The 230,686-nt window shown below is 43.2% G+C and carries 187 protein-coding genes and 2 tRNA genes (2 of these 189 cut by a window edge); 76 read left to right on the top strand and 113 right to left on the bottom strand.

The features are described 5' to 3' along the window. Positions 1-944: the 5' portion of an adenine deaminase gene (gene ade, locus DTQ70_RS00475; protein WP_122928982.1), read on the bottom strand. Its footprint begins 703 nt before the window's first position; only the first 944 of its 1,647 coding nucleotides appear in the window; it begins with the start codon at positions 942-944; its stop codon lies beyond the left edge, outside the window. A 161-nt stretch (positions 945-1,105) separates the two neighbouring features. On the opposite strand from ade, the gene DTQ70_RS00480 reads away from it, so the two are divergent. The 11 genes from DTQ70_RS00480 (at position 1,106) to DTQ70_RS00530 (ending at position 12,779) form a co-directional block, all read left to right on the top strand. Further along, the gene (locus tag DTQ70_RS00480; RefSeq protein ID WP_028521891.1) at positions 1,106-1,417 is read left to right on the top strand and encodes a hypothetical protein; all 312 of its coding nucleotides are present in this window, start codon (positions 1,106-1,108) and stop codon (positions 1,415-1,417) included. A gap of 138 nt (positions 1,418-1,555) precedes the next feature. After that, positions 1,556-2,212, top strand: coding sequence for an NAD(P)-dependent oxidoreductase (locus DTQ70_RS00485; RefSeq protein ID WP_122928983.1), 657 nt, complete (start codon positions 1,556-1,558; stop codon positions 2,210-2,212). A gap of 55 nt (positions 2,213-2,267) precedes the next feature. Continuing rightward, positions 2,268-4,502, top strand: coding sequence for a DUF5916 domain-containing protein (locus DTQ70_RS00490; RefSeq protein ID WP_122928984.1), 2,235 nt, complete (start codon positions 2,268-2,270; stop codon positions 4,500-4,502). A 105-nt stretch (positions 4,503-4,607) separates the two neighbouring features. Further along, a complete protein-coding gene (gene lepA / locus DTQ70_RS00495) occupies positions 4,608-6,395 on the top strand; it encodes a translation elongation factor 4 (RefSeq protein WP_122928985.1) in 1,788 nt (595 codons plus the stop codon). Positions 6,396-6,416: 21 nt separating this feature from the next. Further along, positions 6,417-7,007, top strand: coding sequence for a Uma2 family endonuclease (locus tag DTQ70_RS00500; RefSeq protein ID WP_122928986.1), 591 nt, complete (start codon positions 6,417-6,419; stop codon positions 7,005-7,007). A 93-nt stretch (positions 7,008-7,100) separates the two neighbouring features. Next, positions 7,101-8,738 carry a pyruvate dehydrogenase complex dihydrolipoamide acetyltransferase gene (locus DTQ70_RS00505; protein ID WP_122928987.1) on the top strand — a complete coding sequence of 546 codons (1,638 nt, stop codon included), beginning with the start codon at positions 7,101-7,103 and terminating at the stop codon, positions 8,736-8,738. Positions 8,739-8,762: 24 nt separating this feature from the next. Further along, entirely contained in the window at positions 8,763-9,305 is a 543-nt protein-coding gene (gene hslV, locus DTQ70_RS00510; RefSeq protein ID WP_122928988.1) for an ATP-dependent protease subunit HslV, read from the top strand. 217 nt (positions 9,306-9,522) lie between these two features. Further along, positions 9,523-10,674 (top strand): sensor histidine kinase, encoded by a 1,152-nt coding sequence (locus DTQ70_RS00515; RefSeq protein ID WP_122928989.1) that lies wholly within the window; start codon positions 9,523-9,525, stop codon positions 10,672-10,674. A gap of 2 nt (positions 10,675-10,676) precedes the next feature. Continuing rightward, positions 10,677-11,474, top strand: a complete 798-nt coding sequence (locus DTQ70_RS00520) for a LytTR family DNA-binding domain-containing protein (protein WP_229600045.1) — start codon at positions 10,677-10,679, stop codon at positions 11,472-11,474. Positions 11,475-11,506: 32 nt separating this feature from the next. Then, positions 11,507-12,067, top strand: coding sequence for an aminoacyl-tRNA hydrolase (gene pth, locus DTQ70_RS00525; RefSeq protein ID WP_122928990.1), 561 nt, complete (start codon positions 11,507-11,509; stop codon positions 12,065-12,067). Positions 12,068-12,308: 241 nt separating this feature from the next. After that, positions 12,309-12,779 (top strand): hypothetical protein, encoded by a 471-nt coding sequence (locus tag DTQ70_RS00530; RefSeq protein ID WP_122928991.1) that lies wholly within the window; start codon positions 12,309-12,311, stop codon positions 12,777-12,779. Between the two features lie 114 nt (positions 12,780-12,893). Here DTQ70_RS00530 and DTQ70_RS00535 read toward each other — a convergent pair whose 3' ends face one another. From DTQ70_RS00535 to DTQ70_RS00570, 8 genes are all read right to left on the bottom strand, one after another. Then, positions 12,894-14,366 carry a DUF1501 domain-containing protein gene (locus DTQ70_RS00535; protein ID WP_122928992.1) on the bottom strand — a complete coding sequence of 491 codons (1,473 nt, stop codon included), beginning with the start codon at positions 14,364-14,366 and terminating at the stop codon, positions 12,894-12,896. 3 nt (positions 14,367-14,369) lie between these two features. Further along, positions 14,370-17,120, bottom strand: a complete 2,751-nt coding sequence (locus tag DTQ70_RS00540) for a DUF1553 domain-containing protein (RefSeq protein WP_122928993.1) — start codon at positions 17,118-17,120, stop codon at positions 14,370-14,372. A 60-nt stretch (positions 17,121-17,180) separates the two neighbouring features. Then, positions 17,181-18,584 carry a Gfo/Idh/MocA family protein gene (locus tag DTQ70_RS00545; protein WP_122928994.1) on the bottom strand — a complete coding sequence of 468 codons (1,404 nt, stop codon included), beginning with the start codon at positions 18,582-18,584 and terminating at the stop codon, positions 17,181-17,183. A gap of 151 nt (positions 18,585-18,735) precedes the next feature. After that, positions 18,736-20,052, bottom strand: coding sequence for a gluconate:H+ symporter (locus DTQ70_RS00550; RefSeq protein WP_122928995.1), 1,317 nt, complete (start codon positions 20,050-20,052; stop codon positions 18,736-18,738). A 79-nt stretch (positions 20,053-20,131) separates the two neighbouring features. Then, positions 20,132-20,902 (bottom strand): ABC transporter substrate-binding protein, encoded by a 771-nt coding sequence (locus tag DTQ70_RS00555; RefSeq protein WP_122928996.1) that lies wholly within the window; start codon positions 20,900-20,902, stop codon positions 20,132-20,134. A 15-nt stretch (positions 20,903-20,917) separates the two neighbouring features. Then, a complete protein-coding gene (locus DTQ70_RS00560; RefSeq protein WP_164489788.1) occupies positions 20,918-22,282 on the bottom strand; it encodes a capsule assembly Wzi family protein in 1,365 nt (454 codons plus the stop codon). Between the two features lie 201 nt (positions 22,283-22,483). Next, positions 22,484-23,932: a capsule assembly Wzi family protein gene (locus DTQ70_RS00565; RefSeq protein WP_122928998.1), complete on the bottom strand. Its 1,449-nt coding sequence runs from the start codon at positions 23,930-23,932 to the stop codon at positions 22,484-22,486. Between the two features lie 22 nt (positions 23,933-23,954). Beyond that, positions 23,955-24,968: a sugar transferase gene (locus DTQ70_RS00570; RefSeq protein ID WP_206019619.1), complete on the bottom strand. Its 1,014-nt coding sequence runs from the start codon at positions 24,966-24,968 to the stop codon at positions 23,955-23,957. A gap of 225 nt (positions 24,969-25,193) precedes the next feature. On the opposite strand from DTQ70_RS00570, the gene DTQ70_RS00575 reads away from it, so the two are divergent. Next, positions 25,194-25,766 carry a dTDP-4-dehydrorhamnose 3,5-epimerase family protein gene (locus tag DTQ70_RS00575; RefSeq protein WP_122928999.1) on the top strand — a complete coding sequence of 191 codons (573 nt, stop codon included), beginning with the start codon at positions 25,194-25,196 and terminating at the stop codon, positions 25,764-25,766. On the opposite strand, the gene DTQ70_RS00580 is transcribed toward DTQ70_RS00575, so the two are convergent. From DTQ70_RS00580 to DTQ70_RS00655, 16 genes are all read right to left on the bottom strand, one after another. Further along, the gene (locus tag DTQ70_RS00580) at positions 25,708-26,568 is read right to left on the bottom strand and encodes a glycosyltransferase family 2 protein (RefSeq protein WP_122929000.1); all 861 of its coding nucleotides are present in this window, start codon (positions 26,566-26,568) and stop codon (positions 25,708-25,710) included. The genes DTQ70_RS00575 and DTQ70_RS00580 overlap by 59 nt on opposite strands. Positions 26,569-26,582: 14 nt before the next feature. Continuing rightward, the gene (locus tag DTQ70_RS00585) at positions 26,583-27,482 is read right to left on the bottom strand and encodes a Gfo/Idh/MocA family protein (protein WP_122929001.1); all 900 of its coding nucleotides are present in this window, start codon (positions 27,480-27,482) and stop codon (positions 26,583-26,585) included. After that, positions 27,483-28,853 carry an exopolysaccharide biosynthesis polyprenyl glycosylphosphotransferase gene (locus DTQ70_RS00590; RefSeq protein ID WP_122929002.1) on the bottom strand — a complete coding sequence of 457 codons (1,371 nt, stop codon included), beginning with the start codon at positions 28,851-28,853 and terminating at the stop codon, positions 27,483-27,485. A 128-nt stretch (positions 28,854-28,981) separates the two neighbouring features. Continuing rightward, positions 28,982-29,953 carry an NAD-dependent epimerase/dehydratase family protein gene (locus DTQ70_RS00595; RefSeq protein ID WP_122929003.1) on the bottom strand — a complete coding sequence of 324 codons (972 nt, stop codon included), beginning with the start codon at positions 29,951-29,953 and terminating at the stop codon, positions 28,982-28,984. Further along, positions 29,950-30,690, bottom strand: a complete 741-nt coding sequence (locus DTQ70_RS00600) for a WecB/TagA/CpsF family glycosyltransferase (RefSeq protein WP_122929004.1) — start codon at positions 30,688-30,690, stop codon at positions 29,950-29,952. Before DTQ70_RS00600 ends, DTQ70_RS00595 begins: the two co-directional genes overlap by 4 nt. Positions 30,691-30,694: 4 nt before the next feature. Beyond that, positions 30,695-31,438, bottom strand: coding sequence for an FkbM family methyltransferase (locus DTQ70_RS00605; RefSeq protein WP_122929005.1), 744 nt, complete (start codon positions 31,436-31,438; stop codon positions 30,695-30,697). Then, positions 31,422-32,264 (bottom strand): glycosyltransferase family 2 protein, encoded by an 843-nt coding sequence (locus DTQ70_RS00610; protein WP_122929006.1) that lies wholly within the window; start codon positions 32,262-32,264, stop codon positions 31,422-31,424. The genes DTQ70_RS00605 and DTQ70_RS00610 overlap by 17 nt, the downstream gene beginning before the upstream one ends. A gap of 15 nt (positions 32,265-32,279) precedes the next feature. Then, on the bottom strand, positions 32,280-33,407 hold the full coding sequence (locus DTQ70_RS00615; protein ID WP_122929007.1) for a glycosyltransferase: 1,128 nt from the start codon (positions 33,405-33,407) through the stop codon (positions 32,280-32,282). Positions 33,408-33,412: 5 nt separating this feature from the next. Further along, positions 33,413-34,420, bottom strand: a complete 1,008-nt coding sequence (locus DTQ70_RS00620; RefSeq protein ID WP_122929008.1) for a glycosyltransferase family 1 protein — start codon at positions 34,418-34,420, stop codon at positions 33,413-33,415. Beyond that, a complete protein-coding gene (locus DTQ70_RS00625; protein WP_164489789.1) occupies positions 34,417-35,997 on the bottom strand; it encodes a hypothetical protein in 1,581 nt (526 codons plus the stop codon). The genes DTQ70_RS00620 and DTQ70_RS00625 overlap by 4 nt, the downstream gene beginning before the upstream one ends. 24 nt (positions 35,998-36,021) lie before the next feature. Next, positions 36,022-36,558: a methyltransferase domain-containing protein gene (locus DTQ70_RS00630; RefSeq protein WP_122929010.1), complete on the bottom strand. Its 537-nt coding sequence runs from the start codon at positions 36,556-36,558 to the stop codon at positions 36,022-36,024. Between the two features lie 30 nt (positions 36,559-36,588). Beyond that, positions 36,589-37,899 carry a lipopolysaccharide biosynthesis protein gene (locus DTQ70_RS00635; protein WP_122929011.1) on the bottom strand — a complete coding sequence of 437 codons (1,311 nt, stop codon included), beginning with the start codon at positions 37,897-37,899 and terminating at the stop codon, positions 36,589-36,591. A 6-nt stretch (positions 37,900-37,905) separates the two neighbouring features. Further along, a complete protein-coding gene (locus DTQ70_RS00640) occupies positions 37,906-38,631 on the bottom strand; it encodes a class I SAM-dependent methyltransferase (protein WP_122929012.1) in 726 nt (241 codons plus the stop codon). Between the two features lie 41 nt (positions 38,632-38,672). Beyond that, on the bottom strand, positions 38,673-39,842 hold the full coding sequence (locus DTQ70_RS00645) for a glycosyltransferase family 4 protein (RefSeq protein ID WP_122929013.1): 1,170 nt from the start codon (positions 39,840-39,842) through the stop codon (positions 38,673-38,675). 5 nt (positions 39,843-39,847) lie between these two features. Continuing rightward, on the bottom strand, positions 39,848-40,897 hold the full coding sequence (locus DTQ70_RS00650) for a glycosyltransferase (RefSeq protein WP_122929014.1): 1,050 nt from the start codon (positions 40,895-40,897) through the stop codon (positions 39,848-39,850). Further along, positions 40,894-42,384, bottom strand: coding sequence for a capsule assembly Wzi family protein (locus tag DTQ70_RS00655; RefSeq protein WP_122929015.1), 1,491 nt, complete (start codon positions 42,382-42,384; stop codon positions 40,894-40,896). The genes DTQ70_RS00650 and DTQ70_RS00655 overlap by 4 nt, the downstream gene beginning before the upstream one ends. A 151-nt stretch (positions 42,385-42,535) precedes the next feature. Between DTQ70_RS00655 and DTQ70_RS00660 the strand changes: the two genes are divergently transcribed. After that, positions 42,536-43,405: an FkbM family methyltransferase gene (locus DTQ70_RS00660; protein ID WP_122929016.1), complete on the top strand. Its 870-nt coding sequence runs from the start codon at positions 42,536-42,538 to the stop codon at positions 43,403-43,405. A gap of 15 nt (positions 43,406-43,420) precedes the next feature. On the opposite strand, the gene DTQ70_RS00665 is transcribed toward DTQ70_RS00660, so the two are convergent. Then, positions 43,421-44,692 (bottom strand): glycosyltransferase family 4 protein, encoded by a 1,272-nt coding sequence (locus DTQ70_RS00665; RefSeq protein ID WP_122929017.1) that lies wholly within the window; start codon positions 44,690-44,692, stop codon positions 43,421-43,423. 160 nt (positions 44,693-44,852) lie between these two features. On the opposite strand from DTQ70_RS00665, the gene DTQ70_RS00670 reads away from it, so the two are divergent. The 4 genes from DTQ70_RS00670 to DTQ70_RS00685 all read left to right on the top strand — a co-directional run bounded on the left by DTQ70_RS00670 (position 44,853) and on the right by DTQ70_RS00685 (position 55,052). After that, positions 44,853-46,100 carry a thioredoxin family protein gene (locus DTQ70_RS00670; protein ID WP_122929018.1) on the top strand — a complete coding sequence of 416 codons (1,248 nt, stop codon included), beginning with the start codon at positions 44,853-44,855 and terminating at the stop codon, positions 46,098-46,100. Between the two features lie 360 nt (positions 46,101-46,460). Next, positions 46,461-51,551 (top strand): T9SS type A sorting domain-containing protein, encoded by a 5,091-nt coding sequence (locus DTQ70_RS00675; RefSeq protein WP_122929019.1) that lies wholly within the window; start codon positions 46,461-46,463, stop codon positions 51,549-51,551. 140 nt (positions 51,552-51,691) lie between these two features. Continuing rightward, complete coding sequence (locus DTQ70_RS00680) at positions 51,692-53,995, top strand: SLBB domain-containing protein (protein WP_122929020.1); 2,304 nt, start codon at positions 51,692-51,694, stop codon at positions 53,993-53,995. A 10-nt stretch (positions 53,996-54,005) separates the two neighbouring features. Next, entirely contained in the window at positions 54,006-55,052 is a 1,047-nt protein-coding gene (locus DTQ70_RS00685) for a Wzz/FepE/Etk N-terminal domain-containing protein (protein WP_122929021.1), read from the top strand. Between the two features lie 34 nt (positions 55,053-55,086). Here the strand turns inward: DTQ70_RS00685 and DTQ70_RS00690 are convergent, their stop codons facing one another. From DTQ70_RS00690 to DTQ70_RS00750, 13 genes are all read right to left on the bottom strand, one after another. Then, entirely contained in the window at positions 55,087-56,100 is a 1,014-nt protein-coding gene (locus tag DTQ70_RS00690; RefSeq protein ID WP_122929022.1) for a hypothetical protein, read from the bottom strand. An 11-nt stretch (positions 56,101-56,111) separates the two neighbouring features. Beyond that, positions 56,112-58,838 carry a hypothetical protein gene (locus DTQ70_RS00695; protein WP_164489790.1) on the bottom strand — a complete coding sequence of 909 codons (2,727 nt, stop codon included), beginning with the start codon at positions 58,836-58,838 and terminating at the stop codon, positions 56,112-56,114. Positions 58,839-59,027: 189 nt separating this feature from the next. After that, on the bottom strand, positions 59,028-59,774 hold the full coding sequence (locus DTQ70_RS00700; protein WP_122929024.1) for a glycosyltransferase family 2 protein: 747 nt from the start codon (positions 59,772-59,774) through the stop codon (positions 59,028-59,030). Positions 59,775-59,915: 141 nt separating this feature from the next. Further along, positions 59,916-61,037: an acyltransferase gene (locus tag DTQ70_RS00705; RefSeq protein WP_122929025.1), complete on the bottom strand. Its 1,122-nt coding sequence runs from the start codon at positions 61,035-61,037 to the stop codon at positions 59,916-59,918. After that, a complete protein-coding gene (locus tag DTQ70_RS00710) occupies positions 61,031-62,650 on the bottom strand; it encodes a hypothetical protein (RefSeq protein ID WP_122929026.1) in 1,620 nt (539 codons plus the stop codon). Before DTQ70_RS00710 ends, DTQ70_RS00705 begins: the two co-directional genes overlap by 7 nt. Positions 62,651-62,659: 9 nt before the next feature. Then, positions 62,660-63,583, bottom strand: coding sequence for a transketolase family protein (locus DTQ70_RS00715; RefSeq protein ID WP_122929027.1), 924 nt, complete (start codon positions 63,581-63,583; stop codon positions 62,660-62,662). A gap of 120 nt (positions 63,584-63,703) precedes the next feature. Further along, positions 63,704-65,383, bottom strand: a complete 1,680-nt coding sequence (locus tag DTQ70_RS00720) for a hypothetical protein (RefSeq protein ID WP_122929028.1) — start codon at positions 65,381-65,383, stop codon at positions 63,704-63,706. Between the two features lies 1 nt (position 65,384). Then, on the bottom strand, positions 65,385-67,388 hold the full coding sequence (locus DTQ70_RS00725; protein WP_122929029.1) for an NAD-dependent epimerase/dehydratase family protein: 2,004 nt from the start codon (positions 67,386-67,388) through the stop codon (positions 65,385-65,387). Continuing rightward, positions 67,372-67,728, bottom strand: coding sequence for a DUF86 domain-containing protein (locus tag DTQ70_RS00730; RefSeq protein ID WP_122929030.1), 357 nt, complete (start codon positions 67,726-67,728; stop codon positions 67,372-67,374). The genes DTQ70_RS00725 and DTQ70_RS00730 overlap by 17 nt, the downstream gene beginning before the upstream one ends. Then, positions 67,718-68,014, bottom strand: coding sequence for a nucleotidyltransferase family protein (locus tag DTQ70_RS00735; RefSeq protein ID WP_122929031.1), 297 nt, complete (start codon positions 68,012-68,014; stop codon positions 67,718-67,720). Before DTQ70_RS00735 ends, DTQ70_RS00730 begins: the two co-directional genes overlap by 11 nt. A 14-nt stretch (positions 68,015-68,028) precedes the next feature. Next, positions 68,029-68,400, bottom strand: a complete 372-nt coding sequence (locus DTQ70_RS00740) for a hypothetical protein (RefSeq protein WP_122929032.1) — start codon at positions 68,398-68,400, stop codon at positions 68,029-68,031. Beyond that, on the bottom strand, positions 68,397-69,215 hold the full coding sequence (locus tag DTQ70_RS00745; RefSeq protein WP_122929033.1) for a transketolase: 819 nt from the start codon (positions 69,213-69,215) through the stop codon (positions 68,397-68,399). Before DTQ70_RS00745 ends, DTQ70_RS00740 begins: the two co-directional genes overlap by 4 nt. Beyond that, positions 69,215-70,993 (bottom strand): glycosyltransferase family 39 protein, encoded by a 1,779-nt coding sequence (locus DTQ70_RS00750; RefSeq protein WP_122929034.1) that lies wholly within the window; start codon positions 70,991-70,993, stop codon positions 69,215-69,217. The genes DTQ70_RS00745 and DTQ70_RS00750 overlap by 1 nt, the downstream gene beginning before the upstream one ends. Positions 70,994-71,099: 106 nt before the next feature. On the opposite strand from DTQ70_RS00750, the gene DTQ70_RS00755 reads away from it, so the two are divergent. From DTQ70_RS00755 to DTQ70_RS00770, 4 genes are all read left to right on the top strand, one after another. Continuing rightward, positions 71,100-72,515, top strand: a complete 1,416-nt coding sequence (locus DTQ70_RS00755; protein WP_122929035.1) for a DUF4173 domain-containing protein — start codon at positions 71,100-71,102, stop codon at positions 72,513-72,515. A 96-nt stretch (positions 72,516-72,611) separates the two neighbouring features. Then, positions 72,612-74,351, top strand: coding sequence for a GMC family oxidoreductase (locus tag DTQ70_RS00760; RefSeq protein ID WP_122929036.1), 1,740 nt, complete (start codon positions 72,612-72,614; stop codon positions 74,349-74,351). Continuing rightward, positions 74,348-74,977 (top strand): gluconate 2-dehydrogenase subunit 3 family protein, encoded by a 630-nt coding sequence (locus tag DTQ70_RS00765; protein ID WP_122929037.1) that lies wholly within the window; start codon positions 74,348-74,350, stop codon positions 74,975-74,977. Before DTQ70_RS00760 ends, DTQ70_RS00765 begins: the two co-directional genes overlap by 4 nt. Positions 74,978-75,065: 88 nt before the next feature. Next, complete coding sequence (locus tag DTQ70_RS00770) at positions 75,066-76,541, top strand: gliding motility-associated C-terminal domain-containing protein (RefSeq protein ID WP_122929038.1); 1,476 nt, start codon at positions 75,066-75,068, stop codon at positions 76,539-76,541. Here DTQ70_RS00770 and lpxK read toward each other — a convergent pair. Further along, positions 76,507-77,565 carry a tetraacyldisaccharide 4'-kinase gene (lpxK, locus tag DTQ70_RS00775; protein WP_122929039.1) on the bottom strand — a complete coding sequence of 353 codons (1,059 nt, stop codon included), beginning with the start codon at positions 77,563-77,565 and terminating at the stop codon, positions 76,507-76,509. The genes DTQ70_RS00770 and lpxK overlap by 35 nt on opposite strands. A gap of 78 nt (positions 77,566-77,643) precedes the next feature. On the opposite strand from lpxK, the gene DTQ70_RS00780 reads away from it, so the two are divergent. From DTQ70_RS00780 to DTQ70_RS00810, 7 genes are all read left to right on the top strand, one after another. Beyond that, positions 77,644-78,753 (top strand): o-succinylbenzoate synthase, encoded by a 1,110-nt coding sequence (locus DTQ70_RS00780; protein ID WP_122929040.1) that lies wholly within the window; start codon positions 77,644-77,646, stop codon positions 78,751-78,753. A gap of 93 nt (positions 78,754-78,846) precedes the next feature. Continuing rightward, the gene (locus tag DTQ70_RS00785) at positions 78,847-79,539 is read left to right on the top strand and encodes a sulfite oxidase-like oxidoreductase (RefSeq protein ID WP_122929041.1); all 693 of its coding nucleotides are present in this window, start codon (positions 78,847-78,849) and stop codon (positions 79,537-79,539) included. Positions 79,540-79,654: 115 nt separating this feature from the next. Next, positions 79,655-81,103, top strand: coding sequence for a M17 family metallopeptidase (locus DTQ70_RS00790; RefSeq protein ID WP_122929042.1), 1,449 nt, complete (start codon positions 79,655-79,657; stop codon positions 81,101-81,103). A 71-nt stretch (positions 81,104-81,174) separates the two neighbouring features. Next, a complete protein-coding gene (locus tag DTQ70_RS00795; RefSeq protein WP_164489791.1) occupies positions 81,175-82,995 on the top strand; it encodes a DUF6089 family protein in 1,821 nt (606 codons plus the stop codon). 141 nt (positions 82,996-83,136) lie between these two features. Next, on the top strand, positions 83,137-83,829 hold the full coding sequence (locus DTQ70_RS00800) for a DUF6089 family protein (protein WP_164489792.1): 693 nt from the start codon (positions 83,137-83,139) through the stop codon (positions 83,827-83,829). A gap of 175 nt (positions 83,830-84,004) precedes the next feature. Then, positions 84,005-84,077: transfer RNA gene (locus DTQ70_RS00805), tRNA-Gly, on the top strand. Positions 84,078-84,214: 137 nt separating this feature from the next. After that, positions 84,215-84,634, top strand: a complete 420-nt coding sequence (locus DTQ70_RS00810; RefSeq protein WP_122929045.1) for an HNH endonuclease signature motif containing protein — start codon at positions 84,215-84,217, stop codon at positions 84,632-84,634. A 426-nt stretch (positions 84,635-85,060) separates the two neighbouring features. Here DTQ70_RS00810 and DTQ70_RS00815 read toward each other — a convergent pair whose 3' ends face one another. Then, on the bottom strand, positions 85,061-86,638 hold the full coding sequence (locus tag DTQ70_RS00815) for an OmpP1/FadL family transporter (protein ID WP_122929046.1): 1,578 nt from the start codon (positions 86,636-86,638) through the stop codon (positions 85,061-85,063). Positions 86,639-86,788: 150 nt separating this feature from the next. Further along, complete coding sequence (locus DTQ70_RS00820; protein ID WP_122929047.1) at positions 86,789-88,063, bottom strand: hypothetical protein; 1,275 nt, start codon at positions 88,061-88,063, stop codon at positions 86,789-86,791. Between the two features lie 392 nt (positions 88,064-88,455). Between DTQ70_RS00820 and proS the strand changes: the two genes are divergently transcribed. Together proS and DTQ70_RS00830 are read left to right on the top strand one after the other, a co-directional pair. After that, positions 88,456-89,931 carry a proline--tRNA ligase gene (gene proS, locus DTQ70_RS00825; protein ID WP_122929048.1) on the top strand — a complete coding sequence of 492 codons (1,476 nt, stop codon included), beginning with the start codon at positions 88,456-88,458 and terminating at the stop codon, positions 89,929-89,931. Positions 89,932-89,958: 27 nt separating this feature from the next. Further along, positions 89,959-90,390 (top strand): peptidylprolyl isomerase, encoded by a 432-nt coding sequence (locus DTQ70_RS00830; protein ID WP_122929049.1) that lies wholly within the window; start codon positions 89,959-89,961, stop codon positions 90,388-90,390. 74 nt (positions 90,391-90,464) lie between these two features. Here DTQ70_RS00830 and DTQ70_RS00835 read toward each other — a convergent pair whose 3' ends face one another. Both DTQ70_RS00835 and DTQ70_RS00840 read right to left on the bottom strand, forming a co-directional pair. Continuing rightward, the gene (locus tag DTQ70_RS00835; protein ID WP_122929050.1) at positions 90,465-90,938 is read right to left on the bottom strand and encodes an NADH-quinone oxidoreductase subunit A; all 474 of its coding nucleotides are present in this window, start codon (positions 90,936-90,938) and stop codon (positions 90,465-90,467) included. A 95-nt stretch (positions 90,939-91,033) separates the two neighbouring features. Continuing rightward, entirely contained in the window at positions 91,034-93,223 is a 2,190-nt protein-coding gene (locus DTQ70_RS00840) for a glutamine synthetase III (RefSeq protein WP_122929051.1), read from the bottom strand. Between the two features lie 165 nt (positions 93,224-93,388). Between DTQ70_RS00840 and mtaB the strand changes: the two genes are divergently transcribed. Then, positions 93,389-94,717 carry a tRNA (N(6)-L-threonylcarbamoyladenosine(37)-C(2))-methylthiotransferase MtaB gene (gene mtaB / locus DTQ70_RS00845; protein ID WP_122929052.1) on the top strand — a complete coding sequence of 443 codons (1,329 nt, stop codon included), beginning with the start codon at positions 93,389-93,391 and terminating at the stop codon, positions 94,715-94,717. Positions 94,718-94,916: 199 nt separating this feature from the next. Here the strand turns inward: mtaB and DTQ70_RS00850 are convergent, their stop codons facing one another. Then, complete coding sequence (locus DTQ70_RS00850; RefSeq protein WP_122929053.1) at positions 94,917-95,276, bottom strand: CoA-binding protein; 360 nt, start codon at positions 95,274-95,276, stop codon at positions 94,917-94,919. A gap of 123 nt (positions 95,277-95,399) precedes the next feature. On the opposite strand from DTQ70_RS00850, the gene DTQ70_RS00855 reads away from it, so the two are divergent. Beyond that, positions 95,400-95,972: an HNH endonuclease gene (locus DTQ70_RS00855; protein WP_122929054.1), complete on the top strand. Its 573-nt coding sequence runs from the start codon at positions 95,400-95,402 to the stop codon at positions 95,970-95,972. 14 nt (positions 95,973-95,986) lie between these two features. Here DTQ70_RS00855 and moaA read toward each other — a convergent pair whose 3' ends face one another. Beyond that, positions 95,987-96,979: a GTP 3',8-cyclase MoaA gene (moaA, locus tag DTQ70_RS00860; protein ID WP_122929055.1), complete on the bottom strand. Its 993-nt coding sequence runs from the start codon at positions 96,977-96,979 to the stop codon at positions 95,987-95,989. A 187-nt stretch (positions 96,980-97,166) separates the two neighbouring features. Between moaA and DTQ70_RS00865 the strand changes: the two genes are divergently transcribed. From DTQ70_RS00865 to DTQ70_RS00880, 4 genes are all read left to right on the top strand, one after another. Continuing rightward, positions 97,167-97,352 (top strand): cold-shock protein, encoded by a 186-nt coding sequence (locus DTQ70_RS00865; RefSeq protein ID WP_122929056.1) that lies wholly within the window; start codon positions 97,167-97,169, stop codon positions 97,350-97,352. A 214-nt stretch (positions 97,353-97,566) separates the two neighbouring features. Then, a complete protein-coding gene (gene aspS, locus DTQ70_RS00870) occupies positions 97,567-99,321 on the top strand; it encodes an aspartate--tRNA ligase (protein WP_122929057.1) in 1,755 nt (584 codons plus the stop codon). A gap of 523 nt (positions 99,322-99,844) precedes the next feature. Next, positions 99,845-101,023 (top strand): hypothetical protein, encoded by a 1,179-nt coding sequence (locus DTQ70_RS00875; RefSeq protein ID WP_122929058.1) that lies wholly within the window; start codon positions 99,845-99,847, stop codon positions 101,021-101,023. A gap of 27 nt (positions 101,024-101,050) precedes the next feature. Beyond that, entirely contained in the window at positions 101,051-102,469 is a 1,419-nt protein-coding gene (locus tag DTQ70_RS00880) for a hypothetical protein (RefSeq protein ID WP_122929059.1), read from the top strand. Positions 102,470-102,554: 85 nt separating this feature from the next. Here the strand turns inward: DTQ70_RS00880 and DTQ70_RS00885 are convergent, their stop codons facing one another. The 10 genes from DTQ70_RS00885 to DTQ70_RS00935 form a co-directional block, all read right to left on the bottom strand. Continuing rightward, positions 102,555-103,673, bottom strand: a complete 1,119-nt coding sequence (locus DTQ70_RS00885; RefSeq protein WP_122929060.1) for a DUF2911 domain-containing protein — start codon at positions 103,671-103,673, stop codon at positions 102,555-102,557. 93 nt (positions 103,674-103,766) lie between these two features. After that, on the bottom strand, positions 103,767-104,696 hold the full coding sequence (locus DTQ70_RS00890; RefSeq protein WP_122929061.1) for a carboxypeptidase-like regulatory domain-containing protein: 930 nt from the start codon (positions 104,694-104,696) through the stop codon (positions 103,767-103,769). A gap of 489 nt (positions 104,697-105,185) precedes the next feature. Continuing rightward, positions 105,186-105,401, bottom strand: a complete 216-nt coding sequence (locus tag DTQ70_RS00900; protein ID WP_164489793.1) for a LuxR C-terminal-related transcriptional regulator — start codon at positions 105,399-105,401, stop codon at positions 105,186-105,188. Positions 105,402-105,667: 266 nt separating this feature from the next. Further along, positions 105,668-106,504: a DUF4249 family protein gene (locus DTQ70_RS00905; protein ID WP_122929064.1), complete on the bottom strand. Its 837-nt coding sequence runs from the start codon at positions 106,502-106,504 to the stop codon at positions 105,668-105,670. A 4-nt stretch (positions 106,505-106,508) separates the two neighbouring features. After that, the gene (locus tag DTQ70_RS00910; protein ID WP_122929065.1) at positions 106,509-108,845 is read right to left on the bottom strand and encodes a TonB-dependent receptor; all 2,337 of its coding nucleotides are present in this window, start codon (positions 108,843-108,845) and stop codon (positions 106,509-106,511) included. A gap of 17 nt (positions 108,846-108,862) precedes the next feature. Beyond that, positions 108,863-109,327, bottom strand: coding sequence for a hypothetical protein (locus DTQ70_RS00915; protein ID WP_164489794.1), 465 nt, complete (start codon positions 109,325-109,327; stop codon positions 108,863-108,865). 635 nt (positions 109,328-109,962) lie between these two features. Further along, positions 109,963-110,301: a LuxR C-terminal-related transcriptional regulator gene (locus DTQ70_RS00920; protein ID WP_122929067.1), complete on the bottom strand. Its 339-nt coding sequence runs from the start codon at positions 110,299-110,301 to the stop codon at positions 109,963-109,965. Positions 110,302-110,528: 227 nt separating this feature from the next. After that, positions 110,529-111,038, bottom strand: coding sequence for a metallophosphoesterase (locus DTQ70_RS00925; RefSeq protein ID WP_122929068.1), 510 nt, complete (start codon positions 111,036-111,038; stop codon positions 110,529-110,531). Positions 111,039-111,116: 78 nt separating this feature from the next. Continuing rightward, positions 111,117-112,301 (bottom strand): NRAMP family divalent metal transporter, encoded by a 1,185-nt coding sequence (locus tag DTQ70_RS00930; protein ID WP_122929069.1) that lies wholly within the window; start codon positions 112,299-112,301, stop codon positions 111,117-111,119. 141 nt (positions 112,302-112,442) lie between these two features. Continuing rightward, positions 112,443-114,125, bottom strand: a complete 1,683-nt coding sequence (locus DTQ70_RS00935) for a fatty acid--CoA ligase (protein ID WP_122929070.1) — start codon at positions 114,123-114,125, stop codon at positions 112,443-112,445. Between the two features lie 294 nt (positions 114,126-114,419). Between DTQ70_RS00935 and DTQ70_RS00940 the strand changes: the two genes are divergently transcribed. Beyond that, positions 114,420-114,956, top strand: coding sequence for a hypothetical protein (locus DTQ70_RS00940; protein ID WP_122929071.1), 537 nt, complete (start codon positions 114,420-114,422; stop codon positions 114,954-114,956). Between the two features lie 91 nt (positions 114,957-115,047). Here DTQ70_RS00940 and xerD read toward each other — a convergent pair whose 3' ends face one another. The 3 genes from xerD to DTQ70_RS00955 form a co-directional block, all read right to left on the bottom strand. After that, the gene (xerD, locus tag DTQ70_RS00945) at positions 115,048-115,941 is read right to left on the bottom strand and encodes a site-specific tyrosine recombinase XerD (protein ID WP_122929072.1); all 894 of its coding nucleotides are present in this window, start codon (positions 115,939-115,941) and stop codon (positions 115,048-115,050) included. Between the two features lie 233 nt (positions 115,942-116,174). Then, the gene (gene eat / locus DTQ70_RS00950; RefSeq protein WP_122929073.1) at positions 116,175-117,497 is read right to left on the bottom strand and encodes an ethanolamine permease; all 1,323 of its coding nucleotides are present in this window, start codon (positions 117,495-117,497) and stop codon (positions 116,175-116,177) included. 48 nt (positions 117,498-117,545) lie between these two features. Continuing rightward, complete coding sequence (locus tag DTQ70_RS00955) at positions 117,546-118,505, bottom strand: VWA domain-containing protein (protein WP_122929074.1); 960 nt, start codon at positions 118,503-118,505, stop codon at positions 117,546-117,548. 86 nt (positions 118,506-118,591) lie between these two features. Between DTQ70_RS00955 and DTQ70_RS00960 the strand changes: the two genes are divergently transcribed. Both DTQ70_RS00960 and DTQ70_RS00965 read left to right on the top strand, forming a co-directional pair. Further along, positions 118,592-119,551, top strand: coding sequence for an L-threonylcarbamoyladenylate synthase (locus DTQ70_RS00960; RefSeq protein WP_122929075.1), 960 nt, complete (start codon positions 118,592-118,594; stop codon positions 119,549-119,551). A 114-nt stretch (positions 119,552-119,665) separates the two neighbouring features. Next, the gene (locus DTQ70_RS00965; protein ID WP_122929076.1) at positions 119,666-120,460 is read left to right on the top strand and encodes a sterol desaturase family protein; all 795 of its coding nucleotides are present in this window, start codon (positions 119,666-119,668) and stop codon (positions 120,458-120,460) included. A gap of 63 nt (positions 120,461-120,523) precedes the next feature. Here the strand turns inward: DTQ70_RS00965 and DTQ70_RS00970 are convergent, their stop codons facing one another. Further along, positions 120,524-121,399 (bottom strand): Ppx/GppA phosphatase family protein, encoded by an 876-nt coding sequence (locus tag DTQ70_RS00970; protein WP_122929077.1) that lies wholly within the window; start codon positions 121,397-121,399, stop codon positions 120,524-120,526. 127 nt (positions 121,400-121,526) lie between these two features. On the opposite strand from DTQ70_RS00970, the gene DTQ70_RS00975 reads away from it, so the two are divergent. The 5 genes from DTQ70_RS00975 (at position 121,527) to DTQ70_RS00990 (ending at position 126,224) form a co-directional block, all read left to right on the top strand. Beyond that, on the top strand, positions 121,527-123,389 hold the full coding sequence (locus tag DTQ70_RS00975; RefSeq protein ID WP_122929078.1) for a carbamoyltransferase: 1,863 nt from the start codon (positions 121,527-121,529) through the stop codon (positions 123,387-123,389). A 3-nt stretch (positions 123,390-123,392) separates the two neighbouring features. Then, complete coding sequence (locus tag DTQ70_RS00980) at positions 123,393-124,526, top strand: GDSL-type esterase/lipase family protein (protein WP_122929079.1); 1,134 nt, start codon at positions 123,393-123,395, stop codon at positions 124,524-124,526. Next, positions 124,510-125,577, top strand: a complete 1,068-nt coding sequence (locus tag DTQ70_RS00985; RefSeq protein ID WP_122929080.1) for a hypothetical protein — start codon at positions 124,510-124,512, stop codon at positions 125,575-125,577. The genes DTQ70_RS00980 and DTQ70_RS00985 overlap by 17 nt, the downstream gene beginning before the upstream one ends. Positions 125,578-125,630: 53 nt before the next feature. Then, the gene (locus DTQ70_RS30545) at positions 125,631-125,780 is read left to right on the top strand and encodes a DUF5989 family protein (protein WP_164489795.1); all 150 of its coding nucleotides are present in this window, start codon (positions 125,631-125,633) and stop codon (positions 125,778-125,780) included. Positions 125,781-125,855: 75 nt separating this feature from the next. Further along, positions 125,856-126,224 (top strand): SxtJ family membrane protein, encoded by a 369-nt coding sequence (locus tag DTQ70_RS00990; protein ID WP_122929081.1) that lies wholly within the window; start codon positions 125,856-125,858, stop codon positions 126,222-126,224. A gap of 16 nt (positions 126,225-126,240) precedes the next feature. Here the strand turns inward: DTQ70_RS00990 and DTQ70_RS00995 are convergent, their stop codons facing one another. The 3 genes from DTQ70_RS00995 to DTQ70_RS01005 form a co-directional block, all read right to left on the bottom strand. Next, entirely contained in the window at positions 126,241-127,371 is a 1,131-nt protein-coding gene (locus DTQ70_RS00995) for a histidinol-phosphate transaminase (RefSeq protein WP_122929082.1), read from the bottom strand. Between the two features lie 188 nt (positions 127,372-127,559). After that, on the bottom strand, positions 127,560-128,645 hold the full coding sequence (locus DTQ70_RS01000; protein ID WP_229600046.1) for a GRAS family protein: 1,086 nt from the start codon (positions 128,643-128,645) through the stop codon (positions 127,560-127,562). Positions 128,646-128,771: 126 nt separating this feature from the next. Next, complete coding sequence (locus tag DTQ70_RS01005; RefSeq protein ID WP_122929083.1) at positions 128,772-129,521, bottom strand: TIGR00730 family Rossman fold protein; 750 nt, start codon at positions 129,519-129,521, stop codon at positions 128,772-128,774. A gap of 59 nt (positions 129,522-129,580) precedes the next feature. Between DTQ70_RS01005 and DTQ70_RS01010 the strand changes: the two genes are divergently transcribed. The 6 genes from DTQ70_RS01010 to DTQ70_RS01035 all read left to right on the top strand — a co-directional run bounded on the left by DTQ70_RS01010 (position 129,581) and on the right by DTQ70_RS01035 (position 133,390). Further along, on the top strand, positions 129,581-130,219 hold the full coding sequence (locus DTQ70_RS01010) for an MBL fold metallo-hydrolase (RefSeq protein WP_122929084.1): 639 nt from the start codon (positions 129,581-129,583) through the stop codon (positions 130,217-130,219). 4 nt (positions 130,220-130,223) lie between these two features. Beyond that, complete coding sequence (pssA, locus tag DTQ70_RS01015; protein WP_122929085.1) at positions 130,224-130,931, top strand: CDP-diacylglycerol--serine O-phosphatidyltransferase; 708 nt, start codon at positions 130,224-130,226, stop codon at positions 130,929-130,931. A 43-nt stretch (positions 130,932-130,974) separates the two neighbouring features. Then, on the top strand, positions 130,975-131,226 hold the full coding sequence (gene purS / locus DTQ70_RS01020; protein ID WP_028521798.1) for a phosphoribosylformylglycinamidine synthase subunit PurS: 252 nt from the start codon (positions 130,975-130,977) through the stop codon (positions 131,224-131,226). A gap of 66 nt (positions 131,227-131,292) precedes the next feature. Beyond that, the gene (locus DTQ70_RS01025) at positions 131,293-132,294 is read left to right on the top strand and encodes a 3-oxoacyl-ACP synthase III family protein (RefSeq protein ID WP_122929086.1); all 1,002 of its coding nucleotides are present in this window, start codon (positions 131,293-131,295) and stop codon (positions 132,292-132,294) included. A 38-nt stretch (positions 132,295-132,332) separates the two neighbouring features. Beyond that, complete coding sequence (locus DTQ70_RS01030) at positions 132,333-132,788, top strand: DinB family protein (protein ID WP_122934221.1); 456 nt, start codon at positions 132,333-132,335, stop codon at positions 132,786-132,788. 11 nt (positions 132,789-132,799) lie between these two features. Continuing rightward, positions 132,800-133,390: a Pycsar system effector family protein gene (locus tag DTQ70_RS01035; RefSeq protein ID WP_122929087.1), complete on the top strand. Its 591-nt coding sequence runs from the start codon at positions 132,800-132,802 to the stop codon at positions 133,388-133,390. Here the strand turns inward: DTQ70_RS01035 and DTQ70_RS01040 are convergent. The 8 genes from DTQ70_RS01040 to DTQ70_RS01075 form a co-directional block, all read right to left on the bottom strand. After that, positions 133,383-134,468: a hypothetical protein gene (locus tag DTQ70_RS01040; RefSeq protein WP_122929088.1), complete on the bottom strand. Its 1,086-nt coding sequence runs from the start codon at positions 134,466-134,468 to the stop codon at positions 133,383-133,385. The genes DTQ70_RS01035 and DTQ70_RS01040 overlap by 8 nt on opposite strands. 18 nt (positions 134,469-134,486) lie before the next feature. Then, positions 134,487-135,509, bottom strand: coding sequence for a S9 family peptidase (locus DTQ70_RS01045; protein ID WP_122929089.1), 1,023 nt, complete (start codon positions 135,507-135,509; stop codon positions 134,487-134,489). A gap of 23 nt (positions 135,510-135,532) precedes the next feature. Continuing rightward, on the bottom strand, positions 135,533-136,858 hold the full coding sequence (locus tag DTQ70_RS01050) for a M20/M25/M40 family metallo-hydrolase (protein ID WP_122934222.1): 1,326 nt from the start codon (positions 136,856-136,858) through the stop codon (positions 135,533-135,535). Between the two features lie 65 nt (positions 136,859-136,923). After that, entirely contained in the window at positions 136,924-137,652 is a 729-nt protein-coding gene (locus DTQ70_RS01055; protein ID WP_122929090.1) for a hypothetical protein, read from the bottom strand. 23 nt (positions 137,653-137,675) lie between these two features. Next, positions 137,676-139,880 carry an ATP-binding protein gene (locus tag DTQ70_RS31015; protein WP_229600047.1) on the bottom strand — a complete coding sequence of 735 codons (2,205 nt, stop codon included), beginning with the start codon at positions 139,878-139,880 and terminating at the stop codon, positions 137,676-137,678. 35 nt (positions 139,881-139,915) lie between these two features. Further along, a complete protein-coding gene (locus tag DTQ70_RS31020; protein WP_229600048.1) occupies positions 139,916-142,108 on the bottom strand; it encodes an ATP-binding protein in 2,193 nt (730 codons plus the stop codon). A gap of 11 nt (positions 142,109-142,119) precedes the next feature. Continuing rightward, positions 142,120-144,243 (bottom strand): ATP-binding protein, encoded by a 2,124-nt coding sequence (locus DTQ70_RS31025; protein WP_229600049.1) that lies wholly within the window; start codon positions 144,241-144,243, stop codon positions 142,120-142,122. Next, positions 144,243-145,610: an ATP-binding protein gene (locus tag DTQ70_RS01075; RefSeq protein ID WP_122929091.1), complete on the bottom strand. Its 1,368-nt coding sequence runs from the start codon at positions 145,608-145,610 to the stop codon at positions 144,243-144,245. The genes DTQ70_RS31025 and DTQ70_RS01075 overlap by 1 nt, the downstream gene beginning before the upstream one ends. Before the next feature lie 105 nt (positions 145,611-145,715). On the opposite strand from DTQ70_RS01075, the gene DTQ70_RS01080 reads away from it, so the two are divergent. After that, on the top strand, positions 145,716-148,829 hold the full coding sequence (locus DTQ70_RS01080; protein WP_122929092.1) for a cyclic nucleotide-binding domain-containing protein: 3,114 nt from the start codon (positions 145,716-145,718) through the stop codon (positions 148,827-148,829). Positions 148,830-148,968: 139 nt separating this feature from the next. On the opposite strand, the gene DTQ70_RS01085 is transcribed toward DTQ70_RS01080, so the two are convergent. From DTQ70_RS01085 to DTQ70_RS01095, 3 genes are read right to left on the bottom strand one after another with little or no spacing between them, the layout of a single operon-like run. Next, complete coding sequence (locus DTQ70_RS01085; protein WP_122929093.1) at positions 148,969-150,096, bottom strand: DNA alkylation repair protein; 1,128 nt, start codon at positions 150,094-150,096, stop codon at positions 148,969-148,971. 52 nt (positions 150,097-150,148) lie between these two features. Next, positions 150,149-150,874: a response regulator transcription factor gene (locus tag DTQ70_RS01090; protein ID WP_122929094.1), complete on the bottom strand. Its 726-nt coding sequence runs from the start codon at positions 150,872-150,874 to the stop codon at positions 150,149-150,151. A gap of 50 nt (positions 150,875-150,924) precedes the next feature. After that, positions 150,925-152,229, bottom strand: coding sequence for a sensor histidine kinase KdpD (locus DTQ70_RS01095; RefSeq protein WP_122929095.1), 1,305 nt, complete (start codon positions 152,227-152,229; stop codon positions 150,925-150,927). 159 nt (positions 152,230-152,388) lie between these two features. On the opposite strand from DTQ70_RS01095, the gene DTQ70_RS30550 reads away from it, so the two are divergent. After that, positions 152,389-152,616, top strand: coding sequence for a hypothetical protein (locus DTQ70_RS30550; RefSeq protein WP_164489796.1), 228 nt, complete (start codon positions 152,389-152,391; stop codon positions 152,614-152,616). Between the two features lie 91 nt (positions 152,617-152,707). Here DTQ70_RS30550 and DTQ70_RS01100 read toward each other — a convergent pair whose 3' ends face one another. The 5 genes from DTQ70_RS01100 to DTQ70_RS01120 form a co-directional block, all read right to left on the bottom strand. Next, the gene (locus DTQ70_RS01100) at positions 152,708-153,328 is read right to left on the bottom strand and encodes an NADPH-dependent F420 reductase (protein ID WP_122929096.1); all 621 of its coding nucleotides are present in this window, start codon (positions 153,326-153,328) and stop codon (positions 152,708-152,710) included. Between the two features lie 12 nt (positions 153,329-153,340). Beyond that, entirely contained in the window at positions 153,341-153,994 is a 654-nt protein-coding gene (locus DTQ70_RS01105; protein ID WP_122929097.1) for a potassium channel family protein, read from the bottom strand. Then, positions 153,994-154,932, bottom strand: coding sequence for a bestrophin family protein (locus tag DTQ70_RS01110; RefSeq protein ID WP_122929098.1), 939 nt, complete (start codon positions 154,930-154,932; stop codon positions 153,994-153,996). The genes DTQ70_RS01105 and DTQ70_RS01110 overlap by 1 nt, the downstream gene beginning before the upstream one ends. A gap of 5 nt (positions 154,933-154,937) precedes the next feature. Continuing rightward, on the bottom strand, positions 154,938-155,603 hold the full coding sequence (locus DTQ70_RS01115) for a hypothetical protein (RefSeq protein ID WP_164489797.1): 666 nt from the start codon (positions 155,601-155,603) through the stop codon (positions 154,938-154,940). An 89-nt stretch (positions 155,604-155,692) separates the two neighbouring features. After that, positions 155,693-156,451, bottom strand: a complete 759-nt coding sequence (locus tag DTQ70_RS01120; RefSeq protein ID WP_122929100.1) for a type 1 glutamine amidotransferase domain-containing protein — start codon at positions 156,449-156,451, stop codon at positions 155,693-155,695. A gap of 309 nt (positions 156,452-156,760) precedes the next feature. Here DTQ70_RS01120 and DTQ70_RS01125 point away from each other — a divergent pair, with 309 nt between their 5' ends. Then, entirely contained in the window at positions 156,761-157,111 is a 351-nt protein-coding gene (locus DTQ70_RS01125; RefSeq protein WP_122929101.1) for a helix-turn-helix domain-containing protein, read from the top strand. A gap of 2 nt (positions 157,112-157,113) precedes the next feature. Here DTQ70_RS01125 and DTQ70_RS01130 read toward each other — a convergent pair whose 3' ends face one another. Genes DTQ70_RS01130 through DTQ70_RS01150 form a run of 5 tightly spaced genes read right to left on the bottom strand, consistent with a single transcriptional unit; the run spans position 157,114 to position 161,180 of the window. Further along, positions 157,114-157,893 (bottom strand): alpha/beta hydrolase family protein, encoded by a 780-nt coding sequence (locus DTQ70_RS01130; RefSeq protein WP_122934226.1) that lies wholly within the window; start codon positions 157,891-157,893, stop codon positions 157,114-157,116. Positions 157,894-157,903: 10 nt separating this feature from the next. Further along, positions 157,904-159,010: an alcohol dehydrogenase catalytic domain-containing protein gene (locus tag DTQ70_RS01135; protein ID WP_122929102.1), complete on the bottom strand. Its 1,107-nt coding sequence runs from the start codon at positions 159,008-159,010 to the stop codon at positions 157,904-157,906. A gap of 39 nt (positions 159,011-159,049) precedes the next feature. Continuing rightward, entirely contained in the window at positions 159,050-159,376 is a 327-nt protein-coding gene (locus tag DTQ70_RS01140; RefSeq protein WP_122929103.1) for a HopJ type III effector protein, read from the bottom strand. Positions 159,377-159,404: 28 nt separating this feature from the next. Further along, the gene (locus DTQ70_RS01145; RefSeq protein WP_122929104.1) at positions 159,405-160,151 is read right to left on the bottom strand and encodes a hypothetical protein; all 747 of its coding nucleotides are present in this window, start codon (positions 160,149-160,151) and stop codon (positions 159,405-159,407) included. An 18-nt stretch (positions 160,152-160,169) separates the two neighbouring features. Continuing rightward, a complete protein-coding gene (locus tag DTQ70_RS01150; RefSeq protein WP_122929105.1) occupies positions 160,170-161,180 on the bottom strand; it encodes a bestrophin family protein in 1,011 nt (336 codons plus the stop codon). 261 nt (positions 161,181-161,441) lie between these two features. On the opposite strand from DTQ70_RS01150, the gene DTQ70_RS01155 reads away from it, so the two are divergent. Further along, positions 161,442-162,560, top strand: coding sequence for a DNA polymerase III subunit delta (locus DTQ70_RS01155; protein ID WP_122934227.1), 1,119 nt, complete (start codon positions 161,442-161,444; stop codon positions 162,558-162,560). Here DTQ70_RS01155 and DTQ70_RS01160 read toward each other — a convergent pair. Genes DTQ70_RS01160 through DTQ70_RS01175 form a run of 4 tightly spaced genes read right to left on the bottom strand, consistent with a single transcriptional unit; the run spans position 162,528 to position 168,939 of the window. Next, positions 162,528-163,169, bottom strand: a complete 642-nt coding sequence (locus tag DTQ70_RS01160) for a hypothetical protein (RefSeq protein WP_164489798.1) — start codon at positions 163,167-163,169, stop codon at positions 162,528-162,530. The genes DTQ70_RS01155 and DTQ70_RS01160 overlap by 33 nt on opposite strands. Further along, positions 163,169-164,266 carry an efflux RND transporter periplasmic adaptor subunit gene (locus tag DTQ70_RS01165; RefSeq protein ID WP_122929107.1) on the bottom strand — a complete coding sequence of 366 codons (1,098 nt, stop codon included), beginning with the start codon at positions 164,264-164,266 and terminating at the stop codon, positions 163,169-163,171. Before DTQ70_RS01165 ends, DTQ70_RS01160 begins: the two co-directional genes overlap by 1 nt. 5 nt (positions 164,267-164,271) lie before the next feature. After that, positions 164,272-167,463: an efflux RND transporter permease subunit gene (locus DTQ70_RS01170; RefSeq protein WP_122929108.1), complete on the bottom strand. Its 3,192-nt coding sequence runs from the start codon at positions 167,461-167,463 to the stop codon at positions 164,272-164,274. An 18-nt stretch (positions 167,464-167,481) separates the two neighbouring features. After that, positions 167,482-168,939 carry a TolC family protein gene (locus DTQ70_RS01175; protein ID WP_122929109.1) on the bottom strand — a complete coding sequence of 486 codons (1,458 nt, stop codon included), beginning with the start codon at positions 168,937-168,939 and terminating at the stop codon, positions 167,482-167,484. Between the two features lie 109 nt (positions 168,940-169,048). Between DTQ70_RS01175 and DTQ70_RS01180 the strand changes: the two genes are divergently transcribed. Next, entirely contained in the window at positions 169,049-169,726 is a 678-nt protein-coding gene (locus tag DTQ70_RS01180) for a response regulator transcription factor (protein WP_122929110.1), read from the top strand. Further along, positions 169,723-171,093, top strand: coding sequence for a HAMP domain-containing sensor histidine kinase (locus DTQ70_RS01185; RefSeq protein ID WP_122929111.1), 1,371 nt, complete (start codon positions 169,723-169,725; stop codon positions 171,091-171,093). The genes DTQ70_RS01180 and DTQ70_RS01185 overlap by 4 nt, the downstream gene beginning before the upstream one ends. Positions 171,094-171,151: 58 nt before the next feature. Here the strand turns inward: DTQ70_RS01185 and DTQ70_RS01190 are convergent, their stop codons facing one another. The 5 genes from DTQ70_RS01190 to DTQ70_RS01210 all read right to left on the bottom strand — a co-directional run bounded on the left by DTQ70_RS01190 (position 171,152) and on the right by DTQ70_RS01210 (position 181,307). Then, positions 171,152-174,574, bottom strand: coding sequence for a VCBS repeat-containing protein (locus tag DTQ70_RS01190; protein WP_122929112.1), 3,423 nt, complete (start codon positions 174,572-174,574; stop codon positions 171,152-171,154). Between the two features lie 24 nt (positions 174,575-174,598). Beyond that, on the bottom strand, positions 174,599-175,300 hold the full coding sequence (locus DTQ70_RS01195; RefSeq protein WP_122929113.1) for a hypothetical protein: 702 nt from the start codon (positions 175,298-175,300) through the stop codon (positions 174,599-174,601). A gap of 22 nt (positions 175,301-175,322) precedes the next feature. Then, positions 175,323-176,087, bottom strand: coding sequence for a glycosyltransferase family 2 protein (locus DTQ70_RS01200; protein ID WP_122929114.1), 765 nt, complete (start codon positions 176,085-176,087; stop codon positions 175,323-175,325). A gap of 89 nt (positions 176,088-176,176) precedes the next feature. Then, entirely contained in the window at positions 176,177-178,036 is a 1,860-nt protein-coding gene (locus DTQ70_RS01205; protein WP_122929115.1) for a RagB/SusD family nutrient uptake outer membrane protein, read from the bottom strand. 19 nt (positions 178,037-178,055) lie between these two features. Then, positions 178,056-181,307: a TonB-dependent receptor gene (locus DTQ70_RS01210; RefSeq protein WP_229600050.1), complete on the bottom strand. Its 3,252-nt coding sequence runs from the start codon at positions 181,305-181,307 to the stop codon at positions 178,056-178,058. A 522-nt stretch (positions 181,308-181,829) separates the two neighbouring features. Between DTQ70_RS01210 and DTQ70_RS01215 the strand changes: the two genes are divergently transcribed. From DTQ70_RS01215 to DTQ70_RS01225, 3 genes are all read left to right on the top strand, one after another. Then, on the top strand, positions 181,830-182,300 hold the full coding sequence (locus DTQ70_RS01215) for a RimK/LysX family protein (RefSeq protein ID WP_122929116.1): 471 nt from the start codon (positions 181,830-181,832) through the stop codon (positions 182,298-182,300). Between the two features lie 117 nt (positions 182,301-182,417). Then, entirely contained in the window at positions 182,418-183,320 is a 903-nt protein-coding gene (gene rimK / locus DTQ70_RS01220) for a 30S ribosomal protein S6--L-glutamate ligase (protein ID WP_122929117.1), read from the top strand. Positions 183,321-183,370: 50 nt separating this feature from the next. Next, entirely contained in the window at positions 183,371-184,078 is a 708-nt protein-coding gene (locus DTQ70_RS01225) for an NrtR DNA-binding winged helix domain-containing protein (RefSeq protein ID WP_122929118.1), read from the top strand. Between the two features lie 135 nt (positions 184,079-184,213). Here DTQ70_RS01225 and DTQ70_RS01230 read toward each other — a convergent pair whose 3' ends face one another. From DTQ70_RS01230 to DTQ70_RS01240, 3 genes are all read right to left on the bottom strand, one after another. Then, entirely contained in the window at positions 184,214-185,503 is a 1,290-nt protein-coding gene (locus tag DTQ70_RS01230; RefSeq protein ID WP_122929119.1) for an adenylosuccinate synthase, read from the bottom strand. 108 nt (positions 185,504-185,611) lie between these two features. Continuing rightward, positions 185,612-186,115, bottom strand: coding sequence for a Fur family transcriptional regulator (locus tag DTQ70_RS01235; RefSeq protein ID WP_037302452.1), 504 nt, complete (start codon positions 186,113-186,115; stop codon positions 185,612-185,614). 107 nt (positions 186,116-186,222) lie between these two features. Next, a complete protein-coding gene (locus DTQ70_RS01240; protein WP_122929120.1) occupies positions 186,223-188,481 on the bottom strand; it encodes a bifunctional (p)ppGpp synthetase/guanosine-3',5'-bis(diphosphate) 3'-pyrophosphohydrolase in 2,259 nt (752 codons plus the stop codon). Positions 188,482-188,733: 252 nt separating this feature from the next. Between DTQ70_RS01240 and DTQ70_RS01245 the strand changes: the two genes are divergently transcribed. From DTQ70_RS01245 to DTQ70_RS01255, 3 genes are all read left to right on the top strand, one after another. Then, positions 188,734-188,815: transfer RNA gene (locus DTQ70_RS01245), tRNA-Leu, on the top strand. Between the two features lie 138 nt (positions 188,816-188,953). Continuing rightward, positions 188,954-190,300 (top strand): trigger factor, encoded by a 1,347-nt coding sequence (gene tig, locus DTQ70_RS01250; RefSeq protein ID WP_122929121.1) that lies wholly within the window; start codon positions 188,954-188,956, stop codon positions 190,298-190,300. Between the two features lie 71 nt (positions 190,301-190,371). Beyond that, positions 190,372-190,941 (top strand): Crp/Fnr family transcriptional regulator, encoded by a 570-nt coding sequence (locus tag DTQ70_RS01255; RefSeq protein ID WP_122929122.1) that lies wholly within the window; start codon positions 190,372-190,374, stop codon positions 190,939-190,941. A gap of 20 nt (positions 190,942-190,961) precedes the next feature. Here the strand turns inward: DTQ70_RS01255 and DTQ70_RS01260 are convergent, their stop codons facing one another. The 3 genes from DTQ70_RS01260 to DTQ70_RS01270 form a co-directional block, all read right to left on the bottom strand. Then, positions 190,962-191,543, bottom strand: coding sequence for an O-methyltransferase (locus tag DTQ70_RS01260; RefSeq protein WP_122929123.1), 582 nt, complete (start codon positions 191,541-191,543; stop codon positions 190,962-190,964). A gap of 7 nt (positions 191,544-191,550) precedes the next feature. Further along, positions 191,551-192,288, bottom strand: a complete 738-nt coding sequence (locus DTQ70_RS01265) for a response regulator (protein ID WP_122929124.1) — start codon at positions 192,286-192,288, stop codon at positions 191,551-191,553. Positions 192,289-192,367: 79 nt separating this feature from the next. Then, positions 192,368-194,089, bottom strand: coding sequence for a histidine kinase dimerization/phosphoacceptor domain -containing protein (locus DTQ70_RS01270; RefSeq protein WP_122929125.1), 1,722 nt, complete (start codon positions 194,087-194,089; stop codon positions 192,368-192,370). Between the two features lie 103 nt (positions 194,090-194,192). Between DTQ70_RS01270 and DTQ70_RS01275 the strand changes: the two genes are divergently transcribed. Continuing rightward, a complete protein-coding gene (locus DTQ70_RS01275) occupies positions 194,193-195,734 on the top strand; it encodes an ATP-binding protein (RefSeq protein WP_122929126.1) in 1,542 nt (513 codons plus the stop codon). A gap of 50 nt (positions 195,735-195,784) precedes the next feature. Then, positions 195,785-197,329: an ATP-binding protein gene (locus tag DTQ70_RS01280; protein ID WP_122929127.1), complete on the top strand. Its 1,545-nt coding sequence runs from the start codon at positions 195,785-195,787 to the stop codon at positions 197,327-197,329. Positions 197,330-197,379: 50 nt separating this feature from the next. Here DTQ70_RS01280 and DTQ70_RS01285 read toward each other — a convergent pair whose 3' ends face one another. After that, on the bottom strand, positions 197,380-198,159 hold the full coding sequence (locus DTQ70_RS01285; RefSeq protein ID WP_122929128.1) for a hypothetical protein: 780 nt from the start codon (positions 198,157-198,159) through the stop codon (positions 197,380-197,382). A 146-nt stretch (positions 198,160-198,305) separates the two neighbouring features. Between DTQ70_RS01285 and DTQ70_RS01290 the strand changes: the two genes are divergently transcribed. After that, positions 198,306-199,148 carry a universal stress protein gene (locus DTQ70_RS01290; protein WP_164489800.1) on the top strand — a complete coding sequence of 281 codons (843 nt, stop codon included), beginning with the start codon at positions 198,306-198,308 and terminating at the stop codon, positions 199,146-199,148. A 92-nt stretch (positions 199,149-199,240) separates the two neighbouring features. Here DTQ70_RS01290 and DTQ70_RS01295 read toward each other — a convergent pair whose 3' ends face one another. The 5 genes from DTQ70_RS01295 to DTQ70_RS01315 are packed head-to-tail and all read right to left on the bottom strand — an operon-like array spanning position 199,241 to position 204,679. Then, positions 199,241-200,266, bottom strand: a complete 1,026-nt coding sequence (locus DTQ70_RS01295; protein WP_122929130.1) for a hypothetical protein — start codon at positions 200,264-200,266, stop codon at positions 199,241-199,243. Further along, the gene (locus DTQ70_RS01300) at positions 200,263-201,330 is read right to left on the bottom strand and encodes a hypothetical protein (protein WP_122929131.1); all 1,068 of its coding nucleotides are present in this window, start codon (positions 201,328-201,330) and stop codon (positions 200,263-200,265) included. The genes DTQ70_RS01295 and DTQ70_RS01300 overlap by 4 nt, the downstream gene beginning before the upstream one ends. After that, positions 201,327-202,400, bottom strand: coding sequence for a hypothetical protein (locus DTQ70_RS01305; RefSeq protein ID WP_122929132.1), 1,074 nt, complete (start codon positions 202,398-202,400; stop codon positions 201,327-201,329). Before DTQ70_RS01305 ends, DTQ70_RS01300 begins: the two co-directional genes overlap by 4 nt. Before the next feature lie 4 nt (positions 202,401-202,404). Continuing rightward, positions 202,405-204,264 carry a M56 family metallopeptidase gene (locus DTQ70_RS01310; protein ID WP_122929133.1) on the bottom strand — a complete coding sequence of 620 codons (1,860 nt, stop codon included), beginning with the start codon at positions 204,262-204,264 and terminating at the stop codon, positions 202,405-202,407. Positions 204,265-204,310: 46 nt separating this feature from the next. Continuing rightward, a complete protein-coding gene (locus DTQ70_RS01315; RefSeq protein ID WP_028527249.1) occupies positions 204,311-204,679 on the bottom strand; it encodes a BlaI/MecI/CopY family transcriptional regulator in 369 nt (122 codons plus the stop codon). A 139-nt stretch (positions 204,680-204,818) separates the two neighbouring features. Here DTQ70_RS01315 and DTQ70_RS01320 point away from each other — a divergent pair, with 139 nt between their 5' ends. Further along, positions 204,819-205,658: a dienelactone hydrolase family protein gene (locus DTQ70_RS01320; RefSeq protein WP_122929134.1), complete on the top strand. Its 840-nt coding sequence runs from the start codon at positions 204,819-204,821 to the stop codon at positions 205,656-205,658. A gap of 209 nt (positions 205,659-205,867) precedes the next feature. Here DTQ70_RS01320 and DTQ70_RS01325 read toward each other — a convergent pair whose 3' ends face one another. From DTQ70_RS01325 to DTQ70_RS01335, 3 genes are read right to left on the bottom strand one after another with little or no spacing between them, the layout of a single operon-like run. After that, positions 205,868-208,981: an efflux RND transporter permease subunit gene (locus tag DTQ70_RS01325; RefSeq protein ID WP_122929135.1), complete on the bottom strand. Its 3,114-nt coding sequence runs from the start codon at positions 208,979-208,981 to the stop codon at positions 205,868-205,870. Between the two features lie 3 nt (positions 208,982-208,984). Continuing rightward, positions 208,985-210,067: an efflux RND transporter periplasmic adaptor subunit gene (locus tag DTQ70_RS01330; RefSeq protein WP_122929136.1), complete on the bottom strand. Its 1,083-nt coding sequence runs from the start codon at positions 210,065-210,067 to the stop codon at positions 208,985-208,987. A gap of 19 nt (positions 210,068-210,086) precedes the next feature. Continuing rightward, the gene (locus DTQ70_RS01335; RefSeq protein WP_122929137.1) at positions 210,087-211,367 is read right to left on the bottom strand and encodes a TolC family protein; all 1,281 of its coding nucleotides are present in this window, start codon (positions 211,365-211,367) and stop codon (positions 210,087-210,089) included. A 314-nt stretch (positions 211,368-211,681) separates the two neighbouring features. Between DTQ70_RS01335 and sufC the strand changes: the two genes are divergently transcribed. From sufC to DTQ70_RS01350, 3 genes are all read left to right on the top strand, one after another. Continuing rightward, the gene (sufC, locus tag DTQ70_RS01340) at positions 211,682-212,440 is read left to right on the top strand and encodes a Fe-S cluster assembly ATPase SufC (RefSeq protein ID WP_028527244.1); all 759 of its coding nucleotides are present in this window, start codon (positions 211,682-211,684) and stop codon (positions 212,438-212,440) included. A gap of 73 nt (positions 212,441-212,513) precedes the next feature. Continuing rightward, positions 212,514-213,833, top strand: a complete 1,320-nt coding sequence (sufD, locus tag DTQ70_RS01345; RefSeq protein ID WP_122929138.1) for a Fe-S cluster assembly protein SufD — start codon at positions 212,514-212,516, stop codon at positions 213,831-213,833. Between the two features lie 150 nt (positions 213,834-213,983). Continuing rightward, positions 213,984-214,922: a D-2-hydroxyacid dehydrogenase gene (locus tag DTQ70_RS01350; protein ID WP_122934229.1), complete on the top strand. Its 939-nt coding sequence runs from the start codon at positions 213,984-213,986 to the stop codon at positions 214,920-214,922. 9 nt (positions 214,923-214,931) lie between these two features. On the opposite strand, the gene DTQ70_RS01355 is transcribed toward DTQ70_RS01350, so the two are convergent. From DTQ70_RS01355 to DTQ70_RS01365, 3 genes are read right to left on the bottom strand one after another with little or no spacing between them, the layout of a single operon-like run. Continuing rightward, positions 214,932-215,279: a DUF86 domain-containing protein gene (locus DTQ70_RS01355; RefSeq protein WP_122929139.1), complete on the bottom strand. Its 348-nt coding sequence runs from the start codon at positions 215,277-215,279 to the stop codon at positions 214,932-214,934. Continuing rightward, positions 215,276-215,557, bottom strand: coding sequence for a nucleotidyltransferase family protein (locus DTQ70_RS01360; protein ID WP_122929140.1), 282 nt, complete (start codon positions 215,555-215,557; stop codon positions 215,276-215,278). Before DTQ70_RS01360 ends, DTQ70_RS01355 begins: the two co-directional genes overlap by 4 nt. A gap of 27 nt (positions 215,558-215,584) precedes the next feature. Further along, positions 215,585-218,635, bottom strand: a complete 3,051-nt coding sequence (locus tag DTQ70_RS01365; protein WP_122929141.1) for a glycoside hydrolase family 3 N-terminal domain-containing protein — start codon at positions 218,633-218,635, stop codon at positions 215,585-215,587. Between the two features lie 182 nt (positions 218,636-218,817). Here DTQ70_RS01365 and DTQ70_RS01370 point away from each other — a divergent pair, with 182 nt between their 5' ends. The 4 genes from DTQ70_RS01370 (at position 218,818) to DTQ70_RS01385 (ending at position 224,067) form a co-directional block, all read left to right on the top strand. Next, complete coding sequence (locus tag DTQ70_RS01370) at positions 218,818-220,620, top strand: TrkH family potassium uptake protein (protein WP_122929142.1); 1,803 nt, start codon at positions 218,818-218,820, stop codon at positions 220,618-220,620. 6 nt (positions 220,621-220,626) lie between these two features. Continuing rightward, on the top strand, positions 220,627-221,310 hold the full coding sequence (locus DTQ70_RS01375) for a TrkA family potassium uptake protein (RefSeq protein WP_122929143.1): 684 nt from the start codon (positions 220,627-220,629) through the stop codon (positions 221,308-221,310). Positions 221,311-221,428: 118 nt separating this feature from the next. After that, the gene (pckA, locus tag DTQ70_RS01380; protein ID WP_122929144.1) at positions 221,429-223,039 is read left to right on the top strand and encodes a phosphoenolpyruvate carboxykinase (ATP); all 1,611 of its coding nucleotides are present in this window, start codon (positions 221,429-221,431) and stop codon (positions 223,037-223,039) included. A gap of 113 nt (positions 223,040-223,152) precedes the next feature. Continuing rightward, complete coding sequence (locus tag DTQ70_RS01385; RefSeq protein ID WP_122929145.1) at positions 223,153-224,067, top strand: serine protease; 915 nt, start codon at positions 223,153-223,155, stop codon at positions 224,065-224,067. A gap of 284 nt (positions 224,068-224,351) precedes the next feature. On the opposite strand, the gene DTQ70_RS01390 is transcribed toward DTQ70_RS01385, so the two are convergent. Then, positions 224,352-225,155, bottom strand: a complete 804-nt coding sequence (locus tag DTQ70_RS01390; protein WP_122929146.1) for an SDR family oxidoreductase — start codon at positions 225,153-225,155, stop codon at positions 224,352-224,354. Between the two features lie 15 nt (positions 225,156-225,170). Then, the gene (locus DTQ70_RS01395) at positions 225,171-226,199 is read right to left on the bottom strand and encodes a helix-turn-helix transcriptional regulator (RefSeq protein ID WP_122929147.1); all 1,029 of its coding nucleotides are present in this window, start codon (positions 226,197-226,199) and stop codon (positions 225,171-225,173) included. Positions 226,200-226,334: 135 nt separating this feature from the next. Between DTQ70_RS01395 and DTQ70_RS01400 the strand changes: the two genes are divergently transcribed. The 3 genes from DTQ70_RS01400 to DTQ70_RS01410 all read left to right on the top strand — a co-directional run. Next, positions 226,335-227,759 (top strand): aldehyde dehydrogenase family protein, encoded by a 1,425-nt coding sequence (locus tag DTQ70_RS01400; RefSeq protein WP_122929148.1) that lies wholly within the window; start codon positions 226,335-226,337, stop codon positions 227,757-227,759. Positions 227,760-227,912: 153 nt separating this feature from the next. Continuing rightward, entirely contained in the window at positions 227,913-229,631 is a 1,719-nt protein-coding gene (locus tag DTQ70_RS01405; RefSeq protein WP_164489801.1) for a histidine kinase, read from the top strand. Between the two features lie 3 nt (positions 229,632-229,634). Next, positions 229,635-230,686, top strand: partial view of a sensor histidine kinase gene (locus DTQ70_RS01410; protein ID WP_122929150.1) — the 5' portion only. The gene runs 358 nt beyond the window's last position; 1,052 of the gene's 1,410 nt are visible here — the first part of the coding sequence; the start codon lies at positions 229,635-229,637; its stop codon lies off the right edge, out of view.

A 230,686-nucleotide genomic window follows, 5' to 3' on the forward strand; every position in this document is an offset into this window, starting at 1 on the left:
TCGAGAATGGTAAAGTCATTGAGGTTGTCCACAATGATAAAGTCAGCCGAATCGCCTTCTCGAAGCAGCCCCACGGGCAGACGATAGTGCAAAACAGGATTGACACAAGCCGCCCGCAAAACATCGAAAAGCTTGTAGCCCTTGGCCAAAGCACGTTTCACCAGTTGATTGATGTGGCCATCGACCAAGTTGTCAGGGTGCTTGTCGTCCGAACAAAACATCAGTCGGGAAGAATACTGCGCCATCAGTGGAATAAGCGCTTCAAAATTTTTGGCGGCACTTCCTTCCCGAATCAAGACGTATTCGAGTCCAAGCTGGATTTTTTCAAATGCTTCGTCGTATGTAAAACATTCGTGGTCGGTGGTAATGCCCGTTTCAATGTACTTTTTTGCGGCCTCACCCCGAAGCCCAGGTGCGTGGCCGTCGATGGGTTTATTGAAGGCATTGGCCCACTGAATCTTCATCATTACTTCTGGGTCTTCGTTGAGAACCCCAGGGAAGTTCATCATTTCGGCCAAATATCCAATTTCCTTTAATGCCAACAATTGTCGAACTTCTTTGACGGAAATAGTCGCCCCAGCGGTTTCGAAAGTGGTCGCAGGTACGCACGAGGGCGCTCCAAAGCAAAATTTAAAGGGCACTCTTCGGCTATCCTCAATCATGTATTCGACGCCTTTTACGCCCAGCACATTCCCAATTTCATGAGGGTCAGAAACTGTCCCGACTGTGCCATGTACTACTGCCAAACGGGCAAATTGAACTGGCGTAAGCATTGAGCTTTCGATGTGGACGTGGGCATCAATAAAACCAGGTAGTACGTAGGGAGCACCTATTCGTTCTCCTCCAAGAATAGAAATGTTGACGATACGGGTGTCTTCAACGTCGATTTCGGCATAAGAAATAATGTGATCAAACACATTGAGGAGGTTGGCAGTAAATCGCATGGGGCTTGTAAAGGTTAATGGTTTGGTCAAAGGGAGAAACGACGATTTTGTGATTTGTGCCAGAAACTCCTAACTTTTCGCCAAAGAGTGCTAAAATTAGATTTTTCATTAAAAGAAATCAAATTTTTGACAATTTCATGCTAAAACGACCGCGTTTACCCATGATTTCAGTGCATGTTCCCTTCCTTTGGGTAGGTGGGCTGACGTTTTTTCCGTGGGTCTTTTTTAAGAAACAAAATCCTCCTGCGTGGCTTATTAACCACGAACGGATTCACCTTCGACAACAGGCTGAAATGGGCCTGCTTCTGTTTTACGTTTGGTATCTTTTGGAATACCTAGTTCGCCTTATCGTTTACCGCCACCGCTATCGTGCCTATCGAAACATTTGTTTTGAACGCGAGGCGTATGCCAATGATCAAAATTTGAGTTACCTCACTACTCGAAAACCGTGGGCATTTTGGAAGTATTTGTAAAAAAGTTACTTTTGCTTCATTAAAATCTCTTTGTAAAAATACGCGAAACTTGGATGGCTTCTAAGAACTACCATCCTGCTCAGTCGATGAAATAACGAGTAATGGTTCTCTTATTTTTCAATTTTTACAAAGACTTTTATGAATTCTTCCCCAATTATTGCCGTGGTAGGCGGCACAGGTAAATCAGGCGCTTATTTAGTACAAGAATTGCTTCGACAAGGTTTTCGTTTAAAATTATTGATTCGCAATGCTTTTTCGCGAGACTTGCCTTTGTTTTATAACCAGCCTACGGTAGAAATTATTAATGGTAATGTCCAAGATTATGAAGTCGTGCGTCAGTTGATTCAAGGCTGCGACGCGGTGATAAGTACGTTGGGTTTGGGTATCCCTAATAGTGAACCTACAATCTTTAGCCAATCCACACAAAATATACTTAGAGCGATGAACGAGTGTAGCATCGAACGGTATATTGTGACCACAGGATTAAACGTGGATACGCCTTTTGACCAAAAAAGCGCTAAAACGCAGTTCTCAACTGAATGGATGAAAACCAATTTTCCGCTTTCTACGGCCGATAAACAACGAGAATATGAACTTTTAAGGGACAGTAAAGTGCAATGGACATTGGTTCGGCTTCCACTTATTGAGCTGATAGATAGTCGGAAGGACGTTCTAATAAGTACAGAAGACATGCTGGGTGAAAAAATTAGTGCAACCGATTTGGCGTGCTTTCTAATAACTCAACTCAGTGACCGTACATATTGGAAAAAAGCTCCGTTTATTGGCTCAGTATGAGTAATTTTGTGGCTCGTTAAGTGCTTTCTGTTAACCTAAACCGTTTTGCGTATCGATGAGACTTTTACTGCTATTGTGCTTGCCTCTTTTTGCTTTTGCCCAAACTGCGCCGCCCTATCAAGTCAAGTTTACGACGGAGAAAATAAAAATTGACGGTGTGCTTGATGAACAAACGTGGGCGGCTATTCCTACAATTGGGACGTTTTGGCAGTATTTCCCGTCGGATACGCTCAAGGCAGTTTACAAAACCGAAGTAAAATTGACCTTTGATGACAAAAATATCTACGTCAGTGCTAAATGCCATGCGCAACATAAAAACTACGTGGTTTTGTCGTATCGGCGGGATTATCGGGCAGGCAGCAACGACAACGTGAGTTTTATCTTCGATACGTTCAACGATCGCACCAATGCCTTTCTGTTTGGCACCAATCCTTTGGGCGTCATGCGGGAGGCATTGTTGTACAATGGAGCTACCGACAATACATTCTTCAGTGAGTTTTGGGACAATAAATGGACGGCCGAGTCGAAAATTTACGACAACTATTGGACTACCGAAGTTGCTATTCCCTTTACAACTTTGCGTTTTAAAGAAGGGACAACGCAGTGGTTGTTTAAAAGCTATCGTTTTGATACCCAAATTAATGAGCAAAGTACGGTAGTTCAAATACCCCAAAATCAATTGATTATGAATTTGGGGTATTCCATTCCCATTGTTTTTGAAAAACCACTGCGTAAAACGGGGGCGAACATTTCGTTGATTCCGTACATCGCGGCGGGTAATTCGCAGGATTTTGTGAATCGCAATAACCCCAACAACGGCACGCGTTTTAACGTGGGCGGTGACGCTAAAATCGCCGTGACGTCGGGACTAAATCTGGACTTAACGGTGAATCCTGATTTCTCGAATGTCGAAGCCGACCGCCAGATTATTAACCTCACTCGTTTTGACATAAACCTTCCCGAGCAGCGCCAGTTTTTTCTCGAAAATTCCGACTTGTTTTCGGGCTTTGGCAGCTACGTTATCAATCCTTTTTTGCCTCCTCAAGGCAATTTGGGCGGAGCAGGAAACCAAATTTTAAGTCCCTTTTTCTCTCGTCAAATTGGGATTGCCAAAGATTCGACCACGGGTTTGGGCGTACCGAATCGCATTGTGTATGGAGCGCGCTTGAGTGGTAAGTTGGATGATAACTGGCGCATAGGTTTGTTGAATGCCCAAACAGCCGACGACGAGTTTAAAGGGATTTCGGGCGCTAATTTTGCCGTGGCGTCGGTGCAGAGGAAGGTGTTTAGTCGCTCTAACATTGCCGCTATTTTTGTCAATAAACAAACCTTACACCCCGAAATGGGGCGGAATTTGTCAAGTTTCAACCGCGTGGGAGGATTAGAGTACAATTTCACGTCACGAGACAGCCGTTGGCAAGGCAAAGCGTATTATCACCAATCATTCAGCGAAAACAAACAAAAAGATGCGTTTGCCAACGGCTTTTCGTTGATGTACAGCGTCCTGAAATACACCTTTCGTTGGGCGCACGACTGGGTAGGAAAGGGCTACGACGCCGAAGTGGGCTTTGTGCCACGCAAGGACTTTTTGCGTATCAATCCAACGCTCGGATTTTCGTTTTACCCCCGTACTCGCTTGGTCAATCGGTACAGTGTAGGAGTAGCGCTGGAGCAATATTCGATGCCTAACGTGGGTGTCACCGACCGTACAGCAGGGCCATTTTTGTCGATGTCGTTTCAAAGTTCCGCACGAATGCTCTTATCGTTGAACCAAAACTATACCTATCTATTCTCCGATTTTGATGCTTTGCGCAGTAATGGAAAATTGCCGTCGTTGCGAAAAGGAGGAAGTTATACGTACTACAATGCGTCGTTGAATTACTTCTCTGACCAGCGTAAAAAATGGTGGTTGTTTGCCCAGCCGCTCATTGGGCAGTATTATGACGGAACAATTGTGAGTTTAGCGGGTTCTATTAATTACCGTTATCAACCTTACATCGCATTGGCAATGAATTTTACGTACAACCGTATCAATCTTCCGATTGGTGACAACAACGTGTTTTTGTTAGGACCTCGGTTAGACTGGACGTTTTCAAAAAAAGTGTTTTTGACGACTTTTTTGCAATACAACAGTCAGTTTGAGAATATGAACGTCAACACCCGTTTTCAATGGCGTTTTGCGCCCGTATCGGATTTCTTTTTGGTGTATATTGACAATTACAATACGGTCAACGGCCAATCAAGAAACCGCTCTATTCAAGCAAAATTGACCTATTGGTTCAATTTGTAGTAGGATGCTAATGGCAAATCTAATCCAACCCGCTGTTATTCGGCGAATCTAACGTAATTTTGCAAACCAATTGTCTATTGGTGAGCTAGTATAACGACTTTTTGAATGAAGAATATTCGTAATTTTTGCATTATTGCCCACATTGACCACGGCAAAAGTACCTTAGCCGACCGCTTGTTGGAGTTTACCAAAACGGTTACTGACCGTCAGATGCAGGCCCAGCTGTTAGATGATATGGATTTGGAACGCGAACGGGGTATCACCATCAAGAGCCACGCCATCCAAATGGACTACATGTATAAAGGGGAAAAATATACCTTAAACCTCATTGATACACCAGGCCACGTTGACTTTAGCTACGAAGTATCGCGCTCGATTGCGGCCTGCGAAGGTGCGTTGCTTTTGGTGGATGCTTCGCAAGGCGTAGAAGCGCAGACGATTTCTAACCTTTACTTGGCCATGAACCAAGGGTTGGTGATTATTCCTGTGTTGAACAAAATTGACCTTCCTGGCGCAATGCCTGAAGAGGTAAAAGATGAGATGGAAGACCTCCTCGCCTGCGACCGCAATGACATTATTCCAGCCTCAGGAAAAGCGGGCATTGGGATTGAAGATATTCTAAATGCCATTGTAGAGCGAGTGCCTGCACCGTCAGGAAATCCAGATGCGGAACTCCAAGCCTTGATTTTTGACTCGGTTTTTAACTCATACCGTGGAATTGAGGTAATTTTCCGTGTTCAAAACGGAAGCATTCGTAAAGGCGACAAAGTAAAATTTGTGGCTACGGGTAAAGAGTACAACGCTGACGAAATTGGTACCCTGCGCCTCGAAAAAGAACCCAAAGACGTCATTGAATGTGGCGACGTAGGGTACCTGATTTCGGGGATTAAAGTAGCCAAAGAGGTAAAAGTGGGGGATACCATTACGCATACCGAAAAACCTTCTAAAGAACCTATTAAAGGCTTTGAAGAAGTAAAACCAATGGTATTTGCGGGATTATACCCCGTCGAAACCAGTGAGTTTGAAGAAATGCGCGAAGCGATGGAAAAACTCCAGCTCAACGACGCTGCCTTAGTATGGGAGCCCGAAACTTCGGCCGCCCTAGGCTTTGGTTTCCGTTGTGGGTTCTTGGGAATGCTCCACATGGAGATTGTTCAAGAGCGTTTGGAGCGTGAGTTTGACATGACGGTTATTACCACCGTTCCTTCTGTGAAATTTAAGGTAGTGACGACCAAAGGAGCGGAATTAGAAGTAAGTGCTCCTTCTGAAATGCCCGAACCAACGTATATTTCCTGGATTGAAGAGCCGTTTATTAAAGCCCAAATCATCACGAAGTCAGAATACATTGGCCCTATTTTGAAGTTGTGTATGGATAAACGAGGGCTGCTAAAAAATCAAAATTACCTGACTGCCGAGCGCGTTGAATTGATTTTTGAGATGCCGTTGGCCGAAGTAGTTTTTGATTTCTTTGATAAATTGAAAACCATTTCTCGCGGTTATGCCTCCCTTGATTATGAGTTGCTCGATTACCGCGAATCAGACATGATTAAGCTGGACGTGATGCTCAACGGCGACGGAGTGGATGCACTTTCGGCCATTGTTCACCGTACGAAGGCTTACGAATGGGGTAAAAAACTGTGCGAAAAACTACGGGAACTGATACCGCGTCAAATGTTTGAAATCGCTATCCAAGCGGCAATTGGTCAGAAAATCATTGCCCGCGAAACGGTAAAAGCGATGCGAAAAGACGTATTGGCAAAATGTTACGGAGGGGATATTTCGCGTAAACGTAAATTGTTGGAAAAACAGAAAAAAGGAAAGAAACGAATGCGCCAAGTAGGCAGCGTAGAAATTCCTCAAGAAGCATTTATGGCGGTGTTGAAGATTAATTAATGATTTTAAACACACTTATTTATGGGATTGCCAGAACATTGCCACCACTACTACACAATCGCAGAATACCTCGAACTGGAACGCCAAACAGGCATCAAATACCAGTACGATGGGGGAGAAGTGTTTGCAATGGCAGGAGGAACAACCGAGCACAGCCTTATTGGAAACAATGTCGGAGGTGAGTTACGCCGTGCTTTAAAAAAACGCCCTTGTAGTGCATACAACAGCGATCTCAAGATCGCCATTAGCGAAGAAAAGTACCGCTATGCTGACGCGTCAGTGATTTGTGGGCCTGTGGAGTTTTACGACGAAAATCCTGAGGCCGCTAAAAATCCCGTCCTGATTGTAGAAGTGCTTTCGGAGAGTTCAGAATCCTATGACCGAGGTGAAAAGTTTAAAACCTATCGCCAAATTGCTAGTTTTCAGGAGTATGTGTTGATTGAACAACGATTCCCTTTGGTAGAAGTCTTTTATAAAGTAGATGATAAAAGGTGGGAATACAGAGTCTATGAACAACTCGACCAAACCGTCGTATTTTCATCCATCCAAGCCGAAATTCCAATGGAAGAAATATACAGCGGAATAACCTTTGAATCTGCAAAGTCAAACTAATTCCCGAAGAAGATGACGACTTTTGCGTGATTCTACTAATTTTGACCCTTGAAATTTAACGAAACAAAGATTCCCTATTCATACCCACTCACTATGGCAGAAGTAATCCGAATGCCCAAAATGTCTGATACAATGACCGAAGGGGTCATTGCAGCTTGGCACAAAAAAGTAGGAGATGTAATCAAATCAGGTGATATTATCGCCGAAGTAGAAACTGACAAAGCGACCATGGACATGGAGTCGTACCAAGAAGGTACACTTCTTTACATTGGCGTAGAAAAAGGGTCGGCGGTGCCCGTTGATGGTATTCTTGCCATTATCGGAGCTCCAGGCGAAGACTATCAAGCATTGTTGGGTGGAGGAGCTGCTCCTGCCCCCGCTGAAGCACCAGCCGCGCCTGCTCCACAGGAAGTAGCTGCGCCAGCACCTGCTGCTGCTCCTGCGGCGCCAGCTGCACCAGCCGCTCCAGTAAACGCAACGGTGGTACGGATGCCTAAAATGTCGGATACGATGACCGAAGGTGTGCTCGTTGCATGGTTGAAAAAAGTAGGAGATGTAGTGAAGTCGGGTGACATTATTGCTGAAGTCGAAACCGACAAAGCAACGATGGAACTCGAAAACTATGAAGACGGAACGCTTCTTTATCTAGGAGTAAAAGAAGGTGAAGCCGTACCTGTCGATGGAATTATTGCTATTGTTGGTGAGGCAGGAGCTGATTATCAATCTCTTTTAAGCCCCCAAGCAGCTAGTGCACCTGCGCCAGCCGCACCAGCGGCAGTGGCTTCTGCTCCAGCGGCGACCGCTGCTCCAGCAGCTGCAACAAGCGGAGATGGACGTATCAAAGCTTCTCCGTTGGCAAAAGCACTTGCCAAAGATAAAGGTGTTGATTTAAGCCAAGTTGTTGGAACTGGCGAAGGCGGTCGTATTGTGAAAAAGGACATTGATGGCGCTTCTGCGGTTAGCAGCCAGCAGCCAGCAGTTAGCACTCAGGCGCCTGCTCCGAAAGCACAATCAGCTGCACCAGCAGCTCCAGCAGCCCCTGCGGTTGGAGACTTTGAAGATACTCCTGTATCGCAAATGCGTAAGACGATTGCCCGTCGTTTGAGCGAGAGCCTATTTACTGCTCCGCATTTCTACCTTACCATGGAAATTACCATGGACAAAGCGATGGAATTGCGCGGTAAAATCAACGAAGTTAGCCCAGTGAAAGTGTCGTTCAACGACATGGTTATCAAGGCGGCAGCGTTGGCACTTAAACAACATCCTGCCATTAACTCGGCATGGTTGGGCGATAAAATCCGCAAGTACAACTACGTTAACGTTGGGGTAGCAGTAGCGGTTGATGAAGGTTTGTTGGTACCTGTGGTTCGTGATGCTGACAAGAAAACCCTTTCTGTCATTGCAAGCGAAGTGAAAGACATGGCAGGAAAAGCAAAAGATAAAAAACTACAACCTAAAGACTGGGAAGGCAATACATTCTCGATTTCAAACTTAGGTATGTTTGGTATCGACGAATTTACGGCCATCATCAACCCGCCAGATTCGTGTATCATGGCCGTAGGAGGTATTAAGAAAGTAGCTGCTTTCAAAGAAGATGGTAGCATTTATCCTACCAACATCATGAAAGTAACGCTTTCGTGTGACCACCGTGTGGTGGACGGTGCTACAGGTTCTGCTTTCTTACAAACATTTAAGAAATTGTTGGAAAACCCACTCGGAATGTTGGTTTAGCATTTTGACACTATTTTAAAAAATATGCAACCAATTCATGCCACTACGGTAGTGGGAATTATTCATAACGGCGAAGTCGTGGTAGGTGCCGATGGGCAAGCTACGATGGGCAATACTGTAGCAAAAAGTAATGTTCGTAAAGTCAGAAGCCTAGCTGGAGGAAAAGTCATTGCGGGTTTTGCAGGTTCTACGGCCGATGCTTTTACGCTGATGGAGCGTTTTGAAGAAAAGCTCAACGCGTACGGCGGAAATTTAAAACGCGCCGCCATCGAATTGGCGAAAGACTGGCGTACTGATCGTTTTTTACGCCGCTTGGAAGCGATGATGATTGTCGCAGGGAAAGGTGAGTTACTTGTCATTTCAGGCACTGGCGATGTTTTAGAGCCTGACAATCAAGTAGCAGCGATTGGGTCTGGGTCTATGTTTGCGCAATCGGCGGCATTGGCACTCAAAAAACACGCACAGCACCTTTCGGCCGAAGAAATGGTACGTGAAAGTTTACACATCGCTGCCGACATTTGTATTTATACCAACCATAATTTAGTCGTGGAAAAAGTCAACGACTAAGCCAATGGAGTCATAGTAGCTTTTGTATTTACACAAAGCGCCCCGTCATTGAGTTGACGGGGCGCTTGTCGTTTTCATGGCTTGTAAGTGAAAAGAAAATGGCTGTATGGCTGTTGGGTGATTCAAAAGTAGGGCGTTGTGGCGTGCAATACTAAAAAAAGTGATAAACGCCCCTTTTCGCGGTTTGAAATACAAACTTTATGTGATTTAGTTTCACATGGACAAACTCCGCGTTGGTCAGTCTAAAGACCAAATTCGTCCAAAAAACCAACACCATAAGCATTACGTAACCGATATTTGCTTTAAAAAAGAATTTTACAGCAAAATGAGCCAATGGCGTAAATACAAATACCACATTTACTTTTGGACGTTTTGGGGGGCTTTGTTGCTGCTTCAAGATTCAATCAGTAATTACTTTCAGGGGCGATTTGAGCAAACCTTTACTTGGCAATATTTCTACTGGTTTGTATTGCACATGGTGTTGGTCATGGGAGTTACCTATGGCTATGCGTATTTGCTTAAAATAGTCCCTTATTCTGGAAGTAAAACCAAATGGCTGTTGAGTTCGTTGGCGTTACAACTATCGGTAACGGCTGTTTTTGCATTCTTCCGTACTTACGTGAACGAATTGCTTTTTGGAAGCCTTCAGGCTGAGTACACGAAAAGCTTTCTAGACTATTTTCCTTGGTTGCTGCGTACGTCGATGGTTTTCATGATTGTGGGGTTTGGGTATCGAATTTTAATGGATTATTTTGAAGAACAACAAAGGCGCCAGACGTTAGAAAAAATGGCGTTGGTAGCGGAATTAAGTTCGCTCAAGAATCAAATCAACCCTCACTTTTTGTACAATACCCTTAGCTACCTCCACGCCCAAGCAGAACCGCTTTCAGAGTCGCTAGGAGAGGCCATCTTGCTATTATCGGATATGATGCGATACAGCCTGCACGATACCGATGAAACGGGCTTGGTGTCACTGGAAAAAGAAGTAAACCATATCAAGAATTTTATTACGATTCATCAACTTCGTTTTGGGAATAAACTTGCCGTCGAGTTTACGGTAGAAGGTAATTTAACAAGTAAACGCATATTGCCTTTGGTGCTGATTTCGTTTGTTGAAAATGCCTTTAAACACGGAAAAACCACCAAAGCTGAAGAACCTGTCCAGATTCAATTGCAAATAACTCCTGATTCTTCGTTGGTGTTTTCAGTAAAAAACCGAAAATCGGAAGGCCCTAAGGAACATTCAAGCGGGATTGGGCTGAATAATGTTCGACGTAGGCTGGAATTGGTGTATCCCAATTCGCATCAATTAACTATCAACGATACTAAGCACTATTTTGAGGTTAACTTGGTCATAAATCACGTTTGACAATGAGTGAGAATCTGTACATTTGTGGTTCGGACCAATCCCCAATTACGATGTCAATTCGTTGCCTTGCCGTCGATGATGAGCAACATGCCTTGGATATAATTTCGCGATACGTCGAAAAGATTCCCAATTTAGAACTGGTCGCCGCTACTACCGATGCCATCGAAGCGTTTCAACTCGTTCAAAAAGAGACGATTGATTTGGTGTTTTTGGATGTTCACATGCCCGAAATTACGGGCATTCAGTTTCTAAAACTTCTCGGTGGACGAACCAAAGTGATTCTCTGTACGGCTTATCCTGAATATGCGCTCGAAGGCTATGATTTAGACATTGTTGATTATTTGCTAAAGCCAATGCGTTTTGAACGCTTTTTGAAAGCAATTCAGAAAGCACAAACGTTACTTGAAGCCGAAGAGCTTCCCAAAACAGTGGCAAAGTCAGAAGTATCATCGGTAGCGCTTCTCGACGATTACATATTTGTAAAGACCGAAACCAAAGGAAAATTGCTGAAAGTGGTTCTTTCCGAAATAAGATACGTAGAAGGGTTAGGAAATTACGTGTCTATTTTCACCGATGACAAACGAATCGTTACGCTTCTTACCATCAAAGAACTCGAAGAACGTTTGCCCAAACCCTATTTTCTGCGGGTACACAAGTCGTACATTGTTGCTTTGGGCAAAATACAGGGCATTGATGGTAATCAAATTATGGTTGCCGAAGGGCATATTCCATTGGGAGATACCTACCGCGAAGCCTTTTTTAATGGGCTTCAACAAAAAATAGTCGCTTCTAAAAAGTAGTTACTACCTTCGTTTTATTTTCAGTCTAAATTATGAAATACTTGATTGTTGGCCTTGGAAATATAGGCCCAGAATATGCCTTGACGCGGCATAATATTGGTTTTATGGTGCTCGACCGCCTAGCAGCCCAGCACGATTTTAAGTTTACCATGCAAAAATTAGCCTATACGGCTGAGTTTAAATACAAAGGGCGTCAAATTTACTTCATTAAGCCCACTACCTACATGAACCTCAGTGGCAAGGCGCTGCGCTACTACATGGATGCCTTTAAGGTGCCTTTGGAAAACGTAATGGTGATTACGGACGAAATTCAATTGCCGCAGGGAAAAATAAGAATCAAACCCAAAGGTTCGAATGGAGGGCATAATGGCTTGCGCAACATTGAAGAATTGTTGGGCACGCAAGAATACGTCCGAATGCGCTTCGGAGTAGGAAGTGATTTCCCGCGCGGACAGCAGGTTAGGTATGTTTTGAGTAATTTTCCAGAAGATAGTTTTGAAGAACTACTTATTGATTTGGACCGTGCTGGCGACGCAGTACTCAGTTTTTGTACTTTAGGAATACAAAATACGATGAATAATTTCAATCAATGATTGTATTTTTTAAAGAATTTTATTTTTTTGTTAAAAAAAATTTTATCGACATTTTATTTTTTTAACCAAAATAAAATTCTGACAAAAATCATAAATCTTCCTTATACTGTTCCTAAAACCCTTGTTTATAGAAGTTTAGTCGAAAGATTATTTTAATTTGCGGAAAATGGAAATTTGCAAATTAAAAATTTATCCCGACCTTTGTATCGTTCAATGAGCAAGAGCAAAATTGAACTTTATTATGAAAGTAACGGTTAACTCAATTATATTTGCAATTGCACTCGGATTTGTACTTTTAGCGACCGAGTCGAAAGCAAAAGAAAGTAGCAAAACAAACGCCAGCCCGAAGGTTACTTCACTGGTGAAAGCGCAACAAAAGGCATTCGAACAGTACATCAATGAACAGTACACGCCTTTCGTTGAGCAAGAAGATTGGAAAGTTTTTGTAGAAATTGTGACTTATTACAACAACTCGCCGTCTAAATTTTTGAATGTGGATGCTGAAAAGCAAAAGCAGTTTAGAAACGCAGTTAGTCTAATGATTCATTCGCTGAGTACAAGCAATGAGGCAAATGCAAAAGACTGGTTGCAAAGTTTAAAAAAGACATCACATAACATCAATTTTCTCTGGAAGCTAGACTGGAACAGTCTTATGGAAAGCGAAGAGCTTGAAAATCAAGGGGAACCAATTAGCTCACTCAATGGTTTTTAAAGAAAAAGAGAAAAATTGATAGATAATAATATTAGTTTTTTCATGTAGAAAAGGTTAAGGGTTTAGGAATAGTCAGTATAAAGCCCCGCTCACGATAGCGGGGCTTTATCTTTTTTAGGCAATCACGTTTTTGATTACTTTTCCTGCTGTATCGGTCAGTCGGAAATTTCTTCCTTGAAACTCGTAAGTGAGCTGTTCGTGGTCAAAACCAAGTTGGTGCAAAATCGTCGCTTGTAAATCATGAATGTGCGTTCGGTCTTTGATCCCAAAATACCCTAGCTCATCGCTTTCTCCCATACTAAATCCTCGCTTGACACCTCCTCCTGCCATCCAGCACGTAAACGCATCCGTATGGTGGTCGCGGCCTTTGAAAGGCATTTTTTTGCCGTTGCGGTTTTCTTGCATCGGCGTTCGGCCAAATTCCGTTCCCCATACCACCAACGTTTCGTCCAACATACCGCGTTGTTTCAAATCCAACAGTAAAGCCGTTATGGATTGGTCGATTTGATTGATTTTATCGCGTAAACCAAATTCCAACGATGTTCCTTTCCCGTCACCGTGGGTATCCCATCCCCAGTCGTATAACTGCACAAAACGAACGCCTTTTTCCACCAATTTACGCGCCAAAAGGCAGTTGTTAGCAAACGATGATTGCCCAGGCTGCGTACCGTAGAGTTGATGAATGTAGGTAGGTTCTTTGCTAATATCCATGACCTCAGGCACCGATACCTGCATTTTGAAAGCCATTTCGTACTGAGCAATGCGGGCCAGCGTTTCGGGGTCTTTAAATTCCTCGTATTGTTGCTGATTGACTGCCGTGAGCGCATCAATGGCTTTTTTGCGTAAATCTCTATCCAAACCGTTGGGGTCGCTCAAAAACAAAACGGGGTCGCCTTCTGAACGGCATTGAACTCCTTGGTAAACCGAAGGTAAAAAACCATTTCCCCAGACCGATTTGCCTGCATCGGGAGCTTTTCCGCCCGACGTAAGCACCACAAAACCTGGTAAATTGGCGTTTTCGGAACCTAAGCCGTACGTCACCCACGAGCCCATCGAAGGGCGGCCCAAGCGCGCACTGCCCGTGTGCATAAATAGCTGGGCAGGAGCGTGGTTAAACTGGTCGGTGTACATGGCTTTCAAAAACGAAATTTCATCGGCCATTTGGGGTAAATAGGTAAAATAATCGGACATCCAAGCACCCGATTGGCCGTGTTGCTTAAACACTCCTACCGACCCAAGCATGTCGGGTACGCCACGGATGAACGCAAATTTTTTACCTTCCAAAAACGAAGGAGGGCAAGGTTTTCCGTCCAATTTGGCCAATTCGGGCTTATAGTCCCACAGCTCAAGTTGCGACGGAGAGCCGCACATGTGCAAGAAAATTACCGATTTAGCCTTAGCCGCAAAATGTGGAATTTTCACATCCAACGGATTCGTAACAAGCTGTTTTTTAGTACTTCCGTTGCCGCAGCTTCCAAACATGGTTCCTAAGGCCATCATGCCTAGCCCCGACGTACATTGCTTGAGAAAATGCCGCCGAGTTTCCAACAGAGCGGATTCGAGTTGAAGTTCGTTGTGAAGTCTCATAGGTTATTCCTTCGTTATAAACTCGTCCATATTCAACATAGTATTGGCCACAAATGCCAGAGCGGCAACTTCAGCCGTGCTGTTACACATCCAGTCTTCGCGTTTTTTGGGATTTTTTTGAAAACGGATTAACGCTTCTTGGTAGAGCTTTTCAAATACTTCTTGCTTCGGTTTTGGAAGTACATGACCCGTCATCCATTCGTATCCTTTTTGAAGCTGAGAAGCCACAGTTTTTCCACCTTCGTGTTGCATTCGACGTGCAAAGTGTTGGGCAATATCGACAAAAGCCGAATCGTTGAGCGTGACCAATGCTTGCAATGGAGTGTTGGTGCGAATCCGCCGAGCCAAACACACATCGCGCGTGGAGCCGTCAAACGTAAGCATACTTGGATACGGACTTGAACGCCGAATATAGGTATAAATGGCGCGCCGATAGGCATCTTCTCCCACGCTTTGGTTCCATTTTGAACCGCTGTACACGACTTGCCAAACTCCTTGTGGTTGGTAAGGCATAACGGGGCGGCCATACATTTTGTTGCTCAATAAATTGCTGACGACCAATGCTTGGTCGCGAACCTGCTCGCCCGTCAATCGAACGCGAGGGCCACGTGCTAAATAACGATTGGCAGGGTCTTTCTCCAAAAGTTCATCCGTAACGTGCGAATCTTGACGGTAGGTGGCTGACAAAACAATCTCCTTCAAAAGCGGCTTGATTTGCCATTTCATATCGTCCATAAAACGGTACGAAAGGTAGTCGAGCAACGCCTGATGCGTAGGGGCAAAGCCTTGCGAACCCATGTCTTCGAGGGTTTCGACAAGCCCTGTTCCGAAGAGCTGTTCCCACACCCGATTAACCAGCGTTCGGGCCGTGAGCGGGTTTTCTTTGGCCGTAATCCATTGGGCTAATCCAAGCCTATTTCGTGGGGCGTTTTTAGGAAATGGGTGTAATGAATGAGGAACATCAGGCTCGACAGCCGCAGTGGGAGAAAACATACTTCCCCGCTCAAAAATTCGGGTGGTACGTTTCAAATCGACTGGATTTTCGAGCATGATAGGGACGTTTTCGGTGCGGGTGAGCAACAGTTCGTTGAAATGCTTGAACTGCGTTTCGTAGCCTTCTTTTCCTTTTCCAGGAAAGTCATCTTCCAAAAACATGACCCAATTGACCAAACAAACATCCTGACTTTCAGAGGATAGCTTGGGGTTTCGGAAAATAAAATGCAGGTCTTTCCTTGTGCTAAATTTGGGAAGATTCACCCATTTTAGCAGCGTAAGGCCGTTCCAAAAATTACGCCCTTGTGCTGTATCAAGCTTAACAACGGCCAATTTAGGGCCGTTGAGGCTATCGGTTCTAATTTCGATACTTCCACCCACTTGCGCCGTGACGTACGAAATCAACATCCGACTTTTGTTGATGGTTGGGGCGTTTTTCAAACGGCAGGTTCCTCCATTTTGCATTCCCATGTACGAACTTGGCTCGGAAGTTCCTTTTTGAAAACTATCAAAATTGTGCGCGTAAATACGAGGTTCAACGGTTCGTAAAAAATGAACAATTTCTTTCGACTTTGTTTCGGAAACGGAAGTTTTCACCCATTGAGCGACTTCATCCAGCTTCTTTTGATCAGCTTCGTTGAAAAACCGTAAGTGAGCCGATTCATCCATGACATCCTCGTCGCGGGTATTGTTGAAGAAGGCCATGTACTTATAAAACTCTTCGTGCTTAAAAGGGTCATACGGATGGCTATGGCATTGGACACAGGCAAAGGTCGTGCTGTTGAAAGCCACCCAATTGGTACTTACGCGGTCGAGTACGGCAGCGACTCTAAACTCTTCGTCGTCGGTTCCTCCTTCGTCGTTATTGGTTGTGTTTCGGTGAAAACCAGTCGCAATGAGTTGATTTTCAGTGGGATTTTGAAGCAAGTCACCTGCCAATTGTTCGGTGATAAACTGGTCATAAGGCATGTTTTGATTAAATGCCTTAATGACCCAATCGCGGTAACGCCAAGCATTGCGAATATCGTCCTTTTCGTAACCTTTTGAATCGGCATAGCGCGCCAAATCGAGCCACATTGAAGCCCATTTTTCCCCAAAAGCGGGTGATTTTAACAAAGAGTCAACCACCGTTTCGTAGGCATTGGGGGCGGGGTTATTGAGAAAAGCTTTGTACTGTTGTTCGGTAGGTGTAAGTCCTGTTAAATCGAGCGTTACCCGACGTAAGAGCGTGGCCTTATCGGCTTCTTGGCTGTGCGATAATTGCTGTTCTTTTAATTTTTCGGTCACAAAGTGGTCAATTTCATTGTTCGCCCACGATTTTTGCCAAAACTTCCACCATGAAGTACTTGGAACGGCAGGTTTTTCAACGGCTTGGTACGCCCAATGTTTTCCCCATTTTGCTCCTTGGTCAATCCATTTGGTCAGGGTCTCAATTTCGTCTTCGCTGAGAGGCTCGCCCTTTTTGGGCATAAATTTTTCAGGATCAGGGTGCGTCAAACGAATGATAAATTCGGAGTGAGCAGCATCCCCTGGAATGATGGCAGGCTTGCCTGATTTGGTTTTTCCCAAGGCTTCTTCCTCAAACAAAAGGCTAAACCCGCCCGCTTTTTTTACTCCACCGTGGCAAGCCATGCACTTTTTGTTCAAAATCGGCTTGACTTGCGTATTAAAATCAACTTCACTTTCAGACATAGAATGATAGCCGTATGCCAAAACGCAAACAGCTACTGCACCAACGAGTAGTTTGTTCAGAAAGGTCATGGGAATGGTGGTAATGTAGTCCTTCCAAGTTTCAAAAACTTGGAAGGAGTAGGAGAGATATTAAACGTTGGTCAAAATACCGAGTTTACGGTCTTCTTTCCAGCGTCCACGGGTGAAGTCGGGGAATTTAACAGGGGCATTGCCACCTTGAATCGAAAGGGCAGAAAGCGGAGTTACCGCCGACCAAGAAGCGGCATCATAGACATCCATATCGAGGGCCGTACCACGGTTGAAGCAGTCAATCAAGCGGTAAATCAGTACGAAGTCCATGCCGCCGTGACCACCGTTACGCTCAATTTCTTCCTTCATTTTTGCCCAAATAGGGTGCTTGTATTGTTCGCGTAAGGCTTTGTATTCTTCGTCTTTAATAAAACCGTGCCCTTGTCCTTTTTTGGCAAAACGGCTCGGATAGCCCGTATGGAATGCCTTGGTTCCCGCCAGCATGTTGATACGGCTGTAAGGACGAGCCGTAACGACATCGTGCTGAACCAAAATCGTACGACCTAAGTGCGTCTTAATAAGTGTATTGTTCATATCGCCGTGCTTGAAACCTTTCCGACCGTGGAACTCATTGGAAGAGTCGGTCATCGTGCTCGAATCCTCGCTAAGGCTTGCCTCCAAACTACTCATAGATACTAAGTGATTGAAGCGGTCACCACGGTCGATGTTCATGTATTGCGACACAGGCCCCAGTCCGTGCATCGGGTAAAGGTTTCCGTCGCGGGTCAAATTGTGACGAATCCGCCACATGTTGTAGTATTCCGTTTTTGAGAAAAGCAACTCTCGCAAATCGTGGATGTAGCCACATTCGGCGTAAGTAATGGTACCAAAAACACCCTGTTCGGCCATGTTTAATACCCAAAGCTCTTCGTCGCCGTAGCAAACGTTTTCGAGCATCATGCAATTGCGTTGGGTTTGCTCGGCAGTATTTACCAGTTTCCAACAATCTTCCAATGTATAAGCAGCAGGAACTTCAGTGGCAGCGTGTTTTCCTTGTTGCATGGCATAAACGCACATGGGCACGTGGTCTTCCCAAGGAGTGGCAATGATAACAAGGTCGATATCGTCGCGGCGGCACATTTCTTTCCACGCGTCCACTTTGGAGTGATAGTAGGCTACATCGTTTACGCCTTTAGATTCAAGCCATTGTTTGGTTCGGTTGGTGTAGCGTTCCTGAATGTCGCAAACGGCCACAATTTTGGCTTTGGCACCACAGGCATGAACCAGTTTTACGTGTCCCGAACCACGGTTACCAACACCAATAAAAGCCACCCGAACTTGGGGGATAGGAGCTGATTTTAAGCCAATTACCGACTTGCCAGCGGCTTTGGGAATGACAGTAGTCTGAGCAATGGTTTCTTCTATTGAATTTGAGCGAGCATTAGACGCAAAAGGTAATCCTAAGGCAGAACCAATGGCTGCCGTAGCTTTTAGAAATGAGCGGCGTTCCAAGAAATTTTTCATGGAGTGGGAGGGATTGAAGGTTAGAAATATTGATGAAGCAAATTAATAAATAAATTTAAAAAATAAGCAATGACTACCGAAGTAATCATTGCTTATAAATAGAATTTTATGTTCAAATAGTTGATTTTTAACCAGATGAGGTTTAGTAAAACTAAACAAATTGGTTCAAAATAAGTACACCAATCAACCCCACTACCGAAACGATGGTTTCCATAATCGTCCAAGTTTGTAAAGTTTCTTTGATGGACAGGTTGAAATATTCTTTGAACAACCAAAAACCACCATCGTTTAGGTGAGAACAAATTAAGCTACCCGAACCGATGGCCAACACCATTAATTCGGGCTTAACTCCTTGGCTTTGAACCAAAGGTGCGATAATTCCAACCGCAGTGAGGCCCGCTACCGTAGCCGAACCCACACAGATGCGAATCACGCCCGCAATCGCCCAACCTAACAAAAGAGGCGAAATTTGAACACCTGCTAGCAGTTCACCTATGTACTTGCTCACTCCGCCATCGGTAAGGATTTGTTTAAATCCACCTGCTCCTGCTACAATTAAGAGAATGATTGAGACGCTTTTGAAGGCTTCTTCCAGCGATTTCATCACGTGTTTGGTACTTCTGCCCCGACGGATTCCCAAGAAATAAATGGCCACAAGTACTGAAATGAGCATTGAAATAGATGGATCGCCCAAAAAAGCAAACGCCGTGTGTAGTACCGAATTTTCCTCAAATTGTCCTTTGAGCCAAGGCATCAATGTCAGTAAAAGCAAAGGCAAAAGCGCTACGACAAGGCTGATGCTCAGGCTAGGCATCTCCTCTTCGGTGAATTGGCGGGTGTTAAAAAGTGAAGCGTCGGGCTTAGGGTTGTATTTTTTTAAGGTTTTTCCAAAAATAGGCCCCGCAATAATGATGGCTGGAATTGCGACTAAAATCCCGTAAAAGAGCGTCTGCCCCACATCTGCTTTAAATTGAGTAGCAATGGCCGTAGGTGAGGGGTGAGGGGGCAAGTAACCGTGCGCTACCGAAAGGGCTGATAACATCGGAATAGCGACATACAACATGGGAAGTCGGGTGGAGGCAGTAATGGTAAAAATAAGGGGAATGACAATGACAAAACCTGCATTGTAAAACAAAGGCAAACCAATGATAAAACCAGCCAACGCAAGCCCCCAAGGCAGGTATTTCAGACCAAAAATATTCATGAGGGTGGTGGTAATCCGTTGGGCTGCCCCACTATCCGCGACGAGTTTGCCAAGCATTGAACCAAAACCAATGATAATTACCAATGACCCGAGCGTTCCGCCGATGCCTTTTTCGAGCGACTGACTGATTTGACTTACGCTCATTCCACAGGCTAATCCTAGGCCAATACTGACAATCACGAAGGAGATGAACGTATCAAGATGGAAATAGGCAACTAACAAAACAAGGGCTACAATCCCCAACAGGACATACAAAAGCAGCATAGTAAGGAGGGTTTTAGGTATAAAATCGTATGAAACTGAGTACAATGTTAAAAATTTGCAAAGATAGTTTTGTACAAAATCAGGAAACGAAGAATTTTGACAAACTATCTCTCAATTCATTGAAATAAGCAACGGATTTTAATAACCTACTCCCGTACCAACTGAACAATTCACCATCAACGAGCTTAATGTGGGCAGCGGGACAAATTTCTTGAAATTCTAGTAAGTGTTTTTCTCGAAATGAATAAGGCTCTGAAGAAAGAAAAATAAGCTCAGGAGCGGCTTGTTGTAAGTCAGATTCGGAGATTTCAGGATAACGTGCCAGGTCTCCAAATACGTTTAGAAAACCAGCTTTACCTAGCATCTCGTGGATAAACGTGCCGTTCGCGGCAACCATGTAGGGCTTTTTCCAAATAAAATATGCTACGCGTGGGCGATGTGACGGCGATTGGAGCGAGTCAAATTGGGTAGATAATTGTTGACAAATTGTGAAAGCTTCAGGCGCTTTGTGGGTAAGCTCCCCAACCTGCTGAATCATACTAAGCGAGTCTTCCAACGTGACGATGTCAGAAATCCAAACGGGAAAGTCTCGTTGTAAGGTTTCGATGCCTTCTTTGTAATTCTCTTCTTTGTTCCCAATAATCAAATCAGGGTTCAGCACCTTGATTTTTTCAAAGTCAAAGTTTTTGGTTCCGCCGATTTTTGCGATGTTTTTTACTTTTTCGGCGGGATGGCAACAAAATTTTGTGACACCAACTACTTTATCCTCCAAACTCAGGTCAAAAAGAAGCTCAGTTTGCGACGGAACAAGTGACACAATTCGCTGCGGAGCTATTGGCGAAGAACGCATAAACGATGAAGTATCCTAGTTGGAAGTACGAAATTTACCTGTACCAAAGGTTTGTCTAAAACCTATTTTAAAACCTGTATTTTTGGTATAGAGGTCACCACGGTCAATGGCCGCCGATGCAACCCACTCTAAGCCCGAGAGCGCAGGAATTTGGCCTTTGAGCTGAAACAAAGCCGAAAGCTGCTTAGGAACGGTAGGATAGGGGTAAATATAAGTACCGTAATTGGCACTGTAAGAGATTTTGGATAAAAACTGAATCGAGGGGCCGATATTGCCTTCAAAACCAAGATGATATACCAAAACACGGTTGTTGTTAGCCATGTCATTGGTATTTTGTTCTTCAGGGCGGTTGGTATCTTCCTGATTGGTAATGAACGGAGTCCCAATAATTCGTCGTCGATACGACCACCCGTCGTAGTATTGTTGGTGGTTGAAGTACTCGTCTTTGCCGCGCTTTTTACCATTCGTCATCACAAACGTATCACCACCCTGACTACGGGTATTTAAGAACTCAAATACCACTTTTTTAAAGGAAATTCTACCTTTTTCTTGGCTAGGGTAAAGATTGGTGAGTACTATACCATTCAAACCATCTGCAATACTTGTGAGATAAAACAAAGAGCCATCTTCGTAGATATTTTGACGATATACCAAAATATTTACCTTTTTCAAATCTAGTTCAAAGCCGACATCAACTGTGCCCAAATGGTTGCCCACGCGGTTAGTAGAGTCGAAAGCATTGCCTTTTCTAACCCCAATGTTGGGACCAATGGCAATTACTGCTAATAAATAATCGGTAAAACTGCTGGGTAGCGTTTTGTTTGTGACTGTTCCGATATCATCAAAAGTCTTTCCTCCCCATTGCACTTGGTGGTTAAATCCCCCATACAATTTGACGGAAGAACTTTGCCTTCCGATACGAACGTAAAGAGATTTTTGGTGTAAATAATAACCGTAAGCAAATTTGTTGGTTCCAAACCAGCTGTGAGCATAATTTCCTTTAAAAGCTAACCAAGGATTTATTTTTCCTACTGGTTGATAATCTGGTATTTCAATTTGGATTTTGGGCATCGGAAAGGCATTCCCTGACCATATATAAGAGCCTGTTCCAAGTGTACTGTCTGCGATTCCAAATAGCTCTTTTTTACGACCAGCATAAAAAAGTAAATTTTTATATTTTACACCCGCATACAGTTGGGGTAAAAATACGGTGGTGCTTCTACTATCTAGCAGATTTCCTACCACTTGAGTACCGCCTATGAGTTTCCATTTATTATTTTTTGCAGATAAGTTACTTTCAAAGTCGATTGCCCCACTTAGTGCAATAGCTGTTTTTTCTGGCACGACATCGTATTGATTCGCTCGTAACCAAAAGGGCATTTGGGTGGCCGTATTGTAGTAAAAAGCACTGAAATCAGTTCTAAAAGAATGTTTTGCAGTACTATCTTGTGCGTCAGCCAAACCTGCACAACCCAAAATTAAAAAGCAACAAGACAGTAATACGAAAAGCTTTTTCAAGGGAAAAGAAGTAATTTCTGGACGAATAGAATACTTGTGAGAACAATGTAAAAAACAAAGTTATCAAAAAAATCCTCTTTTACGAAGCCCTAATTGGATTCCCATGGAAGGTTCGTAGAGTGTACCAGCGTCGATTGCAATAGATGTTGTCCAATCGATTCCTTGTAGCCAAGGTAGTTCCTTTTGGATTTGGAGAAGGCTAGAGAATTGTTGTCTAGCGGAAGAAAATGGATAATCATACGTACCCAGGTTGTTGCTGAAAGAGGCTTTTACTAGCCACTTCCATTCATCAATCCAGCCGCTTGCTCCTAGGTGGAGCATTTGAATTCTGTTGTTGAGGGTTTGTGCATTTTTGATGGGAGGGAAAGAACTAATAATATCACTCTGTTTGGGTATAAAAGGCGTACCAATCATTTCACCTTTATAAGACCATCCTTCAGAATACACATAATGATTAAAATAATTGTCTCGTCCAAAAATTTGTTGTTGAAAATCAAAAACATTTCCCCCTTGACTGGTGGTGTTCATCCATTCAAAATTTACTTTTTCGAGGGTAAATGTTTGCGCATAATTGGGCGTATTTCGATTGTTAAATGTGATACCTTGAAGTCCATCTTTGATATTTAAGAAGCTATATAAGGAGCCATCGTCGAATATATTTTGACGAAAAAAAGTCAAAGATTTGTTGTTAGCTAACTTCCAAACTAGCCCTAAATCAAGCGTCCCAAGGTGATTACCCACGCGGCTGTCTTGCCACGGTTTTCCCACTACGACGGCCCACCAAGCTTCTTTTGGAGGAAGTCCATTGGGCCAAATTTGATCTTCTCCTCCCCACTGGGCAAGGTGATTGAATCCTCCTATTAAATTGATTTTCCAGTTTGGGCGACCCATTTTGATGAACAGGGTCTTTTGGTGAAAATAGGCTTTTACCGCATTGGTTCGAGGGCCATAGGCAACTGCAAGGGTATCTAACCATCCGTGGGCAAAAGAGCCTTTGATGGAGAATAGCCCTCTAAAAAAAGGTAATTCGACGTAGTTGGGAACTGATAATTGAATTTTGGGGAAAGGTTGGGCATTGCCTGACCAACTATAAGAACCAGAAGAAAGAAGTGTATCGCCCAATAAGCCCATCGTTTCGAGCCGACGACCATAAAATAATTCAATAGGCCCGTATTTGATACCAGCAAAACTCTCAACAAGTTTAAATTTGTTTGAGTTTTGTTGGGCAATAAAAGCACCGTCGAGGCCATATAAAAGCCGTATTTCGCGCCAGCTGTACTTTACAGAATCCCCTTTTGTATTACCAAGCGCAGCTCTTGCTATAAAAGAAGAAGCGTTTTTGGGAATAACGTTGTATTGATTGGCATAGTACCAAAATGGAATCGCTGGAGAATTTGTGCCATAGGCATTCACCGATAAATTATACTCGGACGTAGGCAAAAACTGTGCATAAGAAGTGATCGCACCAATTAAAAAATACACCAGAAGATTAATGGAATACCTATGTCTCATAGAGGCAGCCTCGCAAATTTATCTATCGTCCCAAACCAGCTAATACTACCCTAATGGTATGTAAAATTATTTTAAAATCAAATCCGAATGATTGATGTTTAATGTAATACATGTCATATCTGTGTTTCCACATGCCATCCTCTATAGATGCTCCGTAAGGGTATTTGACTTGTGCCCAGCCAGTTAGGCCTGGTTTAATGACGTGTCGAAATTCGTAATAAGGGATAGCTGTTTTTAGCATTTCAATAAAAACAGCTCTTTCTGGCCGTGGGCCAATGAGAGACATTTCGCCTTTTAGTACATTAAATAACTGAGGAATCTCGTCAATTCGTGTTTTTCTAATAAATGTCCCTACCTTGGTAGCTCTTGGATCGTTTTTTTGTGCCCATTGCGCACCACTTGCTTCGGCATTAGACCGCATTGAACGAAATTTAATAACCTCAAATTCGATATTATAAAGCCCCACGCGTTTTTGACGATAGAATATCGACCCTTTTGATTCTAGTCGTATTGCAATAGCCGTTAGCAACATAATGGGTGATAGAAGTACTAAAAGTACAGAGGCGTATATGATGTCAAAAAATCGTTTCGTAGCAATTTTAGTACGATTTCTCAGCACAGAGAATGCTTCCTTGTTAAGAAAGTAATCCCCGTTAAGAAGGCTGATTTCAGTATATTTATTTTTTGATTCCAGAAAATCCACCAAAGGCATCACATTAACACCATACTCTATATTTCTTAGTAAAAACTCTCTTTCAAGATCGTCAATGTATGCTGCATTGTAATAAGTAATAACACCTTGCCGCTTGAAGATTTGATCACACTGATTGAATAAGGGAGTATAAGAATAGTTCTGTAATATGTCTGTTATGAGTGGAATACTAGATTCTGGACAAACAATATATAGTGGATTATGCACCAGTGCAGGCGAATGGGCGGGGGTAATCTCAACGTAAGAAGTAGGATATTTGGTAGAATCTTCCAATGGAGTTTCTTCAAAGGTGGTAGAAAAACTTTCAACTTCAGGCTCCTTCATTTTGCATTTTTTTTAGAAAAACACCTTAAATTTCCATAATTACAAGTATTCTCTTGTTAATAGAAGAAGTCCAAAGATAAAGCCCATTTTTGTAAAAACCAAAGAAGCTGGATACCGTTAAATAACTTTACCATGAGGGTTAAAAGAGGTGATTTGAAGAAAGTAGCCCAAAATCTTGTGGTAATCATAAAGGCCAATTACTTTTGTAAAAAAGGTTGTTAATTCATGAGTACCACCGCTATCGCAAAATCCACCCAAATTGCAGGGACACAATTACATGAAGTGAAATTGGTGTCGTTGAAAGAACATAAAGATGCCAGAGGTTCCTTTACTGAGATTTTTCAGGAACATTGGGGGACGGTTCTCAAGCCAGTACAGTGGAGTGTCGTAAAATCGGAAGCGAATGTGTTTCGTGGAATGCACTATCACCAACGCCACGATGAATATTTTTGTCTCATTGACGGGCATTGCGTGCTTGGCTTGCGGGATTTACGCGCAGGCTCTCCTACACAACATCAATCGGCACTTTTTGAACTTTTTGGTGATGATCCCGCTGCACTTATTTTCCCGAAAGGTCTGTTGCACGGCTGGTATTTTCACACACCTGCGCTTCATATTCAGTCAGTTTCGGAAGCCTATGTGGACTATGGAGGCGACGACAACTGGCGTTGTGCTTGGGATGATCCTGAGTTGGAATTGCCTTGGGGAATTGAAAACCCTATCCTGACAGATGCAGCCTCTAATGCCCCTTCTTTGCGTACGCTAGTCGCCGCTTTAGAGCGTAAAGGCTATATGTAAGCTTAGTTTTGATAAAAGGAATTAATTCAGCAAAGGTCTTGCCTTTAATCCGAATCCAATCATTTTGCAGGGCTGCACGCTCATCAAGTAACGACTGAAGTACGTTTTTGCGCATAACATGGAGAAACGCAGAGTCGCTAAGTTTTGATTCCCAGTCTTTTAATTCTTCTACGCGCTTTTCGGTCGGAATTCCTGGATACGTTGCTCCTCGCTTAAAATACAAAACGGTCGCTTCACTCCCAAAACACGGAGAGTAGTGAGGGTGTTCCATAAACTGCGCCCACATATAGTCATCCGTAAAAACATCGGGAGGGGTAGTACGCCAGCCGTAGGGTAGGTTCCTGTAAAATTCGTAGGTATGTGCAACCGCCGAAAAGACAAAATGTTGCCTCGCATTTGAATAGCCATACCGAATGTCTCCATTTTGGAAAAGTCGGAAATAGTTGGAAGAAACAAAGTTTCCTTTTTCAAATAACTCTAGCAATGTCTCTAAGTGGTTTGGAAGCCACAAATCGCGGTCCAGAAGATAAGCTACATACTTTCCTTGTGCATATTGTGTCAGTACTTGATGTCGATTGGGTTCACCTCTACGAAGGTGTTTTGGGAAATCAAAAAACTTGATTCGGGCATCTTGTTTAACAAGCGATTGAATCACTTCCCTCGTAAATTCATTCACCCCGTCACCAATGATAAGTAACTCAAAATCAGTAATGGTTTGTTTTAAAACGCTACTCACCGAGTAAGGAAGTAGCAACCCACGGTCGTTTGTGGTAGGAAGTAAAATCGAAAATCGAGGAGACATGTTGCCCGAAAAGTTTAACAAGTTGTGGCACCTAATGTGTAAAGTGCGGTAAGAACTTCAATGGTCGTGATTCCTTCCTGAAAAGTAGAAATGGGAGGCGTACCACCGCGTAAATATGCTAAAAATGCTTCTAATTCCTTTCGTAAAGGTGGAGTGGTTTCAAAAAAACGCTTTTCGCTATTACTTGGTGTAGGGTAACTACTTTGGTCACCGTAGAAAATTTCGATATAATCTACTTTTTCGTCAGCCAAAATGGCAATCCCTTTGGTACCGTGCAGCCGAATTTCACGACGTTTATCGGCAAAGCGGTTTGAAACCTCTATTTGAACAAAAGGCGAATGACCTAGAAGGGCGGTCATACCACGGGCATTAGTTCCGTGCCATTCAATGACCGCAGAGCGCGGTGCTGGAATGTATCCAAGTATTTCAAGCGCAATGGTCAAATCGTGGGGAGCTAAGTTCCAAATACTATCGGTGTCAGTGCGGGGACTTGTCCAGTTACACCGATGTGTGTAAAGGGCTGTAATATCGCCAAGTTCTTTATTACGAGCTAGTTGCCCCAAAAGTAGCACCCCTGCATGGTAGCGCCAAATGTGCATCATAAACAGGGGATAATTTTCAAACTTTTTAAGAGCGATGGCGTCTTCGAGTGAGGTAACGAGTGGCTTTTCAATAAAAACGGGTATGCCCCATGGAACAATTTGTTCTAAAATGGAGCGGTGAGTGACGGATGGAGAGGCCAAAACAATGCCATCAACTGTTTGTAAATCGGTTAGTGAATCAACAAAAAAATGGGGGTAATCTTTTTTTGCATCAGGATTGGGGTCGAAGATTTTTATGTCAACCGCTAGGTTAATTAATTCTCGGATGATGTTTTTGCCCCAAATACCAGCCCCAATGAGTCCTATTGTCATTTATTTTCCTTGTTTTTTAATCATGATGACCATTGTTTTCATGATTAACCACATATCAAAGAAGAATGAAATTTTATTGAGATAAAGTAAGTCATAGCGAAGTCGCTGTTTAATTTCTGTTGGCGAACCCGCATAACCAAACTTAACTTGACCAATAGAGGTTATCCCTGGTTTGACGGATAAAATGAGTTTAAAATCATCGGGCGATTCGTCCATTAATGTTTTGACGTCGTAATCAGCCAATGGACGTGGGCCCACAACTGACATGTCACCTCTAAGCACATTGTAAAATTGAGGTAGTTCATCTAACCGTGTTTTTCTTAAAAAACGTCCCCAAGGTGTTATTCGTTTATCAAGCGTCCCTTCAGAATGTCCAAGTCGAGCCCCAACGTACATGCTACGAAATTTATAAATTTTGAATTTTTTACCCCATTGTCCAGTTCTGTCTTGGGAAAAAATGATTGGGCCTCTAGACGTTATTTTGGTAATTAAACCAAGTAGAATAAAAATAGGGGAACCCAATAGCAAAATAGAGCTTGAAAAAATAACATCGAAAAGTCGTTTGCTTATGTACTCTTTGGAGTAGTCTAAGAACTCCGATGATAGTGAGATAACGGGAGTAATTCCGTGAAACTCAAGTGAAGGGGCCTGGCTAAAGAAGAATGCAAAATCAACAACGAGTTTGACTTTGTAGGAGGCATTGTTGGATTGTTCAATGATATTTTTTAACAGGGGATGCCCTACACGTGGGATACAGCAATAAACGGTATCAATTTGATTTGTATCTAAAATTTGATTTAGCACTTCGTATTGGCCTCTAATTACTTTCTTGTTTTGGGGGGTAATTTCATCAAAATACCCATAAAATTTATAGCCAAACTCAGGGTGTTGGTCGTAAAAGCGCTTAATTCTTTGTGATGTATCATTATAACCAACGATGACATAATTTAGGGTATTGTTGCCGTTGGCACGATAAATTTTAAGTAGAACCACTGCCGCAGTTCGCCAAACGCAGCCAAAAAACCAGAAAAATAAAAAAGTGTAGAACAGCTGAAGCCTAGGTAGATGAAAGTCTTGAAGAAGCATCCATATAAAAATTCCAAATGCTGAGAATAGCAAGACAGACATCAAATGCCGATAAATAAGTGTAAAAACGTGAAATTTGAGGCGGGTGTGTCTGTAAGGACGCAACAAGCCCACAACCAATCCCCAAGAAAGACTTAACAGAAAAAACAAAAAGAGATTTTGCTGGTATTGGTTTGAAAAGGAGGAGTTTACCAGAATAAGCCCCATTTCAAATGAGAAACTCAACGTGATGAGATCGAAAAGAAACTGAAAAGGGCGAAGAAAGAAAGGTAAACTATGTCTCATCCGAGTTCAACGAAAGGATTATGCAAGTTAATAAGCTATACATTGGACTATTAACTTGCACAAAAGTAACGTATTCCGTTTGCCTACACAAACCTTTTTTTAATTCGGGAATAGACAAATTTAGAGGTTTAAGCAAGAACTGTTGAGTTTACTTGAGAACTAATCCAATTGTAGGTCAGTTCCATACCTTGGCGTAATGTTAGAGAGGGTTTCCAGCCTAGCTTGTCAAAAATAAGTGCATTGTCTGAATTCCTACCTCGCACTCCTTGTGGACCAGGAATGTTTATAATTTCAAGTGTTTTTCCTGAAATATCAATCACCATTCTAGCGAAATCATTAATAGAAATCATTTCCTCAGAACCTATATTCACTGGGCCTGAAAAATCAGATTCAACCAATGCTCTAATCGCATCGATGCAATCATTTATGTACAAGAAAGAACGTGTTTGAATGCCATCACCCCAAACTTCAATTGAAGTACCATCTATCGCTTCTGCGACTTTTCTACACATAGCAGCAGGTGCTTTTTCTTTTCCTCCTTGCCAAGTTCCTTGCGGGCCGAAAATGTTATGAAACCTTGCTATTTTGACATCAATGCTCCTATTTCTTTGGTAGGCAAGGTATAAACGTTCGCTAAATAGTTTTTCCCAGCCGTATTCACTATCAGGTGCTGCTGGATAAGCAGAATCTTCTGAACATTTAGGATTATTGGGGTCAAGTTGGTTATATTCAGGATACATACAAGCGGATGAAGAGTAAAAAATTTTTTTTACTCCTGCGTTTGCACTGGCTTCTAAGACATTAAGATTACATAATGCTGAATTGTGCATCACTGATGCATCGTTAAACCCTGTAAAAATATAACCAGCACCACCCATATCGGCAGCTAGTTGATAAACTTCATCAAATCCGCCTTCTAGTGCATTTATTGCTATACTAGGAAGTGTCAAGTCGCCGATAATAAACTCATCGGCATGGTTATTGCCGAATTCGTTATATTTGATATCAACACCTTTAACCCAATAACCTTCTGATTTTAATCTATTTACCAGGTGTCCACCGATGAAGCCACCCGCACCACACACTAAAGCTTTTTTCATGCGACTTTGTTTGATTTGTATTTCAAAATAAGATAAATCAATTTGAATGCTTTCAAATATCTAGGTATGTAAAGCTTTGGTTGAGTCATGCAACGAAAAAGCCATCCCAAATATATGTAATCAGCCCATGGCGGTATTGAAACCTGTCGCCCAGTCTTGAATGCAAGAGCTGCCCCAGTACAAACTATCGCTGGACGATAAGATAGTGATTCTTTTAAATAATATCCAAGTTTTTCTTGAGTACCACCCCCTATATTAATAAGAATCCACTGTGGCTTACGCATTTCAACTTTTTTTAGCAAATGCTCATCCTTTACGGTTTCATTATAATAAGGGGCAGTATATAAGTCATTTGAATCTATTTTGAAACCTCTATGATTTAAATACCTAAGGTTGATTTCTCCATCATAATCAGACGGGTTTACTAACATTAGACGTGATTTATCTGCAAAAGTAAATGATTCTAAAAAAAAATTTATGAATTCAAGCCCCGAAATCTTTCGTATCCTTTGAGTGCTGATGAAATTCCAAATGAGAACCATGTATCCACTATCTGGGATAATTATATCAGATTTGAGAAGGGCATGATAATAATTTGAATCATCTCCAATAGTTACGAGGGCTGGAGCTGCCGGAACGGTTAATAGGCCACCATGCGTACTCAAGGCATTATAAACATCGCTCACGTTACCGTTGAAAAATGGAATACCTAGTATAGGGGTTACAGATTGGTCCATTTTGTTACTTTTCTTTTACAAATAAAAGGTCTAGCTGAGATAAAACCCCATCTTTATCCTTCAAGAACCCAATTGGAGCTAAAAGTTTAAAATTCTTACTTTTAAGTAAAGAATTAATTTCTTCAAATAAAGGTTCATTATCATACATAGGAATAAACGATGTTTCAAGAAGGATATAATCAACTTGATTTAAAAATACCTCAGCTCCATGTAACACTTCTTTCTCAAACCCTTGAACATCTAATTTTAAGAGTAATGGCGAGCTTGTAGGGTTGAGTTCAAGGGTGTCAAGTTTATGGCACACAACTTCAACAGATTTGTATTTCCTTGTAGTAGGACTGCTATTTATTTGATAGTCACTTACCTTTAAAGCAGAGCTTGCGTGGGTGTGCTCATTTTGGAAAAAAGCTAACTTTTCATCGCGACTTCCTAAGGCATAATTATATGTTTTCATATTGCTGATTTTACTGCAATTCTTAACAAGTTTGTTATAACAGACAGAAGTTGGTTCAAAGCTGTGAATGTTTGAACTTGGGAAAAAATGGTGAAAAGAATAACTAAATTGCCCAATGTTAGCACCTACATCGACAAGAGTTTTAATATCTGGAGCTAACTTTTTTAAAGCAACATTAATATTAAACGAAGAAATCGAAGCGCTAGGATGGAGCAAGTAAAGAAGTCCACCTTCTTTGTGAAAAAGAATTGGAATTATACTTAGTAGTTGGTGAATTTTACTTATTATTTTCATTGAATTGAATAAAAATTGAATCAATTGTCACTCTGAACCAAAAACATTGTAAAAAATGATAAATAAATCCTACTTTGCCATCTAAAAAACCTAGCATAAAAACATACCTGTAAAGAAATAAGAAAAAAGCTCGCCAAAGGACTGGAAATTTATAATACAGATTGTTTTTCAAGAACCTTTTTCTTTCAATGTCATTTCCTAAAATTGACTCCTTAACATTGCCTTGAGTATTTTGATTAGATATGATATCTTCTGCTTCTTTATTAGCCCAACGTAGGTGTTTTAAGATAAAATCATTTACATTTGAACCATTATTGTCAATAACATCGGCACCCAGAGGGACTTTATTAATTTTACCTTCAACAACAAAATGCTGGTCATAGGATTTATTCTCACAAAAACCTTTCTCTTTTTTAAAGAGCCGTAAATGAGAATTTGGGTACATTCCTCCTCGTTTAATCCATTTATTTAAAAAATAAACTCTTCTGCTAAAAATAAATCCATCAAATTTTTCCATTTGAGTAGGAAAAACATGCTGAAGCCAATGAATAAGTTCAGGAGTTAGAAATTCTCCCGCATCAATATGTAATACCCATTCATGGTTAAAAGGGCAATTTTCTTGAGCCCAATTTCTCTGTTGTGAATAGTTAACGAATTTATTCTGAACTGATTTTATTGGATACTTTTCTAAAATTTTAATAGTGTTATCTGTTGAAAATGAGTCGACTACGAAAACATCATTGGAGACTTTCAATATTTTATTGAGACAGGACTCAATATTATCTTCTTCATTGAATGTTAAAATAATTACAGAAAATTGAGACATTTTTTGCTGTGTTAGTTAATTGTATATTTTCTTATAAACATTCTCCCAAATGTGAATATTATTGTCAACATCTAATTCATTGAAGAGTAACTTTTTGCAATTTTGTTTTAAATGCTCATATTTTTCTGAATCTAATGATATTATCTGGTCAATAATAGAAGCCAATGATTCAGGTGTATTATCGACCCAAAAACCCGCCTCATATTTATGAAGATTCTCCCATGGGGTGTAGATAGAAGTTACAACTGGCGTTTCGCAAGCTAAGGCTTCTGCAACTACAATACCAAAATTTTCCGAAAAAGATGGTAAAAACATAAACTTTGCTTTTGATAGAATATTTACTTTTTCAATACCAGTGATGTGTCCTAAAAAAAGCACTTTACTGGTAAGATTTAAATCATTAACAAGTGAAAAAATGTATTGGCCATAATTATTAGAAAAGTCTCCCGCTATTTGTAGAGTATAGCTAGATTTTAAAAAAAGCTTAGATAGCGAAAGTGATTTAATTAAGTTTTCAATACCTTTTTTAGGATGAAATCTACCAATATAGATAAAAAAGTCTTCTTTAGAATTGGAAACAGTAGTATCAATTGAGATAAAGTTTGTTATATTGAAAATATTTTTTGAGTTTTTTAGCCTCTTTCTGAGAAAAACCTCTTCTTCATTACATGTTACGTGAAAAAAAGTTTTTTTTACAAAAAAATTTAAAATAAATAAAGAAATTTTTTTCAATTTTTTTCTTTTTATAAATTCTACATCATCTAATGATCCATGCGTCGACCATATAATTTCTTTGTTAAATAAAAGTGCAATAAAAAAACAAATAATTGAAGGGGGATAAAAAATTGAAGATAAGTGTATTATGTCGTAATTATTTATTTTAGAAATAAATGATATTATGAGCCTAAATGCAATCTTGTGCTGTTTAGTCGTGTTATAAATTACTGGACCGTAGTCAGTCTCAATCCATTTATTCAATTCAATTTTTCCATTTTCAATTCCATAATTTGTTGTAACTGTTCCTGTCTCAATATTTTTTGACTTATTTAACCCTTTTAATAACCAATATAAAGAAATACTCACACCTCCTGACTCATCAGGAAATAATGCACCCACAGGAAAGAGAACTTTAATTTTTGACATAAAAATTAGTTATTTGCGTGAATTATCGATTCATAAAATTCTAAATATTTATTTGAAATTTTATCAACAAGAAAGTTTTGAATATTTTTTTTCCCTTCTTCAATTAAGTATTTGCGTAAATTTGGATTTGATATAAGATTTTTAAAGCCATTCTCAATTTCATCTATATTATGTGGGTCAACGTAAAAAGCGCCGTCTCCTCCTACTTCCATATGAGGATTCATACGACTACTAATTACTACTCTACCAACCGATTGAGCTTCAATAATAGGTAAGCCAAAGCCTTCGTATGTAGTTATGAAGGATACAATATCACATAAGTTATATTGTTCAACCATCTCTTCTTCAGAAATATTGCTCAAGCACCTGTAATTGATTTTTAATTGTTCTAAAGTTTTTTTTTCATCATGAGTGATATTTCCTACAATAATTAATAGGCAGTTTGTGCGTTTTAATGAATGAAATAGATTATTTAAATTTTTATTTGGTGTAGTGCCTACGTGTAGAATACGAGGACAGAAAGAGTTGAAATTATTATCATTATATAGGTAACTTTCATCTAATGGATTATAAATTACTCTAATTTTTTGAGAACTACATTGTGTTATTTCAACTAGCTCTTTTTTTGTTTTTTCTGAAATTACAGTAATATATTTTAAATGATTTACAGGAAGTTTAAACCATAAATACTTTACAATGATTTTTTTTAAACCCTTTTGTTGATGATATTTTATACAGTCATGAATAGTAAGTACAGTTTTTGATGGAGGAAAAAGTATAGAAACATAATGTATAACGCCAGTGATATGGAAAATATCGTACTTATTCCTATTTTTAAAGTAAATGAAAATGAAATGGATTAAATTTATTAGTACATGAAAAGGCTTGTCATATTTAGAATAAGCTTTTTTAGTATTGATATACGCGTAGTCTTTCAAACGATTTTCAACTAAGGAAAAGACTTTTTCAATGCTATAAGTGCTTGATTTTCTAGTTAAGTATAGAATTTTCATTTTTTTGCTAAAGAAATAAGTTTTAATATAATATAGAATAAAATAGGCTTTTCAATAAGCATTCTGAAAATTCCTAGCAAACTTGATATTGATTCAGAGCCTGTTGCGGCACTTGTAAAACAGAATAATAATGGAAAAAAGGATACAAAAGCGATTGGAGAGAAATGAATCGTGCCATTTTGGTGAATATTTGTAATTGCAAGTGAGTCTATGGCAGGGAATATTAAAAAGAAGACAAAACTTAAGATAATTAAATAATACCATCCAAAAATCGCAAATGAAGATCCTATCAGAGACCCAGTTCGGAACGTTCCAATTGAATTTATATCGCCTGTTTGAATATAAAATAAAAAATCTCCTGATGATCCAGATGTGACTTCGTTTTTATCAACACTTATATTTAATACCTTAATAATTGGGTATGGTAATAAACTAATTATTTTGTGTAATTCTATCTGACGAAACTTTGCCTTTTCATCAATTGATAATTCATTAATAATTACTAAAGAATTATCTGCAAATTTTAAATTACATAATCTAGCTAAGAAAGGATTGTCCACATAATGTTCATCCCAAAGACTCAAACTACTTTCTTGTAATTCTTTTAGACTCTCTAGTATTTCTTTAGGATTTTCAATCGCTCTGTATTGAAATACAGTTTCATTTATAAGTTCTATTGGAGAAATATCATTTCGTACATTTCTAGCCATAACAAATGCAATAGATAACTTTGTAATAGGATTAATAAGGAAAAATACACACAACACACAAACAAAAAATCGTAAAAAAAACGTTTTTGATAATGATAGTTTTACAAAACCATACCCAAAATTGAATAAATAAGAAATAAAAATAGATGCAATTCCTAAAAAAACAAATGAACGACCATTGAGTAAAACACCGACTAATAGGATTGTAATAAAATAGTAAAATAATAATAGATAATGGTTTTTGTTTTCCTTTAAATTAAATAATCCTGGGTTAAGTAATATGAATGGTAAAAAAATAAAATAGTTTATACCTTGAAGTAACTTTAAGAACTCATTATCTTCATTTCCTGTTTTGAAAAATATTGTTGAGAGTTGAGATAACAAAACGAGGAACACAAAAAATGTCAATTTAAGTCCACTAATATTAGAAAAAATATTACAAAATATGAAATACCTCTTCCAAATATTAGATAGCTTAAAGTATTGATTTGTTTCAATATAAATGATGTGACTAGTTATTAAAAAGCATAGCAATAAAGATGTATGGATTAGTGTTTGTAGTGGCAAAATTAGATTATTAATTATTGATTTTCCTTCTGAATTTGTAGCTAAAGGTGGAAGTATAAAATAATATAACACATAACCTAAAATGCTTAATGATGATATAGGGTGTTTAAGTATGATATTTTTTTGAAATAAATACGTAATACTTATTATACTTATGACCAAAGCTGTTACATTGTAAATTATATTTAAGTTTGATGAGTCGATGTATATTTGACAAAAAAAAGATATTACTATAGCTATTACAAAGAAAAATCTTGTAATAGCTAAGTTGTGATTTGCAATGGGAAGATTTAGATTCATTTAGCTCAATTTTAAGCTTTTTATTTATTTTTTAAGTTTAATTATTATATTTTCTCCAGGGAATAGTCTACTTAAAAAACTTCCTTCGTAAAAATCTAAAATAGTTATTCTATTACCAAATATTAATTCAACGCCATAATTGAAAAAAAATAAAATACCCTTTTGAAAAGTAAGTTTTCGGCTTACGATCTCGCTAAAGGCAAAGTCATAATAGTAATTACGCCCCATAAATGAATCTTTTGTAAAAAAATCAAATGTTCTGATAGAAAATAACCTTTTATGTGTAGGGTCAATGTAATTATTTTTTGATGTAAAATGAGGAACACGAATAGTGATTATTCCACCTTTTTTTAAGATACGATGAAGCTCCTTTAATACAGGAGGATATTCAATGTGTTCTAAAATATCTTGGCATAAAATCTCATCTATACTTTCATTTTCAAAAGGCAATGGTAATAAGTTTATGTCATGGATTACATCAACACCATCTAATTGAGCAATATCCATATTTATCCATCCTGGACGTATATCAGTGCCACAACCTACATTTAGTTTTTTCATTTAGTGTTCTTGTTATGTGAATACATTATTTTAGCCTAAGCCATTGATTATCTTTCCATTAACAACCTTCCATGCTTCGTTGAATGTAACTACTAACATGAGGAAATCGACAATACAAAGAAAAAGAACAGGATATATTAGTCCATTTTTACTAGTAACGTAAATTGCCCACATTGCACAAAGTGCAAATATAGTATAATAGATACTCATTACCCGGTTTTCGTTTGTGGCATTAAGTACAGTATAAGCACAGTTACTCAATGTGCTAAAAAAAATTGAAACAAGCATTACTACATATATTGAGTTATCGACTACTACTTTGTTACTTGTCCATATTGAGATAATCCAATTCCCGAGTAGGTAGTAGGTTGCAATAAAGACTGTAGTAATTGTTAATGTAAAAATAAACATTTTAATAAATAGATGCCTAGCCTGTTCTGCTTTATTTTGAGCAATTATTTTTGTAAATTCTGGTAAGTAGGCACTGTAAAAAGCGTTAATAATGGATTTAATTGAGTTTATAAATGTTCTTATTGTATTAAATGTTACTAATGTAGCTGGACCAAGACTTTTTCCTATTAAAAAACTTGTACCTTGTATAACGAGCCCTTGACCTATTAATGCTACCATATAAAAAAAGGATGTAGGAAGTAGGTAGTATATTTCACTTATAGGGTTATTAAAACCAAATTTATACCAAGAATATTTTTTCTGAAGGTCAATAATAATAACGATTAAAAATAATATTTTCAAAATAAAGGATGACAAAGCAACTGTAAATATATTTCCTCCCAAAATCACATTAACTAGAATGATTATTGCATCAAATAATTGGAGCAGGGTTATGAAATTTTGAGACTTATCAAATCTACCCTCAGACCTGTAAATTCCTACTGCAAGTCCAACTAGGAACATCACAAATGTCGCTGAGATAAGTATCAATAAGCTTATTTCGATTTGTTGTTCAGAATTTATTTTAGTCCCCATTATTTTACTCCAATTTAGATAAATACAACTAATTGAAAATAAAAGAAGACCAATGCTTGCTAGAAATAATAAAGCCTTATTTGCACTTTTATAAAGTGCTAGTGCTTCACTTCTTTTATCATTAGCTGTTAGTGCACAAATTGCAGTTGTTGCAGTTACATTTAACCCTAAATCACTTGCAGATAAATAAGCAGGGAGTGTCGAAATTAATAACCATTCACCATAGTATTCCTTACCCCATAAGTTGATAAAAAGTGGTATTAATAAAACTTGGGCGAAAATGGTTGTAAAACGATTAATAAGTCCTGAAAAAAAATTTCTCAACCATACTATATCTATATTAGTTATTTTCATATGATTCTATTCTGCATTCAATTTTTTTAGCCCCCAAAGTGCAATATGAGATGCTGATTGGTATAGGTTACTGGTTGAACTATTAGTTGTATTTAATAAATGAATATATGGGCAAACTTTGCGTATTTGTTTTAGATTATTAAAAATTGAATAAGAATAGTATAACCCATCTCCTTCTGAAATTTCATACATTTTACCAGATGTAATCAAATATCTATATATATTCCAAAGTCCCAAAAAGTTTATTATTTGTTTAATTGATCGGCTTATGAGTGAACCATTTCCAAAATTGTTACAATCGGATATAAAAATTCCTTTTTTAGAAACTCTTAGCATTTCGGCAACTACAATTTCGGGCTTTGGAACATGATGTAATATGCCAAATTCGCAGACTAAATCAAATTCTTGATTTTTAAAGGGTAAAGAATTGCCATCTCCATCAATAAGTTGCTCACTTTTAATCCCTTTTTTATGACCTATGCTTCTTAAAGCTTCTACGGGTTCAATTCCAACAATTTTGAGTTTTGGATGTTGCTCTTGAAGGAAAGCAATAGTTCTGCCAGTACCAGCACCCACGTCTAAAATAGATTTTATATCATAAAGTGTTATCAATGATGACATAAATGCTAACGCGAAGTTATGTTCGTTTAATTCAGTGCTAACATGAATGGTATCATAATTTTTTGCAGTACTTTTGTAGTACTCTTTTTGTATATCAATTGCTTTTTTCATGCTAAAAAAGTGTTGTGAAATATGCCTTTTAATGAAAGAACTTAATTATCCAATAATGTTTTTATAAAGTTGGTGTATCTATCTCCATAAAGTGTCCATTCTAATTTATTGAATGCTGTTTGAGCTGCTTGTTTTTGCATATATTCAAGTTTATTTTTATCATAAAAGAGCGCTTCTATATGAAATTTAATAATATCTGAATCCCTAATTGGAATTATAAAACCTGAAAGTTGATCTTCAATAACATCTTCACCACCAGTATTTTTGCTTGCAATTACTGGTAACCCACAAGCTAACATCTGTGGTATGACTCTTGATAATCCTTCTTCAATTGAAGGTTGTATTCCTACATCACATTTAGAGATGTAAGAAGGGAGAAGGTTATGTTCAATAAATCCAAAGTGAATCCAGTTTTTTTTCTTATGTTTTTCAAAAATAGGTCTCAATTCATCGGATAATCCACCAATGAACCATACTTCGAAATCATCATCTGGAATATTTAATTTATTTAGTGCTTCGAACATATAAATAAGTCCTTTTCGAACTCCCATATGTCCTAAGTATAAAATGCGAAATTTATCGTCAAATTTTTTAGCAATATTTATATTATTAAAAAGGTTACTTACTCCATATGGGTTGTAAAAAAGTTTATTTTCGGGTACTCCATAATCAATAAATGAATTCTTTACAAATAACGAAGGTACCGATATAAAATCGGCTTCTTGATATTCTTGAAGCTCTTTCTCGATAACTCTTACATTAATTTTGTAATCTATACCGAGTTGTTTTTTATATTCTTGATTTAAGATTTTATTTTGGTATAAAATATGAGATGAACCACGCTCTAAAATTACTGTTTTTTTTTGTTTTTTTATTTTTTTTATTGTATGCAACGACATGCCACTCCAACCAATAAAAATTTGAAAGTTTTTGTTGGTTTTGCTTAGGACTTGAGAAACATACATATCAAATAGTTCATTAAATTCATATTCAAACTTCGGTGCTAATTTAAGCCCAATGGCAATAGGTAGAAGTGTTTTTATCTTTTCTACAGGAATATTTTCATTATCTTTACGATGATGAAATGAACTAAAAACTCGATTTTTTTGTGAATGAAAACTAGTATAAAGAGATGTTAAAAGTTCATTCTTTGCTAACTGTTCAGCTAAATCATATGAATGAAATTTCGTAGTGCATGACACAATAACCATAGTAGTTAAGATACGTTAATTTTTAAATGTGTAAGTACTAGTTTACATAAGTCTTCATTCCCAGTTTTAAGTTTTCTAACTTTCTTCATACCTGCCTCTCTAATTTTTTCTCTAAGTACTGAATCTTTAATTAGGGTGTGATAAATTTGACTACATTCATCTATGTCTTTCCAGAAAACTGCTTCTTCCATTTCCTTGTACATTGATAGGTGGTCACTTGTCCGTTCGGCACACAAGAGGCCACCCGCATATGGAACTTCTAATGAACGTTGCGTGTGGTTATCCCGGTTTCCTTTGGATAATAAGCCAAGTACTAATTTTGCACCTTGAATTGCAGCAACATAATCCCTACCCTGTAATGCACCCCCACGAAAATAAGGCGTCAACTCTCTCCAATATGGCGATTTTGGCCATCGGTCTCCCCAAACACTTACATTGACGCCCTTTTTAGCAAGGTCTAAAATAAATCGATCGCGCCCTTCATCTTTAATCCAAGTGCCAATAAACGCGATGTCAGATTTGAATTTTTGAGGTATATCAGAGTAGTTTTCAAAAGGTGCATGGGCTACTTCGTCATAGGAACGCCATACTTGAATAACGTTTTTTAGTCCTTTTTTCTTTACCAAGTCTTCGTAGGTACTATCTCTAACAACTACACAAACATCATACTCAGGCAGTGCTTTTAAAAGTAATTTAAATCTATTGCTATCACGCCTTCCTGTGGGGTCATCGTTGTTATACAATACTACTGGAACTTTAAGTGATTTTAGAATAGTTAGTGCTTTTGGACCTATTAACTCACCACTATCAACCCATACTAAGTTAATTGATGGAAGCTTTGTTAATTGTAATTTCAACCAATTCTCAATGTTTTTTTGAAAAAATAAATATCCTGTGTAATAGTGAATACGCCCCCACAATGGATTTGAAAATACAGACTGAAAAACATTAAAGGGGTCTATAGGAATTACATTCGCACCTATTCTTTCTAAAGCTTGAGATCTATGAAACGAGGTCATAGCTGGTCTTAGATCTCCAATGTATAAAATGTTCATTTACTTATATATTTTCTAAAACTAAAACTAGCTCCAAATGTATTGGGTAAAAGTTCACCATCATCAAAAGATAAAGCCATCTTTAGAACTATATCTTTATGTTTTTGTGGCTGGTTTTGAAATTCTAGTAAACTTGAAAATTGGTTGACGTTTTTTTCATAACTGCCATCATTCCTAAGGTTAAAATAATGACGACTAGGAGAAACTCTAAATAAAATTGTATTTTTCTTTCCAAAAGATACTTGACTACTTACATGTAGTGCGGTGACACTATTGCTATTAATTTTCATATACCCCCCTTCTTCATAACTTCCTCTGAGATTAACCCATTCGGGACGGGTATCATTTCGATATGTAATAAATGGTGTTCCAATAATATGATTTCGATATGTCCAGCCGTCCATATATTGAGAGTTATTGAAATAGTCGTTTCCATGATAGGTATTTATTATTGAGTTATAAAATAAACCCTGATCTAAGGTAGTAAGGTATTCAATAATAAAGTTCGTTACAGCCAATTTTGAAGTTTTGGGCGATTTGTTTCTCCAACTGATTCCGTAAAGCCCATCCGGAAAATTACCAAAAACTCCAGGCATATTTTCGATTGGATGTTGATAATAGGCTAACCACGTACTTCTTAAATTTTGATATTCAAATAAAGCCTCTAGAGTCCCTAAATGATTCCCAACTCGATTTTCAGTATCAAAGGAGGACAATCCAGTAGATTGGGGAAATTTTTGAGCTGAAATGACATATAAAAAATCTTTAAGTGAATGAGGTAAGTCCCCATTTGGTGCAACTCTGCCACTCCCTATCAAAATAGCGCTATTGCCGCCCCATTGCGCAAAATGAGATATGCCAGTATAGAGATGTATTGAAGAACGAGGTTTGCCAAACTTCAAATAAAAACTTTTCTGATGCAAATAATAATTTTGAGCCCATGTTTCATGGCCAAACCATCCGTGACCTATTTGTGCATGAATTGATAAAAAACCATTTGTAAAATGGAGAGGTAAAAAACCATTTGTACTTAATTGAATTTTAGGAATTGGGAGGGCATTCCCTGAGTAAATATAGAACCCAGAACTCATAGAACTATCGCCAAGACCAATAATTTCTCTAAAACGACCTACCCGAAATACTAGACCTTTGTATTCCGCATCGATGTGTAAGTTAGGGATATAAATTGATGAATTTTTGTTTTGAACAACACTTGTACTTATTTGCCCAATCCATCTTATCTTACCATTTCGTATCCAATTCGCTTCAAGATTAACAAAACCCAAAGGAGAATCTGAGGGAACAGTTCCGTTTTTGTTGACACGCAGCCAGAATGGTGTTTGTGTTTGGGGTGTAATAATTCCCCCCATCTCTACAAATGCGCTGGCGGAATGCTTTTTCGTAGTGTCATTGTGAAACAATGCCTTTGAAAAACCGATATTTGCTAGTGAGCAAGTAAATAATAAAAGATATATATAGCGAAACATGTAAACAAAATTAAGGACAATAAAGTCGCTAACCAAAAATAGGGACGAATATTTACATAACTTTGCCGTGTTAAAGCTTAGCAATTGGTAGCTGATGTAGGTATGTAAAGTTCCAATGCTGAGTAAATAAAATTATTAAAAACAGTTAGAAATGATACGTTTTTTGGTGGGAATATTACAACATCCCCTAGGTGGAATTGAAGGTATTATGCGCTTTGTGCGCTGGCAAGTTGGGCAGGTGCTGGTACCATATCCAGTTATCTACAACTTTACAGAGCACTCCAAGGTATTATTGAAAAAGTCTATGACAGGTATGACTTATAATTACTATTGTAAGCTACAGGAGTTTAATGACATGCTTTTTGTTCTACATTTTTTAAGAGAAAACGATTTGTTTGTTGATATTGGTGCAAATGTGGGGAGTTACACACTTTTGGCATCTAAGGAGGTTGGAGCAAGAAGTGTTTCTTATGAGCCAATTGAAAGTACTTGGCAGATACTGGAATTTAATGTAAAACTAAATAAAATTGAGCATCTTGCCACAATCAAAAAAATCTGTGTAGGCTCAACAGTTGGTCACGTCAAGTTTACTAAGAATCTTGACACGATGAATCATGTATCAATAAATGAAAATGAGGAAAATACTGTTGAAGTTCCTATTGATACCCTTGATAACCAGCTAGAAAATGAGAACCCAATATTAATAAAAATTGATACAGAAGGGTATGAAAAAGAGGTACTTAAAGGAGCTCAGTCTACTCTTAAAAAAAGCACACTACAAGCCATAATTGTAGAGATAAATGGGTCTGATAAAAAGTATAATTCATCTAGCAATGAGGTAGTTGAGCATTTGAGGAAAGCGGGATTTAGACCAGTAGCATATAGTCCAATCGAACGAAAACTAACTCTAGTAGAAAATCTTACTACAAATGGGAACACTATTTTTATCAAAAATATAGAATTGATTCAAGAAAGAGTTCGTACAGCGAATGTGTTTTCTGTTGGAGAAAGACGTTTCTAGGTTGAAAAGTTGTGGCTATCTTAGGTTGTTTAACAAATTTTGAGCACTCTCTTCTATACTATATTTTTGAATTAGGTTAGTTCCCCACTCTAAGTTGTGATTAAACTCTGAAAGTATTTCTAAACACTGAGCTAGCTGTTCGTCTTGACTCTCGTTGAAAATTTGAACCCTTGGCCAATCGCTAAAATTAGCACAACAACCAACGGCATTAGAAATAGCTATGCTACATCCTGCTTGTATAGCTTCATTGACAACTAAGCCCCAAGTTTCCCCCATCCTTTTTGAGGGAAGAACTAAAATGTCCATCAAAAGGTAATGACTGCCAATTTGTGATTGATTAACAAATCCTGCAAACGTTGTGTTTATGCCCCAATCCTCGTATGCTTTTTTAGCTTCATTTTCTAATTGAGCACTCAGTGGTCCATTACCGACAAAATATAAATGAAGCCGTTCACGAATATGGGGACTAATATGCTTTAATGATTTATAAATCAACAAAGGGTCTTTCTTTTCAATAAACTTTCCTGAGAAACCTATTACAATTTGAGTATTTAATAAATGATGTTCAGCACGACCCTGTGCTCGTATTTGTTCTTTTTCTAAAGTTGTAAATTGCGAATATCGATTGACTGTACAATATAAGGCAGGTGATAATAATTTAGACGATACTCCATGAGACAAATAATGTTCCTTATTCAGGTTGCCTATATAAAAAAAACGGTTGATACCTTTATATGCAATTGTGTAGGCTAAATATCTGAGATACGATTTGGTTTTGGTTCTGGTAAAAGCATAGTCTTGTGTTTCTGTGCGTAGCCAAATTGGAATACCCTTTAGAAGAGCATAAATTAAAGCCGCCCATTCATAGCGATAGTTAAGACCAGTTAGTAAAATAGCATCAGGCGATATTTCGTCAATAATACCCTTGACGCCTTTCTCAGTTAAAGAGCCCCAGCCATTTAGAGGATTACCTTTTTCACTATTTAAAATAGTATAAGGATACCCATCTAATAATGGCTCATCCCAAGAGAAAGTTAATCCAAAGTCTTTGTCTTCATGTCCTTTGACTGAGCAATCCGAAGCATAAGCAACATGAATACTACCAGGTGCAAGTTGGTGCATTTTTCTCCAAAGTGGAGCCCTGTACTGTACAGGGTGGGTATCAAAAATGAGTAATTTTTGGTTGACTTTCGAAAACATTTTGTAATCAGTAAGGGAGCAAAATAAATTTTTTACTTCATTATGGAAGATAAAAGCAAACAAAAGGTAAAGACGAAGGTATAGCATGTTTATAATATCTCCAAAAGGGCACTAATGATAGAAGTAAAGAGGGTAATTAAAATGCAACCGATGAATAGAACAAAGGGAATGATTGTATTCCTAGCTAAGTATATATATTTGTACAAGGAAACATATGTTTAAACAAACCAATTATCTCTGACGACAGATGAAAAAGAATAAAAGTTATCTTTGGCGTAAAATCACATTGTGTTTTTTGATGTTGGCTACCACGGTGCAAGGCCAAGGTATTCAGTTTTTTAATGGTTCATATCAAGGAGCTGTGGAAGCAGCAAGGAGAGCTAATAAAATATTGTTTGTTGAGGTTTACCTAAATGGGTGTCCTCATTGTGCAGCTCTGGCTCCAATCCTTGAAGAAAAAAAAGTTGGTGACTTTTTTAATTACCAGTTTGTAAACTTTAAACTGGAAGCAAACTCAGAAGACTCAAAAATCCTACAACAGCAAAAAGGGTTGACATACGTTGAGTTTCCGTTGTTCTTTTTCTTCGATCCAAGAACAGGACAGTTAGTACATATGGCATTCCCAGGAGAAAGACCCAATAAAAATGAGGCTATCGAAGAAGTACTGAAACATGGAAAAAATGCTTTAGACACAACAGAGAGAACGTTAGCCTACAGTAGCAGGTTTTCAAAAGGAGATAGAGGTTTGGCGTTTTTAATTAACTACGCAAAGTATGTCAAGAGCATGAAAGATATGGATCGTTTGGGGACGATTAACACCGAGATTGCTAAAGTAATGACTAAACCATCTGATTTAGAGAGTAAATTGGGATTTTATGTTCTTCAACGTTTGATAGAAGACTACAAAAACCCAATGGCAGTTTACTTTTTTAACAATATTAATAAATACAAGGCAAAGTACCCCGCGAAAGAGGTTAATGATACTGGAGAGCTAATATTGTATTATACATTATATGGTAAGCGTGCTGCTCAGATGGATGTTAGCGAAATTGTTAAAATACGTCAAAATATGGTTAAACTGGGAGTAGCCCCTGCTGTTGCGAGTACCCGTACAATATTAAAGGAAATAGAGGCGTATTTTCGAGTAAAGCAGACAGATAAAGCTACTGCTCGTTTGAACGAACACAAAAAAATGTCCTCTATGGGATTAGCTGACTATGCTTACTTAGTAAAGTATTTTAATGAACATGCGACTGATAACACGTATGTATCGTCGTTAGTTACATGGGTAGATGCAGGCGTTAAAGCGGCAAAACCAGAAGAGAAAAAGTCGCAGCAAGTGGCAGATTTATACTTACAGCGCTCCAAGGCTTTCCAGCGAATTGGGAAAAAAATAGAGGCAAAAAAGGATGCTCAAATGGCACTTTCTGTTGCCCAGGCGGCCAAGCTTGATACTAAGCCTTTCGTCGATGAACTAACGAAACTGAGCCGTTAGAAACTTCCTATGTCGTGTTGTAAGTTGATTTTGTTAAAAAAAACTTAAAAAAATAGAATGTAAGTTTTTTTGTTTTGGTGAGACTTCTCGTATTTTTGTGAGTCTTATGTATGAAAGGTGAAGTTAAATCCAAATAGGGTTACTGCCTGAATTTACTGAACCTTAAACTATGTTGCATTTATTTAAAACAATACGACCAAGAAACAAAGGAACCCCTAACTGAACTTACTGACATGTAAGCTCTTGCCAGTGGGAGTGCTCGGTAAGGCTCTAATTAAACATTATCATCCCTCCCCATTGGATGTTAATAGAAAAATTCACAAAGTGCTTTTTGTGGGGAAAAGCAATAAACAAATCCAAATGAAACCAATCAAAACTTTACTTTCGTTTTGTGTTGTGCTGATGGTGGCGATGGGTGCATGGGGGCAAGTTACAAGTATTACTGCTCCTGCAATACCCGCTGGACAGCAATGCGTTGGCGCCACCATCGTACCTCCAAGTAGCCCAACAATAGTTGCTAGTGGATGTGCTGGTGAAGCTGTCTTCTTGCAACTATTTGAAGCAGACGGTACCGAGCTTGCAGTAGGATCCGCTGGGAGTGTCCCAGGAGGAGCTGCTGGTTCGGTTGTTATCCCAGCCGCTGCCTTAGGCAAAACCGTCTATTATCGCTATGTTACCAAAGGAACAACTGCAGGTTGTGCTTTTAATGGTACAGCCACTCCTTTGAACAACAACACTGTTGTTGCAACTCCTACGAAGCCAACGATTGTGGCTCCGATTCCGTCGATTTGTCACTTGGAAACACAAAAGACCTTGGCAGAATTTGGAGCTCCAAATGTGTATGCAAATTGTACGTCAGGAACATTGACTGTTGCTTACATCACAGGAACTTCTCCTTGGAATACAGCAGGAGACTATACCATTGGCTATAAGTGCGTTTCTGGAGTATGTGAGTCTCCAATCGAAACTACAACGTTTACGGTTAAAAATCCGTTGAATGCTCCAATTTTTGTTAAGAATATTCCTAGCATTTGTCCAGGGGAAGACCAGTTGACTGTTGAAGAAGTTGAAGCAGGCGGATTTGCGTCATGCGCAGCTGATCCTGGTTCTGTATTGAAAGTAATCAGTGGCCCACTTAGCAACACTACTTCAGGTGCAGTACAATTTATCTGCGAAAGAGATGGTTGCAAATCAGGTGTGTATAGCCATTCATATACGATCTATTCAGCGACAGCTGCACCAACAGGTGTGACTATCAATGGAGGTTCATCTGTGACTGCATGTGCATCTGCAATACCAGCTTCGTTAGTTTTTGGTGGAGATTGTGCGGGTAACAATTACAAGATTTGGAATGTTACGACCAATACATTGGTATCAGCAGCATACACAAGTGGTTCAATAAGTCCTATACCAACATCTGGTACTACTGTATATCGTGTAACGTGTACAGACGCTACTTGCGAAAGTACAGGTGTAGAAGTAACTTACACAGTAAGCCCAGCGATTGCGAAACCAGAACTTGCTGCTGCAATTCCATCCATTTGTCATTTGGAAACACAATTGACAGAAGCACAATTAGAAGCGCCAGGTGTTTATGCAAGTTGCGCCCCAGGTACAACACTTAACTTGGTAAGTGTATCAGGAACAGCTCCATGGAACACAGCAGGAACCTACACTGCGATGTGGCGTTGTGAAACGAGTGCTACTTGTTACTCGGAACTGACTCAAACAACGTTTACGGTTAAAAATCCGTTGAATGCTCCAATTTTTGTTAAAAACATTCCTAGTATTTGTCCAGGAAAAGACCAGTTGACTGTTGAGCAAGTAGAGGCTGGTGGATTTGCGTCATGCGCAGCTGATCCAGGTTCTGTATTGAAAGTGATCAATGGCCCGCTTAGCAACACTACTTCAGGTGCAGTACAATTTATCTGCGAAAGAGATGGTTGTAAATCAGCTGTATATAGTCACTCATATACGATTTATTCAGCAACGGCAGCGCCAACAGGTGTATCTATCACAGGTAGCCGCGCGGGAGCAACAGGCAATGGAACAACAGCGGTTACCGTGTGTTCTTCGCCTGCTACAGCAGCAACACTCGCTTTCGCAGGTGATTGTGCAGGTAATAACTTCAAGATTTGGAATGTTACAGATAATGTATTGGTAACAGCGTCTTATTCTGGACCAATTACAGCTCCTACAAAAACTACTGAGTACAAAGTAAGTTGTACAGATGCTACTTGTGAAAGCACAGGTGTAACAGTAACTTACACAGTAAGCCCAGCTATTGCGAAACCAGTACTTGCCGCTGCTATTCCATCTATCTGTCATTTGGAAACACAAAAGACGGAAGCAGAATTGGAAGCTCCAGGTGTTTACGCAAGTTGTGAGCCTGGTTTTACACTTAATTTAGTAAGTGTATCAGGAACAGCTCCATGGAACACAGCAGGAACATACACTGCCATGTGGCGTTGTGAATCAAGTGCTGATTGTTACTCAGAATTGACGCAAACAACGTTCATTGTTAAAAACCCGTTAAGTTTGCCAATTTTTGTTAAGAACATTCCTAGCATTTGTCCAGGCGAGAAGCAGTTAACTGTTGAAGAAGTTGAAGCAGGTGGGTTTGCATCATGCGCAGCTGATCCAGGTGCTGTTTTGAAAGTGATTAATGGACCACTTAGCAACACTACTTCAGGTTCGGTACAATTTATCTGTGAAAGAGATGGTTGCAAATCAGGTGTATATAGCCATTCATATACAATCTACTCAGCGACAGCAGCACCAACAGGTGTGAATATTAATGGAGGTTCATCTGTTACTGCATGTGCATCTTCATTGCCAGCTTCGCTTACTTTTGGTGGAGACTGCGCTGGTAACAATTACAAGATTTGGAATGTTACAGATAATGTATTAGTAACAGCGTCTTATTCTGGACCGATTCCAGTACCTTCTAAAACGACCGTATATCGTGTGACGTGTACAGATGCTACTTGCGAAAGCACAGGAGTAGAAGTAACGTTTACATTGGGTTCTGGTGTTGCCAAACCAACACTTGTGAAAGCTATTCCTTCAATTTGCCATTTGGGTACTCAGTTGACTGAGGCGCAATTGGAAGCAGCAGGTGTTTATGCAAGTTGCGAAGCTGGTGCAACTCTTAATTTAGTAAGTGTATCAGGAACAGCTCCTTGGAACACCGCGGGAACATACACTGCAATGTGGCGTTGTGAAGTAAGTGCTACTTGCTACTCAGAATTGACGCAAACAACATTTATTGTAAATTCACCGATGGCTACGCCTACGCTTTCAGCTTCGGCAACAACAATTTGTGCTGGTGAAACTGTTACATTTACAGTTGGTCATACTTGCCCATCAACAGCTACTTTGGAGCTTTATAAGAACGATACTATCTTAGTTGCTTCTAAGGCTGCGGGTACGTCACCTGCAACGATTGGATATGCAGCTACTACAGGTACATATAAAGTGAAGTGTATGTTCGATAAGTGCTATAGTGCGGCAAGTTCAGGTGTTACTGTTACAGCAAATGCTTTGCCTGCAGCTCCTACATTTACGGGTGCTACTCCATTGCAACCAAGTGCAGTTTGTGCAAATACTAGTGTAGGTGGTGTATTATTAAATACATTAACTTGTGCAGTAAATACACAGGTACTTGTATGGTATGATAAAGATAATCTTGTTGTACCTCAGCCAAATACTCAACCAGCTGCTACAACAACTTGGACTGTCTCGTGCCGTAACACAGTAGGTAATACGTGTGAAGGCCCTCGTACTACGGTAGTTTTCACAGTTAATCCTCAAGGTAGTACTCCAACTGGAGTATCTTTGACTGCAGAAGGTACTACGGTTAATGTCGGCCAAGATAAAGTTATTTGTAGCACAACTGGTGCCGCAATTACCTTTACTGGTTGCCCATCGGGTGAAACTATGCTTGTAAGTGTAGATGGAAATGTTTATTCTGCAACTATACCATCAGTGGTTACAGATGGTATTAAACACAACTATCGCGTTCGTTGCCAAGCTGGTTCAGGCGCTTCAGCTTGTGATGGACCTGAGTCAGGTGTTATGAGTTTAACAGCATATCCAGTATTGACTACAGCTCCAACTGCAAATGTTGTTCCTGCTGTTGTATGTAGTGCATCTGCTCCAGTTGCATTCGGTGGAAGCTCAAGCTGTGGTGCTTTGGCAACTGTATGGTTCGATGCAACGACAAATACTCAGTTGCTTTCATTGCCATCAATGACTCCAACTACTCCTGGTACATATTCTTACTATGCTAAGTGTGTGAATGGTGGTGGATGTATGAGCCCAGCGAGTGCGACTACGTCGTTGACAGTGGTTGGTAATTCAATGGCTCCAACGATCACTTCAATAGGTGGAACAGAAGTATGTACTGGTGTAAACGTAACACTTACTACTAACTGCCCAGCAGGCTCTGTTGTTAAGTGGAGTACAGGTGATACTGGTAATGCGTTGCCATTGGTATCGGCTGTGCCACAAGTACGTGCCGTAACTGCGAAGTGTGCAATCACTGTAGGAAGTACAACTTGTGAGTCTCCAGTAAGTGCTACTACTACAGTAGTTTGGAAAACATTCGATATTACAATTATCAATATCGGTTCTCCACTTTCAGGGGTTAAGCCTGGCTCAAACGTACCAAAATCTGCTTGGGCAGCTAACTTTGTAACTGTTGATGCAGGTCCATCATTGCAAAGCAGCTCACAAGGTAATCCTTCAGTATTCTTCACTGAGAATCCTAACAAAGGAGCGGATCGTTTCTGGACTGTACACGTTGAGTCATGTGCTTTGGGAACAACAGGTGCTATTTCTTACGATATGTTAGTGACACCAGAAGCTGGTGTACCATACTCGTACAACACTGTTGAAAACAATGCACCATACTTGATGTATGCTAACCGTGATGGTTTCACAGAATTGTATGCGCACAACCACGGAGCGTATGGCTTTACAAGTGAGCCTAAGTACACTCAAGGCTTGCCAAAAGGTTTGTACAAATTGAGCATCCGTTACTGGAGCGAAAAAGGTATGGGGCTTTACCCAGCCGTACGTACAGCTCAAGGTACACAATTGGCATACCAAGAGTACTGGTTCCGTATCCAATCACAAAATGGTATCGGTTCAGGTGCAGCTCGTGAGGGCGTAACTGAAAATACTGAAGCTCCATTCGTGACAATGGGTCAAAACCCAGTAACTCGTACGTTGTCATTGACAATCAACGGTGCTAAAGGTCAAGATGTGAAGTTGAACTTGGTTGACGCCTCTGGCCGTTCTATCAAAGTTTCTTCAGTAACTCCTGAAACTAACACTCACCGTGAAGAAATCGACATGACTAGCCAAAATACTGGTATGTACTTCATCCAAGTTAGCACTCCTTCTAAGCGTGCATCTTTGAAAGTATTGAAAGTATCTCAAGACTAATCGTCGAGACGATTCATACGAACGAAAGCCCCGCAACTTGCGGGGCTTTCTGTTTTTAGTACTTGTAAACTATCCGAAACCCCACTACCTTTGTAGGGGCGTTTTTAGTGAAACGCCAGTTAATAAACCTATTGAAATTCATGCGTTTTAGAAAGTATTGTTGGGTATCCCTTCTGTTTTTAATATGTCATTTCGCGTATTCACAAGCATTGCCAGCTGCGGACGAAGTGACCGATGCACAATTAGAAGAATTTATCAAAGTGGCCCAAAGCAAGGGCTTATCACAAGCTGAACTAGAAGCAGGGGCATTGGCAAGAGGCTATAGTGAAGCGGATATTGCAAAAATTCGGGCTAGAATTAACACCCTAAAAGTAAAAACGGAAAGTTCTACTCCTACGAATGTGAATAATACCGTTCGTCAGCAACAGGGGCAGGTTTCAGAAAAAACACCAACTCCCGTAGGCAATGACCAAGAAGTTGGGAAAAAGAAGGATGTATTTGGGGCGCAACTATTCTCTAATAAGTCGTTGTCGTTTGAGCCAAATTTGCGATTACCAACTCCTAAAGATTATATTTTAGGTCCAGATGATGAACTTCGAATAGACATCACTGGATATGCATATCAGCATTACGATGCAAGGGTCTCGCCTGAAGGGACGATTAAAATAGAAAGCTTGAGTCCTTTGTCTGTGAATGGTTTGTCAATAGAACAAGCAAAGAGTAAAATTATTGAACGTTTAAAAATCCTCTACGCAGGACTTAGAAATGGAACGTTGAATGTAGATGTGACTTTGGGAAATGTGAGAAGTATAAAAGTAACTGTCATTGGTGAGGCCACTAATCCTGGAACATTCACGGTTTCTTCATTAGCGACGGCGTTCCACGCACTTTATTTATGCAGCGGCCCTAATGGGAATGGCTCAATGCGGGAAATACAAGTACTTAGGAGCAACAAGGTCATTCAAAAGATTGATTTATACGAGTTTTTGATGAAAGGTACACTATCAGAGAATATCAATTTGAGAGATCAGGACGTCATTTTGATACCGATAGCAGCTAAAAAGGCAGAGATTGAAGGGGAAGTAAAAAGAAGTGGGACGTTTGAGTTGAAGACCAATGAGAATTTTGGGGAGCTATTACGTTATGCTGGAGGTTATACCGAGCAATCGTACCAAGCGTCGGTGAATGTATATCGTAACACGCCCAAAGAAAGACAATTGATAACATTTGACCCAATCGCTCAAAGCCAATTTAGCCTTCAAAATGGAGATAAATTGGTGGTTGGGACGATTTTAAACCGCTTTGAAAATAAAGTAGAAGTCGTCGGTGCTGTTTTTCGTCCAGGGGAATTTGCTTTAAGTGATGAAATCAAGACGGTAAAACAACTGATTAAAAAAGCGGAAGGATTGCGGGAAGACGCCTTCCGTAACAGGGCGGTATTGAAAAGAAAACGTGAAAATTTGGACCCTGAATTGATTCAAATTAATTTGGATCAATTGTTTAAAAATGAAGGGGAGGATATTCTACTCAAACGAGAAGATGTGTTGGTCATCAAGTCGATTTCGGAAACTCGTCAAGTACAAACTGTAGGAATTCAAGGTGCCGTAAATAGTGGAGGTGTGTTTGATTTTGCAGAGAAAATGACCTTGCAAGATTTGATATTGCTGGCGGGAGGTTTTACGGATGGAGCTACTGGAAAAGGGATTGAGTTGTCGCGTCGTTTGTATAATGATGAAACCAAAAGTGAAACAGTGGAAGTAACTAAATATGATATTTCTAAGGAGTTAAGCGAAGTTTCTACCATTGTGCTAAAGCCCTATGATGAGGTAATCGTGCGGAGTTTACCTAATTATTTACCTCAACAATTGGTGAGTATAAAGGGACAAGTGCTTTATCCAAGCACCTATGTAATTGCAAACCGTGAAGAACGAATTAGCAATCTAATTGAACGTGCTGGAGGCTTTCGCGAAGAAGCCTATCTACCAGGCATTCAATTCACAAGAAATGGTCGCTTAATTGCAATGGATATTACCCAAATTTTGAAGAACCCAAAGCACTCTAATAACCTTTTGCTGTTGCCAGGGGATGAGCTTATAGTTCCTAAAATACCAGAAACTGTCACAATCAATGGTCAGGTATTTAACCCAAATGTGGTGGCATTTAACCCTAAGTTTAGCTTTAAAAGTTACATTACCCAAGCAGGAGGATTTACAGATAGTGCTCACACAGCGAAAGTATACGCGGTTTATTCTAATGGGTTGACTTCTCGCACTAAGAAATTTCTGGGAATGAAATTTTATCCAAAGGTGGAACGTGGAATGCAGGTGTATGTACCTACGCGTCCCAAGAAAAATCGTCTAAATTCAGCAGAACGGCTATCCTTATTTACAGGTTTAACGTCGGCAACTGTCTTGATTATCACTTTAATTAGAACACTAAACTAGTACTTGATTGATGAAAGAAGAGGGTTATTTAGATGAACATGAGCCAAAAGCCTTTATAAATTTGGGAAAGCTATGGGCTGTTATTTGGAAAGAAAAATGGATTATAATGTTATTGGGGCTTTTAGCTACCTTTTGTGGAGGGTACTATGCATTTTCGATTCAAGAGGAGTTTGAATCTCAAGGCAAAATTCTTCCTGAAATACCACCATCAGCTTCAGGTTCGCTAGGAAGTCTTGCAGGAGCTTTAGGCCTGAGTGGGATTGATTTAAAAAATGCTACAGAAGCAATTCGCCCAGATTTATACCCAGAAGTGCTTAAAAGTACGACCTTTTATTTGGACTTGATGAAACAACCCGTGGTAACTCGAACAAATCAAAAATTGACATTCGAGGAGTTCTATCACCGAGTAGTGGAAGAAAATGAGGAAATAGATACGACTTTATTAAAAAAGTTCAATGTAGAGGCCAAAGGATTTTATGTATTGAATCGCATAAACGAGAATCGTATCAAAGATTTGAGGAAGCGAATATTTAGTACGTATGATCGTAAAGCAGGGGTAATAAGTATCAGCGTCAAGTTACCTGATCCTGTAGTTGCGGCAACCGTAGCTAAATTTTCAATGGACTATTTGACAGAGTATGTAATTAATTACCGTACTCAAAAAAATAGGAGAGAGGTGGACTTCTTGGCAGAACGTTTGGAAATAGCAAGGGGTAAGTACTATTCAAATCAAGCAAAAAAAGCACAGTATAGTGACCAATTTCAGGCCAACACCATCAGGTTACAAGCTGCCGATGTTAGGCGAGAGCGAATTCAGGCAGAATACAATACGTCATCCAACTTTTATAATTCATTGTTGACAAAATACGAAGAGGCGAAAATTAAGCTTCATCAAGAAACTCCAGTTATTAAAGTACTGGAACCGCCTACAGCACCAACGCGTAAATCTGAGCCCCGTAGAAGCGTAATTGTAGCGATATCAGGCTTGATAGGTGGTTTTTTTGGGGTATTAATAGCATTAATCCGAAAGAAAAACTACAAGCAAGTATTCAATTGAAAATAAAAGTAAGTTACCAAACGGGGTATTTTCATCAAAATGAAAGTACCCCGTTTACTTTTTCCAACCAAATCGCCCGCCCTGTACAACTCCAGTGGGTGTCACTTAGGCTGTAAACGGTGGTTGGTTGCTGAGAATACGGAGTCCAAACATCAATAAAGGGAGTTTGAAGAAGAGAATCACGTTGCACGCGCTCAGTGAGGTGGTTGTAAGGTCCCAAGGTGGGTGAGACAATGCTTGTCTTATTGGGAATAATAGAAAGATATACTTCATCAAAACCAAGCGATTTGTAATACTCTCGGGTCTTATTAACTTGTTGAATGAGCGTTTTTAGCTCAGTATCAGGTAAAAGCTTGAAAGAAGATGTAATACGGCTAGAGTCGGTGTCCCAAACAAAAAGTAATTGCGTTTTATCAGAAGAAAGGGCTACTTGGTCGTTGTGCCTCCCAAACCACTGTAGGTTTAAGTAGGCTTTCCATTCTTTCAAAGTCAGAAAAAAATCGCCAGAAAAAAGAAAGCTAGTCAAAGATTCTTCGCTTTCCTTTAAGGTTTCTTCAAAACTCTGATATACTCCCGCCACCCAATTTTCAAATGAAAATCCGCTTACTTTTGGTTGTTTGGGGCCAAAGGTAAAATTACGTACTTCGGTCGCGAAGTGCTCTCGAAAATGCCGTTCTACCGTTTGTAGAACCAGAATATTTCGCCGTGAAGTATCAAGTTGAATTGTTTCGGTTTCGTTCCAGTGGATACGGGTGTAAGCTCCAACGTTGAAATCTTGCTGTCCAACGCGCTGGTGTTCCGTAAAACTATCGCCAATGATGTATAAAGCAGTTGAATCAGTTGGGGAGTCGAAGCGTGGTGTGTTGCTACAAGGTAGCTGTTTTTCTTTGAATTGGGGTAAATTGGACAAACGATACAAATCCCCATAACGGTAAGAATCTTTCGTTAAACCCCATTCAAAAGCCGTTTTACGAAACGTAGGGACGCATCCGACTACCCAAAGCAGTGCCCCAACAAATAGGAGTAGATATTTTAAAAAAATCTTCATGAATTCGGTAACTATCGTAGTTTGAGCGACCAAACTTGTATTTTCTTGTTCGCGAAGCCGTAAATTAATAGCTTGTTGTAACCTTCGACAAGGTTAATGCGAACCGGGTACTCACTTGGGAAAGGTTTGTCGCCAATCTGATACCCTTTGAGGTCATAAAGGGTGGTGTAATTCCCTGACTTTACACTCAAAAACTTTACTTCAGAACCGAGATAATGGTATTGAACTTGGTTTTTGGCGGCTATAAGCCCCTTTGCTGAAAAGAGTTCGTTCCCTTTTTTATCCAACACGGCAAATTGTGTTTCTGATTCACGGAAAAGTAGCCAGTCACGATTGTTAGGGGCTGCTTTGGCACGGAAAAACGAAGTTGGGTCGGTGCGGAAAAGCTGACGTCGATCGATGGTCTTTCCTGTAAGTGTATTTTCAATAAATTCGCCATATTTGGTTACACCGATGAGCTGTGTTGAATTGTTTTCAGGCAGAAAAACACCAAAAAATGGTCCTGATAAATTGGTTTTAAAGTCGATTTTGTAGGGCTCTGGAATGACGCCCGACTCGTTGATGAGGCCAATCTGCCCCGTGCTTTGAGTGAATAAAAAATGACGTTTGCTTTGGTATTCGACTTCCTGAATGGGAAGTAGCAAATCAGCAAAAGGGCGAGACGTGTTGAGCAAAATCGGAGGCTGTGTAGGGCTATTCCACAGATATAAAAACCCGTAGGTATCAATAACCAAAAAACGAAAACTACCCTCAATTCCACTTTCAAGTTGTTGGAGGCTTCTAATTTTTCGTCCCAATGGTAGCCGAATCGAAGGAATGGTCATGTACCGCTGTTGGTCGTCTTCGTCAACTACATTGAGGCTTTTTTCGGTAGCAAAAACGTATTGAAGGCGGCCTACACTCAAAAAATCAACCGAATAAATATCGCTTACGATGGGGGCATCTAGTTTTGCAATTTTCCGTTTTTTCTCTTCGGCAAGTGGGTTCAGTAATTCGTTGCTTGCAGTTGCGATGATTACCTTTTCCATTCCATTGGGATAATTACGGACGGTAAAAATCCCCCCCGAAGGAGCTTCTGGGATTTCAAGTTCTTGCTGTAGGAATACTTTATTCAAAATTTTAGCACTAGATGCCTTACTAAGACGCCCAAAAGTAAGGGAAGAATAAGCCCGTGATTTTTTGTAAGCACTTTGAAAAACAAGCTGGTCAAAGGGCAATTGTTCGGTAATGTCATAATTGAGGGCTTTAAAAAGATAATTCATAAAGCCACTACCCATGTATTCTTTGCTTTTACGCGGATTGATGACAAAAGTAAAGTTGGAAGCCCGAAAGGTTTTGTCAAAAAAAGCATTATAAACAGCCGAATTTGCCCAAGTACGTTGGTATTCGAGGTCAATGAGGTAGTCCTTGAGTACTTGTGAATCGTTGGCATAGACGACAAAGTTTTTGTGAAAAGCCACATAACATTTTGGGAAACCTTTAAAAAGCCCTCCGAATAGTACCGCAGGAAGTTCATTCCAATCGATTCTATATACTTTTCCTCCTTGAAAAGGCTCGATGGGCAACCCTTTATTTTTGTTTAAAAGAATAGCTAAACGCCGAATAAATGGCTCTAAAGAGGCACTAGGACTTATTTGTTGCAGAATTACTTGGCCTTTGGTGAGGACGTTGTTGGGCTCTAGTTGACAAAGAATAAGCTCTTTGTGAGAAAAACGATAAAATGAGTCAATGCGGCTGGCACTAATCAATGATTGGAGTGCGGACCGAGATTGGTTGATAGAATCTGCAGAAAGGCTTTGAAGTTGTCCCCGTAACTTTCGTGTAAACAGACCTGCATCATCAAACCCAAGGCGGTACATGATGGCCGTATTGTTGGGGATAAAAAAGGTATTTTTAAACGGGCTCGCTTTTTGGTCGTTGAGAGCATCAAGGTAGCCTTCTACTTTTATTTTTTTTCCTTTTGAGGTGAGGGTCGTGTTTTTACTTGAAAAGATGGGGTCGAGGTGTAGGCTCTCAATACTAGGTAGAAAAGAAAGAAAATAGAGCAGACCAGCATCCGATTTAGTGGAGACGTCGCGCCGCAAAACATCAGAGAGGAGCGTGTTGTCAAGAAAAATACTTAATTCACTGGCATCGTCTTTAATCGTTTCAAAGCGGCTTGGTCGGGTGGTGCGTAATGGACTTGTTGCGTAGCGAATCCAATCTTCGAGCACGTCGCCAGAAATACAGGATACGATAAAGTTATTAAAACGCGTATAGGCAAAAATTGGGTCAGATGTTGGAGTTGTAACGTCGTAGATTTTTTGACCACTGTGTAAGTGGGACGTAACCCGCACTTTGGAAGATGTGGGGGTTTCCAGCCAATTGTAAGACTGGAAAGCATCCAGAGGGAGAAAAACCAAATAGACAAATCGACCGCTTGATGTTTTTTGAAGAACGTAGGTGATTCCGCGGTTTTTGAGCAATTTATCGGCTTTGGTGCTATCGTCGCTCAAAAGGCGAAAGTGGTCGATTTGATTGGCTGCAAGGTTAAGAAGAGGTACTTCGCGCATTTCGATGCCACCTTTCTGGACTTTAAAGGTAGTGTCTTGAATTCGTTGGCTTTGCAGGACTAAAAATGCGTTTTCGGGTAAAAGTTTCCAGACGGTTGCCGAATACATTTGCCAACGCTGAAAACCCCACCAGCCTGCTAATAAAATCACCAATGAAATGGCAACTATGATGCCTCTTCTATTCATGGAAGTTTACGGTACTGTACCATCTTTCATCCGAGTGCTATTATCGACGATTTCAGCACCCGAATGACACAGATTCGACACGGTTTGATATTTTAGGAATCCCCAATTCTTTCAAACGGGAAACAAAAAAACTTTAAACAGCGTAACGCTGATAAACAGCAAACTTCAAAACCCCAAATAGCAAACAACTCAAGAAGCTTTGATAGCTCGTACTTTGCTGTTGAGGTCCAAACGGAAGTTCAACAACTCCTTAAAGCTTTGAATACAAACTTTGATTAGTTTCCAACGCAAGATAGAAACTGTTCCAGTCAAACGCTCTTTGTGAGTAATTGGTATATCAAATGTTTTTTCTCCCGCTTTTTTAGCCATTACTGCCAAGAAAATGTTAGGCGCAAATGGTTCTGGATTGGGGAGTTGGGCTAAAAGTTTTTTTAGATAACTTCCTTTGATAAGACGGAATGGAATATTGGCATCGTTGATGAAAGTTCCGTAAGCAAAGAAAATCGTGTATTTTAAAATACGGGTAATGACCAAACGAGCAGGGGCGTCGAAGCGAACTTGGCGATAGCCCATGATAAAATTAGATTCGTTGCGTTTTGCCCACAGTTTAGTTACATCTTCTGTGACAAATTGGTCGTCGCTGTCGGTTTGGAATACCCATTCAGAATTAAGTTCAACTGCCTTACGGTAACCGTTTACTGCCGCATTGCCGTGCCCGCCGTTGGGTTGGTGTACAACGTAAAGGTTGTCAATGGCTGGAGCGATACGGTCAAGAATTTGCTTTGTACCATCTTTTGAGCCATCATTGATAACAATGAGTTTGGTCTCTTTGCCTGGGAAGGTATTTTTGAGGAAGGAAGTCCACATAGTTACTACCTGCTCAATACACTCTTCTTCATTATAAGCAGGCATCACAATTGAGAAATAAAGGCTCATTATTGCTTGGGGGATTTGTATGTTAAGACGCACAAGGGTGCGAACGGAACGATTCTATGGTTAAAAATTTCCCAAAACTACTCAAAAAAAGGCGATTGGCCTATCTTTCCTCGTTAAGGATTTATTTTATGGTAGGTTCTGTTAAGGAGCGTATTTGTCTTTGAGGTTGTTGATAGGTTTTTCAATAAGAAACCACGAAACGGAGGCAACGATGGTAGTGAGTACAAAGAGTATGACAAACTGAACAAAGTGCATGTTTCCGAAGTCGGGGAAGGTACGGCTTAGTTTGTTAAATAACCGAACCGTAGGATGAAAGTCGGGTGAATGGTAATGATTATACACAAAATTATGATATACATAAAGTCCGTAGCTAATCTTCCCAAGGTAATTGCTGACAGGGTGCTCTAAAAACCATTTAAACCACCCTTTGTACCCAATAATGCCACCTCCAATTAGAAATGTAAAGAAAATGGAGGCAAAAAATCGCTCCCAAATGGCAATGTATAGGTTTTGGTCTTGGGTTACACCTGCCAAGGTTTGTTGGCGTGATAACACAAAAATGCCCGCAAGTGCCAAAAAGCTGATTCCTAAATACCAGCGATTGCTGAATGTTTTTTGAAAAAATGGGCGGTGATAGAGCTGGGCGTAGGCCATTAGTGCTCCCACTCCAAAGGCATCCAAAGCCGTTGGCATAGTTACGTAAGAAACGTACCAAGGCTCATTTGTTTGCCAAAAGTAAGCTCGTAAAAGAACACTAAAGACAATGAGAATACTAAAAAATGAAACCACGTAGCGACGGGGAATGAAGAAAATAAGCAGCGGGAAAAAGATGTAAAACTGTTCTTCTACGGCCAATGACCAAAAATGGTCAGTAACGCCTAACCACGTTTTTTTGAGAACAATGTAAATGTTAGAAGCATACAAAAATTGCCAGCCTTCTTTCCCACGAACGGAGGGGTCGTGGAGCAACCAAAGGACAATCAGCGACAGGTAATAGATGGGGAAAATCCGAATGGTTCGACGGATGTAAAATTTCTTTAAATATGCACCCAAACCGCCTTCTGTGCCGTACGTTTTATCTTTGCTACTGAGCAAAATCCGAGCGATGAGAAAACCGCTCAAAACAAAAAAGAGGTTTACGCCTAATTTCCCAAACGGGAGCGAGTGAGGTTCGGGCATCCAGTGGTCCCACAAAACGAGGGCAACTGCTATAAAACGCAATCCGTCGAGTTGGACGAGGTAGTTATCTTGATGTTTTACCAATTTGTCTTAATGTTTTGTTGTTGAGCTGGTTGGAACGTCGCGACACTGCATTTTGCATCTTCAAAATAAAGCTTTCCTTGTCGGTCAAAATGCAACCAACGTACTTTATACGTACCAGGTTTTATATCTGACGATGGGGGAGGTACAATGGCTTTTGAGCCTTTGATGAAGTAGCGTTTGTAATTAAAGATATTTCTAAATGAATGTTTACGGGCTTGCCAAGTCGGAAATACATACTGATGTTGGGCATTGGAAAGTACGATATAGAGGCCGCCATCGCGAAGGTCGTAGAGACGATATTCGGGTTGAATCAATTCAAAAGAATTATTTTTGACCAAACACGCCTGACCCGTAAACACCGAATCTTTGGGAATGGAAATATTCTCCAAAAACAACGAAGGAGCTCGATAAATAGCACTAGAGGTGATGCCATCATTACGCCAGTTGAAACAGCTGGTGACGTTGTATTTTCGTAATTGAATCGTGTCGTACAGGTGGTAATGCTGATTGCAAGCAAAAAGATAAGCCGCCCCAACAACAAATGTCATCGTCATCACTTCGCGGAAGCGAGGGTGTGCCAAGCGCGTTAGATAAGCGACATTAAAGCTTAGTAGTAAGGCAGAATATAATTTATATCGACTGGTAAGCATGATTTCTGCCCCAAGTCCAGCCCGTGAATACACTACAATAAGTGCCGTTCCCAAAGCAAAAAGAACACCGCCCACGTAAAAATAGTCAAAAGAGTCGAGCTCAAAATTCCGTTTCCAGTAGCTGCGTAAAATATAAAGCAACATACTAAAACTTACAAAAATCGTAAGTGCACCAAACCAGACAGGCATTTGGGTGGGAAAGTTGCCAAAGGGTAAACTTTCGGTCAATGAACCACAAAAAAGCAAGTAGCCACGAATAAATTCTTTGATACTCCCTGTTGCGCTTAGGTCGGTAGGAGGGCGTTGGTAGTCCCAAAAATAAAGCAAAATACAAAAGGTGCTGAAAGCCAGCCAAATGAGTGATATTTTCCAGCGTTTTTGGAGCAAAAGAATACCTAAAGCAAGTGGCATCACAAACAGGCCATTTCCGCTGGTAAAGAGACCCATAAAAGCCGTGGGAAGCGCCCACCACCAGTAGGCATCGGCACGGCTGAGTTTCCAAAAGGTAAGCATGGCCCACGCAACAACCCAAATATTTTGTACCGCTGCCATTCCCCAAAACGCATTTTCCCAAAACGCCAACGAAAACCAAAACGTAGCAATGGGAAGGGCATACCAAACCGCGCCTTGAAGGGGTTTGAAAAAGCGCGTAAGCAACCACCAAATTAAGAGTAAGGCGAGGTTGCCAAAAAACATCAAATGTTCATAATTGATGTGTCCGAAGATTTTATAATCAATGACCGTAACAAGGCGAGTCAATGCAATACGGTGCTCGTTGTGCTGGCGATAGAGTTCGTAAAGTTTGCCCCCAACACTTTCGGCTTTTTCAAAATTAAGTACCGTCGCTTTGAGCGCATGGTCGTCCCATTTGGGAATATTGATGGCATAACGATGCCAAAGCTGATAGTAAGCAAATATCAGCGCCATTGTAACCACTAAAGAAGCGATGGCTCGTTTGTTCATAAAACCCGTTTAGCGACTTAATGAGTGACTAAAGGAGTGAAGCGTGCGAACAATGTTGGCAGAATCCAAACCCGATTGTGCCTGATGGTAACTTTGGCTGCCATAGAGTCCGTCGGGGTATCCTTGGGCTGAGAGTGATTTAAAATTACGTGGATGTACGCCAGCTTCCAACAATTTTACTGAAAGCTGCTGCGCAAGCCCACCAATGCTTACGTGTTCCTCAACGACCAAAATGGTATCGACTTGACGTAATTCTTCGATGGTAGAGGGAGAAAGCTCAAGAGGAAGTGTAAGCGCTGTATAAATGTTACACTCATCGGCTAACTCAGTTTGCGGGAGTGCCTTCAGGACATTGGAAACAATCGGACCTAACGCAACGATTGCCGTAGTAGATTGGGTACTTTGGTGGATTTTTTTTAGGGAACCTGACAGCACAGAACCTTCAGGCGTAAGGCCACCTACGCCAAGCCGTAAATAGGCGGGACGTTTTTCTTCTAATATTGTCGTCAATGAAAATTCAACTTCATCGCTAAAAGCAGGAATCCACGTTTTTACATTTTGAAGACTACTCAAACAAGCCAAATCTTCGATGGCATGGTGAGTGCTTCCCATGATGCCGTAGCCGTAGCCACCGCCGTTACCTACCAGAAAAACGGGAAGGTTGTGCAGGCAAGCGTCGTTGCGGAATTGTTCCAAACAGCGATAGACCACGAAAGGAGCAATGCTGTAACAAAAAACTTTGTAGCCGCGATAGGCCATTCCTGCTGCTACTCCGACCATGTTTTGTTCGGCTACCCCCGCGTTGATGAAGCGTTTTCCTAGTTTTTCTTGGAGGTTTTCGAGGGCATTGTAGCCCAAATCACCTGTTATAAACACGACCGATTCATCGGCAAGGGCCAATTTTTCAATAGCGGCTGAAAATTCTTTACGCATGATGTATAGCTATTTTTCCCGTGAAAGAACACAGGAATCTCAGAAAACTTACCACAAAATAAGCGAAATTCGGAAGGTTACCCAAATACGCAGAAGTGAATTCGTGGGGAATGTATTACTTTATTGCTCAAAGTACGAAGCTTGCCAGTGATAAGAAAGCTCATTTTGAGCATTTATCTGGGCGTAGCCTATTTGGTATTTACCTTTGGGAAAATGCGCGTAGGTAATAAAGGTGTTAAAATTCCCGTAATAGTACGGATTACCCATCAGCACCAAACGAAAACTTCGATGGTCATAATGCGATGCTTCCAAGTATATTTTGTTGGTAGATAGGTTCTTAAATACAAAATAATAATCGTTTTGATGGCCGATGGATGACAAATCGCTGGCAAAGCCTCTGAGATGAAGTTCTTTCGCTTGTGGGTCTAATTTGATTTCTAAACTTTGGGTTGAATCAGAGACGGGTAAGGCTTTGAAAGCTGACGTAGGGACTTCGTAAGTCTTGACTTTTTTTGCTTCATTTAGTACCAATTTTGAAGCACCTTCCCAATAGGCAGTATCTCGGTAGATAAACCATTCGTTATTTTGTTGCCAGTTGAACTGACCAGCAGTGAAGTTGCGTTTGTAAAAATCAAAAATGTTGTAAAAACAAAAATAGGAAAGAACCGCAAAGAAAAGTGTCATAGAAGTAACTACAAGAAAGCTTTGTCGCTTAGATTGCAGCCACGGAATAAGATACATGTACGAAACGACCAGCACCACAACCGAATGAACCCGATAACGATTGATGTGCATAAGAATGTCGTCACGATGCACCCGAGCGGTGGTTAATAATAAGCCAGTGAGGATAATAAATGTTAAAACTCCCACAATGAAAATCCGATAACGACTAAGTGTTTTATCCGTATCGGGTGATTTTTGGAGAAAGCTGACAAATACTTTGTAAAGCAAAAATAGATAAAGACAAGTAATCAAAATCCCAGCTACAATAGACCAATAATCATCGGAAGCGAGGTTTTTAGGCCATTGTTCGCTCCAGTTGAGCGCCGAACCTGTAAATACAAAAAAGTTAATGACTACATATAGTGGATGTTCGAGAAGATGTGAAAGTGGGTTGTTGCGGGTTTGGTAATGAACGTAATCCGAAAAATACATCGCCATTACAAGCCCAATTGCACCCATCCAAAAAGCGGTGTCTTTCCATCTTTTTTGCAAACAAAGAAGCAGGAGTCCTACCCCCCAAATGAGCATTCCGTTGCCAAAGGTATAAGTACAAAGAAGGGCGCTACCGATAGCTAACCAAAAATTGACAGGCTTAGAGGTAGAAAGCCAGTGAATGGTGAGAATGGCAAAAAACGCCACTGAATTGTAGGCCAACGTAGCCGCAGGCCATAACACACCATCGAACGAATAAGACGGTTGAAACACAATGAGGGCAGCAGGAAGCAGGAAATGGACAGGTAGGTTGGCCCGACGTAATTGTCGGTAAACAATGTAAAGTATCCCTACCAAAGAAAGATTTCCAATGAGGATAATGAGATAAAAAGAAACGCTACCCGTAAGTAAATACTGACCCAATACCACAAAACGCGTATAAAACAGCCTGTGTTCAACAAACTGAGCCGTTAGCAGGCTCCATTTGTCGTAGAGTGTGTGAGCATTGGTAAGGTAGTTCGTCAAGAAGTGGAGAATCAAATCAAAGTCATCTCCTTGAGGAAGATCCACGGCGAAATACCCAATAAAAATGCCAAAAACAGAGATAATGGCTATCAATGATAGCCACACGTAAAGAGGTTTCATATTACTTCTTTCGCTGTTTCACTAATGTCATTATCTCCTCAGAAGTACGGAACGTCTTAGACCCTTTTTGAATTTTGGTACGAATAAATTTAGGCCGCTTCTTCGTTTCTTCAAAAATCTTGCTGATGTATTCTCCTAAAAATGAGATTCCTAAGAGCGTCAATCCTCCGAAAAGTACAATCAAAATAATGACCGTTGTGAACCCTTGAGGGGTGTCGGGGGCAAAGAAATATTTGGCTAAAATCTGATAGAAAATCCCAAGAATAGACAAGCCCGTGAGCATAAAACCAGCGTAACTCATGAGTTCGAGTGGAGCGAAGCTAAAGGAAAAAATCGCTTTCTTAGCCCACCAAATGTTTTTCCGCCAGTTGTTGGTACTTACCCCAAACATTCGCTCAGGACGAACGTAGTCAACGCCCGTTTGTTTGAACCCAACCCATGCCCGTAAGCCGCGTAAAAACTGTTCGGTTTCAGGTAATGCGACGAGTTCTTTGACAACCTTGCGGTCAATCATCGAGAAGTCGCCTGCATCGCGTGGGATAGGAACGTAGCTTAGGTTTTGGAATACTTTGTAAAACGTTTTATAGAAAAAATGAATATGGGGTTTCATTTCCCGCTGCACGCGCACGCCATAAACGACATCGAAGCCTGTGCTCCATTTTTCATAAAACTGAGGGATAATCTCAGGCGGGTCTTGTAAATCACCGTCCATCAACACCACCGCGTCGCCCGTGGAGATTTCCATGCCGCTCAAAAAGGCAGATTGCGACCCAAAATTACGCGAGTGAGTAATTCCAATCACGTTAGGGTCACGTTGACAAATGGCATTAATAACTTCCTCTTGGTTATCGGGTGAAGCATCGTTGACAAAGATAATTTCGTAACGAACCTTCATTTCATTGAACGTCTTCACCAATCGGTCGTACATAAACGGAATCGCTTGGGCATCTTTGTAACACGCAATGATAGCCGTAATGACGGGGTTTAGCTTAGGGTTTTGGAAAGCAGGAAGTACATTTTCTTCATAGTTACTTGCCACTTGCCAGTCGCGGTACTTGGTCAACCCTTCGCTGAGTGGCGTGTGTGCTTTCCAGCCCAAATCGCGCTCGGCGGCGGTAGGGTCGCCGTACCATTCGGCCAAGTCCCAGCCACGGTTGGGCATACTTCCCCAAACGGGCGCGTCGGTCAGTTGAAAGGCCGTGCGTGTCGTATCGACCAATTCGCGCATGGTCGTTTTTTGACCCGTCCCGATGTTGTACGAATTTCCTGAAATCGACGAATTGACTTTCAACGCGGCGTCAATAAAAGCCTCAACGCAATCGTCCACATAGACAAAATCGCGGCTAATATCGGGCGAAACGAGCGGAGGGTATTTATCTTTACGTGCTTCCTCAATCAAGCGTGGAATTAAGCGATCAGGCTCTTCCCAGGCACCATAAATGGAATAAAGGCGTAAATTAAGTGCTTTTCGTTGGTGAACCTTTGCATAAAACTCAATAAGATAAGCAGCCGAAACTTTTGAAACAGCATAATGACTATTGGGTTTTACGGGGTCAGTTTCTTTGGGTGCCGAGCAGTTGAAACCATACTCAGAACTACTCCCTGCGTGGATATAAACGGTTTCATCGGTACATTTTTCGAGAATATTTACCGTTCCGATGACGTTGGTCTCATAAATGAGATTGACGTTTTTTTGTTTACTGTAAGCTCCGTACGCAGCAAGGTTGAAAATGGTACGCGGCTTGTATTTGTCAAAAATCTCTTCTACCGAATGGTCAGATAAAATATCGCAGTGAACGATGTTTTCAAACGGCACATTCAAAAGCTTTAAGCGCCAAGCTTTGGTGGCATCGTGAGTGAGTGCATACACATCTTGACGCACGCTATAAATGTCTTTGAACAAGTTGGCTCCGATGAAACCACTCGCCCCAAATACAAAAATGGGGCCTTTGAGCTGTTGTATTTTGTCTTTGTACACCAAAACGGTATTAGTTTGTCTGCTCATTGTTTAATTCAACTCTCAATACTTCCTCAATTTCAATCAAAAGCGAAATAGAAGTGTATTTGGAAGCGTTCCATACCAAATCTAAATCAACATTTAGATAATCGTGGATTAATCTATCCCTAAAACCAGCCATTTGTTTCCATTTAATTGAAGGGTATTTTTCCCTCAATTCCATAGAAACGCGCTTGGTAGCTTCTCCCATTACTTCAAACTGCCTAATGCAAGCATCTTGTATCATGCGTTGCTGCATAAACTGTTCAAGACTGACTTCTTCTGTGTATTCAATGATTGTTAGAAGACATCCTTGAATGTGTTCAAGATAGAGTAAATCACTTTTCATAAATGAATACAATATCTTGGTTTATATTTTTTTGAACGCGTTGGTTTGACGACTTTAAAGCATTTTCAGTTACTAAATCCACTTTTGTGTTTAAAAGAACTTCTAAGTCATCCCAAATTTCCATGAATTGAAACAAGTCAATAGGTGTTCCTAGGTTTATTAGTAAGTCTAAATCGCTATTATTTGTATTTTCACCACGAGCCACAGAACCAAATACCCCAATTTTAGTCGGTTTATAGGGCATTAAGTAATTGATGATTGCAGTATTTTGTTCTTGGGTCGTCATGTCAGCTATAATGTCTAATTGCGATTTTGAAGAATCGTAATAATCGTGTCTAGCTTGGTTTCTACGTTTTCGAGCCTGTTTTCTACGTTTTCGAGTCTATTCTCTACATTGTCAAAGCGCTTTTCTAGGGTTTCAAAACGGGCTGTAAGTTCGGCTAACTGGACTTCAAACTCACTTTGTTTGCGCAGTAGGAACTGAATATCATCGCTATTTTGCTGGATTCCTCTTAGGCATAGCTTAACGGCTTCTTCGAGGCGTTTTATTTGTAAAGACAATCGCTCAAGTTTGGCCGAATGTTCTTCTAAAATCGCCGTATGTTCGTCTTGCTTGATGGCAAATTCGGCAATCAAAAGTTCTAATTGGTCAAGGCGTTCACGTTCAGTCATGACAATAAATAGGTTTGTTGTACGTCTGAGACGGCCGTAGCGTACAAATCGTCACTCATCGGCAAGTAGTGCCATTCCATGCGGTTTTCCATGTACGAAACCCCTTTACCTTTAATGGTATGCGCAATAATTACTTTTGGTATCCCATTTTTGCGGGTTTGAAGCGCCGCGATTTGTTCGATTAGTTCGGCAGGATTATGGCCGTTGACTTCGACTACGTCAAAACCAATCGCGCGCCATTTGACGGCATCGGCCGAATCGCCCAAAATTTCGTTGGTATAACCAAAGCCTTGAAGACCGTTGCGATCAATCAGTACAATTAAGTTATCTAATCCTTTTTGGATGGCATAATGCGCTGCTTCCCAAGTGGTTCCTTCGTTGGTTTCTCCATCCGACATCAAAACGAAGGAGATTCCATCATTTTCAGAAAGTTTGTTGGCTTGTGCAATGCCTGTGGCAATAGGAAGCCCGTGACCTAGTGAACCTGTGGCAAACGGAATGCCTGCATGTTTGTTAGGGGCAGGGTGGGCTGGAAGGGTAGTGCCGTCTTGATAAAACGTGTCTAAGATTTCGTCCGAAATTTCACCCAAATGATTCAGCGTCACGTACAAAGCCGCTGCCGCGTGGCCTTTGGACAAAATAAAAGAATCTTGCGGACGCTTGTGATGAACCAACGACCCAATGAGCAAGTCAATACAACTCAACGAGCACCCGATATGGCCCGCATTGGCTTTTTTGTATAGACCCAACACCTTCAAACGAAGTTCGCCGCTGAGTTTTAAATAATCTGTTGCGAGAGCTTGTGTTTCGACCATTAGTATCGTTTTCCTTTCAAGTCAATGAGTTCAATTAGCTGCCCGTCAGCTTTCTTCAATCGTATCTTATTCACGTTGACGGTATCCAACTTTTGCACAAAGATACGGTCTTTTGGTAGATACAGGTTAAAATATTGCGCATCGACCACCGAATATGGCAAATAAGTGCGGTCCATTGGGTTATCAAAATGCGCCATGGGAGCCGGCAAAAATACCGTATCTCCCTTCTGATAAAGCACTTTCGCTTTTTGCGCGGCGGCATAGTGAGGGTTGGGCTCGCGAGGAGTGTTTCGGTAGTTGTATTTTATTGAACGGTCGGCGTAAATTGTTTGAAGTGTTTGTATCACAAAATACAATTGAATACCCAAAATGGCAGAGACAACCCACTTAATCGTCGTTTTTGACTCCCACAATTGCCACAAAACAATACTCGCTAAAATAGTCACGTAAGGAAACGAAAAACCCGAATAGCGCTGCATCAGGCCATAGGTATGACCGCTTCGGACGGCATTAAAAATCAAAAATGCGGTAGGGATAATGCCAATAATAACCAAAAACCAAAGGTAGCTTTTGGCGAAATTTTTTGTTCGCAAAATCAACGTTTGAACAGCCAAATAGGTCATAAACAAAGCCATCGATAGCGACCAAAAACCCAACGTATAGTCTTGGTATAAAGCTGCACTTGCGGCAAGAATGACCACTGAGGCAATGACCAACCATTGAGCAAACGGGTGTTTTTTCTGCGAAAAATGATAAGTAACCATCAGCAATACACCGATGAGCGTTGCTAATATCATGTTTTTTTTGCCTGCCAGATGCTCCGTCAATCCATTCGTAAACACCCATAAATCGCTAAACATGGGGATACTTTTCTGGACTACATTTCCAAAAGTAGCAGGAAGAATAATGCCGTATGGATTATTATACGGTCGGTTGAGCGCACATTCTAAATACACTTTGGTCTGGTGATTGAGGCTAAAAAGCGTGTTTTGCCCGCCACCATAAATAAACCACCACGCTAAAGTTGCAACGGCAAAAGCACCCGAAAAACTGAATGCAATCCAGCTCTTGAGTTTACGGACGCAGCAAAGCACGTACAAACCATGAGCAAGTAATACCGACGCCACTAGAAAATGGGAATACAATCCCAGAAAGGCTGTGATTGCGTAACCAGCATACCATTTTAACGAAGGCTTGTTGGTGTTGTCAGCTTCCAAGGCACGGAGAAATAAGTAGGAAGCCAATAACGTAAGAAAAAACGTGAGGGAATAATTGCGCGCTTGCTGGCTGTAAGCCACAAAAAAAGGCTCAATGGCCGCCAAAGCAGCAGCGGTGAAGGCCAAACGCTCTGATTGAAAAAAGCGGCTGGTGAAAATAAACAATAGCCAGACTGTCAGGACGCTAAACAGGACGGACATCATTCGGGCTGAGAAATCCGAAATCCCGAAAACCTTCATCCAATGATGGAGCAGAAAATAATAAAACGGACTATTGCCAATGTCGCTGCGCGTCATGGCTTCGTAGTAGTCGGGAATTTTCTTTTCGTGCCAAAACTCTTCGTTGGTAAAGACCAATTTCCCTTTGTCAAAAACATCTTTTTGATTGGCTCCGTCAAGCACAATCCCTTGACTCACCACCATCGTTGATTTTTCATCGAAAAAAATACCGTGGGCATCGAGGTGATAAAGCCGTAAGCCAAGCGCCACTACAAGAATGACAAGAAGCAAAAAAGGGCTATAACTACTAGAAGAGGTAGAATGTCGTTGATAGAATGTCATAGTTGATAAATAGGCGCACAAATTTACTGAAAAAGATTTGGAACGAATGCTTTTGAGTTATTTACTTTGCATTTAAAAGTACTTTTAATTTAAAAAAACAAAAGCCATGAAAAATCCAATTATACACTGGTGGATTGCCGTCGCGTTTTTTTCCTATTTATATTACAACCAAGAGCAAGGCTACAATACTGTCGTTTTTACAGTAATATTAACAGCACTGGTTTTACAAACACGCCCTACTCTGAAGACTCAAACAAACTGGTGGAAAAGTGCTGCGTTACAGTTGTTGGCCGCCGTTGGAGTAGCTTGGCACGGGCTTGGTTGGGGAAGTTTTTTGTACGTAATTTCTTTTTTTGTCTTTGTGGGCTTTACAATGGCTCCGCAAAGTACGGTCTTTGGTGCTTGGCTCAATGGGATTTTGAGCTCAATGGTGGTGGAGTTAGTTGGCTCTTTTGCTTCAATCAAGGCCGAAATAAAGGAGCTTTTTGCTCCGCTTCGACAGCATTATGGCCGAATAAAGCCTTCTATTTATCTTATGCCATTGTTGATAACAATCGGTTTTTATGGATTATACTGTTGGGCAAATCCCGCTTTTTGGGTTGATTTTTCGTGGGCAGCCTTTGAGATAGACTTTTGGTTGGTCGGGTTTGTACTGATGGGGTTGATTGGACTTTGTCCTCTTTTCTTTTTTGGAAGTGGCAAGTTGCCATTCACCGAATCGGTTTATCAAGAGAAAGTAGTACGGACAAAAAGCTCCAATCACCGTGCAGGAATCATTGCCCTAAAATACGAAAACCGACAGGGAGTTATCTTGTTTTTTATGCTCAATTTGCTCATTGTGATTTTTCTCCTCTTCAATGTGGCGCAGTTATTGCTTCCAAGTTTGCAGCAAGTCAAAGGGTTTTCGCAACAAGTTCACGAAGGTTTTAATGCCTTATTGGTGAGTATTGTGTCAGCGATGGCCCTGATTGTCTATTACTTTCGGGCTAACCAAAATTTTTATGCTCAAAATCGGCGTTTGTTGCAGTTGGCTTTTGTTTGGATTGTCCTCAACGCCGCCCTTGGGCTTTTTACTTGTTATAAAAACAGTTTGTATGTGGTGGCTTTTGGGTTAACTTTCAAGCGAATCGGTGTATATTTTGCCCTTGTAATGACCTTTGGCGGGCTGGTATTGACTTTCATTAAAATTAAATGGACAAAATCGACCGCCTATTTGGTTCGGCAAACAATGTGGGTGGTTTATCTAACAATTACCTTTTACTGCTTGTTTGACTGGAGTCGCATAATTACGTGGTACAATCTTACGTATGCGCAGGAACTTGACATGGACTATATTCAAACACTTGGGCCTACAAGATTGCCGTTGTTACAAGCCAAAGTTTTAGAAAATGATATTCGATTAGCACACTATAAACACCAAATACAGTCCGAAATTCAGACCCGCAAACAGGTACGGTGGGTCTTTGCTGATTGGCAATCGCGCAATTGGGACGACGAATGGCTCAGAAAAACATTGAAATAATGTTAGTCTTCCTTTGATAAATTACAGTATTTGGATAAGTGTTACTGCTTTTCCATATTTGACAAAAATTTTAAAAACCCAATCGTTTCTATCAGTATGAGTTTTCAAATCAAAGAACAACCCACTGTTTATGACGTCTGTATCGTGGGTTCAGGCGCGGGTGGTGGTATGGCTGCCAAGGTATTGGCGGAATCGGGAGCGAAAGTGGCTTTGCTAGAAGCGGGACCTTGGTATGATCCAGCGGATCCCAAATACATTACCCAGCTTAAAAACCCGTGGGAATCGCCGCGCCGTGGGGCTAGTACGCATCGCCCATTTGGTGATTTTGATGCTGCATGGGGAGGTTGGGAGCTTGAAGGTGAGCCATATACGCGCAAAAGCGGTACACAATTCGACTGGTTCCGTTCGCGGATGCTTGGAGGACGTACCAACCACTGGGGACGGATTTCACTTCGCTTTGGGCCACTAGATTTTAAACGCAAAGATGTGGATGGCTTAGGCGATAACTGGCCAATCGGGTACGATGATGTGAAGCCATATTATGACAAAGTGGATCGTCTTGTGGGGGTTTTTGGGAGTGTAGAAAACATCCCTAACGAACCAGATGGTATCTTTTTACCGCCACCTAAACCACGTTTGCACGAGCTTTTCCTTAAACAAGCGGGTAAAAAAGTTAACATTCCTGTGATTCCGTCGCGTTTGTCGATTTTGACAAAACCGATTAACAATGAGCGGGGACAATGTTTCTACTGTTCACAATGTAGCCGTGGTTGCCAAGCGTATGCCGACTTTTCGTCGTCTTCAGTTTTGGTAAAACCTGCCGTGAAAACAGGAAATGTAACGGTATTTACCAACGCAATGGCGCGTGAAGTAATCACCAACCAAGATGGGATTGCAACGGGTGTATCTTACGTTGACAAGCAGAATTTGCAAGAATACACAGTGCGCGCCAAAATCGTTGTACTAGCGGCTAGTGCTTGTGAATCAGCGCGTTTGTTGATGAACTCTAAATCATCTCGCCACACAAAAGGTTTGGGTAACTCAAGCGGTGTTTTGGGTAAATATCTTCACGATTCAACAGGTGCAGGTCGCAGTGCGTTCTTGCCGCATTTGGTGGATAGAAAGCGCTATAACGAAGATGGCGTAGGAGGTATGCACGTTTACACGCCTTGGTGGCTGAATGATAAAAAACTAGATTTTCCGCGTGGTTACCACATCGAGTACGGTGGCGGTATGGGAATGCCAGGCTATGGTTTCGGTTTTGGTATGGAAAACATGAACGGAAAGTATCCAGGCAAAGATGGTAACAAAAAACCTGCGGGTGGATATGGTCTCTCGTTGAAAGAAGATTATCGTCACTTCTACGGTGCTAACTTCGGTATGGCAGGACGTGGAGAGGCAATTGCTCGCGAAGACAACTACTGCGAAATTGACCCGAACGTTGTCGATAAATACGGCATACCAGTACTTCGATTCAACTACAAGTGGTCGGAGCATGAGATTAAGCAAGCCAAACACATGCAAGATACCTTCGAAGAAATCATCACGGCGATGGGAGGTATTCCAACAGGTCCGAAACCAGGTCCAGAGTCGAATTATGGGTTGGCAGCGCCAGGTCGTATCATTCACGAAGTAGGAACAACTCGTATGGGCGATGACCCATCGAAGTCGGTGACAAACCGTTATAGTCAGTTGCATGACTCGCGCAACGTATTCGTTGTGGATGCAGGTACGTTTGTATCGCAAGCGGATAAAAACCCAACTTGGACAATTCTTGCATTGTCGATGCGGGCTTCTGAATACATCATTGACCAACGTAAAAAAGCAAACCTATGAAACGCAGAGACACGTTAAAAGCGATTTCCCTCGGGACAATTACGGCGACGGTTGTAGGTACAGAAGCAAAGGCTGATGTTCCCAAAAAGCCCGTAGCGCCACTATCATTGTCTGATTTTAAAAATGGTAAAAGTGCGGCAGAACGTGCTCGTGATGCAAAAATCGCGGCTGATACGTTTTTTACTGCGCACGAAAAACAGACCATTGGTGTACTGGCTAACTACATCATCCCTGCCGACGGGCAGCACGGTGGTGCATTGGAAGCCAAAGTGCCTGATTTTATCGAATTCATTGTCAAAGATATGCCTCAGCACCAAACGCCAATGCGAGGTGGGTTGAGCTGGTTGGATACCCAATGTTTGAAGCAGTTTGGAAAAAAGTTTGTGACATGTACCAAAAGTGAACAAACCAAAATGTTAGACCAAATTGCTTATCCTGAACAGGCCAAGCCAGAAATGAGTCAGGGCGTATCTTTCTTTAATTTGATGCGTAACCTAACGGCTACGGGTTATTTTACGACGCAAATTGGATTCAATTACTTAGGCTATGTAGGTAACCGCCCGAACGCTTGGGAGGGAGTTCCTGCGGATGTATTGAAGCAATACGGTTTGAGTTACGACTCTTAGATTATTCGTACATACTTTTGTATTTTTCAATAGCGGGCACAATTTTTGTCCCGCTATTGTGTTATTTTTACGGAATAGACTCAAAAAAATGCAAATTTTGGGAAATAACTACCGTAAAACTCATTCTCTTCTTCGCTTGCTTATACCTTCCAAATGGGGCATTTTGTGTTTGCTTGGGTGGTATGTGGGGCTTGGCAGTACGGCTATTTTTGCCCAACAATTACCCGATAATCAATGCGATAATGTGCTCGGAGTAGGAAGTGGTGACTTTTCTATTTCGAGTGAAATAGGCTGCGCTCCCTTCACAGTTAAGGTGCAAAATACCCAAGCTGGCTCCATCAAAAGCCGTTATATCTACGACTACAAAGGGGGAAATCCGAACGGAACTTCTTACAAACAAGATACCACAAAAAACTTTACCTATACCAAAGCGGGTGTCTATACCATCATGCAACTTTCCGAAAGTGCACAAGGACAAGCACTTCGAGCATGTCGGCAGATTACGATACAAGACGTAACTCCGCCCGATTTTAAGGTGGTGCCTTGTGCCAATGGGAAAGTGACCTTGACCATTACCAACCAAACTACTGCTCCTTATGACGAATACGTGATTGAGTGGGGAGATGGAAATGTCGCTATTATCAATCGGCTTAATCTAACAATTGAGTATCAATATGCTGATGTTACTTCCAAACAAATAACGGTGCTAGGACGTAGCCTCCGAAGCTTGTGTGGTGGAAAAAGTAGCAAAGTGGTTGTGCTAGAAATTGGGGCGAAATTGGCAAAGCTCGATACCCTAGAAATTTTGGATGCGACCACGGCGGAAATAAGGGTCTCAAATCCCAATGCAATTGAGCTAGAATTGTTTCGACAAGAAGGTGCTGGTACGTTTGTAACAACAGGGACGGTTTTTCGGGCCGATGGGGAAAAGGCCAAAGTACTGGTGGACACGACCAAAATTTTCTGCTACAGAGTAAAACCTCGTGCGAGTTGCATTGCGTCCTTGGAATCAAACGTGTTGTGTGTCAATTTCCTGAAAGTGGCGCCTACGCTAGAAGCAAACATCGTCAGTGTTTCTCCCTACCGACGACCTACTGAAGTGTCAAAAATGACGCTGGTACGCAATGGAACAATTTGGTGGAATCCATCAATTACGGAGTTGTACCGAGAAGATAATTCAGGAGATTGCAACAAACAGAGTTGTTATCGCTTACAAATCGATACGCGAAGTGGCACCATACTTTCGAACAAAGTATGCGTGGACGCGCCGCCTGTGTTGTGTGTTTCTTTGGCCAATGTATTCATTCCAGATGCTTTTTCGCCCAATGGGGATGGTATCAACGATCTTTTTGAAATCAAAGCCGACCCAACAGCCGAAGTGCAAGTGGTGGTGTACGACCGCTGGGGCTCTCCGCTGTTTCAGAGCACAGCCAACCAACATTTTTGGAACGGAACGGCTAATGGCCAGCCATTGCCCATTGGACTTTATACTTATGTAGTCAATGTAAAGGACAAGGTGGGGCGAATATTTACCAAACGGGGCGTTGTTTCGCTACTTCGCTGAGTAAAAAATTGTCAAATTGTTCATCAAAAAACGCCACTTGAATGGGCCAATAATAAAAGCAACTGTGTGACAAGTCCAATTCTTCTAAAAGTGGTTTCAGTTTTACCCAATCTTTTTCAGTCGTCAAAATGGGATGATTATCACTAACCTTTACCCATTTTTTCACTTCTTCTTTCGTAAAATCATGGTGGTCGCCCACCGCACTATGTCCCGTAACTTTAAATCTATTTCGTGCTGCTTCTTCAAACAGTTTAGGCTGAGCTATGCCCGAAACGAGCCATAAGGTTGCGTCTGTGGAGAGAGGAGGTTGGTCGTCAAAATAAGGTACGGGAGCCCCATACTCGAAATATGAGAAGAATATGGGCGTGTGAACTAGGGTGTATTGTTGAATTTTTTTCTCAATTTGTCCACGCTCGTGTGGCGTAAGTGTAGGAGGGCATTTTGTCACAACCACGCCTTGGGCGCGTTTAGCTCCTTGCCTACTTTCTCGTAATAATCCAAGGGGAAGTACATAGTCTTGGTAAAAGAGGCGACCATAGTCGGTCAATAAAAGCGAAAGATGAGGCTTAACGGCACGGTGCTGGTAGGCGTCGTCGAGCAACACAAGTTGAGGACAAGGCGATAATTGTTCTATTTTTTTGAGTCCTTCTGCTCTTTTTTCAGCAACAAATACGGGCACGTTGGCACCAAATTTTTTAAAGAGTTGAAGTGGTTCATCGCCAATTTCGGCAGCGGATGAGGACATTTTAGCCTGTAAAAATCCTTTACTTTTACGACCATAACCACGGCTCAGTGTGGCGAGCGTATATCTGTTAGCGAGTAATCGGAGCAGATATTCAATGTGGGGCGTTTTGCCAGTTCCACCTATGGTAAGATTTCCAATACTGATGGTATAGATTGTTGATTGGTATATAGAACAAAATCCTGTGTTGAATATCGCATTACGAACAGTGGTGATAAATTGATACAACAAACTAAAAGGCCACGTTAGCCACCGCAAACCGCTTGGTAAGATTCTTAACATTTTCTTAAACTGACTTTGGCAAAGTAAGGTATTTTTATCTAAATTGTGCGCTTGCTTACCCCAAACAGTTGTTTTAAAATGCCATTACAAGTTCACTATCAGCCACATAAGCTACAGTTTAAATTTGAAGCGGGAACTTCGCGAGGCGTTTTGACCGAGAAAACTTCGTGGTTTGTGAAGATATACGATGATGCAGCACCGTCAATTGTAGGGGTAGGAGAGTGTGGCCCGTTGCCTGGTTTAAGCAGTGATGACCGTTCTGATTTTGAGGATAAATTACAGGAAATATGCCAAAACTTCAATAAGCTCGACCTTGAAATATATTCTTGGAATATACCCATTATTCTTGAGCAACTCGTAGGCAGTCAGTGGCCATCTATCCGTTTTGGGTTTGAATCTGCTATGCTTGATTACCTCAATGGTGGCAAGCGCATTCTCTTCGCCAATCCTTTTGTGGAAGGGCAGCGGTCTATCCCAATCAATGGGCTGGTTTGGATGGGCTCACAGGAGGCGATGCTCAAGCAAGTTGAAGAAAAAATTGCAGCAGGGTTTGATACCATCAAGCTTAAAATTGGAGCCATTGATTTCGACCAGGAGTGCGCTATTCTAACCCATATCAGAACTCATTTTTCTTCCAATGAAATTACGTTACGAGTCGATGCCAACGGGGCTTTTGATGCCTCCAACGTACGAGATAGGCTTAACAAATTGGCAGAATTTGACTTGCACTCCATTGAGCAGCCCATTCGCCCTCGTCAGCAAGAGTTGATGGCGGAATTGTGTGAAACAACACCCGTTCCTATTGCTTTGGACGAAGAACTAATCGGAAATTTTGACTATGCCGCCAAACGCCGATTGCTCAAAAGTATCAAGCCGCAGTACATTATTCTCAAACCTACTTTACTAGGCGGCTTTGAAGCGACGCGTGAGTGGATTGAAACAGCGCAACGTTTGGAAATTGGTTGGTGGATAACTTCGGCGCTGGAGTCTAATGTAGGTCTGAATGCGATTGCTCAATTTACGGCCGAATTTGACAATACACTGCCTCAAGGATTGGGTACTGGTCAACTTTACCACAACAACATCGACAGCCCGCTTCAAATTGAAAAAGGGCAGCTCCTTTATAATACCGCTCTTCACTGGGATTTTGGGGGATTAAATTCTTCCTACCTTTCTTCGGCTACGTAGTCGTCTCAGAACTTTTCTTTTGCTGGCGTGTTTTTACAAATAAACGGATGATAACCAAGGCATCAGTGGTTGGTTATTTCTAAAAAATGAATCATGGAAGAAAATAATAAACTGGATAGAATCATCGAAGCGCGGATGAAACTCAAAGCGCGTTTTGAAGAAAAAATGCAGAATACGCCCTCAATGGCGGATGAACGTCCTCAAGGACACGGCGAAACAAACCGCCACGGGATGCCTCAAGTGCCTGTTGGACAAACAGTAACGGCAAAATGGCCAGTGTTAGACTTGGGTTATCAGCCCAACGTGACCCTCGACCGCTGGCGTTTGTACATCGACGGAGAAGTTGAGCATCCGATGATTTTGACTTGGGAAGATTTTATGTCGTTGCCTCAAACGGAAGATACCTCTGATTTTCACTGCGTAACCACTTGGTCAAAGTTAGATATGTCTTGGACGGGCGTGCGTTTGCTGGACATCGCTGCGCTGGTTCAACCCAAAGAAACCGCTACCCACTTGATGTGTTACGGATACGATACCTACACCACCAATGTTTCGCTGGAAGAAGCCCTCAAACCCGATGTACTGTTGGCGCATTCGGTTTATGGTGAGCCACTACCTAAAGAACACGGCGGGCCAGCCCGAATGATAACGCCTCAACTGTATGCTTGGAAAGGGGCTAAATGGATAAAACGATTGGAGTTTTTACCAAAAAATAAACTTGGATTTTGGGAAGGACGAGGTTACTCCAACACCGCTTATCCGTGGCGAAATGACCGTTATAGCTAAAGTGTCGAATTCAGTCATTAATCAGCGTTTATCTGCGACTTTCAATTTGCGTAAATCTGCGGGTACTATTTAAAGATAATGGCTTTTTGTTAAATTTTTAAAAGGTATTTTTTCAATGAACATAGACGTAGTTCATCAACTCCCAAGTTCAGTACAGGCTGAGGTGTATCTTTTTTGCCAAAATGATTCTTTAGCCGACCATTTGGCACAGTTTCCACAGCCCGATTTTCTAGTTCAGGATTTTAAAGCTGATTTTAAACAAACACAGTTGGTGTATGGCGACAACTCAAAAACGTACCTTCTTGGGTTGGGAAAATCACCAAAATCAGCCGATTATATCAAAGCGCTGAGGTCTTTCTTTTTTAACCAAAAAAAGAAATTACCCGATGCGGTTGCTTTGCACGCCCAAGGCTTGACTGCTAGTGAAATCGAGGCTGTTGTCAACGGACTTTGGTTGGGCGATTATGATTTAGGTTTATACAAAACAGATAAGGCGACAGAACCTACGTTTTTTGAACGTAACTCACAACTGTGGCTACTTGTAGAGGAAAAGGACGTGGATTTGGCTGCCCAAGCGGCACAAAATGGCGTGGCGACTGCGCATACCCAAATTCGGGTGATGGATTTGATGAATGCTCCTTCAAGCCATAAGTACCCCCAAGTGCTGGCCGATTGGGCGGTTTCGTCGGGGAAAACCCACGGATATTCGGTGCAAGTATTTGATGAAAAACAATGTGAGGAAATGGGCTTGCACGCTTTGCTATCGGTGAGTGCTGGTAGCAAAAATCCACCCCGTTTTATCGTCATGGAATACAAACATCCTGCCGCTTCCAAAACCATTGGACTTGTAGGAAAAGGAGTGACTTTTGATACGGGTGGTGTTTCGTTGAAGCCTTCTACCAATATGCACTACATGAAGTCGGACATGGGCGGGGCCGCTGCGGTGCTGGGTACGATGGAGTTGGTAGCAAAATTACAATTGCCAGTTAATGTAGTTGGGGTTATTCCTTCGACCGAAAACTCAATGGATGGGCTTGCCATTAAACCTGGTGATGTGATTGGAAGCTATTCGGGCAAAACCATTGAAGTGATTGATACTGACGCCGAAGGCCGATTGATTTTGGCCGATGGCCTGACGTACGCGCATCGCCATTTTGAGCTAGCTACCATCATCGACTTGGCAACGCTCACGGGTAGCTGCGTAGCTACGCTTGGCTATGCCGCAGCAGGTTTATTTACCAGTAATGATGCCCTTGCCGAAAGCTTGTACAAAAGTGGAATGACCACGGGCGAAAAAGTATGGCGTTTGCCCATTTGGGATGATTACAAAGACGAGCTAAAGTCGGATGTCGCTGATGTGAAAAACTACCATGGGAAGCCCATAGCGGGAGCCATCGTGGCAGCCAAATTTTTAGAAGTTTTTACGAACAATCACCCTGCGTGGGCACATTTGGATATTGCAGGTACAGCCTTTGCTGATTCTGAATTTGGAAGCATGAAATCGGGGACGGCCTATGGCGTTCGATTACTGATTGATTGGCTTCGTAATCAAGTAAATGGATAAGTTTTGGTAATTCAGGCTTGTTCTGTTAGCTTTAAGCGTAAAATGGTTTAGACGTAAAAATTACAATGAGTATGAAGCTATCGTTACGCAATCTATACGCTGTTTTGTTGCTAGTCGGTATTCACCAAGCTCATTCCCAACAAGTTCATCCGCGTTGGGAAGTAGGGGCAGGGCTTGGCCTGTCGGGCTACCTAGGTGATTTAAACAAATCAGATTTTTTTTCGCAAGAACCTAAAGGGAGCGGAGGGGTTTTTGGTCGTTACCATTTCAATCGGAGTTGGGCGCTTCGCGGTGCCTTAACGTTTGGTACATTGTCGGGCAATGATGCTAATTTTGAAGACCGCAAAGTGCGCGGTTTTTCAACACGCTCGCCCCTTACCGACCTTTCGGCCATTGTAGAATATGACTTCTTGGGACGCCAACGTTTTAAATACGATTCCACTGCTTTTCAAGTGCGTTTTAAGCGCCGATTGTCACCTTATTTGTTCACAGGAGCAGGTGTAGGTTTTACCAATCCCAAACCTAATTTTACGGGTACTGCCACAACACCTGATATTTTTAGGCAAGGTGCGGTGGCGGATCAAGCGGCCAATTATTCCAAATCTAATTTTGTCATTCCTTTTGGAATAGGTGTACGTTATGACCTTGCTGAACATTGGGTATTGGGTGCTGAGGCGGGTTTCCGCTTAGCATTTTCTGATTATTTGGATGGGGTTAGTAAAGGTGCTAATCCTAATCGTGATGATCGTTACAAACTTTCAACGGTATCTATTGCGTATCGTTTTGACAAAAAAGACACCGATCGCGATGGTATTCCTGACGAAAAAGATGCCTGTCCTACGCAGCCTGGTTCGATCAAAATGAACGGTTGCCCCGACCGTGATAATGACGGTATCGCTGATAAAGACGACGATTGCCCTGATACCTTCGGTTTGGCAGCTTACAAAGGTTGTCCTGATACCGACGGGGATGGCATTCGTGACAAAGACGATGCCTGCCCTGAGGTTGCAGGTTTGGTCGCGTTACAAGGTTGCCCCGACCGTGATAAAGATGGTATTGCCGATAAAGATGATGCCTGTCCTGACGTAGCAGGTTTAGCCAAATTTAAAGGCTGCCCTGATACTGACAAAGATGGTATTGAAGACAAAGAAGACGAATGCCCGACGGTTGCAGGAAAAGCAGAATTGAAAGGCTGTCCTGACGCTGATGGCGATGGAGTTGCGGATAAAGACGATGCGTGTCCTGACGTAGCAGGAAAAGCAGAATTGAAGGGATGTCCTGATACCGATGGTGATGGCATTGCCGACAAAGATGATGCTTGTCCAACAGTAGCGGGTGTAGCAGCCTTTGGAGGTTGTCCTGATACTGACGGAGATGGGGTAGAAGATGCCAAAGACCGTTGTCCTGACGTTGCGGGTAAAGCGGAGTTTGAAGGTTGTCCAGACGCCAAAACGTTGAAAGCAATCATCAAAGCAGAGGAGAAGAAAGCAAAACTTGAAGCCGAATTGGCCAAAAAACAAAAAGGAACGATTGACCCTACCAAAGTAGTCGTTGATTTCAAAGTTGAGCCTGTGTTGTTTGAGTCAAATAGCGCTGTGATTCAAGCGCAATACCAAACAGTTCTTGATGAAGTAGCTAACACAATGGCGAAAAATCCAACGTATAAATTACAGTTGTCGGGTCATGCTGATAGCAAAGGTGCACAAGCACACAACCAACAATTGTCGGAAAAACGAGCCCAAGCGTGTTTTGAATACTTACGCACGAAAGGGGTGGATGCGACTCGGATTATTTTCCGTGGTTTTGGTGAAAGTTTGCCAGCAGCGAGCAATGCCTCGGAAGAAGGCCGCCAGCAAAACCGCCGTGTGGAGGTAAAAGCGTTTCGTCAGTAATAGTTTACAATAACTGATTCGTTAAAAAAGTCGGACAGCCAATAAGCTGTTCGACTTTTTGCGTTTTCTTGTAAAAAACTCAAAATAATGCGTTTGCTTGCTTTATTTTTTTATTTAAGCTTACTATTGGTTACAGAATCAATGAGTCAAGAGCGCTTAGAATTTGGGGGATTTGTGGGCGGTTCAGGTTATTTGGGCGACTTAAATAAATCTGATTGGTTTTCTAAAGAACCCAAAGTGGGTCTAGGTGGCTTGGTTCGTTACAATGTGTCGGATTTATTAGCGGTGCGCGCTTCGTTACTTTTTGGGTACTTGTCGGGACGAGATAGCCATTACGAAGACCGCGCATTCCGAAATTTCTCAACCCAATCACCCGTTTCGGAAATTACTTTGCAGGCCGAACTTCACATTTTACCTTTGGTGCAACCCCGTTTACGCCGTTTTTTTCAACCAACATTTTCCCCTTTTCTATTTGTCGGGATAGGGGGGGCATACACGCGACCAGCCCCTGATTTAGAAAACATGATTGTTTCCAAGCCTGAATTTGTAAGAGGTGCTGAAATTGATCAAAATACTGCATACAGCCCTTATCACCTAGTTGTTCCTTTCGGTATGGGGATAAAGTACCGCCCACACATTCAGTGGACATTGACGCTTGAGGCAGGTTTTCGTTTGACTTTTTCAGATTATTTGGATGGTATCAGCCATGCGGCAAATCCTGAAAAAACGGATAGGTACCAGTTTTGGGGGCTAACGGTAGCGTACCGACTGCCCAAACGGGTGGTTGGTTTTAGGAATCGAAACCCGTTACGGTGTACAACAAATCCCTATTAGTATTTTCTTGAAAAAAAGTACTTTTGTATGTTGTTGATTTTTAGTAATTTGTAAAAAACTTTCAAAAAAGTTGCAATTTTTTTTCGTCAAATACTTGCGTCATATAGTGAAACGCGCTACTTTTGCACCACCAAATAACACTTGAACGGCTCGCCGAAACAAGTTTAACCAAAACGCGAAAGTAGCTCAGCTGGTAGAGCGCGACCTTGCCAAGGTCGAGGTCGCGGGTTCGAACCCCGTCTTTCGCTCAAAGCACCGCCGAAAACGGTGCTTTTTTGTCAAAAAGGGATACCCCTGCCGAGGTGGTGGAACTGGTAGACACGCAGGACTTAGTTCATTGATTTCTTGTCGATTATTTCTGAATTTATAGCCAAAAACTTAAAATATGGCTCATTATCAGTTTGATTCCAATTTTGAGAATTTATTCTTAAAAGTGTGTATTGAATCAGAAAGTATGGCTAAAGCAGCTGTTGCACTTAAAATGAATTACAAGACCCTTTGTTTTCATGTAAAAAGACTTGGATGTTCTAAGCCAAACCAACCTGGTAAAAAACTTGCAAAACGTTCTTCGAAGAAACAAATTCCTCTGGAAGATATTTTCAACGGAAAACACTTGACGTATCAATCGCACAAACTGAAAAAAAGAATTTTAAGAGAAGGATATAAATTACATAAATGTGAAAATTGTGGTTTAAGTCAATGGCTTGACAACGCAATTCCTCTTGAATTGCACCACATTGACGGCAATCGGTTAAATAATCATTTACAAAATTTAATTTTGTTATGTCCCAATTGTCACGCATGAACAGATAATTATCGAGCAAAGAATATCAAAAATTTGAGTGCACAAACGGAAACGTTTGATGTAGAATCGCTTAAAATCGGGGAAGTCTTCACTGTAATGTATGATAATCCCGAGCCAAGTCCTGAGAAATCAGGAAAGGTGTAGAGACTTAACAGGCGAAATCTAAGTCCCGAATTAAGTTCGGGGTATGATTAAGAGAAAGTCCAGACCACAAATCTTGTTTTAGTAAAGCAAAAAAACAAGAGCGGCGAAAGCCGTAGTAGGTACGAAAATCCTGTGAGCCGAAACGCTCGTACGGGTTCGATTCCCGTCCTCGGTACAAAAATCTCAGACATGATAATGTCTGAGATTTTTTGCTTTTAGCCCCATGCCAAAAGAGGACGCTTGTAAAAGCATCCTCTTTTGGCATGGTATGGGTAATGATTACTAGAAAAACAACCCAACTGTTCCTGTAAAATTAAGCGATGTAACGTTAAGTTTGGCAGAGAAATAATTGGACGGGTCGCTGAGTTGATAAGGCGAATACGCATCCTTGGTCTGTAAATAAGTACCAGCCAAATCAACATAAAAACGCTCGGTACGATAACCGAGTCCGCCTGATAATTGAATCTTAGAACGGTCAAGATTGCCCTCTACGTTGTAATTTTGACTGTAGGCATTGGGCAAAAAGCCTACTCCCGCCCGCACTCTAAATTTATCCAGACGAGCTTCGCCGCCTACACGCAGATTGACCACGTTGTTGTAGGATGATTGAATCAGGCGCTTGTTGTTTGTTTTGAATTGGTTGTCATCGGCTGTGCTGATTCCCATTCCTTTGTAACCCACGTACTCGGCGCTACCAGTAATAAACCCTTTTTTACCGATAAAAATGGTAATCCCTCCATTTGCTCGTAAAGGAGTGCGCATTTTATACTCAAAATCGTAAGGCTCAAGATTGACCCGAGTCGTTACAATTTGGTCAAAGGCTTGCTGTCCTTGCGCGTTTGTAACGGGGTTACCGTTGGCGTCAAACACGGGGACGCGGTTGTTCAGGATGTCAATACCAACTTCTTCCTGATAGGTCATTTGGAGATTGCTAAATGTTGGGCTGTGGATAGAAGCACCAAGTTGTAGCATAGCGTTTGGTTTATAAATAACCCCTGATGAAATAAAAAGGCCGCTTCCTGAGATGTTTACATCTTCGCGGTAGTCCAATCCCCTGAATGCGCCTCCGTTGACAAAGCGCTCAGTGTAGCTGTTTCTACGGATGAAGGTATGACGAGAAAAACCGCCCGAAACACCCAAATAAAGCTTGTCGGCATAGTTGCCAGCATAGGCAAAAGTCCACTGTGAAGATCCGCCCGAAACTTCGACGTTGCCGCTTTGTTCAAACGATGCTCTCGATAGTGGAATAGGCCGACGGTAAGGGCCATTGTCCGATAATGCATCTATTTGGTATAAATTATAAAACGCAGATTCAATCGAGAATGGGCGGCTATTGTTGTATTCATCTTCAAGGGTTTTTACTGAAAGTCCTGTCGCCAACTCGGCAATATTGTCAATCATGGAGCTACGATTGTTGGTGCCGCTGTAGCTAAACATATTATTGGCATTGACCTGACGAGAATAGCTAATTCCAAACGATGTACGACGCCACTCACGGTTATAGCTCTGTGGGCTTCCTGCTAAAATAAGCGAGAACTGCGAAAGGTTTGGATTGGTTTTTTTATCGCTTTGGGAGTTCCCAATGTAAGAAGCTTCGTTGTTGATATTGTAAAAAGTAGGGCTAAGGCTAATTTCGGAGCGGTTGAAAAAAGCAATCCCCGCTGGGTTGCCAAAAATGTTGCTGGCGTCGCCACCTAGCGATGCGTGGTTTCCTCCTACTCCTTGAAAACGAGCAGTGCCGTTTTGGGTAAGGTCAGAAAGTTGCATGGCAACATTGGAGTACAAGCGACTTTGGGCGTGGGTGTGGGAAGAAACTGCTAACCCAAGCAAGATTCCCCATACGATTGGACGGTTTTTCATGGCAGGAAGAAAAAATTGTTAAAAGTACATTTATAATTCATAAAAAACCTCGCTACTGATGTGAATAGCGAGGTTTGAGTATTTCAACAAATGTAAATACATTCTTGAAAATTGAGGATTCTATGTTAGAAAAAAACGCTTGTTTAGTGATTAGCGTGGACCGCGTGAACCCGAACTTGACGAACCGCTTGAGCCACTGCTCGACGATGAGCTGCCGCTAGATGAACTTCCGCTACTCCAGCTACTAGAGCTGCTACTACGAGACGCTCCGCTGTCGTTCCAGCTACTCTGACGACCACTGCTGCTGTTGTTCCAGCTATTATTGTTTGAATAATTGTTGGAATTGCTATTATACGATGAGCGTTGGCTACTGCCATTACTGCTTGATTCACCATAGCTACGGGTGGCACCACCACGTGTACCTGACGAATAAGAACTTGTACCTGTGTTTCCTGACGAATACGAACCACTGCTAGTGCGTCCACCTGCGTTAGAGCTGTAGCCATCATAAGAGCGATTCGAGCCTCCGCGTGGGCGAGAATAGTAGGAGTCGCTTGAAGACGATGAGTTGCTATTGTAGCTTCCAGTGCGGTCTGTCGGGTCATATCCCTGACGGCGACCTTGGTTGGTGTAGCGTGCGCTGTTGTTGCTATTGTTGTTATATGCGTTAGATGAACGATCAACGCGGTTGTAATAATCAGTACCTGGGCGACGGCGAACATCTACAAGTTGGATATTGTTGGTTGGGCCGTTGTACCAAGCATTGTTATTCCAGTAGCTACTCCCACTATAGAATGAGTTTCCATATCCATAGTAAGGTGAGTAACCCCAAGGTGAATAGCCCCAAGGTGAGTTGAATGAGTTCCAACCAAAAGAATTTCCCCAAGGTGAATAAAATGGGTCATTCCAAGCATAGGCCGAGCCAAAACTGTTCCAACCAAAAGGGTTATAAAAACTATTATACCCCCAATTGCCAAGTCCATAGCCTAATCCAAACATCATTGGTGTATTCCATCTATTCCAGGTATTGAACCCGCTACGCCAAGGCGTATTCCAATAATTGCCCCAGTTGAGGTTGTCGTAGGCAGAGCTGTAACCATCCGCAAAACCTGCATTGTAGCCTGCATTGGGGCCGAGGTTACGGGCGATGCCACGTGAACTAAGATAAGATTCGTCGTAGTAATCCTCCTGGCTGTTGTTATTGTTAGGAGAACCTTGGCCTGCATAATAGTCAGGATTAAGGTTACGAATATCGGTGGGTTGTTCGGCAGAGCGGCTGGCCATTGCTACAGCTGTGCTCGACGAATTCCCGTACAAATCATCGTATTCGGCATCATCTTGGGTGGCATATTGTTTGGAGCTACAACTCCACAATCCCATCAGGCCAAGCGCCGATAAAAGGGTGAGTGAACGAAGGGTTTTCATGGTGTTCAAAATGTTTTATGTTCAGTTAGAAATCAGTCCCTGCTACCTATAAAACGTTATTTTGATGGATTCTGATTCAGTTTCGTCACAAATTTAGGATAAAAAAGTATCTTTGCAAGGATTTTTTATAAAAAAACTAATGGGTTATTATTAGTAAAATAATTGAAAATCAAAGAATTATAAATGTCAACTTCACACTCAATACCACAAAATACTGATAATTAGCATTTAAAGCGGTATAAGTGTGTAAAATACGTTTAAGCCTTTGACTATCAGTGTATAAAAATTAAAAAATTTTAAATTGGTAGAAGGCGCATTCGACAATCAAAAATACGAAAAAGTCAACTAAGTGACTCTAAAGTTCAAGAGTAAACCTGTAACAAATACTAACGATGGCAAACGCGATTCCGAGCCGTGGCGATAATTATTCTGAGTGGTACAACGAATTAGTTAAAAGAGCAGACTTGGCCGAAAATTCGGCAGTAAGAGGGTGTATGGTGATAAAGCCATACGGTTTTTCTATTTGGGAAAAAATGCAGCGCGCCCTTGACGATATGTTCAAAGAAACGGGGCATACCAATGCGTATTTTCCGCTTTTTATTCCCAAATCATATTTGAGTAAAGAAGCAAGCCACGTGGAGGGTTTTGCCAAAGAGTGTGCGGTCGTAACGCACTATCGCCTCAAAAATGCCCCAGATGGGAGTGGGGTAATTGTGGATCCCGATGCCAAACTAGAAGAAGAGCTAATTGTACGCCCAACGTCAGAAACAGTGATTTGGAGTACGTATAAAAACTGGATTCAGTCGTACCGCGATTTGCCATTGCTGATTAATCAATGGGCCAACGTCGTGCGTTGGGAAATGCGTACGCGCTTGTTTTTACGCACAGCCGAGTTCCTTTGGCAAGAAGGTCACACGGCGCACGCTACAGCCGATGAAGCCATGGCCGAAACGCGTCAGATGTTGGAGGTATATGCCCGTTTTGCCGAAGAATGGATGGCTGTGCCCGTGATAAAAGGTTACAAAACTGAAAATGAGCGCTTTGCAGGTGCAGAGGAAACATTGTGTATCGAAGCCATGATGCAGGACGGAAAAGCACTTCAAGCTGGAACATCTCACTTTTTAGGACAAAATTTTGCCAAAGCGTTTGATGTAAAATTCCAAAGCAAAGGCGGTGGTTTAGAATATGTGTGGGGTACTTCTTGGGGCGTGAGTACGCGTTTGATGGGGGCGCTCGTGATGGCACATTCGGACGACTCAGGTTTGGTTTTGCCTCCTAAATTGGCACCTATTCAAGTGGTCATTGTGCCTATTTACCGCAACGAAGAACAATTAGGCCAAATTTCTGAAAAAGTAAAGGAAATTATGAAGGGCTTAAAGCGTATTGGCATCAGTGTAAAGTTTGATGATTCGGATGCGAACAAACCTGGTTGGAAATTTGCCGAATACGAACTCCGTGGTGTGCCCGTTCGGTTGGCTATGGGTGCGCGTGATTTGGAAAATGGCACGGTTGAGATTGCGCGCCGTGATACAAAAGAAAAAACGACGGTTTCGCTTGAAGGAATTGTGGAGTACATTGAGCAATTATTGGAAGATATTCAGAAAAACATCTATCAAAAGGCCTTGGCATTCCGCGAAACAAATACCCACAAGGTGAATACTTATGAGGAGTTCAAACAAGTGCTTGACGAAAAAGGAGGATTTGTACTGGCTCACTGGGATGGTACGTCTGAAACCGAAGAGCGTATTAAAGACGAAACCAAAGCCACCATTCGTTGTATTCCATACAACGCGCCAGAAGAGGAAGGAACATGTATTCTGACGGGAAAACCTTCAACGCGGCGGGTGTTGTTTGCAAGGGCCTATTAAGAACCATTTAATTCAAAAATAAATAACATGAGTGTAGCAAAAGCAGGTGATACCGTACAGGTACATTACAAAGGGACGTTGACCGACGGTACGTTGTTCGACTCGTCAGAAGGTCGTGAACCTCTGCAATTTCAATTAGGCTCGGGCATGGTGATTCCAGGGTTTGATAACGGAATTCAAGGAATGACCATTGGTGATAAAAAAACAGTGCATATTCCAGTAGAAGAGGCTTACGGGCCAGCGCAAGAAGAGCTCATTTTGCCTTTTGAGCGTTCTGAACTTCCAGATGATATTCCGTTTGAGGTAGGTATGCAATTGAACATGCACCAAGACGGAAATCCACAGCCAATTCCTGTGACGGTGGTACAGGTAAATGAGACCCAAATTATCGTGGACGCAAATCACCCACTTGCTGGGCAGGATTTAGTGTTTGAAATTGAATTGGTAGGAGTCAACTAAGTTGATGAAAGCCCAAAAAGGAAGTCCCACCGAGGTTTGTAATCTTGGTGGGACTTTGCTTTTGGGTACATAGCTTATTTCTTTGAAGCGTATTTTTCGTTGATTTTTTGGTAAAGTTGTGAGGGAACTTTCGTTTGCACGTCGGGGAGTTGTGGACGCGGACGAACCCAATCTAAGTAGCCTTTACTCCAAGCGTAGGCCAATCCTAAAATAAGTATTCCGACAAACAAAGACATTTCTACCAGCGAAAACCAGCCCCAAAGCCCGTCGGTTTGGCGGATGAGGTTTGCTTGTCCAAACACGACTGCCCACGGAAAAAGGAAAATGAGTTCGACTTCAAAAAGAAGAAAAACGATGGCAATCACGTAAAAGCGGACATTGAACTGCACGTTGGCGTTTCCGAGCGGGTCTTCGCCCGATTCGTAAGTAGTGAGTTTTTCTTCATTGGGGCGATGAGGGCGTATTACCTTGGCAAGCGTCAGCATCACCGCAATAAGCGCAATCGCCGCAAAAATGAATAAAAGAATTACCCCAAATTCTGAAACCATAAGAATGTTAGTGCCTGTTAGTTGACTATGCCCTTCTCGAAAGTTTAAAACTTTCGAGAAGGTATTGAATATTATTTTACAGAAGGTACTGAATATTATTTAACAAAAAGCATTTCGCGGTATTTGACAAGCGGCCAGTCTTCATCGTCGATGAGCAGTTCAAGCTTATCAACTTCGTAGCGAATTTTTTCAAAATAATCCTTCACTTCTGAACCGTACAAGACAGCGCGCTCCACGAGGTCTTCCGTATTATTTGCCTTTTTTCGGGCTTCGGTCATTGCATCCACCGATTGTTTGATGGTTAACACCCGCTGAGAGACTTCCTTAATCAACTCTTTTAGTGGCTGTGCCTCTTCCGTTAAATCGAGTTCTACCAGTGCTTTGGCAGTTTGAGCCAACTGAAACTGATATTTTACGGCGGTTGATACCACATGGTTGAGGGCCAAATCACCAATTACCCTTGACTCAATCTGTACTTTTTTGATATAGTTTTCGAGTTCAATTTCGTAGCGTGCGTGTACTTCGCGTTCGGTTAAGACACCCATTTTTTCGAGTACTGCAATTGCCGACGGTTCGATGTATTTTTCAAGCGCAACGGGGGTAGAGGCAATGTTCGTAAGTCCACGGTCGGCAGCCTCTTGAATCCAATCCTCAGAATATCCATTTCCTTGAAACAAAATACGCTTGGAATGGCGGTAGTAGTTTTTAAGAATGTCCACAATCGCCAATTCTTTTTTCTCTCCAGCATCAAGGCGTACTTCGAGTTCTTTGCGAAACTCTTGGAGTTGGTTTGCCACAATCGTGTTGAGGATAATCATTGGAGAGGCACTATTGGCACTTCCACCGACAGCACGGTACTCAAACTTATTCCCCGTAAAAGCAAACGGCGACGTACGGTTGCGGTCGGTATTGTCGCGCATGAGGGGAGGCGTACGCGTAATTCCCAGTTTATAAAATACGTTGTCTCCTTTTTCGAGCTGAATTTCCCCACGGTTTTCGAGCGTTTCGAGGAGGCGAATTAATTCATCTCCTAAGAAAATGGAAACAATCGCAGGCGGGGCTTCGTTGGCACCCAAGCGGTATTCGTTGCCAGCCGAAGCAATCGAGGCTCGCAACAAATCAGCGTGGTCGTGAACGGCCTTTACGGTGTTCATCATAAACGTCAAGAAACGAAGGGTTTCTTTTGGTTTGCTACTAGGCGCCAACAAGTTTACGCCTGTGTCGGTCATCATCGACCAGTTGTTGTGCTTTCCACTCCCGTTGATACCTGCAAACGGTTTTTCGTGGAAAAGAACTTTGAAATTGTGTTTCTCGGCTACTTTGTGCATCAAGTCCATCAACAGCGCATTGTGGTCGATGGCCAAGTTGAGTTCTTCAAACGTGGGCGCACATTCAAACTGTCCGGGTGCTACCTCATTGTGACGCGTACGCACAGGAATTCCCAACTTCCATGCTTCGTACTCAAAATCAACCATAAAGGCATTTACGCGGGGTGGAATCGAGCCAAAGTAGTGGTCTTCAAGTTGTTGACCTTTGGCAGGAGAGTGCCCAAACACCGTTCGGCCCGACATCATTAGGTCAGGACGAGCGTAGTAAAGGGCCTTATCAACCAAAAAATATTCTTGTTCGGCGCCAAGAGTTGCCGTTACTTTTTCCACATTGCGGTCGAAGTAATACATCACAGCCGTAGCGGCTTTGTCGAGCACATGAAGGGCACGCAAAATGGGCGTTTTGTAATCCAATGCCTCCCCTGTATAAGAAATGAAGACCGACGGAATACAGAGCGTTTTGCCGCCTGCACCATTGTCCATCAAAAAAGCGGGAGAACTAGGATCCCAACCCGTATAGCCCCGAGCTTCAAAGGTCGCCCGTAAGCCTCCGCTCGGAAAAGAAGAAGCATCGGGTTCTTGTTGTACCAATGCACTTCCTTTAAACTTTTCAATGGCTTTGCCTTGGGCTGTTACGTCAAAAAATGCGTCGTGTTTTTCGGCAGTTCCGCCCGTTAAAGGTTGAAACCAGTGGGTATAATGCGTCGCGCCTTTGGAGGTTGCCCACGATTTCATGGCTGCGGCTACTTCATCGGCAATTTCACGGTCAATTCGAGAACCCGACTTAATGGCATTCGAAACTTTGTAATAGGCTTCGGGCGTGAGTAGCGACTTCATAACGTCGTCGCTGAAAGTATATGAGCCGTAATAATCGGCTACTTTATCGCTTGGTGGTGTTACACTGATTGTTGCGCGGTTATGGGCCGTTTCAAGGGCCTTGAATCTCATATTTGCCATAAATGAAGTATCGGGTAATTAGAATGAAAATCAACTGTTTTTGGAATAGGCACCAAACATATATTTTTTTTGTTTGATTGACAAAGTTATGGGTTTCCATTGAAGGATTTGACGAATATATGGATTGTTTGTCGCCCAAACGAGTATTATCACTAATTTTGCACCATGAAAAAAGTTGCATTTTATACATTGGGGTGTAAGCTCAATTATTCCGAAACTTCCAGTATATCAAGGATGTTTGAGCAAAAAGGGTATCAAAAGGTAGCCTTCAACGAACAGCCCGATATCTTCATCATCAATACTTGCTCGGTTACAGACAATGCCGACAAAAAGTGCCGTAAAATTGTCAGAGAAGCGCAGGGGATAAATCCCAACGGTTACGTAGCTGTTATTGGCTGCTATGCGCAATTAAAACCGCAAGAAATTTCCGAAATTCCAGGCGTAGATGCCGTACTTGGCGCCGCCGAAAAATTTCGGTTGATAGATTTATTGGACGGGTTTGTCAAAGCGCCCGTGGCGCAGCCAGGTCGCGTGATGGCATCACCGATTGAGGAGGCTGTTGATTATCACGTTTCGTATTCTCTTAATGACCGTACACGTACTTTTTTGAAGGTGCAAGACGGCTGTGACTATCCGTGCGCGTATTGTACTATTCCGCTGGCAAGGGGCAAAAGCCGCTCCGATACAGTAGCAAATGTGGTCAAAGCTGCGCATGAGATTGCTGCACGAGGAGTAAAAGAAATTGTACTTACGGGTGTAAATATTGGTGATTTTGGCCTCCATGACGGCAAGCGTACCGAAACATTTTTTGAACTTGTACAAGCGTTGGACGAAGTAGAGGGAATTGAACGTTTTCGTATTTCTTCAATTGAACCCAATTTGTTGACAGACGAAATTATCGCCTTTGTGGCCCAATCAAAGCGTTTTGTGCCGCATTTTCATATTCCACTTCAATCAGGTTCAAACAAAGTGTTGGGCTTGATGCGCCGTCGTTACCGCCGTGAGTTGTACGTAGATCGAGTGACGAAAATCAAGGAATTGATGCCTGACTGCTGTATTGGGGTGGATGTCATCGTAGGGCACCCTGGCGAGACAAAAGAAGCGTTTTTGGAAACATATAATTTCTTGAATGAGCTGCCTATTTCGTACTTACACGTCTTTACCTATTCCGAACGCCCCAATACGTTGGCGGTTGATATAAAGCCAGTTGTGCCGCAGTCGCAGCGGGCAGAGCGGTCAAAAATGCTTCATATTTTGTCAGACAAAAAACGTAGGGCGTTTTATGAAGGCCAATTAGGCACCGAACGGACGGTATTGTTTGAGGACGAAGTTGTTGATGGCAATATGCAAGGCTTTACCGAAAACTACGTGCGTGTGACGGCCAAATACGACCCATTGCTCATCAATGAAGTAAAACGTTTGCAACTGACTGAGATTAATGCTGAGGGCCAAGTAGAGGTGCGGGAGGTAGAAACAGAAATTTTTCACCACTAATTGACCAACTCAAGAGTAAGTAAGGACAAAAAGCGTTCTTTTAGGGATAGTATTGGAGAGACAATAATAAAAAAAAGAATATCTTGTTTGATTTGAAAACCATTTCATTAACTTAGTGTTTGATAAGGGTAATCCTACTTACCAACCAAAACCACACCTTACCACTGACTTACCCGTTATCAAACACTAAAACATAGGTTTAATACGCATCAATCGAAAGAAGCACAAGTGTACAGGCTTCTTGGGCTTCGATTCCGTTTTGTGTCAACAAAGCGACAAACTCATCATTTTCTGTGCCAGGGTTAAAAATAACTCGTTTTGGCTGTAATGACACAATGTAATCGTACCATTCGGGTTGATTGCGGGGACCAACGTATAGGGTAACGGTATCGATGTCATCAAAAGCGGGTTTGCCTGTATGAATCTGTTTGCCTGCAACAGTGCCTTCTTTGAGACCTACTAGCTCAATCGGATGGCCATGATTGCTGAGACGATGTGCCGCAAGAAATGCGTAGCGTTCTGGGTTGGTAGAAGCCCCGAGGATGAGCGTTTTTTTCATTCTAAGACTTGATAGATAGTAATTTTAAAACAATAAAAAGCACAAGTAAGTTGTACTGATGATGTACAAATGTATTGAAAAGTACGATTGCTGAGATTGAAACAATCAACAACATTAAGAACCATGGCTGATAATAAAATAGCAAACTACTGGAATGAGAAGTGGGTACGAATTGAGTTTGAAGGAGTTGAAAATCCGCCCCATTATAGAGTGTCTAACTATGGCCGCTTGGCGAGCTTTCAGGGAGAAGACAACCAAGGGAAAGTTATCAAAGGGTCTGTGATTCAGGGGTATCGTTCTTTAAATATTCGTATTGCAGGAGGAAAAACCATCAATAAATACGTACACAAATTGGTGGCGGATTTGTTTGTGAAAAAAGAAAGTGAAAATGCCAAGTATGTTATTCACTTAGATTTTGATAAGCAAAACAACCGTGCCGAAAACTTGAAATGGGCGACCAAAGACGAAATGGTGGAGCACAATCGCAACAATCCAGCGGTAATTAATCGCCAGATTCCGATACGCACCCGTAATTACAAGCTCACCGAACCCAAAGTAAGGATGATTAAGAAGATGCTGAAAAGTGATAAAAACCGCTTAAAAATGATTGCAAAGCAGTTTGGGATTACGCACACCCAGCTCAATCGTATTCGTTCGGGGGAAAACTGGAAGAACGTGAAAATTGATGATGAATAAAAGAAGAGGGTTTATCACCCTCCAATGGTTGACATAGATTCCGAAACCACACCCACTTTACGTCTAGCTTCGGCTTCAAAGCCATCTTTTGCCCTGTTTTGTAGTGCTTCGTAAATATACGTTTGGAGGGTCTCGTCGTTGAGCCCCTGCCGAATTAAATCACGAATGTTAAAAACTCCATCGTCGTATAGACATGTCCTGAACTGACCTTGAGGCGTCAGGCGAAGCCGATTACAAGTACCACAAAACGTGCGACTAAAGGCTGCAATGATGCCTATCGTACCTTGGTGTCCAGGAATTTGATAGTTATAGGCCGTGGAAGCAGGAGGGTCGGGGAGTTTATAAATGCCAGGATAGGCTTTTTTTAGCTCGTCCAAAATTCGACGATAATTCCAAAATTCTTGGTATTCGTGCGCACCATCACCGTTGAAAGGCATTTCTTCAATAAAACGTACACTGACGGGGGAGTGGCGCGTGAGCTCAGCCATCGGGATAATGTCATCCGTATTTTTTCCTGACATCACCACCGTGTTTATTTTGGTCGAAATTTTGTGGGCTTGCAGGGCTTCAAACGTTTGCCACACGTTCGGAAATTCATCGCGACGCGTAATGTCAAAAAAGCGTTGACGGTCGAGGCTATCTAAACTGAGGTTGACCGATTTAATTCCAATTCTTTTTAAATCAGGCACTAGCGGCGCAGTGAGTACTCCGTTGGTTGTAATATTGATTTGTTGGAGTCCCTCAATTTGACTGATTTCTTCCAAAAACTCCATAATTCCGCGCCGTACAAAAGGCTCTCCCCCCGTAATCCGAACTTTGTCCACCCCCATGTGCACCAAAATGCGAATAACTCGTTCCATTTCTTCCCACGTCAGAAGATGTGGTTTGGGTACATATTTGATGCCTTCTTCGGGCATACAATAAAAACAACGCAAATTACAGCGGTCGGTTACTGCCAGCCGTAAGTAGTTGATAGGGCGCCCGTGATTGTCAATTACTTGGTTCAAAGACTTAGTTGGTTAAAGGAGAAAAATCAGAAGCGTTATTGCTCAAAGTAAATAACGGAAAGCAGAATAAACAAGTTCTTGAATGTCAGAAACTAAAAAATGCCTAAAAAAATTAATTTATAATTTTAATTCTCTACTTTTGTGTTGGCAGTACGCCAATCATTCATTTTTTTAATTTTTTTTAGTAATGGAAACTGGAACAGTAAAGTTCTTCAACGAATCAAAAGGATTCGGATTCATCATTAGCGGTGGACAAGAAATTTTCGTACACGTATCTGGCTTGGTTGACAAAATCACCGAAGGAGATACTGTAACGTTTGATAAAGTCCAAGGGAAAAAAGGCATCAACGCCACCAACGTTAAGCTTGCTTAATTGCAACACTCCACTGATATATTGAAAATCCGATTCTAATTGGTCATAACAATGTGTCAAAAACAAGGGCAAACGGGGTTCTCCGCTTGCCCTTCTTCGTTTTTACTCCAACCTTACAGGTTTACTTGCTGTCATCCATTTCAAACGTATAAGGTTTTTATTATTTATTCCGTACTTTTGCGGACTTTTTAAGGAATTTAAGAAATTATATTTTATGCTTAGAACGCACACTTGCGGTGAACTCCGCATTTCGGATGTAAATAAAGAAGTAACCCTAAGCGGTTGGGTTCAGCGTATCCGCGATAAAGGAGGCATGATATGGATTGATTTGCGTGACCGCTACGGCATTACGCAGTTGATGGTGGAAGAAGGAAAAACAGCCGCTGACATCATTGCTAAAGTTCGTGAACTTGGACGTGAATTCGTTATTCAAGCTTCAGGGACGGTGTCAGAGCGTTTTGCCAAAAATGATAAAATCCCGACGGGAGACATTGAGCTAAAATTGAGCAGTTTGGAGGTGTTAAATCCTGCTAAATTGCCACCGTTTTTGATTGAAGACGAAACCGACGGTGGCGACGAACTTCGTATGAAGTACCGTTACTTGGATTTGCGCCGTAATACAGTGCGCAAAAACCTTGAATTGCGTCACAAAGTAGCGCAACAAACGCGCATTTTTATGGATGCGCAAAATTTCATTGAGGTAGAAACCCCCGTATTGATTAAGTCAACGCCCGAAGGGGCACGCGATTTTGTGGTGCCAAGCCGCATGAACCCAGGGGAGTTTTATGCCTTGCCACAATCACCGCAAACGTTTAAGCAATTATTGATGGTGTCGGGCTTTGACCGTTACTTCCAAATTGTAAAATGTTTCCGCGACGAAGACCTTCGCGCCGACCGTCAGCCTGAATTTACGCAAATCGACTGCGAAATGTCGTTTGTGACGCAGGAAGATGTATTGCAAATGTTTGAAGGATTGATTCGTCATTTATTCAAAGCTGTTAAAGGCATTGACCTTCCTGAAGTACCTCGTATGACCTACGCAACGGCCATGAAAAAGTATGGTTCGGACAAACCCGACGTGCGTTTTGGCATGGAGTTCGTGGAGTTGAAGGGCGATATTGATTTGATTTCGGGTAAAAACTTTGCGGTTTTTGATGCGGCTGAATTGGTCGTAGGAATTTGTGCCAAAGGTTGTGCCGACTACACCCGCAAGCAAATCGACGAGTTGACAGAATGGGTAAAACGTCCTCAAATCGGTGCCAAAGGGCTAGTGTACGCGCGTTACAACGCTGACGGAACCATCAAGTCGTCGGTAGATAAATTTTACAGTGAAGAAGACCTCAAAAAATGGGCCGAGGCGTTTGGTGCCGAACCTGGCGACTTGTTCTTGATTTTGGCGGGTGAAGCCAATAAAACCCGTAAGCAACTCAACGAACTTCGTTTAGAAATGGGTAGCCGTTTGGGCTTGCGCAATCCTGATGAGTACAAAGTGCTTTGGGTCGTTGATTTCCCACTGTTGGAGTACGGCGAAGAGGAACAACGTTGGTTTGCGATGCACCATCCGTTTACTAGCCCCAAACCCGAAGACATTCCGTTGTTGTCAACCGATTTAGGCGCGGTTCGTGCCAATGCCTATGACATGGTGATCAACGGAACGGAAGTAGGTGGAGGCTCCGTGCGGATTTTCCAACGTCCGTTACAGATGCAAATGTTTGAAATCTTGGGCTTTACGCCTGAGGAAGCCAAAGCACAATTTGGATTCTTGATGGATGCGTTTGAGTTTGGAGCGCCGCCGCACGCGGGTATCGCCTTTGGCTTCGACCGTTTGTGTTCAATCTTTGGAGGGGCAGATTCGATTCGCGACTTTATTGCGTTCCCGAAAAACAACTCTGGCCGCGACGTGATGATTGATTCTCCATCGACGATTGATCAAAAACAACTAGACGAACTAAAAATCGCTACAAAATAAGTCAGACAGTAGTCAGACTGTAAAATAAGTCAGACGGTAGTCAGACTTTTAAGTAGCATCGGTCTGACTGTCGTCTGACCTAGTCGCTAAGTCAGACGGTAGTCAGACTTTAGCTATAGTAAGTGGCATCGGTCTGATTATCGTTTGACCTAGTCATCAGTCAGACTTTAGCTATGTAAGTAGCATCGGTCTGACTGTCGTCTGACCTGGTCGAAACTCCTCACTGAACTTACTCAGTGAGGAGTTTTTGTTTTAGAAACCCGCTTGTTTGTACAGCGAAACAATAGGAGAGCTAAACGACCCACTTACTTGCAAGGTATCGGGAAAAGCCTTGTAGTATTTGTAGCTTACCACAAGTGATACGTTAAAATGCCCTTTTGAAAGTTAAAAAGTCAATTCTACGTCTTAAATTGCGCCATTCGTCCCATTTTTCGGAAGTAAAACAATAAATTTTGCCAACTTCGAGTTTTTAAGTATCAATTTGTGATTAACAATACGCATTTAACAGCCCAAACCATCCAATATGAGCTTCTTTGAACGTGTCAAAGCCTATTTTAGTCGCGATAACTTTCAAAAAGACCCTGAATTGGTGTCTTTTGATGAATTGGAGCCACCCAAGGTAGCTGCTCCAATGCCTGCGCCCGTAACGGCGACTATGCCTACGTTACCCACTACGGGTTCTAGCATGCCTTCCGTGGTTGCGACTCCGTCACAACCTTTGTTTGCGGAAGAACCTCAGTCGGAGACAAAATTGTGGGTGATGACGCCCCCTAGCCAAAAAATTGAATGGCCAACTTGGCTGGAAGACGAAACCCTGCTGCGCGATGAAGGGGTAATTTTTGGTTTGTCCGAATCGAAAGCGGAGGAAAAGGTGGCCATTATCCGTAATTATTTTGTCCACCAAACGGCCGATTGGGAACGGGAAGTGGAGCGTCACGGGGAGAAAATTCAGGAATTGAACCTTTTTATTGAGCAAAAAGAAAATCGTATCAACGAGCTCAAAGAAAAATGTTCGGATATGGAAAGCCGCAACCACGACGGCGAGCACCAATTGCCCCGTACGATTGTAGGTTTGTCCTTTTCGGCGGCAATGTGCGTGGGAAATTATTTTCTAATTGACGATACCTTGCGCCCGTTGTACCCCAATAGTCAATGGATTGCAGTCGGGGTATTTTTGGCGGGGATGTTCAACCTGTTTGGACGGGTGTCGTTGTTTCACGATACTGAAAGCAACGTGTCGTGGCGGCGAATGCTCGAAGAGGTGGGGATGCCGTTTGCTGCTGCCTTGTTTGTGTTTGTACAGGCTGTCCAAAATCAAGGTGTTTGGCGGGCTGGCGCGTTGTTTGTCTTTGTGTTTTTCTTGTTTTTGTTTGCGGGAAAATTGTTGTTAAGCAACATCACCGTATTGCGAAATGACTTGAAAATATGGTTGACAGGAACAAATTTGAAGAAAGAAAAATCAACCAAAACAGAAACTTGGGACGGCGAAGTAGCGCGACTAACGGCAGAAATCGACGCTTTACGGGTGCAGAAATGGCAGATTTTGCCCAATCTCAACAAAGCTGAGGCCGAAGTAGCCCGTTTGAACGCCCGCCGCGATGCGCTTATCAAATTGTTTGAAAGTGAGTTTTACTTGGCACGTCAACTTCGCGACCGACTAACGGATAAGCAATGGCGTGAGTTTGAAAAAGGATTTGAGTAGGTGCTTTTTATTTAGCCAAAAACAACCATGGAAGAGAACCAACAACATACCGAAAAACCTGATTTTTTGCACGGCTATAATAGCGGTGTTGAAGGGTCGGAAAACCGAAATCCGTACGAAAGCTATTTGTCAAGCGAAATACATTACAATTGGCTGGTGCAACGAGTTAATGACCGCCGCAATGAAGTGCAGCGGGTTGAAAATCAGATAGAAGAGACGACGATAAAACGCAAGGTGGCGTACGACCATCTGCAAGAGTTTGTCCAGCGTTTTACCAAATCGAGCAAACGTTTGGCCGATTTAGTCATGCAACGTGACCAAATTGACGAAGAAACTGAGGCACTTCGCAACCGCCGTAAACAAACACAGTCGGAGTACTCGCTGCTGGCGGGCTTGTTTTTCTTTGCGGCAGGTTTGGCTTTTGTGTTTGGCGATTTGATCATCTCGCACGAAATTGTGGCCTATGCCCTCAACATCCGCAACAACTACGAAGCCTGGGCGTTTGCCATTGGCTTGGCCATGATTTCTATTTTGCTCAAACCCGCCTACGACCGCCTCATTGAAAAACCTTATACCGACCAACATACGCAGCAAGCGCGCTCGCGTTATGCGTGGTTTAAGGTGGGCTTGGCAGGATTTGCGATTGTGACATTGGGGATTTTGGGCTGGTTCCGTTACGAGGCGTACCGCACTGATAAACTCAAAGAAGCGATTAATAAGTCGGTGAAAAACTTGCAGCTAAACGCTACGCCGCTCGACCCAACGGCTTCAATTTCGCCCGCGCAGCAGCAAGCGTTGTTGCAAAAAATTGAACAACAATTGCTACGTTCCGACGAGTTGAATTTAGGGTTGGTCAACAGCCCGTGGGCGTTGGCATCGTTTGTTTTGAGCGGGATTTTGTTTGCTTTAGCGGGTGCTGTTTCGTTGGGAATGGCCTTGCCCGTTTTGCAAAACTTCTGGTACCGCTGGTTACAAATCGACCCGCGTTTGGGACGCTTGCGTCGTCGCCGTAAAAAATTGGTAAAAGAAATTGAAGGTGCCGAAAAAGAAGTGGCTGAGGATACGACTCAGAAGGATATTTTGACGCATGAGCTAGAAATACTCCCTAATTTGGACGACCTACGCGCCGAACGCCTCAAACTTCGTAATGAGCTTGATGAATTGATTGAAACTACGCGTTTGGCCCAAACGGATAGCCGAATCGCGTCTTTCAACGATGGTTATGCAAAAGGTGAAATTGCGCGCGAATTGATGAACGAAGAGGAGTTTACGCAGTTTAGAAATTCGGTGATGAATACGCATAATTTGGCCTTAAAAGCGGCAACCGCCGCCGACCGCAGCATCAATTATCTCACCACAGGTTCGGGCAAAAAAGGCAATTCACTTCGCCCGCACCAAATGATTCGGAAAATGATTACCGATGAATTTCGAGGAGAAGGAGAATAAGGCACAAGTGTCGAGGGGAGAGTGAGGAGTGTCGAATAAATACTTTTTAATCAAAAAAGGAGGGCTAGCCCTCCTTTTTTGATGCTTAATTGATGGCTTGACCTTGTTCTAGCTTTTTAATCATGGCTTCGACGCTGGTTTTGTTGAGGGCGTCGGGAGCTTGGGGAAGCGCGGCTTTCATGTATTCTAACGCTTTTTTGCTGTCGCCAACGGCCGAATAACCACGCGCTAAACCTACGTTGGTGGTAAATTTGTTGGGATTTTTATCATAATTCACCTTGAATACCTCAAAGGCTTCTCGAGCGCGTTTGGCTGCCAGCAAGGTTCGGGCATATTGGTGGAGTTCGTTCATCGAGCCTAGCGGTAGGGCTTCCTTCATAAGGGCGTCGGCATCGGCGGTTTTGTTCATCTTTAACAACACGCCCGCTTTGGCGCTCAAGGTTTGGAAGTTTTTTTGCCCGATAAAAGGAGCTGAAATGCCTTGGTCGGCCCAAGCCAATGCTTTGTCTAAGGCAATGTTATGGTGAACGCAGTAATTGGCGGCTTCTACAAAAGCCTGCCACGCAAACCCAGGCGTGTTGCGAAGTTCGTTGGCAAAAGTGGCTACTTGCGCGGCGTGAACGTCGGTTTCTACCTTGAACGCAATCTGGCGTTTTTCCCACTGCATTGCTACGGTTACGCCGTTTTCGGTTTGGTCAATGAACTCGTATTTGAGCCATTCCACGCTTTGGGGAAGCGATTGGTTTTTGACTGCCACACGCAGGGCATCTTCGGCGGGGTCGTAGTAAAAACTACCCCAAGAGGTATGGTTTTTTGAAAAAATGAGGGTGGTTTCGTCCGCGCCTAGTATCATGTGGAGGCCGTAGGTGCCCGCAGGTAGGTCTTTTCCTTCGATTTTGACGGGGTAGGAGAACGAAATGGCCGTGTTTTCGTTGGCACCTGCGCGCCATGGAGCGGCTTTACTTGTACCAAAACCCAAGTCATTGAGGCCATAAGGGGCAATGGGCGTTCCCCAAATTTTTCCCTCACGACCTTTGACCCCAGGACGATGATAAGAAATGTCGATTTTGACTACGCCAACATATTCAGAAACAAAGGCTTTTTTATTGCCACCGTCGGGGGCGGTAGTGAGGCGGCCTTGGGCATGAAGCAGGGCGTAGGCACTAGCAATGTACCAGCTAAAAAGAAGGAAGAGACGTTTCATGGAAGATGAAGTTTTGTTTTCCTGCGAAGTAGAACAAAATTACTAGCATCTACATCCCCCTTTTTGGGGTATTTTGGGATGACCTTGAAAAGGCTATTCTAATTTCTCAATGGTTGCCCCAAAAGAAAAAGTTAATGTTTCTTTATAATTTTCATGCTTCCATTTGTTATTCCAACTTGAAATCGCACTTCTTTTGGGAGAAGTTAAAGTATATCTATACATAGGTGTTATTCGCTCAATAGATTTCAATTTAATTTTTTTTGAGTCTTTTAGTGTGTATCTTCCATATTCATGGTCACGAATTGCTATATATTCTCCTTTTTTGTCTATATACCCAATGCTCTCCATACTTATCCAAAAACCGCTATCTGGAGCTTTTAAATTATATTTTAATAAATCAAATTCAATATTTTTTTCTTTTGGTGCAATGTCAATTGTTATATTTTCATTTAATAAATCTTCTTTAGGTAACATTTTAACTGTATCATTTGTGTAGATTCTCAACCGTATTCTGAAGAACTGAATTTGCTCGTTATCTTTAGGAATAATGCGACAATGAATACTCTTAATAGCCCATTTCTCGTCATTATGAGCAATAAAAGTAGCAATACGCTGGTTAGAGTTAGGGTTGTAGCCATTCTCTCTAAATTCAATGAATGATGTTTTATGGTAGCCAATTTCTTTAGTATTTATTTTACCTCTTTTCCCCTTTACAATAACATCGTTTAATTCAATTGGCCTGCTTTGAAGATAAATTGTGTCTGCTTTTGAAAAAGTACTGTAATCAATAGAAAACTTTAAATAACCTAAGGCAGAAATATAAACGCTGTCTATTGTTTCTCTAGATTTTGAAATACAATAATTTCCATATTCATTAGAGAAAGAACCCATTGGAGTTCTTGAATAATAAATGGTTGCATAGGAAACTGGAGCTTTGCTATTTTTATCTAATATAATGCCACATTTTTCTTGACTAAACAGGTTGTAAGTGTTTACTATAAATAAAAGAAATAAATATCTCATACAAATGTTTGATATAATTGTAGTTACGAGATGCTCTTTAAGCACCTCGTAACTATTTGTAAATTTAACACGATTCAAAGACCATTTCTTCTGACACTAGAAATCCCAGAAAATAGGTTTTTTGCATTCCAAACTTTACACATCCTCCGTTAAAATCTGATTGAGTTCCTAGCCATTCAGTTTCTGACCCAAAAAGCTTTTTAGCATGGGATTCATTGGAAAACCCAACAGTTATTACTGTAGTGATTAGTAAAGCACGTATTAATTGCCCATTCCTTTTTTTCATAATTTACAAATTTTTGAAATATTTGACAATTCTCTTTCTTTATTGGGTAGAGAACTAACAACCCTTTATACTGACTGGCCAGAACAATATCAAAATAATTTTATCTCAATTATATTACTGAAATAACCCTTTAGGCAATACAATTCAATTGAGATACAGCAAACATACAAGGTCTCTTTTCTTTTGACTAGGGAGTTAACCCCTCAGTTTTTGAGGGGTTCGAGTAGGCTTCGGTATCTCAGTGCAAAGCGCAAGAGTGCCCCCTTGCCCGTTTGGTTGAGTTTTTCACCAATGCGGGTTTTACAGGTTTCTACACTTTTGATTTCTATGTGTAGCTTTTGAGCCAATTCTTCGTTTGATGGAGCATCAATAAGTAGAATGAGCAGTTCTAATTCTCGCTGAGTGAGCGTTGTTAGCAAAAGAACTTCTTTGTCTTTTGAAAATGGGCTGTCTTGTAGGTAAAAAAAGATTTTTTGATAGTTAGCTTAGGGTACGGGAAAGCGTTCGAGCAGCTTGCGCCCGTATCAGATGATTCGGAAGATGATTACGGATGATTTGAATGGGGAGAAGGAGTAATTTTGAATAGCAATAAAAGAAATTTTAACACCCCGATAGTGACGAGCTTTCGGGGTGTTATGTTTGGGTTAAAACATTGTTTCTGTAAGGGGCTGTATTCATTTATGTATTACTCTTTTATTTTGAATAATGTGTCTAACCGATTGTACCCACCAAAAATCCCTATTCCACCTTCTATATTGTTAAATACGGGCTGGGGTTCGCGCAGGTTGGGAATTAAGCGATCAGTGTTGTTTTGCCAATTGCTGAAATCTTGGTAGGTTTTGAGATACTTGTACGTATTTTCATCTACTGCTTGATAAAAAACGGCAAGCGAAACTCTATCTGCTTTGAACGCATTGAAGACTCTGATTTCCAATTCATTGGCCTCTTTATCTTGACGGTCAAACAGAGTGTTAGTCGGTGTGCGTATGTAGGGGCCTGTTGGATTGCCAATTTGAGACCTGAAAACAATATCTCTAAGTGAATAATTGAAAATATAATACCGGTTTTTTTCGCTGCTCGGCCAGTTGAACAGGGCAATAAAATCGTCGTTTACTTTCGATTGATTGACAATCGGGACAACCGGGCTGGGGGGAATTCGGCAGGAAGCATTACAAACCGTATTACCTACTTTGACTTGTAGTCTGTATTCTTTTTCAGGTTGAATATCAGCGATTTGATTAGATAGCGTATAGCACTTCCTCGAAGCATTGTAAGTAAACGCGGTCATGCGTATGCCATCAGATATAGTGACTTGTGCCTCACGGATTACGGCCGAATCAGGCCGTAAAATGCTCCCCATTTCCTGACCTCTGTAAACATGAACATATAAAACGGAGTCTTGGGGTGAAATAAAAGAGCTGATCGCGATAAGCTTATTCAATGGGGTTCTTTCAATGTCTACCCCGTTTTCGCAAGAACTTAATACCCCGGTCAGTAATGTTATGAATAGGATACAGCGCATAGTTTTAAAACTTAAAATTGTACGTAACGGATGGTATGACAGGAAACAGTGCCCTTTTTTGCAATGTAATCCTTTGGCCTTTTTCTACAGGGTCATTCTCGGATTTTAAATAATAGTACAATGGGTTCTTTCGATTGTAGGCATTATATAGCCCAACTTCCCATGTACGCTCTCCCCATCGTTTTTGCTTGTGAAATTGAATCGCAATATCCAGTCGGTGAAAAGATTCAGCTCGGAAACTGTTGCGAGAACCCAAATAGTCTACATTATTGATGAACTGATTATCAATTTCCGTAGAAACAAAATAATACCCTTGCGAAACCGTAAGGGCATTGCCCGTAGCATAGACCCAATTGGCCGAGAGGGTTACTTTAGGGGTTAGCTTGTAGGTGGTCACCACTGACGCATCGTGTCGGCGGTCATTACGGGGATAAAAAGGTTTCCCGTTGTTCAAATCAGCAAACTGATGAATGGTCCATGAAAGGGTATAGCCTACCCAACCGGTGAAACGTCCTTTGTTTTTTTGCAATAAAACTTCTGTTCCATACGATAAGCCGTTGCCAAACACCACGTTGTCTTCCCAATTGAGGGCCTTGGCCCCGTCATTCAAAACCAAAAAAGTGGCTCCTTCGCGGTAAGCGGCACTATTTCGCATCCATTTTCGGTAGCTTTCTAAGGTAAGATTCAGCCCAAGAACGGGGAAGGCTTTGACAAATCCAAAGGCAATTTGATCGGCTTGTTGGGGTGGGACACGCTCTGTAACAGGCACCCATAAGTCGGTGGAAAGACCCGTGCCTGTATTGGAAAGAAGGTGTACAAACTGATTGTTGCGAGAGTAAGAGGCTTTTAGTTCGAGGGTATTGTTCAGCTTGTATCCGGCAGACAGGCGCGGTTCGGCAAACATATAAGTACGCTCTGGAACACGAAGGCCATTAAGTCGTAAGCCTACATTAGCCGATAGCCGCCCTTTGGTATAAGTATCCTCTATGTAGGAGGCAAACTCCTGATTGTCAAATTTTTGTGTTTCCTGTTCTGTTTGGCTTTTTATGCGATCTTCGTCGATAAAAGCGCGTGGACGAAAACGGTGAAAAGTCACCAGCCCACCAAATTTTATAACATGAGCGTTGCTTGGGAAATAATCGAAATCTGCTTTCAGCGTATAATCGCTTACGCCTGAACTGTACTCGGTGTAGGTGCCAGTATTATTGCCGTTATTGCGGATTTGTTCAAAATCATCTGAAAGGCGAAACTTAAAATCGGTCATCAGCAGCGTAGTATTCAAAAATAATTTCTGACTGAACAAATGATTCCAACGTAGGGTAGCAGTGGCATTACCCCAACCCATGCGGGTTTGGGAAGTAATGCTGGAAGTGCTGCGTTCCACCTGCTCGCTGATACGCAGGCGGTCATTGCCAAAATAACCGCTCAAATACAATTTATCTTTGGCTGATAAATCAAAATGAAGTTTGGCGTTAAGATCGTAGAAACGATACCCAAACTTTTGGTCGGCAGGTAAAAAAGGCTCGGTTAATACATCAATGTAGCTTCGACGACCTGACAACAGAAACGATGATTTGCCTTTTTGGATAGGACCATTCAGGGATAAACGGCTAGAAAGTAGTCCAATACCCCCTTCGCCGCGTAGTTTGTCTTTGCCGCCGTCTTTCATCTGCAAATCTATCACCGACGACAGTCGCCCGCCATACCTCGCTGGAAAGCCCCCTTTCCAAAAACTTACATTCTTGATGGCATCGCCATTAAACACTGAGAAAAACCCAAACAGGTGGTTGGCGTTATACACTTGGGCTTCGTCGAGCAAGATGAGATTTTGGTCAGGACCACCACCGCGCACATACAGTGCGGTGCTCCCTTCGGTGCTTTTTTGTACGCCCGGCAGCAGTTGCAGGGCTTTAATGACATCTTTCTCGCCAAGTAAGGTCGGTATTTGTTTGATTTGAGCTATGGGTAACCTCACCACACTCATTTCGGCAGGGGCTACCTGTTGCGCTTTGCCTGAGATTGTTACCTCTTGTAATTGCAGCGTTTCGGGTTGAAGAAAAACTTGGAGTGGCGTTTGTTGGGACGCGGTTAGCGGTTGCTCGGATTTTTGATAGCCCAATAAACTGAACAGCAGTTTTATCGGCTGCCCAGACGGAATTTTAATGGAGAAGAATCCGTATGCGTTGGTTGTAGTGCCTATTTGAGATCCCAAGATAGTTACCGAAACGCCCGCGAGTGTTTCTTTGGTATCTACTTCATATACATAGCCATTGCGTATTTCTTGCCCCTGCAATTTTCCGATGATAAAAACCAACAAGACAATTTTCAGGAAATGAAACATCTAAAAAAAGGATTAACTTATAACTCTTTGGTGTAGGTGATAGAATAATAAGGATATGAATTGGCTTGCTCTACAACCATTTGATCGAGTTTAGTGCGGTTTAACCACCATGATTTTGATAAAAGAAGGCTGTCTTCTTTGCTCAGTTGAATAGTTGAAGGATATGTAAACGTCAATGCTTTTGCCTGACTTGAAATATGGTATTGAACCTTAAACACAGGCTTATCCTGTAATTTTATACTGCCAAAGCACTTGTTGCCGGATTTTATATAGTCGCAATCCTCAAACGTTATGGTTTGTATGGAAGGGAATTTTGGTGGGGTGTCATTCGGCGGAGAGTTTGGAAACTTAAGCTCTTTAAATTCAGTAGCTTTCCAAGTGCCTTTCATATCTCCCAAGGCATTATTGACAAATTTTGCATCTTCACTCAAACAGGAAGTCAAGACAATACAAACTGCGGATAAATAGGCTGTTATTCTCATTGAGAAAGAAATAAGTTGATTTGTATAATATTAGTTGTGCTTACTTAGCTGGCTCTATGTGAAATTTGTGGGACTCTAACCTACGGCCGCTGCCATGGGTTAGTCCCAGACAAATCACATAGAACCACTTAGCTGATGGTGTCAAGAAGCAAAGAGTAATTGTTTAAAGTGTTGACAATCAATTTTGTACAGTTTTTAATTTTTGGAAAAATGAGATGAAGTTTTGATAAATGCACCAAAAAGAAGGATTTTTAGTTCACCTATCAAAACCTCAAATGCTTTCAGGTTACAAATTAGAGCATGTCTCTTTGTTAGTAATTTCCTCTATCAAAACTATAATTTCCCCAATTATGTGAAACATAGCACCCCAAACGCCTTGCATCTGGATTATAAAGACTGAATTCATTGCCGGCGTATAGATTAACTGTGAATCCGTTTGACCATGAACATAAAGCACAATTTAGATGTCTCCATTCAACAAATATGCCCTGATTGGAATTTCCAGATTCTCTCCAAGTTACAGAAGCCCAATCATCGAATCTCTCTGATTCATGCCATTTTCTGTCTTCCCATGCTATTCTTGCCTGTTTAGCCATTAGAGGGTTGGTAGTGTAGGAAAGTGTATAACTTTCTTGTCAGCCCGATAAAAAAGGTCTATTCTTACCAAAATAGGGAGTTAACCCCTTAGTTTTGAGGGGTTCGAGTAGGCTTCGGTATTTCAGTGCAAAGCGCAAGAGCGCCCCCTTGCCCGTTTGGTTGAGTTTTTCACCAATGCGGGTTTTACAGGTTTCTACACTTTTGATTTCTATGTGTAGCTTTTGAGCCAATTCTTCGTTGGATGGAGCATCAATAAGTAGAATGAGTAGTTCTAACTCTCGCTGAGTGAGCGTTGTTAGCAAAAGAACTTCTTCGTCTTTTGGAAATGGGCTGTCTTGTAGGTAAAAAAAGATTTTTTTGATAGTTAGCTTAGGCATAATACAACAATTATAAACCCAAAACGGGCTTAGTGAGTACCTGAACGAAATTTCAACTATCAAAGTAGGGGCAAAAATCGGCTTTACTGCCGAGTAACTAATAAGTACAAATGAGCAATATTTTATTTTGTATTCAAAGGGAAAAAACAAAAAAATAAATATACACCAAAATATAACAATAATATTTGGTATGTACTTCTAATAAATAGCATATTAGTATGTCTAGTCTAACCAATCGCTCCTCGTTTTCCCAACTCAACCACTTCCATTTGGCTGATTTTACCGCTGTCTAAAACAAACCGTAATAGGGTACGTATTTTGTGAAAACCTTCTCGGCCTGCCGCGCCTGGGTTGAGGTAAAGCATATTGTGAAGTTGCGGGTCGCGCATGACGCGGAGGATGTGCGAGTGGCCACACACAAAAATATCGGGGGTGGCATTGACCAACTCTGGCCGAACGTGCGGGTTGTATTTCGGGGGAGCGCCACCAATGTGCGTCATCCAAACCCGAAAACCTTCCAGCTCAAAACGTTGGTGTTCGGGGGCTTGCCAGCGGACTTCCTTGGCGTCGATGTTGCCATATACCGCTCGTAGCGGTTTAAATTGAGCTAGTTTATCCAAAATTTCGACGCTACCCACGTCGCCCGCGTGCCAAATTTCGTCGCATTGGTCAAAGTGGGTAAAAACGGCGTCGTCCAAAAAATGGTGGGTGTCAGAAATAAGACCGATACGTTTCAATGTTTGTTTACGGTTTGTAGTTTACAGTTGACAAGTTTTTGTTGTACTTGCTTTTTGCGCTTTGCCCCTTGCTTTTTATTATTTCAACAACGTCTGAACCGCCATGCCGCTCATGATGAGGACGACCAGCCAGCCCGCAAGTTGTAACCAAAGCGGGTGTTGGTAGTTGCCGACCAATCGTTTGTTGCGGGCCGCAATGAGCATAACCGATAGCGCAATGGGTAGAATAAAACCATTGACGGTACCGACAAACACCAAAATCTGAACGGGTTTGCCAACGGCCAAAAAGATAATGGTAGAAACCGCAATAAATGCGACGGTTAGGTAGCGGTGATTGCGTTCGAGGGATGGGTGGAAGGTACGTAAAAATGAAACCGACGTATAAGCCGAACCAATGACCGACGTGATGGCGGCACTCCACATCAACACCCCAAACAAGCGATAACCTACCTGCCCAGCGGCCAACTGAAAAACCGAAGCGGGCGGATTGTCTTTGCTCAAAGTAAGACCCGTAGCCACGATCCCTAACGTTGCTAAAAACAAAAAATAACGGATGATGGAAGTAACCAAAATACCTGTGGTAGCACTTCGGTTGACTTGGGGAAGGTACTGCGCGCCTTTTATCCCCGCTTCGAGCAAGCGGTGGCCGCCCGCAAAAGTGATGTACCCGCCGACGGTTCCGCCAACGAGCGTGATGGTGGCAATGGGGTCAAATTGTTGGGGAGCGACGGTGCGAATAATGGCCTCACCCACGGGAGGATTGGCTGAAAAAACTACGTAAGCGATAAGTAACAACATCAAGATACCCAAATACTTGGCGAAGTTGTCCATGGCTTTGCCCGCTTCGGGAAGTAGAAACAAGGCGATGCCAATGCCTGCACTCACCAACGCGCCAATTTTGACATCCAACCCGCTCATGACTTCAATCCCTAAGCCAGCCCCTGCGACGTTACCAATGTTAAATGCCAATCCTCCGATGACTATCAGGGCAGAAAGTAAATAGCCCAAGCCAAAAAATAGGCCGTTGGCGATGTCTTGGGCACGTTTTTCGGTAATGGCAATGATGCGCCAAATGTTAAGCTGCGCCCCTAAATCAAGCAAAATCGAAAGCAGAATCACAAAGCCGAAGTTGGCGAGCAGTTGCTGGGTAAAAACGGTAGTTTGGGTTAAAAAGCCTGGGCCTACCGCTGATGTCGCCATCAGAAAGGCAGCCCCGAGAAGTGTGTTTGTGGAGGAGGGAGGGTTCGTAGATGCTTTGCTCATTAGGGAAGGGAATTTTGCACAAAATCATAAAATTTGAACACAGATACAACAGATTAAACGGATTTACACTGATTTTTCTATTGCATACCATTGTAAATCTGTCTCCTCCGTCCAGTCTGTGTTCAAATTTCCTTCCCGTTATTAATGACCTAAAATTAACTCCTTCATCTCTACCCGAATCCGTTTTTTGTCAATTTTACCTACCGACGTTTTCGGGATTTCGGGGACAAATTTAATGTTGTCAGGCACGTACCATTTGTTGATTTCGCCGCTGTCAACCCGTGCTTGGAGTCCTGCTTTGATTCCTTCGGGCGTGAGTTTGTCTTGATAATCGGGTTTGATGACTAAAATGGCATGAGGGCGTTCTCCCCAGCGCGGGTCGGGAAACCCAATCACCGCCGACTCGGCCACGCCTTCTACTTGTGAAAGCAAATTCTCAATATCGAGCGAAGAAACCCATTCACCGCCCGTTTTGATGACATCCTTCACGCGGTCGGCGATGGTGACGTAATAATCGGAACCAATTGCCGCTACGTCGCCCGTATGTAACCATCCGCCTGCCCACAGTTTTTCCGACGCTTCGGCATCTTTATAATAGCCTTGTGTCATCCACGGCCCACGCGCGACCAATTCGCCCACGGCATCGCCATCGTGTGGGAGCGAATTGCCGTCGTCATCAATAATATCCAATTCTACAAACGGCGCAATTTTTCCCGCTTTGGTTCGGAACGGAAGTTGTTCGTCGATACTCAATTGAAGTTGCTCGTCTGTCATGTGTACTACCGACATAATAGGCGCGGTTTCGGACATTCCGTAGCCTTGCGTCACGTTGATGCCTAGTTCTAACGCCGCTTTAGCCAGTCCTTTTGTAAGGGCCGAGCCGCCAATCAGAACGCTCCATTTACTCAAATCCACTTGTTTCGCTACGGGGTTGTTGACGAGCATATTTAGAATGGTAGGAACGCAGTGGGAGAACGTTACTTTTTCTTTTAATAACAACCTCAACAACATTTCGGGTTCGTAACGCCCTGGATATACCTGTTTAAAGTTAAGCATGGTCGCCAAGTAAGGAAAGCCCCAGCCGTGGACGTGGAATAACGGCGTGATGGGCATATACACATCGCGGTGGTCTAGTGGCAAGGCTCGGTAGCCAGGAAAATACGCCAATAGACAAAATGTGTGCATGACCAGTTGGCGATGAGAGAAATACACCCCTTTCGGATTCCCCGTTGTTCCTGTGGTGTAGAAAGTTGTGGCTAAACTATTTTCGTCAAAATCAGGGAAAGCGTATTGGTCAGAAGCGTTACTGAGGAGGCTTTCGTATTCACCTTCAAGGCGAAATGAGGTTCCGACCAACGGCGCATTGAGGTCTTGATATACTTTATCACTGACGATGATAAATTTCTCGACGGTGGTAAGTTGGTCTTTGATGGCTTCAATGATGGGCACAAAATCTTCGTGAACGATGACCACTTTGTCGTCGGCGTGGTTCATGGTATAAAGAATTTGAGCAGGCGAAAGCCGAACATTTATCGTATGTAAAACCGCTCCTAAGCACGGTATCGCAAAGAAGCACTCCAAATAACGGTGGCTATCCCAGTCCATAACGGCCACCGTATCACCTGCTTTTACCCCAATTTCTGTAAGAACATTGGCCAGTTGACGCACGCGTTTGTCGAAGGTATGATAGTCCATTCGGAACAAATCGCGATAGACAATCTCGCGTTGGGGGTTGTATTTGGTAACTTGGTTAAACAACATTTTGATGATTAATGGCGGGTCGTAAGCCGAGTGCGTGCGGGGTATAATGCGCGTCTGAATCATTGCTGGTGAAAGGTTTTTTGTTTGGGTAAATTTATGTTTTTTCTTTGAATCGCTATAAAAAGTGGCGTGCTTCGAGTAAAATAACTTTTTTAGCTATCACTCAGAGCGCTTTTTTCTCTTCAATGGCTTTGATTTTGGTATATTTTGTTATGTTGATTAGTAAAAAAAACTAATTTGTAACCCACTGATAAATTTTTATTTATGGAATAAAAAAAAATTTTTGATTAATAAAGTAGAGTTTGGCACGCTAGTTGTTTAATAGAAAAGCATAGCTCATAAAAACAGTTAGTAACAATGCAGATTTTAGGAGTGGGTTCTCGTGTACGTCATTCAGAGTTTGGAGATGGGGTAGTGATAAATGTGAAATCGACCAGTTATAGTATCACATTTATTGAGCACGGAAACAAGGTCATTAAATTGGACACTCCTTTGGAGATTATAGAAGCGGTAGAACTGGATACAGATTTAGTAAGTCTTTTTGACGTGGAGCAGTCTCTGACAAAAATCCTTCAAAAGTGGATGGATGCGACGGAAGTAGTGCCACTGGGAGATAAATGGAAAGGTGGAAAATTGATTTTGAAGCCTGGAAGAAGTGATTTGGCTCCCAAAGAAATGACAATTGATAGTTTTTTCCATAAAATCGTGATGACTCGCGACCGCCTACGCGTACTGGAGCAACGCATTAATGCCAGCAAATTAGAAGATGAAGAAAAAGTAAATATACAGCAATACATCACCAAGATTTACGGTTCGATGACCTCCTTCAACCTGCTCTTTAAACATACTGAGCACTATTTTGTGGGGGAAAAATCTAGTAGTGATAACGCATAAAGAGCTTCTCAATTCACGTTTTTATGTGATTTGAATAAGGGGTAAAGTAAAAGCGGAGATCGCGGGGGGCCATGCCCCCCGCGACTTTTTTTTAGGCCCTTGGGTGATATTTTGTCACTACTTCGCGGAGGTATTCGCGGTCGAGGTGGGTGTAAATTTCAGTGGTAGTAATCGACTCGTGGCCGAGCATTTCCTGAACCGCGCGCAAGTCTGCCCCTCCTTCGATGAGGTGCGTGGCAAACGAATGACGAAAAGTGTGCGGACTGACTTTCTTTGGTATTCCAGCTACTTCAACCAAGTTTTTGATGACCAAAAACACCATAACACGGGTAAGCTGCTTACCCCGACGGTTTAAAAACACAAAATCTTCGTGGCCTTTCTGTACTTCGAGCGCGCTACGGGTATGGTTGATGTAAAGCAAAGTTTGTTTGACAGCATCACTGCCAATGGGTACCAGTCGGGTTTTGCTTCCTTTTCCGATTACTCGCAAAAAACCTGCGTCAAAATAACAATTTGTGATTTGTAAATCGACCAACTCAGATACCCGCAGCCCCGAACTGTACAGCACTTCCAACATGGCACGGTTGCGCATTCCTTCGGGGGTCGAAAGGTCATTAGCTTCTAATAACGCTAAAATTTCGGGGTAAGTGAGAACATCGGGCAAATGCCGCGACAGATGGGGAGATTCAATGAGTTGAGTTGGGTCAATTGTAAGGATATTTTCGAGAAGTAAGTACTTGAAAAATGCTTTCAGACCCGATAAAATTCGCGCTTGCGAATGCGCAGCCAGACCCAAATCGTGCAGGTAGCCCAAAAATCCCAAAATATCGAACTCAACTACCGCCGTTATTTCTTTGCCTCCCATCAATTCGATGTATTCGGCGAGTTTGGTGGCATCGCGTACGTAAGCTTCCACGGAGTTGTCGGCCAGACCGCGTTCGAGGAGTAAAAAATCTTTAAAGTGTTTTAGGTAAATATCCCACATAAATAGGCCCTGTTGCTAAATGATGGCACAAAAGTACGGGCTTTTGAGTGGAAATCAGGAGGGCTGAAAAAACAAAAAGCTGCTCGAAATTTCGAACAGCTTTCCGACGTTATCCACACCATTTCTATAAATCCAATTTCTCAAATGAGAAAGAATTGAATTCGAGAACAAAGCTAATGCTTTCTTCAATAAAAAAGAAATTAAAAAGTGCGAAATTTTTATTGAAATGACTTTTATTCCTTTTGATACATACTAATTGCCCAATAAATGGTAAAACTAACCACAAGTGTGCCGACATAATAAGCAGCTAAGAGTGGATTGGAAACGACGACGGCAATTAATGACACCAAAGTAAGTCCAAAAGCACACCAAGGAATATAGGGATAAGCAGGGGCGCGAAAGGGCCTAGGAAGGTGGGGCTCGTTTTGGCGGAGGCGTAGCACACAAATACTCCCAAAGCCATAAAGAGTAAGCGCTCCGAGGACTGATAACACGATGATGTCGGCCGAGGTATTGGACAACAAAACGATGATTCCGACTAACATATTTACCAGTAAGGCATTGGCGGGGGTTTGGAGTTTGGGGTGAATTTGACCCAAAATCCGTGGAAAGTGTCCAACGCGACCCATTTCAAACGTGGCACGCCCAGCTGCCATGAGCAACCCGTGAAACGAAGCTACCAAGCCAAACAAGCCTGTTACAATAACGGCACTGTACCAAATCGAAGACTCTCCGACCAAGCGTGCCAGTGCCAAAGGCAGGGGAGAGTCAGAAGAGCTGCCATCGGCTTTGTAGATGACAGCCTCCCAGCCCGCAATCCCCACCGAACCGATGAAGGTAATACTACAAAGTATGACGAGGGTAAACATTGCTGAACCAAAGCCATGTGTCAGGTCGCGTTGGGGGTTTTTACTTTCTTCGGCGGCGTTGGCCAGCCCTTCGATGCCTAAAAAAAACCAAATGGCAAAAGGAATGGCAGCCCATACGCCCGACCAGCCATTGGGTAGGGCATTGTGCGATAAATGCTGAACCGAAACCGCCCCGAACGTAATGGAGGCAAATAATAGAAGCCCTGCAATGGCAACAAAGGTGATCAAGAGCTCAAAAGTAGCTGCCAATTTTACCCCAATGATGTTGAGCGAGGTAAATACTATATATGCACCGATAGCGGCATACGTGGGGGGTAATTCTGGAAAAAAAAGATTGACGTGGGCGCCTATTCCAACGGCGATGGCGGGGGGAGCCAAAACAAATTCAACGACTTGGGCAATGCCTGCTACAAACCCCCAGTCGCGACCTAATGCGCGAGTGGCGTAGTCAAAAATGCCGCCTGCTTTGGGAATGGCGCAGGAAAGCTCGGCGTAGCCAAACGTAAAACAGACGTACATAATGACAACGAGCCCCGTGGCAAGGGCCATGCCGAGGGAGCCGCCTTTTTCAAGGCCAAAATTCCAGCCAAAGTACATTCCTGAAATAACGTAACCAACCCCCAACCCCCAAAGTAAAGTGGGTGTAAGGGAGGCTTCTAAATGGGTATTGTTTGTTGAGTCCGACATGGTGGGGTGTCAGTGGGTTTAGTGAAAAATAAAAAGTAAGGCGGTTAGCTACACTTGGAACGTCGATACTGTTACTAAGATGTCGAGGGCAATTAAAACGAGCGCGACCATCAAGAAATACCTGTACTTATTACTTACAACGGCCACTTTACGGCTATCAATTAGCCGATTTTCCACCGAATTGATGGCGTCAACAACATCTCCGATGGCGTTTTGTTGGCTGTTGATTTCGAAGTACTTTCCGTTGGTAGATTTTGCTAACTCTCTCAAATAAGCATTGTTGAGACGCGTGGTGACAATTTGGTCGTTGTCGTCTTTTACCCATCCTGTTCCTTCTTTAATTCGGCCACCGTTGGTGGTGCCTATTCCCACAATCATCAGTTTAAGGTCAAATTTTTTGATATTGGTAAAAGTTTGACGTTCGCAAGCGCCAAAATTTTCCCCGTCGGTCAGGAGTAAAATAATTTTTGAGGTATTGGTCGAGCGGTTTTGGACAAGTTTTTCCACCCCCAAATCCAAAGCACTGCAAATATCAGTACCGTGGTTGCTGACTTGAGAAGTGTTGAGGGTTTGGGTAAATAGACTAAAGGCGTTTAGGTCGAACGTAAGCGGAACTTGTAAAAATGGGCTACTAGAAAAAACCATGAGGCCAAACCGATTTCCACTGAGGGAAGTGGTGAGGCGTTGTAGTTCAAATTTGACTTTATCGAGGCGAGAAGGCTGAACATCAGTCGCATCCATTGATTTTGATACATCGACGAGCACCATGATGTCTTTTCCTTCGGCAACAATGTCGCGTTCGGGTTCACCAAAAAAAGGGCCTAAAATCGCCACAATTAATAGGGCAACGTAGGTAGTTCTTAAAAAAAACTTGATGACTACGCCCCGCGCAGTACTACCCAATGCCTTGGCAACGTACAAGGTTCGTCCAATGTAAACACTGTACAAAATGAGGAATGCAGCAATAAAAATATACTCGACAAGTGTGAGTTCGTAGTTGAAATTCATGTCAAAACCCTAAAATCCTGTTCAAATAAACAAAAAATCCCCAAAAGGTAAACCGTGAACTGTAAACTCTCCGCTAACTTTGCAGCATGGCAATGATTGGAACTGATATTTTAGCAGTAAAAAAACTCCTTGAAGCGGGGGAAGTGGTGGGGATTCCGACCGAAACGGTTTATGGTTTGGCGGGAAATGCGTTAAATGATGACGCTGTTCTTCAAATTTTTAAGGTTAAAAATCGCCCACAATTTGACCCACTAATTGTGCACACCAACTCGTTGGAGAAAGTCAAAACGTTTGTAGTCGATTTCCCACCAAAAGCCCAGCAATTGGCCGAGGCATTCTGGCCTGGGCCATTGACGCTGCTCTTGCCAAAGTCAGAAGCCATTTCTGATTTGGTAACGTCGGGGCTAGGAACTGTAGCGGTACGTATCCCAAACCATCCTCTGACGCTGGAGTTACTCTCCGAACTTGATTTTCCATTGGCAGCGCCCAGTGCCAATCCTTTTGGCTACATTAGCCCGACCTCGGCGCAGCACGTTGATAAGCAGTTGGGTAAAAAAATACCTTACATTTTGGATGGAGGTGCCAGTCAAGTTGGAATCGAATCGACGATTGTGGGTTTTGAAGAAGAAGAAACGGTGGTATATCGGTTGGGTGGAGCATCGGTAGAGGCCATCGAAAACGTAGTGGGTCCAGTCCGTTTGGTGGCACATTCAAGCTCCAATCCCAAAGCGCCAGGTATGTTGAAAAGTCATTATTCTCCTCGAAAACCGCTTTTTATTAACGCCTTGGAGGAGGTATTGAAAGCGTATAACGCTCAAAAAGTGGGATATTTGGCCTTCAAAAAAACTTCTACGCTAGTTCCTGCCGAGCACCAGCGCATTTTATCGCCGTCGGGGAGTTATGCTGAGGCGGCCAAGCACCTTTTTGCATACATGCGCCAACTTGATGCGCTTGAGGTTGAGGTGATTTGTACTGAACTTTTGCCCGAAAAAGATTTAGGCCGAGCTATGAATGACCGTATCAGACGGGCAGCGGTTCGGGAGTAATAAAATGCTTTATTGGACACTTTGTCCCTTTTATGAACTTCAAAGTCGGATAATTAAGGCGATTTTATAGTGTTACAGCCAAACACTTACTCGTGTATTGTTGTTAAAAAAAACATGGAAACCATTGATTTTGCCCAGCCCGATATTTTTGCCCAAACGGCTTTTTTTATGTTTTTAGGCATTTTTGGGCGTTATGTGCTCATTGCTGCCTTGTTTTACTACTTGTTTAAAGTAAAATACCAAGCTTATTTTCAGCCAAGAGAAGTCAATTTACGACCTCGTCGTCCCGAACAACATTGGCGCGAAATCGGCTTTTCGTTTATTACATCGGTCATTTTTGCCGTTGTTGGTACGGCCATGGTGGTGCTTTGGCAGAAAGGTTATACAAAAATTTACACCGATTTTAGCCAGTATTCCGTTCTGTGGTTTGTGTTTAGTATTGGCTTAGTTTTGTTTTTGCACGAAACCTATTACTACTGGCTCCACCGCTGGATGCACCTTCCAAAGGTATATAAATGGGTGCACAAAGCCCACCACGATAGCATCACTACCTCCGCTTGGACTTCTTTCTCTTTTCACCCAACAGAGAGTATTTTACAGGCGTTGGTTCTGCCTGCGTTGACGTTTGTGATTCCCCTGCATTACAGCGCAATTGTGGTTATTTTGCTCATAATGACCACAACGAGCGTTATCAATCACCTGAACACGGAGCTTTATCCCCGCGATTTTCATCGGCATTGGTTTGGAAAATGGTGGATAGGAGCTACGCACCATAGCCTGCATCATTCGCAGTTTAAGTACAACTACGGACTGTATTTTACCTTTTGGGATAGGTGGGGTAAAACCGAAAGCCCTGATTATGAAAAACTTTTTGACAAAAAGACTTCCGCAAAAGAGGTGAATGCTTAAAAATAGACATTCACCTCGTAGGTGTCAAGATTATTTTTGTGTAAAATTTTCGATTCAAGCCCGCTATTTTTTACACAAATTTTCGTACACCAACTGGATAATTCCATCTTTTAGTCCTAAGTCAGGAACGATAATTTCGGACGCTCCCGCCCACTTCATCACCGAAATGTAAATATCAGAAGCAGGTACGATGACATCGGCACGGTCGGCGTTGAGGCGAAGTTTATGGACGCGGTCTTCTTGGCTGAAGGAAGCAATGTAGTCGCGCATTCGAGTAAGTTCTTCAACAGACGTTGCGTTATCGGATGTTTTTGAGACCAAATTAAAAAGCTTAGAAATGTTACCGCCCGTTCCTACCGCCTTTACAGGCTCATAGTTGTCCACGTTTTCTTCAATCCAGCGTTCCATTTTTTGCCAAGCCCCCTTGCTTTCTTTGCCTTCTAGCAACCGTACTGAACCAATCTTAAATGACTTAGAAGCCACTTTTTGACGGTTAAAATACAGGTTCAACTCCGTACTACCGCCCCCAACGTCGATGTGCAAGTATTGGCCATCTACCAGGGCCTGAACCACTACATTATTGATAAGTTCTGCCTCTTTACTGCCGTCGATGATGTGGATTTTTATTCCCGTTTCGTGGGCGATGCGTTCAACTACCTCTTGCCCATTGGCCGATTCACGCATGGCTGAGGTGGCGCAAGCCATGTATCCTTCCACTTCATGAAGCTCTAGCAACAGCTTGTAACACTTCATAAGTTTGATGGTACGTTCTTGGCTTTCGGGGGTTAGGCTACCGTAAGTGAACACATCATGCCCCAAGCGAAGTGGAAAGCGGACGTACTCTACCTTTTTGAAACTAGTGTAACCTCCATCTTTCAGAACCGATGAAATTTGCAAACGTGCCGCGTTTGAGCCAATATCAATTGCTGCTATTTTCAATTTTGTCTCAATTTAAGTTTCTGCAAAAGTAAACGGGAAAGAGCTACCATTAAATAACCTATTTCCTAATTTTTTGAAATATTAGGTAATCCTGCGTAGTTTTGTTGCCTTATATAATTCTGGTTGAATGAAAATCCTTGGAATTTCAGCATTTTATCACGACTCCGCAGCCGCCCTCATCGATAACGGCGAAATTGTAGCAGCAGCACAAGAAGAGCGTTTCACTCGCAAAAAACATGACCCTAATTTTCCTACCAATGCGGTCAAATACTGTTTAGAATACGGTGGAACTACCCTCAATGAATTGGACGCTATTGTCTTCTATGACAAGCCCCTTTTGAAATTTGAGCGCTTGCTCGAAACCTATTATACCTTTGCTCCTAAGGGATTGAAGTCATTTATTACGGCGATTCCTGTGTGGATCAAAGAAAAAATGTTCTTGAAGCGCCTTATCAACGAGGAATTAGAAAAAATAGGTTACGACAAAAAGAAGCCCGTTAAGCTTCTGTTCCCCGAGCACCACTTATCACACGCAGCAAGTGCTTACTATCCATCTCCCTACGAAAAGGCCGCCGTCTTGACCATCGACGGGGTGGGTGAGTGGGCTACCGCTTCTATCTGTTTGGGGGAAGGAAACAAGATGTCAATTCTCAAAGAATTGCGTTTCCCGCACTCATTGGGGTTGTTGTATTCTGCTTTTACGTACTTCCTAGGATTTAGAGTAAACTCTGGAGAGTATAAATTGATGGGTTTGGCACCTTACGGAAACCCAACATCTCCCGAAGTTGATAAATACATCGAGACCATCAAAAAAGAACTGATTGAAATCAAAGAAGACGGCTCTATTTGGTTAGACCAACGCTATTTTGATTATGCAACAGGCTTAAAAATGGTGAACGAAGGTGAGTGGGAGCGCATGTTTGGCATGAAAACCCGCCGTCCTGAAGACCCCCTCGAAGCCCATCACTGTAACCTCGGTTTGGCGATTCAGCGCGTGACCGAAGAGGTGGTAGTGAAAATGGCGCAAGAAGCCAAACGTCTCACAGGAGCCGATTATTTGTGCTTGGCGGGTGGGGTAGCCCTTAATTGTGTATCGAACGGAAAATTACAAAAATCGAACGTTTTCAAAGAAGTGTATATCCAACCTGCCGCAGGTGATGCTGGTGGGGCGTTAGGTGCTGCTTTGACGGGTTATTATATTTATTTTGACCAAAAACGCGTCATTAACTACAAGCGTGATGCCATGAGAGGTTCTTACTTAGGGCCAACTTTCTCTGACATCGACGTGGAGCTTGTCGCGAAAAAATACAAAGCTTCGTTTAAGCATTTTGACAAATTGGACGACTTAACCAAAGAAGTTGCTCAGATTTTGGCAGATGGAAACGTCGTAGGTTGGGTGCAAGGCCGTATGGAATTTGGACCACGGGCGTTGGGTGCGCGTAGTATTTTGGGCGACCCACGGAATGCTGAAATGCAGAAAAAACTCAACGTAAAAATCAAATACCGCGAATCGTTCCGTCCGTTTGCACCTTCGGTGTTGGCCGAGAAAGTAGGTGATTATTTCGATTACGAAGGAATCTCTCCGTATATGTTGTTGGTACACCCCGTGAAAGATACTCGTCGCAAACCTTTGCCTGCCGACTACGATAGTTTTGATCTTCGGGAGAAGCTTTATTATTTGCGCTCAGACTTGCCATCGATTACGCACATCGACTTCTCGGCACGGATTCAGACCGTTCACCAAGATACCAACCCACGTTATTATCAACTCATCAGTGATTTTGAGAAGTTGACAGGCTATGGAGTAATCGTGAACACCAGTTTTAACGTACGTGGGGAGCCTATCGTTAGCACGCCAAATGATGCCTACCGCTGTTTCATGCGTACCGAAATGGACTACTTGGTAGTGGGTAACTATTTGTTTGACAAACGTCAGCAGCCCGAGTGGCAAGATACCGATAACTGGAAAGAAGAGTTTGTCCTCGATTAAAAAATGACTTCAAAACTCGTCACGTCTGTTTTTAGACTTTTATTGCTTGGTATTCCATTTGCCTTGTTGTTTTTCCCTGACAAATGGAATATCAAATTTGACTATCCCTACGCAGGATTGGTTGATAACTTCTTTATTCGCGTTGCGAAAGCAATGGCGCTGTTGTTGGTTTTGGTGGAATTGCTCCGTATGTTTTATTACGGGGTGATTAAAAATGAAAAAAGCAACAAAATTGTCGCCAACATTGCTACGCTAGGGATTATGATTGTTTGGCTGGTGGGGTTATTGGAAATCACCTTTATGTTTATTTCGCAAAGCCACGAAGGTGACCTCAGTAAAGCCTCTCAGATTTGGTTTGAAAAGTATTGGCGCCCTATTACACCCGAAGGCTACCGTGATTTTCCTAAAACAAACGCCGAAAAGAAAAAGAAGGTATTGGTTTTGGGAGACTCGTTTGCGGCGGGGCACGGATTGGAAAATACGGAAGATCGTTTCTCTGACCAATTAGAACAAAAATTGGGGGCAGACAACTACGCCGTGTATAATCTAGGTGTTTCGGGGTCAGATACGCGCGATGAATTTCAGCGTTTGCAAAAGTTTCCCGTAAAGCCCGAAATATTGGTACTGGAATATTTTCCAAATGACATTGAGAAAGCGGCGCGCGATGCTAAATTGACTTTGGCACAGTTTCAACCTTACGATGATATTAAGTTCCCAGGAGTAGGGTCGTTGGTGATGCGTTTTTATTTTCCCAACTACCTCTATTGGCAGTTTCCGCACATGCCTCCTGCGTCGATTACTGATTTTGTCCAAAAATCATATACCGACACAACCATTCTGAATCCGCATTTGCGTGATTTACAGAAGATTGTGGACTATGCGCGCCAGAACAATGCCCCGATGTACGTGGTGATGGTGCCATTTTTACAGAATGTTGAAAAAAGCAATGGTTATACCAAGCCTATTGAAGACTTTTTCATAAATCAGAAAATTCCGGTCGTTCGCCTTAGCGATCATTTGGGCAGTATTCCCCCAAAGGAGCGAATTGTGGGTAAAAACGACGGTCACGCAAGCGCCAAAGTAAATGCGTTGATTGCCGACTTATTATATAAACAGATTCATGCAAGCACCCCGTAACAGTGCGAGGCAGAAAGGTTTGTTTGCTTTAATTACCATCGTATTGATTGGGCTTTTTTGCGAACTAGCTTTTCGTCTAACCCTGAAAATCAGTAAAGAAATTCCTTTTGTTAGACCCGACTTGGCCGTTGAGGAACATTTCTATAAGGAATTGAAACTCGTTCAAAATTCGACTATTTCAGCGGATAATGATTCGTTGGATATTCTTGTTTTGGGTGGGTCGGTTGTGGCTGATGAATGGAGGAGCAAAGTGGCTCGCTATCTGCAAGATTCGCTACGAAAAGGGCTGAATACGTCTAAAGTTCGGTACTTTAACTTAGCCAATTTGGGGCATACGACCAGCGATAATTTGTATAAATACAAATCGTTGAAAAATAAGCACTTCGATTTGGTGATTTATTATGAAGGCATTAACGAAACCCGTTTTAATAATGTGCCTGCGTCGCTGTTTCGCTCTGACTATACCCATGTGCGCTGGTACCATGATATTGCTTTGATAAAACAACATCCCGAGATGCGCTATACAGTGATTCCGTTTATGGTTCACTTGTTTTTAAATTATGCCTCTACGCTTGTTGGAAAACGGTATTTTATCAATGATGCACCCGATGAACGTTTTTATTCGGAAGCATTTGATGTTAAAACAGCTCCTGTTTATCAAAAAAATCTGACTCAGATTGTAGCAACAGCGCAAGCGCGTAAAGAACCATTGCTTTTGGTAAATTTTACGTATTACATCCCCGAAAAATGGCGTAAATCTAACTTTAAAGACCAAGAATGGGATTATGCAGGCTGTGATTTGTCGTCACCTATTCGGACCTGGGGAACGCCCTTGGCAGTAGAAAAAGGAATTCTTGCCCACCGTGCCATGATGCAACAAGTTGCAAATGCTCATAAAGGTGTTCATTACATGGATATGATGCCTCTTTTACCCCGCGAAGGCCGAAATTTCTGTGATATTTGCCATTTGACGGACGATGGTTGTCGGATATTCTCTAACAATGTAGCCTCCTATGTGTTGAAAAACAATGTGATTCGTAATTCATATTGAGTTGGTTAGACTAGTAATAATGGTTATTTTTGCACTATAAAACGTTTTAAAAAATGGATTTTCTAAAAGACTTGTTGGCGTTCTTGAGCGAGCGTAAAAAATGGTGGTTAGCTCCAATGATCATCCTTTTGTTATTGATTGGTATCATCATCGTGATTGGTGGTGGCTCTGCCGTAGCACCTTTCATTTATACATTGTTTTAATTGAACGTTATCCATTACTGGTTATCGGACTTCCCAATAACCAGTAACGGATAACAGATAACTTTTTCCCTAAAAATGTCAGAAGCAGAAAAAAGTAAAGCCCAGTTGGTGATTGTTACTGGGCTGGTGGTGTTTTCTTTTATTTTCAAAAATGCAGCTACGTATTTGTTATATGCAGCAGGTGCAGTAGGGCTTATCAGTGTTTTTATCCCAATCGTTGGCGATTTTATCGTTAAAATCTGGTTTAAAATCGCGGAAGGACTCGGCTGGTTTAACTCACGCGTTATTTTGACGGTTCTCTTTTATGTATTTTTGTGGCCGATTGCGACGCTTTATCGCCTTTCTACCAAAAATCCAATGAATGTAAAACGTCCAGATTCAAATACGGTGTATGCGGAAAGAAATCATACTTACACACCCAAAGATTTGGAGCAAATTTGGTAGTTAGCTTCCCTTTTGCTTAGTTACAGACAACATTTGTTTCGATGGCGCGGCTTTTATGTTGCGCCATCGTTTTTTTGATAAGGCGTACCACACGGTGCATTTCTACTTCGGTGCCGATGGTGAGGCGGAGGCAGTTTTGGAGCGGATAAGCTACCAAAATACAGTTGGCTTGAAGGGCAAGTTTGAGGTTGTTGTACAAATCTGCGTCTTGAAAACTGAGCAACAAAAAGTTGGCCGCTGAAGGCTGAACCGAAAATGTATGGGGAGTTGATACTTCGTCGATAAGCTGGTAAACAAAATCACGTAAGTTGTTGATACGTTGGATGTTTTCTTGTTGAAATTTGATAAAATCGACGTTGGTAAGCGCTTCTGAAACAATAACTTCCGTAAAACAATTGACCGTAAAAGGAATCGTATATTTCTTCACTAATTGGATAAGAGCAGCGTTGCCAGCGGCATAACCGAAACGAACACTAGGCAAACCGTACCCTTTTGAAAATGTACGGAGTACAAGTAAGTTGGTATAGCGTTGTACCAACGAAAGTGCCGTTTCGCTCCCAAAATCACCGTAAGCTTCATCAATCACAAAGACACATTCGGGGTGTTTTTCTAGCAATGTTTGAAGGTGGGCCAACGGAAGTGTTGCGCCCGTAGGGTTGTTGGGAGAAGTTAACACCACCAAAGCAGGCTCCGTCACTTGAGGAAAAGACGCAAGGTCAAAACCCGTGTTTGGTGACAATACCCATTCTTTATAGCTCATACGCTCGTTTTGACATACTTGGTGGTAAAAAGTAAATGTGGGGCTTTCGAGAATGGCCGTCGAAAATACCTTCGAAAAACAACTGACGATTTGTTGGATGAGTTGTGAAGAACCATTTCCCAAGAGTATATTTTCAGGAGTAACACTGACTTGTTGGGCAATGAGCGCTTTGAGTGCGGTATTGTGAAAATCGGGATAATGATTCCAGGCCAACGATGCCATTTTGGCGGTCAATTGCTGCTTTAATGCTTCTGGTAAATCGAAAGGCGTTTCGTTGCAGTGGAGCCGAGCGACCGTTTCAGGTGTTTCGACTGAGATAGTCTGTGGAGTAAAGGCAAAAGATTTTCGTATCTCGCGGGGTACCGCCAGTTGTGCAATTGAGTTCATGGTTCTGTTATTTTAGAAAAAGGTTTAGAGAGTTATTGAAGCGTTTATTATGGCTTATCGTCAGCTAAGGTTGTTGAAAGTTTTACCTGCTGATTGGCGCAGATTTTTTCGCAGATTTCCGCTGACTGTTTCTGCGCTACTCCGCGGGTATTAATTCTGTGAAATCTGCGGGGAAAACAATGAAATGATTAAACAGCCCAGAAAAGACTTGTAATTTCTTCTCCTTCAAAGACCGTGGCGTAGCGATTGGGCAGGTCGGTTTGTAAATCTGTTCCGTTGAGGCGGGTGTATAGGAACTGAGCCGCGCGTTTTTCAAGTTGGAATCCAGTTTCGGCCATCAGTTGTTCCCATTGCTCAGTGGCGTAGTGTTTTTCTACGCGAACTTCCTCCGAATTGCCAAGAACATCGTCGATTTCACGGCTAAAGAATAGTTTCAAGGCTGCTTTTTCTGTACTGTTTATATCGAGGGTATCAATGATTCTGAACAATGCGCCGTAGTGATTGACGCAATTTTGGAAGCGACGCTGGTAATTGGGTTCGTAATGATTGGAATTGGGTTCGCTCAGAGCCAACGCTTTAATGCCAAGCGTTTTTAGCAGTTCAAATACTGTTTTACGTTGCGAAGCGTGTTGAATATGGTGTAAGGCAAACGAGGCGTTGGCATAAATTCCGTCGTGTTGCGCGGGGAGAAGCGCTTGCAACGTTTCCAAGGTATAGTTTTCGATAAATGCGACCTCTGTCACCAATTCAACCGTGAATGGAGCTTGGGCACTCACGCGTTTTACATTTTCGTGGGCAGTCGTCACGGCATCCGCAAATGGCTCAATACCAACGACAGTGAGGTGTTTGACGTTGCTGTTTTCTTTTTTAGACAACCCTTCAATGATGTTAGCCACCTGAAAACCAGTCCCGATACCGATGTCCATCAAGACGGGGTGGGTGTGCTGGGCGAGGGCGTCAATCAATAAAGTATTGGTGCAATGTTGGCTCAAATTGGCCAAGGGAAATTGCTGAATCAACAACTCAAACAAACGAATTTGGGGAATTTCAAAACGTTGCAAATAAATATGTTCTTGGCTCTGTGTACCTGTAGTGTGCTTACGCATGGCTTTCGTAAGCGTATAATTGAACAACGACTCAGGGTTTTCTAAATCTTCGACTGACTCAAAATAAATGTCGTTAAGGGTTTGATTATCAGCTTCGGTGAGCGAATGAGGCATCCGACTAGCCAAGTCATGTAACGAAGTCAAGGCGGTAGTTGCGAGAAAGTCCATTGTCGAGCGCGGTTATGTTTTTGTTTGATGGTTCAAAGCTACAACCAAAGCTCCCCAAGGTTCAAAATTGAATAGCCAAGGCGTTGGTATTTGCCATTGAATAGGGAGAAAAAGAAAAGTGAACCGCTAACTCTTTTCAAACAACCACCAGATAGGACGACGGCGGCGTTGGATTTTAAAATTTGCCTTCAAATAACTTTGGATGTGCTGGGTCGCTTCTTCAAGATCGTCGGTGATTTTGAGCAAATTGAGGTCGTTGGGAGAAATAGTCCCTTTGGCCTGCATTTTTTGGAGCATTTCAATGAGTGGTTCATAGTAAGATTTACCAATCAATACCATCGGGAAGTTCTGAATCGTTCCCGTTTGAATAAGCGTTAGGGTTTCAAACAGCTCGTCCATGGTGCCTACGCCGCCTGGCATAATCACAAAGGCATAAGAATATTTGACCAGAAGCACTTTACGAATAAAAAAGTACTTGATTTTTACCCATTTGTGCATGTAAGGGTTTTCACTTTGTTCGTGCGGAAGAATGATATTACAACCCACTGAGCGGCCGCCTGCTTCAAACGCCCCACGGTTGGCGGCTTCCATGATGCCAGGTCCGCCGCCTGTCATCACCGTAAGCCCAAGCTCTACCGCGATACGCCGACCCATCTCACGGGCTTGTTCGTAGTGCTCGCTTCCTTCTTTAAACCTTGCCGACCCAAACACCGTGACACAAGGGCCAACAAAGTGCAGGGCACGGATTCCTTTCAGAAATTCCCAAAAAACTTCGAGCACAAACAAAAACTCAAATCGACGGCTTTTGGGGCCTTCTAAATAGTAGTCGCCCGTGCGTTGGTCGAGGAAGGGCGGAGGGAAAGGTGGATTGGGCATAGAACTCGTCTGGTTTCGGAAATACTTTAGTAACTTAGCGGCAGAATAGCTTAACTACTATGATTCAAATCACTTCTTTTGTTTTTTCTCCTTTTTCAGAAAATACCTACGTTCTTTATGACGAGACCAAGGAAGCGGTCATCATCGATCCAGGTTGTTTGATGCAGTCGGAAAAGGAAACATTGGCTAATTTTATTACTGAAAAAGGATTAAAAGTTACAGCTTTACTCCAAACTCATGCGCATTTGGACCATGTCTTTGGGAGCGCATTTGTGAAGCGTAAATATGGCGTAAAAATGTACATGCACAAAAAAGAATTGCCTGTATTGGAAGCGGTCGAAAGTCGTTGCAAACTATGGGGAATTCCTGGGTTTGAGCCCGTAGAGGCCGATGCGTTTTTGGAAGAAGGAGACAAAGTGACGTTCGGGCAGTCGTCGTTGGACGTGGTCTTTGTACCAGGTCATGCGCCAGGGCACATTGCCTTTATTTGTCATCCACAAAAATTTGTGATTGGCGGCGACGTATTATTTAAAGGAAGTGTAGGCCGTACCGATTTTCCTTTGTGCGACCACGCGGCTCTCCTGAATAGCATTCGTACCAAGTTTTTTACGCTCGACGACGACTATCAGGTCTATGCAGGGCACATGGAACCCACCACCATCGGCTACGAACGCCGTTATAATCCTTTTTTGAAATAAACGTATGCGCCTTTTTACGATTCCCAATTTAATGACCTGCGGCAATCTCCTTTGTGGGTGCTTAGGTATTGTGTTCAGCTTTCGGGGTGATTTGATTTTGGCGGGAGCCTTGATATTTTTGGCTGCGGTGTTGGACTTTTTTGATGGCTTTGCCGCGCGACTTTTAAATCAATCCTCGCCCATTGGCAAAGAATTGGATTCATTGGCCGACATGGTAACCTTCGGTGTTTTGCCTTCCATGATTGTGTTTCAATACCTCGAACGTACCAACGATTCCATCGAAATTGAGGGCATGTTGGTGTCTTTCGTTGCATTTTTGCTGGCGGTTTTTTCGGCCTTGCGTTTGGCCAAATTCAACATTGATACCCGCCAAGCCGATTCATTTATTGGGGTGCCTACCCCTGCCAATGCCATTGTCGTAGCCTCGCTTCCTTTTATTCTCAGGATGTATCCTGAGTCTCAATCCATTATTGTTAATCCAACGGTCTTGATAAGCTACACGCTCGTGATGTCGTTTTTGATGATCATGGAAGTGCCTTTGTTGGCCTTTAAATTCAAAAGTTTTGGTTGGAAAGAAAATCAACTCAAATATATTTTCCTTGGGGTGTCGGTGGTTTTATTGATTTTGCTGAAATTTGCAGCCGTTCCGCTGATAGTCGGTATTTACATTTTACTCTCATTCATAGCCCCCAAATCCCCAAAAGGGGCTTAACAATCAAAATCTCCCCCATTGGGGGTGGGGGGCTTTAAGTTCTATGAAATTCATCGCCGAAATCAACGTCATGCCCCAAAAAGAAATCCTTGATCCACAAGGGAAAGCCGTTAAACTCGGGCTTCATAATTTGGGTATCGACGACGTATCTGATGTCCGTATTGGCAAACACATCACTTTGAGTTTAGACGCTGATTCAGAGGCTGCCGCCCAACAACTCGTCGAAACGGCTTGCAGTAAATTGTTGGCCAATTTGATTATGGAAGACTATACTTACACGTTGAAAGAAGCTTAGTGAAGCGATAAAGGCAGAGCATTCGGAAGGAAGTTCTGCCTTTTGTTATTTAATACTCCTACAATCATGCCATATTCCAAAATTACAGGTTTGGGTTTTTACGTACCCGAAAACGTAGTAACCAATGATGACTTGAGCAAACTGATGGATACGTCGGATCAGTGGATTCGTGAGCGGACTGGGATTCAAGAACGCCGTTACTTTACCTACGGCAAAGATACCAACGCGAGCATGGCTACTGCGGCGGCGCGTCAGGCCCTCGAACGGGCAGGTTTGCAACCGTCGGATGTTGACATGATTGTGTATGCCACCATTACGCCCGACTATTTTTTTCCAGGTTCGGCGTTTTTGATGCAGCGCGAACTCGACCTCATTGGTATTCCTGTGATTGACATTCGGGAACAATGTTCGGGTTTTGTGTATGCGCTTTCGATTGCTGATCAATTCATCAAAACCAATACGTATAAAACGATTTTGGTCATTGGTGCCGAAATTCAATCGACTTGGACTGATAAAAGCAATAAAGGCCGCAACGTCGCGGTGATTTTTGGGGATGGCGCAGGGGCTGCCGTCGTGCAGGCCACCGAAGATCCGACCCACCGCGTGCTTTCTACGCACTTACACGCCGACGGTCGTTTTGCTGAAGACTTGTTTGTAAAAGACCCAGGCAGTAGTCGCCCCGTTCGCTCGGCTACCAAAGAGATGGTGGACGAGGGGGGATTTGAAGTAATAATGAACGGAAACGCGGTCTTTAAACACGCCGTTGTCCGTTTTGCCGAAGCTATCAACGAAGCCTTGGATGCCAATGGCTACAAGCCTGAAGATATTTCGCTGCTAGTACCTCACCAAGCGAACATCCGTATCAGTGAATATATCCGCCAGCAGATGGGTCTGCGCGAAGACCAAGTTTATAACAACATTCATAAATACGGCAACACCACTGCCGCCTCCATTCCGATTGCCCTCACCGAAGCTTGGGAAGAAGGGCGCGTCAAAGAAGGCGACCTTGTTTGTTTGGCTGCTTTTGGTAGCGGTTTTACGTGGGCGTCTGCACTGATTAAATGGTAATTGGGTATATTGTCGAAGTAATCATAGCCTTTGTTCCCATGAAAACGCATTTTCTCCGACTTCTTGATTATGAACGTTGGGCCAACGCCCAATTGGTCGCTTCCATTGAATCGCTCGAAACACCTCCCGAAAGAGCTTTGTCGCTGATGAGCCATGTGCTGAATGCACAAATGGTTTGGTTTACACGCGTTGCCAATGATCATTTGGTGGTAGGCGTGTGGGACGTCTTGCCTGTGGCTTGGCTTTCCGAAACGTTGGAACACAGTTACCAAAAATGGTCAAGCTTTGTAAAAGATACCGACGAAGCCGATTTTGATAAAATTATTACCTACCAAACCACCACTGGTGCTACTTTTCAGTCGTCGTTAGGTGATATTTTAACGCACTTGAGCCACCACGCGGCTTATCACCGTGGACAAATCATCACTATTTTAAAATCCGAATTGTCCCAAGTACCCTCTACTGACTTTATACTTTGGGCGCGTCAATCTTAAAAAATAGACCAATGGAAGAGTTTGAACAACCCAAAGAAAAAGACAAGTCGAAGAAAGAGAAAAAGAAGAAGAAAAAAAAAGAAGGCCGTAGTGCAGAAACAATGTTTCGGACGACTTTAGCAAGTCATCTTCAGCTCAGCGCCATGGCCGACCAAAAAGCGGGCTTGATGATTTCGATTAATTCTATCATCATTTCGGTGGTTATCACTTTCTTGGTGAGTGAAGTAGAGTCCAATCCTCGGTTATTGGTGCCGATGACCTTGTTGGTAGTGGTTTGCCTAGCGACGATTACCTTGGCGTTGCTTTCTACCCGCCCGTCGGTACGCTCCAAAGCCGAGCGTCTGACGTTGGATAAATCCAAAATTGACTTGTTGTTTTTCGGGGATTATTTGGCGCTATCGCGCGATGAGTACAAAGAAGCAATGAAGCAACTGGTAACGGAAGAGGAACGAGTAAAAGAAACGATGATTGACAATATTTACGCCCAAGGGTTTGTCATTGAGCGTAAATATCGGTTGTTAAAAATCACTTATTTGGTGTTTATGATTGGTTTTCCGTTGGTGCTGCTTAGTTTTTTGTTGGTGTTATTTGGGGTTAGTTGAGCCCTTTGATCACAACACCCGCCGCCTGTGGTTTTCCCCCACCATAAATCAGCAAGCGCTTTACATCTTTAGGATTGTCGATAATCGAATAAAAATCATCCAAATACCGAAGGGTGCGCTTGACGTAACCTGGTTTTAGATGAGGGTTGTTTTGATACAACGCATAAATTTCGGGTTTAGCTGCTTTAAACCGTGCAAAAACCTGCTGGAGCAAAGCGGGCGGATAGGTCAATCCTCGGTAAAGTCGCTCGCGTACTGAGGCAAGTTCCAATTGCTCGGCAGGTTGGGCGTATTTTGCTTCTACAATGCCCGAATGGTCAAAATCATAAGGAACAGGAATCGGATATTTTCCTCCTTTGGGTGCTAACAGCTTGATATTGTGCAAATAAGGCACAGACCAATCGGTGTTGCCAATCATGTATTCAAACACCGCAACCGTTGCCATTTGAAGAGAATCAATGCGGGGCATCGGAATTTGTTTGATTGTATAATCTTTGGCTTTGTTGCGTTTGGCCATATCGTCCTCATCTTCAAGCAAAAACGCATAGCTTGTTACGGGTTTTTGAAGCCCTGCCGAATCTTCGTACGTCACCTGAGCAATTCGTGCCCGAAAACTGTAATTTGTAATCAGGTTGTACATTCGATACACCAAGTATTCGTTGAAAATATATTCTTCACTTTGGCAATGCGTAACGAGTTTAAGCCGATTTTGGCGTTCAAAGATGGAGTTTTTGTCTTTCTTTTGCGGTAAATCCAGTAATAAAGGCGGAAAAATACAATTTTTGGATGCTTTGCGGAAGTTTCCACGCACTTTGAGTTTAATTGGAATTTTTAAGTCACCTTTCTTCTTGCGGGCATAATACAATTCGGCCCAGTGGTTGGAAGGAGAAGCCCCACGATCTTTTTGAAGCGCCTTAATGTTGGTGACAATTCGCAATTTGATGACATCATCGTTTTTAAAGAGCGGGCCAAAATTGGCCTTTTTTTCCACTTTTGCCGTGTCGGAGGAAACAGATTGGCCGAAAGTGCAAGGAGCAAACCAAGCCCAAAAAGCAACTAGATAGAGGTAATGTTTCATAGCAATGGCTGATTTAGGTTATTTAACAGGATTAGGCGGTGTAAGGTGGGGCGCAAGGAAGCGGTAGATCTCTTGCCGCGATTCTTTGGCTAATTTTGTGTCAATTCGGTTGAAAGTATGCCCACCTGGGGCTTCTTGGTAAATTTTATACTCAAATTTTTTGCCGTTGGCTTTCAGTGCGTTGATAAGTCCTTCTACTTCCAGTACGTTGACGTCCTCGTCGTTGGTATTGGTGTGAATGAGCAGTGGGGTTTTCAGTTTTTGAGCATTCCAAAGCGGCGAGCGGCGGCGGTATTCGGCCACGTTTTCGGCAGCATCTTTCCCAATGTGATTGGGTGACGAGAACTCGTTGCGATAGCTTTGGGTTTTGTAGCCCATGCGGGCAATCAAGTCACTCACAGGCACGCCAGCGTAGGCAACGCGGTAATCTTCGGGATGGTCAAAAATATTCATGAGCGTAATCATCCCGCCGTGGCTCCACCCCATAATTCCTACGCGTTCGGCATCGACTTGTGGTATGTTTTCGACGGCCCAGCGTTTTCCTGCCAACACATCATCGTTTTCATAGGCACCGTAGTCGATTTGGCGGTAAAAAGTGCTTCCGTAGCCCGTACTTCCTCGGTATTCGGGAGCGATGATGATGTATCCTTGCTCAACCATTTCGCGGACAATGTGGGCATAAAACGTATTAAAATCGCCGTGAACACCCCCGTGAATGAGCACAATCAACGGCAACTTTTTAGACTCCGCGTATTTTTTTGGAATAAAAGTATAGGCAGGAATAACCACGGGATTGTAGGCGCCTTGCCCAGTGGGGTTGCGTACCACGTGCGGAGGCTTGCTGGCGTACCGAACTTTGTCAATGATGGCGACATCGCCCAGTTTTTCATACCAAAGCAGGTCGTCGATGGTTTTGGTCAGACCTTGTTCCATAAATTGGAGTTTGTCTTCCAACGCCTTGACACGTTCGTTGAGGTCGGAACTTTGTCCAAATGACCAATTTGTCAAGAACAATAAACAAATAAAAAAGAGTTTTTTCATGATGAATGGGCGTTTAGGTAGTTTTATTTGGCCAAACCTGCCTCCGATACAAGCGTCAGCAGGGCAAGTTGAATGGCTTTATAGCTGTCTTTTTCGTCGTACCACCACTCGTTAAGGGCGTGGTTATTGCCCGTTTTTCCGCCTTGTCCGAGCGTAATCGCAGGTATTCCTTTGGAAATAGGCACGTTGGAATTGGTTGAGCCACGGGTTAGTCGAGGCGATACCCCAAAGTAGGTAGTAGCGGCCATGGCGCGCTGAATGAGCGGAACACTTTCGGGAAGTTCGCCAGAAGGACGATCGCCTATTTTTTTGATTTCTACCGTCAACGCGGGCCCCATGCGTTTCATGGCATTGTGCTCCACCAAGGCTTGCTGAATGGAGGCTTTTAGTAACGAATCGACCATGTTGAGGTTTTCGGGAATTTCTGAACGCATATCGACTTCCATCCAAGACTCAAATGCAATCGAATTGACCGACGTTCCGCCACCAATGCGCCCTACGTTATAGCTTGTGCGAGCGCCCGAACGCGTAAACTTATCCGCCGCTTTGGAAAAATAATGAATGGCAGAACCGAGCGCGTGTTGGGGATTGGCCAACCCAAAAGCTCCCCACGAGTGACCGCCAGGGCCACGAAACGTGACACGGTAACGAAACGAACCCAAACCCATGTTGATAAGCGTGCCCGTTTCACCGCCGTCGATGGCAATCCAAGAGTCGATGCGGCGACTTTGGTCGGTAAACAAAAACTTGGTGCCGCGCAAATCTCCCAAGCCTTCTTCGCCCACCGAGCCCACAAACAGCACATCTGCTTCGGTTTCTACCTTGGCTTCTTCCAGCGCTCTGACTACCGACAGCAACAAGACCAAGCCACGGGTATTGTCGGCAATGCCTGGCGCAAAGAGCGTATCGGCATTGCTGCTTACTTTAATCTTGGTTTCGAGCGGAAAAACGGTGTCCAAATGGGCGTCAAAAGCAACCGTGCGCGTGCGCTTCTTTCCCTTGCGAAGTGCGAGTACATTTCCTTCTTTATCCGTCCAAACCGAATCAGCGCCCGCATCTTTGAGCATACTGGCAAAGCGTTCGCCGCGCTTGGTTTCCATAAACGGTGGCGCAGGAATTTCGGTGAGCATGATAAGCTCGTTTCGGTTGCGTTGGGTTTGGCCTAGAATAGACTGAAACGCGGCCTGTAATGGCTTGGTTTTGGCCAATTGCTCTATTTCCTTTACGTAAGAAGCTTCTACTTTTCCGCTTTTGCCTTCGCCGTTTTCTTGGGCATTTCCGTGCTTTGGAAGAAAGACAGAACAACTCAACAAGGTAAACAATGTGAAGGTAGAGGTACGATTTAGCATATTGATGAAATAAAAAGATGGTACGCCAATTTTACCGCAATCTACACATGTTTTTAAATAAGCCATCAAAAACTCAACTCATAAAACCATTGACAGAAAGCTTGCCAAAAAGGAAACTTGTAGAAATTGAGCACAGAATAATGATAGACCAACAGAACCCCCAAAGCAAGCGGAAATACATTCAGCCGTTTGTGCGACCGCCAATCCCAAATACTGAGCGCTATCAAGAGCAAATCGGTCAATAAAAAACCTGCCACGGGCGTGATAGGCCATCCTTCTAATGTGGGCAAATAAGCCCGAATACCAGGCGCAAAATGACCAATGAGTCGGTCGGTAATGGGCGTAACCATGGGAAAAGTACTGCAAACCAAGTACCGTGCGTGAATGGTCGCTTTCTTTTTGTAATAAATTCCCAAACCGTACAAAATCAAAAAAGCAATGAGCGCGTTGATTACCAATGCAATAAAGAAATATTCCATCGTTCCTAACGCTTGGCTCTTGCCAATTTGGAATTTGAGCAAATCCAACGTAGTGAGGATAATCAACGGAACCAATACGTAAGAATATTTCCCAACCTGGCGGTGCAATGCCGTTTTCTTTTGGCGAATGAGGTAAGGTTGCACAACCAGCATGGCGCACCACAAAATGAGGCTGATACCGTGGGTGTGCATTCGATAATTGGCTTGGTCTAGCAATCGGGAAAAATAACTAAACCAAAAGCCGATGACCATCAACAGGAAAAATCCAATGAAGTAGAAGTGACTTTTTTTGAATAACGTAGTTTCGAGTTTCATAGATGAGTGAGTTTTTAGGGGAATCAAACGGAGGGAAGTACTGAAATCGGTAGCGTAATCGTAAACGTTGTTCCTTTTCCTTCTGCACTTTCTACTCTCAAGGTGCCACCGTGCCCTTTGGTAATGATGTCATAACTCAAACTCAAGCCAAGCCCTGTACCCTCGCCCGTGGGTTTGGTGGTGAAGAAAGGTTGGAAGATTTTGGGTAAAATGTCATTTGGAATCCCGTTTCCGTTGTCGCTTACTTTTATTTCGACTGCAATTGCAAGGCGTTTTGTTTGTACCGATACGGTTGGGGCTGGTAGGGACGTTGCATGCAACGTCCCTACGGTATTTCGTTGGTTGACGGCGTAAAAGGCGTTATTAAACAAATTTAACAGGACGCGGCCAAGGTCTTGCGGTACGACATTGACAGCTGGGAGAGAAGGGTCAAGATTAGCCTGAAAATCAGCATTGAACGATTTGTCTTTGGCCCTCATTCCGTGAAAGGAGAGCCGCAAATATTCGTCGCACAGGGCGTTGATGTCGGTGGGTTGGCGTTCGCCAGTGCCCATCCGCGAGTGGCCGAGCATGCCCTTGACGATGGAAGAAGCGCGCTTGCCGTGGTGATTGATTTTCTCTTGGTTTTGGGTTAAATCGGCGAGTAGTTCGCTGATAAGGTCAGGTTCTTTTTCAGTGTCGGGCTTTTCAAATTCCTCTTTCAATTCGCTCACAAGTTCAATGGATAATTCCGAAAAGTTATTGACAAAGTTCAACGGATTCTGAATTTCGTGGGCAATCCCTGCGGTTAGTTCACCAAGACTCGCCATTTTTTCCTTTTGCACCAGTTGGTCTTGCGCTGCTTTTAACTCTTCCAGCGACTTCTCTAGCTTGGATGTTCGCTCGCGCACTTGGCGTTCGAGGGTTTCGTTCTGGGCCTCCAAAATTTGTTGTTTTTCTTGTTCTTGCTGCAACGTCTTTTGGGTAAGCGAGTTATTTTCCTGCAACTTTTCAATCAGTACTTTATTGGTTTGGGAAAAGCTGATGGCTAAGTAAAGCGAGATTGAAAGCGGAACGCACAAAACGGCGATTTGGTAGGTAATAATGCCTCCAAAACCTTGCGGAAACAGGGGCGCTAGGCCGTAGTATTCGAGGAGAACATCGAAGTAAAACAACATAAACATGACCAGCGAAAGACACATCCCAATCATAATGAGGCGTGCGCCAGGCTGGTGTTTACGAAGTGCAACGAGCGTTACCCGAATCACTTCGGCGGTCATTAGGAGTTCCGTGCCAAATTCGGCCCATATAGAACCAAGCGAGTACGGCGTAAAAAGGCTAAGCATGATAAAAGTGCCAAACACAACGATAAGCCAAAAGAGGATGCCCGTTTTTTGGTGAAAAATCTCGTAAATGGCACGGATTAGGAACAAATAAGCAATGGGAAAAGAAATAGTTTGAATAAATTCGACGATGAAATAGAGGGAGAGCGTCTCGACAAAATCGAACGAAAGGGGAATACAAAAAAACGCAACCCCCAAGGCGAAGGTCGTACCTGAGAAAAAAAGATTGGCGCGTTGCGTGCGGTAGAGAAAGAAAAACGATAAATGTAAAAAGGTAAGAATAAAAAATACGCCTACTTGAAACCACCCGTAATAACTTTGTAAACGTAGGTAGGCCGAGGTTTTGGGCGCGTTTTCGGTTTCTATGAGCGTTGCCCTAAAACAGTGGTTTTTGTTGAACCCTACGCGATTGTAAAACGAGTTTCGCTCGTACGCTACCCGAACAGAAATTTGCACAAACGGATAACTGACCGAATAAGGAAGACCGATGGAGCTGTTTTGAAAAATGTGGGCCGCTTGTACAACACCCCGCTTTAGGTCAATTTTACCGATGGTACGTGCCAGCAGCCCATTGATATACACTTCCGAGGCCACGCTTTGGCTGATTTGAAGGGTAGTCAGTTTTTGAGCAACTACGGGTGAAAACTCAATCGTCGTTCGGAACCATCCGTAGCCTTTTTGCGAAAGCCCTGGTATGGTATTTACGTCTTGTGTGGGGTCAACTATTTGCCAATCACTGTCGTCAAATTCGGGATTAGTCCATTCATGGTTGTCGCCCGCGTGCCATTTCCATCCATTGGTCAACACCAACCCTTTGGACGGAATACTGTCGATGCTACTGACGTTTTGGCCTTGGGCAACGACCCAAAACAGCAAAAAGAAAAGGATTAAAATCGGGTTTTTCATGGAAAGGCTGTATTGAAAAGAATGGTTTGGAAACATTAGGAAACGGCAATGGGCGCGGTTACAAGGGGAAGTCGAATCGTAAATGTAGTACCGTTACCCTCTTCCGATTCTACTTCGATTTTGCCACCGTGGCCTTTGGTAATGATGTCATAGGCCAACGATAAACCTAAACCAGTGCCTTGGCCCGTAGGCTTGGTGGTAAAAAAAGGTTGAAAAACTTTCGCTTTCACTTTGTCGCTCATGCCTAATCCATTGTCTTTGACTTTGATAATGAGCTGATTGTCGCTTTTTTCGGTGAGCACACTCACCTTGGGTTTGAAAGAAGGGCTAGAAGCCCGTGCCACATTGACGGCGTAAAACGCGTTGTTAATAAGGTTGAGCAGCACGCGGCCAATGTCTTGAGAAACTACGTTGATTTGGGGTAGATTAGGTTCGGTAATCAACTCAAAATCAGCATTAAAACTTTTGTCTTTGGCGCGCATTCCGTGGTAAGAGAGGCGCAGGTATTCGTCGCACAAGGCATTGATGTCGGTGAGTTGTCGTTCGCCTGTGCCCGTCCGTGAGTGTTCCAACATGCCTTTGACGATGCTGCTGGCGCGTTTGCCGTGGTGGACAATCTTTTGCAGGTTTTGTCGTAAATCGCCCGCAATGGCTTTCACTTCTTCGGTGTCGCCGCGCTCAAGTTCTTCTTTCATTTCGTCGATTAATTCGGTTGATACTTCCGAGAAATTATTGACAAAATTCAACGGATTCTGAATCTCGTGGGCAATGCCCGCCGTCAACTCTCCCAATGAAGCCAATTTTTCTGATTGCACCAACTGCGCTTGCGTGGCTTTGAGGCTTTGCAATGACTTTTTGAGTTCGGATGTACGCGTGGCTACTTGTTTTTCGAGCAACTCATTTTGGGTACTCAAGAGGTGCTGTTTTTCTTGCTCTTGGGCTAAATTTCGCGCCGAAAGTTCTTCGATTTCGGTGATTTTTTTGAGCAATGAACGGTGTGTTCGGGTGTATTCTTTTACCAATGACAACGAGAGTCCAACGGGAATACTCAATACAAAGATGAGCGCTAAAATGCCTAAAACAACCAGGAAATATTCGCTAGTAGATTGAGGCGAATTAAAGTTGTAAGCCAACATCCCAAACAGAATGGAGACCGCAAAGAACACCACGATACAAACCGCCATCGCGATGAGGGTATTGACGGGCACTTTGGCGTTGGGGTGGCGTCGGCGGTCGGCGAGGATACTGACCCGAATAAAGTCAACAAACAGCAAAACGAAGAAAGGCCAAGTTTGAATCTCAAAGGGGAGCGTGATGTCAAAAATCGTGGATGTCAAGGCCAACGCCATGAGTCCTGTTTGCAGGTAAAAGAAATACTTGAAGGGCTGATCGAGGTAGAGATACAGCGAGACATTGATGAGAAGAAGACCAAGATAAAGTGTAATCAGCGTGATTAACTCATTGATTTCGTGGCCACTAATGGTGGTAATATGGTCGTCGAGGAAGTCGGCGAAAAACGAAATACCAAACAATAACAACGTAAACCCCAGCGATAAACTAACCTTTTGCTGGCGGTTGGTTGAATAAAAAAGAAAGTGTAATAAGCTGAAAATAAAGAAAACGCCAATGCAAAATGCCAGCGCTCGACTCATTTCTAGGTTATCCCGATAAAAGGAACCTCCCCAGCGATTAATGTCGTGAAGTTTGATTTTGAAAAGCTCTTGACCCGTGCCTGGAAAATAGAAATTGCTTTTCGTAAATGAATAGCGAATGGCTAAAACGTGCTGCAACGTGTCTGGAAGTGTGATTGGGAGCAATTCGGCCAGCACCTTGGTTTTTTCTACGGCGGGGTTGGTACTGACGACCCCAACCTTGTGGAGCAGCTTGCCATCGAGGTAAATTTCCGACGCACCCATTTGTTCAATGCTTAGGAACAACGTCTTTTTTGCAAGACTCGAATCAACGCGCAGTGGTTTGCGAAACCAGCCAATTTGGGCTTCGCGCAGTTCGGGGAAATGGCTGATATTTTTGTACAAAACGGGTGAATCTTTCCAAGTAGAGTCATTGAACGACGGAGCCGCCCACTCGGCGTTATCGCCTTCTTTCCATTTCCAAAACTTAGACAAAGAGGTGCCATCCGAGGAAATGCTCTTGATAGGGGCGCGGTTTTGGGCCCAAGCTTGACAACCGACTAGAATGAATAGAAAAACTTTTAATAAATGCTTCATAAAAAATGAGGTTAGGAAGGATTGGGCAAAGTAATGGTAAACGTCGTCCCTGTTCCTTCAATGCTGTCGAGTTCGATGGTTCCTCCGTGGCCTTTGGTGACGATGTCGTAGGCCAAACTTAGCCCCAGACCCGTGCCTTGCCCCGTGGGTTTGGTGGTAAAAAAGGGTTGGAAAATTTTGGATTTGAGCTCATCAGGAATGCCCGTTCCGTTGTCTTCTACTTTGATGACGATTGCCTGTTCGGTGGTTTGGGTATGTACCGAAACCGTGGGGGAATAGTCTATGATTCCTAATTTTCCCTTGGCCTGCACGGCGTAAAAAGCGTTGTTGATGAGGTTGAGCAATACCCGCCCAAAATCCTGCGGAATGACGTTGACTTTTGGCAAAGATTCATCAAAAAACGTATTCATTTTGGCATTAAATGACTTGTCTTTGGCACGTAGTCCGTGGTAACTCAAACGCAAATATTCGTCGGCGAGGGTATTGAGGTTGATGGGCTCTTTTTTACCCGTGCTTGCGCGTGAGTGCTGGAGCATCCCTGTTACAATACTCGATGCGCGTTTCCCGTGGTGGTTTATTTTTTCTAGGTTTCGAAAAATATCATCCAAAATCTCGTTCTCCAATTCTTCGTCGCGCTCTTCTTTGGTACGTTCCGATTTGAGTTCGTCGAGCAGTTCTACCGACACTTCCGAGAAGTTATTGACAAAGTTAAGCGGGTTCTGTATTTCGTGGGCGATGCCCGCCGTAAGTTCTCCCAAACTCGCCAGTTTTTCCGACTGAATCAGTTGTTGTTGGGTGGCTTGTAGGTGTTTTAAAGATTGCGTGAGGGCAGCGGTTCGTTCGGCTACTTGTTTTTCAAGCAGGTCATTTTGTTGAGAAAGAATGCGTTGTTTTTCCAACGATAACTCTTCTACCTCTTTTAGCTTTGACTGTAATTCTTTTTCGGTGGTTGAAATACTACGCGCAATCAACATAGAAAGTGTCAGCGGCGTACACGCATAAAAAGAAATCATTAAGAAATTGGCCCAGTTTTGCACCGAACCGACTTGAATAGTTCCCGAAATAATGAGCAAACGAGCGCTCAAAAAAACAATCATTAAGACAAACGAAAGAATCAGAGAACGGGAGTCGAGCTGATTGGATTTGCGGGCAAGTACAACTTTTCGGACGACTTCTATCAACAGCCCAAGAATACTCCCGTAATAGATGTATTGGGTGAACGGAGCGTTGGGGACAAGAAGGCTTGTAGAAGTAACACCTATAAAAACAACACCTACCACCTTAAAAAACCAAGAAATGGGCTGCTGTAGGTAGCTGATAATGGTGTAGCAAAGGATGAGTATATAAAGTGAAATAAAGAGACTGTAGGCAAAAGTGAGAAGTGAGGCGGTGAAAGGATGGGTGGTGCCAAATAAAACATCACCTGTCACAAAATGCAGCGTGGCAAACAAAAGACACAGAGCAAAGGTGCGGTTGTAGCTTTTGATTGTATTGTAGAGATAAAGGATAAAATGCAAAACGGCCATGACCAGAAATAACCCCGCCAATGACCAATGATACCAAGCGACGTATCTGCCTGATTGAAAGGCTTTTTCAAAACGTCCCGTTGGCTCAATCAGTGTACATTCAAACAGCACCTTTTTGGAAGGAAATAACTTTTGCAAAAACGCCGTTGGACGACTGGTGTACGAATGCCGAACGGTGAGGGTATAAATTCCTGCTTTGGGAAAAACAAGGTACGAAATACTGCCCAAGCCTGTCGAATAGGTGCTTTCGGAGGTGGGGTCTTCGCTCACTTTTCCAAGCTGACGAAGGCGCTTTCCGTTGAGATAGACTTCGGATGCACCCGTCTGACGGGTAAGAAGGGCGAGCGGGCGTTGACACAGGTTGGAGTCTATTGTTAGGATAAGCCGCAACCAACTGACTTTTGAGGAAGCAAAATCAGGGTTTTCAGAAAAGGGTAAAGACACGTCGATGGGCTTCCAAACGGTATCTTTTGCGTTTTCTGGCCGCCAGCTCCATCCTTTGTCAAAGGGTTTTCCAGCAGGAGGCAGAGAGTCCACTTGGAGGGGAGGAAGCTGCGCATTGGCGAGGGTGGCAGCGCAGAAAAGAAAGAGGAATAAACAATGCTTCATCAATGAGTGGGTAAAATAATGGTAAATGTCGTTCCTTCTCCTTCGACACTGTCGAGCTCGATGGTTCCTCCGTGGCTTTTGGTGACGATGTCGTAGGCCAAACTCAGCCCTAGCCCCGTTCCCTGCCCCGTGGGTTTGGTGGTGAAAAAAGGTTGGAAAATTTTGGATTTGAGTTCTTCAGGAATACCCGTTCCGTTGTCGCCTACTTTAATGACAATTCCTTGGTCGGTTTTTTGGGTACTAACCGTCACGGTAGGCATATAGTTTTCGGGTTGGCTGAGGCTTCGGGCTTGTACGGCGTAAAAAGCATTGTTGATGAGGTTGAGCAATACCCGCCCAAAATCCTGCGGAATGACGTTGACTTTGGGCAAAGATTCATCAAAAAACGTATTCATTTTGGCATTGAATGACTTGTCTTTCGCGCGCAAGCCGTGGTAACTTAGGCGTAAATACTCGTCGGCGAGGGCGTTGAGATTGACGGGTTCTTTTTTACCCGTACTGGCTCGTGAGTGCTGAAGCATCCCCGTAACGATGCTCGAAGCGCGCTTTCCGTGATGGTTTATTTTTTCTAAATTCTGAAAAATATCGTCCAAAATCTCATTTTCAAGTCCTTCGTCGCGGTCTTCTTTGGGTCTGGCACGTTCCGCTTTGAGTTCGTCGAGCAGTTCAACCGACACTTCCGAGAAGTTATTGACAAAGTTGAGCGGGTTCTGAATCTCGTGGGCGATGCCCGCCGTGAGTTCGCCCAAGCTCGCCAGTTTTTCCGACTGAATCAGTTGCTCTTGGGTGGCTTTGAGGTGTTCGAGGGCTTGTTGTAATTCTTCTTTTTGTTTGGTGATTTCGGCAGTACGCTCGGCCACTTGGTATTCCAAATCCAATTTTTTGGCTTCCAAAACGCGGTTATTTTCCTCTTCTTGGACAAGTTTTTGGCGCTGCTTGTTAAATTCTCGTTGCTGATTTCGGGCAATAATGGCAAGCACAAAACTGAGGACAAAAACGATGGATTTGGCCGTTTGAAAGAAGAGGTCGTAGTTTTCGTAGAAGCGAGGCATCCAGTATTCGGCCAAGTTATCAATAAAGAAAACAACGCCTAACGGCACAATCATCCAAAACAACAAGCGGGCATTTGGCACTTCTTCTTTTAAAAGATAGGCGGGGTATGCCACCAAAATAAGTAAGCCAAAAAAAACGGGTGGGGAGATTTTTTCGCCATCGGTCACAACCTCCACCAATAAAAAACCAAATGCAATCAATCGCCCGATGCGAATTCGGTCGTGCCACTCGGGCAGGCGCTCAGCAGTTTGTAAAAACTTTTGAACAAAAGGTAGCAAAAAGAAAGCTACCAGAAAAGGAAGTATAAAGCTCATAACCGTGACCGAACGAGGTTTTGTTAGGAATAAGTTATATCAAAGGTCGCAATAAGTTGTTTTTTGTCCAATATCTGTATTTTTGTCCAATATTGCTTACTCGCTATGTCTTTTTACCCACTATACCGTTCGTTAGGCATCAGGGCTGAAGAAGTCCGAACCGTAGGACTGTTTTTCTTGCACCACTTTTTTTTAGGCTTTGGTACGATGCTTATTTACGTGTCGGCCAACGTCATTCTCCTTGAAAATCACCCAGAAACGAGTCTTCCGCTGGCGTACATGGCTTCGGCGGTGGGGATGATGCTGGTGGGGAAAATCTATAGCTATTTTGAACACCATTTGTTGCTCGACCGCCTGGTGATTCGGGTGCTTGGGGCGGTGCTGTTGCTGACAGCTGTCATTTTGGCGTTGGTTTATTTTGGGCATTCGGTGGCGGCTTCGGTGGCCATCATGGTGGGCTTTCGAGCGATTTATTTATTAACAAATCTTGAATTTTGGGGCGTCTCGGCGGTTGTATTTGATGTTCGCCAGAGCAAACGGTTGTTTGGAGTGATTAGCGCAGGAGACATGCCCGCTAAAGCCCTTGGGGGTGTTTTGGCAGTCTTAATTCATGGTCATACCGAACTGCTGGTGCTTATTTTATTGGCATTTGGGTTCTTTTGGGCGGCGATGTACACCGCCGTGCAAACGTTTCGGTCGCACAAAGTCGCCACCGAACACGGGCATGCTCCCGTACGCCGCACTCAAATGCCCCGCTTGATTGCGCAGTTGTTTGGGGGAAGTGAATTGATTTTTGCCATGTGTCTAAGCCTAACGGCGGTAGCCATCATGGCAACGGGAGTAGAATACGCTTTTTTTATTAACGTAAAATACAAACTCCACAGCCAAGCCGACGTGATGAAATACCTCGGTATTGTGCTGGCACTTACCTATTTACTGGCAACGTTTGTGAAGCTGATTGTTTCACGCCAAACGGTCGAGTATTTTGGCATCAACCGAATGTTGGCATTGCTTCCCGTAGGAGGAATATTGGTGTCGATGGCATTGGGCGTGATTTTCTTCACGGAGGCCGATGTGTCGGTGCAATTGGTGGCTTATTGCTTTGTCTATTTAGGTTTTGAGGTTGTGCGTCGAGCACTTTTCGACCCTGTGTTTTTGGTGCTTTTTCAGCCACTTTCTACCCACCAACGTCTGCGCGGACATACCCTCGCCAAAGGTTTCTACGAGCCACTGGGACTAGGAATTGGTGGATTGATGCTGTATTTGAGCCATCATTTGTGGCAAGGAGGTGACTGGTTTTTGGTAGAAGAAATTGTGATTGGGGCGTTGTTTGCCTTGTGGTTTTTGAGGAGAACGTACCGTCAATACGTGCTTACGTTGCAAGAAGCATTGAGCAAACGTTTTATGGCGGCCGAAGATTTGGCCGTGCCCGACGAAGCCGTTCATGCCGTGTTAAAGAACTTGCAAAGTGACAAACCCAAGGAAGTAATCAACGCGATTGAATGGTTGGTGGCCAATCGGCCGAAAAGTGTGTCATCAGATCGGCTGTATCGGTACGTGACGGAGCTGGTAGGGCATTCCAACGAACGGATTCGGGTGAAAGCCTTGGATATTACCGACCAACTTAAAGTAAAGCTCAAACCTGCCCAGCTGCGAATGATGATTTTGCACGACGCTGAAGCCAGCGTACGGGAGAAAGCGGCATTTGTATTAAGTAAAGATTCTGAATCGGCGGCGGTAGAGTTTTTGTACCACGACGATTTGGTGGTTAGAAAGGGTGCATTACTTGGACTGCTGACCACCCATCCTGAACAAGTACAAGGGCAAACCGCGCTGAAAGCCATGCTGCAAAGTGAGCAGGTGAAAAGCCAGTTGGCCGCTCTCGAAATAGTCAAAGAATTGGGCTTATCAATCCACACTAAACTGATAGGTAATGCACTAAAACAGTCTGACCCCACGGTGGTCATGGCAGCGATTGAGACTGCGGGAAAGTTAAAAGATCCAGCGCTGACGGAGCAAGTAGCGGGATTGTTAAAAGAAAAAATATATTGGCGGCAAGCGGCACGAAGCTTGGCTCAGTTAGAAGCCATACCTGTACTATCTGCTTTAGAAACTTCGGCTAACTCCTTGACAGTGACCCAACGTGTGATAGTGACCGCAGGGCAAATGCAGTCGGAAGAAGCCCACGCTTTGTTGGTAGCAATGCTTCAACGCCCCGACGTAACGATTCGAACTTCGGCTTTGCAGGCGTTGAAAAACTACCCCAATGCGCGAGGTAAAGCTATTATTTTTGAGCAATTGCTGAAAGAAGAGTTTTTGTTGGCACAACGTTTATTGCACGCTACCAATGAAACAGACCTCGGCAATGACCTTAAAAATAGCCTTAACTACGAACAAGAAGTGCTGATTCAGCGGATTTTTGGCTTGCTAATGCAACAATATGACCAAGAGGCGATTCTGAGCACGCAGGCAAGTTTGTTGCACAGCTCGCGCGAACGCCGCGCCAATTCGCTCGAATTACTTCAAAATGTGGTGCCTCGTCAGGTATATGCGAGCTTACACGCGCTGCTCGACAACGTTGCCGATGCCGATAAAATCCGCTTAATGGATGCTCAACTGGGGGCATCGACAGCTAATGGATCAATCAAAGACTATATTTTACAGCAAGGAACGCGCTATTTTACCGATTGGACTATCCGATTGGCTTTGCGTGGTATCCCGCTCGAAACCTTATTTCAATACCCCGATTTACGCCTTATGAGTCATTCTTCTGCCACCGCTACGGTTTCGATTACGGAACGGGTTATGGTTCTAAAAAACACCGAACTTTTTGCCGAAACCCCCGAAAACGTCCTGAGTAGCATTGCGCCCATCATGCGCGAAGTTAGCTACCACGAAGGTCAAACGATTTTTGATAAGGGTGACTTGGGAACAAGTATGTTTGTGATTTATGACGGCGAAGTGGGAATCTACGATGGCAAAGTTCAGCTGGCGACCTTTGGTCGGGGAGATGTTTTTGGGGAATTAGCCCTACTTGATACCGAACCTCGCTCGGCGGCGGTAGTGACCTTGACAGACGTGCAACTATTCCGAATCGACCAAGGGGATTTTTATGATTTGATGGACGAACGTGGCGAAGTGCTTCGGAACATCATCAAAATTCTTTGCCAACGGATTCGCACCCAAAATACCAAGCTGCGCCAGCTTTCGACGAAATAAAAAAACGCTGGGAAAAGCGTCGGGTTGAACGGGGGGGGAAGCGTCGGGTTTTGAGAAACCCTCGACACGATAATCGGGTTGTGAGCAACCTTCCACACAATCAGATTGCTCACAACCCGACGAAATCAATCTTCTGTTTTTATACTTCCAATTCAAACTGAAAAGAGGCTAGCACCGCTCCATTGACTTGAATGTCAATCTGATGGGTGCCTGCGTATAGTTGCCGCGTAGTCATGTTGGGACGAAAAACGTGGCGTTTGGAAAGTGTTTGAGGAGTTTCGGGATGAAGGGTGAGCGTTTGTAATTTAAAGACTTTTTTGCTGGTCATTACTCCTTGCTTATTCTGAAAATACAGAATATAATCCACTACGGCGGTTTTGGTTTCGGTGCTGCTTAGTTCAAATGAAAACGAAAGTGAGTCGCCTACTTTCACCCGCGTATCGAACTGCACCGCACTGAGGTTGAGGTTGGTGCTGTTTCCAAATCCTAACATATGAAGCGCTTCGGGATGACCCATTTTTACCAAAGTTCGTAACGAATGTTTGGTCATGAAGTTCATCTCACCTTCGGCCTGTTTGCCCGATGATTGCCATTGTTTTAAGGTAGTTAGCACCAATTCAGGCTGAATTTTGGCAATATCATTGAGGTGATTAGCGACACTTCTTGTAACAAAACGGGTTTTATCGGCATAAAGACGATGAAGAATGGGCAAGGCATCTTCGGCGGCAATATGAATTTTTTGAGCCCACGGCAATTTAGGCCGACTCCCTTCACTGCAAAGACGCCGAACGTGGTAATTGGAATCGTTGGCCCAAGTGAGGAGCGCCGCTAGGGTTTCTTGGGGAAAGGCGTTGATAAAAAATCGAATAGAAAACTCGGCAGAAAAACGTTTGGTCATTTCTTTGATGGCTTCCAACGAAAAATGGAGCTGCTCGCGGGTGCAGCCATAATGCGCCACAAAATCACTGAAAGGGGCATAAATAAAATCCCCGAAGTCATTGTCACTCAAGGTTTCGTCCAAAGGCGCGGGAAGTACTTGAAGCAAAATGTTGGTAGCCTTTTGATAATCTTCGGGTAAGTATTTCCGAAAACACTGCCGAATGTGTGCGATGCGTTCTTTCAGTTCTAGTTGAGGAAAGGCTTTAAGGACTTCTTGTTGAAATAGTTCTTGTTCAAAAGCGGGATACACATTGGCGATTGAACGAGTGAGAAATGCCACCTTCGACGGGTTAAAAAGATGGTCTTTGAGGGAAAATTTTTCTTCCATGAGTAATTTGTTTTGTAAGGCTGTTGACCCTGCAAAGATACAAATAGCGGTGCTAAACCTGGGAAGAAATTGGCAAAATAGTGTCGGTTTGTACATTTAAAATGAAACCCACCCGAAATACATTGTCGATGCTAATACGGGGGTCGTGCTGGAGCATTTTGCGAAGTTTTGAAATAAAAACGTCAAAACTCCGACCTAAGAAATAGTCCTTTTTGCCATAAATTTTCTCCACAGCATCTTCACGTCTCAAGATTTGGTTTTGGTGCTGACACAGTAGTTTTAATACTTCGTTCTCGGTTTCGGTCAAGCGCCACGTTTCGTTTTGGTACGTTAGCTCTTGCCTCGAATAATCAAACACATACGCACCGATGGAAAACCGTTGGCTGGGCACGGCGGTAGCAGGGGAGACTTGCCGACGCAGTAGCACTTTGATACGGCACAGCAACTCGTCTTCGTCAAAGGGCTTGGTAATGTAATCTTCGGCACCCAACTCAAACCCTTTGAGTTTGTCGTCTTTGAGAGACCGTGCTGTTAAAAATAAGAATGGAGTGGTTGTTGATTTTGCTCGACAATGTTGTGCCAGCGTAAAACCATCCATGTTGGGCATCATTATGTCAAAAATACATAGGTCAAACGGGCTACGTTGAAGGGCGACAAGTCCACTTTCTCCGTCGCGGCACAGTTTTACTTCAAAGCCATTGTCCTCCAAAAACTCTGTCAGCAAAAAGCCCATGCTGAGGTCATCTTCTACCAGTAAAATGCGTTGTTTTTGATTCATTTTCAGATGATTGTGGGGGTTAGTTAAGGCCATTGATGGTCAGACGGTAGTCAGACCATACTTTGACGATTTTTCACGGTCTTACTATCGTCTGACCTAGTCAAACCCTCGTTTGATACCGTAGGGAGATATACCTCAAACTTACTTCCACGATTTTCTTCGCTACTAACCCGCACAAAGCCGTTGTGCAGTTCAATCATACTTTTAACGTAGGCCAACCCTAGCCCAAAACCTTTGGCAGCGTGCTTATCTCCGTGATGAATGCGTTGAAATTTCTCAAAAATCATTTCTCGTTGGTTTGTCGGAATTCCAATGCCGTTATCCTGAACTGCTACGATGACGCCTTTATCGTCGGTTTGAACCGAAATCCGAATCAAGGGACGTTCTTTGGTGTATTTGAGGGCGTTATCAAGCAAATTGCGGAAAACATTTCCCAAATGTTGTTTATCTCCAAAAATATAAAGGTCGTCAGGGACATCTTCGAGTAAGAGCGTAGCTTGGCGCTCGGCAATCGGCATGGACAAGCTATCAATGGCATTTTGAAGGAGCTGACTTACCGATACGCGTTCTTTTTCGAGGGCATAGTCGCCATTTTCAACTTTGGCCAACTGTAATACCCGCTCTACTTCGTGCAGCAGTTGCTTGTTTTCGCGACGGATGATATCTATTAATTGATTGTCTTTCAGTTCGCTGTGCTTTTTGGATAACATGTTCACTGCCAATCCGATATTGCTGAGTGGAGTTCGGAATTCATGGGCCATGTTATTGAAAAAATCAACGTTGGTTTGTAGCAAACGTTTTTGTTTCATCAACGACCAGTTGACAAGTAATAGGAGTACTGTTACAAAAATCAAAATCACGACCGTAGCGAACATCATTAAGTTCATACTGCGGAGAATGAAGCTTTTTTTATTGGGAAAACTCATTCGTAGATATGCTTCGTTGCCTTTTAAAGATGGCAACGAGACGACGGTTTGGTAAACATCGGGTTGACATTGTTTGGTCGTCGAAAGGCTCAACTGGTAGTCCAAATCAATTTGATAGAATGCCAGCGTTTTGTTGAGTTCGGTTCGAAAATCGGGCTTGTCAATCAAACCTGCGGGTAAATCATTGACGTTGGCGAGGATAAGCGTTTCCGAGTTTTTGGCCATCGAACAATGACTCCCCGCGCACAAAGAACCACCGTCGTAGGTTTCGATGGTAGCACAAAGCGCCATCGACACGCGCTGATTAAAAATCTCTTCTGAGAGTTGCCAGGAGTGCCGCATCCAAATCAATTGAATTACTACCAGCGCAATTCCTCCCAGTGCCGACGCGATAAGAATGACCGATAGGTTGTTTCGTTGAATTTTCATAGAACAAATGTAACATCTAGCCAGAGAATTAAACCCTAAAATAACAACTTGATAACAAGTGGGTAACACCCCGATGACACCAAGCAAAGGGGAGGCTGCCTTACCTTTGTAGCGTTAAAACAATCAAATCAATTAATCACTCTTTAACGTATTTTTATCATGAAAAAAGTTCTTTTGTCTGCGTTGTTTTTGGTAGCCGTTGCTGCGGCCGAAGTATCAGCTCAATCGAATCCTAACTGCTGCGACAAGTCGAAGTGTTGCAAAACTGCTTGCGAAAAAACTGAGGCTTGCGCCAAAAACGACAAAAATTGCCAAACATCTTGCACCAAAACAGCATCGGCAAAACCGAGTAAACTTTCAAAATCAAAGGCCATTGCGAAATTGTAATTTGATAGCTTGGTGCAAAAAAACGCCACCCTGCGGGAGTCTCCGTAGGGTGGCGTTTTGCTAAAAGTAAGTACAGAATGTGCTTGAGCACCTAGCGTGTCAATAGCTTAAAACCAATGTCGCGGCCTTGGCCTTTGAACATCGCAAGGTTTATCCAAAAGAATGCAAACTGTTCCATGAGTTGGAATTTGTCATTTCCGCCCACATCGTAGCAAGCACCAAAACCCGCATCCAACGCTAATTGCGAAGCGATGGCTTTGCCTTTTTCTGAGTCACCCGCCACAAATGCGTCGATGGCGTGGTCACCATAAGTAGGGTCGAGCATGTTGTTAAAGCCTGTGGTGTTAAAACACTTTACGACATCGGTGGTGGCGATGTTGGCCAAAATGGCTTCCGAGGTATTGGTAAAACCTGCGGGGCCGCGCCCCATCACGATGTTCATGGTGTCGATGATAACTTTTCCCGTGGTATCGCCCAGCGATTGAGCTACTTCTACGGCCATGGGTGCGGGCGTAGCAAGCACGATGACTTCGCATTGTTGAACGGCACTTTCGATGCTTGCGAATCTATCTTCACCGATTTGGGTGGCGAGTTTGATTGACTTGTCGCTCAACGGAAACTTTGCTCCCATTAAGACGGTATGTCCTGCACCGATAAACTTCTGAGCCAACGCCCCGCCGACGTTGCCTGAGCCAATGATTGCAATTTTCATGGATTCTAGTGATTATTTAGAGGTGAATTTTGAAATGATAATACCGACGACGGCCACCATATAAAACTGCCCTACTACACCCCAAAAAGCAGCTAATAGCCTAGCATTGTCGGCCTTGGGGGTGATGTCGCCGTACCCAATGGTCGTTAGGGTAATGCTACTAAAATAAACGACTTGATGGTACTTCTCTGGAATAGTCGTTCCTTGGAGATTTTGGAAAGCATTGGGAAGATGAAAGTCGATAAGTAAAAAGCTAAAAGAAGCGACGACAATGATGAGTAAAAAGCCACTTAACGACCCCATGATGATGCTTTCGGTTACTTCGTTTTTATTGATAATTTGCCTGATAACCTCGGTGAAAATAATGGTATAAAAAAGCAAATAAGACCATAAGGCAACCTGGGTCAGTACCGAATTGACGAAGATAGTTCGTGCCGCTATCGGTACGGCGATTACTGAAATAATTAAAATATTTTTTACCCACTTTATCAGCAAATTTTGGTCGTGAAATAAGCCAAACGACCCTACGCCCAACAAAAGCATGTTGGTAGGCCAAACATAACTGGAGTAAATAGTATCGGAGAAAATGACGATTTTATCAAAAATAGCGAGGGTCAAAATGCTGAGTAAAAACTCAAATCTGTATTTCAGTAAGTGCTTTTTCATTAGTGGAGAAATCCGTTTTGAGCTTCAATTTTTGCAGGTAAGTTACGTTCTTCCAGCATTTCTTTCAAGTCTCGCTCAATGGTATTGCAAATAGACGTCATCGGAACATCGGTGATTCGATTCTCAAACGGGTCTTCGTTGACTTCACCTACTTTACCCATTACCCCAAACACAAACGAAACGAGCATACTCACGGGAATCATCAGGGCAGGAATGCCCATTTTGTTGAAGTCACTTATCAACGAAAACGGAAGAATAACCATAAACACCAGCATAAATAATTTGGTGAAAAAATGGTATTGACGCAGAAGGGGCGTGTTTTTAATGCGTTCGCACGCTCCTTGAAAATTATTAAAACCCGCTAGTGTAGGTTCGAGACTAATGTTGTCGAATGCTCCTAAAATTTCTGAACGCATTCCTTCTTTGATACGAATACCTTGATTTTGAAGTAAATAGTTGGGTTTGTTAGTTTTTTGGAGGAGGTGTTGGTACTCATGTTCTGACAATAAGTGTTTGACCTCGTCCCATGAATCCTGACGACGAAGGTGTAAGCGTAGCGCATGAGCAAAGGCAATTTGACGGTAAATCAATTCCTTTTTGTAATCATCGACCTGCTGTGGGGAGGCTTTGCCAACCGCGACGGCGTTGTCGGCATTGGCGATGATTTGGCGGGCAAAAATTCGACTATTGTTAATAATACTCCCCCAAAGGGTGCGAGCTTCCCACCAACGACTGTAGGAATTGTTGTTGCGAAAAGCTAAAAAAATGGCCAACGCACTCCCTAAAATGGCCGCGACAGAAAAGGGTAAAACTACTTTTTCAAGGTGCTGATTGTGATACAAAAAAAATACGCCTACCGTAAGTAAAGTAGAAACCAGTAACTCGGTAAGCATGTATCGAGCGACGGCAATGGGGTTAAATACTTTGCGTAGAATCATGGTGGTTAGAATTCGTTGCGTATAAAAATTCCTAGATTTTGTGTGCTGGAGAATTCCTTTTTCCCTGTTTGATTGAGGTCTAGCATCAGTCCACCCGCCCATGTATGAAACCTTGTACCCAATCGAAAGCGCTGAGTAAGGTTCCAAAGTTGCGTATTTGGGGAATACACAGGAAATACTTCAGCTTGAAAAAAGCCTTTCCATTGACGGTTAATGGTAGGTTGATAGCGGAAAAGACCAAATAAATCGATGTTATTTTCTTTTTTTACATCAGTCACAAGCCAGCCAAAAAACATAAAGTTCTCTTTTTGTTTGTTGTATTGAATGCCCACTTTTGGGGTGAACCCTGCATTTAGAAAAGAGGCAACGCCAACAATCCCTAGTCCATTTTTGAAATTATACGAAAGGGCATTAGTCGAACCAAAGGCGGTGGGTGAATTTTGGTAATCGGTACTTGCTCGGTTACGGCTAAAAAACAGGAACGGTGTGGTTTCGTTTTCGATATTTTTGAAGTTTTTAAACCACATTAAGTCTATGCCCGCCCGTTTATGCCCCGCATATATTTCTACTGATTGGGCATGGGAGGATATAAAGCCTGTGAGTAGGAAAAGAAGGAGAAATTTTACACTGTTAAGCACCATCGTTGATGAGTGTTGTAGGTGTTTTTTCACACAGATTATTGTTCACAGATAAACCCAGATTAGTTCTGCGTTTATCTGTGTGTTAAATCTGTAAAAATCTGTGTGAAAGGTTTGTTAAATTAATTACCCAACGATTTTACCACTAATTCAGCCGCTGCGGCACCCGAATTTTGCTGTTGACCCGTAATCAAATTTCCGTCTTGAATCGCATACGAAGAGAATGGTGCGGCTACTTTGAAAGTCGTTCCTGCTAATTTTTGCGCTTCGGTTTCAATGCGGTAGGGCTGAATTTTCATGCCCACGGCTTGGTCAGCAAATTCTTCTTCGGCATCGGCAAAACCCGTCCACGTTTTTCCCGCAACAATCAATTCTCCGTTTGATTTTTTAGCTTCGAGCAACAACGTTGTCGAGTGACAAACGGCGGCACTGGGCTTGCCAGCTTCGTAGAAATTCGCAAAAAGTTTTTCTAGTTCTTGGTTGCCTCTAAACGTGTACATCGGCCCTTGGCCACCTACCAAAAAGATGGCATCGTACTCGTCTGCCTTTACTTCGGTTAGTTTTTTGGTGTTGGTGAGCATCTCGTTGAACCACTGCTGTTGCATGTAGCCCAACGAAATTACGTCGTGGGCAGAATAGCCACTGGCATCGGTGGGATTAGAGTAGGTGTCCATCTCCAATTTTCCACCTTCGGTCGAAACCAGCTCTACTTCATAGCCTGCTTCTTGGAAAACACGAAGTGGATGCGTAAGCTCTGCCACCCAAAATCCAATGGGCCAACCTGTTTGCTGTGAGATACTTGGCGAACTAGCCACCATTAAAATTTTGCCCTTAGTAGGTGCGCCGTGGAAATGAACGTAGCTGTTAATTTCTGTAATCATTGTGATGTGTGTTGGTTGTTTATTTGTGGAGCAAAATTGGGTGACCAAGCATACAAAACCATGTGTACCACTTTTTTGTACGATACGCACTAAAAAGTATGTATAAAATTATGAAGATGTATGTTTATTTTTGAAGACAGATAGGTCTCGAATAAGTGTAACTGCTTCGCAATCAGTGGGCTGGATTTTTTACCCGCAGACTCACGCAGATTGTTACGCAGATTTTCGCTGACTGATTCTGCGCTGTTTTGCGGGTATTTATTCTGCGCAATCAGCGGGTTCAAATAGTTTTACACTGACTAATTTAAAATGGGAGATTTTAGATACAACGGCAAAATGTATTACAATCCAGTAGAGTTCGCAATGGACCGAATTGGAGGGACGTGGAAAATGCCGATTTTGTGGCGGTTGAAAGACCGTGTTATGCGGTACAGTGAGTTACAGAAAGACATCCCGCACATATCGCAAAAAATGCTTACTACTCAACTGCGCGAACTCGAAGAGGATGGGTTTGTGGTAAGAAAAGTATATGCAGTGGTGCCACCCAAAACCGAATACACCATCACCGAACGCGGACTTCGCGCCATTGAAGTAGTGAAGGTTATCAGAAACTATGGGTTAGAATTGATGGCAGAGATGGGGATAAGTGATACAATTTAAACTTAAACGTATTGATTAAAAAACAGCAGTGTATCCGCTATGTGTTCTTCCCAATACTCCCACGAATGACCACCTGAAAATTCTTGGTAGGTGTGTTGTATGTCGTTGATAGATAGGTTTTTGTGTAATTCTCGGTTGTGCTCAATTAAAATATCTTCGCTGCCACAATCGAGACGGAAAGGAGGTAAATGGTCTTTGTTTTTGAGCAAATAGTCCCAAACGCCGTCTTGTTCCAACGCATCTGATTGTAGTTGGTCGAAATCTTCCACAAACTCAGCAAGCTGACTAAAATGGGTGATACTTGACAAGCCCGAAAATGCCCGAAACAAACTGGGGTATTTTGCTCCCAAGCGCATTGCTCCAAAACCACCCATCGACAGCCCCGTAATAAAAATGGGGGACTCGTTCGTCGCTTGCGGGAACTGCTCTTTTATTACTTCTACCACATCTTCTACAATCCAGCGCTCGTAATCGGCGGTTTTGTGGGGTACATAACCACTGCCATCACCGTACAATCCATCAGACGGCATCACCAATATCATGGGTTTGATTTGCCCCGCGTCTATGAGTTGTTGTGCCGTTTCGTGTACTTTTCCTTTTACTGCCCAAGCCCAATGACTGCCATACACTCCGTGCAACAAAATGACAATAGGTAGCACTCCCTCGGTGGCTGAGGGGGTGTAAACGGTCAAATCTGCCCGTTTTTTCAACGCATTACTTTTAACGGTGATAAAGTGTAAACCTTGAAAAAAGGCATTTTCAGTCGTAAAAAATGAACTCATAGGGTTGTTTTTAAAACACAATGACTCCTTTGGCATTCACGCCCGCGTGCATGTCGGCAAACGCCTGCGATAAATCGCTAAGCGAGTAAGTGCGGGTCACCATTTCGTCTAAAATCAAAGCACCTTTGGCGTAGAGGTCTTGCAAAATGGGGAAGTCTATTTGTGGACGGGTCTTGCCGTACAATGGATTGATATACACCTTATCCCATTCAAATAGATTCATATCAATCACAATCTCCTGCTCTATGCCGCTGACCTGCACTGCCATGCCCGCATTTCGAACCATCGCCAACGGTGCTGCCCCCAATTCTGGAATGGCTGTGCACTCAAATGCATAATCAGCGCCGCGCCCGTTGGTCATGGTTTTGACTACTTTTGACGCATTCGACAAACCTTTGTCGGTTTTTTCGGCCAGAACCGTGTGCGTGGCGCCGTATTCTTTGGCCATTTCGAGCCGTAAAGGATTGATATCGACGGCAATGATTTTGCCAGCGCCTGCGATGCGTGCGCCTTGGATAACATTCAGACCTACACCGCCCGTACCCAACACTACCACCGATGTGCCTGGTTTTACCTTGGCCGCATTCACTACCGACCCGTAGCCCGTCATTACGCCACAACCCACAATCGCCGCAGAAGCGAACGGCATCTCAACGTGCATTTTTACACAAGCGGCCTCACGCACAAGGGTGTATTCGGACATGGTGCCGAGGCTAAAAGCGCGCTCAATTGGTACATCGTTGTAGGTGGTTGAACTAAAAGTGGCGTGTCCTTCGCTTAGTTTATTCCCCGCCGTGACGGCCGAATTACGTTCGCAAATGTGCTGATTTCCTTCTTGGCATTGAAAACATTCATAGCAGGGAATCGCCCAATTGAGCATTACTTTGTCACCCACTTGCAGCGATTTTACGCGATTCCCTACTCTTTTTATAATACCAGCCCCTTCATGTCCCATTACCAGCGGCTTTCCCCACGACTGCGAATCCCAGTCGGTATGGCATACTCCTGCGGCTTTGATTTCTACCAATACCTCATCACCTTGTGGGTCGGCTACGGTGATGTTTTGAATGGAAAAATGACCGTTGCCATCGGCAATGGCGGCTTTGGATTGTAACATGGGTTCGTGCTTTTTAAATGTTGCAGTTTATCTCACGAATTATTTCGCTTTTAATGCTTCGCCTTCAAACTGAATACCGTCCCAGCCGTACTTGATAAAGTTGCGGATGTTTTGGTGATCGTTGCCGTCGGGGTTACCGAGGACGTCTTTGTTGTAAAAATCACCAAAGCAATGCAAAGTTTCTTGTTGGCTCAAGCCAGCTATTTTGGCAAAAGAAAATACTTTGCACGAACCTGAATTTTGTCCTGCCTCATTGTACGTTTCGCCGTTTTTGAAGGCCGTAGGGGTAAATTCAAAATTTGCCTCAATGTGGGCAATCACTTCTTGAAAACTGATTTCGTTGGCTTTAATTTTATCTAAAATCATGTGTTATTTTTTGCCACAAAGGTAGGAATTATACAGTCAGCAATTCCATCAAATCACGTTTTTGACCCGATTCCAAGTCAATTAATTCAAAGCGTTTGGCGGAGGTATAAGATCCCATGTCGGTATCGCTGTTGATAAGAACTGCACCCATCAAAATCACGTATTTGCAGTTGTAGGTAGTTTTGGAAACCAATTCACAAATACGAGCGTCAATGGCTTCATAAATTACTTCAGTCGCTTCATAAAGAGGGGTTTGGGCGGAAAGAATGCGTTCTTTTTGTTTGAGCAATATCTGTTCAAGCATGTTCATTTGGTAATCCAATTCAGTGATGTTTCCCTCAACGATTTGGTTGGTCATTAACTTTGCCAAGGCTCCTTTCGCAGCCCCGCAGCAGCCGCTGTTTTTGTGTTGTCCAAAACGGTGAATTTCGCCAATAGTGCCCGTTTTGGTAATCCCGATATGCGGGCCGTAGTAAATAAACACCGCGCCATTGTCAGGAACGTGGCTGGCAAAAGCGCCCATGCCCGTTAGCCCCGTAAAAGGAAACCCGTCTAGGCCACCCATTTTGAAGGGGCCGAGCAGTTCTTTGGTACGAGCAGGGTATTGAATACTGTTGACGTCGTCGCTGCAAACGCTGTCGGCAAGCATTACTTGTTCGGGTTCGAGGTTGAGGTGTTCTTCGATAAAGTCAATAAAACGATTGACGCTGTCGATGGTCGTAATGGCATTAGGATACCACTGACGAATGATTTTTAATTTCTCTTTCTTGAGCATGATTTTTGCGAATTTGGGCTATAAAACAATGTTGTTTTGGGGTTGAATGGCGGGCGGAAGGTCAGTTTCACCAAGCATTTCCCGCATATCAATTTCGATGGTTCGGCTCATTTGGGAAATCGGAACGTCGTTGGGACTTCCTTCAAATGGGTTTTCGGTACTTTCACCCACTTGGTCGAGCGTGGTGTACATCCAGCAAATCAGAATACTAAACGGCACCACAAACCAAATCATGTGTCCTTGCAACACGCCCGAAATGGTTTCGTTGAGTTTGTCAAAATCTTTGAGCATTCCGTAGGGGAGGAGAATGCAAAAAATCCGAATAAAAACGGTGTTAATCGTCGCAAACTGACGCGGATAGGGGAAGTTTTTGATGCGTTCGCTGCGGCCTTGCTGGTCGTACAAATCCTTGATGGCGCGTTGCATTTCAACAAATTGAATGCTGTCGATTTGGTGGTTGCGGTACAGCTCCTTGATGGTTTTACTTTGTAAGCTCAGCAGTTGAGCCGCCTTGTTTTTAGTACCCATAATATACGAAAGTTCGTCTTTCGAAAGGTACTTTTCCAATTCGCTTTCCAACGAGCTTTGTTTTTCAGGAACAGAATAGTATTTGTCTTGGTACTCTATGTTATGTTGAAGCGACTGTGCTTCCCACGAGCGGCCATCGCGCATGGCATAGCGCAAGGCAGTTAGCCAAGCAAAATGCCGATAAACCAGTTGTTTAGACTGTTGAGGATTATCCAAAAAATCGCGTGCCATAACGCCCCACGCGCGGCTACTGTTGAGAATACTACCCCAAATTTGCCGCGCCTCCCAGGTTCGGTTGTAGGTTTGGGTATTCTTAAAACCCACAATGAAGGCCGTGGCGGTACCTAACAAGGCTACTACTGTCCAAGGTACAGCCAGCCATTGCAAATTTACATATTCGTACAAAAGCACAGGTATGACGCTCAGAATGACGAATTTGAAGATGTTTTTACGGGTCCAGATGAGAAGTTCGGCGGTTGAATATCTTTTTCCTGCGTGCATGGGTCTATGTTGGGTTTTGAAGTAAATATACTAAGGCTTGAATTTAATCATATTCTCAGTCTCATTTGAATACTGAAAAATTGGGCAAAAGTAACAGGTGAGCTATGTGGTTTAGAATGAATGCAATCTTGCATTCGTTCGTACTCCTGTCTAAACTCGAAAATAATTAGTAGCATGGCGAGGAAATGATTTTCACGAAATTTGTAACTATACAAGTTGCCTTTCTTTAATTTTACAGCCTACATTAAACTTCGTTCTGTTTTGCTGTTTAAAGATATTATCGGTCACGATGAAACCAAACGCGCACTGATTCGCTCAGTTCAAACCAACCACGTCGCTCATGCCCAGTTATTTGACGGGCCTGTAGGCGGAGCAGGTATTGCGCTGGCTTGGGCGTTTGCCACTTATGTCAATTGCGAAGACCGACAGCCTGAGGATTCTTGTGGGCGGTGTTCGTCGTGTATCAAAATGCGCAAACTCGTTCATCCCGATGTGTATCACATATTTCCTTTGCCCCGTACCCCCAAGGAAGGTGAGGATTTATTGGCCGAACTTACGCCCAAGTGGCGTTCTTTTTTGGAGGCACAACCCTACCGCACCCTGTCGGAATGGCTGGGGTACATCAACGCCACGGGAAACCAACAGGGCATCGTTCCGATACGTGAATCGCGCGGAATTATCAATAAACTTTCGCTGAAATCTTTCGAGGGCGAGTACAAAATTATGTTGTTTTGGCAACCAGAATTGCTCAATACGGCAGCGGCCAATGCACTGCTTAAAATTTTGGAAGAGCCTCCCCAAAAGACGTTGTTTTTGCTCATTTCGAGTCAGTCGGATAAGCTATTGACAACCATCATTTCGCGGACGCAACGGGTTGCAGTGCGGGCTTTTGATGACGACGAAGTGGCGCAATTTTTGACCCAAAAAGGAATCGACGAACGCCGTGCGCGGCAAATTGCGTATTTGTGTGAGGGCAATTTGTCGGAAGCTATGCGCCTAACGCAAGAAACCGAAGACGACCGACATGCGTGGTTTGCCAACTGGATGCGGAAGTGTTATTCGCGCGATTTTGCCGCTTTGGTGAAGCTGGCCGATGAGTTTGATGGCCTTGGGAAAGAAAAGCAAAAAGGGATTTTTGACTATACCCTCAATCTTTTCCGTGATTTGTTTTTGTGGCAAAACGGTGTAGAAGATTTGCTTCGTTTGCAAGATGAAGAACTGGGTTTTGTTCAAAAATTTGGTAAGGCAGTTGTGCCTGCTTCCATCGAATTACTCATTCAAGAAATGACGGAAGGGTATTACCACCTTGAACGAAATGCCCGCGCCAAAGTGCTTTTTTTGGATATTTCACTGACGGCTGCCCGAACTATGAGAGGGTAAAAACTGGGAACTAAAATGCAGTTTGTGAGCTGACGAAAAAATGTCTAATATCAATGGCTCTCCTGTATTATTAGCATTGTCTAACAAACGCCCTTTTTTGACCATTTTTAATAAATTCAAAAATGGCTGGTCTTCTTCATACGCCTTTCTTATTTTTTTGAGCGTAAACCAAACGAGTTTATCATGAAATGTTTTGCTAAAAAAGTACGTTTGAGAAGAGCCCGTATCAGACCAATCGTGCCGTGCAAAAAGCCATAATTCTTCCTTGGGTAAAGAGGATGTGGCTTCATAACCCAAAATTTCGAGCAAATAGCCTTCTTTGTAACACCAATCTACCCCATTTTCTCGGTATCCAAACACATCTTCCAAACTGTAGTTGTAGGTTGAATCTGGGGTGGTTAATTTCATTCGAGTCATGCGAGGAATGCGCAAATGATAGCCTTTGGCATCGTTAGAAAAGCCATTGGTGAGGCGGTGATGGATAAAGTCATCAAAGGTGAGGTAAATGCCGTTGGTATTGTTTGCCAATTTACTTTGCGAAAATGAAGCCCCAGTGGACATTGCCCAAAATGCCCCTAGCAATTGAAGAAAAACAAATGTTCGTTTCATTAAATTTGGGTTCCTTCCTTGATGTCTTCTCGCGCGTTGACAATGATTTGACTTTCTGGGGTAAGGCGACCGAAAACTTCGACTCTTTCGCCCGATTGTTGCCCACGTCTGACGTCAACGAAACGAGTTTGACCATTTTCGACGCAGATAACGTATTGTCGTTCGGTAGAAGTGATGACGGCTGAGGTGGGTACAGACAAGGCGTCAGGAGAACCCTGAGTGTCTAAAATTACTTCGGCAAACATCCCAGATTTAAAGGTATTTTTTTCGTTTGGAACGTCAATTTCGACAGTTTCAGAGCGGAATTGGTCGTTTAAGTCCCCCGAACGACGACTGATTTTTCCTTGAAAAACTTGGCCAGGAAAGGCACTAACGGTATAGCTAACGGTTTTGCCTGATGTTAGCCCAACACTGTAAGATTCGGGAATATCTACGACTAACCTTAAGCGGCTATGTTGTTGTAGCACCAACATCGGACGCTCCATTTTTGCCCCCGAACCCACCAATGTTCCAGGATGAACGTTCCGTTCGGTAATGACGCCATCGAAAGGTGCGCGTACGGTTAAGTAATCTCTGATTTTGGTAAGGGCTCTGAAATTGGCTTCTTCGCCTAAGGTATAAGCACTGTCGGCCATCATTCGGGCACGTGCAGTCTCCAACTCAAGTGCGGCTACAGAGCCAGCCACCTTGCTACTGGCTTTCAACCGCAAATAGTGCTCCCGACTGGCGGTTAGTAAGGCGTTGGCTTTAAGGTTATTGGAGCGAGCTGCTATTAACTTCTCCTCTGATTCTGGCGAGTCTAATATCATTAAAATTTGACCCTTACGGACTAAACTCCCGCGATCAACCAGTACTTTTTCTACAAAACCATCGGCTTTTGGATAGATGTTTACTTCCTGATAAGCCCTAAATTCGGCAGGCAGTTGCACAACTTCTCCTACTTTCTCCTGCGACACCCGTCCGAGGGTATAAGTGGGTTGTACCTTTTGGATTTTGGCCTTTTGCGCTGGTAATGAGGTGGACTTGGACGACCGAAAGAGGACGAAGCTTACGAAAGCAATAAACACGGCTAAACAAATAAATATAATGGTTTTCATTGCTATTAATGAGCTAAAGAATGATGATTGATGGATGGGGTTTCGGTAATGTCAGCATCGGAAACTGGTTCAGCGCCAGGGAGAAGTGATGGATTGCCAAATGAGTTTTTTTGTTGGAGTAGTACATACACTTGCGGAACAATGTAAAGTGCCGCAAAGGTGGATGCAATCAACCCACCGATAACCGCTCGGCCCAAAGGAGCGACTTGCTCACCTGCTTCGCCCATTCCTAGTGCCATTGGCACCATGCCCGCAATCATCGCAAAACTGGTCATAAGCACTGGGCGGAGTCGAATCCCAACGCTGTCGATGGCGGCTTGTGTGGCATCGTGGTACAGCATACGAAGTTGTTCGGCATTCGTGACAATTAAAATGGCGTTGGCCACCGAAATGCCAACCGACATGATGATGCCCATGTACGATTGTAGGTTGAGGGTGCTACCCGTTAACAGCAATAGCCCAATGGCTCCAACCAACACGGCGGGAATCGTTGATAAGACGACAATAGAAAGTTTAAATGATTGATAATTAGCTGCCAACAATAAAAATATGGCCAAAATCGCGATGGCTAGTCCTTCTTGTAAGCTTTGGAGGGTTTCGATAAGCAAAGACGACATCCCTTTGATTTCGGTAAGAAGTCCTTTGGGGGTATCGCCTAGTTCAGCCATTGACTTTTCGACGGCCTTGGTGGCATTCCCCAAATCTTTGTGGTGAATATTGGCCGAAACGGTTACAAAGCGCCGAGGCCCTGTGCGCGCGTATTCTCCTGGTAAAGTATCCATTGAAAAAACGGCCACGTCCGACAAAACAGGGCGAACTTGCCCCGCAACCAGCGGAATTTCTTTTAATTGCGTAAGGTTGCTCATGGCATATTCGGGAATTTGTACCTGTACCTGATACGTATAGGCCGACTGTTTATCGAGCCATTGGTTTTTTTCGGTAAAACGACTAGATGAGGTGGAGGCTGTAACCGAACGAGTGACGTCCTGTAGAGATAAGCCCATTAAGGCCAATTTTCGGCGGTCTAAGCGGATATTAATAACAGGGAATTTGAGCGGCTGAATGATACGAACGTCGCGCAAAAAAGGCACATGGGTCAGTTGGGTCACTAGCTTGTTGGCGTAGCCCTCAATTTGTTTCATATCTCGCCCTGCCACTTGTACTTCGATGGGCGTGTAAGCTCCTTGGCTCATCAGTTTTTCGGTCAGGTCAGCAGGCTCAAACGACAGGGTCAGGTCAGGCATTTTTTCTGCCACAGTGGTTCGCAGCTGTTCCTTAAAATCCTGCATATTGACGTGGTAGTCGTTGTTTAGGGCTACTTTAATCACCGCATCATTCGACCCGCTGGTGCTTACGTAGAGGTTGGTGGTTGCGTAATTGGTAGGAACTACCCCCACATAAGCCGAAGAAACGGCCAGGTTGCCTTCGGAAACTTCATCGACGACCTCCAACAGTTTTTTTACCCGTTCTTCGGTGCGTTCGAGCCGCGTACCATCGGGGGTTTTCATCCGAATCACCAGCTGTCCACCGTTGATTTGCGGTAGCATGTCTTTCCCAATGAACATAAAACCAAGTCCTGCCAATAACAAAACCAGCACAGTATAGCCCGTTACCATCCAGCGGTTGAACTTCAATAGTTGCTGGGTTTGTTGAATAAATCCATTTTTCAAGGAATCAAAAAAACTGGGTTTTGCTTCAAAATCAGGGTCTTTAGGTTTGTGGTGGACTTTGATTAGATAATTGGAAAGAATCGGAACCAAGCTTTGTGCCAAAAAATACGAGACGGTCATGGCAAAGCCAATCGAAAGCGATAGTGGCAAAAACATTGCTTTGGGAACGCCTGTCATTAGAAAAGAAGGCGCAAAAACTGCTAAAATACACAACAGAATCAACAACAACGGCAAAGCAACTTCTTGGCAAGCCTCAAAAATAGCCTGCTTTTTAGGTTTGCCCATTTCTAGGTGTTGGTGAATGTTTTCGATGGTGACTGTGGCCTGATCTACTAAGATACCAATCGCCAAAGACAGGCCAGACAACGTCATAATATTGATGGTCTGACCTGCCAAATTCAACAAAAAAACAGAAATGGTTATTGATATAGGAATAGTTAAAATGACAATCAAAGAACTGCGCCAATCGCCCAGAAAGAGCAAAACCATCAAGCCCGTAAGAATGGCACCAAGCCCACCTTCAAACAAAAGACTTTTGACGGCATTGATTACAAAAATCGACTGGTCAAACTCATACGAAACCTCGATGTCGTCGGGCAATAGACTGCGCATTTCGGGCAATTTTGCCTTTAATTTCGTAACCACATCCCAAGTAGAGGCATCTGCTGTTTTTACGACAGGAATATACGACGACCGACTCCCGTTGACCAACGCATAGCCCGCCGTCACGTCTGAGCCGTCTGAAACGGTAGCTAAGTCCTTCAAAAAAATCGTGCGGTGGCCTTTGGTAACAATCGAAATTTGGTTAAAATCTTCTACCTTGTCTTCGAGCGAGTTGAGGGTGGTGATGTACGATTTGTTTTCTACCCGAATATTTCCCGACGGCGTCATGACATTGTTAGCGGCCATGGCATCCACGACCTCATCGGGCGACACATGCAGGCTGCGAATTTTCTCGGGATTAAGGTTGATGACAATCGTTCGGGAGTTGGTACCAATTGGCGGGGGCGCTGAAAGTCCAGGAATGGTTGAGAAAAGGGGGCGAATGCGGGTAACGGCCAACTCGTGGATTTCTTTCAGCGCCCGCGTTTTGCTACTAAAGACTAAATCGCCAATCGGTACCGACGACGCATCGTACCGTACTACTTGGGGGGGTAAAGCACCTGGGGGAAAAAATTTCATAGCACGATTTACCTGAATCGCCACTTCGGCCGCCGCTTGGGCCATGTCAGTGCCTTCGTAAAACGCTAATTTGACAATTGTCAGTCCTTGTACACTGCGACTCTGAATTTCTTTTATACCCGACACATACAAAAACTGGTCTTGCATACGTGTCGCAAAAAAACCTTCCATTTGAGCAGGCGACATCCCTCCGTAGGGCTCGATAACGTAAATCACGGGGGAGTTAAGCTTTGGAAAAATATCAATGGGGATTCTGGTAGTGGCCAAAATGGAAAAAATGAGCATTCCCCCAATCAGCACGAGTGCAGATAATGGACGTTTTAATGAAGTGGATAGGAGCGACATAACGACAAATGATGGGGGCTATCGGTGTTTGAAAAGCTTGAAAAATGTGCCAAAATCGTTGGTAACGTACGCTTTTTGTAAAAGCAGAGCGACCGAACGATGCTGCGCCGCTAGGTAGTCTTTCTCAACCGACGTCAGTAATTGGAGGGATTCACTCAGGCCAAGGATGTTATCTAAACCATTTTGGTAACGCGACAAGCGTTGCTGATATACATCCGAGGCGGCACGAAGCGAACTCGAAAAATCGTGGAGTTCTTGTTGTAAAACAGCCAATACCGAATCGGCTGTCGTGGAAATGTTTTGCAATTGAAGCTGTTCGGATGCTTGTTGGAAACTCGCTTCCTGAACGCGGTATTGCTGTAACCTAATCCGATTGGCTACCCGCCGAAAATCCATCAAATTGACCGTAATGGCCAGCCCCGTCAGGACATTGGCGCGGCTATACACCAAGCCAGCTGGCAGCGGGCCGTACTTATTTTCTACATTGATACTTGAACCCCGCGCCGATGCGGCGGCTAAAAAAGAAACCCTAGGCATGGCCGCTTTCCGAATGACGTCTATTTCTGCTGACTGCCTCCGTACGATACTTTCTTGGTATTTCAGTAAGGGATGATTGGCCGAAACGTCGGTTGGGAGAAGGCTTTCCAAAGAAGACTCAAGACGAAACGTGGTGTCTATTTTCAGTGCATTGACGGGCTTGCCCGTGAGCGTGGCCAATCGTATTTGGGCTTGGTAATAACTCTCTAACACCTGACGATACGCTATCTGAGCTTTTGATACTTGTACCCTTACGAGCGAGGAGTCTAACCCTGCTTTGATGCCATTGTTGACAAGGTTGGTAATGATTCGTCGGGCAGTGTCAATGCGGGCAATATTCTGCTGTTCAATGGTTAACTGTTGACCAAATCGAAGCATTTCTAGGTACGTTCCGATGACCAATTGCTGTAGTTGAAACTTTTCTTTCTCCAGTATTGATTCTCCTACAACCGCCTCAGTACGGGCAAGCTGGTCTTCTGATTTGTACCTTCCAAAATTATAAATTTCCCAATCCATGCTTGCTAGGGCAATATTCCCCGAAGCTAAGTCCATGCGATTGACACCTCTTCGGGCGCCAGAAGTGGGGACAATAAGCCCAAGTGAAAAATACGAACCCGACATGCCATTGGCGGTCCCTAAGTCTATTTGGTCATGCAACCGTACGTTGGGAAGTCGGCTTTCACGCATCACAGCGGCATTGGTTCGGGCGGCATCTAAGGCCGCCCTTTTTGCTGAAATGGTGGGATAATGTTGTATCGTTAACTCGATGGCTTGTTCTAACGTAAGTGTCTGGGCATGAAGACTACTCACGCTGAATAGCACAAGTAAAAAAGCAAAATATTGATAAAGACGACCCGCTATCATGTGTTGGTTAAAGGTAAATGGTGTTGGTAAATTGGCGCACTTACAACGATTTTCCAAAGTACGTACCCATCCCATTAGAGGCTAATTAGACAATTATTAGAATTTGATTAAAAACCCATTCAAGGGGATAAATTGGTTACTTTAGCGGTATTAATGAAGTTGAAAAACCATGCCATAACGTGTTATGAATGTATTAGTAGTAGAAGACGACGCGGAGCTTGCGCAGTTTATTCAGAAAGGATTACACTCGGAAGGAAACTCCGTAACGTTGGCTTTTGATGGAACAATTGGCCGAAGTTTTGTCAATGACCATCGCTTTGATGTGGTTGTTTTAGACGTAAGTCTTCCTGGAATGAACGGCTACGATTTGTGTCATTATATCAAACAAAATTGGCCAGCTATTCCCGTTTTATTACTCACAGCTTTGGGTAGCTTAGATAATAAAGTCGCTGGTTTTGAGGCTGGTGCGGATGATTATTTGACAAAGCCTTTTGCGTTTAAAGAATTGTTGTTTCGACTTAAAGCGCTCTCTCGTCGCCATTCTGTTCAGCCTATGGTACCCAAACGCCTCGAAGTAGCGGATTTGGTACTTGATACCGACTCGCATCAAGTGTGGCGAGGAGGGAAGCGCATTATTCTTACGGCGCGCGAGTATGCGCTACTTGAATACCTACTGATAAACCAAGGACGCGTTATGAGTCGGGTAAATATTCAAGAGAATGTCTGGGATATTCATTTTAATACCAACACCAACGTAGTGGATGTCTATATCAATTATTTGCGTCGAAAAATTGATACCGAAGAACCAAAGTTGGTACACACTGTTTTTGGCGTAGGCTACATGATAGGGCTAGAACCATGAGAATTAAACAGAGAATAACCATCGCATTTGGTCTATTGGTTGCGACTATCCTTTTTCTATTTTCAATTTTTATATACCAAGCCTACGAAACCAACCGCCGTTCGCTGATGAAAACCCGTTTGCAGCGAAGGGCGCTTGCAATTCAGTCGTATTTTAAAAATAGAAATGAGTTTTGGCAATCCAGCTATTTGACGCTGCTCGATCAGCATGAATCATTGTTTGATTCACAAAACAAGCGAGTATATTCGACTTCGGAAGCATACGTCCCGTCGGCCAAAATACTTCAAGAAGCCCGCAAGGGAGAGGTTTATTTTAGTTACAACACTTCCACTTGGGAATATCCGATGGAAGGGGTCGCACTTTCGTTTATCAATAAGGGAGAAAAGTACGTTGCAATCGTCACGGCCTATGATTTGACGGGGCGACAAACGGGAGATAACCTCATCTTGACCTTAATTGCGGGCAACAACATTGCGCTTGTCATCATCGTTTTTGTGGGTTTTTTGTTTGCCCAACGGGCCATGCAACCTTTTGACCGATTGATTCGGCAAATCAATGGGGCGAGTGTAAATGACTTCTCGTTTCGGTTGCAATACGACAATACAAAGCCCAACGAGGCGAGTTATTTGGCCGACGCCTTCAACCTGCTATTGAATCGGTTGCAGCAATCAATGCGTAGTCATGAGCATTTTATTCGTTATGCCTCGCACGAAATTCGGACACCATTGACGGTTGTGAAGGGAATGTTAGAAACAAGTTTGGCCTACGATAAATCGCTGGCAACTACCCGCGAAAGTACCGAAAAAGCCCTCGTTCGTTTGGAAGGTGCCATCGAATTGGCAACAGTGCTTTTGCAATTGACCGAAGTAGAAGGCTTGAAAGACAGTCGTTTGCAGGAAGATATAAATGTTGTCGATACCATTTTAGATACGATGGGGTATTTTCAAGAAAAGTATCCATCGCAACTCGTTGACCTCCAATTGAGTGATGCTTTTATTGAACGTAGTTCTGTCATTAAAGTGGTCGGGAATAATAGTTTACTCCGAACAGTTTTAATCAATATCATTGACAATGCTTGTAAGTATTCTGCGCATCAGCCTGTTTTGGTTCAGTTAGATTATCAACCACATTGGACTGTTATTGAGGTTGTTGATAAAGGTATTGGCATTCCTGAGTCTCAGCTTGATGAGGTTTTTTTGCCAATGATGCGCGCCGAAAATGTAGGTGATATCAAAGGGTTTGGATTGGGGCTTACCTTGGCGAATAAAGTGATGACCATTCACCAAGGTAAATTAGAGATTCAATCCGTTCCCAATCAGGGAACAACTGTGTCGCTTAGTTTGCCCACTACTTTGTTAAACGCCTAACACAGCACGCCCCGAACTACGATTCGGGGCGCACATGGTTTCAAGTTTCTAACGTGTCTTAATTGCTTTTGTACGAAACTACGCCCTGTTGGTTAATCCCGAAAAAGAGGTAATTATTAACGGAAAGAACACTGCGAACTTCGCCTTGTAACATAAAGCCTGAACGAGCCTGCGGAACATAACTGAATTTTCCTTGGCCGTTGTTGTGCAAAAGCACCCCAAAATTGGCGTCGTAATGCCCAAAGCGCAGGCGAGTATGCAATTGGTTTCCGCAAAGCAGGAGGTCTTTTTTGCCGTCTTTGTCATAATCCAAAGCCACCAACGCATGAACAGGTGATGCTTGAACTTCGAGCGGAAGGGCTTGGGGGGCAAATTTGCCATCGGCACCACGGATAAACAAAGTGGTGGCAAGATGAGTGGCTTCCAAATGTCCCGCACCACTCAACTCCGACGAATCAAAAACATCTTGCAGCGTCGCTTCGGCGTACGTTTTGTAGTCGGTGTAGCGCTTGCCCATAATCGGAAGCTGCCCAATCAACTCATCACGCGTGACGTACGGGTAGCTTTTTCCTTGGATGTAGGTACACAAAATGGGGTCAATTCGTCCGTTTTGGTCAAAATCCTTGAAGTACAATTCAGCAGGTTGTTCCTTCGAGGCTTTCACTTGCGAGTTTAAACCCAAATTCCCCACGACCAAGTCCATTTTTCCATCGCCGTTGAAATCGTCCACCAGCAATTTGTTCCACCAACCGCTGTATTTTTGGCCAAAATAGGCATCCGTTTTGTTCTCCAATTTTCCATTGACGTTTTCAAATACCGTGACGGGCATCCATTCGCCCACCACAATCAACTCAGGCTTTTTATCGCCATTGAGGTCGAGCCAGGCCGCATCCGTTATCATGCCTAAAATGCGAATTTCGGGAGCAGTTTGAGTTGTAATATCTTTAAAACGTACTTCTTTTGTTCCCCCATTGGGGGCTAGGGGGCTGAGTATAAAACTTTGCGGAGTCTCAGGGTAGCTTCCTGGCACAACTCGCCCACCTACAAACAAGTCAGGTTTGCCGTCGCCATTCACATCCGCTACCCGAACGCAGCTTGTGCTTACGGGCATTGAAGGAAGTGCGGCGGCGTTTTTGGTGAAATTTCCTTGTCCATCGTTTAGGTAAAGTGCATCCTGCAAAAGCGGGTCGTTGGGCTGAAAATTGGCATACCCTCCGTGACAAACGTATAAATCAAGGTCTTTATCGCCATCGGCATCAAAAAACACAGCGTCCGAAGCATCGCTTTTGGCATCCATTTCAAAAGCGGATTGCGCTTTTTTGGCAAAACGCGGAGCGGCGTCCGAACTGCCTTTTTGTTGCAAAAACAAAGCGCCAGCTTGGCCGTTTCCACCTCCCACAAAGACGTCTTCGAGGCCGTCGCCATTCACATCGCCTTTGGCAAGGCACGGCCCCACGTACGATTGTGGGTTGACCATCAAAATCTGACGTTTAAAGTCATTAAAGCCAGTTGGGGGTTGTTGGTACGCAATGGGCGAGGAGGTAGGTTGAAAAAGTGGCGCGGGAGGCGCAGCCTTGAAAGGATTCAACGTCGCGTCTTTCACATTGAGCGTCAGCCATTGGTCACCTTTAAGGTTGGCAAGGCGCTGTTGTTTGCCGTTTGGCCAAGTAATGTGCAGCGAATCAATGGTGGCGTTTGTCCCTAACCCAAAATTGAGCACACCCGACACGCTCGACTGATACCCACGCATGGGCATTTGTTCGAGGTACTGAGGTTGGCCTTTTTGGAAAATGGTCACTTTAGCTCCAATCCCAAAACGATTGTTTTCTGAGCCAGCCAAACTGATTTTGAGGTAGTGGTTTTGGAGTTTTTTGTTGGCGTCGTTTTGATAAATAAAAGCGGGCGCGTTGATGTTATTTACGACCAAGTCCAAGTCGCCATCGTTGTCCAAATCGGCATATACCGCACCATTGCTGTTGGAATGTTGACCCAATCCCCAAGCCATACCAACGTTTTTGAAGGTCAGGTCTTTGTTGTTTTTATAGGCATAATTGACGACGTTCGAGGCGGGCATCTGTTGCACGAGCTTCATCACGTCATCTCGGGTTACGTTGGCCGCATTTTGCTGAAACTCGTTCATGTATTTCAGAAAATCTAGGTTCGTATAGTCGCGCAAGTAGCCGTTGGTAATGTATAGGTCTTTCCAACCGTCGTTGTCATAATCGGCAAACAGCGCCGCCCAGCTCCAATCGGTGTTTGAGATTCCCGCCATTTGACCGATTTCCAGCCCCCTAACCCCCAATGGGGGAACATTAGTCCCCCCATTGGGGGTTAGGGGGCTGGGGCTGATTAGTTGCAACATATTCCGCATAAACTGCTTTTGAAAACCCGAGCGCACGGTCATGTCAAACTTTTCGTAGTTGTCGGGGGCCATGAGCAATTTTTGACGTCGGTTGTCCTCGGGCAACATGTCGAGGGTAAAAATATCAGGCTGAGCATCATTGTTCACATCGGCTACGTCGTTGCCCATCGAAAACTGTGAAATATGCCCAATCGACTGCCCAAGTTGGTCGGTAAATCCTCCTTTTTGGTTGTTGATATAGAGGCGGTCGGGGATGGTATAGTCATTACTTACGTAAATATCAGGCCAGCCATCTTGGTTAAAATCGGCGATTCCTGCCCCTAAACCATACGAAAGCGGAGAACTATTGATACCCGATTGGGTGGTTACATCAACAAATTTAGTTCCCCCATTGGGGGTTAGGGGGCTGTTACGATAAAGGCGAGAGCCACTTACCTCATCATTCATTTTTATCCATTCGGCACTATTGGATTCATTCAAGACGGGCAACGATTTGATGTTGTGATTGAGCAAAAACAAATCCAAATCGCCATCGCGGTCGTAGTCAAAGAAATACGCATTGGTGCTCGATGCCATGCTGTTGAGGCCATATTCAGCAGCTTGTTCCACGAAGGTAGGAACGCCTTGAGCGTTGTTACCTTGGTTGATAAACAGTTCGTTGGCTTTTTTCTCAGGCATCAAATTGCCCGAGTGGCAGACGTAAATATCAAGTTTTCCATCGCCGTTGACGTCGGCCATGGTCACACCCGTTTTCCACGGCCCCGAGCGTCCAGCAGCTCCAGAAGGCAACGTAATATCCTCAAATTTCATGTTGCCACGGTTGAGGTACAGTTTATTGTCGCTCATGTTGGCCGTAAAATACAGGTCTTCGAGCTTATCACCGTTGAGGTCGCCCACGGCCACACCACCGCCGTTGTAGAAATATTCGTACATCAAAACGTTGGTATTCAGACCTTCGTTGATGATGTTTTGAAAGTCAACCCCCGTTTGTTCGGCGGTTAGCTGCGTAAAAAGGGTAGGTTCGTTGGATTCTTGTTCGCCTTGGTTGTTGGACGTGTCGTTACAACTGGCAAGGAAAAAGGCAAAACAGGTTATATAAAGAGTAGATGTTAGCTTCATAAAAAAGTAGAAATCGAAAGTAAACTAGGTGAATTGACGACAAAATTGAATAATATCATTTAGGTCTTTTTCATTTTGGAAGTCGATGGTATTTTCTTGTAAATAACTGTCTATCTGTTTTTTATACTTAGGGAAAATCTTGTGGAGTGACGATTTGGTGGTTTTGTAGCAGCGATTATTCTGGTCAATAAAGAAATGGATGCCATATTTTCTGAACACAACATCGCCTTTTGGGTCTAATTTTTGCACGGAAGCATTTCCATTGGAAAATGAGGAATAAGACTTAGTAGAAGTAGCTCCTAATGATTGCTGATAGCCTCCGACTCTTTCAACGTTGGTTACTCTTAATTCCTGTTTCGTACCGAGTCGAATCAGTGATTCAGGGGCAGGTTCGATGAGGAGGTAACCATATTTGGCGTCAAAAATAAATTGCTGACTTCCGACAAAAATTTCTTTGATTAATTGTTCATTGGCCAAAGATAGTGTGTCTTTGTTGTTGTTAATAAAATGTATTTCACTTAAAAGTAAATTGTAATTTAGTTGGGCAACAGAGGTTGTGCCATTTAAAAAAACAACTTTTCCAGTTTGGAATTGGGGATGTAGATACTGGAGCGTGGCGGGAATAGCTTTCTTAGGCTCTTCGCCCGCTTTGACTTTGAAAAAATCTTGGGCCTTCACTGAGTAAATGAAAAGCTGTACTACTAAGAACAAGCTAACTGCCTTCATGGTCAAGATGTGATTAAGGGGTTTACGTCATTTTTCGTAATATACTTCTTAGCACGATAAGAACGTGATTCCAGAGCGTTGGTAAAAAGCCAAAGTGTTTTGATAAAACGTTGAACCTGTCAATGAGTGATTTTCGGTGCTTTTGTACCGAAATGCCTCCCGTGAGGTATTTACACAAAACAAATTCTACTAAGTAAGTTTGGTGTGATTTTTTTAAAATATCAATTTCCCAGCCAATATCAGCACTGAGGTTTTTTACATCATATAACGGTGCCAATGCCCTTTTGGCAATAAAAGCCTGATGGCATACTTTCATTCCCAGTGCCATGTCCTGCCAAGTAAGTTGCCGAGGTAGGCTGTGGGGGGTAACTTGAGAGCGGAGGCCAACGACGGAGCCATCATTGTTTACAAACAAAGCGTCGCTGTAATAAACATCGGCTTTGGCGGATAGCAGCGGAAACAATCGTGCAAGTACTTCATTATTGCGTATTTCGTCGCCTGCATTCATGAACCAAACGTACTCGCCCGTTGCTAATCCTAGTCCTTTGTTCATCGCGTCATATAAGCCTTTGTCAGGTTCCGAAACGAGCTTATTGATGATTGAATGATACGACTTTGCGATGGATAAGGTGGTATCTTTTGAAGCTCCATCAACAATGATATACTCGACAAGCGAGCGTTGGTCGGGAGCAAGGGAGGCCAAGTTGGCAGTTATACTTTTGAGGGTGCGTTCTAAAAAGACTTCCGCGTTATAAGTAATGGTAATGATAGACAATAGCCGCGTCATAAAACGTACATTTTCTCAAAAATAAAAGAAAAAATCTACCTCTAAGGCAGAGGTAGATTTTTTCAAATAAGCAACTGCTTTGAAATGGCCTAGTAACCAGGGTTTTGAACCAACTTACTGTTACGGTTGATTTCATCGCGGTGGATTGGCAAGTAGTACAATTTATCGTTCCAGTTACGGTTTTCCTTACCTGGGTCAATTTCAAATACAGTGTAAGAATAATTGTAGTTTTCTTTGTCGTATTTGTAAAGACTTACCGTTTTGCCTGGCTTGAGCGTTCCAACAACACTGATACCGTTTGCTTTACGGCCAAGCGTAGTTGGGGCAATCATCCAACGACGGGCATCGTGGTAGCGTTGTTCTTCTAAGAACATCTCAATGCGCTTTTCGTTGCGGAAACGCTGACGAAGTGCATTGCCCGACTCAGTAATGGCTGGCATACCTGCGCGGAAACGGATTTTGTTCAACCAATTACGAGCTTCTTCATCTTGTCCAAGCTCAATACATGCTTCAGCGTAGTTAAACACCATTTCAGTGTATCGTAAAATTGGCCAAGGCACTTCTTGCCACGTATTTTGGTCAACAATCGCAGGGTTAGGATCAGTAAACTTACGGATATAATAGCCAGTGTAGCTACCGTTCCAGTCTTCAATGGGGCTTTGACGTGTATCCAAACCAAAGTGAGTTACCTTAGCACCCGAAGCATTCACGATTTCGTAGCGGCCTGTTTGGATTTGGCTAGCAGGGTCACGAGGTAGGTTGGCATTACTACGAACTTTCCAAGGTGACCCTTCAAACAAAATCGAAGAATAAAAACGTGGGTCACGGTTAACGTATGGGTCAGAAGCGTGTGCAGGGTTTTTCCAGTCAAACTTCGTTCCATCCATCATTTCGTAATCATCAATCATCAACTGAATCGGCGTATTACCAGCCCAGTTATTGTAGCCATTGGGGCCATTAAACAACCCTTGGCGACCACCGTTTTCTTGTTTTGCATTGATAAAGTAACGAGCCATCAACAATTCATTTTGACCTCCATTTCGCGAAAGAGAGTTGTTCATGTAGTTGGTCGTTCCTTGTTGTGGTGTAACAGGCGCTGTTAGGTTGAGCAAGTTACCGTAGCCTGGCAAATCCAAGACGGCTTTTGCAGCAGCCTTTGCTTTTTGCCAACGCTCTGCCTGAGTACCAGTAGTATTGGCAATGAGCTCAGGTTTACTAAATCCAGCAAGAGTGGTAGAACCTGCCTTCATTTTGGTGGCATCGTGCAAGTCACTCGCATCGTAAGTTAAAATACGTGCTTTGAGTGCTAGTGCAGCAGCTTCGTTAGCACGGCCAGCGGCCATGCTTCTGCCTTTTAATAAGGCAGCGGCCTCGTCCAAATCTTTGACAATGAAAGCAACCGTCTCAGCCCAAGTGTTACGAGTCGCCATAAAATCGGCCTCGCCTAATTCATAAGGGCGGTCGATGAGAGGTACGCCGCCATAGTAGCGAGCCAATTGGTGATAATAATAAGCACGCATGAATTTAGCTTCACCTGTCAAGCGCTCCACGATGGTACCAGTGTTGGTAAACTTAGGGCTAGCTAGGTTTTTGAGCGCAAGGTTACATGCGCGGATACGCAAGTACATTTGCTGCCAGCTGAGAGTCCCGTTTACCCAACCAATATCAGCAGGGTTAGAACGTCCTTCTGTGATGGTGGTAATACCACGGCCTGGGTGCGTAAAAATGGTTTCGTCCGTCAGAGAGGCTAACATTTGCTCGTCGAAACCTCCATTTCCAAAACCAGCATAGATTTCTGAAACAAAAGCCTCTGCAAGGGCTGCATCCGTCCACACTGCATTTTCTGAAAGTTCATTGAGTGGCTCTGTATTTACAAAGTCATCATTACAACTTGTCACAACTACCGAGAAGGCAAGAAGCGACGCAACTAAAATTTTGTATCTTTTCATTTTGTTCTGGTTTATGTTGTTAGAATGAAGCAACAAGACCTACGTTTACGATTTTCTGCTGAGGATAGTACTGTCCAGTAGAGTTATCGGTTTCGGGGTCAAATACTTTTAACTTATCAACAGTGAAAAGGTTTAAACCATTGAAATAAACTCTGAGGTTATTCATTCCGACTTTCTTAACAAGAGTAGAAGGAACGTTATATCCTACCTCTAAGTTTTTCAAACGGATGTAATCTGAGCTTCTGAGCCAGTACGTATTGTTGGTTGAGTAGTACTGGTCATTGCGGTTGGCAATACGAGGGTGTACGTCGCTTGGATTGTCAATTGTCCAACGATTTTCGTAGATGTCTAACAAGTAGTTTCCGATATTACCCATTTCAGCAGCACTTACGTATTGCTTTGCACCCGCTGCTCCTTGAAGTAGAACTGTCAGGTCAAAGTTTTTGTAACTAGCTGATAAATTCAAACCTCCAGTAAACAAAGGAATGTTGGTGAAGTTGGTACGTACTTGGTCGTCAGGAGTGATTTTTCCGTCGCCATTGTGGTCTTTGTATTTCATATCACCAGGACGTAGGTTATTGACAAGTGCTGTATAATTGATGGTATTTGCATCAATTGCTGCTTGGTCTTTAAACACCCCGTCATAAACATAAGCTTGGTAAGTAAACATAGGCTTACCAGTAGTACGTTGCCATTCTGGTGCTCCTGGTGCTTCGTCCCAGAACAAAATTTTGTTTTGAGCATATCCACCATTAAGACTTACATTGTACTTGAAGCCATCTTTTTGGTTGCGGTAACCGATGTTAAACTCCCAACCTTTATTGAGTACTTCACCCAAGTTCTGGCGAGGTAGTGTCAAACCTGTACTTTGAGGTACTGAAGCATTTTTTGTCCAAAGGATGTTGGTACGTTTGTTAGAAAACAAATCAAATTCAAAGAATACATTGCCGTTGAACAACTGACCTTCTAAACCAATGTTAGAGTTGGTAGCCACTTCCCACGTAATTTGCGTATTAGGAATACGTGCTTCAAACAATGTTTTTGTTTCTGTATTACCTAAGATATAGCTTCTAAATCCGTACGTAGAGAGGTATTGATAAGAAATATCGGCAGGGTTACTGGCAATTTGGTCATTACCCAACTGGCCGATTGACCCGCGAAGTTTCAAGAAATTAACCGCAGGTAGTGCTTTCTTGAAGAAACTTTCTTCCGAAATTACCCATCCTGCCATGATACCTGGGAAGAAACCATAACGCGTTTGTTGGGGGAAGATATCTGAGGCATCATAACGCCATAGGAATTCTCCGATGTACTTCTCTTTGAAGTTATAACCTACGCGACCAAAATAGTTAAGACGAGCCGTTTCAAATGCACCACCGTTGTTGTTACGCTGCAAGTCACCACCAGCAAACATCTGATCCAAAGCCGTAGAAAGGAAGAAGCGACGGAAAGCCGAGAAGTTATTTCCATTGATGGTTTCACGGTTGGTACCTGCCAATAAATTGAAGGTATGGTTTCCAATCGTCTTATCGTAAGAAAGAACAGTTCCCAACAAAATGTTAAGTTGGTTGATATTAACTTGGTTCAAACTTGGATCAGCAGGGCCGCGTCTTGCAGGAACAAGATTAGGGTTCCCGTTGGCATCAACCCCCGACCCTTTTTGATAAAGTGTCCACGGAATAAGCCATGTTTTGTTGTTTTGAGCCAGGTTGTCAATCGCAGCGTTCATGCTCAATTTAAGCCCGTCAACCCACGGGAATTTAATGTCAATTTGCCCGTTAGATTGGAAGTAATTACGAGTATCGCGGTCATAACCAGCCAAGTCAGTCGTAATAACCACTGGGTTTTGTCCGTTTTCAATATCAGGTCCAGGACGACCATCTGGCCAGAAAGCTGGTTCTTGTGGTTTACCACGCATCAACATACGGAAAATCGCTCCTGGTGATTGCGTAGAGTAACGACGTGCCTCTTGACGACCTACGATACCTAATGTCAAAGTGATATACTTGTTGATTTTAGCGTCAAAGTTCAAACGCATATCATACTGCTTATAACCAGTAGATGACTGGATATAGTTAGCATCCTGGTTTTGGTAACCCAATGAAGCCAAATAAGAGAAGTTCTCTGTTCCACCATTTAGTTGAACATTATGGCGTGCTTGTGGCGACCAGTTTTTGAGGGTAGAACCGTACCAGTCAGTGTTAGGATAGTTCCAAGGGTCAGTGCCATCTGCGTATTTTTGAATGGCTTGAGGCGTAAAAGGCGCATTTCTTACTGTACCATTGGGGCGAGTAAACGAACCTGTGGTTTTGTATGCTTGGTTTGCCGCTGCCCACTCAGATACAGGCAATTGATAAATGTCCAAATCATTCAACATGCTCGTGTATTGAGCCGCGTTGGTTAATTTAGGAATAACCGTTGGGTTAGACCATCCTTGGTTGAATGAATACGAAAGCTCAGGTTTCCCCGTTTTTCCACGCTTAGTCGTAATCAAAATAACCCCGTTAGCCGCACGTGAACCGTAAATAGCCGCCGCCGCATCTTTCAAAACGGAAATACTTTCGATGTCAGCTGGATTGATACGGTCTAAGCCCCCTGCACGGTTAGGAATCCCATCGATTACGATAAGGGCACCGTTGTTGTTGAGGGTATTTGAACCACGAATCCTGATGGCCGAGCCATCACCTCCAGGAAGACCGCTGCGGTTTACCGCAGTTACCCCTGGTAAACGCCCAGCTAAGGAGTTAGATAAGTTGGCTGCAGGTGATTTTACCAAATCGGTTCCTTTTACACTTACAACCGATCCAGTGATGGTTTCTTTCTTTTGTGTACCATAACCTACAACTACTACTTCATTCAGTGCTTTTACATCAACAGCCATCGTTATGTTGACACTCGAACGGTTGTTTACAGGGATTTCTTGTGAAAGATAACCAATGAAGGAGAATACTAAGATTGCACTTTTTTCATCAGTAACGTTGATAGAATAAGCACCGTTTATGTCGCTGGATGTACCTACTGAGGTTCCTTTGACCACTACACTTACGCCAGGCAGAGGCTGCCCTTGCTCGTCTGTGATTTTACCTTTGACGGTAATCGCCAGGTTCCCTGAGTTGCGCTCAGGTTGGAGTTTAGCAAATACCACCGATTTGCTTTCTTGACGTGCTTGCCACCGAGTTGCTTCTTGGGCATAACTACTAATCGTGTGACCCACGAGTAGCATAGCCAGAGGCATTCTTAGCAAACTGAGTTTGTAGCTCACTTTTGTCATAAGAAATTGTGATTATTGAGTTGATAGATAAAATGAAAAAAATTCGGTATCAGAGAAAATCAATTTTTGGGGTTAGGACGAATAGGCTGTAGCTGCCTGAAAACACCCCTCAAGAAGTTGAGTATCAGTGGGTCATAAAATATGTTTAGGTTGATAGATAGGAGTAAAGCGCTGCTAAAATACCTTACATAATACAATGTACAAATATATACTGTTATAGTGCAAAAAACTTGGCTATTTTTTGCAAATACTGACTATATTTTGACTGAAAAAGCGATTTATTTATAATTTTTAAACAATATACTTTTAGTTTGTTAATATAAAATTTTCTTTTATATATGTATAATCCAATAAAGTTTTTTCTGATTGTGTCACTTACTTGAAAGTAGTTTGAGTGTGCAAATAAAAAGTGTTTTTGTCCTATTTTTGGTTAAGATACTACCAAAATTGTAAGGAATTTTACCATTAAAAACAGATGAAACGTTTTGTAACAAGTTAACTTTTTGCTGTACTTTTGCTACGATGGAAGTCAAGAAGAAAAAGAAGCCTAGTGCGACCGAAAAACGGGTCATCGGCCGTAACGATATGATAGATTTCCCTGATTTGGGATTAATGAATGTTCGTGTAAAAATTGACACGGGCGCTTATACTTCCTCTATCCATTGTTTTAAGATAAGCGTGGAAGAAGGGGTACTTTCTTTTTTCTTGCCTGCGCATCGCAGTGAAAAACACCAAAAATTTACCACAGATCAATTTGAGCTAAAAGCCATTAAAAACTCGTTTGGCCAGACTGAAATGCGGTATGTCATCAAAACAAAAGTGATACTTTTTGGCAAAATTATCAGAACTGAATTTTCGCTCGCCGACCGCTCTCAGATGCGGTACCCCGTGCTTTTGGGGCGAAAGCTGTTGCGCAGTCGGTTTTTAGTGGATGTCTCTCTCGAAAATTTATCCTACGATTTTATGCAACGCAAAAGTAGAGCCAAAGCGTAGTTAACAAAAACGTAATATTATCTCAACGTACTTCCTTATAATTTTGTCACGCAGGAACATAAAATACAAGGATATAAGGAAGCCTTGTGTAGCGTTCCATTGTTTGTCTTTCCAATTATGAAAATTGCGGTTTTATCAACCAATGCTAAGTTATATTCTACTCGAAAGCTAGTCGAGGCCATTCAGCAGCGCGGCCATGAGGCTGTTGTCATCAATCACGCCTTGTGCCACGTACTCATCGAGGAAGAAAAGCCTGTTATTTTGTATAAAAATACAGAAATTGAAGGAATCGACGCCGTCATTCCTCGAATCGGCGCATCGGTAACCGACTATGGAAGTGCCGTAGTGCGCCAGTTTGAGATGATGAAAGTCTTTACCACGGTGAAGTCGCAGGCCATCATGCGGTCGCGAAACAAACTGCGAAGCCTTCAAATTCTTTCTAAAGCTGGGGTTCAAATACCCAAAACAGTTTTTGCCAATCAAGCAAAAGACATTGATAGCTTGATTAAATTAGTGGATGGACCGCCCGTTATTATTAAACTATTAGAAGGTACACAAGGTGTAGGTGTGGTGTTGGCTGAGTCTAATAAGGCAGCCAAATCGACGATTGAAGCCTTTTATGGGCTAAAAACCAACGTCTTGATTCAAGAATACATTGCGGAAGCAAACGGGGCGGATATTCGGGCTTTTGTGGTTGGGAATAAGGTGGTAGCTGCCATGAAACGTCAAGGAACGACGGGGGAATTTCGTTCAAACCTCCACCGTGGCGGAAAAGCAGAAGCAATTGTGTTACCACCAGAAGAAGAAAAAGCAGCTTTGCAAGCGGCAAAGGCACTTGGCGTGCGGGTAGCGGGAGTTGATATGATTCGGTCTAATCGGGGGCCGATGATTATGGAAGTAAACTCTTCGCCAGGGTTGGAGGGTATCGAAAAGGTGACAGGCGTGAATGTCGCAGACTTGATAATTGGGTATATTGAAGAAAAAAAACTGATGGATGAAGGGGATACGATTGGGGTATAGGTAAAATGTACTATTTTTCGACTTTGAACCTATGATGAAAAAAGTACTCTATGCTCGATATAGCATCCTACAGTAAACAAACTAAATACCTTGTTGCGCTTGACTCCATTATTTTTGGGTTTGATGGCAACCAGCTAAATATCCTTCTGGTAAAACGTGGCCCTGATTCTACCATCGACACTTGGTCGCTGATGGGAGGGTGGCTGGATGGGAATGAAAACCTTGAACAGTCAGCCGAACGTATTTTGTACGAGCTTACGGGATTGAAGGAGGTCTATCTCGAACAGCTATACACTTTTGGGGATATTCATCGTGACCCCATCGCACGGACAGTTTCGGTAGCGTATTTTGCGCTGATTAACGTCGAACATTATGATTCGAGTGTTTCGGAAGTGCATCATGCGCAGTGGTTTCCAGTCAGCGAAATGCCCGAGGCCATCTTGTTTGATCATCGTCAAATGATTGATTTGGCCATTCAAAAACTGCGTTATAAAGCTGCCTTGCACCCATTAGGTTTTGAATTACTTCCCGAAAAATTTACGATTCCTCAGCTTCAAAAACTGTACGAAGCCATCTTTCAAACAACCTTTGATAAGCGGAATTTTAGCCGTAAAATTCTTTCAACGCATTTGTTGGTGAAGTTAAAGGAAAAGCAAAAGTCTTCTAAAAAAGGAGCATACCTGTACCAAGTCAATGAAGAAAAGTATAAAACGTACAGCAATTCGTTCCTGAATTTTGTTTCAAATCCTGAGTTTTAGAGGTACATAGATATTATCAATAATACGTGACGTAGGGTTAAAGGAACACCAATAAAAATGCCGTCGCTTTTGGGCGACGGCATTTTTATGATTACCTATTGGCTAACTGCTATCAACAGACTTCTAACTGCTGATTTAAGCTGTCTGTGCTTCGCGGTGAATGATGGCTTCGCGGTCAGGGCCAGTTGAGATAAAGCTAATTGGAAGTTTCAATTCGGCTTCTAAGAACTCAATATAAGCAGCAAGTTCTGCTGGAATCTCGTTGTATGAATGAAGGTTTTCTAATGATGTAGCCCAACCCTTCAACGTTTTGTAAACAGGCGTTACTTCGTCGTCGCAAAGGTCGTAAGGAAGCTGGTCGGTAGTGGTACCGTCGGGCAATTGGTAGTGCGTACAAATTTGAATTTCTTCAAAAATATTCAAAACATCGACTTTCATCATGACCAACTGTGTGACACCATTAATCATAATGGCGTATTTGAGGGCAGGAAGGTCAATCCATCCACAACGACGCGGACGCCCCGTGGTTGAACCAAACTCACGTCCTTCTTGACGAATACGCTCCCCGACTTCATCCAACAATTCGGTAGGGAACGGACCGCTTCCTACGCGTGTGCAGTAAGCTTTAAAAATCCCAAATACCTCGCCGATGTGCTTTGGTGCAACCCCCAAGCCAGTACAAGCCCCCGCAGCGGTGGTGGTAGAACTGGTTACAAAAGGATACGAGCCAAAGTCAATGTCCAACAATGAACCTTGTGCACCTTCTGCCAATACCGTTTGGCCTGCTTCGAGTGATTCATTTACTACGTATTCGCTGTCCACAAACTGGAATTGTTTGAGGAATTCGATTGCTTCAAAGAACGCTTGTTCAGCTTCAGCAAGTGAGGTTTCAAACTCATAGTTGTAAAACTTGAGGATGACCTTGTGCTGATCTACTAGGTGGTTGTACTTCTCTTTGAAATTTGGCGAAAGAATGTCACCCATCCGCAACCCCATCCGCGCTACTTTATCTTGGTAAGTAGGGCCAATACCGCGCAATGTAGAACCAATTTTGGCAGCACCTTTTGATTGTTCGTAGGCAGCATCAAGCAAGCGGTGGGTTGGAACAATAACCGCCGCTTTTTTGGAGATAAACAAATTTTTATCAAGTGGGAGATTGAACTTAGCCAAGCCATCAATTTCTTTTTTGAGGACGATGGGGTCAAGTACAAGTCCGTTTCCGATAACGTTTTTGATTTCAGGACGGAAAATTCCCGACGGAATTTGGTGCAAAACGTGCTTAAAACCGTCAAATTCGAGTGTATGCCCCGCGTTAGGCCCACCTTGGAAGCGTGCCACCACTTGGTATTGTGGCGCCAAAACGTCCACTATTTTCCCTTTTCCTTCGTCGCCCCATTGGAGGCCGAGTAATACATCAACTTTCATTAGAAATTATAACCCCTAACCCTGAAGGGGATTTTATTGGATGTGATACATGCCCATAGGGTTGGGGTAGGGCACGGTGCATGTTGGGCAAGTAGCCCCCTCTCCGCACTATTCAACTTCTATTCTTTTGGGCCGTTCGGCGATGGCCTTGGTTTTATTTTCACAGTTTGCCCGTTGGCAATTACCATAAAAAATTAACGAGTGATGAAGTACGTTAAATTTAAGAAGTTCGCCCACCATGTTTTGAATATTTTGGACACGAGGGTCACAAAACTCCATTACTTGGTGGCAATCCATACAAATAAGGTGATCGTGTTGGCGAGAACCGTAAGCTTTTTCGTATTGGGCCAGATTTTTGCCAAACTGGTGTTTCGTTACCAAATCACAGTCAACGAGTACATCCAATGTATTATAAACAGTTGCCCTGCTTACCCGATACTTTTTGTTTTTCATCGAAATATAGAGCTCATCCACGTCGAAGTGGTCTTCGCGGGTGTATATTTCTTCCAATATCGCAAATCGCTCAGGGGTTTTGCGAAGCCCTTTGCGCTCTAAGTAGGCAGTCAGAATGCGCTTCGCAGCTTCTAAGTTTTCGTGCTTGGCCTGTGGCATGATTACAATAAGAAAATTTGAAAATTTGAAAATTTGAAAATGGCCCTTAATCTTCAAATTGGGTGCATTTGCAAATTTTCAAATTAGAGTGGCAAAAGTACTAATTTTCAATCAAACCGCGCTACTTTAAATACACCATCTACTTTTTCGATTTTGTGGATGAGTTGTTCTAAGTGCCGAGTGTCATAGACATACAGTTTGATGAGTCCTTCAAAGAGCCCCTCTTCGGTTTCTACCGAAATAGAACGAATATTAATGTGGAGCTCATTGGAAATAATCCGAGTCAAATCGTTGACCAATCCCACGCGGTCGGTGCCGTCGATGCGGAGTCCTGCCAAAAAAGCAATTTTTTGTTGTGACGTCCATTTTGCTTTAATAACGCGGTTGCCGTGGTTCGACAAAAGTTCGGGCGCATTGGGGCAGGTAGTTCGGTGAATTTTGATGCCTTCGTTGACCGTCACAAACCCAAATACGTCATCGCCAGGAATAGGGTTGCAGCATTGGGCCAAGATGTAGTCAATCTTGTCCATGTCTTCGCCAATGAGCAGCGCGTCGGCGTCGGTACGCTCGCCGTGCATTTTTTTGAGCTCTTTGGTAAACTGCTTGCCGTCTTGGAGGTCGTCGGTATTGATTTTGGCTTGTATATTCTGTTTTGCCTCTTTTTCCTGTTTAAATTTCTTGATTTCGTCAGGTTGAATATAGGCTTTTCCAAAACGGTAATACAGGTCGCTGGGGGTTTTACAGTTAAAATACGCCCTCAGCTGATTGATAAGCTCAAGGGTAACGTCAAGGTGTAAGATTTTACACTTTTTCTCAATAATACTACGGCCGTCGCTGATGTATTGTTTGTTTTCCTCCTTGATCAGTTCTTTAATACGAGCTTTTGCTTTGGAGGTAACGACAAACTTTAACCAGTCTTCGCTTGGTTTTTGACGTTTGGCGGTGATGATTTCCACTTGGTCGCCGTTGTTTAGTGGCTGACTAATGGGTACCAACGTATTATTAACTTTGGCTGCGATGCAGCGAGCTCCCACTTCCGAGTGAATGTCGAAGGCAAAGTCTAGGGCTGTAGCGCCGCGTTGTAGTACCCGAAGCTCCCCTTTTGGGGTAAAGACAAATACTTCCTCGGCAAACAAGTTGCTGCGGAAATCATCCAAAAACTCCAAGGCTGCCGATTTGCTGTCTTTGGTTGCTTCGAGCATTTCGCGGACTTGGTTAATCCACTGGTCGATTCCTTGCCCCGTGCGGGTATCGTTACCTTTGTATTTCCAGTGCGCGGCTACGCCCTTTTCGGCAATTTCGTCCATTCGTTTTGAACGAACTTGCACTTCCACCCACTGACCTTTGTCGGCTCCCTCGGGGCGGTACATAACCGTGATGTGCAACGACTCGTAGCCATTGGCACGGGGGGTGGCCAACCAATCCTTGAGGCGGTCGATGTTGGGCGTGTAGTGGTCAGTAACGATGGAGTAAGCGTGCCAGCAATCCGATTTTTCCGCCTTAATGTCCACCGAATTCATAATAATCCGTACGGCAAACAAATCGTAGATTTCTTCAAATGGCTTTTTTTGTTTCCTCATTTTGTTCCAAATCGAATAAATCGACTTGGGGCGTCCTTTAATGACAAAGTCGTAGCCTTGTTCTTTGAGGTCGATATCGATAGGTTCGATAAACTTATTAATAAACCTATCGCGAGCAGTTTTGGTAGCACGCAGTTTGTTCTTGATTTCCTCGTAACTTTCGGGCTCGGTATATTTGAGGTAGAGGTCTTCAAGGTCGGTTTTTATCGAGTGCAATCCCAAACGGTGGGCGAGTGGGGCATAGATAAAGATAGTCTCAGACGCAATTTTTAGCTGCTTGTCACGCGCCATGCTGTCGAGGGTGCGCATGTTGTGGAGGCGATCGGCGAGCTTAATCATAATAACCCGAATGTCATCCGAGAGCGTAAGGAGCATCTTGCGGAAGTTTTCGGCTTGTTGCGACGTGCCAAACTCAAACTGTCCCGAAATTTTGGTTAGGCCGTCGATGATTTGGGCAACCTTAGGGCCAAATTGATGTTCGATGTCTTTGAGGGTGTAGTCTGTGTCTTCTACTACATCGTGAAGCAACGCACATATAATAGAGGTAGTACCGAGGCCGATTTCCTCTACGCATATCTGGGCAACGGCAATGGGGTGGTAGATATACGGCTCCCCCGACTTGCGGCGCATGTCTTTATGTGCTTCTACTGATAAGTTGAATGCTTTCTTAATCAGTTTGGCATCGCCGTCTTTTAAGAAGGGTTTGGCGGCGCGTAATAGTTTTCGATACCTTTTGAGAATTTCTAAGCGCTCCAATTCCAAATCAATTTCTACTTCGATGGGCATGTTATTGGTGTTCGGTCATCCGAAATTTGTTGTACTCAATACGACTAAGGTAATAAATCGTTGTGTTTTTAACAAGTTTTTTATGGTTGTTGAAATTTTTTTTTGAGTTTTTTGCTGGCGTAAGTTGTTGATAAATAGTTGATAAGGGAGGGTTGATGTAAGTTTTCAATTTTAAGAAAGATAAAAAAAATAAAAAAAAGCTTGCATATTGTATTTACAAAAGGTAGTTTTGCATCCCCAAACACACACGCTGCGGGCGTGGTGAAATTGGTAGACATACCAGACTTAGGATCTGGCGCCGCAAGGCATGGGGGTTCGAGTCCCTCCGCCCGCACTATCTGGTTTCATAAATGAGTGATTTAGTGACTTAGTGATTTAGTGATTTCTTACCCACTTTTTCGCTAACCTAATTCACTCATTTTTTTTATAGCATATTTTCAAAATCCCCAATTCAGAAATTTAAACATATATCATGGAGGTTCTGTTAGAAAAAAGCACACCCACCAATGCCACGCTAACCATCAAATTAGCGAAAGAGGATTATCAACCAAAAGTAGATAAAACAATCAAAGATTATAGCAAGCGCGTAGCTTTGAAAGGTTTCCGTCCTGGAAAAGTACCTGCTACTGTAATCCAAAGAATGTACGGTAAAAGCATTGTTATCGACGAAGTGAATAACTTGCTTTCTGAAACCGTAAGTAACTATATCCGTGACAATAAACTTGCCGTAGTGGGCGACCCGCAAATTAACCGCGAAAAAACTGATGCGGTAAATTGGGACAAACAAACGGAATTTGAATTTAGCTACGAATTAGGTTTAGCCTCTGATTTTGAGGTAAATATTGGTGCATTGCCTGCGGTTTCTTCTTATACGATTGAGGCAGGAGAAAAGGAACTTAATGATACCATCGAAAACCTTCGTACGCAGTTCACAAGCCAAATCAACCCTGAAACGTCAGAAGCAGGTGATATGCTTTATGGTGAATTGAAGCAAGTCGGTGGTGAATTCTCTACTAAAACGGCGATTCCTTCAAAACAAATCAAAGAAGAAGCACAAGCGAAATTCGTTGGTTTGACCAAAGGAAGCGAAGTAACATTTGATATTCGTGATACGTTTGTGGACGACAAAGCGATTGCGCTCTTGACGGGTAAAAAAGAAGAAGAAATCGCTGAGTTTGCGGGTGAATTTTCTTTTGTAGTAGAAGACATCACGCGCCAAGCGCCTTCAGAAATCAATCAAGAGTTTTTTGATAAGGTGTTGGGCGTAGGTAAAGCCGAAGACGAAGAATCGTTCCGCTCGCAAGTGGCCGAAATCATCCAACGTAATTATGCACGTGAAGCAGATTCATTGTTGCGCCGTGACATCGACCAATTGTTGTTGGACAACATCCAAATCGACCTTCCAGAAGCGTTTTTGAAAGATTGGTTGTTCCAGTTGAACGAAGGTAAATTTACACTTGAGCAAATCGACGCTGACTATCCTCAGTTCACAAAATCGTTGAAGTTGTCGTTGATTAAGAACAAATTGGCCGAGCAAACCGAAATCAAAGTAGAACAATCAGAAGTGATTGCGCGCGCTGAGGACATGGTTCGTGAGCAATTTGGTATCTACGGTGATTCAATGGGAGACCAGATGGAAGAAACCATCCGCAAAATTGCGATGAACTACCTAACGACTGAAAAAGAGAACAACTACTCAAAGATGTTCAACTTGGTGTTTGACGACAAAGTGTTTGAGTACTTGAGCGGCCAAGTGGCAGTTGAGGCAAAAACAATTGACGTAGAGCAGTTCAAAGAAATTGTGAACGCGTTGAGCTAATCACATACATTTATTGCTTAGATTAGGAGGTCGCCACACAATGGCGGCTTCTTTTGTTTTCACTCATCGTCATGGAATCACTAACCGCACTTATTAAACATTTTTGGCCAACTGTTACCCCCGATTTTGAAGCGGCGCTTCAAGAGGCGGTTGTCAGGGAAGAAATTCCTAAAAAAACGGTGATTTTGCAAGAGGGGCAAGTGGCCAAAAAGATGTACTTTGTTGAAAAAGGTTGCCTAAGAGGGTATTATCTAAAAGAAGGAACGGAGGTAAACTCGTGGTTTATGAAAGAGGGCGATTTTGTCATTTCTATTGTCAGTTTTTATACCCAACACCCCTCCGAAGAACTGATTGAGACGCTCGAAGACTGTGTTTTGTGGTCTATTTCTTACCAGCGACTTCACCAGTTGTACCTCCAACATCCAGGATTTAACCAAGTCGGAAGGCTGCTGACAGAACGTTATTATGTGTTGAGCGAACAGCGCACCCAAAGTTTGCGAAAAAAAACAGCCGACGAGCGATACCGTCAGCTGATTACGTCGTTTCCAGATATTAGCAAGCGAATACCGCTCAAGTACATTGCTTCGTATTTGGGAATTACCTCCGAAACCCTGAGCCGCTTGAGGGCAAAGAAATGGTAAAATTGGGTTTTAGAATTGATTTATGCCTTCTTCACGAGCACAATCATTCCCGAAGCCCACGTCATTTTTACCAGCTGAAAACGTGGGTCATTTTCGAGGGTTTGGATGAGATTCGCTGCTTTTTTATCGTGGCCTTCGGGCCAGTTGGGCTGGGGCAACATGTCGTCAATGATATAAAAACCACCTTCCTTGACCAATGCCAGTGTTTCTTCCAAATGGTTGTATTTCCCAGGCCACGTATCGGCAAAAATGAGGTCAAACTGTCCGTGAGGAAGTTTTACAATCACCTCTTCACCCAAACTATGAATGAGCTGGAGCCTAGGGTCGGCGCCGAGGTGTTTTTGGGCAATGGCAATGAGGGCTTCGTCAGACTCTACCGAAATAAGGTGTGCGTCAGAGGTCATACCTTCGAGCATCCAACCCGTGGCGCGGCCAGCCCCTGTACCTAGTTCCAGAAATTTGCCTGCGGGTTTACTGGCAATAAGCGTACGAAGAAATGCCCCCGTAAGGTCATCGGAAGGTTGTCCAAAACTGATGGCTGCCGCATCGGCGTCAATGGCGTCTAAAATGGCGGGTTTTTGGGGGATGGGTAAGTTGGTCAACGTATGATTAGTTTTGATTGGTTTTGACGATTGTTAATTTTTGGACTAATTCGGCTTTACTGGTGTTTGGGATAGGAATACTTTGATGGAAGCCTCGTAAAAAAAGCGTGTTTTCGACGATTCGCTCTACATAATCGAGGTTAATTAAGTAGGAACGAGAGAGCCTAAAAAAATTGGGAGAAGCAAAATGGGACGAGATTCTGTTAAGGTTCATGCTAATCTCAAAAGGCTTTTGCTGCTCCACTAGAAAAACATTTACATAGGCTCCATCGGCCTCAATGACAACTACTTCGTGAGGGTTGATTTTTTGATAACCTTTGTTTATTACCGAAAAAAACAGTCCCGTTGGAGCGTAATTGGGTTGATTGTTTTTATGATTCAGCCAAACAATTTCAATCTGCATTCTTAGCTCGTCGGGGTCAAATGGCTTTAACAAGTAGGCCGATGGAAGCGTCTCTTTGGCACGGTCGAAGGTCGCTTTTTCAGAATTAGCGGTGAGGAAAATAAACGGGATGGGATGGATAGAACGGATTTTTTCGGCTGTAATGATACCATCCGCTGCCGAATTGGTAAGTTTAATGTCGATAATGGCTAAATCAGGCAAGTATTTTTTGACTGATGCGATGGCGGACTCATAGTTGCGAGGCGTATCCACGACAATGTGGCCTACGTCTTCCAGTGTTTCTTTGATGTCCAATGCCGTAATTGTTTGGTCTTCAACAACGAGAATCCTTAACGGCTGCATAACGAGTGGATAGGTTTGGGTTTTAACTTGGCAAATCTAAAAGAAAAAAAGGTAAAGCTACTGACCGTAAACTAAGAAATTAACCTTTAAAATTCATACTAAACTGATACCCTTTGGATGTATCTATTTGAAACTGGGCATAAAGTTGTTCGATTTGGGCTCTGACGAGTTTCATACCAAATGTTTTTTTGACGTTTTCTGAACAATGTGAATTGAGTCCATTGTCAGAAACGATGAGGTGTATTTCATCGTTAAGTCGTTTACATTCAATTAGTAACAACGGGTCTGATTGGGTTGGGTAGGCATATTTGCAGCAGTTCGTAATTAGTTCATTGAGAATTAAACCAAGTGGTATGGCTTTGTCAGCGTGTAAGTATATATTTTCAATGGTGAGTTTAGGAATAATGTGTGCGTAGCCAAAAGTTTTGTGAACTGCCTCGGTGATTTCTTTGATGAAAGCGGGTAAAAAAACGTGGGCGAGCTGCTCAGTATCGTAGAGCCTTCGGTGTAAAATGACCATCGACTGAATACGAAGTTGGCTATTAGTAATGGCCTGAATGGCGGTAGGGTCGGTCAGTTGTCTTGCCTGAAGACTGAGAAGGCTTGAGACGGTTTGTAAATTGTTTTTTACACGGTGGTTCTGTTCATGAACAAGTTCTTGGTTTTTGAGGCCAATGCGTTGATTTTTGCGATACAAATTGTAGAAAATAATACTCGCCACAGCCGTAACTGCCAATAAGACAAGGGCTAGTACAATGGAAATTTGTTGGCTTTTTTCGGTTTCAATTCGGCTGTTGATTTCTTGTTGTTGGAGTTGAATTTGTTTTTCTTTTTTCTCAGTTTCATAGACAATACTCAATTTACTCAATGCTCCTTGTCGGTCATCCATCAGTTCTTTGTATTCAATTTTATTGAGTTTTTCGGAATGTTCAAGGGCTTTTTTCCAATTTTGAGTTGCTTTATAGAGGTTGACAAGCTCCTGTTGGAATTTGGCCTGAATTTTCGCGTTGACATAAACCGTATCAATCATGTCTTCAATTTTTTGAGCCAATACTGTTGCTTGGTTGTATTTTTTGAAATGAATATAGGCTGATAAAAGGTTGACGGAGACTGAAATCACGCCTGAGCTTCTTTTAACTTTATTTGTAAAAAGAAAGCAACATGATTCAAAATAGCCAATTGCTTTAGGTGAGTTACGATCCATTAACAACTTTCCAAGTCCTTCATAGACTTCTGCCAATGCTTCATTATTGTTGCTTTTTTGGGCTATATCAAGGAGTTTTTGATAATAAAATTGCGCACTATCGAGCCTTGGTGAAGGGCGACGAGGATACTGGGGTGTTTGCCAGTTTTGTTTGTGAATTTCTGCCAAAGATTTGTAAGCTCGCATCAAGCCAACTGCTGATTGAATTTTCTTTGCGATGGCAAGAGATTTTCGGATGTGCTTGAGTGCATCTTCGTATTGTAAGGTACTTACGGCCATTTCACATAAGTAAAAATAAAGACGGCCTAGTTCGTAAGTTTCCCCTCGCTTCTCTTGAATCCTGAGTGATTTGGTGAAATAGGCGTGGGCATTTTGGTAATCTCCAGCCGCTGAAAAACTTTTAAAGTACTGATAATAGGCTTCGGCCAACAAAACAGTATCTTTTTTCTGAAGCGCTTCTTTTTCAATGGCAATGGCTTTACTATGATAAACAGGGTTGAGGGGGAGGGCTTGGCTTGGTAACTGTGCGAAGCAGACAACTGTCCCAAAAAGGAGCCAACAATAAATGAAGCCACTAAACAGGTTGTAAGTTAACATGAGGCAAATGTTGTGGGAATGCAGTTGCCAAAACTAAATAAAAAATAGTGGATTTTAAACGACAAAATTTCGGTCTATCTTTGTTTTAATAAAGCGAAGGACGATGCAAAAATATCCGATAGGAATCCAGAATTTTCAAGAGCTTATCACGGGGGGGTATCTCTATGTGGATAAAACAGCGTTAATTTACCGCTTGGTGAGTAGGGGGAAATATTACTTTCTATCGCGTCCTCGTCGCTTTGGGAAATCATTGCTGGTGAGTACGTTGCAGGCCTTGTACGAGGGCAAGAAGGAGTTATTTGAAGGCTTGTATATTGGGGATAAATGGGATTTTAGCCAGACAAATCCCACGCTTGTGATTTATTTTAACCAAATGAGTTTGCGTGATGTGGGTTTGGAACAATCGCTGATAACGACTTTGCGCAACGAAGCGCGCCGCCACGAGTTAGTACTAGAGAGTGAAGGGGTGGGCTTTATGTTTCAGGAGTTAATTGAGAAACTTCATATCAAGACGGGTCGTAAAGTGGTGGTGTTGGTGGATGAGTACGACAAGCCGATAGTGGATTATTTGGAGGAGTTGCCCATTGCGCATCAGAATCGTCAATTGTTAAAGTCATTTTATGGAATACTCAAACCTTCGGACGAGCATTTGGAGTTTGTGTTGTTGACGGGTGTAAGCAAATTCGCCAAGGTCAGTGTGTTTTCGGATTTGAATAATCTTAATGACATAAGTTTAGATGATGATTACGCTAATTTGGTAGGGATTAGCCAACCTGAATTGGAAGCTAGTTTTGAGGAAGAGATTAGTGTTTTGGCGGCAAAACAAGAAATTACTAGAGAAGCGTTTCTGGAAAAAGTAAAAGCGTGGTACAATGGGTATTCTTGGAACGGGACGGATAGGGTTTATAATCCTTTTTCATTATTAAATTTCTTTTCAAAGCGGGGCGCTTTTCAAAATTACTGGTTCAGTACAGGCACACCTACGTGGTTAATTGGACTGTTGCGTAAGCAAGGAATTTATCAGATTGAAGGGCAAGAGGTTTCTGAAATTAGTTTAGATACCTTTGATATTGAACGGTTAGAAGTCTATCCTATCTTATTCCAAACGGGCTATTTGACGATACGTTCGGGGGAAGATGGGATTTACGTGTTGGATTATCCTAACCAAGAAGTGAAGCAATCGTTTTTGCAATATTTGCTGCAAAGCTATCGCCAAGGTTCATTGGGTGAGGGGTTACCTTTGGTAGTACACCTTCGGAATGCTTTGCAAAACAATGACTTAGCGAAGGCAATGGAAGTGATAGATACAGTATTTTCGTCGTTGCCATATGATTTGTGGCAAAATGAGAATGAGCGTTTCTACCACGCACTTATCCATTTGACGTTTACCTTATTGGGCGTATATGTACAGTCGGAAGTTCATACTTCACGGGGTCGTTGTGATGCGTTGGTACAAACGCAGCGTTACGTGTATGCGTTTGAATTTAAGTTAGACAAAACGTCATCGGAGGCGTTGGAGCAAGTAAAGACAAAAGGATATTTGGCACCCTACAAATCACTGGGGAAAGAATTGGTGGCAGTGGGCGTGAATTTTTCGACGGCCACGAAGTCGGTTGAAAGCTGGGACGTAGCTGTTTTGAATTGATTCTCTGATAAAAATTTCTGTCTATCTTTGTTTAAAGAAAGCGAGAAACGATGCAAAAATATCCGATAGGAATTCAGAATTTTCAGAAACTCCGTGAGGGAGGGTTTGTTTATATTGACAAAACGGTCTCCATTCATCGTCTGACGCAACAAGCAGGTTTTTACTTTCTATCGCGTCCTCGTCGCTTTGGAAAATCATTGTTGGTGAGTACGTTGCAGGCCTTGTACGAGGGCAAGAAGGAGTTATTTGAAGGCTTGTATATTGGGGATAAATGGGATTTTAGCCAGACGAACCCTACACTTGTGATTTATTTTAACCAAATGAGTTTGCGTGATGTGGGTTTGGAACAATCGCTGATAACGACGTTGCGCAACGAAGCGCGCCGCCACGCGTTAGTACTAGAGAGTGAAGGGGTGGGCTTTATGTTTCAGGAGTTAATTGAGAAACTTCATATCAAGACGGGTCGCAAGGTGGTGGTGTTGGTGGATGAGTATGACAAGCCGATAGTAGATTATTTGGAGGAATTGCCCATTGCGCATCAGAATCGTCAATTGTTAAAGTCATTTTATGGGATACTTAAACCTTCGGATGAACATTTGGAGTTTGTGTTGTTGACGGGCGTGAGCAAGTTTGCGAAAGTCAGTGTGTTTTCTGATTTGAATAACCTGCGAGACCTTACCCTCAATCCACAGTTTTCGGATTTGGTTGGTATCAATCAAGAAGAACTTGTTTTGAATTTTAAGGCAGAAATTTCAGACTTAGCCAGTGAAAGAGGGATTACGGAGGAGGTATTTTTAGAGCAAATCAAGCATTGGTATAACGGCTATTCATGGGGAGGCAAGGCCAGTGTTTATAACCCATTTTCGTTGCTTAATTTTTTTGCTGACAATGGTAGCTTCCAAAATTACTGGTTCAGTACAGGGACGCCTACGTGGTTAATTGGACTGTTGCGTAAGCAAGGAATTTATCAGATTGAAGGGCAAGAGGTTTCTGAAATTAGTTTAGATACCTTTGATATTGAACAGTTAGAAGTCTATCCTATCTTATTCCAAACGGGCTATTTGACGATACGGTCAAAAGAAGATGGGATTTATGTGTTGGATTATCCTAACCAAGAAGTGAAGCAATCGTTTTTGCAATATTTGCTGCAAAGCTATCGCCAAGGTTCATTGGGTGAGGGGTTACCTTTGGTAGTACACCTTCGGAATGCTTTGCAAAACAATGACTTAGCGAAGGCAATGGAAGTGATAGATACAGTATTTTCGTCGTTGCCATATGATTTGTGGCAAAATGAGAATGAGCGTTTTTACCACGCACTCATCCATTTGACGTTTACCTTATTGGGCGTATATGTACAGTCGGAAGTTCATACTTCACGGGGTCGTTGTGATGCGTTGGTGCAAACACAACTTTACGTGTATGCGTTTGAATTTAAGTTAGACAAAACTTCTTTGGAGGCGTTGGAGCAAGTAAAGACAAAAGGATATTTGGCACCCTACAAATCACTGGGGAAAGAATTGGTGGCAGTGGGCGTGAATTTTTCGACAAAAATGAAATCAGTAGAAAGCTGGCTAATAGAGGTTATCAACGACTAAACCAGCTACGAAGCACAACTTTCTACGCTAAATTCGAGTAAAATGAGCCGTTATTTAGCCTGAGCGTATTGACTTAAATCAGGGCGTTTAAAGTCCGTGAAAATGCTTTCAGGAAGCTGATCAAATACCATAATATCGGTCAGGTCGCGGTCGCCACGCTCGCCCGAAAGTAAAATTTTTCCGTGTTTTTTGTAATCGGTCCACGGGCGGATGAAGCCAGGTTTTTCGGCGTCAAATTTGGGATAATACGCCCATTGCCACACCAAATGATTGGCTTTGTTGACCCAAACCTTGTACTTATTATCAGGCGTGTTCCCTACGTTTTTGAACGTCAATTGAATCACATCGGCATCGGCTCCGTCTTGTGTTTTTTCTTCCCCAAGGTATTTTAAAGTAACACCCGAATCTTTGAGTTTGAAGGGCATGGTAAGCCAGTAGCCGTCATTAATCCAAGCACCTTTCCCTTGTTTTAAATACTTCGCCAATGAGTCAGCGTGGGTTTGTTCTTGTCCGTATTTGAAAATCCGTCCTTTGCCGTCGTTGATGTTTAATAAAATGGTTTGGTCATTATTGACATTGTCAACGCGGACGTTCCCTGTCCATTTGTCCCAAATCAATTTTCGGTTTCCGAAGAAGTTCCAGGCAATAAAACGGGTTTTGTCCCAATTTTTGCGCCCGCCCATTGCATCCATCGCTTTATCGGCAAGTTCAATGGCTTTGGGGTCGGAGCCTGCTTGGTCAAATCCTGCGGCGGCAGGGTTTTTCTGGGCAAAAATTGCGCCTGCGAAAAGAAGATAAACAAGCGTACTAGTAGAAAAAAAATGCTTCATATATGTGGTTTTTAGGGTTAAAATTCGCAAAAAGTAGGCATCTACTGTCCTAATTGATGTCAATCAGGAAGATAACTGATTTTTGTCATACATTTTTCAGTTTTATAGAGAGAATTTTACATCGTTCAATTCAACCACACACAACGATGAGAGCAATATTAGTTCCGATAGATTTTTCCGAAAATTCACAACGAGCGTTGGAGTTTGCGCAGGAAATAGCCGAACGTTACGACGCAGGTATATCATTGGTTCACGCCTTTCATCCGCCCGTTGTGGATCCCAACCTGCCTGCTGAAACGCTCGTAGCGTTGGCCGAACAAACCGAAAAACTCAACCAAGAGACCCTCTTGAAGTGGGAGAACGATTGTAGAGCGGATGGTTTTGCGTGCCAAAGTAAACTCGTTTATGGAGCTGCCTCAGAAGTGGTTTTGGAAGAAATCAAAACCCAAAAGCCGATTTTAGTGGTGATGGGGAGAACAGGAAAAGGGGGGTGGATGGATAAAATAATTGGGAGTGTAGCGGCGGGAGTGGCAGGAAAAGCAAGTTGTCCTGTGTTGGTTTTACCGCCACAAACAGAAATTCGTACGATTCGGAAAATTGTGTATGCGACCGAACTCGAACGCCCCGAAGAAAATGCGCTTGGATTTGCATTCAATCTTGCCGAACACTTTAAAGCGGAGCTTGATTTAGTGAAAGTAAGAGCACCTTTTGAAGTGGATGTGTTTAACGATGAGGAGTTTGTGCAAGACATTGCGGCGGTTTTGGGTACTAAAAAGTACACTTTGCAGGTCGTAGAAGCTGATTCAGTCGTGGGTGGGCTTCAAAAATATGCGGATGAACAACACGCGGATCTGATCGTAATGGCTACCCGTAAGCGGGATTGGTTATCGGGCATTATTAATCCGAGCGTGTCGAAAAAAATGGTACTCGCTACGCACATTCCCGTGCTTGTGTGTCATTTAGAAATTGTAGAGACATTAGAAGTATAGTGCTGAAAATAGCACTCAAACTATAAAAATCTTGCGAGAATGGGTTGTTTATAGCACACCTAGGGTCGGTTTGACCCTAGGTGTCTTTGTTTTTAGAAGTCGCCTGTGTAAAATGGACTAACGACATAATGGCTAGAGTCGCGCTGCAAGCGATTGGAGGCGCGTTCTATCCAAACAACGTAATCCGTTTCCCCATGCTTTCGGTTTGAGATGCCCAATAATTGCTCCTGAGCGCGGCGTTTGTGTGCATACACCACAGCCACTTGACGGATGTGTACTTTCTGAATTTCTTCCTTGCTTACCTCTTTTCCATCTACAAATAAGGTGATGTTTTCGTGGTATTTTGGATAGACGTCTAAGTATTTGTCGGGACGCACGTACACCATCGTCCCCTGTCGTTTGAAAAAACTTGCTTCCAATAACTGATTCATGTTGCCCGACCAAGTTCTTTCCATTTTTTTGCGATATTCGGCGGGATAGGTTTGAGTCCCTCTGATTTTATCTTTGAAAGAAATGTCAAATAGAGATTGCTTAAATGCGCTGTTGTAGGTAAATAAACCTTCTTGCGCTAGGACTTGAGAAAGCGAATTGGGGTAGTCAGACGGGTGAATGTCGGGATAGCAACCCACTTCTGGGTCGTAACAAAAATCAAAAAAGGCCATTTTATATCCTTCTGATGTCTTGTCTCTTCGCTTGACAACTTTCATGGCTTCGCTGCCGTAGTCACCCAAAATTACGTTTTTAATGTCCGAAATGCGTCCTTCCGCGTCACGTTCTACTCCTTGAAGTTCAAAAGCAACGCCGTGTTTTTTTAGTGTTTTTTGAATGGCAGCGAGGTCTTTATCGGTGGCATAAGGAGTGATAACACCGTACAGTTTTCCTTTTTTAGCCACCAAATAACGGGTTCCAAACTCTGGTGGGCTCAACGACGTAAGTTGGGCGGGAGAGTAAGACTGCAAACACATTAAAATAATGCCCATTGCCACAACAAACGAAGCATATCGCCAGCTGCTTCGCCAAGTGGAAGCTCGGTTCATCATCGAAATCCGACTTTTGAGCAGCGATTGATTGAAGTGGTTGGTAAACGTAAAGTGTTCGGGGGAGGTGAAGGTTTTCATGGCAGTATGGGTGATTGATTCGTGAAAATGGCAAACGTTCGCTTAATGATTGGAGGGTTTTCGTCGTCGTGCCAAGCATAACAATGCACGGCGTATAAGTCATTGATTGTCAGTTTTTCGGCATCTTCGAGGGTAGAGGTTTGGTTGTCGATGATAAAAAGAGCGTCTCGGTAAAAACTTTCAATGCGTAAATGTTTTTCGGACGAAAAGTAAATTTGGTTACGTGCGCCTGTTTGGCATAAATAACTGAGTCCGCTTTCCTTAAACTCGGACAAACTCATTTTTTTATGATTCGCAGGGTCTTTTCTGCGTTCTTGGTATTCACGTTTGAAGTGCTCGTAACGGTGTGCATGAAACCAATCGTAAACTTCATTTTCGTCTTTTTGAGCAAGGTCAGCGAGAGAGGAAACGGCTGTGTAGGAACGGCCTGCGCTACAAAAATTTCTTGCGATTTCTATGTAGCCACCCGTGGGCGCAATTGGTTTTTTAGCATCATCAATCCTGCTTTGGCATTGGCTTTTTTTATCATTGTGGGTCCAGATAGTTTCCAGATTAATGGCAGTGATAAAATGGCTGATTGGGTCAAATTTGATTTGGTTAACCGAAAAACTCCACCCAATTTTTCGAAACTCGTCTTGAATATTGGCTAAATCCTGCAACGTACATTTGTGCGTAAGAACCCAGTAAAGCCGATTGTTTTGAAATACAACGTAAGGCGTTTTAGACAATAAGGTGTCCGAAAGAGTGATTGAAGCCGTTTTCGCTACCGCAAGGGGAGCAGGGGCTAGTTTAAAATCATTGAAATGGACGCTTGGAGGCGCTTGCGGCGGAATTAAAACGGCCTTCAACTCAGGTACTTTCTGAACAATTATCTTTTGAACCTCCTCCCGATAGGGCTTCGTAAACGCCGCACATACCCAAATCGACGCAATAAACAGCCCGTACTTACCAAAGGCTTTCCAGCTAGATTTACGTTTGTTCATCATCGTAATCCGACTTTTGAGCAGCGATTGATTGAAGTGGTTGGTAAACGTAAAGTGTTCGGGAGAGGTGAAGGTTTTCATGGATTTAGGGGTTCGGTAAAAATCAAAATATAATGCTGCCTCAAGAGTTTATTTTCTTGCCAAGTTTCTTTAAAAATGGCCGAGTAAAAGTCTTTAATGTGTATTTTTTCTACCTCCTCAAGTGTTGACGGATTACCATTTAATAAAATAATATCGTTACGTCGTGGTTTGGCAATGCTGAGAAAATCGTTTTCTGTTAGATTGAGATAATTAGATTGTTTTACAAGGGAATTTTGAGGAGTTGGCTTGGCTAATTTTAGTAAGGTCTCTTTTGTGATTGACGTGCTTCCTCCTGGGCCTAAACTGTCGCTTGTTTTTATTTCCAAATAGCTGATTCTGTTTTTTTGCCGTAGTACCTGAGCTAATTGGTCGTCTTTTTGGGCTAGTACCTTTAATTCATCTGGCATTTTTTGACTATCAAGAGTACCACAACTTTTTTGGGTTAAAGAAACATAGCCTCCATGTGAACTTACGGGTTTGTCGTAATTGTCAGGGATAAACGATTTATAACCACAACCATTCCCTTTTGCCTCAACTGAAATAATGAATGAATTAAGTGGGTCTAACTGGAAGCCTGATACTTCAAAAGTTTGGTTATGTTTGACAAACTCTTTTTTCATATCCACCAAATCTTCCATTGTTGTTTTAGGGGTAATTAGCCAATAAAGTGCATCATTTTTATAAATGATATATTTTGTTGCCGAAATGTATTTTTGAGTATCGGTATTGGTAACAACGGGGTTCTGAATGTCTGAAAATGATGTCGAGTCCAAAGAGGAGCGGACAGGAGCTTCAAAAATAAAATCATTGAAGATAGTTTCATGCTTCGTTTTTGGAGTTAGAACTGCTTCCAATTCAGGGACTTGCTCAACGATTTGAGCTGCGACTTTTGCTCGATACGGCTTCGTAAACGCCGCGCATACCCAAATCGACGTAATAAACAGCCCGTATTTACCAACCGCTTTCCAGTTGGATTTACGTTTGTTCATCATTGCAATCCGACTTTTGAGTAGCGATTGATTGAAGTGGTTGGTAAACGTAAAATGTTCGGGGGAGGTGAAGGTTTTCATGGATTTACAGTTTGGTGTAAACAACAAAGTACGTATCGTTTATTTTTCCAAGAGCGTCGGTAACTTCGTACTTCTCAGCTCTTAAAAACCGCTCAGGCGATAACTTTTCAATTTGTTCAATGCTGACTTTTTTGCCATTGAGTCTAAAATGAGCGCTTCGGTAAGGCTCTTTGACGGAAAGAGTGATGCGGTCGGTGTTTTTAGTAGTAGTAAAGGCTTGGTAAGCAGTCATTGACCCTTCGTAATGCAACGACTGTGGAAGAAAAATATGCGTAGGTTTGAAATAGTCACCTCCACGTTTGAATCTTGCGATTACGTCAGGCTTTGTGTTTATTTCCAACGCTTCAAATTTGGCAATATCGTCCTCCTCGCGCGAAAGTGCCTGTTGGGTAGGGTCAATACAACAATCACCGTATCCCCACTTGTTGCCAAAATTAGAAACGGGAACGGTCAACTGAATGGGTTTCATGGGCATAAAGGTGGTGTCTGTACCTTGTGAAATCAGTGTGGACATTTTCCCAGCAAAAGGAGTAACCTCCACCGAAAGTTTACGCAAGAAACGCCCTGATGAATCCGTAATCCATTGAATGATTTTTAAATCTTTCCCCAGTTGTTTGAATTCTTGTTGGATTTCAACCATATCGGAGAGCGTAGTCTTGGACGTTATCAGCACTTGAATTTCATTCTTCTCACTGTACTTCACGTACTTTTTGTTGGTTAATTTTAGGCCACTTTCTATTTGCCCATCTTTTGGTGGTTCTGTTGACGTTTTTTGATACACCCTGATTTCTCCCAAATCAACCTCCACCGTTTTTGGGGTAGGCTTGCCTTTTTTGTCATCTTTGGGAGAAGGCATCAGACTACTTAGTTGCGGCAAATTTGTGATGATTTGGGAGGCAACCTCCTCCCGATAAGGCTTCGTAAACGCCGCGCATACCCAAATCGACGCAATAAACAGCCCATACTTACCGAAGGCTTTCCAGTTAGATTTACGTTTGTTCATCATGGCTATTCTGTTTTTTAGTAAAGATTGGTTGAAGTGGTTGGCGAAGGTTTGTTGAGAGGTATTGAGGGTACTTCGTAACAAATGAAATTGATACGATTTCTTTTCAACACCCGTGTCAAGCACGGCGCGGTCGGTGATGTATTCGAGGGTTTCTTGCACCAAACGCTGGTGCCACCACGCAAAAGGATTGAACCAAAAAACACACTTTAGCAGCTCCGAACTGAGCATATCGAGGCTGTGGTACTGCTGAGCGTGAATGCACTCGTGTGTCCACACCTGTTCCCATTCGTCGGTGGTGTGTTGGTGGGGGTTGTAAAAAATCCAGTGAAAAAATGAAAAAGGGGCTGTAAGGGTTGGGTTTTCGACCAATACCACGCTGTAATCCGTAGCATAAAGCGTGCTTTTTTGCTTGAGCCGCCAAAGGGAAGCCAATTGTAGCAAAAATTTTGCCCCTAACAGCCCCACACCCAGCCAATAGACCAACGCAATCCAAGAAAAGAGTGTCCATGTCTTTTGAGGGGGAGCGACAGGATTGGCTACCTTAGACTGGCTTTCTTCCTTGTACGTTGGTGCAGCAACGCGAGGCGACTTTTGAACGTTTGGAAGGAGCTGCTTTGGCGCTTTTTCCTTGCTCCAAGAAGCGGCTTGGCTGACAATTTGGGCGGGGGCATCGGGTACCCATTCCCAATCGGGGACGGGGACGATGGGTAAAATCAAGGTCGCGGCCACGTTGATCCACAGCAACCATCGATTCACCTGCAAAAAAGTTTCGCGTTTGACGAGCCAAGCGTAAGCGCCTGTCAAAATTGCCATCACCAAACTGGCTTTCAGCAAATAGGAGAGAAGGTCGAAATTCACGGTTTAGTCGAGGTTAAGAGGTGAAAAAATGGTTGAGTGGCAATGGCTAGGTATCGCTACCGCCTTCAATCATGCGGAGGATTTCGCGCAGTTCATCGGCGGAGACTTTGTCGTTTTGGGCAAAATACGAAACCAAGTTTTTGTACGAATTGTCAAAATAATTGTCAACCAACTTGCTGATAACGAATTGGTTTTGGTAAGACTCTTTTGACACCAGCGGATAATATTCGTAGGTATTTCCGTAGGTTCGATGCCCGATGTAGCCCTTCTCTTCGAGATTCCGAATGATGGTTGAGACGGTATTGTAGTGCAATGGCGGGTTGGTGAAAAACGGCATAAGGTCTTTCACAAAAGCACGTTCTACTTTCCAAAGCGCGTGCATAATTTCTTCTTCTTTGTTGGTTAGCTTTTCCATACTACAAATATAGTACTATAACTGTAGTTTGCAAACTATTTTTGTAGGATTTTTTTAACGTGCATTTTTAAACCATTTTTTGCAATTTTGGTTAAAAAATACGTGTACCAACATATATCACTGTTTAACTCATTCACCAATGAAAAAATTGATTCTCGTCGGAGCGATGTTTGCTATGCAGGCATTTGTTCAACGTCCAGTAGAGGCACCTATTCCATTGTGTCAAACCTCGCATGACATGGCAGCGTGGGCGGCTGATGCCAACTTTATGGCCATGCACGAAGCTCCCGAAACTTACCGTTATGCGGGCAAAGGGGAAACCATTAAGTTTTCGACACCTGATGGAAAAGAGGCGTCAGGCTTTTTGATTAAAGCACCTAAAAAGTCAGACAAATGGCTTTTTGTCTATCAAGAATGGTGGGGGCTCAACGACCACATCAAGCACGAAGCCGAGACGTTCTACAACGATTTGGGTGATGTAAACGTGTTGGCCTTGGATATGTACGACGGCCAAGTGGGTACAACTCCGCAAGAAGCGGGCAAAATCATGCAATCGGTACCCAAAGAGCGTTTGACGGCCATCATGCAAGGGGCATTGGCGCACGTTGGTAAAAAAGCCAAAATTGCGAGTGTAGGTTGGTGCTTCGGCGGTATGTTGTCGTTGCAGTCGGCGTTGTTGGAAGGCAAGCAAGCGGTAGGTTGCGTGATGTACTACGGTCGCCCTGAGCAGGATGTAGAAAAACTCAAAACGTTGAACGTGGACGTATTGGGTATTTTTGGAAAACAAGACAAAGCCCCTTCGCCCGAAATGGTAGAGCAGTTTGAGCAAAATATGAAGGCAGCGGGCAAGCAAGTAACCGTGAAAATGTACGACGCAGTACACGGTTTTGCGAACCCAAGTAACCCTAAACACGACGCAACGGCGACGGCTGATGCGTACAAGCACTCGATCGAGTATTTGAAGAAGAAGTTTAGCTAATACGCAGACTTTCAGAAAATCTTCTCTTTTGTCACCCCGACGTAAGGAGGGGGCTGTAGGCTCTTTTTTGTTGATATGGATTCCTCCTTGCGTCGGAATGACAAAGAATTACGTCGGAATGACAAAACAAGAATGACCTACATAAATACAAAGAAACGCTACTTGGAAGCCCCGAGTAGCGTTTTCTGTCATCAATTAGACCATTGAAGTTACTGTTTTAACAATTGTTTGCGTTTTTCGCGGCTGCTGTAAATCCATTCATAGACCGTAGGAAGGATGAGCAGCGATAATAAGGTAGCCGTGATAAGCCCACCGATGACGACAATCGCCAGCGGTTTTTGAGTTTCAGAGCCAATGCCTGTTGAAATAGCGGCAGGTAGCAAACCCAACGAAGCCATTAAGGCCGTCATCACAATGGGGCGTAGCATTGCCTTCGAGCCGTCTTTAATCGCCTCAATCAACGGCATTCCTGCTTTCAGGTTTTTGTGGTAATTGTTGATGAGAATAACCCCGTTTTGGGTCGCAATCCCGAACAGGGCAATAAACCCAACCCCCGCCGAAATACTAAAGTTGACTCCCGTCAGAAGCAGCGCCGCAATTCCGCCAATGAGCGCAAAAGGCACGTTGAGGAGCACCAGAATGGAGTCGAGGGCGTTGCCAAAGGATACAAACAAGATAAAGAAAATCAAAATCAAGCTGATGGGCACCACCAAGGCCAAGCGGTTTTGGGCGCGTTGTTGGTTTTCAAATTCCCCGTTCCACTTCATTTCGTAGCCTTTGGGCAATTTTACAACGGCATTTACTTTCTTTTGGGCTTCGGCAATGGTGCTTCCCAAGTCACGGCCTCGTACCGAAAACTTCACGGCAATAAAGCGGGCGTTGTCTTCGCGGTAGATAAAGGCAGGCCCAGCGACGTTTTCGATGCTTGCTATTTGTTTTAAAGGTATTTTTCCGCCGTTGAGGGTAGGTACTTGGAGTTGACCAATTTGCTCAATCGACGAACGGAACGGCTGATCATAGCGCAGGCGTAAATCAAATTTTCGTTCACCTTCATACACTTGGCTTACGGCTTTTCCGCCAATCGCCATTTCGATGACCGCATTGGCGTCGGCGGCATCAATGCCGTATTGGGCCATTTTATCAGGGTTGAGGGTAATGCGAAGTTCGGGTTGTCCCAAGTTACGGAACACGCCTAAATCTTCCACGCCAGGTACTTTTTTGAGGACATTGAAAACTTGCGTAATCTTTTTGTCTAATATATTGAGGTCATCTCCTTGCACTTTTACTGCTATCGACCCTTTTACCCCCGAAACTGCCTCGGCGACGTTGTCCGAAATAGGTTGCGAGAATCCGAAGTCCACGCCTTTGAAGCCTGCCAATTTTGCCTGCATTTCGGCTACCAACTGGTCTTTGGTGATGTTGCGTTTCCATTCGTTGGCAGGGTATAAGTCCACAAAAAACTCTTGGTTGAAAAAGCCCGTGGGGTCGGTACCGTCGTTGGGGCGACCTGTTTGGCTAATGACACCTCTTACTTCAGGGAACTGCTCAAACACTTGACGGAATTTACGCGTAAAGTGATAGCTGTCTTCGAGGCTGATACTGAGGGGCATACTCGCCCGAACGTAAATCGAGCCTTCGTTGAGCTGGGGTAAAAACTCAGAACCTACAAAGTGGAACGCGCCAAGTGCCAAACCGAGCGCCGTTACGCCCGCCACCATGGCCCGTTTGGGGTGACTCATAACAGCATCGAGTAAAGGAGCATAGGCTTTGTTGAGCCCCGTAATGATGGGGTTGTGACGTTCGCGGACGTTTTTGTTCAGCAAAATACTACTCAATACTGGCACAAACGTAAGGGCCAACAACAACGCACCCAACAAGGCAAAGCCAATCGTAAATGCCAATGGACTAAATAGCTTTCCTTCCACTTTTTGGAAAGAGAAAATAGGTAATAAGGCCGTGATAATGATGAGCTTAGACGTAAAAATAGATTTTCCCATTTCTACGGCTGTTTTGAGGATTCGGCTGAGTTTAGCCCGTTTGTTGAAACGCTCCATACCCTCTTTTTCGGCCCAATGTGCCAGCATTACAAACAGCCCTTCGACCATTACTACAGCCCCGTCGATGATGATACCAAAGTCGATGGCGCCGATAGAAAGTAGATTGGCGGTCATTCCTTTGACCCGCATTAAAATAAAGGCAAACAATAACGCCAACGGAATGATAAGCGCCACCGTAACAGTTGTACGCCAATCGGCCAAGAAAATCAAAAGAATCACCGTTACGAGTGTAATCCCCAACGCCACGTTTTCGCCCACGGTGTGCATGGTGTGGTTGTTGAGTTCGGTACGGTCGTAAAATACCTTGATTTTAACGTCTTGGGGCAATACTGTCGAGTTAAGATAAGCTACTTTTTCTTTGAGTTTGGGCAACACTTCGCCAGGGTTTTCCCCTTTTCGCATGAGTACGATGCCCTCCACCACATCGTCGTGAAAATCGCGACCAACAATGCCCAACTGTGGCAAATTTGAGGCACGAACCGTACTGATGTTTGAAATCCGAACGGGAACACCGTTGATGTTTTTGACGATGATTTTTTCAATGTCGGGTACGTCTTTTACGATACCAATCCCGCGCACTACAAAGGCTTGCTGTCCTTCTCGTATGATGTCGCCCCCTACGTTGACATTGGCGCGTTGGAGCGCACCATACACGTCGAGCGCGGTGAGGTTGTATTTGGTAAGTAAATTTGGGTTTACGCTTACTTCAAACGTACGCACACGTCCACCAAAGCTCACTACATCGGCTACGCCCTGTACGGCTGTGATGTTTTTCTGAATCACCCAATCTTGAATCGTCTTGAGTTCGGTCACCGATTTGGTGGGCGACGTAAGCGTGTAGCGGTAAATCTCGCCCGTAGGCCCTGCGGGAGGTTGAATTTCGGCGTTTACACCCTCGGGAAGATCCACGTTGGAGAGCTTTTGGCTGGCTTCCATGCGGGCGTTGAAGTTGTCAACCCCGTCCTCAAAAATGATTTTGATAAATGATAAACCAAACAAATTGACGCTACGAATGGCCGTACGGCGGCTGATGGAGTTCATTTCGGTTTCAATCGGAATCGAAATGAAACGTTCTACTTCTTCGGCACTCCGACCAGGCCATTGGGAGATAATCACGACCTCGGTATTGGTGACGTCGGGGTAGGCTTCGACGGGGGTATTGTAAAAACTTACCGCCCCCGCAATCACGACCAACAAGGTAACAAAAAAGACAATGCCCTTGTTTTTGAGTGAAAAGCCAATGATATTTTTGATGAATTTGTTCATGACTTAGTCGGTTAATTCATTGAATAACAAAAGCGCACCTTCGGTCACGACTTGGTCGCCGTCGCGGAGATTAGCTTTGATGTAGCTGTATTTGGAGGTACTTTTAATGACTTCTACGGGAACTGATTTATAATTTCCCTTGCCTTTGTCGAGAATGACAAAATAACGATCTTCGCTAAAAATGACCGATTTGGGGTTGACCGCCAACAGTTTTTCGGGTTTTTCGATGTGGAGTTTTACCGTACAAAACATATCGGGTTTGAGCAAACCTCCTGGGTTTTGAAGCACTACGCGCGCTTGAAGCACCTTGCTGTCGTTGTCGATGACTTGACTAATGTTATCAATACGGCCTTGAAACACGCGGTCGGGATAAGCAAGCGTGCTGATATTTACCTCCTGACCCACTTTGACGGCCTGAATGTCGGACTCATAAATGTTGATAAGCACCCACACGTCCGAAAGATTAGAAATCGTAAAAAGGCTATTTCCGTTGTCGGGGCGAATTTGCATATTGGGATTAATGTTGCGTTCCACAATATAGCCACTCACAGGCGCCGAAACGGTAAAAATAGGCTGGCTATTGGCCGAAGTACCACCGTACATTTTCAACACTTGGCTCGAACGTTCCAATTCCGATGAGGCGATTTCGAGTTGTTTACGGGCATTGACCAAGTCATTTTCTGACGAAAACTTGGTTTTATAGAGTTGCTCTACGTTATCGGCGTTGCGTTTGGCAATGTCGTAGTTCGATTTGGCGGTGTTATAATCCTTTACAAACTGGCTGACATCGGCGCTTTGAAGTTTGGCCAATACTTGCCCTTTTTTGACAAAAGCCCCCAATTCAGCATTGACATCTAGCACATTACCGCTCACCATCGGATAGACGCGGTCCACTTGTTTTTGGTCAAATGAGACTTGGCCCGTAAACTGTAGTTCTTGTTCGTAATTACGAAGTTGAACCGTATCGGTGCGAAACGCCGAACCCATATCTTTGGTCTTAGGCTCTTCGTTTTTTTGTTCGCTTTGGCACGAGACGAGAACGATAGCGGGTAGGCAGAGTACCCACAATAGTAACTTGGTTTTCATTGGATGGCAGAATTGAGAGTTAAAACACCTTCGCGTTGGTGACGTAGTTAAGTTGTTGTTGGGCCTGGTACAGGCGATTAGCACTGTCGATGAGCATCAATTGTGCGTCTTTATAGGCCCTAATTTTGTCAATAAAACTCACCAAATCAATCACCCGACGGGTGTAGTCTTCGGTGGCATTTTTAGAAATATCTTGGATACTTTGGAGGTATTCGGGAGTGATTTTGGCTTGTAATTGCGTGGCTTGGCTGTATTGTTGGTAGGCATTTACAACTTCTTGCTCTACCTGAATCCCCACGGCGTTGCGTCCTTCCTTCGCTTGGTCGATGCTCCAGCGTGCGGCTTGAATATTGCCTTGGTTCTTATTGCGGACAGGTAAGTCAATCAATGCTTGCACACCTACATAATTTGGGAAAGGCCCACCGACATGTTGGTAATCGGCACCTAAAGTAAGGTTAGGCGTGGCGAGGGCTTTTTGGTAGGTGAGGTTTTGTTGGTTATAGGTGATTTGTTGGTCGGCAAGTTGTAAATCGGGGCGTAATGTAAGGGCTTGGCTGACCAAATCGTTCAACGAACCCGCAGCTTTAGGCGTAGAAGCTTCATTAACGGGAATAATATACGTTGAACCATTGATGGACAACAATGTTCGCAACGTCGCTTCATCTTGACTGATTTGGGCTTGCAAATCGGTAAGGTCACTTTCCCAATTTTTTTGTTCCAATTCAAGACGCGTTACTTCATAAGGAGCAATGACCCCGAGTTTCAATTGCGCCCGAAATGCTTCTAAAAGCGAGGCAAGTTGTTGGCCTTGTAGTTGGAGCATGGTTAGTTTTTGTTGGTTGGCGGCCAAGTTGCCAAATGACTGCGCCAACTGAAATCGAACGTTTCGCATCAAGTCTTGAAAGGCAGATTGTTGAAGAGAAATGTTGGTTTCGGCCAGCTGAACGAGCTTACTTCTGAGTTTTACCAAACTGACGATTTGTTGCACTTGAACATTGACGACACCGCCCGTTGGGTTGTACAAATCATCGTTACGGCCGTAGGGGAGAAGTTTGTTGCTATATCCGTTGTAGAGATTGGTTTCTACAAACAAATTGGGGTTGTACCAAAGCTTGGCTTGTTCTTTGGCCGCTTCGGCTACGTTGACGTTGTATTTTTGAGCCAACAACACAAAGTTTTTTTGGATAAACTGTTGCTCGGCTTGGGGCAAAGAAAGTTGCAACGAGTCGGATTGGGCGTGAACGGGGCGTGCGCTTAAAGTCACCATCGTGATGGCAAAAAGCAATGGAACAATACGCATGGCTAGATTATAATGAATGAGTAATTAGACGTAGGCTGTTGATTTAACGCTCCAAAAGTGCTAGAGGGGTATTAAAGCCATTTTAAAGTCGTATTAAAAGCAAGTTAAAGTTGCTCTGTGTAGATTCTAAATCCAGGCATCGCCTTGATTTTGTAAGATATAGGGAAACATTTTAGCAGGGAGACCAACTTTTCCTTCATTAGAATTGTTACTCAAACACAAGGGTTTATGGACTCTTTGTTGTAATTTTGCAGACTTTTTCGGATGTATTACGAGAATTATTCTCGTCCTTACCTAGATAACAAACACGTATTATGCTTACAATCACGGATTTACAAGCGTCGGTTGACGACAAGGCGATTTTGAAAGGAATCAATTTGGAAATCAAAGCTGGCGAAGTCCATGCGATAATGGGGCCAAACGGCTCTGGTAAAAGTACTTTGGCCTCGGTTTTGGCGGGGCGAGAAGAATATGAAGTAACAGGCGGTAGCGTTGATTTTGACGGAGAAGATTTGCTTGAAATGTCGCCCGAAGAAAGAGCGGCTGCGGGTATTTTCTTAGCGTTTCAATATCCTGTAGAAATTCCAGGGGTAACGACTATCAACTTTCTCAAAACTGCGCTTAACGAAATCCGCAAATCGCGCGGAGAAGAGTCATTGGATGCAGCACAGTTTTTGAAATTGATGCGTGAAAAAGCCAAATTGGTAAACATCGACGACTCATTGTTGAAGCGTTCGTTGAACGAAGGTTTTTCGGGTGGTGAGAAAAAACGCAATGAGATTTTCCAAATGGCGATGTTGGAGCCAAAATTAGCGATTTTGGACGAGACAGATTCAGGATTGGATATCGACGCGCTTCGTATCGTGGCCGAAGGGGTAAACAAGTTGCGCTCGCCAGAAAACGCAGTTATCGTAGTGACGCACTACCAGCGTTTGCTCGACTACATTGTGCCTGATTACGTACACGTATTGTACAAAGGCCGTATCGTAAAATCAGGCCCTAAAGAATTGGCGCTTGAGTTGGAAGAAAAAGGATACGACTGGATCAAGGCAGAAGTAGCGGCAACGATGTAAATGAGTTACTAGTTAATGGTTGATTGGTTATTGATTTAGCTAATTAACAGTTGACAATTTTACAAAAACACTAATGAGCAATACCCTCAATAACGATTTAAAAGAACAACTCGTTGCCAATTTTCAAGCGACCGAAGGACGTCTTAATGGCGAAACCAAATCGGCGGTGCATCAGACGCGTCGGGCGGCAATGCAAAACTTTGAGACATTGGGCTTCCCAACTATCAAGCACGAGGAGTGGAAATATAGCAACGTCAGCAATTTAGTAAAGCAGGCGTTTGACTTTGGCGTCAAAACGGAGTTCGGGGAAAATGAACTTGCTGCCCTTTCAATCCCTAATTTGGAAGGAAACGTTTTGTACTTTATCAACGGCATTTATAATGCGGAACTGTCGAACATTGTTTCGCCTGAAAGCCAACTGCAAATTTTGAACTTTGGCCAAGCGGTAAAAGAAAATCCGACTTTGTTGGAAACGTATTTTGCCCAATACGCCAATTACCAAAACGAAGCTTTTACGGCCCTTAATACCGCTTTTGCCCACGATGGCGTTGTCATCAACGTGCCTGCGGGAAAAGTAGTAGAACAACCCATTATCTTGCGTTTTATTACCGATGCCCGTAGCATTAACGTAGCTTCACAGCCTCGTAACTTGGTGGTGGTTGGTAAAAATGCCGAAGTGAAAATCGCCGAAGCGTTCCGTACGATGGGTGAGAATGGGGCATTTACAAATACCGTGACCGAAATTGTGGTGGAAGAAAATGCCAATGTTCAATACTACAAAGTACAAAACGATACCGAAAAGTCGTATCATATTGGTACTACTCAAGTATGCCAAAAGCAAAATAGCCATTTCTACGCCGTAACGGTAACCATCAATGGTGGGTTTGTCAGAAACAACCTTAACATTGTGTTGGATGGCCAAAATTGTGAGGCGTTTATGTACGGTTTGTACTTCCCGAACGGAAAACAGCACGTAGATAATCACACACTTGTTGATCATGCAAAGCCAAACTCGTACAGCAATGAGTTGTACAAAGGGATTTTAAAAGATAAATCAACGGGTGTCTTCAACGGGAAGATTTTTGTGCGTGATGGGGCCAGCAAAACCAACGCGTACCAATCGTGCCGTAACGTGGTGCTTTCCGACGAGGCTATCATGAATACCAAGCCACAGTTGGAAATTTTTAACGATGACGTAAAGTGTTCGCACGGAACGACAACGGGGAAACTTAACGACGAAGCGTTGTTTTACATGCGCTCACGCGGGATTCCTAAAGCAGAAGCACAGACGTTGCTGATGTATGCTTTCTGCGAAGATGTGATTAGCCAAATCAAAATTGGAGCTATCAAAGAATACCTCGAAGGACTGATCGCTGAGAAATTGGCGCAGTAGTCAAGGTATTGATAAAAAACTAATTTGAGAAAATCCCTGCCACAAAGCAGGGATTTTTTGTTAGGTAACAGGGTTATTTTGAGCCTGTTTTTTGCTTTAATAAATGGCCATTCGAGGCCACCATACGTTAATCCTTCAAGCTATATCCCCGTGAAAATCGTTTTTTTAGATGCTCGCACGTTAGGAGAAATTCCTAACCTTGTTAAACTGTCTGAATTAGGAGAAGTTGTTTTTTACCCTGATACCCAACTCGACGAAGTTGCCTCGCGAATAGAGGGGGCCGAAGTTGTGATTACTAACAAAGTTAAAGTAGTTCGTCAATCGATGGAAAACTCGCCCTCGTTGAAGCTGATTTGTGTGGCGGCTACGGGAATGAACAACGTGGATTTGGTTGCCGCCAAGGAGTTGGGGATACAAATAAAGAACGTAAAAGGGTACTCGACCGACAGTGTGGCACAAGAAACCATGGCGTTGTTGTTGGCATTGCTCAACTCGACGGCTTACTACGATGCGTATGTTAAATCGGGGGAATATTCTAAAGAACGAATGTTTACGCACCTTGGTCGGCCTTATTGGGAGCTGCGAGGGAAACGTTTTGGAATTTTGGGGCTGGGAGAAATTGGCCGTCAAGTCGCGCAGATTGCAGCCGCGTTTGGTTGTGAAGTCGTGTACTATTCAGCGTCTGGGCAAACGTATGATGTACCGTATGCTTCCCTTTCGTTGGATGAATTTTTGGCGACGTGCGATGTGCTTTCGGTACATGCACCGCTCAACGAACATACCGATAACTTACTTACCTATGAGCGTATAGCCCAAATGAAGCCTACGGCTTTGTTGCTCAATACAAGTCGGGGTGGCATTGTAAATGAAGCAGATTTGGTACGAGCACTCGATGATGATTTGATTGCGGGGGCAGCCATTGATGTATTTACACAGGAACCGATCCCTGCGAGCCATCCTTATTTACAACTTAAAAACCCCGAAAAACTGCTGCTCGCCCCTCACATAGCTTGGTCGAGTATCGAAGCTAGAATTCGTCTTATGGATAAGGTTGCCGAGAATATTCAGAGGTATTTGGAAGGAAAATAAGGGATGTGGTTAGGGGGCTGCTTCTGCTCGTAAAATAGCCTCTATGTCTATTTTTTGCTGAGGAAGAATGTCCATAATTACTTGCCAGACAGCCCAAAGGTCAACACCCATGTAGTCGTGAATTAATTTGTCGCGCAGGCCTGCCATTCGTCGCCAAGGAACATGAGGATATTTGACTCTAAAGAAATCATCAATTTGTTTAGTAGCTTCGCCAATGACTTCGAAGTTTCTTAGCACTGCATCTTGAACAAGTTTATTTCTTAAAAAGGCGTCACTATCCATGCCTGTTGTATAATCAAGAATGGAGTTGATACAGGTCAAGATATGACCCACATAAATTAAAGGAGATTTACTCATAATAGTAAAAGTAAATCTTTTTCGATGTAAGGCCGTAGATTTGGTAACAGGGAAGGCTCTGTTACCAAATCTACTTTGATACCAAGGGCATCCGAAAGGTCCATTTCAAGCCCAATAATATCTAGTAAATTAACTGGTTGGGCAAATTTTACCAAAATATCAAGATCGCTATCAGGACGCTGTTCGTTACGAGCATAAGAGCCAAAAACTCCTACTAACGTCGGGTGAAAAGGACGTAAATAGTGTAAAATTTGCTGTTTTTGAGATGCTTGTAACATGTGGTATTTTTTACAAATATATCAACTTTACTTTATTCCTAATCCATCATACACTACTTGCATGATGGCCGTACGGACGTTGAGGGAGGATAGTTTGTTGTTGTCACGCGTTGGATAAACGCGGTTTGACAAAAATACGTAATTGAGGTTGTAAGCAGGGTCGTTCCAAATCATAATGCCTGTGAAACCTGTATGCCCGTAGCTTTGCGGACTGGCGCTTTTGGGCGCATTGCCGTTGTAAACGCGGCTAGGCTTGTCAAAACCAATTCCTCGGCGTGATTCTGGGAATTGATAGCGCGTAAATTCATCCATTGTTTTTTCTGAAATGAACGATTCGCCACCGTAGCTGCCTTTTTGGAGGAACAACTGTGTTACTTTCATCAAATCATTGGCATTGCCAAACAAGCCTGCGTGACCACTTACGCCATTCAACATGGCGGCTGCTTCGTCGTGTACGCGCCCGTGAACCAGCGTTTGGCGGAAAAATGTATCCCGTTCCGTCGGAGCAATTTGACTTAGTTTGTTGAAGCGAAGTGGGTTGAATGTAAGGCTACTGGCACCGATTTTCTGATAAACATTCGACTTCAAATAATCCTCAAATTCGACTCCCGTGAGGTTCTTCACCACTTGCGGATAAAGCATAAACGACAAGTCGGAATACACGTACTCTTTTTTCTCGTTGAGGGCTGAGTTTTTGAGCGAGGCAAACAGCTTATTATGGTATTTTTTATGTAACCAAAGGCTGTCCGTAATCTGTACCGTATAAGCGCCGTGGGCTTCTTTACCCCAGCGGAACGTCCGAGGCTTCCATTTGCCATTTGGCTTGCGGCAATCGCGCCAGAAGTTTATAAACGCTTTTAGCCCAGCTTGGTGGGTAAGCACTTGTCGCCAAACCAAATCAGCTTTGTTCGATTTTTTCAAGAACGGTAAGTAATCTTTCATTGTCCCGTCCAAGTTGAACTTACCTTCGCTGTGCAATTTGGCCAATGCAAGGGTAGAGGCAGCAATTTTGGTAACAGAAGCAAAATCATATAGCCCCCCAACCCCCAATGGGGGAGCTACTAATTCTCCCCCATTGGGGGTTGGGGGGCTGTAACTTTTCCGATAAAATACTTTGCCGTCTTTGGCCAATTGTACCACCATACTCGGCGCCGCCTTCAACGCGATGGCATTGTTGGCAATGGAGTCAATTTTGAAAGAAAGCCACTTGCTATCCAAGCCCACTTCCTCTGGAATGGTGTATTTTAGCCGACCGATGGCAGGCGTTTCGATACCTGCTCCGTACGGAAATTGGGTATTGACCGATACGGGAAGTTTTCCTTTGGCAGGAATAGCGCCGAATATCAATTGGGCCGACAATTCTTCCGTAAATGGCGTCAACTGATAGGCCATTACCAAACCTTTGGACTTGCCAATGTCTTGCAGTTTGTTGAGTGCATAGACATTTCCAAATACCGTGATGACCGAATTGCCGTTGGCCGCAAGTTCTTTTACCCAAGCTGCGGTGGTGGGCGTAATGCCGTAGTTGGTACCTGGGCGAATGTTGTTCAAATGCGCCCCTACCAGTACAATGTCGTAGCTTTTGAGCGCCGCCCGAATGCTACCTTGAATGCTGTCAGGCGTTTTTGGGTGAATAACGTAATGGTCGATGTTGGTATAAAGCGACAGCGTTTTTTGGAACGTGGTCAATTCTCCCGTAAAAGCCGTTTCGTTGCGCGTACCAAGGGCAATGACCCCATCTTTCGTAACGGTGGTAATGGCGGGTGCGTCGGTCAATGAAATAGAAGCAATACTTACTTTGTCTAAATCTTTGATAGGGAGGACGTTATCGTTGTTTTTGAGGACGGTCAGGGAATTTTCGGTCAATTGGCGATTGATAAGTTCTGATTGTTTATCGTTGATGTCTTCAATCAGGTTTTGGGTTTTAATGGGGGTAAACTTGTCGAGTCCTACCCATGCTTTTGCGGCCAATACTTTTTTTACCCGTGCGTCAATTTCCGCTTGAGAAATACGTCCTTCGGCCACGGCTTTTTTGATTTCCGCAATGGCCGCAGGGACATTGGGGCTAAATTCCAGCACATCCATGCCTGCTTCCAATCCTTTGGCATCGCCTAAGCCGTTCGGAAAATACTTCGTAAGCCCTTTCATGTTCATGGCGTCCGAATAAATCAGGCCGTTGAACTTGAGTTGGTCGCGGAGCAACCCTGTTACGATGGGTTTTGAAAGCGTAGAAGGTACGTTTTTGGCCGTATCTAATACTGGAATGGCCAAGTGTGCCATCATGATTCCGTCGGCACCTTGTTCAATCAATTTACGAAATGGATATAGCTCCACCGAGTCGAGGCGGGCGCGGTTATGAGGAATAACGGGCAGGTCGTAGTGTGAGTCCACGCCCGTATCGCCGTGTCCAGGAAAGTGCTTGAGCGAACTCAAAATGCCTCCGTCTTGCATTCCCTTCATGTAGGCGTAGCTTTTTTCGTAAACTTTCTGTGGGTTTTCGCCAAACGAACGGAAGTTAATGACAGGGTTGTTGGCGTTGTTATTGACATCGACCGAAGGTGCAAAATTGATGTGTACTCCCAAGCGGCGTTTTTGGGCGGCGAGGAGTTTTCCCATTTTATAAATCAGCTCGTCGTTGCCCTGAATCGCCCCCATCGTCATTTGGTATGGAAAACGTACCGAACTGTCGAGGCGCATGGCGAGTCCCCACTCCGAGTCCATAGCGACCAACAACGGTACTTTCGAAATCGACTGATAATAGTTCGTCAACTGTGCTTGCTGAACTGGCCCACCTTGGAAGAAGATTACTCCCCCTACTTTGTAATCTCTAATATACTTTGCTACCACACGCGGGTTGGTAAAAGTCGTATCAATAATCACACGGCTTGGGTTGTTGGGGTATCCGTGCGCCGCGACCATGATGAGTTGTGCAATGCGTTCGTCGGCGGTAAGGCTATTGAATACCGAGTCAACCCAACGTTGATTGGGGTTTTGGAGAAAGGGTGGGGTAGTTTGTTGCGCGAAACTGGTTTTTACCAATAAAAAAGCAAGAAAGAATAGGAACAGCAGGCGTTTCATGTGTGAAGTGCGTATTTTTTAGCAAAGGTATAGAAAAGGCCGAAAAAACGGGTGAAATAACCTTGGGACGGGGGAATAAGGAGGAGCATAGGAAGATAAAAAACGGGGGTAAGTTTGATAGTCTCACCAAAATGTAACTAATTCGGTTCTTTAAAATCGTTTTACAACCTATTTGGGATTCAATGGCTTTACGTCGTCTTTACCACCGCTATCAGCGTTTTAAGATAAAGTTGCTCCATTCATTGCATAATTTTTTTGAGCAATTTTCTTTTTACGTGGGGCTTGTTACAGCCGTTGTAATGGCCTATGACCTGGGATTTCGGCATGTCTCTAAGCCCGTTTTTTTTTCGAGTGTCTATTTGCTTTTTCTGAGCACTTTTACGGTTGCTTTTATCCTTCGTACGTTGCTGTTCCCGAGTAAAAGTAACCTGAGCAACGCGTTGCGGCTGCTCTTGATTATCGTGCTGTTATTTGTTTGTGGTTATAAATTTAATCACCTCAAACATGCCTTTGCACCGCATTCGTGGATGAACGTGGGCAGCTTGGCTATTTGTGGATTTTTGTTGCTTTTTGACGTTTCACGTAAAGTCCTTTCGCTTTACTCCCAACGCTTCAATCCCGCGCTTTCATTCATCCTTAGCTTCTTATTGTTGGCATTGGTAGGGGCGGGGTTACTTATGCTGCCTCGGGCTACGGTTCATGGCCTTAGCTTTGTTGATGCGCTGTTTACGTCGGTAAGTGCAGTATGCGTGACGGGGCTATCGACGGTGGATGTGGCTGTAGAATTTACCCGTTTGGGTAAGATTATATTGCTACTATTGATTCAACTGGGTGGGTTGGGGATGCTGTCATTTACCAGTTTCTTTGGGTATCTTTACCAAGGTGGTTTTTCGATTGAAAATCAGTTGTTTCTAAAAGATATTGCCACTTCCGACCGTATTGGGGATGTCTTTAGGACTTTGCTGAAAATTATTTTAATTACGCTGGGTATTGAGTTGGTTGGAGCTATTTTTATCTACTTTATGCTCGACGATAATGCCCTTTTTCTTACCAATGGGCAGCGATTTCGCTTTGCTTTGTTTCATAGTGTTTCGGCATTTTGTAATGCAGGTTTTTCTACCGTTCCCAATGGTCTCTTAAATGATTTTTTGCGAAATAGTGCTGGTTTTCAGTGGATTATTATTGTGCTCGTTGTGTTTGGAGGAATTGGGTTTAGCATAATTGATGACCTTTATTTATTCTTGAAACATTACCTTCGTCAGTTGTATTATTTGTTTCGTTACAAAGAAAAAATACATCATTTATCGCGCTTGCTTAGTATTAATACCCGTTTGGTTTTGTTTATGACAGTGGCATTGATTGGCTTTGGAACCTTGTCTTTTTGGTGGAGTGAAGCCAGAGGGATACTGCTGTTACAAAATAGTTTTTTTGATAAACTCACTACGTCAGTCTTTGCGGCAGTGACGCCTCGAACGGCAGGGTTTGCCTCCTTCGATATGGGACAAATCTCGCCAGCAACGGTGTTAGTGTTGTTGTTACTAATGTGGATTGGGGCATCTCCTGGCTCAACAGGTGGCGGTATCAAGACAACTACTTTTGCGGTGGCGTTGCTAAATGTATTTAGTTTAGCTCAAGGGAAAGAACATGTAGAAATGTTTAGACGTCGAATTCCGACGGAGTCAGTACGAAGGGCATTTGCGGTGATGACACTCTCGTTGCTAATCATAGGGCCAGCTATTTTGGTTATCACCGTTTTAGAGCCAGAAAAACCGCTTATTGGGGTCGCATTTGAGTGCTTTTCCGCTTTCAGTACGGCTGGTTTGAGCCTGAATCTTACCCCGTTTTTTGGGGAAGAAACTAAAATAGTGCTGATTCTCCTTATGTTTATTGGAAGAATTGGGACATTTACGCTACTCATGGCATTTTTCCGAAGAACCAAAGCGATGAAGTATCAGTACCCCAACGAAAACGTTTTTATAAACTAGAAAATCATGAAGTTTTTTGTAGTAGGTCTTGGAAATTTTGGCTCTACCCTCAGCATTCGGCTTACCGACATGGGGCACGAGGTGATTGGGGCCGATATTAGCCTCAATAAAGTCGAATCCCTCAAAAATAGAATTACGCATACCGTTTGTATGGATTGTACCGACGCAACCAACCTTCACACTGTTCCCCTGAAAGAAATGGACGTGGTAGTGGTGGCGATTGGGGAAGACTTTGCGGCTTCGGTACTGATTACGGCGTTGCTGAAACAACAAAATGTGAAAAAGCTCATCGGTAGAGCTTTCAACGATGTGCATCGAACGGTGATTGAAGCCTTGGGCGTGGACGAAATTCTTTTTCCCGAAGAAGACGCCGCCGAACGAGTTGCCAAAAAGTTAACTCTGCCTTTGGTCGATAACTCCGTGCAGATTTGTGATAATTCGTCGATGATGGAATTGTCGATTCCCCAAAAGTTTTATTACCAAAAATTATCCGAAACGGAGCTGGCGCAGGCCAAAGAGCTAAAAGTAGTAGCGTACGTGCAGGTTAAAAATGAAAAAAGCCTCTGGGGAAATACCCGAAAAATTAAAAAACTCAACCTAGATATTGATGCCGAAACCGAACTGAGGCCAGGAGATCGCCTGATTATTATCGGGAATGTGAAGGAGTTGAAGAAAATTTTAAATCGCTGATGAAATAATCGTCAAAAATTATAAAAAACGCCAACGGTTATTTTTATAATTACGCTTGCTGTGTACTTTTGTAGTGGTTAGTTTAACCCCTTCCACTTCATCAATACAACATACTAGCATGACTGCAATTTTGGAACGCGCCCTCGTCGATACCGAAGAGGTTCGCGACTCGTTAGGATTACAACGGGTCAACAAATTTCATTTCAATTTACCGCCAGCGACGTTGGTCGAACAGGCGCTCCTCAACGGCGAAGGCCACCTTACTGACACAGGGGCATTGATGGCCGATACGGGCGAGTTTACGGGACGCTCGCCGCAAGACCGCTACATCGTCAACGACGAAAAAACGTTACACTCGGTCTGGTGGAGCGACATCAATACCCCGTTTGATGCCCTAAAGTTTGATGCTTTACACAAAAAAATGCTGGACTTTTTGGAGGGTAAAACGGTGTATGTTCGTCAAGGCTACGTCTGCGATCACCCCGATTATCGTCTCAATCTGACTGTGGTCAACACCTGGGCGTGGCACAATTTGTTTTGCCATAACATGTTTTTGCGCCCTTCTCAGGAAGAATTGAGCCAGTTTGAGTCAGAGTTTACCATTATCAATATCCCCGAATTTAAAGCCGACCCCTTCGTTGACGGAACCCGCAGCGAAAATTTTGCCATTCTAAACCTGACCAAAAATGTGATTTTGATTGGGGGAACGGGCTACGCGGGTGAAATGAAAAAAGGGGTGTTTTCGGTGCTAAACTACAAATTGCCCCACGAACGCGGCACGTTGTCGATGCACTGCTCGGCCAACGTCGGCAAAGAAGGCGATACTGCTGTTTTCTTTGGCTTGTCGGGGACGGGAAAAACCACTTTATCGGCCGACCCCAACCGCTCGTTAATTGGGGACGATGAGCACGGCTGGACGGGTGACACAGTGTTTAATTTTGAAGGTGGGTGTTATGCCAAAGTCATTAACCTGACCCAAGAGCGCGAACCTGAGATTTTTAACGCGATTCGTTTTGGGACGATTGTCGAAAATACCCGCTTTCACGAAGGAACGCGCACCGTTGATTATACCAATAGCTCGGTGACGCAAAATACCCGCACTGCGTACCCCATTGACTACATCCCAAATATCATGCAGCCGTCGCGGGGAGACGCGCCTAAGAACATCTTTTTCTTGGCTACCGATTCGTTTGGCGTACTGCCACCGATTTCAAAACTGACGACAGGTCAGGCCATGTATCACTTTATTTCGGGATATACTGCCAAAATAGCAGGCACCGAAATGGGCATCAAAGAACCGCAAGCTACTTTTTCGGCTTGTTTTGGAGCGGCTTTTTTACCGCTTCATCCAACACGTTATGCTGATTTGTTGGGAAAAAAAATTAACCAACACCAAGTAAACGTTTGGCTGATTAACACGGGCTGGACGGGCGGTGGCTATGGCGAAGGTGAGCGGATGAAACTGGCCTATACGCGGGCGATGATAACGGCGGTATTAAAAGGCGATTTGGAAGCGGTAAACTACGTAAAACACCCGATTTTTGGCTTTGAAATGCCCGAAACGTGCCCAAATGTGCCTAGCGAATTGCTTAACCCACGTGCGACTTGGAAAGATGCCGTAGCTTATGACCACGCCGCTTTGCACCTTGCTGATTTGTTCCGTAGCAACTTTGCCAAATACAGTGATTATGCAAGTCCGCAAATCTTAGCGGGTGCGCCGTTGGCCTAACGATTTTCTTCCTCTTTTTTAATCCCCAAAGCCCTCAGAAATCCAGCTGAGGGCTTTTTTGTGGTACGAGAATTGTACTATACCTTGCAATAACTTTATACCTAAGAGAAAAAATGTTTGTAAAAGCCATCGAACGCGTTAGTGAGTTTACTCGACCTATTCATATTATCACCCGTTTATACAACCAAGCCGAAATCAGACCAGGCGCGGCGACCTTATTTTTTATCAATGAAAATGGCGATGCCATCACTTGCAAGCACGTAGCCGACTTGATTGTCAACGTGGGAGCTATCCAGCAGCACTATGCACGTTTTATGGCTGAGTACCGTAAAATTTTACGCGAGCCTCAGCACGACTATTTGCGGCAACGATTGGAAGACCAGTTTAATATGAAGTTGGGGACGGTCATTGGGCAAAAATTCGATTTTATCAATTGCTTTGAAAGTCTCTCTCAAATCCACGTTACGTATCACCCAAAATACGATTTAGCACTTTTGCGTTTTGAAGGAACGGGGCAAAAGTTTTTTCAACGTCCTGCCGAATTTGTTGCCGATGGATCTAGTGCGAAGCCTGGAAAGTCATTGTGCCGCTTGGGGTATCCGTTTGCCGAATACACCAACTTTCGCTATAATTCAGATTTGGACGACATTGAGTGGGTGCGAACCCATAACCAAGTTACCCCTTCGTTTCCCATTGATGGAATTGTTACCCGATATATTGCCGACGAGTCAGGAACTCCTTTTGCGATTGAAATGAGTACCCCAGGATTGGTAGGACAAAGCGGTGGCCCGTTGTTTGATACCGAAGGAACTGTTTACGGAATGCAACAATCGACTCGCCACTTGCACATGGGGTTTGACATGGTCAATCACGACGTTTGGGTAGGGGGAACCCACCGCGCCAAGATTTCTAACCACCCCTTTTTGCACGTAGGCGTTTGCATTAGCGCCGACATCATCAAGGAGTTTCTTCGCCAACATAATGTGAAGTTTTACACGAAAAAAGCCTTTAGGGAAAATTTGAATTAGGAATTAAAAATGAAGAATTAACGCGAATTTTTCAAGAAATGTGCCTTTAGGCACTACCTATTTGTAGTTACAGGGATCTATTTTCTTATTTTTAGTGGGCCGTAGGTACACAACATCGCTTACAAGTGGTGTACCTATGGTACACCAAATCGGACAAACCCTTATTGTTCTACAAATGTTAAGCCTCTATGAGGCACAAAATCAAGTACTTATCTTGAAAAGTTTGCGTAAGAATTAGGAACGGCATTCTTCGCAACGCGCCCATTTTTAATTCTTAATTCCCCTCATTTCATTCCATAATTTTCGCGAAGCAAGTATTCAAAAATGCGGCTTGGAAGGAAGCGCTTGAGCCATAACGAAGCGCGCTGGAGGAATGGCCCTGCTACGTAATAAATATTGGGCGACTTGGCGTTGATAATTTTCTCAATCGTTTGGGCAATGTACATCGGTTCGGCGGCTTCGCTTACTTCAGCCTTTACCTTGGCATTCATGTCGTCCACGTAAGCGCGGTAAGGCGAATTGGAAGGGCTATGCGCCACCAAACGGTTGGCGTTGATGTTGGTGCGGACGTCGCCAGGCAATACGCTACACGCTTCAATACCAAAAGGTTTGAGTTCGATGCTGAGGGTTTCGGTCAGGATTTCTACCGATGCTTTGCTCGCACTATAGATGCCCCGAAAAGGTAAGCCCATGCGACCTGCAATGGAGCCTACGTTGATGATAAGTCCACTGCGGCGTTGGCGCATGGCGGGCAACACGGCGCGGCAAACCCGCAAAAGTCCCCAGACGTTGGTGTCAAAAACCCGTTGAATCATTTCTTCGGGAACCTCTTCAAGGGCGCCAATAATTCCCAAGCCCGCATTGTTGATGAGGATGTCGATTTGCTGTTCACGTTGCAGAACGTGGGCGATGGCGTTTTGCACCGAAGCATCGTCGGTGACGTCCATCACAACCGTTTGAAAAGAAACGACCTCGTTGAAGGGTTTTCGGCTAGTGCCATACACGCGATGCCCTAGTTTTGTTAAGTACTCGGCGGTAGTGCGACCTATTCCCGTCGAAGCTCCAGTAATGAGAATAACTTTAGACATGTATTAACAACCCATCTATTTCTTAATTTGGTTCAGTTCTTCGTGCATTTGATTCACTAAATACCGAAGATGGTCAAGCGAAACGGTAGGCTCGGGCAAAACTGTGCTAAAAAATGCCTTGATTTCCCACACTTCCAGTACATCCTTGATGGGCACTTCAAAGGTAGGAATGTTTACTTTATCTGAACTCAACAAAAGTGTTCCTTTGATTTTTACTTGGTTATAAACCCGTCGGCAGACCACCCCTAAGTTGCGCGCTACCAAGACGTACATTTTACCGTCGGCGATGTCGTACCAATTGCTGATTTGTTGACCCACCAAAAACGAATTGACGTACGAAAAATCGTCGCCTGCTTCAAAAGCACGGTAACTGCCGCTGGGCAAAAGGGGAAATTCAAAAGAAGGAAGACGTTTGACGTAATCGTTTTGCGAAAATTTGTCGATGTACTCCTTCATTTGCGACTGCCGAACGTAAGGAATCGCCTGGGGGTTTGGCTTGTCGTACGCACTCGGTGTTTGGACAATGGTAGCCGAACCGCCGTCGTAATTGTTGTTGAACGTCGTCGTTGGGGCATAACTCGGTACAACAGGCGGCGGTGCAATGGGCGCCGAGTAACTGGGCGGGCTCGGTGGTTTGGGAGGCTCAATCACAGGCGGCGCTACGGCAGCGGGTGGGCTTACAGGCACAGGCTGTGGGCGCGGCTGCGTGGATGTAGGCGGTACATAAAACTGGTCAAAAATGCTCGAAAGTGTCTGTGGCTCTTTTTCTTGAGGCTCCGATACCAACGACGAAACCGCTGGTTTGTCGATGGGAATAAGGCTCGGTGTTTCACGGATTTTCCGAAGGTCTTTTTTTAGCAAATCGTCAACAGAAACATTGAACAACTTCGACATTACCTTCAAAACGTCGATGTTGGGATTGGCGCGTTGTTCCTCATAAGCGCCCACAGAAGCCCGTTTTATGCCAATTCTACGGGCAAATTGGTCTTGCGTCATTCCGTGCAATTTCCGCAAGTATTTCATGTTGTCGCTGACAATGCTCATGGCGATTTTGATAAAAATTTTAGTAAAAGTAGATAAATTTCTGTTTTACTAAAAATATGTAATTATCCTGCTAGAAAATTGTATTTTTGTACTTACCCAACGCTGACTTAACCTAACCTTTTTGACCAAAAACCTATGATAGTACAAGAACCAGTAGTCCACGCGGACTGTAAGCGTATTTTTGAAAAACAGCGGCGCAAAGCTGCCTACATTGCCCTCACAGACGCCAATGAGCGGAAAGAAAAACTCCAAAAGATTCAGGCGTATTTGATGGAACACCAAGCCGAAGTGGAAAAAGTCATGTACGATGACTTCCGAAAACCAGCTTCTGAAGTGCTTTTGGGGGAAGTTTATAGCATTACGTCGGAGATAAAATTTGCCTGCAAAAACCTGAAACGTTGGATGGCGCCACAACGGCTTTCGACGCCCATGGGGATGATAGGCACCGTAAGCTACATCAAACACGAGCCCAAGGGAAATGTACTCATTATTTCTCCTTGGAACTACCCGCTTTCGTTGGCTATTAAGCCGTTGGTATCGGCCATTGCGGCGGGAAATGTTGCCATCATCAAGCCGTCAGAAATGACGCCCAATACCTCGGGATTTATCAAAAAAATGATTGGTGAATTGTTTGATGAAAACGAAGTGGCGGTAGTAGAAGGCGATGCGACTGTCGCCACGGAGCTGTTGAAACTACCATTTAATCATATCTTTTTTACGGGAGCGCCTTCCATTGGTAAAATAGTGATGCGCGCGGCGGCGGAGCATTTGGCTTCGGTGACGCTGGAGCTGGGAGGAAAGTCGCCTAATATCATCGACGAAACGGCAGATATTCAGAAAGCGGCTGAAATGACGGCTTGGAGTAAATGTTTGAACAACGGTCAAACCTGCATTGCGGCTGATTACGTGATGATTCATGAGTCGAAAAAAGACGCATTTGTCAATGCCTATCGCGAAGTTGTCAAAAAGATGTACACCTCAGACGGCTACAAAGTGGAAGCCTCCGATAGCTACGCCCGCATTGTAAACCAACGTCATTTTCAGCGCATTAAAGGGTATCTGAACGACGCCGTAGAAAAGGGCGCTAAAATTGAAGTAGGAGGGGCGACCATTGCTGACCAAAACTTTATTGAACCAACGCTCCTTACCCATGTCAACGACGGCATGAAAGTGATGCAAGAGGAGATTTTTGGGCCTGTGCTACCCGTACTGACCTACCGCGATAAAGAGGAGGTGATTGGGTACGTTAACAGCAAAGAAAAACCGCTGGCTTTGTACATTCACAGTAACAGTCAACGGAGCATCGATTATTTTCTGAATAATACCACGGCGGGCGATACGGTCATCAACGACATGATGTTGCAGTTTAGCAACGCCGAAGTACCTTTTGGGGGCGTAAACAACAGCGGAATTGGAAAGTCGAATGGTTTTTTCGGGTTTCAAGAAATGAGCAACCTGCGGGGAGTAACCAAACGACAATTTGGAACGATGAAGTTTATTTATCCGCCTTATACCGACAAAGTCAAGAAGCTTATTGAGCTATTCATTAAGTATTTTTAGGGGATTATTTTTTCGGAAAAAGACGTATTTGTTACGCTAAATAAGTGGATGCCCCGTTTCGGGGCATTTTACGTATATATATGCCAATGGTCTCGCTGGGTTTTGGTATTTTTGGAGGTTAAGATAAAACTCCAAAATCGCGAACAGAAATCAATGAAAAAAATGCTACTGATAGGGCTGGCTGTGCTGTGGAGACTAAGTGTTTTTGCGCAGATAACAGCCTCGTATCAGGGAGATTCGTGGAAAGAAATACTGCGCAATAAACAAGGAACAGTCACGTCGCTTTGGAATGGCATCGACCCGTTTGTGTTTAAGGCTTCGGATGGGCGGTTGATGGGTGTGGAGTACGAAGTGATGGAAGCATTTGTGCGTTTTACCGAAAAAAAATACGGGGTAAAATTGGCCGTGAACTGGGTGGAAAATCCCGATTTTCAGCAGATGATAGCGGCCATCAAAAACAGCAAACAAGCAGGGGTTTTTGCGTGGGGTTACATCTCAATCACCGCCGAACGGGCCAAGTTTCTTCAATTTACCCCGCCCTACATGCCCGATCTCAACGTGCTCGTGACGCACGCCAATCGAGCATTGTACAAATCACCCGAAGCGTTTTTAGACGGTGCCAAACAGATGCACAGCTTTGCGATGGACAACACCACCATGGCCGAAGATCTTGCCAAACTTCGCTCACGAATTCCTCAGGTGGCGACAACGTTCAAAAACAACGATTACGAAATTGCCGAGGCGATTTCCCAAGATGAAAAAGCGTTTGGGTATCTGCCATTGTCGATATACATTGTGGCGCTCCAGCGTGGCCTCAAAGTCAAACGCCAGCCTGTTTGGGCCGTAAAACGTCCAGGTTTTGCGGGTATTTATCCCATGAAAAGTGATTGGAAAGAGCCCGTCGATGCGTACTTTGAAAGTGCTGATTTTCAGCGTGATTTTGAGCAAATCGCCCGTCAGTATTTGGGGGCGCACATGTGGAAATTGGTGTTTCTGAACGTGATGAACGATTCGATGCGAAATCAAAACGATTTGGAGTTATTACAAATTGAGAAAGACTTGTTTGCTGCACGCGTCATCGAAGCTGCGCAAGAATCGGAGTTTCAGCGTGACCTGCGGAATATTCTTTTGCTCACGGGTGTGTTCGCGTTGGTATTGATGTTTATTTTTTACCTTCGTTATCGCAGTAAAAAGCACTATTCGGAAGTGTTGAGAACGCAAAACGAGTTGATTCTGTCCCAAAAAAGCGAGATAGAGCGTATCAATCGGGATTTACAACTACGGGTGTTACAGTCGCAAACGACCCCTCATTTTGTCTTCAATGCACTGCATACATTTCGGTATTTTGTAAGCCTCAACGAACGAAAAAGTACACTTGCGTACCTGACGGCGCTATCGGAATGTATGAATAATTTGTTGCAGCAGTCCGAAACAACTTTTTGTACGGTAGCAGAAGAATGTCAGTTGTTGACGCAGTGCTTGCAATTGGAAAAAATCCGTTACGCCGACAAGTTTGGCTTTGAAGTGCAGTATGACCAAGCCGTCAAAGACTGGCAGATTCCTACGTTGTTGATATACCCGTTGATTGAAACTGCTTTGCACCGAAGTATTTTGGTTAGAAAAGACAATGAGGGGTTTCTGCAAGTTGGCTTTGACTATAAAAATGGATACATTGTGGGGAGTATTGAAGTAAATGCGCCAACAGGAGAGCCTTTATTGGGAATCAGCAATAAACCAGAGACGGACAACGCTTCATTGAGCCTGATGTGGCAACGCATAGAGCTTTACAACGCAGCCCAAGCAGGTACGATTACGGTTTCGACGTCTGTCCCTGACCGTTACGAAATCCGTTATCGTGTTTTAAAATCATAACGTATGTTGAAAGCGCTTTCGGAATCGTTAAATGCCAAGAAAAATGCCCTCTCACGGACGTTGACCCGTTGGGTTCGTCCCTTGTGGCGTTGGGTGTCGAGACAAGGCATTACCGACGAACTTTCCGAAGACCGTAAAAACAAAGTGATTCTGACCAACCGCTTGGCCGCAACGGTAAGTTTGGTGCTCATTGGGCCGTTGTTCAACTATATTCAAGTATTAGATGTCTTCATTCTGCATTTTTTAGCGATTCTGAGCTATTTAATGCCCCTGCTTATCAATCGTTTGGGTTGGTACTCGACGGCGCGGTGGTGGTTTGTCATTACGCCCCCTGTGTTTAATTTGATAGGTGCTGGATTGCTAACGGAAGGCCCTGCATCGGCGGCCAAAATTTCGTTTATGGCCATGATTATCCTGCCTATTTTGCTTTTTCAAATCACTGAGTGGTTTCAAATGCTGCTTGGGCTTGGGTGGGTATTTCTGACGGTGTTGTCGTTTGACTACGTGACAGACTTAGTTCCACGGTCGGCCTGGATTGCCAATGATGCCCATTACGACAACCCACACGTAGCGCACATGGGTATCATTCGGGGCATGGTTATGCTGACGGTAGCTTTTATTTATCTTCAATTGGTCAATCGTGGCAATCAACAAAAGCTGACAAAAGCGTTGGACGAAACCGACCGTCAGCGAGCAATTTTGGACGATACCAACGCGCTGCTTCGCCAACAAAACGAAGAAATTGAGCGCCAACGCTTGGACATTGAGCACATCAACCACGACCTGCGTTTACAGGCATTGAAAGCCCAAATGGATCCGCATTTTTTGTTCAATGCGCTGGGGTCGATTCAGCATTTTATCCTCAAACAAGAGACCAAAGAATCGCTGAATTATTTGGCAAAATTCTCAAAACTGATTCGCCAGATGTTGGAAAACTCGGTGAACGACCGCGTGGCGCTGGCCGACGAAACGCGGGCATTGTCGTATTATATTGATTTAGAACGACTTCGATTTGAAAATAAATTTGAGTACCACATCGACATCGACGAAACCAT

This window comes from Runella sp. SP2 (assembly GCF_003711225.1).
GTDB lineage: Bacteria > Bacteroidota > Bacteroidia > Cytophagales > Spirosomataceae > Runella.

Excerpts from the sequence above, each read along its gene's own strand:
- DTQ70_RS01370 (WP_122929142.1), top strand. The coding sequence starts at position 218,818 with ATGGCTTTACGTCGTCTTTACCACCGCTATCAGCGTTTTAAGATAAAG.
- aspS (WP_122929057.1), top strand. The coding sequence starts at position 97,567 with ATGCTTAGAACGCACACTTGCGGTGAACTCCGCATTTCGGATGTAAAT.
- DTQ70_RS01285 (WP_122929128.1), bottom strand. The coding sequence starts at position 198,159 with ATGAAGCATTTTTTTTCTACTAGTACGCTTGTTTATCTTCTTTTCGCA.
- DTQ70_RS01290 (WP_164489800.1), top strand. The coding sequence starts at position 198,306 with ATGAGAGCAATATTAGTTCCGATAGATTTTTCCGAAAATTCACAACGA.
- DTQ70_RS00740 (WP_122929032.1), bottom strand. The coding sequence starts at position 68,400 with ATGACTGAACGTGAACGCCTTGACCAATTAGAACTTTTGATTGCCGAA.
- DTQ70_RS00565 (WP_122928998.1), bottom strand. The coding sequence starts at position 23,932 with ATGAGACATAGGTATTCCATTAATCTTCTGGTGTATTTTTTAATTGGT.
- DTQ70_RS00785 (WP_122929041.1), top strand. The coding sequence starts at position 78,847 with ATGGAAGAAAATAATAAACTGGATAGAATCATCGAAGCGCGGATGAAA.
- mtaB (WP_122929052.1), top strand. The coding sequence starts at position 93,389 with ATGAAAAAAGTTGCATTTTATACATTGGGGTGTAAGCTCAATTATTCC.
- DTQ70_RS01005 (WP_122929083.1), bottom strand. The coding sequence starts at position 129,521 with ATGCCCAATCCACCTTTCCCTCCGCCCTTCCTCGACCAACGCACGGGC.
- DTQ70_RS01165 (WP_122929107.1), bottom strand. The coding sequence starts at position 164,266 with ATGAAAACCATTATATTTATTTGTTTAGCCGTGTTTATTGCTTTCGTA.
- hslV (WP_122928988.1), top strand. The coding sequence starts at position 8,763 with ATGCAACCAATTCATGCCACTACGGTAGTGGGAATTATTCATAACGGC.
- sufC (WP_028527244.1), top strand. The coding sequence starts at position 211,682 with ATGCTTACAATCACGGATTTACAAGCGTCGGTTGACGACAAGGCGATT.
- DTQ70_RS00790 (WP_122929042.1), top strand. The coding sequence starts at position 79,655 with ATGAACATAGACGTAGTTCATCAACTCCCAAGTTCAGTACAGGCTGAG.
- DTQ70_RS01355 (WP_122929139.1), bottom strand. The coding sequence starts at position 215,279 with ATGAGTAAATCTCCTTTAATTTATGTGGGTCATATCTTGACCTGTATC.
- DTQ70_RS00820 (WP_122929047.1), bottom strand. The coding sequence starts at position 88,063 with ATGAAAACCCTTCGTTCACTCACCCTTTTATCGGCGCTTGGCCTGATG.
- DTQ70_RS01135 (WP_122929102.1), bottom strand. The coding sequence starts at position 159,010 with ATGTTACAATCCAAAGCCGCCATTGCCGATGGCAACGGTCATTTTTCC.
- DTQ70_RS00710 (WP_122929026.1), bottom strand. The coding sequence starts at position 62,650 with ATGAACAAACGAGCCATCGCTTCTTTAGTGGTTACAATGGCGCTGATA.
- DTQ70_RS01035 (WP_122929087.1), top strand. The coding sequence starts at position 132,800 with ATGGAAGAGTTTGAACAACCCAAAGAAAAAGACAAGTCGAAGAAAGAG.
- DTQ70_RS30545 (WP_164489795.1), top strand. The coding sequence starts at position 125,631 with ATGGATTTTCTAAAAGACTTGTTGGCGTTCTTGAGCGAGCGTAAAAAA.
- DTQ70_RS00650 (WP_122929014.1), bottom strand. The coding sequence starts at position 40,897 with ATGAACATTTTATACATTGGAGATCTAAGACCAGCTATGACCTCGTTT.
- DTQ70_RS00555 (WP_122928996.1), bottom strand. The coding sequence starts at position 20,902 with ATGCGTTCTTCGCCAATAGCTCCGCAGCGAATTGTGTCACTTGTTCCG.
- DTQ70_RS00615 (WP_122929007.1), bottom strand. The coding sequence starts at position 33,407 with ATGTCAAAAATTAAAGTTCTCTTTCCTGTGGGTGCATTATTTCCTGAT.
- DTQ70_RS01320 (WP_122929134.1), top strand. The coding sequence starts at position 204,819 with ATGAAAAAATTGATTCTCGTCGGAGCGATGTTTGCTATGCAGGCATTT.
- DTQ70_RS00640 (WP_122929012.1), bottom strand. The coding sequence starts at position 38,631 with ATGAAAAAAGCAATTGATATACAAAAAGAGTACTACAAAAGTACTGCA.
- DTQ70_RS01130 (WP_122934226.1), bottom strand. The coding sequence starts at position 157,893 with ATGAGTTCATTTTTTACGACTGAAAATGCCTTTTTTCAAGGTTTACAC.
- DTQ70_RS00995 (WP_122929082.1), bottom strand. The coding sequence starts at position 127,371 with ATGAACTCAATTGCACAACTGGCGGTACCCCGCGAGATACGAAAATCT.
- rimK (WP_122929117.1), top strand. The coding sequence starts at position 182,418 with ATGAAAATTGCGGTTTTATCAACCAATGCTAAGTTATATTCTACTCGA.
- DTQ70_RS00795 (WP_164489791.1), top strand. The coding sequence starts at position 81,175 with ATGAAGCTATCGTTACGCAATCTATACGCTGTTTTGTTGCTAGTCGGT.
- DTQ70_RS00660 (WP_122929016.1), top strand. The coding sequence starts at position 42,536 with ATGATACGTTTTTTGGTGGGAATATTACAACATCCCCTAGGTGGAATT.
- DTQ70_RS00535 (WP_122928992.1), bottom strand. The coding sequence starts at position 14,366 with ATGAGACTTCACAACGAACTTCAACTCGAATCCGCTCTGTTGGAAACT.
- DTQ70_RS00575 (WP_122928999.1), top strand. The coding sequence starts at position 25,194 with ATGAGTACCACCGCTATCGCAAAATCCACCCAAATTGCAGGGACACAA.
- DTQ70_RS00840 (WP_122929051.1), bottom strand. The coding sequence starts at position 93,223 with ATGGCAAATATGAGATTCAAGGCCCTTGAAACGGCCCATAACCGCGCA.
- DTQ70_RS01055 (WP_122929090.1), bottom strand. The coding sequence starts at position 137,652 with ATGAAACTCGAAACTACGTTATTCAAAAAAAGTCACTTCTACTTCATT.
- DTQ70_RS01395 (WP_122929147.1), bottom strand. The coding sequence starts at position 226,199 with ATGAGCATTGTCAGCGACAACATGAAATACTTGCGGAAATTGCACGGA.
- DTQ70_RS00550 (WP_122928995.1), bottom strand. The coding sequence starts at position 20,052 with ATGCTGCTTTTGTATGTCCTGTTGGGGATTGTAGCCCTTGTTTTGTTA.
- DTQ70_RS00675 (WP_122929019.1), top strand. The coding sequence starts at position 46,461 with ATGAAACCAATCAAAACTTTACTTTCGTTTTGTGTTGTGCTGATGGTG.
- DTQ70_RS01375 (WP_122929143.1), top strand. The coding sequence starts at position 220,627 with ATGAAGTTTTTTGTAGTAGGTCTTGGAAATTTTGGCTCTACCCTCAGC.
- DTQ70_RS31020 (WP_229600048.1), bottom strand. The coding sequence starts at position 142,108 with ATGAAGCATTTATTAAAAGTTTTTCTATTCATTCTAGTCGGTTGTCAA.
- DTQ70_RS00595 (WP_122929003.1), bottom strand. The coding sequence starts at position 29,953 with ATGAAAAAAGCTTTAGTGTGTGGTGCGGGTGGCTTCATCGGTGGACAC.
- DTQ70_RS00620 (WP_122929008.1), bottom strand. The coding sequence starts at position 34,420 with ATGAAAATTCTATACTTAACTAGAAAATCAAGCACTTATAGCATTGAA.
- DTQ70_RS01405 (WP_164489801.1), top strand. The coding sequence starts at position 227,913 with ATGAAAAAAATGCTACTGATAGGGCTGGCTGTGCTGTGGAGACTAAGT.
- DTQ70_RS01150 (WP_122929105.1), bottom strand. The coding sequence starts at position 161,180 with ATGCACGCAGGAAAAAGATATTCAACCGCCGAACTTCTCATCTGGACC.
- DTQ70_RS00855 (WP_122929054.1), top strand. The coding sequence starts at position 95,400 with ATGGCTGATAATAAAATAGCAAACTACTGGAATGAGAAGTGGGTACGA.
- DTQ70_RS00750 (WP_122929034.1), bottom strand. The coding sequence starts at position 70,993 with ATGACATTCTATCAACGACATTCTACCTCTTCTAGTAGTTATAGCCCT.
- DTQ70_RS01190 (WP_122929112.1), bottom strand. The coding sequence starts at position 174,574 with ATGAAGCTAACATCTACTCTTTATATAACCTGTTTTGCCTTTTTCCTT.
- DTQ70_RS00505 (WP_122928987.1), top strand. The coding sequence starts at position 7,101 with ATGGCAGAAGTAATCCGAATGCCCAAAATGTCTGATACAATGACCGAA.
- DTQ70_RS00680 (WP_122929020.1), top strand. The coding sequence starts at position 51,692 with ATGCGTTTTAGAAAGTATTGTTGGGTATCCCTTCTGTTTTTAATATGT.
- DTQ70_RS00835 (WP_122929050.1), bottom strand. The coding sequence starts at position 90,938 with ATGGTTTCAGAATTTGGGGTAATTCTTTTATTCATTTTTGCGGCGATT.
- DTQ70_RS01360 (WP_122929140.1), bottom strand. The coding sequence starts at position 215,557 with ATGTTACAAGCATCTCAAAAACAGCAAATTTTACACTATTTACGTCCT.
- sufD (WP_122929138.1), top strand. The coding sequence starts at position 212,514 with ATGAGCAATACCCTCAATAACGATTTAAAAGAACAACTCGTTGCCAAT.
- DTQ70_RS01205 (WP_122929115.1), bottom strand. The coding sequence starts at position 178,036 with ATGAAAAGATACAAAATTTTAGTTGCGTCGCTTCTTGCCTTCTCGGTA.
- DTQ70_RS00655 (WP_122929015.1), bottom strand. The coding sequence starts at position 42,384 with ATGTTTCGCTATATATATCTTTTATTATTTACTTGCTCACTAGCAAAT.
- DTQ70_RS01160 (WP_164489798.1), bottom strand. The coding sequence starts at position 163,169 with ATGAAACGAACATTTGTTTTTCTTCAATTGCTAGGGGCATTTTGGGCA.
- DTQ70_RS01025 (WP_122929086.1), top strand. The coding sequence starts at position 131,293 with ATGCCATATTCCAAAATTACAGGTTTGGGTTTTTACGTACCCGAAAAC.
- DTQ70_RS01185 (WP_122929111.1), top strand. The coding sequence starts at position 169,723 with ATGAGAATTAAACAGAGAATAACCATCGCATTTGGTCTATTGGTTGCG.
- DTQ70_RS01085 (WP_122929093.1), bottom strand. The coding sequence starts at position 150,096 with ATGGAAGAAAAATTTTCCCTCAAAGACCATCTTTTTAACCCGTCGAAG.
- DTQ70_RS00765 (WP_122929037.1), top strand. The coding sequence starts at position 74,348 with ATGAAACGCAGAGACACGTTAAAAGCGATTTCCCTCGGGACAATTACG.
- DTQ70_RS01300 (WP_122929131.1), bottom strand. The coding sequence starts at position 201,330 with ATGAAAACCTTCACCTCTCCCGAACACTTTACGTTTACCAACCACTTC.
- tig (WP_122929121.1), top strand. The coding sequence starts at position 188,954 with ATGGAGGTTCTGTTAGAAAAAAGCACACCCACCAATGCCACGCTAACC.
- DTQ70_RS00515 (WP_122928989.1), top strand. The coding sequence starts at position 9,523 with ATGGACAAACTCCGCGTTGGTCAGTCTAAAGACCAAATTCGTCCAAAA.
- DTQ70_RS01210 (WP_229600050.1), bottom strand. The coding sequence starts at position 181,307 with ATGACAAAAGTGAGCTACAAACTCAGTTTGCTAAGAATGCCTCTGGCT.
- lpxK (WP_122929039.1), bottom strand. The coding sequence starts at position 77,565 with ATGTTAAGAATCTTACCAAGCGGTTTGCGGTGGCTAACGTGGCCTTTT.
- DTQ70_RS00810 (WP_122929045.1), top strand. The coding sequence starts at position 84,215 with ATGGCTCATTATCAGTTTGATTCCAATTTTGAGAATTTATTCTTAAAA.
- pth (WP_122928990.1), top strand. The coding sequence starts at position 11,507 with ATGAAATACTTGATTGTTGGCCTTGGAAATATAGGCCCAGAATATGCC.
- DTQ70_RS01335 (WP_122929137.1), bottom strand. The coding sequence starts at position 211,367 with ATGCGTATTGTTCCATTGCTTTTTGCCATCACGATGGTGACTTTAAGC.
- DTQ70_RS01270 (WP_122929125.1), bottom strand. The coding sequence starts at position 194,089 with ATGTTAACTTACAACCTGTTTAGTGGCTTCATTTATTGTTGGCTCCTT.
- DTQ70_RS01175 (WP_122929109.1), bottom strand. The coding sequence starts at position 168,939 with ATGGGATGGGTACGTACTTTGGAAAATCGTTGTAAGTGCGCCAATTTA.
- DTQ70_RS00580 (WP_122929000.1), bottom strand. The coding sequence starts at position 26,568 with ATGTCTCCTCGATTTTCGATTTTACTTCCTACCACAAACGACCGTGGG.
- DTQ70_RS01200 (WP_122929114.1), bottom strand. The coding sequence starts at position 176,087 with ATGACGCGGCTATTGTCTATCATTACCATTACTTATAACGCGGAAGTC.
- DTQ70_RS00780 (WP_122929040.1), top strand. The coding sequence starts at position 77,644 with ATGCCATTACAAGTTCACTATCAGCCACATAAGCTACAGTTTAAATTT.
- DTQ70_RS00670 (WP_122929018.1), top strand. The coding sequence starts at position 44,853 with ATGAAAAAGAATAAAAGTTATCTTTGGCGTAAAATCACATTGTGTTTT.
- DTQ70_RS01255 (WP_122929122.1), top strand. The coding sequence starts at position 190,372 with ATGGAATCACTAACCGCACTTATTAAACATTTTTGGCCAACTGTTACC.
- DTQ70_RS01235 (WP_037302452.1), bottom strand. The coding sequence starts at position 186,115 with ATGCCACAGGCCAAGCACGAAAACTTAGAAGCTGCGAAGCGCATTCTG.
- DTQ70_RS00815 (WP_122929046.1), bottom strand. The coding sequence starts at position 86,638 with ATGAAAAACCGTCCAATCGTATGGGGAATCTTGCTTGGGTTAGCAGTT.
- DTQ70_RS00480 (WP_028521891.1), top strand. The coding sequence starts at position 1,106 with ATGATTTCAGTGCATGTTCCCTTCCTTTGGGTAGGTGGGCTGACGTTT.
- DTQ70_RS00880 (WP_122929059.1), top strand. The coding sequence starts at position 101,051 with ATGGAAGAGAACCAACAACATACCGAAAAACCTGATTTTTTGCACGGC.
- DTQ70_RS01095 (WP_122929095.1), bottom strand. The coding sequence starts at position 152,229 with ATGAAAATTCAACGAAACAACCTATCGGTCATTCTTATCGCGTCGGCA.
- pckA (WP_122929144.1), top strand. The coding sequence starts at position 221,429 with ATGACTGCAATTTTGGAACGCGCCCTCGTCGATACCGAAGAGGTTCGC.
- DTQ70_RS01230 (WP_122929119.1), bottom strand. The coding sequence starts at position 185,503 with ATGAAAGTTGATGTATTACTCGGCCTCCAATGGGGCGACGAAGGAAAA.
- pssA (WP_122929085.1), top strand. The coding sequence starts at position 130,224 with ATGCGCCTTTTTACGATTCCCAATTTAATGACCTGCGGCAATCTCCTT.
- DTQ70_RS01000 (WP_229600046.1), bottom strand. The coding sequence starts at position 128,645 with ATGGACTTTCTCGCAACTACCGCCTTGACTTCGTTACATGACTTGGCT.
- DTQ70_RS00915 (WP_164489794.1), bottom strand. The coding sequence starts at position 109,327 with ATGAGAATAACAGCCTATTTATCCGCAGTTTGTATTGTCTTGACTTCC.
- DTQ70_RS00990 (WP_122929081.1), top strand. The coding sequence starts at position 125,856 with ATGTCAGAAGCAGAAAAAAGTAAAGCCCAGTTGGTGATTGTTACTGGG.
- DTQ70_RS00685 (WP_122929021.1), top strand. The coding sequence starts at position 54,006 with ATGAAAGAAGAGGGTTATTTAGATGAACATGAGCCAAAAGCCTTTATA.
- DTQ70_RS00745 (WP_122929033.1), bottom strand. The coding sequence starts at position 69,215 with ATGGTCGAAACACAAGCTCTCGCAACAGATTATTTAAAACTCAGCGGC.
- DTQ70_RS00985 (WP_122929080.1), top strand. The coding sequence starts at position 124,510 with ATGCAAGCACCCCGTAACAGTGCGAGGCAGAAAGGTTTGTTTGCTTTA.
- DTQ70_RS01145 (WP_122929104.1), bottom strand. The coding sequence starts at position 160,151 with ATGCTCAAGAAAGAGAAATTAAAAATCATTCGTCAGTGGTATCCTAAT.
- DTQ70_RS00720 (WP_122929028.1), bottom strand. The coding sequence starts at position 65,383 with ATGAAACCTCTTTACGTGTGGCTATCATTGATAGCCATTATCTCTGTT.
- DTQ70_RS00975 (WP_122929078.1), top strand. The coding sequence starts at position 121,527 with ATGAAAATCCTTGGAATTTCAGCATTTTATCACGACTCCGCAGCCGCC.
- DTQ70_RS31025 (WP_229600049.1), bottom strand. The coding sequence starts at position 144,243 with ATGAAGCATTGTTTATTCCTCTTTCTTTTCTGCGCTGCCACCCTCGCC.
- DTQ70_RS01325 (WP_122929135.1), bottom strand. The coding sequence starts at position 208,981 with ATGAACAAATTCATCAAAAATATCATTGGCTTTTCACTCAAAAACAAG.
- DTQ70_RS00530 (WP_122928991.1), top strand. The coding sequence starts at position 12,309 with ATGAAAGTAACGGTTAACTCAATTATATTTGCAATTGCACTCGGATTT.
- DTQ70_RS00690 (WP_122929022.1), bottom strand. The coding sequence starts at position 56,100 with ATGAAGATTTTTTTAAAATATCTACTCCTATTTGTTGGGGCACTGCTT.
- DTQ70_RS00485 (WP_122928983.1), top strand. The coding sequence starts at position 1,556 with ATGAATTCTTCCCCAATTATTGCCGTGGTAGGCGGCACAGGTAAATCA.
- DTQ70_RS01105 (WP_122929097.1), bottom strand. The coding sequence starts at position 153,994 with ATGAAAAAGCACTTACTGAAATACAGATTTGAGTTTTTACTCAGCATT.
- DTQ70_RS00695 (WP_164489790.1), bottom strand. The coding sequence starts at position 58,838 with ATGAATAGAAGAGGCATCATAGTTGCCATTTCATTGGTGATTTTATTA.
- DTQ70_RS01265 (WP_122929124.1), bottom strand. The coding sequence starts at position 192,288 with ATGCAGCCGTTAAGGATTCTCGTTGTTGAAGACCAAACAATTACGGCA.
- DTQ70_RS00545 (WP_122928994.1), bottom strand. The coding sequence starts at position 18,584 with ATGAAAAATTTCTTGGAACGCCGCTCATTTCTAAAAGCTACGGCAGCC.
- DTQ70_RS00760 (WP_122929036.1), top strand. The coding sequence starts at position 72,612 with ATGAGTTTTCAAATCAAAGAACAACCCACTGTTTATGACGTCTGTATC.
- DTQ70_RS00830 (WP_122929049.1), top strand. The coding sequence starts at position 89,959 with ATGAGTGTAGCAAAAGCAGGTGATACCGTACAGGTACATTACAAAGGG.
- DTQ70_RS31015 (WP_229600047.1), bottom strand. The coding sequence starts at position 139,880 with ATGAAAAACCCGATTTTAATCCTTTTCTTTTTGCTGTTTTGGGTCGTT.
- DTQ70_RS00965 (WP_122929076.1), top strand. The coding sequence starts at position 119,666 with ATGGAAACCATTGATTTTGCCCAGCCCGATATTTTTGCCCAAACGGCT.
- DTQ70_RS00645 (WP_122929013.1), bottom strand. The coding sequence starts at position 39,842 with ATGGTTATTGTGTCATGCACTACGAAATTTCATTCATATGATTTAGCT.
- DTQ70_RS01365 (WP_122929141.1), bottom strand. The coding sequence starts at position 218,635 with ATGAAACGCCTGCTGTTCCTATTCTTTCTTGCTTTTTTATTGGTAAAA.
- DTQ70_RS00850 (WP_122929053.1), bottom strand. The coding sequence starts at position 95,276 with ATGAAAAAAACGCTCATCCTCGGGGCTTCTACCAACCCAGAACGCTAC.
- DTQ70_RS01050 (WP_122934222.1), bottom strand. The coding sequence starts at position 136,858 with ATGCTAAATCGTACCTCTACCTTCACATTGTTTACCTTGTTGAGTTGT.
- DTQ70_RS01315 (WP_028527249.1), bottom strand. The coding sequence starts at position 204,679 with ATGGAAAAGCTAACCAACAAAGAAGAAGAAATTATGCACGCGCTTTGG.
- lepA (WP_122928985.1), top strand. The coding sequence starts at position 4,608 with ATGAAGAATATTCGTAATTTTTGCATTATTGCCCACATTGACCACGGC.
- DTQ70_RS00520 (WP_229600045.1), top strand. The coding sequence starts at position 10,677 with ATGAGTGAGAATCTGTACATTTGTGGTTCGGACCAATCCCCAATTACG.
- DTQ70_RS00665 (WP_122929017.1), bottom strand. The coding sequence starts at position 44,692 with ATGCTATACCTTCGTCTTTACCTTTTGTTTGCTTTTATCTTCCATAAT.
- DTQ70_RS01180 (WP_122929110.1), top strand. The coding sequence starts at position 169,049 with ATGAATGTATTAGTAGTAGAAGACGACGCGGAGCTTGCGCAGTTTATT.
- purS (WP_028521798.1), top strand. The coding sequence starts at position 130,975 with ATGAAATTCATCGCCGAAATCAACGTCATGCCCCAAAAAGAAATCCTT.
- DTQ70_RS00600 (WP_122929004.1), bottom strand. The coding sequence starts at position 30,690 with ATGGACCAATCTGTAACCCCTATACTAGGTATTCCATTTTTCAACGGT.
- DTQ70_RS00590 (WP_122929002.1), bottom strand. The coding sequence starts at position 28,853 with ATGAGACATAGTTTACCTTTCTTTCTTCGCCCTTTTCAGTTTCTTTTC.
- DTQ70_RS00930 (WP_122929069.1), bottom strand. The coding sequence starts at position 112,301 with ATGAGCAAAGCATCTACGAACCCTCCCTCCTCCACAAACACACTTCTC.
- DTQ70_RS00875 (WP_122929058.1), top strand. The coding sequence starts at position 99,845 with ATGAGCTTCTTTGAACGTGTCAAAGCCTATTTTAGTCGCGATAACTTT.
- DTQ70_RS00885 (WP_122929060.1), bottom strand. The coding sequence starts at position 103,673 with ATGAAACGTCTCTTCCTTCTTTTTAGCTGGTACATTGCTAGTGCCTAC.
- DTQ70_RS00610 (WP_122929006.1), bottom strand. The coding sequence starts at position 32,264 with ATGTCTCAATTTTCTGTAATTATTTTAACATTCAATGAAGAAGATAAT.
- xerD (WP_122929072.1), bottom strand. The coding sequence starts at position 115,941 with ATGTGGGATATTTACCTAAAACACTTTAAAGATTTTTTACTCCTCGAA.
- DTQ70_RS01010 (WP_122929084.1), top strand. The coding sequence starts at position 129,581 with ATGATTCAAATCACTTCTTTTGTTTTTTCTCCTTTTTCAGAAAATACC.
- DTQ70_RS00585 (WP_122929001.1), bottom strand. The coding sequence starts at position 27,482 with ATGACAATAGGACTCATTGGGGCTGGTATTTGGGGCAAAAACATCATC.
- DTQ70_RS01195 (WP_122929113.1), bottom strand. The coding sequence starts at position 175,300 with ATGAAGGCAGTTAGCTTGTTCTTAGTAGTACAGCTTTTCATTTACTCA.
- DTQ70_RS01390 (WP_122929146.1), bottom strand. The coding sequence starts at position 225,155 with ATGTCTAAAGTTATTCTCATTACTGGAGCTTCGACGGGAATAGGTCGC.
- DTQ70_RS01400 (WP_122929148.1), top strand. The coding sequence starts at position 226,335 with ATGATAGTACAAGAACCAGTAGTCCACGCGGACTGTAAGCGTATTTTT.
- DTQ70_RS00560 (WP_164489788.1), bottom strand. The coding sequence starts at position 22,282 with ATGCCCTTTTGGTTACGAGCGAATCAATACGATGTCGTGCCAGAAAAA.
- DTQ70_RS01275 (WP_122929126.1), top strand. The coding sequence starts at position 194,193 with ATGCAAAAATATCCGATAGGAATCCAGAATTTTCAAGAGCTTATCACG.
- DTQ70_RS00865 (WP_122929056.1), top strand. The coding sequence starts at position 97,167 with ATGGAAACTGGAACAGTAAAGTTCTTCAACGAATCAAAAGGATTCGGA.
- DTQ70_RS00625 (WP_164489789.1), bottom strand. The coding sequence starts at position 35,997 with ATGAATCTAAATCTTCCCATTGCAAATCACAACTTAGCTATTACAAGA.
- DTQ70_RS01030 (WP_122934221.1), top strand. The coding sequence starts at position 132,333 with ATGAAAACGCATTTTCTCCGACTTCTTGATTATGAACGTTGGGCCAAC.
- DTQ70_RS01305 (WP_122929132.1), bottom strand. The coding sequence starts at position 202,400 with ATGAAAACCTTCACCTCCCCCGAACATTTTACGTTTACCAACCACTTC.
- DTQ70_RS00920 (WP_122929067.1), bottom strand. The coding sequence starts at position 110,301 with ATGCCTAAGCTAACTATCAAAAAAATCTTTTTTTACCTACAAGACAGC.
- DTQ70_RS00570 (WP_206019619.1), bottom strand. The coding sequence starts at position 24,968 with ATGAAGGAGCCTGAAGTTGAAAGTTTTTCTACCACCTTTGAAGAAACT.
- DTQ70_RS00800 (WP_164489792.1), top strand. The coding sequence starts at position 83,137 with ATGAGTCAAGAGCGCTTAGAATTTGGGGGATTTGTGGGCGGTTCAGGT.
- DTQ70_RS01075 (WP_122929091.1), bottom strand. The coding sequence starts at position 145,610 with ATGAGCTTTATACTTCCTTTTCTGGTAGCTTTCTTTTTGCTACCTTTT.
- DTQ70_RS01240 (WP_122929120.1), bottom strand. The coding sequence starts at position 188,481 with ATGCCCATCGAAGTAGAAATTGATTTGGAATTGGAGCGCTTAGAAATT.
- DTQ70_RS01100 (WP_122929096.1), bottom strand. The coding sequence starts at position 153,328 with ATGAAAATTGCAATCATTGGCTCAGGCAACGTCGGCGGGGCGTTGGCT.
- DTQ70_RS00700 (WP_122929024.1), bottom strand. The coding sequence starts at position 59,774 with ATGAGCCTTTATTTCTCAATTGTGATGCCTGCTTATAATGAAGAAGAG.
- DTQ70_RS01215 (WP_122929116.1), top strand. The coding sequence starts at position 181,830 with ATGGAAGTCAAGAAGAAAAAGAAGCCTAGTGCGACCGAAAAACGGGTC.
- DTQ70_RS00490 (WP_122928984.1), top strand. The coding sequence starts at position 2,268 with ATGAGACTTTTACTGCTATTGTGCTTGCCTCTTTTTGCTTTTGCCCAA.
- DTQ70_RS00910 (WP_122929065.1), bottom strand. The coding sequence starts at position 108,845 with ATGTTTCATTTCCTGAAAATTGTCTTGTTGGTTTTTATCATCGGAAAA.
- DTQ70_RS30550 (WP_164489796.1), top strand. The coding sequence starts at position 152,389 with ATGAAAAAAGTTCTTTTGTCTGCGTTGTTTTTGGTAGCCGTTGCTGCG.
- DTQ70_RS00890 (WP_122929061.1), bottom strand. The coding sequence starts at position 104,696 with ATGAGATATTTATTTCTTTTATTTATAGTAAACACTTACAACCTGTTT.
- DTQ70_RS00725 (WP_122929029.1), bottom strand. The coding sequence starts at position 67,388 with ATGAGCAGACAAACTAATACCGTTTTGGTGTACAAAGACAAAATACAA.
- DTQ70_RS00630 (WP_122929010.1), bottom strand. The coding sequence starts at position 36,558 with ATGAAAAAACTAAATGTAGGTTGTGGCACTGATATACGTCCAGGATGG.
- DTQ70_RS01385 (WP_122929145.1), top strand. The coding sequence starts at position 223,153 with ATGTTTGTAAAAGCCATCGAACGCGTTAGTGAGTTTACTCGACCTATT.
- DTQ70_RS01040 (WP_122929088.1), bottom strand. The coding sequence starts at position 134,468 with ATGAAACATTACCTCTATCTAGTTGCTTTTTGGGCTTGGTTTGCTCCT.
- DTQ70_RS00730 (WP_122929030.1), bottom strand. The coding sequence starts at position 67,728 with ATGAAAAGTGATTTACTCTATCTTGAACACATTCAAGGATGTCTTCTA.
- DTQ70_RS00735 (WP_122929031.1), bottom strand. The coding sequence starts at position 68,014 with ATGACGACCCAAGAACAAAATACTGCAATCATCAATTACTTAATGCCC.
- DTQ70_RS00980 (WP_122929079.1), top strand. The coding sequence starts at position 123,393 with ATGACTTCAAAACTCGTCACGTCTGTTTTTAGACTTTTATTGCTTGGT.
- DTQ70_RS01225 (WP_122929118.1), top strand. The coding sequence starts at position 183,371 with ATGCTCGATATAGCATCCTACAGTAAACAAACTAAATACCTTGTTGCG.
- eat (WP_122929073.1), bottom strand. The coding sequence starts at position 117,497 with ATGTCGGACTCAACAAACAATACCCATTTAGAAGCCTCCCTTACACCC.
- DTQ70_RS00955 (WP_122929074.1), bottom strand. The coding sequence starts at position 118,505 with ATGAATTTCAACTACGAACTCACACTTGTCGAGTATATTTTTATTGCT.
- DTQ70_RS00940 (WP_122929071.1), top strand. The coding sequence starts at position 114,420 with ATGCAGATTTTAGGAGTGGGTTCTCGTGTACGTCATTCAGAGTTTGGA.
- proS (WP_122929048.1), top strand. The coding sequence starts at position 88,456 with ATGGCAAACGCGATTCCGAGCCGTGGCGATAATTATTCTGAGTGGTAC.
- DTQ70_RS00960 (WP_122929075.1), top strand. The coding sequence starts at position 118,592 with ATGGCAATGATTGGAACTGATATTTTAGCAGTAAAAAAACTCCTTGAA.
- DTQ70_RS00635 (WP_122929011.1), bottom strand. The coding sequence starts at position 37,899 with ATGAAAATAACTAATATAGATATAGTATGGTTGAGAAATTTTTTTTCA.
- DTQ70_RS00605 (WP_122929005.1), bottom strand. The coding sequence starts at position 31,438 with ATGAAAATAATAAGTAAAATTCACCAACTACTAAGTATAATTCCAATT.
- DTQ70_RS00540 (WP_122928993.1), bottom strand. The coding sequence starts at position 17,120 with ATGACCTTTCTGAACAAACTACTCGTTGGTGCAGTAGCTGTTTGCGTT.
- DTQ70_RS01120 (WP_122929100.1), bottom strand. The coding sequence starts at position 156,451 with ATGATTACAGAAATTAACAGCTACGTTCATTTCCACGGCGCACCTACT.
- DTQ70_RS01330 (WP_122929136.1), bottom strand. The coding sequence starts at position 210,067 with ATGAAAACCAAGTTACTATTGTGGGTACTCTGCCTACCCGCTATCGTT.
- DTQ70_RS01140 (WP_122929103.1), bottom strand. The coding sequence starts at position 159,376 with ATGATTTTAGATAAAATTAAAGCCAACGAAATCAGTTTTCAAGAAGTG.
- DTQ70_RS00755 (WP_122929035.1), top strand. The coding sequence starts at position 71,100 with ATGAAAAATCCAATTATACACTGGTGGATTGCCGTCGCGTTTTTTTCC.
- DTQ70_RS01110 (WP_122929098.1), bottom strand. The coding sequence starts at position 154,932 with ATGATTCTACGCAAAGTATTTAACCCCATTGCCGTCGCTCGATACATG.
- DTQ70_RS01295 (WP_122929130.1), bottom strand. The coding sequence starts at position 200,266 with ATGAAAACCTTCACCTCCCCCGAACACTTTACGTTTACCAACCACTTC.
- DTQ70_RS01045 (WP_122929089.1), bottom strand. The coding sequence starts at position 135,509 with ATGAAAAAACTCTTTTTTATTTGTTTATTGTTCTTGACAAATTGGTCA.
- DTQ70_RS01280 (WP_122929127.1), top strand. The coding sequence starts at position 195,785 with ATGCAAAAATATCCGATAGGAATTCAGAATTTTCAGAAACTCCGTGAG.
- DTQ70_RS00905 (WP_122929064.1), bottom strand. The coding sequence starts at position 106,504 with ATGCGCTGTATCCTATTCATAACATTACTGACCGGGGTATTAAGTTCT.
- DTQ70_RS01090 (WP_122929094.1), bottom strand. The coding sequence starts at position 150,874 with ATGAATCAAAAACAACGCATTTTACTGGTAGAAGATGACCTCAGCATG.
- DTQ70_RS00500 (WP_122928986.1), top strand. The coding sequence starts at position 6,417 with ATGGGATTGCCAGAACATTGCCACCACTACTACACAATCGCAGAATAC.
- DTQ70_RS01170 (WP_122929108.1), bottom strand. The coding sequence starts at position 167,463 with ATGTCGCTCCTATCCACTTCATTAAAACGTCCATTATCTGCACTCGTG.
- DTQ70_RS00715 (WP_122929027.1), bottom strand. The coding sequence starts at position 63,583 with ATGCGTAAAGAATTTTCAGCCGCTATTGAAAAATTGGCCCTTGCCGAT.
- DTQ70_RS01125 (WP_122929101.1), top strand. The coding sequence starts at position 156,761 with ATGGGAGATTTTAGATACAACGGCAAAATGTATTACAATCCAGTAGAG.
- DTQ70_RS00935 (WP_122929070.1), bottom strand. The coding sequence starts at position 114,125 with ATGATTCAGACGCGCATTATACCCCGCACGCACTCGGCTTACGACCCG.
- DTQ70_RS00770 (WP_122929038.1), top strand. The coding sequence starts at position 75,066 with ATGCAAATTTTGGGAAATAACTACCGTAAAACTCATTCTCTTCTTCGC.
- DTQ70_RS01080 (WP_122929092.1), top strand. The coding sequence starts at position 145,716 with ATGTCTTTTTACCCACTATACCGTTCGTTAGGCATCAGGGCTGAAGAA.